This window comes from Streptomyces sp. NPDC002817, from assembly GCF_053592055.1.
On the sequence record NZ_JBSFUY010000007.1, the window covers coordinates 1 to 228,018 of the forward strand.

Sequence of the window (228,018 nt, forward strand, 5' to 3'; positions counted from 1 at the left end):
GCCGGAGAAGAGGATCACCGGCCGCTCGAACTCGCCCGCCACCTCGCGGAAGATGTGCACGGCCTCGGATTCGAGAGCGTCCAGGTGGGAGAGGGCGTATGGAGCGTCCGTACCCTCCTCCACCGCCGCAACGGTCGTCGTCATGCCAGTCCCCTCTCGGTGAGCAGCGCGTGCACAGCCGCCGCGGACTCCTGGACGGTCTGGTCCTGCGACTCGATCCGCAGGTCGGGCGAGTCGGGCTCCTCGTACGGGTCGTCGACGCCGGTCAGCCCGGACAGCTCGCCCGCGGCCTGCTTGGCGTACAGACCCTTCACATCGCGTACGGAGCACACCTCGACCGGAGTGGCCACGTGGATCTCCAGGTACGCCGCCCCGCCCTCCTGGTGGCGCTTGCGCACCGCTTCACGGCTGTCCGCGTAGGGCGCGATCACCGGGACGAGCGCCTTGACGCCGTTGCGGGCGAGCAGTTCGGCGAGGAAGCCGATGCGCTGCACGTTCGTGTGCCGGTCCTCGCGGCTGAAGCCGAGGCCCGCCGAGATGAACTCGCGGATCTCGTCGCCGTCGAGCACCTCGACGAGATGGCCCTCCTCGCGCAGCCGGCCTGCCAGCTCGTACGCGATGGTGGTCTTGCCGGCACTCGGCAGACCCGTGAGCCAGACGGTGGCTCCGGTCGTCACGTGCAACTCCTTCTCGGTGATGGTCATTCGTGCAGCCCGCACTCGGTCTTGCCGCGGCCCGCCCAGCGGCCGGCGCGCGCGTCCTCGCCCTCCAGGACCCGGCGGGTGCAGGGGGCGCAGCCGACGGAGGCGTAGCCGTCCATCAGCAGCGGGTTGGTGAGGACGCCGTGTTCGGCGACGTACGCGTCCACGTCGTCCTGGGTCCAGCGGGCGATCGGGGAGATCTTGACCTTCTGGCGCTTCTCGTCCCAGCCGACGACCGGGGTGTTCGCCCGGGTCGGGGACTCGTCGCGGCGCAGCCCGGTCGCCCAGGCCAGGTAGTTCGTGAGGCCCCGCTCCAGCGGCTCCACCTTGCGCATCTTGCAGCACAGGTCGGGGTCGCGGTCGTGCAGCTTCGGGCCGAACTCGGCGTCCTGCTCGGCGACCGTCCGCGTCGGTGACAGCGTGATGACGTTGACGTCCATCACGGCCTCGACCGCGTCACGGGTGCCGATGGTCTCCTCGAAGTGGTAGCCGGTGTCGAGGAAGACGACGTCCACGCCCTTGCGGACCCGGGACGCCAGATGGGAGACGACCGCGTCCTCCATGGAGGAGGTCACGCAGAAGCGTGCCCCGAAGGTGTCGACGGCCCACTGGAGGATCTCCAGCGCGGAGGCGTCCTCCAGGTCGCGGCCCGCCTGTTCGGCGAGCGCCTTGAGATCGTCGGTCGTGCGTTCTTCCCGAACGGCGGTCATATCTGCTCTCCCCCTGCGTCGGTCTGCTGAAGACCTCGGGCGAGAAGCCCGAGGAACTTCAACTGGAAAGCGCGGTTGCACGCCGCGCATTCCCACGCGCCGTGGCTGCCTGCCGAGGCTTCGCTCGGCCGGAGGTCCTCGTCGCCGCAGTAGGGGCAGTAGAAGGGGGCGGCCCGCTCGCTCATGAGAGGGCCTCCTCGGACGCACGCGAGGCCCAGGCGGCGAACCGCTCACCGTCCTCGCGCTCCTCCTGGAAGCGCTTCAGGACCCGCTCGACGTAGTCGGGCAGCTCGTCGGAGGTCACCTTCAGACCACGGACCTTGCGGCCGAAGCCGGCCTCCAGACCGAGGGCGCCGCCCAGGTGCACCTGGTAGCCCTCGACCTGCTCGCCCTGGTCGTTGAGCACGAGCTGGCCCTTGAGACCGATGTCCGCCACCTGGATACGTGCGCAGGCGTTCGGGCAGCCGTTGAGGTTGATGGTCAGCGGCTCGTCGAACTCCGGGATCCGGCGCTCCAGTTCGTCGATCAGCGAGGAGCCGCGCTGCTTGGTCTCGACGATGGCGAGCTTGCAGTACTCGATGCCGGTGCAGGCCATGGTGCCGCGCCGGAACGGGGACGGCTTGGCTGTGAGGTCAAGGGCCTCCAGGGCCTCGACCAGCGGCTCGACCTGCGCCTCCTCGACATCGAGGACGATCATCTTCTGCTCGACGGTGGTGCGCAGCCGGCCCGAGCCGTGCGCCTCGGCCACCTCGGCGATCTTCGTCAGCGTGGCGCCGTCGACGCGGCCGACGCGCGGGGCGAAGCCCACGTAGTAACGGCCGTCCGTCTGCCGGTGCACGCCGACGTGGTCGCGCCAGCGGCCCGTGGGCTCGGTGGGTGCGGGACCGTCGGTCAGCTTGCGCTTCAGGTAGTCGTCCTCCAGGACCTGGCGGAACTTCTCCGCGCCCCAGTCGGCGACGAGGAACTTCAGACGCGCACGCGTCCGCAGCCGCCGGTAGCCCCAGTCACGGAAGATGCCGATCACGCCGGCCCAGACGTCCGGGACCTCCTCCAGCGGCACCCAGGCGCCGAGCCGGACGCCGAGCTTCGGGTTGGTGGACAGGCCGCCGCCCACCCACACGTCGAAGCCGGGGCCGTGCTCGGGGTGCTCGACGCCGACGAACGCCACGTCGTTGATCTCGTGGACGACGTCCAGGAGCGGGGAGCCGGAGATCGCCGTCTTGAACTTGCGCGGCAGGTTGGAGAACTCCTTGCTGCCGATGTAGCGCTCGTGGATCTCGTCGATGGCCCAGGTGCCGTCGATGATCTCGTCCTCGGCGATACCGGCGACCGGCGAGCCGATGACCACGCGCGGGCAGTCGCCGCAGGCCTCGGTCGTGGACAGGCCGACGGCCTCGAGCCGGTTCCAGATCTCCGGGACGTCCTCGATGCGGATCCAGTGCAGCTGGATGTTCTGCCGGTCGGTGATGTCCGCGCTGCCGCGCGCGAACTCCTGCGAGATCTCGCCGATCACGCGCAGCTGCTGGGTGGTGAGGCGGCCGCCGTCGATCCGCACCCGCAGCATGAAGTACTTGTCGTCCAGCTCCTCCGGCTCCAGGATCGCGGTCTTGCCGCCGTCGATCCCGGGCTTGCGCTGGGTGTAGAGGCCCCACCAGCGCATGCGGCCGCGCAGGTCGTTGGGGTCGATCGAGTCGAAGCCCCGCTTGGAGTAGATCGTCTCAATGCGTGTCCGCACATTGAGACCGTCGTCGTCCTTCTTGAACTGCTCGTTGCCGTTCAGCGGGGTGTGGTGTCCCGCGGCCCACTGCCCCTCACCGCGGTGACGGCTCACCTTGCGGCGCGGAGTCGTGGCAGCAGGGTTCTGCGGGGTGGCGGCCATGGTTATTCGTCCTTCGGGACAGGCGGGAAAGCGGCTCTGACCTGCGCGTACGGGCGCATACGTGTACGTGCGCAACATTGCGCAGGAATGAGACCAATGCGGGAGATGTCGGGCGGCGCTGCGGCTCGCTAGCGCGCCGGACAGATGGCGCTGGACATGCGGCCGAGGTCGACGTGCCGCCGACTCACCAAGGCAATTCCAGTTCCAGACATGACGGAAGCGTGTCACGGCGATCTGGACACAGTCCAGCTTCGTCCATCATGCGGACACCCTTGTCCCGAAGAGTGAGACAAGGGTGGTCTCGATCACATACTGTGCGCGGAGTCTTGTCTGCGCAGGTCAGGCCGGGTAGGCGCCCGGCCAGGGCCCCGGAGCGGCCACGTCGGGCTCCTCCTCGACCTTGGTGTCGAAGAGCTTGAAGCCCCGGCGCAGATAGTTGTCCATGGCGTGCTCGCCGTCCAGGCTGCACGTATGCAGCCAGACCCGCTTCGTCGGCGCCAGCCCCGGCCAGCGGTCCGCGAGGTCCCAGGCGCGGGCGGCGCCGTACGACAGCAGGTGGCCGCCGATCCGGCGGCCCCGGAAGGCCGGGATCAGCCCGAAGTAGACGATCTCCACGACCCCGTCGTCCTGCGGCTCCAGCTCCACGTACCCCGCGGGCGTGCCCCGGTCGTACGCCACCCACGTCTCCACGCCGGGCCGGCCCAGGTGCTCCTCCCACTGCGGGTACGTCCAGCCGAGCCGGTCGATCCAGCGGATGTCGCCGCCGACGGAGGCGTACAGGAAGCGGCTGAACCCGGGGGAGGGGACCTCGGAGCGCACGATCACGACGTCGCCGTCCGGCCCGGCGGCCGGGAGGACGTCGGTCGGGTCGGTCTGTTCCAGGGACCAGGTGGTCACGGGGATGTTGGCCATGCCTGCCAGGGAACCATCCGGCCCGATCATCTGTCGAACGGTCCCGTGATCCGCCCGGCGGACCCTAGCCCAGCGCTCTGTCGACCGACGCCAGCGGCATGGCGAACAGCACCCGGCCCGACTGGGACCACACCTCGCCGGTCGCCTCCCAGTAGGAGAGGGACTCCGGCTCGGTGCTCCAGCACTGGCGGGTCTCGTCGGTGCCGCACCGGGTGGCCCGCGCGCCGGTCGCGTTCTGCCGCCACAGCGTCCCGTGACCGTCGTCCGCGTCAGCGGCGCGGCCGAGGTACCAGTTCGAGCCGTACGACAGCACGGCGCCGACGCCGGCCGCCTCGGTCTCGTACGCCTCGTCGACCCGGGTGTACCCGGCGGGATCGGTGGTGAGCAGGCCGGCGCGGTCGGAGGCGCCGCTGAAGTCGTAGCGCCACAGCCGCACGTCCCGGTCGTCGTCCTTGGAGACCCACTCGCTCGCGACCAGGCTGTCGGGGGAGGTGCTGCGGTCCAGGGAGAGATAGGCGGGCTGCGCGGCGGCCTTCCCGCCGGCCAGGCTGTAGGTGCCGACCGCGGGCAGGACCCAGCGGCTGCCGTGCCCCGCCCAGCCGCCGTCCACACGGCCGACGGCGGGGCTGTCCACCGTGGTGCGCTGGACGCGGTCCATGTCGTACACGTACAGCCCCTCGGCGGCGGTCACCAGCAGCTTGTCCTGGTACCAGACCATGCCGGAGATCCGGGAGTCGAGGGCGCGGTAGTCGCGGCCGCCGTCGACCGGGACCGTGAGCAGGACCCAGGAGTAGGTGGGGCGGTCCAGGTCGTTGGCGTCGATGAACGCCACCCGGGCCAGATCGTGGGCGCCCTGCGACCAGGCGGAGAGGATCACCCGGTTCTGCCCCCACAGACCGTCGTCGTCCGCGTCGCCCGAGGTGGTGACCGCGCCGGCCCGCCAGGACCGGGTGTCGGCGGCGTCCCAGCAGTACGCGCGGGTGGTGGCCGGTTCGACGGGCAGCGCCTCGCGCTCGGTGGCAGTGCAGTCGGCCGCGGTGCGCAGCGTGTGCTCGGCGCTGTCGAGGACGGCGCCGACGCCGACCGGTGTGCCCATCGCGGAGGCGAGCCGGTCGAGGCTGCGCTGCGGCTCCAGGTGCTCCCGCAGGCGCAGTACGTCCGTCTCGGCGGACGTGGCGAGCGGTTTCAGTGCCCCGGGATCGTCGGCGACCGTGGCCTGTGAGGCACTGATCATCGTGGCGGCGGCGGTGAGCGCGAGCGCGGTCCCGGCCAGGAAGGCGCGCGCCGCTCTGCCCCGCTTCTGCCTGCGGTGTCTGCCGCGCTGCATCATGTTGTCCTCCCGAGGCGGGCCAACTGCGCCTGGTGATCCGTACGTTGACCAAGGAGCAGGTGGGGTGGCCCGTAGAGGGATGCTACGGCAGTCGGGCCCCGCCGGGGACGAAGACCCTGCAAATATGCGAAAGATGCCGCCTGTTGGGTCACTCAGGGCAGGTGTGCGGACAACCGCTTGCCGGTCACCGCGGGTGCCGTGGAGTGCGGCAGCAGGTCGTGCGGGTCGGCGGGGCGGAGGACCTCGACCTCCGCACCTTCGCAGAAACGATACGGCCGGTGTTCCAGAAGTCCCCCGAGATACCGGCGGACCCGGGACATCTCCGCGCGCACCGTCACCCTGCGCTCCGGGTCGCCGAACATGTCCTCGGCCAGGCCCGCCGCACTGCGACCGCCCCGGTGCACGGCCAGCAGATACAGCAACTCGGCGTGCCGCGGACTCAGTTCATGGCTCCACGACCCGGCGATCCCGGACACCGTCACCGACCAGCGGCGCGGCTGCGACAGATCCAGGACGATACGGGTGGTGCCCTCCGGCACCGGCTCGGCCGCCGCCCGCACCAGCCAGCCCCCTGCGAGGGGCTCCACCGAGCACAGACCGAGCGTCGGCAGCCACCGTCGGCCCGCCGTCGGCGACTTGGGCAGCCCGATCCGGTTCTGGTACGGCATCCCGGTCACCGCGGCCGTCCAGCCGTCCCCGTCCACCACCAGGGCCCGGCCGCCGAGTCGCGCCAGCACCGGCGCCCCCACCGCGCGCAGCTGCTCGAGCGAGGCCTGGTGCAGCTCCCGCAGCCGGGCCTCGGCGAGCTTGGCCACCGAGTCGACCCAGGCCAGGGTCGCCGGATGCATCGTGTCCAGCGGCCCGCTCACGTCCACCACACCGATCAGCCGCCCGTCCCGCGGGTCCGTGATCGGTGCCCCGGTGCAGGTCCAGGAGGTCTGCGAACGCACGAAGTGCTCGGAGGCGAAGACCTGCACCGGTCGGCGGGCCACCACCGGGGTGCCGATGCCGTTGGTGCCGACGACGCTCTCCCGCCAGTCCGCGCCGAGTTCGAAGCCCGTCCCGTCGGCCTTGCGCAGCACCGGGGAACTGCCCTCCCGCCACAGCACCCGGCCGTCCTCGTCGGCGACCACCATGATGTGGTGGGCGACGTCCGCGACCGACACCAGCCCCTGCCGCAGCACCGGCAGGACGTGCCGCAGCACCGAGGTCTCGCGCCGCCGCTGCACCTCCTCCAGGGACAGCAGCCCGGTCCGGAAGTCATGGTCGGGATCGACCCCGCCGCGCAGCATCCGCCCCCACGACTGCTCGATCACCGGACGGGGTGCGACCGGGGTCCGCTGCCCGGAGAGCGTCGCCGAGCGCACGTCGCTGAGCACCCGTGCCGCACGCGCCGCGTCCACGGCGGCGAGCTGGGTGACGTCCGTCTGCGGGTGCGCCACGGGATCCTCCCGGATGAAGGGCTGCGGACAACCGGTTTCTCGGTGCCTTTCGGCCACGCGTGCGACGTCCGTCGCTGACTGTCCGTCTCATAGTGCCTTTCGGCCCTCGCGGAGGGACACAGTCCGGCCACAGTCAGCAGCAAGTTGCAACCCCTTGCAACCCTGGTGGACGGCCAGGCCTTGTTTGAAACTTGAGCGACGCCGTCCCGAGCGGCGTTCGCGGCCTCGAACGGGCCAAGGCGGGGGTGGTGCCGTGTCGGCGCAGCACCACCCCCTACCTCCGGCGGTCGGGCGGGGTTTCGCGGTAGGGGGTGCCTGGTTGATGTGCGGTGGCGTCTGCGGGCCGGTCTGTGGCGGCTCGCGCAGTTCCCCGCGCCCCTAGGCCGGTCGGGCGCGCTCCACGATGGAAGCCAACGGCAGACTGTGGGGCAGGGTGCCGAACGCTGTGCCCGCGTCTCCGCCCAAGCGGGACGCGCAGAACGCGTCGGCCACCTCCGGTGGTGCGAAACGCACCAGCAGCGAGCCCTGGAGCACGAGCGCGAGTCGCTCGGTGAGCCGCCGGGCTCGGGCCTCGATCCCCTCCAGGTCGGCCAGTTCCGTCAGCAGGTTCTTGATCGCGCCGTCCAGACGGTGGTCGGCGCCGCGGGCCTTGCCTACCTCCTGGAGGTAGGCGTTGAGGGCCAGGGGCTCTCGTTGCAGGGCCCGTAGTACGTCCAGGGCCTGGACGTTGCCCGCGCCCTCCCAGATCGAGTTGAGCGGGGATTCGCGCACCAGTCGGGGCATGCCGGAGTCCTCGACGTAGCCGTTGCCGCCCAGGCACTCGGCGGCCTCCAGCGTCACCGGGGGGCAGCGTTTGGTCACCCAGTACTTGGCGGCCGGCACCGCGATCCGCAGGAACGCCCGCTCCTGTTCGCCACCGTCGTCGTAGGCGGCCGCGAGCCGCAGCGCGAGGGTGGTCGCCGCCTCGGACTCCAGGGCGAGATCGGCCAGCACGTTGCGCATCAGGGGCTTGTCGACGAGCTTGCCGCCGAAGGCCTCGCGGTACGTGCAGTGGTGGACGGCCTGGGTGACGGCCTGCCGCATCAGACCCGCCGAACCGAGCACGCAGTCGAGCCGGGTCGCCGCGACCATCTCGATGATGGTCCGCACCCCCCGGTCCTCCTCGCCGACCCTGCGTGCCCAGGTGCCGTCGAACTCGACCTCGGCGGAGGCGTTGGAGCGGTTGCCGAGCTTGTCCTTGAGGCGCTGGATGCGGAACGGGTTGCGGGTGCCGTCGTCCAGGACACGCGGGACCAGGAAGCAGGTGAGGCCGTCGGGGGCCTGGGCGAGGACGAGGAAGCCGTCGGACATGGGGGCCGAGCAGAACCACTTGTGGCCGGTCAGCTCGTAGGTGCCGTCCTCGGCCAGCGGGGTGGCCCGGGTGGTGCCCGCCCGTACGTCACTGCCGCCCTGCTTCTCCGTCATCCCCATGCCGAACAGGGCGCCCGCCTTCCGGTGCGCGGGGCGCAGCTCACGGTCGTAGACCGTCGAGGTCAGACGGGGCTCCCACTCCTCGGCGAGGGCGGGGTCCGTGCGGAGCGCGGGGACGGCGGCGTGCGTCATCGACAGGGGGCAGAGGTTGCCGGCGTCCACCTGGGTCCAGATCAGGAACGCGGCGGCTCGGCGGACGTGGCCGGCGGGGCGGGTCCAGGCGGCGGTGAGGCCGGCGGAGACGCCCTTGCCGAGGAGGCGGTGCCAGGCGGGGTGGAAGTCGACCTCGTCGATGCGGTGGCCGTAGCGGTCGTGGGTGCGCAGTGTCGGGGGGTTCTCGTTGGCCTGTGCGCCCCACTCCTGGACCTGGACGGAGCCGGAGGTTTTGCCGAGGGCCGCGAGTTCGCTGTGGACGTCGTCCAGGCTGTCGGGTTCCATGTGGCGTTCCACGGCCGCCACCAGGGCTTTGTCGGCTGTGTAGAGGTCGTGGCCGATCAGGGGTGGGGGCTGGTTGGTCACGGTGTGCGTGGTGCCTGCCATGTTGGCGAACCTACCCGGTGGCGGGGGTGCGATGTCGTTCTCCGGGTGCGGGTCCGTCGTGGTTGCTCGCGCTCACGCGGCGGTAGCCGCATATCGATACGGCCCCGCGCCCCTAGAGGGGCGCTGCCATCAGGCCCACTAGTTCAGATTCCGCCCCTTCCGTGAGCCAATCCTCTCGGTACACCGTGTCCAGATAGCGTTCGCCCAGGTCGGGGGCGATCGCCACCGACGTGAGGCCGCGCCTGCCATGGTTCTCCAGCCACTGGCCTGCCCCGCTGACGACAGTCCCCGTCGAGCCGCCGAACAGGAACCCCCGGTGCGCCAGGCTGCGGCACATCCGTACCGTGTCCGTCTCCTGCACCCGGACCACGTCGTCGATGTACGACATGTCCAGCAGCGGTGGCGGCACGCTGGTGCCCAGGCCCGGGATCATGCGGCGGCCGGGCGGGCCCCCGAAGGTGACCGAGCCGATGCTGTCGACGGCGACGATGTGGACGGGCCGGCGCCACTGCCAGAACCAGCGGGCGCAGCCCATCAGCGTGCCGGTGGTGCCGGCGCCGACGAACAGGACGTCCAGGCGTGGGAAGCGACGGGCGATGGCCGGGGCCGTGGTGCGGTAGTGCGCCTTCCAGTTGCCCTGGTTGGTGTACTGGTTGAGCCACACGTACCGGTCGTCTGAGGCGCACAGCCCGCGCACGTACGCGATCCGCGCGCCCAGGAAACCCCCGTGGGTGTCCGGTTCCTCGATGATGTGCACCCGGCTGCCGAGCGACTCCATCAGCCGGACGCTCGCCTCGTTGCAGCGCACGTCCGTCACGCACCGGAACCGGTAGCCCCGGCTCGCCGCGATGACGCTCAGCGCCACGCCCAGGTTCCCGGACGACGACTCGACCAGGACCGAGCCGGGCCGCAGCAGTCCTTCGCGTTCGGCGGCGTCCACCATCTCGGTCGCGGCCTTCATCTTGATGGACCCGGCGAAGTTGAAGCCCTCGCACTTCAGGTACAGCGGGAGGCCGAGCGCGGATCGTAGGTCGACGTACAGCTCCTCCTCGTTGAACTGGGCCGGATCGGATATGACGGGCATGCCGTTCCCCCTGTTTTGTCTCCGTGCGCCACGTGCGCGAGTCGGTCAGCCGTACCGGCGCAGCTCGTGGAAGAACCCGTCGATGACGTGCAGTTCCCCCCGCCTGGCCACTTCGTCGTGGACGAACCTGCCGACCGCGAGGTCGAGCACGCCCAGGCCGAAGGGTGAGAACACCACGGTCCGGTCGGTGGGCACGGTGACGCGTGCGGTCAGTACGTCGTCGAGCGTGCCGTCGATGAAGTCCCGCTTGCTGGTGAGCTGTTCGGCCAGGTGCGGGGAGGTGTCCGCCTTGAGGCAGTGCTCGACGTCGTCGACGAAGTTGGCGGACGCGAGCAGGATCTCGGGGGCGAGGTCGCGCAGTGAGACGTGCAGCACCAGGGGGTGGTGGGTGAACCAGGACGGGTCGTGCACATGGGGCTTCGCCGCGATCGTCGCGAAGACCAGCAGGTCGCAGGAGCGGATGAGGGTCTCGGGGTCGTCGTGGACCTTCACGCGGCCCTTCGATCCCGACCGCTCCAGATAGCCGCAGAACCCGGCCGCGCTCTTCGCCGACAGGTCGTGCACACCCGTCTCCTCGAACTCCCAGCCGGTGCCGGCGAGATGGGAGTGGACGTAGCGGGCGATCAGGCCGGTGCCGATGAAGCCGACGCGGGTCGGGCGGGTCCTGCCGCTGCTGAGGCGGTCGGCCGCCAGGGCCGCGGAGGACGCGGTGCGGGTGGCGCTGATGACCGAGCTCTCCAGACAGGCGTACGGGTAGCCGGTGTCGGGGTCGTTGAGGATCAGGACCGCCGACGCGCGGGGGAGGCCCGAGCGGGTGTTCTCCGGGAAGCTCGATATCCACTTCAGGCCGTCCACCCGCAGCGGGCCGCCGAGCGAGGCCGGCAGCGCGATGATCCGGGACGTCGGGCGGTCCGGGAAACGCAGGAAGTACGAGGGCGGGTTCACGGAGTCGCCCGCGCCGTGCAGCCGGTACACGGCCTCGACCAGATCGGCGATCTCCGACTCCCGTCCGTCCAGGGCCTGTTGGACCTGGCTGCCGGAGATCACGGCGAACGGCGGTGCGGTCAGGGTGGTCATGGGGTCCTCACTTCGCGATCGGCACGCCGTACCGGATCGGCCAGCGCGGCCAGCACCTCGCGCGGGCCCTCGAACGGCTCCCGGCCGTGTGCCGTACGGATGTTGTCGACGAGCAGCAGATCGCCGGAGCGCCACGGCTCGCGCACGGTGTGCGTCTCGTACACCTTGTTGATCGTGCGGACGACGTCCTCGTCGAGCGGATCGCCGTTGCCGAAGCGGGTGTTGAAGGGCAGCCCGTCCGGGCCGTAGACCTCCACCAGGTACTCGCGCACCTCGGGCTCCATCGTCCACTCGCTGAGGAAGGCGACCTGGTTGAACCAGCAACGGCGGCCGTTCCCCGGGTGGTCGAGCACGGCGCCGCGGTGCTGGCGGGTGCGCAGGGAGCCGTCCGGCTGCCAGGCGAAGTCGATGGCCTGGGCACGGCAGTAGCGTTCGATCGCGGCGCGGTCGTCGGTGCCGAAGGCCTCGGCGACCGACGCCCCGATCTCGTCGTGGTACGTCCGCGTCAGCACCCAGCCCTCCTGCTCGAACCTCCCGGTCAGCTCCGGCGGCAGCGCGTCGAACACGGCCTGGGAGTCGGCGAGCGCGGTGGCGCCGCCGGACGCGGGCGCCTCCAGACAGGCGAACAGGAGCAGGGCGGGGAACTCCAGGGCGTAACTCATCTCGTGGTGCATGCACATCTGCTGGTTCGGTGGCCATTTGGTGGAGGAGTACACGCCGCCGGTGTAGCTGCGCCGGGGTGCGAAGGGCTCCCGGTCGGGCATCAGGGAGTCGGCAAGGCGGGTGAGGACGACGGCCGTGGAGCCGGGGTCGCGCAGGCCGAGGCCACGGACCAGCAGACAGCCGTGTTCGGCGACCGCGGCCCGCAGCTCGTCGCGGTGCTCGGCCGACCAGGCCTCCGGGGTACCGCCGGGCTCGGCCCGCAGCAGCGGGGGACGGCCGGTCGGAGTGGAGAGCGGCATCAGGTGCTTCCTTTCAGGCGGTTCGGTCGAGCAGACCCGCGAGGTCCGCGAGGACCGGATGGCGGGTGACGTCCTTGAGGGTGATCGCCCGGTCCAGGGCGATCGCCAGCTTCACGGCGGCCAGTGAGGTGCCGCCGCGGTCGAAGAAGTGGTCGTGGCGGCCGATCCGGTCGGCCGGGATCCCGAGCACCTCGGCCCAGGCGGCGGCCAATCGGTGCTCAACCGGCGTACTGGGTCCGTCCGTTCGCGTGTCGAGGTCCTCGGCGAGCACGGTGAGCGTGCGCCGGTCGGTCTTGCCGTTGGCGGTCAGCGGCAGCCGCCGGTGCCAGTGCACGACCGACGGGACCATGTACGCGGGCAGCGAGGCGGCCAGCCTCTCTTGTACGACACCCGCGTCGACCGGCGCCGCCCCGGCGCAGAACGCGACCAGTTGCGTCCCTCGTACGACGACCACCGCCCCGTCCCGGACGCCGGGCACCCGCAGCAGCGCGTTCTCGATCTCGCCGATCTCGATGCGGAAGCCGCGGATCTTCACCTGGGTGTCCCGGCGGCCCAGGAACTCCAGCTTCCCGTCGGGCAGCCAGCGCCCGTGGTCCCCGCTGCGGTACAGCCGCTCGCCGGGCCGGTACGGGTCCTCGGTGAACGCCGCCTCGGTGCGCTCGGGATCGTTGACGTACCCGCGGCCCACGCACACCCCGGAGAAGACGATCTCACCGGGCGCGCCCAGCGGCACGGGCACCAACCGCTCGTCGACGACGTAGATCCGCACGTTGGCGATCGGCCGCCCGAGTGGGACCCGCGCCTCGTCCGGCACCCGGTCCATGACCTCGTGGTTGGTGTCGTCCGAAGTCTCCGTCAGACCGTAGGCGTTGACGAGCGGAATCCCGGTGAGGGTCGCGAACCAGCGTTCCGCCAGTTCCTTCTTCACCGCCTCGCCGGTCACCGACACGCGGCGCAGATCGGGCAGTTCACGCGGCCGCTGCTCCAACTCGGCCAGCACCGCCTCCAGATACGACGGCACCACCTGGAGCACGTTGACCCGGCCGCGCTCGATCGTGTCCACGAACCGTGGCACGTCCAGGATCGTGTCCTGCCCGACCAGCAGCGTCCGCCCGCCCACCAGCAGCGCGGCCAGCAGCTGCCACAGGGAGATGTCGAAGCACTGCGGCGCGGTCTGCGCGACCACCTGCCCTGGGCCGATGTCCAGGTCCTCCAGCTTGGCGAGGACGTGGTTGACGAAACCGGCGTGCTCGCACATCGCGCCCTTGGGTTCGCCCGTGGAGCCCGACGTGAAGTAGATGTAGGCCAGTTGGTCCGCCGCGACGGGGACACCGAGGTCGGTCTCGGCGTGACCTTCTTCGTAGGCGGCCGCCACGGAGTCCTCGGTGAGGACGAGGTTGTAGTCGGCGCGGGCGAGGATCGCCCTGATGCGTCCGGCCGGGAAGTGCGGCTCGATCGGCAGGTACACACCGCCCGCCTTGAGGACGCCCAGCACGGCGGCCAGCCAGTCGAGGCTGCGTTCCATGATGACGGCGACGACGCCCTCGGGCCGCAGTCCGTGTTCCAGCAGGGCCCGGCCGATGCGGTTCGCCCGGGAGTTGAGTTCGCCGTACGTCCACTGCCTGCCCTCTTCCGCGGCGGCCACGGTGTCGGGGTGGGCCGCCGCCCGCTCCTCGAACAGCTCGTGCACCCGCCGGTCCGGCAGTGGGCGTCGCGGACCCGCCAACTCCTCCAGCTGGAAGTGGAGTTCGGCCTCGGACAGCAGGCTGCGCCGTACCGGTGTGGTGAGGGCGGTCAGGTGGTAGCCGGCGATCCGGGCGGCGGCCTCGCGGTCGAGGACGTCGGTGCGGTAGCGCAGGCGCAGCGTGCGGCCGGTGACGGCGACGTGGAGCACGGTGTCGTCGCGGTCCGCGGAGAAGGTGGCGAGCACCCTGTCGTGTGCGGCCCGTACGGTCGATGCGTCGACCGACAGGCCGTCCGGCAGCGGGACTTCGTACACCGCGGTGCCGGGCCTCGGGTCGAGGGTCCATTGCGGGATCGTGTTCATGGTCTTACCTCCCCACCGCGGGATTTCCGCCCCAGTGCGCCCGCGACGGCACTTCCTCGCCCTTCATCAGGAAGGAGTCGGGGGCGAGCACGGCGCCGTCGCCCATCGAGACGCCGTAGTGGACGAGTGCGCCGGTGCCGAGCGTGCAGCCGGCGCCGATCGTGATGTGGTCGGACTTGAACGTGCCGTCCTCCTGCGAATGGGACTGCACCTTGGTGTGCGCGCCGAGCGTGCAGTCGTCGCCGATCGAGGCGAGGGTGCGCTCGGTGATGGAGGCGCCGTCGTCGAAGACCCGGCGGCCGACCCGTACGCCCAGCAGCCGCCAGACGGCGTTCTTGAACGGGGTGCCGTTCAGCACGACGAGGTGGTTGTCGGGCACCTTCCACAGCCGCTCCTGCTGCCAGAAGCGCGGGTCGTAGATCGAGCACAGCAGCGGCCGCAGCGGCCGGAAGCGGCACAGGAGCCGCTCCACCAGGACGTAGTAGCCGATGCTGAAGAGCAGGGCCGCCATCAGGGACACACCGATCACGAACACCCCGGCCCGCGGGTACAGGTCGATCGCGGCGAAGCCGATGACCATCAGCGCGAACCAGTGCAGCCACCTGATGAACAGGAACAGCCCCATCGAGCGCAGGTTGAAACGGTTCTTCGCGGCGAGGCGGCGGTCCAGTTCGGCGCCCTCGCGCAGGTGGTCGAAGCGGGTGTCGCGCTCCACCGTGCGCGGGATCTCGAAGCTGGGCGAGCCGAGCAGCCCCACGCCCTCACGGACCTCGCCGTCGAGCGGGACCATCACCTTGGTCGCCAGCAGGACGTTCTCACCGGTGCGCCCGCCCACCGGGTAGGCGATGTGGTTGCCGAGGAAGTTGCGCGCCCCGATCGTGGCGCGGGCGACGCGGAAGGACGTACCCGAGTACTCGGCGTTCAGGATCGACAGCCCGTCGGCGACCATCGTGCCGCTGCCCACCGTGGCCAGGTACGGCGTCTCGTGCTGCACCTCCGTACCGAAGTTGGAGCCGGTCTGCTCCACGTGCGAGAGGTCGTATCCGATGGACCGCAGATAGTGGACGATGTACGAGCTGTCGCCGCACAGCCACTTGAAGAACTTGATGTTGGTCATGCGGGCGATCGCGCGGTGCACGGAGTAGTGGAAGCCGTACAGCGGATATGTCCGGTCCGCCCGCAGCACCGGCTTGAGCGCACGCGGCACCAGGGTCACGACGGCGAGTCCGAGGACGACGAACGTCAGGAAGGCGCCGATCGACAGGCCGAGCGCCTCGCCGTAGAACGCCGCCGACGTCAGGTCCTGGGAGTCCGGGGTCAGCAGCACGTCCAGGCCGGGCCCCACGGTGAGCAGCAGATAGGTGCCGCCGATCGCGAGCGGGACGTACAGCAGGAGCGTCTGGAGCAGCGCGGCCAGCGCGTACCCGGTGCGGCGCGCGGTGGAGCAGCGGGCCGGGGGGACGGGGAGGTGGTCGACGTCGGTGGGCTGGGCCGGGGAGCCGTGCCATCGCTGGCCGGCGGGGACCGTGGCGCAGCCGTACAGGGCGGAGGCGTGGCCGAGCTGGGCGCCGTCGCCCAGGGAGGTGCCGATGTCGAGGACGGTCTTCTCGCCGACGAACGCGTCCCGGCCGAGGGTGACCGGTCCTGTCTGGATCAGGCCCTTGTGCGCCCGGTAGCAGAGGAAGGCGGAGTCCTTGCGGATCACCGTACCGGCGCCGATCGTCAGCAGGTCGGTGCAGACCGGCACGGAGCGGGACAGGATCGTCACGCCCGGCCCGATGCGGGCGCCGAGCAGCCGTAGATAGAGCACGTGGAGCGGGTTGCCGACGAACAGTGCCATCGGGTTGGCCTGCACCAGTGCCCGCACGGTCCAGAACCGGACGTACGCCAGGCTCCAGACCGGGAACTCGGTCTCCCGCCACCGTCCGACCAGCAGCCACTTGGCCACCACCGGCAGGGCGCAGGCGCCGAGGAAGAGACCGCCGCCGAAGACCGTCGAGCGCCCATAGATCTCGACGGCTCCGTCGCCGGTGGAGACCCACTCGTAGCCGCGGGCGGTGACGACCCCGGCGAGCACGCAGTACAGGCCGAAGACCAGCAGCTGGAGGGCCCCGCACAGGACGTAGCGGGGAGTGCTGCCCGGCGGCGGTGGTGGCTCCTCGGCCCTGACCACGGTGGGTTCGGGGGCCTGATCGAGCGCGGCGGCCAGGCTGCGGATGGTCGGATGGCCGTAGACGTCCCGCATCGACACGGACGGCAGGTCCGGGCGTTTCCTGACGCGGGCACAGAAGTGGGCCATCACGAGTGAGTTGGCGCAGAGATCCTCGAAGAAGTGGCTGTCGGGCGGTACATGGTCCACTTGGACGACACCGGCCAGGACTTCTGCGAGAACACGTTCAGTGCCGTTCGGCACAAAGAGCTCCTCGGTGATTGGTGCAGTTCCCCGGGGGCAGTGAGAAATGCGGTGCGACGTGTTCTGAATGTGATGAGAGTGGCCGCGGAAAAGGGCGAGTCACAGGCAACGCGGCTGAAAAAGGTCATGGTCAGTGACCTGTGAATTCCCCCGTGTCGTGTGCGCCCGAGTGATCCTCGGCATACGCAACGAATGCAATCAGGATTGTTTCGGCAGATTCATGAACGCTTCAAGAGATTTTCGGTCGTTGTCCTGTTTCCGGACCCCGAGAATTTCCGGACCGGGGTGTTCACATAAGTGACCGAACATTTCGGCCAACGCGGACATGACAGGAAAAGGGTTCGAATCGCCTAGGTGCTCGCACGGGCCCGGCGGCCACCCGGGGGATGAGTGCAGCCTCCCGCGACGGATACCTTTAGGGCGTGCAGCCAGCAAGTGAATCCCCCCAGCGGCCTCCCTCCGGCCGCCTCCACCGGGCGCGTGCCCTCTATCGGGACGTCTCCAAGCGCAGGACCGCCTGGCTGCTGCTCAAGGACACCGTCAACTCGTGCATGGAGTACCGCATCCTGGGCCTCGCGGCCGAGGCCGCGTTCTTCACACTGCTGTCGGTGCCGCCGCTGCTGCTCAGCATGATCGGCCTGCTCGGCTACGTCGACGACTGGACCGGCACCGACAGCATCAGCAGCCTGGAGGCCAACCTCCTGGAGGCCTCGCGCACCGTCCTGTCCGACAAGGGCGTGCGCCAGATCGCGCAACCGATCCTCGACGACGTCATGAACGGCGGCCGCCCCGACGTCATCTCCATAGGCTTCCTCTTCGCCCTGTGGTCCGGCTCCCGCGCGGTCAACGTCTTCATCGACACCATCACCGTCATGTACGGCCTCGACGGCGTCCGGGGGATCGTCAAGACCCGTCTGGTGGCGTTCCTGCTCTTCCTCGCGGCCCTGCTGATCGGCTCCATCGCGCTGCCGCTGATGGTCGCCGGGCCGGACGCGGTGGTGCGGATCGTGCCGTGGTCGGAGACCCTCGTGCAGATCCTGTACTGGCCGGTGGTGATGGTCCTGTCGATCGCCTTCCTGACCACGCTCTACCACGTGTCCGTCCCCGTCCGCTCGCCCTGGATCGAGGACGTGCCCGGCGCACTGGTCGCCCTCGCCATGTGGGTGCTCGGCAGCTTCCTGCTGCGCATCTACCTCACCAACACCATCGAGGGCGCGTCGATCTACGGCTCCCTCGCCGCCGCCGTCGCCGTGATGCTGTGGATCGGCGTCTCCGCCTTCGCCGTCCTCGTGGGCGCCGCGGTCAACGCCGCGATCGACCGCGTCTGGCCGGCCGCCGCGACGGCGGCGGCCCGCGCCGCGAACGAGCGGGTCCGCGAGGCACAGGTCGCCGAGTACGTCGCACGAGCCGCGTCCCACCACAACATCGACCCGGAGGACCCCGACATGCCGTCGGAGTTCCCCGAGCGGTGGTCACGGTTCCTGCCGCCGGAGGACGTGACGTCGAGACTGCGCACCCATGTGAAGAGCACACACCCCCCGCACAAGGAGTCAGAGGGTCCCTGAGGCGCCCCTCAGGGGCGCGGGGAACTGCGTGAGCGACCACATACGACCCGCAGCCTGCGTACGTCGCGCACCCCCACTACGACTTCCAGGTCCCCGCCGCCGCAGCCTCCTGAACGAAGTCCCCGAAGTCCCGCGGCGCACGCCCGAGCACCTCCCGGACCCCGTCCGTGAGACGCGCGTTCCGCCCGTCGAGCAGCCCCTCGAACACCTCCACCAGGAACGCCGCCTCCTCGGCCGGCACCCCGAACCCCACCAGCGCGTCCCCGTAGTCCCGCGCCGGAACCGGGATGTACGCCAGTTCCCTCCCGGTGGCCTCGGCGATCTCCGCGACCGCCTCCCGGAACGACAGCAACCGAGGCCCCGTCAGCTCCAGCGTCCGCCCCACATAGGCGTCCCCGGACGTCAACGCCACCGCGACCACATCCGCGATGTCCCGCACATCGAGGAACGGCTCCGGAACCTCACCCGCCGGAAACGCCAGCTCCCCCCGCCGCAACTCCGCCGCCAGCGGTCCCTCACTGAAGTTCTGCGAGAACCACGACGCCCGTACGACCGTCCACCGCGCCCCCGACGACTTCAACGCCTCCTCTGTCGCCAGCGCCTGCGTCTCACCCCGCGCCGACAGCAGCACCAGCCGCCGTATGCCGAGCCCGACCGCCTCCCGGGCGAGCGCCCCGACACCCTCGGCCGCCGCAGGGGAGCCGATGTCGGACGGGTACATCAGATACGCCGCGTCCGCGTCCCGCAGAGCCTCCGCCCACGTCGTCGGGTTCTCCCAGTCGAAGCCCTGGGCCCGGGACGCGGCCCGCACCTCGAACCCCGCCGCCCCTACCGCCTGAGCCACCCGGCTGCCCGTACGACCCGAGGCGCCGGTCACCACCACTGTCTTCTTCGCCGTGTTGTCTGCCATGCCTCAAGTCAACGGCCGCACGCCCCAATACCCCATCGCTGAACGGCTCATTCCCATACGCGGCCGTCTACGCTGGCCGCATGGACGCTCTCGCAGGCCTCTTGGAGGGCCCCCGCGCGCGGGGCGCCTTCATGATCCGAGCGTGTTTCGAACCCCCCTGGTGCGTACGCATCGAGGACCGCGCCCCCCTCACCGTCATGCTCATGATCCGCGGCGAGGCATGGATCACGCCGGACGCGGGAGAGCGGGTACGGCTGCGGGCCGGTGACCTCGCCATCGCCCGCGGCCCCGACCCGTACACCTGCGCCGACGACCCCGGCACCGCACCACAGGCGGTGATCCTGCCGGGTGCCGAGTGCCACTACCCGGACGGGCGCTCCCTCAATGGCTCCATGGATCTGGGTGTACGGACCTGGGGCGACCGGCTCGACGGGTCGGCCGTGATGCTGATCGGCACGTATCTGTGGCAGGGCGAGGTCAGCGGGCGGCTGCTGGACGCGCTGCCGCCGCTGCTCACACTCACCTCCGACGTGTGGGACTGCCCGCTCACGCCGTTCCTCATGGAGGAGATCGTGCGCGACGAGCCCGGCCAGGAGGTCGTCCTCGACCGGCTGCTCGACCTGCTGGTCATCGCGGCACTGCGGGCGTGGTTCTCCAGGCCCGAGGCGGCGGCACCGGCGTGGTACCGGGCGATGGCGGACCCGGTCGTCGGGCGGGTGCTGCGGCTGATCCAGGACGATCCGGCCCACCCCTGGACGGTGGCGTCGCTCGCGGCGAAGGCCGGGGTTTCCAGGGCTGCTCTCGCCCGGCGGTTCACGGAGTTGGTGGGGGAGCCGCCGATGACGTATCTGACGGGGTGGCGACTGGCGTTGGCCGCGGATCGGTTGCGGGACAGTGATGCGACGCTCGACGCGATCGCCCGGCAGGTGGGGTACGGGAGTGCGTTCGCGCTGTCCAGTGCCTTCAAGCGGGTGTACGGGGTGAGTCCGCAGGAGCATCGGGGGAGGGTGCCGTAGGAGCGCTGCCGGGTGCGGGTTGTCCGTGGTTGATCGCGCCCACGCGGCGGAGCCGCAGATCGATGCAGCCCCGCGCCCCTGGGTGGGTGCCGCGTAGCCTGGTTCTTATGTACTCGGAGTGGGCCTCCCGGCTCGACGGGGCCGTCGTCTGGACCAATACCCCGTCCGGGTCCGGCCCGGGGCGCGTTCTGCCCGACGGGTGCATGGATCTGCTGTGGCACGAAGGGCGGCTGCTCGTCGCCGGGCCCGACACGCGTGCGTACGTCACCGAAGGCGCGCCGACCGCGTGGGCGGGGGTGCGGTTCCCGCCCGGTACCGCGCCCGGCCTGCTCGGCGTACCCGCCCGGGAGCTGCTCGACCGACGGGTGGAACTCGCCGACCTCTGGCCGGTCGCCGAAGTACGGCGGCTCACCGCTCGTGTGAACGCGGCCGCCGATCCGGCCCGCGGACTCGAAGAAGTGGCGTTGGGGCGGGCGGCCGACACCGAGCCGCCCGATCCGCTGCTGGGGCACGTCGTGGCGGCTCTCGACGCGGGGCGCCCGGTCGCGACGACCGCCGACGAACTCGGTCTCGGAGCCCGGCAGTTGCACCGCCGGTGTCTGGCCGCGTTCGGGTACGGGCCCAAGACGCTGGCCCGGGTGCTGCGATTGCAGCGGGCGCTCGGCCTGGCCCGCGGCGGGGTGCCGTACGCGGAGACGGCGGTTCGCGCCGGCTTCGCCGACCAGGCCCATCTGGCTCGGGACGTCAGGGAGTTGGCCGGTGTGCCGCTGACCGAGCTACTCGGCCGAGGGTAGCGGCGCGAACAGGTCGACGCCGTTGCCGTCCGGGTCGAGCAGGCTCGCGTACCGCTGGCCCCACACCGCGTCCCACGGCTTCAGCTCGCCGTGGTGACCGGCGCCCACCAGCTCCTCGTAGACCGAATCCACCTCGGCGGGACTGTCGCACCGCAGGGCCAGCCCCGTGCGACCACCGCCCGCCGGAGGCTGCCAGCTCGCGTGGAAGGACCGCACCACCTCCTCGGTGTCCAGCAACAGCCGCAGTCCGCCGGGCAGTTGTGCCTCGACATGCCCCTCCTGCTCGGCTCCCTCGGGGAACTCGAACCCCAGGCGGCGGTAGAAGGCGACGGAGGCGGCCATGTCGGAGACGATCAGGCCGATGGCATCGAATCGTGGAGTCATGCGGCCACCGTAGGCAGGGCGGGGACGGTCGGTCTTGAAGGAATCGGACGTGTCCTCGACGACGCCGCCCGCGATCAGTCGAAGCTGACCGGCCCCAGCGGAGTGTCCACCGTGAAGGAGAGCCCCACCGGCCCCTCGGTGACGGTGAGTTCGGTGTCGAGGGCCGCGAGCAGGGCGCGGATCTCGCCCGGGTCGGGAGCCGTCGCTGACAGCGCCAGCAGGGGAGTGGCGGGCAGACCGGAGGCGGACGGGTGGACCGCGGTGCCCCAGTCGATGAGGAACGGCACCAGGCCGGAGGGGTGCTGGGTCTCGCCGTCCGTCAGCCGCCACTCCAACAGGGTGCCGTCCGGTCTGCGGCGGCTCATCGGATGCACCGCGCCCGGGTCGTACCCCCGGGCCCGGGCGGCCGTGACCGCCGCGTCCAGATCCGGCGGACTGATCGCCCAGGTCACCGTGCGGGGCGCCGCCAGTGTGTCCACGTCGAAGGGGCGCGGCCCCTGCGGCTCGGGCTGCTCCGGGTCCGGGCCGATGATCTCCAGATAGCCGGTACCGCCCAGCGACACCAGGTAGTTCCGGGTGCCGAACCCGATGTGCACTCCGCCCGGAGCGGGCGCCACACCGGTACGCCGGGCGAAGTCGGCGACCGTCGCCGCCAGATCGGGGGTTGCGAGGACAAGGTGGTCAAGTCGTGCGGGAATGGTGTTCATCGTGCAGCCGAGGCTACGCAGAGCGGCCTCCGTGATGGAACACCCGAGCGGTGGCCGGTCACCTCACGCAGCGGCCAGGATGCCGTTGGGCTGCCGAAATCTTCGGACCGATCACTTCCGCGGGACCTGAACGGCCCGCGGCATAGGGTCGCCGGCATGGCACCTCGACTCCTCGTCCACACCCGCACCGCCGACTACCGGCACGACTCCATTCCGGCCGGTATCGCCGCCGTACGCACCCTCGGCGGCTTCGAGGTCGACGCGAGCGAGGACCCGACGGCACTGGAGTCACCCCTGGAGCGGTACGCCGCGATCGTCTTCCTCTCCACCAGCGGCGAGATCCTCACCCCGACCGGCCGCGAACGGCTCGCCTCCTACGTCGAGTCGGGCGGCGGCTTCGTCGGCGTACACGCGGCGGCCTGCACCGAGTACGACTGGCCGTACTACGGCGAACTGCTGGGCGCCCGCTTCGACCGGCACCCCGCGTACCAGCCCGGCAAAGCCGTCATCGAGGACCACGAGCACCCGGCCACCCGACACCTGCCCGCCGTATGGGACTTCACCGACGAGTGGTACGACTTTCGCACCAACCCCCGTGGCACGGTACGGGTGTTGGCCCGCGCCGACGAGTCGTCCTACGACGGAGGCGGCATGGGCGCCGACCACCCGCTGGTGTGGTGCCGCGAACAGGGCGCGGGGCGGGTCTTCTACACCGCGCTCGGCCACGCCGCCGAGGCGTACGAGGATCCCGACTTCCGGGCGCATCTGCTGGGCGGGATCAGGTGGGCGGCCCGGCTGGACGGTCGCGGTCCCGACCCTGGTCAGCGGTCACGGAAAACCCTTTAGGCTGCTGCTGTCGCACGGATGATCGGATCGGTGCGACAGGGGATCAGGGGAGCAGGGGGACAGGTGAACAACGCGGCTGACGTGTTCCAGCCACTTCAGGTGGACGATCCGCCTGTGGTGGCCGGTTACCGTCTCGCCGCCCGGCTCGGCGCGGGTGGCATGGGTCGGGTCTATCTGTCGCACACGGCGGGCGGCCGACCGCTCGCGATCAAGGTGGTACGTCCGGAGCTGGCCGACGACCCGGACTTCCGGCGGCGCTTCGGCCGGGAGATCAAGGCGGCCCGTCGGGTGCGGGGCGCCTACACCGCCGAGCTCATCGACGCCGACGCGGACGCCCGTCCGCCCTGGCTGGCCACGCTCTATGTCCCCGGACCCTCCCTGGCGGAAGCCGTCCACCGGCGCGGACCGCTGCCGGTGCCTGCCGTGCTGTGGCTGATGGCGGGCGTCGCCGAGGCGCTCCAGGCCATCCACGGCGAGGGCATCGTCCACCGGGATCTGAAGCCCTCCAACGTGCTCCTTGCCTCCGACGGCCCCCGGGTCATCGACTTCGGCATCTCCCTGGCCGCCGACACCACGGCGTACACGGCCACCGGCGCCGCCGTCGGCACGCCGCAGTTCATGGCCCCCGAACAGGCGGTCGCCGGGGACATCACATCGGCGACGGACGTCTTCGCGCTGGGCCAGACCGCGGCGTTCGCGGCCCTGGGTTCGCCGCTGTACGGGGACGGTCCCTCGGCGACCATCCTCTACCGGATCGTCCACTCCGAACCCGACCTGTCCCGGCTGCCCGAGTCGCTCCGGCCGCTGATCGAGCGCTGCCTCGCCAAGGCTCCTCAGGACCGGGCCACCCTCGCCGAGGTCGTCGAGTGGTGTCGGCAGCGGCTCGGCCGGGACGCGGACGCGGGCGGCGGACCGGCGGTGTGGCAGGAGATCACGGGGCCCGAAGTGACCGTCCCGGCCCCGGTCCCGGATCCGACTCCGGTGCACACGATGCCGCTGATCGCGCCGGAGCGGGCGACGGTACCGGTGGCGCCGGAGCGGCGGCGGGGCCGTCGACGTCGTACGGCGCTGATCGCGGGCGGGGTCGTGGCTGCGGGCGCGTTGTTGGTGACGGGACTGGTGTGGAAGGTCGGGGGAGGGGCGGACGGGGTTCAGGGGCGGGACACGACCGCATCTTCCTCGACGCCGGATTCGACGGCGTCCGGGCGGTCGGCGGAGGCGTCCGCGGCTGGGGCGGATGCGAAAGCCGAGGGCAACGGGACGGGGGAGGCGTCGAGTCCATCCGCGACCGTGTCTGTGGCGGGGCAGCCTCAGGGGGTGCCGGCGGGCGTTCCTTTGAACCTGAACGAGAAGAACTCCCTGTACCTCCACGACGGCAAACGCCCCGCGACCCGCGAGGACCGCAAGGGCGACGTCCGCTTCACCTGCAAAGACGTCGGTTGCACGCTGAAGAGCGACGACAGCTTGATCGTCCAGTACGTCGCCGAGGAACCGGGCGCCACCTTGGGGGACTGCCGTTGGATCCTCGGTGGCGCCGAGGACGAGGGCGGCGAGGTCTACCACGACTTCCCACTGGCCGCCGCTTCCGCCGGCAGCGAATTCTGCGTCAGGCACCCCTCCGGAGACATCGCGCTGCTCGTGGTTCAGGTGAAGAGCACCGCGCTGTGGGACACCTCGGGAGTGAGCTTCCTGATGGCGGACGTGACGGTCTGGCGGGCCACCTAGCCCCCCGTACGGAGCCCGCCGACCCGCCCCTACTCCCGCGGCCGCCCCGTACTCGCCCGCTCCACCAACCGCGTCGACAACTCCGTCCGCGTCCCCTCCGGCCGCGTCCCCTCCATCATCCGCACCAGCAGCCGCGTAGCCGTCGCCGCCATCTCCGACAGCGGCTGGCGGACGGTGGTGAGGGCGGGGCTGGCCCAGCGGGCCTCCGGGAGGTCGTCGAAGCCGACGACGCTCATGTCGTCGGGGATGCTCAACCCCCGTTCCGCCAGGGCCTCGTAGACGCCGAGCGCCATCCGGTCGGAGCAGACGAAGACGGCGGTGGGCGGCTCGGGAAGGTCGAGGAGTTCCCGCATGCGTTCGCGGGCGACGGACTCGTCGAACCCGGCGTGGCGTACGTACTCCGGGCGTTGACGCACCCCCGCCGACGCGAGCGCCGAACGGTAGCCGGCCACCCGCGCGGTGCTGCACATCTTGCGCCGGTTCCCGGCGATCACCGCGATCCGCTCATGGCCCAGCGCCAGCAGATGCTCGGTCGCGCTCAATCCGCCCTGCCAGTTCGCCGCGCCGACCGACACCACGCCCGCCGGCGGTTCCAGCACGGGGTCGATCATCACGAACGGGATGCGGTGCTGTTCCAGCCACGCGTACTGGGAGGCCGTCAGCTCGGCCAGGTTGAACAACACCCCTGACGAACCACGGGCGATGAGCTTGTCCAGCCAGCCCCGCTCGGGCCGACCGCACCGCTGGCGGGTCAGCCCGGCCGACACCACCACCTCCAGGCCCGCGTCGTGCGCGGCCTCCTCCACACCGTGCAGCACCGCCCCCGACCAGGAGCTGTTGAGCGAGTGCACGACGAGGTCGACCAGCGCCGGCGGCTTCGCCGCGTCGAAGCGGGGTCTGCGGACATAGCCGAGCCGGTCCAGGGCCTCGGTGACCCGGCGGCGCGTCTCGGGTGCGACGTCCTCCCGGCCGTTGACGACCTTGGAGGCGGTGGGCACGGACACCCCCGCCTCCCGTGCCACGACTGCCAGCGTCGGCCCGGCCGCCACACTCGCACTCCCCGTACGGACCATCGGGAACCACCTCTCCGGCCCGCCCGAGGGCCATGGAAAGTTATCGACCAAGGCGGATAGTAAGCGCTTCCTACCCTAGGTTCGCCGGGGAAAGTCGGAAAGAGGCCGAGGGCTACCGGCAGGTCAGGCGAAATCCCGTGAAATCGGCGGTGAACGCCGCGTCGACAAGATCCACGGCGTGGATGCCGGCCATCGCTCCGGTGAAACGGAGCCGGGAACCGTGGTCGTCGGAGAGCTTGCCGAAGTCGAGCGGCCCGCCGACCGGTGTGCGCACGCCGCCCCGCAGATACCAGAACAGTGCTTCCGCACCGTCGACGGTCACGCCGAGAGTGAGCGGTGCGCCCGCGTCGACATCCACGACGGCCACCTGCCGGGTCCCGGACTCCTCCCGTTCGACGAGGCTGAGCACGGTACGGCCACCGCCCCGCCACTGCTGCCCGTGCTGCCCCTCGCCCTCCGGTTCCGCCCAGGTCAGGTCCAGGCTCAGATAGGCCTCGGTGTTGTACCAGAGCGCGAGGCCGGCGGCCTGCGTGAACGTACCGGGCCGCGCCTCGACGGTGACCTCGGCCTCCGCGCGGTGCTCGGTGATGCGTTGGGCGAGCAGGCTGTGCGCCCACCAGGACTCCGGGCCGTGCCGACCGCGCAGGCGGATCCAGCCGGGGCGGGTCGTGGGGTCGGCCCAGGACGGGTCGGCGTATGCGCGCAGGGTGCTCCAGGGCCAGGCGAGGTGGGTACCGGAGTCGGGGTCAGGGTCGGTGGGGTCGGAGGCCGATGTATGCAATGGACCGTCGACCGTAGATGCCGAATCGTCGGCGGCATACGACGGCGCGGCGACTGTATGCACCGAGTCGACGGTATCCGGCGGCGCGTCGACCGTATGCACCGAGTCGACGATATCCGGCAGTTCGTCGACCGTATGCAGTCGTACGTCGACCTCCACCGCCGGATGATGCCCCCCGTCCCGCAGTCTCGGCCACCCCTCCCCGTCCCACACCACCGCCTGGATCGCGGTCTCCCGCCCGAGCGGGCACCGTCGGCCGTCGACGGTATGCAATGGCCTGGCGGCGAGATGGCTCAGCACCCAGTCCCCGCCCGGCGTCCGGACCAACTCCCCGTGTCCTGCCTTCTGCAACGGCACCGTCGGGTCGTCCCGGGTCGTCAGGAGCGGCCGCGCGTCGACCTCGTACGGGCCGGTCAGCGCACGGCTGCGCGCGACCAGCACCCCGTGCTCGAAACCGGTGCCGCCCTCCGCCAGCACCAGGTAGTACCAGCCCTCCCGCCGCAGCAGCTTCGGCCCCTCGACGAGCCGTCCGTGCTGGAGCAGCAGGTGGGTGTCGCCGACGGCGGCCAGGGTCCTCCGGTCCAGCTCGGTCGCCACGATGCCGGCGAAGCGCTGTCCGCCGGGGCGGCAGTCGTTCTGGAGGTTGAGGAGCCACAGCCGGCCGTCCTCGGCGTGGTACAGCGCCGGGTCGAAACCGTGGCTCGCGACGCGGTGCGGGGCCGTCCACTCGCCGGCCGGGTCCGTCGCCGTGCTGACGTAGGTGTCCACGTCGAAGTAGGGCGTGCCGACCGAGCGGACGATCGAGTAAACGACCCAGAACCGTTCGCCGTCCCAGCTCAGCGACGGTGCCCAGACGCCGCCCGAGTCGGGGACGCCGGCCAGTGAGTCGCCGGGGACGGCGCCGCGGACGTGGCCCGCGTACTCCCAGTGGGCGAGGTCGCGGGAGCGGTGGATCGGGATGGTGGGGAACCACTCGAAGGAACTGGTCGCCACGTAGTAACGGTCATCGACCCGGACCAGTGAGGGGTCGGGGGCGAAGCCGCGGAGGACCGGGTTGTGCAGCAACGTCACTTCAGCGCCCCCATGGTGACGCCCGACCGCCAGTAGCGGCGCATGGCGACCATCATGATCGCCATCGGGATGATGGACAGCAGGGCGCCGGTCAGCACCAGGCTGGTGAGGTCGACGCCGGACTCCGCGCGCTTGCCGGACCAGTTGTACAGGCCCAGGTTGAGGGTCCAGTTCTCCTGGCCGCGCAGCACGGTGAGCGGGAGGAAGAAGGCGTTCCAGGTGTTCACGAAGGCGAGCAGGAAGACCGTCGCGCCGCCCGTCGTCATCATCCGCAGCACGATGCTGAAGAAGATCCGCAGTTCGCCGGCGCCGTCGATACGAGCGGCCTCCAGGAGCTCGTACGGAATGGTGGCTTCTGTATACACCTTGGCGAGGTACACGCTGAACGGGTTGATCAGGCAGGGGATCAGCATCGCCCAGGGCGTGTCGACCAGGCCGATCTCCGAGAACAGCAGATACAGCGGCAGGGTCAGCAGGGCGAGCGGGATCAGGAACGAGCCGACCACGCTCGCGAACACCAGGTTGCGGCCCGGGAAGTCGAAGCGGGCCAGGCCGTAGCCCGTCGCGAGGGCGATCAGTGTGCCGCCGAGGGAGCCGACACCGGCGTAGAGGAACGAGTTGAACGTCCAGCGCAGGAAGATGCCGTCGTCGTAGGTGAACACCTGGCGCAGGTTGTCCCACAGGTGCCAGCCGGAGAACCACAGGCCGTTGGACTGGTACAGGCCCGTGCGGTCCTTGGTGGCGGCGACGATCAGCCACCACACCGGGAACAGGCTGTAGACGCTCGCCAGGGTCAGGCCGACGAGCAGGAACCGCTGGCCGCCGCGTGAACGGGCCGCCGGGTCGGGGCGGTTGAGACGGCGGACGGTGCGGGTGCCCGCGCGTTCTTCGGTGAGGGTCATCAGTCGGCCTCCCTCGAGGTGAGCCGGTAGAAGAGGAAGGAGGCGACACCGAGGATCAGCGCGAGCAGGACCGAGAGCGTCGCGGCGTAGTGGTAGTTCCCGGCGTTGAACGCCTGGTTGTAGATGATCATGATCGGGGTGAAGCTGTCGTCTACCGTCTCCGGGGTGATGTTCCGGAACAGCGCCGGCTCGTTGAAGATCTGCAGCATCTGGATGATCGAGAGCATGCCGGTCAGCACCAACGCCCCACGCACGAACGGGATCTTGATGTTGAGCGCGATCCGCCACTCGGAGGCGCCGTCGAGCCGCGCGGCCTCGAACAGCTCACGCGGCACGCCTTGCAGCGCCGCGTAGATGATCACCATGTTGTAGCCGATGCCGTGCCAGGTCAGCAGGTTGCCGATGGACGGCCACACCATCGACGGCGAGAAGAAGTTCCAGTGGAGGCCGAAGAAGTCGCCGAGCGGGGTGAGCGGGCCGACATCCGGGCTGTACACGTTGATCCACACGATCGCCGCCACCACCCCGGGGATCATGTACGGCACCAGCAGCATGATCCGGAACTTGCCGGCCACCTTGCCCGTCACCGCGTCCAGGAGCAGTGCCAGCACCAGGCTGATCAGCAGCATCACCGGGATCTGCACCAGGGCGAAGACCACCACCCGCAGCACGGATCCCATGAACTTCGAGTCCGTCAGGCCCTGTTGGTAGTTGTCGAAGCCGGAGAACTCGTCGGTGGTGCCGCCCAGGCCGAGGCCGGAGGACTGCGAGCGGTACAGCGACTGGTAGACGGCGTAGCCGATCGGCAGCAGATACAGGAACACGAAGCCGAGCTGGAAGGGCACCGTGAAGGCGGCACCCTTCCAGCGCAGTGAGCGAATCATCGGGATGTGCCTCAGCCCTTGACGTTGATGCCGCGGGACTTCAGGTCCTTGACCGTCCACTCCTGCATGTGGGCGAGGAGGTCGGTCACCGTCTGCTTCTTGCTGACGACCTTGCCCCACTGGCTCTGCAACTCGGTGAACATCGCGGTCCAGTTGGGACCGAAGGTCCAGTCGGTGGTGACGGTACCGAGGCTGTCCTTCACGATCTGCTGTGCCGGGTCGTAGTTCTTGCCGAGCAGCTTCTCGGAGATCGCCTCGGGCACGTACGAGTCACTGTCGGCCAGCGCCGGCATCACACCGCTGCCGGTCTCCGGGCTGGCCATGGTCTTGACCGCGCCGGTGTCGGTGGACATCCACAGCGCCGCCTCGGCGGCCTGCTCCTGGTGCTCGCACTGCTCGGACACCAGCGTCAGGTTGCCGCTCTGGTTGGTGCCGGCCGGTGTCCTGGCTGCCTCACCGGCGAACGTCGGCCAGGGGGACAGCGCCCAGTCGCCGAAGGACTTGGTGAAGTTCTGCACCATGCCGGACATCTGCCAGGTGGAGATCTGCCGGGTCGCGGTGTCACCGTTGTCGAAGCTGCGCTGCACGGCCGCGTAGTCGGCGAAGGACAGCTTGGCGTTGAGGTCGTTGTCGATGATCTCCTGGATCACCTTCGCGGCCTTGAGGCTGCCCTCGTCCTGGAAGTTCACCTTCCAGGCGTTGCCGTCGATGGCGTACCAGTGGGCGCCCGCCTGCATGGCGAGCACCTCCAGGGTGCTGGGGTCCTCACCGGCGTAGTTGGTGATCTTGATGTCGTGCTTCTTGAGGACCTTGCCCGCGGCGATGAAGTCGTCCCAGGTGGTCGGGGCCTTCAGGCCGTACTTCTTGAAGATGTCGGTGCGGTAGATCGTGAACGCCGGCGCCGAGGCCGTGGGCACACCGTAGGTCTTGCCCTGCACCTGACCGGTCGCCCACGAACCGGAGTTGAACTTGCCCTTGCTCGCCTCCACGTACTTCGAGATGTCGGCCAGCGCGCCCTGCGCGACCCAACTCGTCACGTACTCACCGGTGTTCTGCAGCAGACAGGGAGCGTTCTCCGCCTTGACGGCGTTGCTCAGCTGCTTCTGCATGGTCAGCTGGTCGGTGATCTTCGTGTACTTCAGCTGGACGTCCTTGTGAGAGGCGTTGAACGCCTTCACGACGGCCTCCTGGCCGTTGGCCCAGCCCCAGAAGTCGAGGGTGACCGGGCCGGAGGAGTCGGTGTCGTCTCCGGAGTCCGACCCGCCACAGGCGGCGAGCAGGCCTGTCAGCGCGATACCCGCGACAGCGGTTTGGGCGAACCTTCTCCGGCGGCTGGTGAAGTTCATCTGACCGTGTTCCTTCGGAAGTTGGGCGTCTCGGAACGAGGACGGCGGCTCGGGGGGCGCAGGCCGGGAACGGCGGCCGGAATCCGCGGCTCGCGGTTGAGGGGGGTCGGCCAAGCGGAAGCGGTAGTAAGCGGTTGCTGGGACGGTAGGACGACGGATCAGTCCATAGCAAGAGGTGCGCGGAAATTTGTTACGCCGGATTGTCCGTCGCGTGATGCCGAAGTGTCCCGCGTGCGGCGGCCGATCTTCGGCTGTATGCACTGGTCAAAGCATGTGGATCGCAGCCTGAGCAGAGGCCGGGCGGCCACTGGCCCGGCCTCGGAGGATCACGAAAAAACCTTTGGAAAACGCTTACGAAACGATCGCTTTCACAGCGCTTCCGGACCGCCCACTCGCAGGGATCACACGCGAGGGGCGGGCGGTCGGACGGAGTTGCGTACGACGACATGGGTGCCCAGCACGAGGTGGTCGCCGTCGCCCTTACGACGGCCCGGGCCCCCCTCGCGCCGGTCGGCGACCGCGCGCAGAGCGACCCGGCCCATCTCCTCGTACGGCACATGCACGGTGGTCAGTTGAGGCGTGAGCTGGGACGCGAGGGGAATGTCGTCGTACCCGACGATCGACACGTCCTCCGGCACCCGCAGCCCCGCCGCGCGCAACGCCTGCATGGCACCCGCGGCGACCACATCGGTCCCGGCCAGCACCGCGGTGAAGTCGAGCCCGTCGCGCAGGCTCTCCTGGACGGCGTCGTAGCCGTGCTCGTAGTCGTAGAAGCCGTGCCGCACCATGCTGGGTTCGAAGGGCACGCCGTACGCCTCGAAGGCCCGCCGTGCACCCCTCAACCTGCCCTGTGCGGTGGTCAGTTCGGCATGCCCCGGCAGCACCAGGACCTTGCGGTGCCCGGCGGACAACAGATGGCTGGCCATGGCGTACGCGCCGCCCTCGTTGTCGTAGTCGACGGTCGTCGCCGGTACGTCACCCTCCAGCGGCGGCCTGCCCACCAGCACGAGATGGGAGCCGGCCGCGTCCAGGGAGCGGGCGAACCGGGCCATGCGCAGCTGGTACTCGTCGTAGTCGTAGGCGCCGCCGAGCAGCACCACGGCGGCGACGCCCTGCTGGCGCATCATGTTGACCAGCGCGAGCTCGCGCTCGGGGTCGTCACCCGTCGTACCGACCAGCGAGAGCCAGCCCCGCAGGGTGGCGGCCCCCTCGACACCCCTCGCGACATGGGCGAACGCGGCGCCGGTGATGTCGTTGATGAGGATCGCCACCGTGGGTGTGCCGCCGCCGGCCAGGGAGCGGGCGTGGGCGTTGGTGACGTAGTCCAGGTCCCCGACCACCTTCATCACCCGGCGGCGCAGTTCCTCCGAGACCGGGTAGTTGCCCGACAGGACGCGGGAGACGCTGGCGACGGAGACGCCCGCCTGCTCCGCGACGTCCCGGATGGTGGCTCGTCCGGCGTCGCCCGAAGCCTTGCGCTGACTCACCCTGGGGGCTCCTTCACCGTCGCGATCGCCCCACCGGGGCCCGGGAGGACACCGGTCGGGGGCCCGGCCCGGAGCCGGTGCGGAAAACCGTATCCCATTGTTTCCGTCGGCCGAGAGGTGCCGGTTCCCTCAGGCGACACGGGTCAGATCCGCATGCCGCACCTCGTGCACCAGGGCCCCGCCGGACGCCACCCGCTCCAGCTCCTCCACCACGATCCGCCCGAGTCTCTCCAGCTCGTTCCCGAGCGACCCGGCGATATGAGGCGTGAGGAACACGTTCGGCAGCCGGTACAACGGCGACCCCGCCGGCAGCGGCTCGGGCTCGGTGACATCGAGTACGGCATACAGTCGACCGGCGACCAGTTCGTCGGCCAGTGCGTCAGGGTCGACGAGCGCGCCCCGGGACGTGTTGATGAGGACGCCGCCGTCCCGGATGAGCGCGAGCCGCCCGGCGTCGAGCATGCGGTAGGTCTCGGGGATGTCCGGGGCGTGCAGGCTGACAATGTCGCACTGGCTCAACAGGTCGTCCAGCGAGACGAGTTGGGCGCCCAGCGCGGTGGCCTCGGCGGGGCTCACATAGGGGTCGTGGAGCAGGACCGTGAAGTCGAAGGGACGGAGCAGCTCCAGCAGGCGGCGTCCCACGCGCGAGGCTCCGATGACGCCGATGCGGCGGCCGACGTTGCCGATGTGCGCGGTCTCGGCCGGGGGCGGGTAGGCGTGTGTGGTGCGGAACCGTTCGCGGTGGGTGAAGGCGTCCTTTCCGGCGAGCAGGATCATCGCGAGGGTGTACTCCGCGACCGGCAGCGCGTTTCCGGTGACCGCGCTGGACACGCTGATGCCGCGTTCCCACAGTTCCTCACCGACGAGCGAGCGGACGGAGCCCGCCGCGTGCAGCACGGTGCGCAGCCGGGGTGCGGAGGCGAGAACGTCCGCGTCGAGGCTCGGGCAGCCCCAGCCGGTGATGAGCACCTCGGTCGCCGCGAGGACCTCGGCCGCCGCGGGATCGGTGAAGTCCCGCAGCACGAGGCCGGGATCGAGGTCGGCCGCCTGCCGCAGTCGGGCCATGAGCGCCGGGGGGAACAGCAGGGGGAGGTGCACCGGGTCCATCGCGAACACGGCCCGCGGCAGCTGGGGGCTGGGCATGAGACTCCTGACACGCTGAGTAGAAACATTTTCAGAAAGCGCCTTCTACCGTAGATCTGCCGGGAACGGCGGGTCAATCGGTCTGGCGGATCGGGCAGGCGCGGATTTCTCCTGGCTCGATTCCGCCCGTATGCCCACGTCACGGCGGGGTGAAGGGTCAGGATCGGGAGCCGAGGCCGGGGAAGGCCCGGCGGCGCCGTGGTGTGGCCGAGGGCCTTGATCCCGCTCTGTCGGGAAATCGGTTACCGCGTTTTCTCGCCGAGCGGCCTCGGCGGCTCGGCAGTCGGCCGTCCCACCGCGCGGTCGTGGCGTCAGCCTGGCGGACGGGGGTGCGGCGGTGTCCGCGGCGGGTCGTACGAGGTGCAGTGCCGTGGATCCGCATCGCCGCCCCATGTCTCGCGGACGCCCGGGAGACAGGAGACGGCCTGGCAGTTCCGCTCCCTGTACGGCCTCGTTCGTGACAACCGGTTTCTGGTCAAGCCGTCAAGAACGCCTGCCGATGACTGCTCGGCAACGGTGATCGAGCCGCGTTCCTTGCCCCTGCGGGTGATCGGCGAGATCGGGTGCGAGGCTCTCCCGACCGGTGTGCACGTCCGGACGAGGGTGGCCGACACCGCCGTACAAGATGGCTTTGAGCTGCACATTCGTCAACCTGCTCGGCCCTGTGGGCCGTTCGGCGCGTGTCGCCGGGGTTACACAGTCTTTTCGAAAAGTCGTCAAGGCTCTTGACGCGGTTTCCGGACAGGAAGAAGCTCTGCCCCACTGCCCAACAACCGGTTGCCATGCAATCGAGCCAACTAGGTGAAGCGGGAGGTGGTGCGTTCATGCACCCTGATGTCGGTGCTCCGATGGGCCGCCGCCGGTTCCTCGCCCTGTCGGCGGGAGGTGCCGCGGCCGGCGCGGCGGCGCTGAGCGGCTGCGCGTTGCAGGTGTCCACCGGGGTCAGCGGCTCGGGGGAGACCGTCACCGTGATGGTCAACTCCGGAGACATCCTCCCGGAGCAGGTGCAGCAGGCGAAGAAGGCCCTCGGCATCAAGATCGTCCTGGTGAAGTACGACATCACCAAGCTGATCGCGATGCTCACCAGCGGCAACCCGCCCGACCTGGTGCGCGGCGTCGGCGCCGTGGACTCGCCGTTCTTCGCGGCACGGGACGTGGCCGAGGAACTGGACCCCTACTTCGCACGGAGCGGCGTCCTCAAGCTGGACGACCTGGACCCCGTCAACGACCTGTGGCGCTACGACGGCCGCACCCAGGGCAAGGGCCCGCGCTACGGCATGGCCAAGGACTTCTCCCAGGACTCCATGTACTGGTACAACACCGCGGCCTTCGACAAGGCCGGTGTCGACCAACCGTCGGAGACCGAACCGGTCACCTACGAGGAGTGGCAGGACACCGCCAAGCGCCTCGTCCAGCGCAAGAAGGGCCAGACCACCGTCTTCGGCGGCAGCTACGCCGGCCTCACCCGGGCCACCCTCCTGACGACCATGACCGCGTCCGCCGGAGGGAGCCTCTTCAACGACGACTTCTCCCGCGTCGACTTCACCACCCCCGAGGCCCGAAAGGCCCTGACCTGGTACATCGACTACTGCCGGACCAAGGTGGGACCGAGCCTCATCCAGCCCGACCCCAACGGCTGGGACGGCCCCACCTACCAGGCCGGGCGGCTGGCCATGTCGAACTCCGGCTACTGGATGGGCGGCATGATCTACCCGGACAAGAAGCTGGCGAAGGTGTCGAGGCTGGCGCCCGCCCCGATGTTCGCGGGCGGTCGGCGGATCAGCGCCTGCCAGGGCGGCACCGGACTGTGGATGCCGCGCGGCGCGAAGAACAAGGACGCCGCCTGGCGGGTCTTCGAGTGGTTCTTCGGCGAGGAGCCGGCCAAGGCACGCGCCGCCGGCGGCTGGGGCATCCCCACGCTGAAGTCGCTGCGATCTCTGATGCCCGGTCAGGAGGACTACGAAGAACGGGTGTTGAAGGTCCAGGACAACGAACTGAAGCATTTCTCGGTGGTCTCCTTCACCCCGTACACCAGGGCGGACGCCTTCGACGCCCTGTTCAACCAGATAGCCCCCGCCGCGATGAACGGCCAGATCTCCGTCGACACCCTCGCCGGACGTCTGAACTCGGCCATCAACGATCAGCTGAAGCGCGGTAAGGAGCAGGTGGGATGACGGTCGATCAGATCTCCCCCGTCGCGGACCGGCCCGACGCCGCCGCGGGCACCGGACGCGCGAGCGCCGCCGGGCGGCCACGGATCACCATGACCGCGCGCCGACACCGGGCGTTCTACCTGTTCACCTCGCCCTGGATCATCGGGTTCCTGCTGCTGACCATCGTGCCGATGGCGTACGCGCTGTGGCTCAGCTTCACCACCTTCGACGGCATCTCGCCCAACTGGAAGTACGTCGGACTCGGCAACTACCGCGAGCTGCTGAACGATCCGGTCACCTGGGACTCCCTCGGCCGCGCGGGCCTGTTCGCGGTGACCTCGGTACCGCTGTCGATCATCGCGGGACTCGGCCTCGCCGTACTGGTCAACCGGCCGCTCAAGGCGCGCGGACTGTTCCGCACCCTGCTCTATCTGCCCGCCGTGGTGCCGCCGGTGGGCGCGGGCCTCGCCTTCAAGTTGCTCTTCGACCAGAACTCCGGTGCCACCAACGGCGTTCTGACCTTCTTCGGTATCGACGCCGTGGCCTGGCTCGCCGACCCCTACGCCCGCTACGTCCTGCTGATGACCGTGCTCTGGGGCGCCGGCAACGTCATGATCATCTCGCTGGCCGGTCTCCAGGACGTCCCCCGTGAACTCCACGAGGCGGCCCGCATCGACGGGGCGAGCGCCTGGCGCACCTTCCGCAGCATCACCGTGCCGCTGCTGTCGCCCGTGCTGCTCTTCCAGACCGTCACCGGGATGATCGCCTCGGTTCAGACCATCATGCCGCTGCTGCTGGCACCGCTCGGTGACACGAGCGGTATCACCACGGTCCCGCAGTCCAACTACCTCTACATGATGCACGTGTTCGCGCAGTACTTCGCGCTCGGCCGCTACGGCTACGCCTCCGCACTGCTGTGGGTGCTCTTCGTCCTCATCCTCGTCGTGACCGGACTCATCTTCAAGTTCACGTCCGGCGCCGTGTTCTACAACGTCGACCCGGAGGCGAAGAAGTGACCGCGACCAGTCTGCCGCCCACGTCACCGATGGCCGGCGCGCGCGTACGCGTTCGTGCCAAACGCCTCGCCCTCTACACCGTGCTCGTCTCCGTCACCGGACTGTTCCTCGGCCCGTTCGGCTGGCTGATCCTCTCCGGACTCAAGACACAAGGGGAGTTGGCCGCCTCCCCCGTGCACTGGCTGCCCGACGCCTTCCAGTGGCACAACTTCGCCGACGCCTTCGACCAGATCGACTTCCTCGGCTACGCCCGCAACTCCCTGATCATCGCCTTGCTCTACGCCACGCTCGTCACCCTCAGCTCGGCCTGGGTCGGATTCGGCTTCGCCCGGCTCGACGCGCCCGGCAAGAAGGTGCTGTTCGGTGTGCTGCTCGGCTCGATGATGCTGCCGCAGATGGTCACCCTGCTGCCCACCTACCTGATCTTCGCCAAGCTCGGCATGGTCGACACCTACTGGCCGTGGGTGCTGTGGGGCCTGTCCGCGGCACCGTATCTGGTCTTCCTCTTCCGGCAGTTCTTCGCGGGCATGCCCCGCGAACTGGAGGAGGCCGCGATCGTCGACGGCTGCGGCTACACCTCGATCTTCTGGCGGATCTTCCTGCCGCAGTCCTGGCCCGTGCTGTCCGCGAGCTTCATCATCGCCTTCACCTGGACCTGGGGCGACTACATCGCCCCGCAGCTGCTGCTGTCCACCGACCGCACCACGCTCGCCGTCGCCGTGATGACCGCCTATGTCAACGAGGGCGGCACACCCGTCCCCGAACTGCAGGCCGCGGCCTCGGTGATGTACGTCGTCCCGATCCTGCTGATCTTCCTCGTCGCCCAGCGCGGATTCGTCGCCGGGATGTCCACGTCGGGCCTCAAGTAGCCCAACCTTCCGACCTGTTGCAAGGAGTCCTGAGATGAACACGCCCCTGTCACGCCGCACCGCCCTCCAGGCGGCAGGTGCCACCGTGCTCGCGGCCGGCCTCACCGACCTGACGGCCACGGCGGCCCGCGCGGACGGCGACACGGTGGAACCGCACCTGGTGACGTACCCCGTGCCGTCCGGCGCCCCCGTCAACACCGGCAGCTACACCGTCAAGGTCCGGGTTCCTGGCGGCAGTTGGCAGACCCTCGGGGTCTACCGGCCCACCCTCGCCGAGATCAACGCCGCCACGGGCAGCAAGAAGCAGTTCAACTCCTCCCTCGCCTACTTCGACTTCTGCGGTGAGGTCGAGGTCGAAGTGACCTTCATCAAGGGCGGGGTGCAGAAGGTGCGGGTGCGGCCCGACTCGTACGGCATCACGCCCGAAGTCCTCGCCGACACCCTCCGGTTCACCCTCGACAGACCGCGCAACATCGTCGTCCAGATCAACGACGACCTCTTCGACTCCCTGCACCTGTTCGCCCGCCCGATCGAGAAGCGCAAGCCGAAGGCGGACGACCCCGACGTCCTCTACTACGGCCCCGGCGTCCACACCACCGCCGACGGATACCTCAACGTCCCCTCGGGCAAGACCGTTCACCTCGACGGCGGCGCCCTGCTCAAGGCGACCGTCGTCTTCAGAGACGTGCGGGACGCCCGGATCACCGGCCGCGGTGTGCTCGCCGGCACCAAGGCGGGCGGCATCCTCGTCGAAGGCTCGAACGACATCCGTATCGACGCCGTCACCGTCCTCAACCCCAACGGCTACGCGGTCCAGATCGGCGAGTCCACCGACGTCTCCATCAAGGGCATGTGCGCCTTCAGCTCCAAGGGCTGGGGCGACGGCATCGACGTCTTCTCCAGCAGCGACGTCACCATCGACGGCGTCTTCATGCGCAACTCCGACGACTGCATCGCCATCTACACCCACCGCTGGGAGTACTACGGCGACACCAGGAACATCACCGTCAAGAACTCCACCCTCTGGGCCGACGTCGCCCACCCCGTCAACGTCGGCACACACGGCAACACCGAGAACCCCGAGACGATCGAGAACCTCGTCTTCGAGAACCTCGACATCTGCGACCAGCGCGAACCCCAGATGAACTACCAGGGCTGCATCGCCCTCAACGTCGGCGACTCCAACCTCCTGAAGAACGTCCGCGTCGAGGACGTCCGGATCGAGGACATCCGCTGGGGCCAGGTCATCTATCTGAAGGTCATGTACAACACGAAGTACAACACCTCGGTCGGCCGCGGCATCCAGGACGTCTATGTCAAGAACCTCACCTACACGGGCACGAAGGCCAACCCGTCGCTGCTCCTCGGCTACGACGCCGAACACGCCATCGACAACGTCACGTTCGAGAACCTCGTGATCAACGGCCAGGTCATCGCCGACTCGATGAAGAAGCCGACCTGGTACTACACCACCGACACGATCCAGTGGTACTCCAACGAGCACGTCACGAACCTGAAGTTCCTCACCACCGCCGAGGCCGAGGCGGCCGCGGCGTCGTGACCACATTCAGCACTCCCGGCACCCCCGGTACTTCCAGCACTCCAGCGACGAGCCGCCGGGGTTTCCTCGGCGGCACCGCGGCCCTGCTGCTGGCGGCGGGCACGAGCGGACTGCTCGTGCCCGGCACGGCGAGAGCGGCGGACGCCGACGCCGACACCGCTGCCGACGGCAGACAGTTCACCCACCCCGGCCTACTGCATACAGCCGACGACATCGCACGCATGAAATCCGCTGTCGCGGCACAGGAATCCCCGATCCACGACGGCTACCTCGCCTTCGCGGCCCACGCCCGCTCGAAGTCCACGTACACCGTCCAGAACACCGGCCAGATCACCAGCTGGGGCCGGGGCCCCACCAACTTCCAGAACCAGGCCGTCGCCGACTCGGCCGCCGCCTACCAGAACGCCCTGATGTGGGCCGTCACCGGCAACCGCGCCCACGCCGACAAGGCCCGGGACATCCTCAACGCCTGGTCGGCATCGCTCACCATGGTCACCGGGGCCGACGGTCCGCTCGGTGCGGGGCTGCAGGTCTTCAAGTTCGTCAACGCGGCCGAACTGCTGCGGCATTCGGACTACGACGGCTGGAGCGACGCCGACATCGTGCGCTGCGAGGAGTCCTTCCTGCGCGTCTGGTATCCGGCGATCTCCGGCTACACGCTCTACGCCAACGGCAACTGGGACCTGACGGCCCTTCAGTCCATCCTCGCCATCGGCGTGTTCTGCGAGCAACGCACCCTCTTCGAGGACGCGCTGCGGTTCGCCGCGGCCGGCGCCGGCAACGGCAGCGTCCTGGGCAGGGTGGTCACCGACGCCGGCCAGGGCCAGGAGAGCGGCCGCGACCAGGCCCACGAACAGCTCGCCGTCGGCCTCATGGGCGACGCCGCGCAGGTCGCCTGGAACCAGGGCGTCGACCTGTGGGCCTTCGACGACCACCGCATCCTCGCCAACGCCGAGTACGCCGCCCGTTACAACCTCGGCGGCGACGTCCCCTTCACTCCCGACCTCGACCGCACCGGCAAGTACATCAAGACGACCGTCTCCGACAAGGTCCGTGGCACCCTGCCGCCGATCTACGAGATGTACTACGCCCACTACGCCGGCGTCCGCGGCCTCGACACCCCGTACACCGAGGCGGCCGTCTTCCGCGGCACGGGCGGCGCCCGCGTCGTCGAGGGCAGCAACGACGACCTGCCCAGCTGGGGGACGTTCGCCTACGCCGGGACGAAGACGCCGGACCCGAGCGCGCCGACGGCACCGGCGGGGATCACGGCGGTGGGGGGTGGCGAGGGTACGTCGGTCACCGTGACCTGGCTGCCGTCCGTGTGGGCGACGAAGTACACCGTCCGCCGGGCGGACGAGCCCGAAGGGCCGTACCAGGAGATCGCGTCGGCAGTCGACGAAACATCGCATACAGACGACGGCGTACGGTCCGGGCGGACCTACCACTACACCGTCACCGCCACGAACTCCTTCGGCAGTAGCGGCGCGTCGGGCCTCGCCGCCGCCACCGCAGGCCTTCCCGAGCCCTGGTCCACCCGGGACGTCGGCGACGTGAAGATCCCCGGCTCCGCCGCCTTCGACGGCGAACGATTCGTCCTGGAGGCGAGCGGCACCGCCGACACCCATCGCCTCGTCCACCTCCCGCTGCGCGGCGACGGCACCGTCACCGCCCGCGTCGTGTGGCCGCTCAGCTCGCAGTACTCCAAGATCGGCGTCACCGTCCGGGCGGGCCTCGGCGCGGACGCCGCCCACGCCTCGATGCTGATCCAGGGGCTGCCGCTGCACACATGGAGCGGCGTGTGGACCGTACGGCCGAAGGCCGGGGCCGGCATCTCGGCCACCGGCAGCACCCCGGTGCCGCCCTCCCAGCAGGACGCGATCACCGTCAACGCGTCCTTCCCGATCTCCGGCCTCGGCACGCTGCCGGAATCGGCGACACCCCTGGAGGCCCCGTACGTCGAGGGCGCCGGCGACGGCTACCGGCTGCGGGCCCCGTACTGGGTGCGCGTGACCCGCAAGGGCCGCTGGTGTACCGGGGCGATCTCGCCGGACGGCATACGGTGGACGGAGGTCGGCCGTACCGAGGTCGACGGTCTACGGCACATCGCATACGCCGGTCTCGTCCTCACCTCCTGCCTCGGCGTCGACGAGGACTACGCGGAGACCGGCACCGGCGCCTTCGACCACGTCAGCGTGGTCTCCGCCACGGCCGGCGAGGTCTGGTCCGCACCCCGCCCCAGGCGCACCGCCGTCGACCTGCGCGCGACCTCCGCCGCCGACGCGGTCGAACTGGCCTGGACCGACCCGGATCTCTCCGCCCGGTACAAGGTTCTTCGCGCCACCACCGCCGACGGCCCCTACGAGACGATCGCGAGCCGCGTCGGCCCCGTCGGCTTCGGCACCCGCATCCGGTACACGGACGCCACCGGCACCCCCGGCACGGCGTATCACTACGTCGTGGCGAAGACGAACAGCGCGGGCCGCGGCCCCCTCTCGGAACCCGCCATCGCGCAGATGCCCCCCCCCACCGCGCCTCAACTCACCTCCTCGGCAGCCGTGTTCGCGAATCGCGGCGACACCTTCCGGCACCTGCTGCGCGGCTCCCACGAGCCCGTACGGTTCGCCGCCGACGGACTTCCCGACGGCCTGCGCCTCGACAGGCGCACCGGTCTGATCTGCGGAACCCCCACCGAAGCCGGCGAGTTCACGGTCACGACGACCGCGGGCAACGCGTCCGGTGACGCCACCGGCACCCTCGCCCTCACGGTCGGCACACCCCCGCCCGCCCCCTGGACGTACGGAGACCTCGGCGACCCGGTCCTCGACGACCGCGCCTTCGGCACCCTCGGCGTGGTGGCGGTCGCGACACCCGGCAGCACCTCGTACGCCGACGGCACCTTCACCGTCCGAGGCGCGGGCACCGACCTGACCGTCAACAACCAAGGGATGACAGGGCAGTTCGTACGCCGCCCGGTCACCGGCGACTGCCAGGTCACCGCCCGTCTGGCCTCCCGCAACGGCACCACCGCGGACCGGGTCGGCCTGCTGATGGCCAAGTCGCTGTCGCCGTTCGACCAGGCGGCCGGACTCATCGTCACCGGCGGCACCACCGCACAGCTCATGCTGCGCAAGACCGTCGCCGGAGCCTCCGCATTCTCCGGCACCGCCACCGTCCAACTTCCCCTGCTGCTACGGCTGAAGCGCACCGGGACCGCCTTCACCGCAGCAGTCTCCACCGACGACGGCACCACCTGGACCGACCTCGCCTCCGGCGAGATCCCCGGTTTCGGCGACGCCGGATATCACGTCGGCCTCGTGGTCTGCTCCCGCAGCCCGCTGGTCCGCTGCACCACCCAGTTCGAAGAGGTGAGTGTCACCTCTCTCTAGATCCCCCCACGGATTGGAGACGCACATGAGCCGCACATCCCCCCACCGGCGCGTCCAGGAAAGCGAGTTGAGCCGCCGCGGTCTGCTGAGGACCGCCGGCGGACTCGGCGCCGCCCTCGCCCTCGGGGGCGGCGCCTTCGCCGCCACCACCGCGGACGCCGCCCCGTCCACCTGGACCCACCCGGGCATGCTGCACAACGCCGGCGACATCAACCGCGCCAAGGTCAGGGTCGCCGCCGGCACCGACCCCTGGCTGTCCGGCTGGAACAAACTGGTCGCCAACTCCCACTCCCAGTCCACCTGGACCAACCGGGCCACCGCCACCGTCATCCGCGGCGGCACCGGCGAGAACTACGGCCTCCTCTACAACGACATCGCCGCCGCCTATCAGAACGCCCTGCGCTGGCGGGTCGGCGGCACCGAGGCCAACGCGGTCTGCGCCGCCGGCATCCTCAACGCGTGGTCCACCACGCTCACCTCGATCGGCGGCAACGCCGACCGGTTCCTCGCGGCCGGTCTCTACGGCTGGCAGTTCGCCAACGCCTGCGAACTCATGCGGGACTACGACGGGTTCGACCTCGCCGCCGCCCAGGAGATGATGGCGCGCGTCTTCTACCCGATGAACAACAGCTTCCTGACCAACCACAACGACGCCTGCATCACCAACTACTGGGCCAACTGGGACCTGTGCAACATGGCCTCGATCCTGGCCATCGGCATCCTCAACGAGGACGGCGCCAAGTACGACCAGGCCGTCACGTACTTCAAGTCCGGTGCCGGCAACGGCTCCCTCGCGCACGCGGTGCCGTACCTGTACACCGACTCCGACGGCTACGCGCTGGGCCAGTGGCAGGAGTCCGGCCGCGACCAGGGGCACACCGTCATGGGCATGGGCCAGATGGGCGCGATCTGCGAGATGGCCTGGAACCAGGGCGACGACCTCTACTCGTACGACAGCCGCCGCTTCATGAAGGGCGCCCAGTACGTCGCGAAGTACAACCTCGGCAACGACGTCCCCTTCACCACCTACACCTGGGGCACCGGTCAGAACTGCTCCCAGTCCTCCCAGACGGTGATCTCCTCCGCCTCCCGCGGCCAGATCCGCCCCGTCTGGGCGATGCTCCACTTCCACTACAACCGGCGTCTGGGCCTCGACGACAAGTACATCTCGGCGTTCTACTACGCCAACGCCCCCGAGGGCGGCGGCGGAGACTACGGCTCCACCAGCGGCGGCTTCGACCAGCTCGGCTTCGGCACGCTGATGTACGCGAAGTAGTACGCGGCACCGTCTGTACACACAGCACACAGCACAACGTGTACGGACGGTAGCGGACTGTATGCGATGTACCCCGAACAGCCTCCAGACCGCCTCCTGCGCCGGAATAGCGCGCCGTGATGTGGTGCTCTGTTGTTACCGGTGCACGAGCGCGGCGAGGAGGCTGGTGGTCGAATGACGGCAGCAGTCCAGAAGGATCCCGTGGTGAGCACGCCGTACGGAGCCGTACGCGGCCGCCATGAGAACGGGACCGCGGTGTTCCGGGGCATCCCCTACGCGGCACCCCCCTTCGGCCCCCGAAGGTTCCGGCCACCCCTCCCGCCCGAGCCGTGGGAGGGGGTGCGGGACGCGGGGGCCTTCGGGCCCACGGCGCCGAAACCGCCGTACTCCGAAGCCTTCGCGCAGTACCTGTCCGACCCGGTCGTGCCCGGCGACGACTGCCTCAACCTCAACGTATGGACACCGGAGCCGGGCCGCGGGGCCCGGCTCCCGGTCCTGGTCTGGCTGCACGGAGGCGCCCTGACCAGGGGATCTTCCGCCGTGCCGGTGTACGACGGGCATGGCTTCGCCCGCGACGGCGTCGTCTTCGTCTCCGTCAACTACCGGCTGGGGGTCGAGGGCTACGGCCTGTTCCCGGACGCCCCCGCCAACCCGGGCCTGCGCGACCAGCTCGCCGCACTGGAGTGGGTGCACCGGTCGATCGAGGCCTTCGGCGGCGACCCCGCCTGCATCACCCTCGCGGGCCAGTCCGCGGGCGCCATCAGTACCGGCGCCCTGCTCGCCGCACCGCAGGCCCAGGGCCTGGTGCGGCGCGCGATCCTGCAGAGCGGGCCGCCCGAGGCCGCCGACCGCGACAAGGTACGGCGGATGGTGCGCCGGATGGCCGCCCGGCTGAAGATCCCCGCCACCGCGGCCGCCTTCGCCGAGGTCGACCGCGAACTGCTGCTGCGCACCCAGGGCGAGGTCGGCCGGCTCAGCAGCCCGGTGCTCGGCGGCCCCGCCTTCGGCATCGTCGTCGACGGCGACCTGGTCCCGCGCGATCCCCTGGACGCACTGACCGAGGGCGACGCGGCCCGTGACGTCGACCTGATGGTCGGCTGGACCCGCGACGAGTACCGGCTCTGGCTGGTCCCCGGCGGCCTCCTGGAACGCGTCGACCGCCTCGGCGCCGTCGCCCTGGCCGGCGCCATGGCCCGCTGCCACGCCGGCCACGAGGTGCCGCGCGGCTACCGCGTCCTGCACCCCGACGCCGGCACCGCCGAGATCGTCGGCCAGATGGTCACCGACCACCTGCTGCGCATCCCCCTGCACCGCCTGGCCGAGGCCCGCCCCGACACCGCGTACGTCTACGAGTTCGCCTGGCCCTCCAACCTCCCCGACCTCGGCTCCTGCCACGCCCTGGAACTGGGCTTCGTCTTCGACACGGGCGACAGCCCCGAGTCGGCCAAGCTCGCCGGGCAGGGGGCACCGCACGAGCTCGCCGAGGCGATGCACGGGGCGTGGGTGCGGTTCGCGGTCGACGGGGACCCGGGGTGGGAGGCGTGGGACGAGACGCACCCGGTGCGGATCTTCGGCGACGTCGGCGACGGTCGGCCGGATTACGCGATCGACGGCCGACCGGCGCCGACAGCCGACGGTCGCCCGGATTTCGCATACAGTCCGCCGTACACAGCGCACGGCCCCCGCGATACCGGTTTCGCCCTCTGGACCGCCGACGTCACCCCTCCGGAATCCACACGCGCATCGGCCCCTCCTGACGGTTCGCCCACGCGTAGTACGGAACTGCGGTCAGTGGTACGGCGTCTCCGCCTCCCCGGCGCAGTCCGTCGGCAGTGACGACACCGACCCCGCCCAGCAGCTCGGGGTCGTGCCGGAACGTGAGAGGGGAGCCGTAGGGCAGGGTCAGGTCCTCGAAGGGGATGCCCGGCCGCTGGTCCACGCCCTCCAGGCAGTGGACCAGGGGGCCGCGTTCGATGGCCACGCAGCCGCGTACGGCGTCCACGTACGGGTCGGGGCGGGTGAGCCGGGCGTCCAGTTCGAGGTCGAGGGTGAAGGTGTCGCCCGGCGACCAGCGACGACGCACCCGCAGCCAGCCGGGGAGGATCTCGGCGGGCGGTTCGCCGTCGGGAGCCGTCGCCGTGAAGTCCGTGCACCAGGACGGGAGACGCAGCGACAGCGTCCAGTCGGCGTCCGGCGCCTCCTCGACGGTCACCGCGATCCGCCCGTCCCAGGGATAGCCGGTCGCCACCCGGATCCGGCCGCCGCCGGCCTCGTACACGCCCGTCGCGTACTGATGGAGCTGCAGCCCCTCGGCGTCGCCGCTCGCCATGTAGTGGGGGAGCGAGGCGAGCAGCCGCATCACGTTCGGCGGGCAGCAGGCGCAGCGGAACCAGGGCGTGCGGCGGGCCGCCTTGTCCGGTTCGTACGCGCCCTCGTACCCCTCGCGCACCTGGAGCGGATTGACGTACAGCCAGCTGTCGCCGTCGAGGCCGACGCCGGCCAGGAAGCCGTTGTAGAGGGTGCGTTCGACGAGGTCGGAGTACTTCGCGTCACCGGTCAGCAGCGCCATCCGCCACGACCACTGGATCGACGCGATGGCCGCGCAGGTCTCCGCGTAGGCCCGGTCCGGCGGGAGTTCGTACGGCTCCCCGAAGGACTCGCCCTCGTGACGGGCGCCGACACCGCCCGTCAGATAGCTCTTCGTCGCCACCATCACGTCCCACAGTCGCTCGGCGACCGCATACAGTTCACGGTCGCCCGTCTCCGCGGCGAGGTCCGCCACACCCGCGAGCAGATACAGCTGCCGTACGGCGTGACCGGAGACCGTCGTGGCCTCGCGCACCGGTATGTGGTCCTGCCAATAGGCGCGGCCCAGATGGGGGTTGACGTCGGCGTCGAGGAGCCCGTGCCCGCGCCGGTCCACGAAGTGGCCGGCCAGCTCCAGCCAGCGCCGCTCCCCGGTCTCCCGGTACAGCTCCACCAGCGCGGTCTCGATCTCGGGGTGGCCGCACACGTTGTCGATCCGCCGGCCCGGGCCGAGGACCGAGTCGATGTGTGCGGCGAACCGCTCGGCGACGTCGAGGAGTTCACGGCGTCCCGTCGCACGGTGGTGGGCCACCGCGGCCTGCAGCAGATGGCCCGCGCAGTACAACTCGTGGCCCCAGCCGAGTTCTTGCCAGCGCCGGTCCGGGCGGGCGACCTGGTAGTACGTCTGCAGATAGCCGTCGGTGTCCTGCGCGGCGGCCAGGAGAGCGGTCAACTCGTCCACGTGAGCGGCCAGTTCGGGATTGTCGGGACGGTCCGCGAGCTGCCAGGACGCCGCCTCCAGCCACTTGTGCACGTCCGAGTCCTGGAACGGGAAGTCGCCGGTGAAGGAGCCCTTGCCGTCGCCGGCGGCGCGGAGGTTGTCGAGGTTTCCGGCCGCCTCCAGACGGTCGGGGCCCTGCGGAATGCTGACGTCGGCGTTGGTGGTGCGGCGGGCGGCCCAGAATCCGTCGGTGATGCGGGCGGCTGTCGCGGGACGGAGGGCGGTGTGCGCGCCCGGGGTGAGACGGATGGGGCCGGTGCTCATGCGGGAGGCTCCAGGATAGAGAGCGTTTGCCAAGATCGTGAGCATAGGAAGCAACCGGTTCCGCGACAAGAGGCCCACGGTGCCCGCGGCCGCACCGCCTATTCCTTGAGCGGCGCCACCGAGTCCCGTACCACCACATGCGTGCCCAGCAGCAGATGCTCGTCCGGGGTGTTCGGTTCGCGCCCCAGCGCGGTCCTCACGGCGAGCCTGCCCAGTTCCTCGTAGGGAACATGCACGGTCGTCAGCGCCGGATGCAGATCCCGGGCGAACGGAATGTCGTCGTACCCGGCCAGCGACACATCGCGCGGCACACTGAGGCCCGCCTCGTGCAGCGCGGTGAGCGCGCCCGCCGCGACCATGTCGGTGGCGGCGACCACGGCCGTGAAGTCCAGCTTCTGCTCCAGCGCCTCGCGCATCAGCCGGTGGCCCGAGTCGCGGGTGAAGTCGCCGTGCAGCACCAGCTCCTCGGCGGGCTCGACACCGCGCGCCCGGTGGGCGGCGAGATAGCCGCGCTCGCGCCCCTGCGCCGTGGTGTGGTCGGACTTGCCGCCGAGGAACAGCACCCGCTGATGGCCCTGCGCGAGGACGTGCGCGACCAGGGCGTAGGCGCCGCCCTCGTTGTCGTACTCGATGACCGTGACCGGTGCCCCGGGCCCCAGCGGCGGGCGCCCGCACAGCACGAGTCGGGAGCCGGCCGAGGCGAGCGAGTCGGCCATGCGGCGGGTGCGTTCGCGGTACTCGGCGGTGTCGGCGCCACCGCCGACCAGGATCACGGCGGCCGCCCGCTGCGCGCGCATCATCTCCACGAACTCCAGCTCGTACCGCGCGTCGCCCTCCGTGCTGCACACCAGGCACAGATGGCCCAGCCGCATGGCCTCACGCTCCACGCCGTGCGCCATCAGCGCGAACGACGGACCCGTGATGTCCTCGAGCACGAACGCCAGCGTGGGCGTGCCGACGCCCGCGATCGCCTTGGCGCGCGCGTCGGCGACGTAGTCCATCTCGCGGACCGCCCGCATCACGCGCGTACGGGTCGCCGCGCTCACCGGATAGACCCCGCCCAGCACCCGCGACACGGTCGACGCGGACACCCCCGCGCGCGCCGCCACGTCCCTGATGGTGCTGCGGCTCGCGTCCTCGCTCTTTCTGGTCATACCTGCCTCGTCCCTCTCCCCGGGCTTGTCGGCCCACCCCTCGGGAACTGCGGCAACATGGATGGAAACCGGTTCCCGACCCGGAGGCTAGCAGCGGGGGAGGGCCGGGACGAGGGGGATGCGGCAGGAACTGCGGCGGCCGCGCGCTCAGCCGGTGGCGGCGCCGAACCACCGGGGCAGCCGATCGAGCAGCTCCTCCTGGTCCTCGCCGACCCACGCCACATGGCCGTCCGGCCGCAACAGAACGGCGGGCACGTCCAGTTCCTCGCTGCCGTCGACGACGTGGTCGACCCGGTCCGCCCAGCCCCCGACCGAGAGCCGGCCGCCGGTCCGGTCGAGCAGCAGCCCGCGGCCGCCGTGCAGCAGCTCGTAGAGGCGCCCCTGCTTCAGCTTCACGTCACGCAGCCGCCGGCCGAGCAGCTCGTGGCCCTCGCCGAAGTCGTAGCGGATGTCGAGCGCGGTGACCTTCTCGATCAGGTGCCGGGTGACGCCCTCGAAGTCCATCAGCTCCGCCATCAGCCGCCGCACCGCCTGGGCGGTCGGGTCGGTGGAGATCAGCAGGCTCTGCACGCGGGTGTTGTCCAGTACGGCGGCGGCCACCGGGCGCCGTTCGCTCTCGTAACTGTCCAGCAGTCCCTCGGGAGCCCGGCCCGAGACCTCGGCGGCCAGCTTCCAGCCGAGGTTGAACGCGTCCTGGATACCGAGGTTGAGCCCCTGTCCGCCCAACGGCGGGTGGACGTGCGCCGCGTCGCCGGCCAGCAGCACGCGGCCGACCCGGTAGCGCTCGGCCAGCCGGGTGGCGTCGCCGAACCGGGAGAGCCAACGCGGCGAGTGCACCCCGAAGTCGGTGCCCGAATAGGCCCGCAACTGCTGCTTGAACTCCTCCAGGGTCGGCACGACCGAGCGGTCCTCGGCCACCCCCTCGGCGGGCACGACGACGCGGTACCGCCCCTCCCCGACGGGCCCGAGGCCGAACCGCTTCTCGGTCTGCCGGATCTCCGTCACGACGGCGGCGATCGTCTCCTGGGTCTCCGTCACCTCCATCTCGCCCAACAGCGTCTCGGCCTGGGCGGGTTGACCGGGGAAACCGATCCCGAGCAGTTTGCGCACCGTGCTGCGCCCGCCGTCGCAGCCGACGAGATAGCGCGAGCGCAGCCGTGTGCTGTCGGCGAGTTCGACGCTCACCCCGTCCTCGTCCTGGCTCACCCCCACCACCTCGCAGCCGCGCCGGATCTCGGCGCCGAGCTCGGTGGCGTGCTCGGCCAGCAGACGATCGGTGACGGGCTGCGGGATGCCGAGGATGTAGCCGTGCGCGGTGTCCAGCTCGGGCACCGGCTTGTCGATGGCGGCGAAGTAGCCACCGCCGACGGGGAATTGCCGGCCGTGGGCGAGGAACCGCTCCAGCAGACCGCGCTGGTCCATCACCTCGATACTGCGTACGTGGAGGCCGAGCGAGCGGACGTACGCGGCGGGCTCGGCGTCCTTCTCCAGCACGAGCACCCGCACGCCGTGCAGCCGCAGCTCGCCGGCCAGCATCGAGCCGGTCGGTCCGCCACCGGCGATGATCACGTCGATCATGAGACCCCCATAAGCGCATGCATTGCGCGAATCGCTGATTTCAGCAGCTTCTGGCTTCGACCGGAGATTCTGCGGCACGAGGGGGGTCTTGCCGCAAGGCCCATGGTGCGCTATAGGTTGAGAGTGGCGGGGAGCAGCTGGCTCCTTGCCTTTCCTTTTGCCGCCCGGCGCCGCCTACGCCTCCGCCAGCGTCCCCGCGATCGACGTGATCGCCTGCGGCCCCACCCGGCAGCACCCGCCGATCAGCCGGGCCCCGGACTCCCGCCAGGCGCGCACCTGGCCGGGGGCGAAGGAGGAGCGCCCGTTCCAGGCGCGGGCCTCGGCGTCCCAGGCCTCGCCGCTGTTGGGATAGACGACGACCGGCTTGCCGGTGACACGGGCGGCGATCTCGACGGCGGCGTCCACGTCCTCGGGCGCGCAGCAGTTCACGCCGACCGCGATCACCTCGTCCGCGTCGGCGGCCAGGGCGAAGGCCTCCTCCAGCGGCTGGCCGGCGCGGGTGTGCCGACCGTCGATCGAATACGAGAGCCAGGCGGGTGTATGCAGTCCACGCACCGCCCGCACCAACGCCTCCGCCTCGTCCGTGTCCGGCACCGTCTCCAGAGCCAGTACGTCGGGTCCGGCGGCGGCGAGCACCTCCAGACGGGGCCGGTGGAAACGCTCGAGCTCGTCGACGCTCAGGCCGTACCGTCCCCGGTACTCGGAGCCGTCCGCCAGCATCGCCCCGTACGGGCCGACCGACGCCGCCACCCACAGCGGCCGCGTGACGCCCTGCGCCTTGGCCTGCGAGGCCGCCTCGCGGGCCAACTCGACGCTCGTCGTGAGCAGTTCGGCCGCCCGCTCGTGCGAGATCCCGCGCTTGGCGAAGCCCTCGAAGGTGGCCTGGTAGCTGGAGGTGATCGCCACGTCCGCGCCCGCCTCGAAGTAGGCGAGGTGTGCCTCGGTGATGGCCTCGGGCCGCTCGGCGAGCAGCCGCGCCGACCACAGCTCGTCGCTGAGGTCGTGTCCGGCGGACTCGAGCTGGTTGGACATACCGCCGTCGAGCACGACGGTCCCGGCGGCGAGGGCCTCGGCGAGGGAGGAGTTGCTGGTCATGCCGTCGACGGTACTCCGGGGACGGGTCTTCGACCGCGCTTGTCCATCCCGCGAACAGGCCCGGTACGGCGGAACGTGATCGTGTGGCCCTCTGCCCCGCCTAGCCTTGGGGGATGTCCGCTGACACGGATGTCGTGCACGCCGAGGCCGGTGACGTCCTCGGCCCCTTCTCCGGCCCGGCCCTTCTGGAACCGCTCACCCACAACCCCAGGAACGGCGTCACCGGCGGCGTCTGGGCCGTCGACGCGGGCGACCGTTCCGCCGTGCTGAAGGTGCTGACCCGTACCAAGGGGGCCACGGGCCGCTGGGCCGCCTCCGACGATCCCCGGCACTGGAACTACTGGCGGCGCGAGGCCGACGTGTACGCGTCGGGACCGGCGCAGGTCTGGGCCCCGTACGGCATCCGCGCGCCCCGGCTGCTGGCCTGCGTGGAACGGGCCGACGGGGATGTGGCGCTGTGGCTGGAGCGGGTGCGGGGCGAGCCGGGCACCCGGAGGAGCGTGTCCCGGCATGTCGAGCACGCCCGTCGACTGGGTGCGGCGCAAGGAGGCCTGTATACCGCGCCAGGAAGACTGCATACGGTCGACGAGCCATGGCTCTCGCGTCGCTTTCTGCGGCAGTACGTCGGCAGCAACACTCTCGGCCAGGAGCTCCTCGACGACGACGAGGCCTGGCGCCGGCCCCTGGTCCGGGAGCATTTCCCGGCCGGCCTGCGCCAGGACATGGTCCGCCTCCACCACGACCGCGAGTGGTTCCTCCAGATCATGGAGTCCCTCCCACGCGTCCTCAGCCACCTCGACCGGTGGCCGGCCAACGTCCGCTCCGACGGCCCGGACAGCGTCCTGTACGACTGGGCGTTCACCGGCGACGGCGCCCTCGGCGAGGACCTGGGCAACTATCTGCCCGACTCCGTCTTCGACCTGTTCGTCCCGGCCGAGCGGCTGCCGGGGTACGCGGCCCAGGCGTACGAGGCGTATCTGCACGGGCTGCGGGGAGCGGATGGCAGGGCGACGAACGGCTCGTACGGCTCGGGGTGTGTGCGTCCGCGGTGAAGTACGACTGGCTCACCGCCCTGTCGCCGGCCCGCGCGGGCGAGGTGCAGCTGGACTACGGCGGTGGGAGCCTCGTGTCCGCCGAACTCCGCTACCGGGAACGGGGGTCGGCCCTCGCCTTCCTGGCGGGCTGGGCGGCGGAGGCGCGTGCGCTGGCGCCGGAGCTGGGGTTCGGGGAGGCGCCGAGCGGGCGTTGAGGGCCGCTCCAGGGGTGCTGAGAGACCTCATCCGTTCGCCGCGTGCCGTCCGCCCCGTCGTCGGTTCCCGCGCCGGTGCCTGGTCGCCGGAACCGCCAGCCCGCCCAGCAGCCCGAGCCCCAGCGCGTACGGCCACCAGCCGAGGCGGTCGTCCTCCGCGGCACCCACGGTGCGGGTCACCACGGTGGACGGCGACGAAGTCGTGGTCGGGGAAGGTGACTTGCCCGCGGTGGCGGCGGTGAGCACGACGTCGTTGCCGTCGCCGCCCCGGTAGCTGATCCGGTAGGTGGTGTCGGCGAGCCTGACCTTCGTCCCTTCCTTCAGCCCGGTGAATGTGCCGCCGGTCTTCGAGTCGCCCGTGTGGTTCAGCACGGTGATCTCGCGCGCGGGTTCGGTCCCGGCGGCCGCGAGGTCCAGGGCCCCGGCCAGGCGCACCGCACCGGTCACCTTCAACGGCTCGCCGCGCAGGACGAGTTCGCCCTTCGCGCTCTGCGTGTAGTTCCCGGAGACCGTGAGCCCGCCGGCGACGACGCCGTCGTTGGTCACCGAGCCCTTGACCGTGCCCTTGCCGCTGAGCGTGGTCGCCACCCGCAGCCCCGTCGTGCCCACGTCCAACCGGGAGCCCGCGGAGGTCAGCCGGATCGCTCTACTGCGCCGCAGCGTCGCCCCCTGCCGCAGCGCCAGCGTGCCCTTCTTCACCGTGGTCGTCCCCGTGTACGCCACCCCGCTCCCCGTCAGGGTCGTCTTCGCGGCACCCGTCTGGGTGACCGACCCACCGCCGGTGATCCGGGACAGGGTCAGGGCCTTGCCGGCGTTGTTCAGCACGAGCGAGCCGTTGTTCACGACCTTGTACAGACTGCCCGCGGTATACAGTCCACCGTCGCCACCCGACCGGCCGCTGCCCAGCCGCAGTACCGCACCCTTCTCGACGGTCGTCGAGCCGTCGTAGTACTGCACGGCCGCGAAGGTGACGTCGTTCCCGCGCGTCCCGGCGATGACGACGTCCCCGGCGCCGGGTGCGGCCAGGGTGTCGTGGAACTTGCCGCCGCCGATGGGGGCGCCCAGGGTCACCGGCCCGTTGTAGTCGAACGTGAGCAGCGAGCGGGAGCGGGCCGCCAGCAGGTTGATGTAGACCGTCTCGGCCGTCCCCGGCATGAAGATCCTGTGCGTCGTGCCGTCGCCCCACTGGACGTTCGCGCCCTTGATGTTGGTGCCGCGCTTGTTGACGTTCTTGCGTGCGGGCGTCCAGTTCAGGGACGGGTCGCTGAGCGAGGGATCGGTGTCGCCGCCCTGGTTCGACCAGCTGTACTGGCCCGTCAGGACGACCTTGCTGCCCGGCCGGGACTGGACGTTGATGTCGCTGCCGTACTCGCGCTGGTAGAAGTCCATGCCCTCGGTGACGGTCTGACCCAGCGGGGTGTCCACGGTCCAGGTGCCCTGGTTGAGGACCTTGCGGACGTTCGGCAGAGCGGTCGCGAACTCCGGTCGACCGGCGTTGACCTGCGTGCCGTTGTCGATCACCCCGGAGAAGGGGTGCGTGCCCGACAGGTCCCACGTGCCCCAGAGGAAGCGCGGCTGGGTGATCAGCCCGGAGCCGCTGATGGTGCCCAGGTTGTAGGCGGTGTCCTTCAGGGACAGCCGCAGGGTGCCGTCGACCCGGATGTTGTCCTGGTTGAGCGCGAACTGCGGGGTGCCGTAAGGGAAGTGGCCGATCAGTCCGGTCGAGCCGCCGTTGCCGTACTGAAGCGTCGCCCCGCGTGCGACCGTGATCGCCGGCGGGTCGGGGGCGGTCGTGGTGACGTAGGGATGGTTGCCGCCCTGGACCGACACCTTCTGCCGCTGCCGGGACTTCGGCAGCGTGAAGTCGCTGTTCCTGGTCAGGACCAGCGTTCCGCTGCCGCGCACGGTGAGTGTGCCCTCGCCGCGGAGGACGCCGTCGTACGTCGTCGTGCCGGAGGGGACGGTGACGACCGTGTCGCCGGCGAGCGTCAGGTTCCGGCCCGCGAGCACGTCGGCGGTGATGTCGCGGGTGCCGGCCGCCTGCGCCGGGGGAGCGGCGATCAGGAAGGCGACCGTCGCGAGGGCGCCGGCTGCGGCTGCTGTCTTGTGGGTATGGCTGCGCACGGTTACGGAGACGGGCCCGACCGGCCGTCGATAACAGAAATGTTCCCGCGATGAGCCGCCCAGTAGAAAGCGCCTTCTTTTGTCGCGTCCGACCCGTTGACCTCCTCGTTCCCCAGCCTTACCTTTCGGCTGTTCGCAATAACAACAGATGTTCTCAATATCGAACATCACTCTCAGGACACCCCCATCCGAGAGGCAGTCCGTATGAGCCGCACTCCCGACGCCCCCGACAGGCGACTGCTGCTGAAAGGTGCCCTGGCCGCGGGCGCCCTGGCCGTGACCCCCACCGCCGCCGCAGCCGCTCCGAGCCCGAAGAAGACGCCCCCGTTCGTGAACCCGCTCGTCCGCAACCGCGCCGACCCCCACATCCACCGTCACTCCGACGGCCACTACTACTTCACCGCCACCGCCCCCGAGTACGACCGGATCATCCTGCGCCGCTCCCGCACCCTGAACGGGCTGGCGACCGCGCCCGAGTCGGTCATCTGGACCAAGCACGCGACCGGTCCCATGGGCGCCCACATCTGGGCGCCGGAGATCCATCGCATCGGCGGCAAGTGGTACATCTACTTCGCCTCCGCGCCCGCCGAGAGCGTCTGGGACATCCGTATCTGGGTCCTGGAGAACGCCAACCCCAACCCGTTCAAGGGGACGTGGGTCGAGCGCGGCCAGCTGAAGACGGCCTGGGAGACCTTCTCCCTCGACGCCACCACCTTCACCCACCGCGGCAGCCGCTACCTCGCCTGGGCCCAGCACGAGCCCGACATGGGCAACAACACCGCGCTGTGGCTGTCGAAGATGGCGAACCCCTGGACCCTGACGGGCGCTCAAGTACGGCTGTCCACCCCCGAGTACGACTGGGAGTGCATCGGCTACAAGGTCAACGAGGGCCCTTCGGTCATCGCCCGCAACGGCCGTCTGTTCATGTCGTACTCGGCCAGCGCCACCGACTTCAACTACTGCATGGGCCTGCTGACCGTCGACGCGGACGCCGACCTCATGGACCCCGCCAACTGGTCCAAGTCGCCCACCCCGGTCTTCACCAGCAACGACACCACGAAGCAGTACGGCCCCGGCCACAACAGCTTCACGGTCGCCGAGGACGGCCGCAGCGACGTCCTCGTCTACCACGCCCGCCAGTACAAGGAGATCGTCGGCGACCCGCTGAACGATCCCAACCGGCACACCCGCGTCCAGAGGCTGGGCTGGAACACGGACGGCACCCCGAACTTCGGCATACCGGTGGCGGACACCGTCATCGACTCGGTGAAGGAGAGTGCGTGAGATGAGACGTGCCTACGCGGTACTGCTCGCCCTCTGTCTGGCGCTGGCAGGCGCCCTGGTCACCGCGGGGCCTGCCCAGGCCGCCGCCCTGACGATCCCCAACGGCGTCCAGTTCACGGACAGTTCGGGAGGCGCCCTGCACGCCCACGGCGGCGGGGTCATCAAGGTCGGGTCGTACTACTACTGGTTCGGAGAGAACCGCAACTCCGACAACACCTTCCGGTACGTGTCCGCCTACCGCTCCACCGACCTGAAGAACTGGGAGTTCAGGAACAACGTCCTGACCCAGTCCAGCGCCTCGGAGCTGGGCACGGCCTACATCGAGCGGCCCAAGGTCATGTACAACGCGTCCACCGGCAAGTTCGTGATGTGGATGCACAAGGAGAACGGCACCGACTACAGCGAGGCCCGCGCCGCCGTCGCCGTCTCCGACACCGTCGACGGGAACTACACCTATCAGGGCAGCTTCCGTCCGCTGGGCACCCACATGTCCCGTGACATCACGACGTTCGTCGACACGGACGGCACGGGCTACATGGTGTCCGCCGCCAACGAGAACTACGACCTGCACATCTACAAGCTCAACTCCGCCTACACCGGCATCGACAGCCTGGTCGCCAACCCGTGGGCGGGCGGCCACCGCGAGGCCCCGGCCCTCTTCAAGCGGGGCGGCGTCTACTTCATGCTGACCTCGGGCGCGACCGGCTGGAGCGCCAACCAGCAGCAGTACGCCACCGCGACCTCGCTCACCGGACCGTGGACGTCGATGGCCAACGTCGGCGACTCCACGACCTACAACTCGCAGACCGCCTACGTCCTGCCCGTGCAGGGCACTTCGGGCACCTCGTACCTCTACATGGGCGACCGCTGGGGCAACTCCTTCGGCGGCACCGTCAACGACTCCCGTTATGTGTGGCTGCCGTTGACCTTCCCGAGCTCCACCACGATGTCGATGTCCTGGTACCCCGAGGTCACCGTCGACGCGGCCGCCGGGACGATCTCCGGGACGAGCGCGACGTACAACACCCTGATCGCCCGCAACAGTTCCAAGTGCGTCGACGTGCCGAACCAGTCCCTGTGGCAGGGCATCGCCCTCGCCCAGTACACCTGCAACGGCGGCAACAACCAGAAGTTCTGGTTCAAGGACCTCGGCACCGGCTACTACCAGCTCGTCGGCCGCGGCAGCTCCCTGTGCCTCCAGGAGAACTCCACCAACGTCACCCAGGAGAACTGCGGCAGCGCGACCACCCAGCAGTGGAGCGTCACCGCCTCCGGCAGCTACTGGCTGGTCAAGGCCCGCGCCACCGGAGAGTGTCTGGACGTGAACGGCGCGTCCACCGCCAACTCCGCCGCGATCATCACGTACACGTGCAACGGAGCGACCAACCAGCAGTGGACGCGCGGGACCTGACGTCAGGTCAGGCCAGCAGGTCGATCGCGTCGATCGACGTACCGGCGCTGAGGAAGGACGTCGCCCCCGAACCGCTCGCCACGTAGATCTTCAGCGTGTTGTAGGCGCTGGTGTCCGTCAGCCAGGCGGACGCCGGCACGCTGTAGGTGAACGTGTTGTTGTTGCCCCGGTACGAGCCCACGGTCAGCGACCGGGTGCTCGGCTGGGTGGGCGGCGAGGGGACGGCGGACGTCCAGGTGTCGTTGATGACGACCTGTGGACGGCCGTTGGCGTAGGCCGTCGTCACGCCGATGCGCAGGGTGTGCGCGGCGGCGGCCTGGGCGGCCGTCAGCTTGAAGTAGACGATGATCCCGCTGTTGACGTCCTTCCACAGATAGCAGGGGAACGCCGAGGTCTCGGTGCCGCTGCCGATGACGACGTTCCCGGTCCAGGAGGCGGCGCGGACGTCGGACGGATGGGCGTACGTCATCAGGTCGGCGTTCTTGAAACCGCCGGGCGTGCCGTTCCAGTCGTTGATGCGCCAGATCGCGCCCGCGTTGCTCGGGTCGTTCGAGGACGGGATCGCGAGGGAGTTGAGGGTGGTCGTCCCGCCCGCGCTGACGCTCACCGAGCTGGTGTGGACGGCGAGTTCGCCCTTGAAGACGGTCAGCGTGTACGTTCCCGGAAGGACGCCCCCGATGGAGAAGTAGCCGTCCGACGACCGTGCCGAACCCCAGTACTGGGCGGCGGAGTTGGCGAGCCCGACCGTGTAGGCGTACGCCGTGTTCCGTCCGGTGATGCCGACGCCCGCGACCTTGCCCCGGCCGCTCGCGGGGACGTAGCCGGAGATGCCGAGCGAGTCGGCCCACGAAGTGGTGAGGGTCCCCGGGTACAGCGCGGAGGAGGGGGCGCCGCCGTCGGTGAAGGCGATGACGTAAGGGCCCTGGAGGCCGAAGCGCTGGGCCTCCGTCTGGTTCTCGCCGTAGTACAGGATCTCGTACAGGCCGCCGCCGTCCGCGCTCTGGTGGCGCAGGAGGGAGCGGTAGAACGGGCCGCCGGAGGCCTTCTCGTGGTTGGAGCGGACGATGTACAGGCCGACGCTGCCGGTGGTCCAGCCGACGTAGTTGTAGTCGATGACCCGGGACTTCGTGTAGTGCTTCGAGCGGGTCTGGCCGTCGGACTTCGCGAAGACGTCCTGGGCCTCGATGGTGGTGGGCGCGTAGGTGTAGGAGTCGGACTCGTCGTTGAGGAACTTGCCCGCGTTCACGCGCAGGATGTAACGGGTCGCGCTGACCGAGGCGTCGGCCTTGTTGGTCCACAGGTAGACGTTGTTCTCGCCACTGCGGGCCGCGTAGTAGTGCTTCAGCGTGCCGTACGCGACCGAGATCAGGATCGTCGTACCGGACTGCTTGATGCTCACGGTGGAGGTGCCGAGACCGGACTCGATGTGCGAGTTCTTGCCGCCGTAGCCCTGGTACTGGGTGCCCTTGTAGACCAGCGAGGTCAGGTCGCCGTTGGTCTTGCTGACCTTGAAGACCAGGTTCGCGCCGGTGTCGACGACGTAGTTGGAGCCGTCGTCGCTCCAGCCGAAGGTCGCGGCGGAGGCGGACTGGGCGAGCGGACCGGCCAGGGCGGCCGTGCCTGCGGTGGCAGTGCCGAGGACGAAGGTACGGCGTCGGACCGGTCTGTTCGCAGCGGATCCGGACATGGGGGTGCCTCCTTCGAGGACATGTGGGGGTGGTGCGGGTGAGAGCGAGGGTGACAGTTGAATCGATTTCGCGAAAGGGCTTTCGCTTGCTGGAGGTTGGCAATCTTGTGAAATCGCCCCGAGGTCTAGAAAGCGCTTGCCGATAGGGGTACGGTCCAGCCGCCAGGCCTTGTCGTGTGTCGTAGGAGCCTCGAATGAGACGTTTCAACCTCGCCCTGCTGGCGACGGTCGCACTGAGCACCGCACTGACCGCCGTCCCGGCCCACGCCGCAGCCGAGCGGCACCGCCCCCTGGGCCTCGAGAACTGCACCGCCACCGCATGTCACTTCGACGTCCCCGCGGGCACGTACGACGTGAAGGTCCTCCTCGGCGGCGACGCCGGATCGAGCACGAGCGTCAGCGGTGAGACCCGGCGCTCCCTGCTCCCCGAGACCGCCGTCGCGGCCGGCGAGCGGACCGCCCGCAGCTTCACCGTGAACGTCCGCACCCCCGAGGGCGAACCCACCGGCGCGGAGGGCACCCCCGGCCTGGACCTCGTGCTCGGCGGCTCGGCCCCCGCGCTCGCCGACATCAAGGTCACCCCCGCCCGGCACGCCCGCCAGATCTTCCTCGTCGGCGACTCCACGGTCTGCGACCAGCCCGGCGACCCGTACTCGGGATGGGGCCAGCAGTTGCCCCAGTACCTCCGCAAGGGCGTCTCCGTCGCCAACTACTCCGACTCCGGCGAGAGCACGGTGACCTATCTGTCCAATCCTCAGCTGTTCGCCACCGTGCAGCCGTTGATCCGCCGCGGCGACCTCGTCCTGGTCCAGCTCGCGCACAACGACAAGACCACCGACGAGGTGACCTACCGGACGAACCTGGAGACACTGGTCGCCGGTATCCGGGAAAAGGGCGGTGAGCCTGTCCTCGTGACGCCGATCGTGCGACGCTGGTTCAACTCCGACGGCACCCTGAACAACAACACCGCACTCCTGGTCAACGGCCTCGGCGTCGACCACCCCGCAGTCATCCGCTCGGTCGCCGCCGCGCAGGACGTCCCGCTGATCGACTTGACGGCGAGGACGAAGTCGCTCGTGGAGTCCTTGGGAGTCGAGGGTTCCAAGGCGATTTACCTCTACAACGAGAAGCGGGACAACACGCACACCTCCGTGCACGGGGCCACGGTGTACGCCGGCCTCGTCCGCGACGAACTCCTCGCCCAGCACCTGGTGCCGAAAGGCCTGGTGCGGGTGGGATGAGCCCCTGGGGCGCCTCGACCGGAACCGAGGCGCCCCAGGCCTGTACGTTCCACCGGGCGCTCCGCCGGAATGGCGGTGTCTTGTCTGCGGGCCGGTGGGGGCCGGTCGCGCAGTTCCCCGCGCCCCTTGAGGGGCGCGGTGCGCACCGGACGTTTCCAGAGAACCGAAAGAGAGACCATGCACCTCCCTCCCGACGACCGCATCCGTAGCCCGTACACCGGATACACCCGCGCCCACTGGGAGGCCGCGGCCGACGGCTTGCTCGCCGCTACGGAGCCGTACGCCGCCGAGGGGGGCGCCCTCTACTACTTCCCGGGCGACCGCACGAGCTGGTCCGGTCGGCTCTCCGACGGTCTGGAGGGATACGCCCGTACGATCCTGCTGGCCGCCTTCCGGCAGGACGAGACCGCCCTCCAGCGTTATGCCGAGGGCCTCGCGGCCGGTGTGTCCGGCGTCTGGCCGCGTATCGAGGACCGCAGTCAGCCGCTGGTGGAGGCGGCGTCGATCGCCGTGGCGCTGCGGCTGACGCGCCCGCTGCTGTGGGACCGGCTGGACGAGGGGGTGCGCCAGCGGGCCGCCGCCTGGCTCGGCGACGCGCTGACCGCCGAGGCCTGGCCCTGCAACTGGGAGCTGTTCCCCGTCACCGTCGGCGGCTTCCTCCAGGAGATCGGCCACGAGCCCGAGGCCTCGCGCAAGGCGATCGACCGCGGCCTCGAGCGGATCGAGGAGTGGTACGTCGGCGGCGGTTGGTACACCGACGGCGAGGGTCGCAAATTCGACTACTACAACGGCTGGGCGATGCACCTGTATCCGGTGTTGCATGCCTGGTTCGCCGACGACAGTCGGCTGTCGACTGTATACGGTGAACGGCTGGAAGCCCACCTTGCCGACTACGCCCGCCTTTTCGGCGGCGACGGCGCCCCCATGCACCAGGGCCGCTCGCTGACTTATCGTTTCGCCACGACGGCCCCCCTGTGGCTGGGCGCCCTGACCGGCCGTACCCCGCTCACGCCGGGGCAGACGCGGCGGCTGGCGTCCGGGGCGCTGAAGTACTTCCTCGACCGGGGCGCGGTGAGCTCCGACGGTCTGCTGACCCTCGGCTGGCACGGCCCCGACTCCGCCGTCCTCCAGGGCTATTCGGGCCCCGCCTCCCCGTACTGGGCGAGCAAGGCCTTCCTCGGTCTGCTGCTCCCGCCGGACCACGAGGTGTGGACGGCCGAGGAGGAGCCGCCCCCGGTCGAGCGCGCGGACGAGATCCGACCGATCGCCGCCCCGAACTGGCTCATCCAGTCGACCAGTTCGGACGGTCTGGTCCGCCTCCACAACCACGGCAGCGAGGACGTCCGCTACGACCCGTACTACACGCGCCTCGCGTACTCCACGGTGACGGCGCCCGCACCGTCGTACGACAACAGTGTGATCGTCGGCGACGATCCGAGCCGTACCGACATCGAGCCGCTCGGGGTGGGGGACGGGTGGGTGGCCTCGCGGCATGCGGCCGGTGGGGGAGCGCGGGTGACCAGCGTGGTGCTGGCGCGTGGGGCCGTGGAGGTGCGGGCCCATCTGGTGTCCGGAGCCGAGCCCGGGACGCCGGTGCGGGTCACCGGGTGGGCGGCGCGGGACGGTGTACTGGCCGAGTTGTTGCCCGCTGTCGGTCTCGACGGGGCGCTGACCGGTGTCACCGGCGAGGGCGGGACGCTCTTCGTCGCGCTCGTCCGGCTCACCGGCGAGGCGGATCCCGTGCCGCTGGACGAGGCCGTGACCGTACGGGCCGATGGGGCGGGCGAGTTGACGGTCCGCTGGCGTGCGGGAGCCGAGGTGCGGGTCCGGCTGGACGACTCCGAGGTGTCGGTCGGGGCCGGGGACTGAGCTGCCTCGGGCAGTATGAGGATCATGGGTGGGACGGATGAACTCGTAGAACTGCTGGGGCGGGCCGGGCTGGAGGTCGTGGGGGAGCGGCGGGTCGAGGAGGTGTTGCCGCCTCCGTTCGCGTGGCGTCATGTCGCCAAGTGGGAGGCGGAGCCGACCGTGGCGGTGGCCTCCGACCGGGCCGACCTGGTCGCAGAGATCAATGCCCAGTGGTTCCGGCTGGCGTCCGAGGCGGGGATTTTCGGTGGGGACGGGGTGTTCCTCGTCGACGCCGGGTGCTCGGCCCGGGGGTGGGCACGGGTCCGGCTCGCCGCCGACTGGGATCTGGCCGGGGTGCTCGGTGAGCGGCCCGGGCAGCCGGAGTTCCTCACCCTGTCGACGGACGGGGACACCCTGCTGGGTGTCACGACCGAGGAGTACGCCGTCTGGCTCGTCGCCGTGGACCGGATCAGGGAGCGGCAGGAGGAGGCCGCGCGGCTCGCGGGCCGGGAGACGGCGGAGGACCGGGCGGCCGCCTGGGAGTCGCTGTTCCAGGGTCCGAGGCCCCCGGAGAAAGTGATCGACGCCTGGGCGAGCGGGCTCTCGCTCAACGCGGCCACCCCGCAGGAGCTGCGGGCCGAGCTGGTGGACAGGTCGTCGTATGCGATGTACAGCGCATTGTCGACAGAAGCCCTGGACGCCGCCCTGGCCCATCCGGACTGGGATCGGCGGATGCGGGCGGCTGAGCACCAGAACATCACTCCCGAGCAGTGGAACCGGGTGATTCTCGCCGAGCAGGACGAGCGCCAGCGGTGGTTGCTCACCTTGATCGCTGCCGAGCGCTGGGCCGAACTCGACGAAGGCACCTGCCGCAGACTCGCCACCGACCCGTCCCCGCGCGTGCGCTCCGAGACGGCCCGCCTCAAGACCTTGCCGCCCGATGTGTCGGTCGCGCTGGCCGCCGATCCCGACGGCGGCGTGCGGGCCGTGGCATGCCTGACGGCCTGGCCCCATCTCGACGCCGCCGCACAGGAAGCGCTCCTGGTCGATCCGCACGACGTCGTGCGCGTCCGCGTCCGGCTGCTGCACCACCGGCAACACCCCATGCCCCGTGCGGTGTTCGAGGCCCAGGAGATCCAGGAGGTCCAGGACAACCGGCGCCAGGCACTGGAGACCTGCCGCCTGGAACGGGGCCTGGCCGAACACCTGGCACGGCACGGCGAGTCGGACGAGCGCCGCTCACTGGCACTCAACCCGAGTCTGGACCCGGACCTCGTCGCCCTTCTCGCCGAGGACCCCGACGCCGACGTGCGCTACGTCGTGGCGAAGCGGGCCGACCTCACCGAGGAGCAACGCGCGCGTATCGACTTCGAGTTCGACCCGAACCTGCACTCCTGGTCCCTCGACTGGGTCGTCGCCCTGCACGAGGACGAGGACGCCATGCGTCGCCTGGCCGCCTCCTGCCACCCGCTCATCCGCAGAAGTGTCGCCCGCGCCCGCCGTCTGCCGCCGGACGTCGTCGCACGCCTGGCCCAGGACGAGGACCGCGTCGTCCAGCTCTTTCTGGCCGAGTCCTGCGACGACGCGCCCGCCGACATGCTCCTAAGGGTGTGGCAGTGGTGGACCGGCAGCCTCAGCTCCCCCGACCGGCCGCGCGGCCACCCCAACTTCCCCCGCCACGGCCTCCTGCGGTACGCCGACGATCCCAGCCCCCGCATGCGCCAACTGGCCCTGGACGACCCGCGGTCCACGCCCGAGCTGGTGGAACGGCTCAGCAGGGACCCCGACGAGGAGGTGCGCTACCGCGCCGCCACCGACCCCCGGCTCTCGGCGGCGGGCGCCGCGCGGCTGCTGGAGGATCCCCACGAGCACATCCGGCATGCCGCCGCGCTCCACCCCCGCTTGCCGGTCCGGCTCCTGGTCATGCTGCTGCGGACGGGCACCGGCAACGCGGAGACAGCGGCCCGGAATCCGGCGCTGCCCGCCGAGGTCGTACGCCGGATGGTCGGCGTACTCACCGCCGGGGCAGCCGACTGACCGCGACGAACGTCGCCATGGCCACCAGCGTCCACAGGGCGTAGATGCCGTACTCGCCCCACAGCGAGTCGGAGGCAGGTACCGAGGCGTGGGCGAGCCGGTTCACGCCCCAGCCGGACGCCAGGGCGGCCACGAAGGCGGGCCAGCGGTGGCGTACCCCCTCGGACACGTCGTCCACCAGGTTCAGCAGCACCAACATCATCATCGCGAAGAGACCCTGCTCCTCCCAGCCGACAGCCGTACCCAGTGCCCCGGCGGCCAGGCAGAGCAGCCAGATCCGCAGGTTGGCCCACACCAGGGCGGGCGGGCGCGGCGCATCCGGCGGAAGCCAGAAGAAACGCTGTACATCCCGCTTGAACTGTTTGTCGGACATCGCACCGACCTCCCCCGTCCGCGTGCATCGCACCTGGGAGACACGCCGGACGGGGAGGTGGTTGTACGCGGTCAGGGAGTCAGGCGGCTGATCTTCAGCGTCTTGGTCGTCGGGGACGCCCCGGTGAGGGCGGACGCGTACGACGGGGTGACGGGTACGGACGCCCAGGTCAGCGTGCCGTCCTTCTGGACCGCGATGTCACCGGTGATCCTGGTGTTCACGATCTTGTCGGCGCCCTGGAACTTGCCGTTCCAGTCGATGAGCCGCAGATGGGTGCCCGCGAAGGTGCCGGTGCAGGTGCCGGCCTTGCACTTGGCGTTCTTGACGGACTCCCAGGAGAGCAGGAGCCGGTCCTTGCCGTACGGGGCGAGGCGGACGTTGACGTGGTCCGTGCCCTTGGTGGTGGAGAGGTGGACCGCCTTGCCGGGACCGGAGTTGCGGTTCTTCATGAACGCGACGGCGACCTGGTGGGTGCTGGTCTTCGGCGTGACGCTCCAGCCTCGCCCGCTGGAGTCGTCGGGGTTCTTCTTGGCGGACGCGGCACCGCGGGAGGCGAACGCGGTGGCGTAGCGGCCGGTGGCGGACTTCACCAGGTCGCCCGTGCGGCCCGCGAACGTACCGCCGCAGTAACCCGCCCAGCACTGCTCGCGCTGCACGACCGGCGCGACATCGGGAGCGCCGATACCGGTGGACACGAACAGGCCCGAGCGCCAGTCGTCGAAGCAGAGGGAGGTGAAGGCGCCGGACGTCTCGGCGTGCAGGGCGATGCCCTCGTTGTGGCTGCACCCCCAACTCCAGCCGCCGCTCAGCTTCTTGCCCTTGCTGCTGAGGTACGACAGCTTGTCGCCGAAGTGCCCGTCGGCGAAGCCGCCCGCGCCGTGGACCACGAAGTAGGCGCCGTACTTGGTGCCGTTCCAGGTGAGCTGTCCGTCGAGCGTGGGGGACGTGTCGTGGGTGGCGGTGCCGGTGAGCTTGGTCTGGAAGGTCTTCTTGCCGTTCGTGTAGCGGACGACGGCGGCCGCCGTCTCCTTCCACTTGTTGGTGTCGGAGACCCGGGTGAGCAGTGCGAACCCGTTGTTGTGCGCGACCAGCCCGCCGACCTCCTTGGCGCCCTTGACGATGGTGTCCGAGCCCGAACGCTTGCCGGCCGCCGTCAGCGGTGTGACGTGGATGCCGTCGGAGGCGGGCCAGGCCACCCGCAGGGTGCCGTCGGGGGCGGCCGCCGTCGCCGTGCGCGTCCACTCGCGGCTGTTGTTGTAACCCGCCGACAGATAGGGGAACTTGGCGGACAGGGACACCGTGGTCGTGGACACGGTGAGCCCGGTGGCCGTGCTCGCCCCGGCGGTCGCGTACCAGGCGCCGACGAGCGCGGCCGTGGCGGCGAGCCCCGCGATCAGTGGCTTGCGGGCGCCCCGGATGCGGCGGTGGCGCGTGGTGCGTGGTGCAGAAGTCATGTTCTGAAGTGGCCGCGGGCGAGGGAATGGTTGCCGCGCGCGTCGATCTCTTCGAAAAGCGCATTGATCTCTGCGAAGGCGCTGCACAAGAATCCGCCGTATGACTTCCGCCATCCGTCATACGACGATCGACTGCGCCGACGCCTACGCCCTCGGCGGCTTCTGGTCCCAGGTCCTCGGCCTGCCGCTGCACGAGGACGACCACCCCGGCGACGAGGAGGCGCTGATCGAGGCCGCGGGTCTGCTCTTCGTCACCGTTCCCGAGCCCAAGACGGCCAAGAACCGGATCCACTTCGACATCCAGCCGCAGGACCGCACCCGTGACGAGGAGGTCGAGCGGCTGCTCGGCCTGGGCGCCAAGCTCTTCGACGACCGGCGCAAGCCGGACGGTACGGGATGGGCGGTGCTGGCCGATCCGGAGGGCAACGAGTTCTGTGTGGAGCGCAGCGCGGGGGAGCGCGGCGCGTAGCGGGCCCTTCGGGGGACACTTCGGCGGGCACCGAACCGACACCCTTCCAGCGTGCCGGTGTGACCGAGAACCCGCAGGAAACCCCCGCCCGGGCCGTCACCGGGACGGTCGACCACGTCCTCGCCCTGGCCGCGACCTGGACCACCTGGGACGGCGAGCCGTACGAGGTCGACGACCGTGTCTGCACGCCGCACAAGGCGATCCGCCGGGTCGCCGACCACCTCGTCGACCATCTCGCGGAACTGGAGGCCCGGCTGGCGGGCGTGGACCCCCGGCCGGACCACCGGCACGCCTCGGCGATCACCACCGAGGCGGACCCGGCCCCCTTCACCCGGGAGGACCTGGACGAGGCCCGCAGCCGCCTCGACCGACTGGCCGAGATCTGGTCCGCCCGCCTCGACGCGCTCACCGAGGGCGAACTCGACGACTTCCCCGGCGAGGGCTGGAGTTTCCGTGAACTCGCCCTCCACCTCAAGGGATCGACGTACTACGCGGACGCGGTGGGCGACCTCTCGTGACCCCGTTCGCCGAACCCCACCGCGCCGACGAGGCGTTCGGCGAAGGCGTCGGGGTGCTGGGCGGCGCCGAGGTGTCCGCCGGGGAACTCGGCGAAGGCGGCGCCGGTCCGCCGGGCGACGAACTCCGCGGTGCGGTACAGGAGATGGCCGCGCGAGTCGGTGCCGGCGGCGAGGGTGAGGGGTGCGGAGCCGAGGGAGGTGAGATCGGGGTCGTAGGAGGTGAAGGGGAGGAGGACGTGCGCGAGGGAGAGCGCCATGGGGTTGCCCAACTCCTCTTCACGGGTGAGGGGTTGACCCGTCAGGGGTGCCGCCGGGGCCGGGACCGGCTGGTCGGTGAGCCCGGCGGTCATCCGCGCGGCGGCGGGTCGCAGCCCGGCCGTGCGGTAGGTGTCGACCACCTCCCGGAACATGGCCCGCTGCCGGTGCCCGTCCGGGAGTACGCCCACGCACGGAGGCTCGTGCGCGACGACGTGCCGCAACCGCTCCGGGTGCCGGGCGAGCAGGTCGAGGGCGACGATGGCGCCGGCGCTGGTGCCGACGGCGTACGCGGTGTCGCCGTCGGCGAGGACGTCGTCGAGCACCCGCCGGGCGCTGTCGCTCCAGTCCTCGACGCGCTGGTCGTCGACGGGTGAGCCGAGCCGGCCGTGGGCCAGGCCGAGGGGGTCGAGGACGACGACGGTGAACCGGTCGGCGAGTGCCTCGGTCAGCGGACCGAGCCCCATGGGATGGCCCGCCCCGCCGGGGAGGATCAGCAGCACGGGTCCGCTGCCACGGACGTCGTAGTAGAGGTCGGTCACTCTTCTTCGCTCTCCTCGCGGGGCCAGTTCTGCAGCAGGACGTGCAGGGCGTCGACGGCGCGTTTCCAGGACTTCTGTACGTCACGGGGGGCGCCGAAGCCGCCGCTCGCCTCCAGCGCGCAGTAGCCGTGGAAGGTGCTGCGCAGCAGGCGTACGGCGTCGGTGAGGTCGGGTTCCTCGAGGCCGTAGGCGCGGAGCATGCCGTAGGTGATCTCGGTGGTGCGGCGGAGGCCGGGGGAGTCGGCGACGAGGGCCTGGTCGATACGGATCTGGGTGGCGGCGTACCGCCCGGGGCGCTCCAGCGCGTACTCCCGGTAGGCCCCGGCGAACGCGGCCAGCGCGTCCTTCCCGGCCCGCCCCGCCACGGCGACGGCGATCCGGTCGATCATCTCGCCCCCGGCGAGCAGCGCGACACGGGTCCGCAGCTCCTGAAGATTCCTGACGTGCGAGTACAGGCTCGCGTCCTTCACCCCGAAGTGCCGCGCCAGCGCGGACAGGGTGACGCTGTCGAACCCGACCTCGTCGGCGAGGTCGGCGGCGGCCGCGGTGAGGCGGTCGGGGGTGATTCCTGCGCGGGCCATGGGGCTCCGGGGTGCCGAAGGGAAACCTGGGATGTCCAGAAACCTAGGATACCTAGGTCGGATGCTAGTGCATGAAGGTCCGTCGAATATTGGGCTGCGCGTGACGTCGGCTCGCCCCTAGGCTTCCGCCCCGGGGGCCGACGAGGCGTCCTGCCGGCAGTGGTCGGGCAGTGGATCGGGGATGTGCGGGGCTATGACTTGTCAACTGTTCGCGATGTGTTTCGACGCGAGTGAGCCACAGCGTCTCGCGGGATTCTGGTCCGGGGTCCTGGGGCGGGAGTCGATCGACGATCCGCACGACGGAGTCGCGCTGCTGCCCGCCGATGAGCACGGGTTCCGGCTCCGCTTCCTTCCGGCCCAGGAGAAGAAGGTCGGCCAGAACCGGATGCACTTCGACCTGACGAGTGCCGTCCCGGAACAGCAGCAGGAGACGGTGGACCGGGCGCTGCGACTCGGCGCGCGGCACATCGATGTGGGCCAACTCCCGGAGGAGGGGCACGTGGTGCTCGCCGACCCTGACGGCAACGAGTTCTGCGTGATCCCGGCGGGCAACAACTTCCTCGCCGACACCGGGTTCATCGGAGCGCTGGCCTGCGACGGTTCGCAGGCCGTCGGGTACTTCTGGAGCGAGGCGCTGGGCTGGCCCCTGGTCTGGGACCAGGACGAGGAGACCGCGATCCAGTCCCCGCACGGCGGTACGAAGATCACCTGGGGCGGCCCGCCGGTCGAGCCGAAGACGGGCCGGAACCGCCAGCACTTCGACCTCGCACCACCTGTCGGCGGTGACCAGCGGGCGGAGGTCGAGCGTCTCCTCGCCCTCGGGGCCGAGCTCGCCGACGGCGACCCGGGCGGCACCGGCCGGGTCGCGATGATCGACCCCGACGGCAACGAGTTCTGTGTGCTGACGCCCCGGTAGTACGGCCGTCGCCGGTTCGCCCGGTCGGCGTGGATCTTCGACGACCGGGCGAACTCTGCGGAACGGCCGCGCCTAGCTGATCGGTGCGTACAGCACGCCCAGCTTGTCGATCTCGACGCCCGACCGGCCGGTGAACCCGACGATCTGCCAGCCGGAGGGTGCCGTGAAGGTCTTCGTGTCGGACGTCGCCGTACCCGAGGACAGGGTGCGGCCCTTGTCGGTCGTGAAGGCGGCCGAGAAGATCCTGGTACGGCCGTCCTTCTGACCCTGTGTCAGCTTCACGGACCTGAGGTGTTCGCCGGACGCCAGGGTCAGCGACGACGCGGTGCCGCCCGTGCCGCCGTGGCTCAGCGTCGTACCGCCGTCGTGGGTCAGGGACACCGCGTCGAGGCGGGAGCCGCCGCGGAGGGTCAGCGTGCGGGGGGACACCGTGGCGGGCAGGTTGTCGGCGTCGTTGTACGCCGTGCCGTGCGGGCCGCCGAGGAAGTCGCTCGCCCGCAGCGAGGAGTTGAGCGTGTACGAGAAGTCGACCGTGTGCGGGAAGTGGTCGGAGAGGTTGGCGCCCGCCGGGTCGAGGAACGAGGCCCACTCGTTGTTGTAGCGGGTGGCGTTGAGGGACAGCAGGTCACTGCCGCGGTAGAGGACCTTGTCCACCACCTCGCAGCCGTTCGGCGGTGCCGTCGTGGGGCAGAGCAGCGCGTCCGCGCCCTGGGTGGGGCGGATGCCGCCCTTCGCCAGCTGCACCCACGCGTCCGTGAGGCCGTTCGTGTCGGCGAGGGTGCGGATGTTGTCGCCGCTGCGGGTGTAGCGCGTGTTGGTGTCGCCCATGACGATCACCGCGTTGCCCGAGGAGTTCGCCTGGATGAAGGTCGACAGCTGCGTGATGTTGGCGCGCCGGGCGGCGAGCGCGTCGTCGGTGTCGTCCGCGTTGGTGTGGACGTTGTAGAGGTCGACGAAGACACCCTCGGCGAGCCGGACCCGGGCGAGCGAGAAGCCCTTCGGTGTCAGGCAGTTGGTGCCGGTGCAGTTGCTCCACTTCACCCGCTCGAAGTCCTCGAAGGCGTGGTCCGAGAGGGTGTTGAGACCGTCACCGAAGGGCACACCGCCGCTGGTCGCGGTGCGGTACGGGTGGTTGTCGCCCGCGTACAGGGCCGCGTGGTAGTTGAAGTCCTCCTGGACGTTGACGATGTCGTACGCCCCCAACCGCGGGGAGATCAGCGGGGTGTTGGTCTCCGGGTTGCCGGAGCTCAGGCCCTCCGGGAGACCGGCGACGTTGTACGTCAGCACGTTGAACGAGCCGCTGGTCGCGGCGGCCGCGGGCGTGGCACCGGTGCCCGCGAGGCCGGTGACGGCCAGCGCGGCGGCCGCGAGGGTGCCGAGGAGTCTTCTCATGGGGGGCTCCGGTCGGAAGGTGGGGCAGAAGGTGAACGGTGCTCAGGTTCGACGGCAACCAGTGTGGCGGGCAAGGCCAGTTGGGGAAACAGTGAGAGTCATGAGAGTTGACTCTCATACTTTGTGAGAGGACACTCTCACGTCATGGATTCCGGCAATCGCTTCGGCGACTTGGAGATCACCGACCCGAAGGCCATGCGCGCGCTGGCCCACCCCGTACGGCTCGCCGCCCTGGAGCGCTTGCAGCGGTACGGGCCCGCCACGGCCACCCAGCTGTCCCCGCACGTGGGGGCCACCCCGTCCGTGACCAGCTGGCACCTGCGCCACCTCGCGGGATTCGGACTGGTCCGGGACGCGGAGGGCGGGGCGGACCGGCGCGAGCGGCGCTGGGAGGCCGTGGCGCGCGGGTACCGGTTCGAGGTGCCGGAGGACGAGGAGGGCAGGGCGGCCGCCCAGGTGCTCGCCGGCGAGATGTTCGCGAGCCGCGCGGAGCTGCCGATGCGCTGGCTGACCGAGACCGCGCCGCACCTGGAGCCGGAGTGGATGGGCGCCGCGATGTCCAACAACACCGGGATCGTCGTCACCGCCGGGGAACTGGCCGCGCTCAAGGACGCGTTGGAGGAGCTCCTCGCCCCCTACGTCACCCGAGAGCCCGCACAGCGGCCGCCGGACGGCAGGGCCGTGCGGATGCTGCTGTACGCCCTGCCGGAGGCGGCGGACGACGAATCCGGGACACCCGAATGAGGCGCCCCCGGATACCGGTCTCCGAGACCTCCCTGTGGCGCGACCGCCCCTTCCGGCTCACCTGGACCAGCGGCGCCGTCTCCCAGTTCGGCGACCGGGTCTCCGAGGTGGCGGTCCCGCTGATCGCCGTCGGCCTCCTGGACGCCTCGGCCGCGCAGATCGCCTGGCTGACCGCACTCGCCTGGGCGCCCAACCTGCTCGGGATCGTGCTGGGCGCCTGGGTCGACGGCCGGCGGCGCAAACGGCGGCTGCTGATCGTCACCGACCTCGTGCGGGCGGGCGTGCTGCTGTCGCTGCCCGCCGCGTACCTGTGGGGCACGGTCACGCTCGGCCAGCTGTACGCGGTGGCCCTGCTGACCGGCCTCGCGGGCGTGGTGGCCGGCTGCGCGTGGCAGCCGCTGTTCGCGCGGCTGGTGCCGCCTTCCTCGTACGTCGACGCCAACAGCAAGTTCAGCGCCGCCCGTTCCGCCTCGTTCGTCGCCGGTCCCGCGGTCGGCGGCGGCCTCGTGCAGGCGATCGGCGCACCGGTCACCGTCGTCGTGGACGCCCTGTCCTTCCTCGTCTCCGCCCTGCTCCTCGGCCGGATCAGGGTCGACGAACCGGCGCCCGCGACCCGCACCGGCGCCGCCGTTCCCGCGCTGCTGCGCGACGCCCGCGACGGTCTGGCCTTCGTCGTCCGGCACCCGGTGCTGAGGGCGAGCCTGGGCTGCTGCACGACCGTCAACTTCTTCACGTTCCTGGCGGGCACCGGCCTCGTGGTGCTCTTCGCGGACCGGGTCCTCCAACTCTCCCCGGGAGTCATCGGATTGACCCTGGGCGTCGGGGCGACCGGCTCTCTCGTCGGCGCCCTCACCGCGCCCTGGCTGTCCCGCCGTATCGGAGTCGGGCGCGCGATCGCCGTGGGTGCCGTGCTGTTCCCGGCGCCCTACGCCCTCGCCGCGGTCGCCGACGGGCCGGCGTGGGCCGCCGCGGGTTGCCTGGGCGGCGCCTACTTCCTCGTGGGCCTCGGGGTGATGTGGTTCGACGTCAACCTCAACTCCCTGCAGACCGCGGTGACTCCGGACGCCCTGCGCAGCCGCGTGACCGGCGCCTTCGGCACCGTCAACTACGGCGTACGCCCCCTCGGCGCGCTCGCCGGAGGGGTGCTCGCCACGACCTTCGGGCTGCGCGCGACCCTCGTCTCCGTCGCCGTCGGCGGAGTGCTGTCGGTGTTGTGGCTGCTGCCGTCACCGATACCCGGCATCCGCTCACTGGCGGACCTCCCGGCCGAACAGCCCGTTCAGAGCGCCGGGTTGAGCCCGTTGGACAACCCCGTACAGGCCGGCTTCGCCGCGTAGCTCTCGTTGTACGGCAGCGCCGCCCCGTATCCGCTGAACGTCCCCGGCACCCACGAGTACTTGTCGGTCACGCCCCACACCGTCACGCCGGCGCAGCGCGCCACGCCCAGGCAGTTCTCGCTCGCCAGCTTGTAGTCGGCGGACTGCCGGGCGAGTTCGGCGGCGGAGGCGGGCAGCGGGATGCGGATGTCGAGTTCGGTGACGGAGACCTCCAGACCGAGGTCGGAGAAGCGCTTGAGGTTCGCCTTCATCGTCGACGGCACCCCGCCGACCACGAAGTGGGACTGGAAGCCGATGCCGTGCAACGGCACCCCCTGGGCGAGGAGTTGCTTGGCGAGGGCGTACAGGGCGTCGCTCTTCGCGTTGTCCGCCTCGATGTTGTAGTCGTTGATGTACAGCTTGGCGGCGGGGTCGGCGGCGTGCGCCCGCTTCAGCGCGTTCGCGATGTGGCCGGTGCCGAGTTTGTCCTGCCACAGCGAACCGCGCATCGAACCGTCCTCGTTGAACGCCTCGTTCACGACGTCCCACGCGTAGATCTTGCCCTTGTAGCGGCCGACGGTCGTGTCGATGTGCTTGTTCAGGAGCGTGTTCAGCTCGGACGCGGAGAAGTTGCCGTTCTTCAGCCAGGACGGCAACTGCGCGTACCAGGCAAGGGTGTGACCCCGTACACCCTGCTTCTTCGCGACGGCGTGGTCGACCAGCCGGTCGGCCGCCGCCCAGTTGTAGCTGTTCCGGCTCGGCTCCAGCGCGTCCCACTTCATCGCGTTCTCCGCCGTCACCGAGTTGAACTCCCGGTCCAGGGCGGTGGTGTACGACGGGTCCGAGGTGAGCGGGGTGTCACCGACGGCCGCGCCGATCTTCACGCCGCGCCCGTCGGCGTATCCGCGCAGGGTGCTCGCGGCGGAGGCGCCGGGCGTCAGCTGGGGAACGGCCACGGCCGCGACGGCGATCAGCGCGGCCGCGGCCGCGAGCGGGAGGGGGCGGAAGAGGCGTCGGCGGCGATGGGACACGGCTGCTCCTGGGGGGTGCGGGTCTGTCCCCCTTCAGTCGCCGCCGCCTCCCGGCAGGTTGCCGTCAACGCCGCCAGTGCGCGCCACACCGCGTCCGGTCCCTCGGCGTCGAACACGAGCGGGGTGCCCACGTCGTCGGGGACGGACACGACGTACGACACCGGCATGAACGACAGGCCGCCCCACGCCTCGTGCCGGTGCTCCAGGGCGAGGATGCGGCCGCACCGCTCGCACCTCATCCACGGCACCAGAGCCATGCCGTCCCTGTCGACCGGCTCCAGGCCCTCGACCACCCGCACCTTCCCCTGGGCGCCGGGCAGGTCGACGATGTCCGTGGCGAGCTGGTCCCACACCCCCCACTGCGAGGCCATCGCCGCGAGTTCGGCCCGCGTCACGTCGTCCACGGACAGCCCCAGCGCGAACAACCGGTCCACCAGGTAGGAGAGGCCGCCCTCCTGCTCGCCGATGTCCCAGCACCCCTGGACCTGGTTCACGTCCTCGGCGCCCGGCAGCAGCCCGGCGAGCCGGGACCAGACGACGCCCTCGGTGGCGTGGGCCCGCACCCGTTCCTGTCGATCATCCACCGGGCCGAGCCCAGCTCTCGCGCACGACGACCCCTCGCGCCAGTACCACCGCGCCCAGTCCCGCGAAGGCCAGCACCCCCACTGCCACCCGCAGGCTCGTCGCCCCCGCCAGGACCCCCACGGCCGGGCCCGCCATCAGGAACCCCGGCCACTGTCCGATGGTGACGACCGACACCCCCTCACCGGCCGGCACCCCCGGCTGCCGGCCGGCCAGAGCGATCAGCGTTGGGAGCACACACGCGATCCCCAGGCCGAGAATCGTGAACCCGGTCACGGCGTACGGCAGTTCAGGGCGTACGACGATCACGGCCACACCCGCCACCACGGTCACCAGCGACACCCGCAGGAAACGACGACGGCCCAGCCGGGCGATGAACCGGTCGCCCAGCAGCCGCGTCACGAGGATCGCGACGGAGAAGCACGTGTACGTCGCCGCACCCGCCGCCGCCCCCTCGCCGAGATAGTCGGCGGTGTAGACCGAACTCCACTGGGAGGCCGCCCCCTCGGCGAAGGCCGCCAGGAACGCGACCGAGGCGAGCAGCATCAGCTGCGGAGTGAACCGGTGCCGCACGGAACGGCGTTGCTCCTTGCCGACCGCCACCTCCTCCGGCAGCCACCTCCCCGTCACCAGCAGCAGTACCCCGAGAACCCCGCTGCTGAGCGCCATCTGGACACCGGGGGAGACGCCGGTCGCCGCCGCCAGCGTGCCGAGGGCGCCGCCCGCCAGCATCCCGCAGCTGTACGTGGCGTGGAACCCCGACATCAGCGGCCGGCCCTGGCGCCGCTCCACCGACACGGCGAGCGCGTTGACCGGCGTCGCCAGGAAGGTCGCCCCCACGCCCCACACCGACAGCCCCACCACCACCGCGGGCACGCCCGAAGCCCCCGCCAGCACGGGCGCGTTGAGCAGGACCACGATCGCGCCCACGAGACAGAGCAGCCGGGTGCTCACCCGCCCGATCAGCACAGTCATCAGCACGATCGCCACGAGGTCCCCGGCCGCCGCCGAGCTGGTCAGCAGACCCCACTCGGCGGTGGACACCCCGACCTGGTCGCGGATCGCGGGGATACGGGCCATCCACCCGCCGTGTGTGCCGCCCAGGACGACGAAGACCAGCCCGACGGCGAGCCGGGGACGTAAGTCGGAGGCGCCTTTCATCCGTTGACCCCGGTGTAGTGCTTGAGGCTGAACCGCCACAGCCGGCGCGACCCGAGGTACGCCAGCGCCCCCAGCAGCGGCGAGGCCGCGGCCAGCCAGTACGGGACGCCGGTGTCGTGGCCGGTGAGCACGGCGGTCGGGAAGTAGGCGACGAACGCGAGCGGGAGGCCGTACGTCAGGAGGCCGCCCACCGCCCTGGGCAGCACGTTGAGCGGGTAGCTGCCGAAGGTGCCGAGGAGCTCCTCCAGCCAGCGCCCCCAGTAGTCGGCGGCCGGGAAGCGCAGCGACGCGCAGGCCACCACCGTGAACAGGGCCGCCTCCAGGAGGAGACCGCCGAGCACGGCCACGACCAGGTACGAGATCCGGCCCGCCGTCCAGTCCAGGTCGCTGCGGCTGAGCGCGCCCGCCATCAGGCCCGCGGCGACCGTCAGGTCGCCGATCGCGTTGGTCGGGAAGTAGGAGAGCTGGAGCTGGCGGTGGACCGGCATCGGGCGGACCAGATAGGTGTCGATGACCCCTTCCTGGATGTGCCGGCCCAGTCCGTGCACCCGGCCGAGGAACAGCACGAACAGGCCGTGCGCCAGCATCCGTGTCGCCGGGATCAGCAGCACGTCCGAGCTGTCCCAGCCGCCCATCCCGGTGAACCGGGTGAGCAGCACCGTCGCGAACACGATCACCGACACCTGCCAGACCGCGCCGATCGCGATCATCATCAGGAACTCGGAGCGGTACTCCAGCTGGGCACGGAAGTTGAGACGCGTGATGCGCCACGCGATCCGGACGGCATTCATAGGCATCAGCCTCCTTGGGAGATGACACGGCGGGCGGCCCGCCGCCACAGCAGACGGGTGAACAGGGCCAGTGCGAGGATCCAGGCGGCCTGGATCGCCAACTGGAGTGCGGCGTCGGACAGTTCGATCCGGCCGATGTAGATCGACAGGGGCACGCTCAGCGTCGCCTGGAACGGCAGGAACGTGCTCAGCGTGATGAACCAGTCGGGGAAGAACCACAGCGGCGCGTACACACCCGCCAGGAGGTTCTGCGCGAAGATCAGGATGAGCATCGCGGCGCCGTTGCGCAGGGTCCAGAAGCACAGCTGGTCGATGACGAGCATGACGTAGTACAGGACCCACTGGCCGAGCAGCAGACTGAGCGCGAACACCCCCGCCACGGCGGCGGACCGGGGCGGCTCGACGACCCCGAGGGCCAGACAGACCGCGTAACCGCCCAGCGCCCAGGCCAGGCCGTACAGCTGCTCGCCGAACGCGCGCAGGGCGTAGTACCGCTGGGGTTTCAGCGGCCGCAGGTACCAGTAGATGATCGTGCCGAAGTGCATGTGCTGCAGGACGGTGTCGCGGCCCGCGTACTGGTCCAACTCCCGCAGCCGGGAGGCCAGTACGGCCAGGACCGCGTAGGTCACCGCCTGGTCGCGGTCGAGTCCGGCCGTGGTGCCGGTGTTCTGGTACAGGCCGTGCCACAGGGACGCCACCAGCACGATCTGCACGGTCAGGCGGAGCAGGGCGGCCGTCATGCGGGGCGGGGTGTGCAGTTCACCGAGAGGCGTGACGCGGGCGGCGCGCCATGCGTGGATCGCCGCCACGTCAGCCCCCTTCCGCATGGACGTAGGCGGCCCGCATCACGTCCTCGAGGTCCGCCTCGTCGAGCGCGATGTCCGCCACCTCGTACCGCTCGATGACGGCCTTCAGTGCCTGGTGCACGGTCGGTGCGTCGACGCCGTCCGGGCCGAACACGAGGCGTGGGCCCGTCTGTTGGAGCAGCGTGATGCCCGGCAGCGGGACGATCTCGGCGTGCGGGTCGGCAAGGGTGGCCCGCACCTGCCAGGTCGAGCCGAACTTGCGGCGGATCTCGTCGAGTGAGCCGTCGAGGACCAGCCGGCCGTGGTTGACGAGGACGACCCGCTCGGCGAGCCGCTCGACCTCCGTCATGTCGTGGGTGGTGAGCAGGACCGTGCGGCCGCGCTCCTCGACCTGGTGCCTGAGGAACTCCCGGACCTGCTCCTTGACGACCACGTCCATGCCGATGGTGGGCTCGTCGAGGAAGACGACCGGCGGATCGTGGAGCAGGGCGGCGGCGAGGTCGCTGCGGACGCGCTGGCCGAGCGAGAGGTGGCGCACCCGGGTGTCCCAGAAGGACGACAGGTCCAGGAGGTCGTCGAACTCCTTGAGGCGGGCGGCGTGTTCGGCCTTCGGCACCTCGTAGATGTCCCGCAGGATCGCGAACGACTCGCGCACGGGAAGGTCCCACCACAGCTGGGTGCGCTGCCCGAACACCGCGCCGATGTTGCGGGCGTTGCGCTCGCGTTCCTCGTAGGGGACCACGCCCGCGACCCGGGCATGACCGGCGGTGGGGGTGAGGATGCCGGTGAGCATCTTGATGGTGGTGGACTTGCCGGCACCGTTCGGGCCCAGCAGGGCGAGGAGTTCGCCCGGGGACACGTCGAAGGTGATGTCGGTGACGGCGTGCTTGGCGACCCGCTCCGGGTTGACCAGGGAACGGACCGCGCCGGTGAAGCCCGGTCGGCGGACGGTGGTGTGGAAGGTGCGGGACAGTCCGCGGACCTCGATGCTGCCAACCAAGTGGCATCAACTCCTTTGTGCGCAAACAGAACTGCGGCCGGTCGGCAAGGATGCCGACCGGCCGCTGGCGACGCTCCGACAGTGTCGGAATGTCGATCAATCAGTCAATCGATTAACGGATCTCTTACTTGGCGGTCGAGAACACGAACGAGAACTGCGCCGGCTCCGCCTTCAGGTGGTACTGCGGCAGCGGGCCCGGTCCGCAGGACTGCGAGCCGACGCCGTGCTGGCCGTGGTCGAGGTTGACCCAGACCGTCTCACCGGGGGTGAGGTCGGTGAGGTGGGTGGCCGCGTCCAGCTGCTCGGTCGTCCAGCGCCGGGCGGTGAACCAGAACTCCGGGTCGCCCTCGATCCTGAGGCCGCCGATCTCCGCCCAGCGGACGTCGGCACGGGCACCGTTCTCCTGCGGGCGCACGTACGGCGTCTGAAGCGCGTCCACCGTCGACTGCCAACGGCCGACGGTCGAGGCCAGACGGCTGTCCGGATACGCCTCACCGGGACCGCCGCCGAACCAGCGCACCGCGTCCGCCTCGGCGAGCCCGAGCCGGATGCCCAGGCGGGGCAGCGGCACCGTCCAGTCGCCCTCGGGCGCCACGGACACCGTCAGCTTCAGCTTGTCGCCGTCGGAGGTCCAGCGGTACACCGTGGCCAGACCCACCTCGCGGGCGGCCGGGGAGACCCGGGTCCGCACGGTCAGCGCGTCGTCGGACAGCTCCACCGCATCCAGCCGGTGCTGCATCCGGTGCAGGCCGAGCGCCCGCCACAGCACCCCGTAACGGGTGTCCGTCTGCCACTCGGCGCCCTCGTCGTTGTCCGTCGTCGCCCGCCACACGTCCAGGCGCAGGCCCTCGACGGGCACCCCGCCGACCGACCGCAGCGCACCGGTGCGGGCGTCGAAGGAGGCCGGGCCGAGCGTGATCTGCCGCTCGCCCGGCACGGGTGCGTCGGTGGGCGCGACGGACGGCGACGGGCGGGCGGCGACCGGGAACTGGCCCCACGCCACCACATGGCCCGTCGGCCCCCACGACGAGTCCGCCGCAAGGAGCGCCCGGACGGTCCACTGCGTCTCCGCGCCCCGGTGGTCCGAGGGCGGCTCCGGCAGCTTCACCTCCGCCGTCTCACCGGGCTTCAGCGCGGGCACCGACAGCGAGCCGGACTCCACCGTCTCGCCCTCGACCTGGTACGACCACTCGAAGGCCAGCGCCGACAGGTCGGCGAAGTCGTACTTGTTGGTCACCCGCACGGTGCCGTCGGCGCCGTCGCTCTCGATACGGACCGGCTCGATGACCTTCTTGTACTCGACCAGGCCGGGGGAGGGCGTGCGGTCGGGGAAGATCAGGCCGTCGCAGACGAAGTTGCCGTCGTGCAGCTCCTCGCCGAAGTCGCCGCCGTAGGCGTAGCCCAGCTCGGGATGCTTGATGCCGTGGTCGATCCACTCCCAGATGAAGCCGCCCTGGAGCCGGTCGTGCTTCTCGAACAGCTCCTGGTAGTCGGCGAGTCCGCCGGGGCCGTTGCCCATCGCGTGTGCGTACTCGCACTGGATGAAGGGGAGTTCACGACGCTTGTGGGTGCCGCCGTCGAGCTCCTTGCCGATCTGTTCGACCTCGGCGTGGTTGGCGTACATCCGCGAATAGACGTCCGTGTCGCGGCAGTTCCAGTCACCCTCGTAGTGCACGAGGCGCGAGGAGTCGCGGCCGTGGATCCACTCGGCCATCGCGGTGAGGCCGCGGCCGGTTCCGGCCTCGTTGCCCAGCGACCAGAAGACGATCGAGGGGTGGTTCTTGTCGCGCTCGACCATGCGGGCCGCGCGGTCCAGGAGGGCCGGGGTCCAGCGGTCGTCGTCGACCGGGTTGTCCCGCCAGTCCTGCTCGGTGAAGCCGTGGGTCTCCAGGTCGCACTCGTCGATGACCCACAGGCCGTACTCGTCGCACAGGTCCAGGAAGGCCGGGTGCGGCGGGTAGTGCGAGGTGCGCACCGCGTTGAGGTTGTGCCGCTTCATCAGCAGCACGTCCTCGCGCATGGTCTCCAGGTCGAGCGCGCGCCCCTTCTCGGGGTGCCACTCGTGCCGGTTGACGCCCTTGAAGAGGATCGCCCTGCCGTTGACCTTGAGCAGACCGTCCTCCAGCACGATGGTGCGGAAGCCGATGCGCAGCGGGACCCGCTCGCCCTCGGTGACCAGCTCGCCGTCGTACAGCCGGGGTGTCTCGGCGTTCCACGGCTCCACGGCGACCGTCACCGGCTCGCCGGTCGCGACATCGATGTCCAGGGCGGGCACGGTCACCCGCCCGTCGACGTCGGAGTCGACGCGCAGGGTGCCCTCGCCCGTGGCGTGGTCGTAGCCGGCGTGCACGAAGAAGTCCACGACGCTGCCCGCCGGGCGGTGCAGCAGCGTGACGTCACGGAAGATGCCGGGCAGCCACCACTGGTCCTGGTCCTCCAGGTAGGAGCCGGCCGACCACTGGTGGACGCGGACCGCGAGGACGTTGCCCTTCGGCTTCAGCAGATGCCCCACCGCGAACTCATGGGGAATCCGCGAGCCCTTGAACTCGCCGATGTCCGTGCCGTTCAGCCAGACCCGGGCGCAGGACTCGACGCCGTCGAAGCGGACCACCGCGCCGCCGTCCGCGGGCCAGCCCTCGGGCAGGTCGAAGACGCGCAGGTGGTCGCCGGTCGGGTTCTCGGTCGGGACGTGCGGCGGGTCCACCGGGAAGGGGTACAGGTGGTTCGTGTAGATGGGCGAGCCGTGCCCCTGGAGGACCCAGTGCCCGGGGACCTGGACCTCGGCCCAGTCCCCGGCGTCGTAGCCCTCCTCGGCGAACGAGTCGTCCTCGGCGTCGATGGTCGGTGACACGCGCAGCCGCCAGCTGCCGTTCAGCGACAGGGACTTGGCGTCCGAGGACGCGTACCAGGCGCGGGGCGGCAGGGCCCCGCTACCGGGCGATACGTCCTCCACGTAGTCGACGTCCGTGGTGGTGCGGAAAGACATCGGTCTCCAGGTCTTGAGAAGAAAGCTGTCAGCCCTTGATGCCGGTCTGCGCGATCCCCTGCACCAGCCAGCGCTGGAGGAAGAGGAACACGAACACCAGGGGCAGGATGGAAATGGCCGTGGCCATGAAGATCAGGTGGTAGTTGACGGTCTGGTTGGTCGCGTACGAGGAGAGCGCGACCTGGACGGTCCACGCACTGGGGTCCTGGCCGATGACCAGAGGCCACAGGAAGGCGTTCCAACCCGCGATGAAGGTGATCGTCGCGATCGCCGCGAAGAAGTTCAGCGAGTTGGGCACGACGACACGCCAGTACGCGCCCCAGTAGCTGAGCCCGTCCACCCGCGCCGCCTCCTCCAGCTCCTTGGGGAACCCCAGGAAGTACTGCCGGAACAGGAAGCAGGTGAAACCACTGAAGAGGCCCGGAATGATGAGACCACGGTAGGTGTCCACCCAGCCGAACGACGAGACGAGCACGAAGCTCGGCACGAAGGTCACGGCCGTGGGGACCATCAGGGTGGCCAGGACGGCGTAGAAGACCTTGTTGGCGTGCCTGTACGGGATGCGGGCGAGGCCGTACCCGGCCAGCGAGCAGATCAGCAGGATGCCCGTGGTGTGCAGGACGGCGACGACGAGGGAGTTCCACATCGAACGGGCGAAGTCGACGGTGACGTCGTCGAACGGCTCGCTCATGTTGCCCCACTGGATGTCGGTGGGGAACCACTTCCATTCCTCGCCCGTGATCTCCGGGTCTGTCATGAAGGCGTTGCGGACGATCAGGTAGAACGGGACCAGGAAGAGGAGGGCGGCCACGCCGGTCGCGATGTACAGACCGGTGTTGCCCATGACACCGCCGAGGCGCTTGGCCTTCACCGGCTTCTTGATGTCGGGTGCTGTGGTGGTCACTGGGAGTCCTCCCCCCTTCCGAAGCCCATGATCTTGCCCTGCAACAGGGTCACGAGGCAGATGAGCACGGTCAGGATCAGCGCACCCGCGCTGCCCGCACCGTAGTTCTGGTTCTCGCCCAGCGCCATCTTGTACAGCTCGACCAGGGGCGGCTGGCCCCAGGTGGCCTTGCTGAGCAGGATGAAGAACTCGTCGAAGGCCTGGTAGGCGGCGACGAGCAGCAGCAGGATCACCGCGGTCGACGTCGCGCGCAGCTGCGGCAGCGTGATGTACCAGAAGGTCTGCCAGCCCGGCTTGGCGCCGTCGATCGAGGCCGCCTCGTACAGCTCCCGCGGGATGTTCTGCAGCGCGGCCAGGAACAGGATCATGTAGAAGCCCGCCTGGAGCCACAGCCGGACGGTCACGATGACCAGCCAGTACCAGGGCGGGTCGGGATTGCCCAGCCAGGCGATGTTCTCGACGCCGAACCAGCCGACGACGGTGTTGGCCAGGCCGAAGCGGACGCCGTTGAAGATGGACATCTTCCAGATCAGCGCGGCGGCCGCGTAGCTGACCGCGGTCGGCAGGAAGAACACCGACCGGAAGAACGCCTGCATGAACCGCAGCCGGTTCACCAGCATGGCAAGGCCCAGGGAGAGGGCCCAGGTGGTCGGCACGATGAACAGGGCGAACACGGTGAACGTGACCAGGGAGTTCCTGAAGTCCGTGTCCGACAGGATCATCTTGTAGTTCTCGAGCCCGACGAACTCGCTCGGTGTGACCGTGAACCGGGCCTCGAAGAAGCTCAGATAGAGGCTCCAGCCGATCGGCACGAAGACGAAGACGATCAGGCCGATGAGGAACGGCCCCGTGAAGAGCCAGAAGTTGAACGTGCTGCTCGCCCTGAGGCCCCGCCGCGGCCGGCCCTGGGAGGGCTTGGCCGGGGCGGGGGAGGCGACCCCGCGTGTGGTGGTGGTCGACATGTCGCTATCCGTCCGGTGACCTATCCGAAGAGCTTGGTGAGTTCGGCGTCGACCTTCTTCTCGGCGGCGGCGAGCTGGGCCTTGGGGTCACCGCCCTTGCGGACGGAGTTCGCCATCACGTCGTTGACCGCGGCGATCATGGCCTGGGTCCAGCCGATGTTGTCGAAGTGGCCGAACTGGTTGAAGAGCTTCACGCCCTCCGCCGGCAGACCCGTCTTGAGCTTGGTGGCGGACTCGGCGATCGAGGTGCGCGGCGGGATGTGGAAGCCGTAGGAGGTGGCCCAGTCCTCCTGGTACTTCTTCTGGTCGATCCACAGCCACTTGACGTATTCCTTGGCCGCGTCGACGTTCTTGCCCTTGGCGTTGACGAACATCGACCAGCCGCCGTTGTAGACGGACTCCTTGCCCGCGGAGCCGACCTTCGGGAAGGGGAAGACGCCGATGTCGTCGCCGAGCGCCTCGATCATCGCGGGCATGGCCCACATTCCGCACCACTGGATCGCGGTGAGGCCCTGGGTGAAGGCCGACGGGTCCCACCAGTCGGCGGGGGCGTCGAGCAGCAGGTCACCGCTGGTGAACAGGGAACGCAGCTGCGTGAGGCCCTCGGCCACGGCGTCGGTGTTGAAGGCGGGCTTGTTGTCCGCGGTGAGGGTGTCGGCGCCGGCCGACCAGATCAGGTTGTGCTGGACCGGGGTGAGGTTGTTGCCGAGGTAGGCGCCCTTGACCTTGCTGGTCTTGAGCTTGGCGGCCGCCTCGACCAGCTCCTCCAGCGTGGTCGGCACCTCGACCTTCGCCTTCTCGAACAGCGAGGGCCGGTAGAAGAAGAACTGCGGGTCGTCGATCATCCGGACGCCGTATATCTTCCCGTCGACAGTGTGCGACGTGATGTCGGCCTGGTTGAAGTCGCTCTTGACCGGCTCGATGATGTCCGTCAGATCGGCCACCTGACCGCTCTTGATGAGCTGGATCTGCGGGTGGAACTCGAAGAGGTCGGGCGCGTTCTTGGTGAGCAGCGCGGCGAACAGCTTCTGCTCGAAGTTGTCGCCGGTGATCCACTGGGTGGTCACGTTGGCGTCCTTGTACGCCTTCGCGTACCGCTTGATGGCCTGCTCGGTGCCCGCCTCGCCGTACGCGTGGAAGTACTGGACGAGCGCGTCCCCCGAACCGCTGCCGCGACCGGTGTTGCCACCGCACGCGGCCAGGGTGCCGGCGGCGGCCATGCCCGCGGCGGCCCGGAAGAGCGATCGGCGGGACCAGTTGTTGTTGCTCGATGCCGACATGCTGACGTCCTTGTCTCGAGTACGGCTGCGGCTCTGCGCCCAATGCCTGAAGCGGCTCAGCGCCAGGTGGCTCAAATGGTGTCGCGGTGCGGGACGTTAACCTTCGGCTAAGGCTTCGGCAAGGGGTTGGACGAAGCCTGTTCGAAGCGTTGCGGGGCGTTCGGGATACCGGACGTCGCGGGTCGTGGGACGCCGCACCGGCGGCCCGCAACCCCCCTTCGGGTACTGCGAGTTACTGCCTTCCAGGCCTTGCGGCCCACTGCCGGAACCAGGCTCGGGCTAACGCGGGTTGTGCGTCTTGGCCCTCGCGGGCGTGGTGGTGCGTTTCGGCGACTTCTGGCCGACCGACTGGAGGGCGCCCTCGAGCGCGAACGTCGCCGCGCCCAGGCACACCGGATCCGTGGGGATCGGGGAGAGGACGATCTCGGTGGCGGCCATCGGCCGGGGCAGCGCGTGCCGGGCGACGGCCTCGCGCACCTCCTCGACCAGGGACTCGCCGAGGGCGGCCGCGACCCAGCTGCTGAGCACGATCACCTCGGGATTGAACAGGTTCACCAGGTTGGCGATCCCGGCGCCGAGGTAACGGACGGTGTCGCGGAGCGTGTCGACCGCCACCGGATCGTTCTGCCGCAGCCCTTCGGCCAGGGCGGCGATGGTGGCCGTCTGGTCGTCCTGATGCAGCAGCGGGCTGTCGGGACTCAACTCCCGCAGATTCAGCATGATCCCGGACGCGCCGACGTACGCCTCCACGCAGCCGTGCTTGCCGCAGCGGCACACCCGGCCGTCCAGGACGATCGTGGTGTGGCCCCACTCGCCCGCGCTGTTGCTGACCCCGCGGTGCAGCCCGCCGCCGAGCACGAGCCCGGCGCCCACGCCGGTGCCCAGGTTCACCACCACGGCGTTCCCGCGTCCGCGCGCGGCCCCGAACCACAGCTCGGCCACCGCGGAGGCGCGCAGCGGATTGTCCAGGTACAGCGGGTAGGCGATGTGCTCGGTGAGCAGATCGAGCAGCGGCACGTCGTGCCAGTCCCAGTTGGGCGCGTACTCGGAGAACCCGGTGTCCCGGTCCACCTGGCCCGGCACGCTCACCCCGACACCGAGGACACGGGCGCCCTCGATGCCGGCCTGCGCGACCACCTGGCCCACGACCGCGGCGACATGTCCGACGACCTGCTCGGGGAGGCTCTCGCCCGGGCGGACGTCCTCCTCCGCGCGGGCCAGCACGTTCAGCCCGAGGTCGAACAGCTCGACATGGACGTAGGTCTCCGCGATGTCGACGCCGATCAACGCGCCCCCCGACGCGTTGACCGCGACGAGTCCCCGGGGACGGCCCCCCGCCGAGTCCTCGAACCCGACCTCCGTGATCATCGAGAGGTCGAGCAGCTCGCCGACGAGCGTGGCGACCGTGGCCAGGCTCAGCCCGGTGGCGGCCGCCAGCTCCTGCCGGGAGGTGGGCGACGCGGCGATGATCTGGCGCAGCACCTCGTAGCGGTTCGCGGTGCGGATGTCACGTGAGGTGCGCTTCACCGGGTTGCCCCCGTCCCTTCGGCTCCCGCCGGGACGGCATCGGCACCGGCGCGGCGCAAGGCTATGGGCTGCCGAGGACTTTCGACAAGGGGTTAGGAAAGGGGTTTTATAAAGTCAGTCGGCGAGTACGTCCCGGACGAAGGTGTTGGCGAATTTTGCCTCAGGGTCCAGACCGTTCGCCAGTGTCCGGAAGTCGTCCAGTCTGGGGTAGCGGCCGCGCAGGACCTCGCCCGGCGCGGTGAAGACCTTCCCCCAGTGCGGCCGCGGCTCGAAGCCGTCCAGCACCTCCTCCAGCCGCCGTACCACCGGCAGCACGGCCGCGGTGTCCTCGATCCAGGTGAAGTGCAGCGCCACCGTGTCGCGTCCGTACGACGGGCTCAGCCACTGATCGTCGGCGGCGACCGTACGCACCTCGCAGGTCTGCAGTACGCCGGCGACCGTCTCCCGAATACCGTCGATCGCATACAGTGCGTCGACGGCGTACCGCCGCGGCAACAGATACTCCGACTGAAGCTCCGCCCCGCTGCTCGGCGTGAACTCCGCCCGGAAGTGCGGAAGCCGCTCATGCCACGGTCCGGGCACCCCGAACTGCTCGGTGCAGTTGACCGCAGGCATCCCCGGCACCGGGTGCAGTTTCTCGGTGGCGGGCGCGGCCCAGGTGAACTGGTCGAGTGGCTGATCCACTCGCCGCTTCAGCCACACCTGCCGGAAGCCCGGCTCCCGCCAGTCCGTGAAGAGGCTGACGCTGTACGCGGCCGACATGATCGCCGAGAACGTCTCGAAGTCCAGCCCCTCCAGCGGCAGTTCGGTGAACACATGCTGCTCGACGTCGAAGGCCGGCTCCAGGTCCAGGGTGAGCGCGGTGACGACACCCAGGGCGCCGAGCGAGGTCACGGCACCGCCGAAGCGCTCGTCGTCCCGTCCGATCGTCAGCCTCGACCCGTCGGCGACGACCAGCTCCACCTCCCGCACCGCCGAGCCCAGCGGACCGTTGCCCACACCCGAGCCGTGCGTCCCCGTCGCGACCGACCCCGCCACCGAGATGTGCGGCAGCGAAGCCATGTTGGGCAGCGCGAGCCCCTGGGCGTGGACCGCGCGGGCGAGCTCCGCGTACCGGACGCCGCCCCCGACCCGCACCGTACGGGCCGCGAAGTCCACGTCGATCACCGCGGGGAGCCCGGCGATCGACAACAGGACGCCGTCGGGGCCCGGTTCGGCGATCTCGTTGAAGGAGTGCCCGCTGCCCAGCACCCGCACCTTCGCGCTCCCGGCCACGAGGGCACTCAGCGTGTCGAGCGAGTACGGGCGGTGCAGCTCCTTCGCGCCGTACGTGATGTTGCCCGCCCAGTTGGTGACCGTCTCCGTCATCCCTGCCGTCCCTTCCCTGGAACGCCGGCCCTCGCCGGCATGCCTCCGCGTTGACCCTCTCATCCGCCGCCACCTAACTTAGAGAGCGGTTTCTATCCGTTTTCCTCGACCGGGGGTCGCCACCTTGCCCGAGCGTCCGCAGGCGCTGTTCGCCATGACCGCCGCCAACCTGCCGCACGTCTTCCCGTCGGAGGTGCTGGAGCGGCTGCGGGAGGCGGTGGACATCGACCCGGATCTCGTGGCCGAGGACTTCACCGACCCGCGCGTCAAGGAGGCGCTGGCCCGCACCGAGATCCTCGTGACCGGCTGGGGCTGCCCCCTGATCGACGCGACGGTCCTCGACGCCGCACCCGGACTGCGGGCGATCCTGCACTCCGCCGGCTCGGTCAAGGGCTTCGCCACGCCGGAGATCTGGCGGCGTGGCATCGAGGTCTCCTCGGCCGCCGACGCCAACGCGCTCCCTGTCGCCGAGTACACCCTCGCCATGATCCTCCTCGCCGGGAAGGACCTCTTCGTCGCCCGTGAGCGTCTGCGCACCTCGCGGGCCCACCCCGGCTGGGGGATCGTCCCCGGCATCGGCAACCACGGCCGCCGGGTCGGCGTCATCGGCGCCTCCCGCATCGGCCGCCGCGTCCTGGAACTCCTGCGCCCCTTCGACCTGCGGCCCGCCCTCACCGACCCGTACGTCTCCGAGGCGCAGGCGGCCCGACTCGGTGTGCCCCTCATGGAGTTGGACGAGCTGCTGCGGAGTTCGGAGATCGTCACGGTCCACGCCCCGGAGACCCCCGAGACGCATCACCTCATCGGCCGCCGTGAGCTGTCCCTGATGCCCGACGGGGCGGTCCTCGTCAACACCGCGCGCGGCGGCCTCGTCGACCACGACGCCCTGGTCGCCGAACTCCGCACCGGGCGCCTCAGTGCGGTCCTCGACGTGACCGACCCCGAACCGCTCCCCGCCGACTCGCCCCTCTACGACCTCCCGAACGCATTCGTCACCCCGCACCTCGCGGGCTCCCAGGGCAACGAGCTGGGCCGGCTCGGCACGGCGGTGGCCGAGGAGGCGGAGCGGCTCGCGGCCGGTGGCGGACCGGCGTATCCGGTGGAGCTGGCGGCGCTGGAGCACGGCGCCTGAGGGGGTTGCGGATTTCGTAGCCGGAGAAGCCTTTCGGTATTGGTATCGATAAATGTCTGGCGACAAAGCAGCGATATCAGTAGCTTCGACCGTCATGACGCTCGACCCGCTCCCCGAGACCGACCGCACCCGCCACCGCCGCCTGCGCGACCAGGGCAGCCTCGACCGCGCCGACCTGAACGCCATCCTCGACGCGGGTTTCGTCTGTCACCTGGGCGTGGTGATCGAGGGCCGGCCGCTGGTCGTTCCGACCGTCTACGGGCGTGACGACCGGCAGCTCTATCTCCATGGCTCGGTGGCGAGCCGCAGTCTTTCCGGCGGCGCCGCCGTCTGCGTCACGGTCACGCACGTCGACGGGCTGGTCCTCGCCCGGTCCGTCTTCGAGCACGGCGTGAACTACCGCAGCGCGATGATCCACGGCGAGGCCCGCAAGGTCACCGACCCCGAGGAGAAGCTGGCGGGCCTGCGCCGGCTCACCGAACACGCGACCCCGGGGCAGTGGTCGTACGCCCGAAGTCCGAGCCGCAGGGAACTCGCCGCGACCACTCTCCTCGCCCTCTCCCTCGAAGAGGCCTCGGTCAAGATCCGCACCGGCCCGCCGGACGACGGCGACGGAGTCGACGCGGAACTCGGTCTCTGGGCCGGCACCCTGCCGCTGACCTCGGCGTGGGGCGCGCCCGTCGGTGATCCCGTACTGCCGGACGAAACACCCGTACCGGAACACATCGCCCGGCGCGAGGGGACCCGGTACGCGTGACGGGCGGGCGGGGGCATAACGTGAGGAGTCGAACGCCTGAGCCGGGAGGAGATTACGGATGGGCAGCCGCACCGCACTGGTCGAAGATCTGATGGAGCGATTCCCGCACGTACCGCGGGAAGCCGTCTTCAAGGAGGATCTGCTGCGCGGCGGGATGGCCTTCGATCCGTCCGCGCTCAGCGACAACGAGGGTGGTGAGGTCAAGCCGAAGTCGTACTTCATCTTCTCCTTCGACCACGGCACCCTGCCCGAGCTCGGCGAGGCCGCGCTGCGGCGGCCGCCGGAGGAGATCATCCTCACGGGCGGTCCGTACGACCTGCGCCGCACCGTCGTCTCCGTGCGCGTCAACCCGTCGTCGCCGTACCGCGTCGCCGCCGACGAGGAGGGTGTGCTCGGCCTCTACCTCGACGGCAAGCGCATCGCCGACGTCGGTGTGCCGCCGATGCCGGAGTACTACAAGCACAAGCTCTCCAACGGGAAGTCCGTCATGGAGGTCGCCCCCACCATCCAGTGGGGCTATCTCATCTACCTGACCGTCTTCCGGGTCTGCCAGTACTTCGGCGCCAAGGAGGAGTGCCAGTACTGCGACATCAACCACAACTGGCGCCAGCACAAGGCCGCCGGTCGCCCGTACACGGGCGTCAAGGACGTCGAGGAGGTCCTCGAAGCCCTGGAGATCATCGACCGGTACGACACCGCGAAGACCTCCACCGCCTACACCCTCACCGGCGGCGCGATCACCAAGACGGTGGCCGGACGTGACGAGGCCGACTTCTACGGCCACTACGCCAAGGCCATCGAGGAGCGCTTCCCGGGCCGCTGGATCGGCAAGGTCGTCGCCCAGGCGCTGCCGCGCGACGACGTGCAGCGCTTCAAGGACTACGGCGTGCAGATCTACCACCCCAACTACGAGGTGTGGGACGAGTACCTCTTCAAGCTCCACTGCCCCGGCAAGGAGCGTTACGTCGGCCGCGACGAGTGGCACAAGCGGATCCTCGACTCGGCGGAGATCTTCGGCGCGCGCAATGTGATCCCCAACTTCGTGGCGGGCGTGGAGATGGCCGAGCCCTTCGGCTTCAAGACGGTCGACGAGGCCATCGCGTCCACCACCGAGGGTCTGCGTTTCTTCATGTCGCAGGGCATCACGCCCCGCTTCACCACCTGGTGCCCCGAGCCGACCACCCCGCTCGGCAAGGCCAACCCGCAGGGCGCGCCGCTGGAGTACCACATCCGGCTGCTGCAGGCCTATCGCCAGACGATGGAGGACTTCGGTCTCTCCTCGCCCCCCGGATACGGCGAGCCCGGGCCCGGTCGCGCCGTCTTCTCGGTGAGCTCCTTCATGGACAGCCTCCCGGCACAGGAGCCCGCCGAGGTGTAGTCGCGGCGAGAGCCGATCGAGCAGACAGGGTCCGGATGAGACGTCCGGGCCTTTTCTGCGTATGTCTTCAGGAGTAACACGCGCAACAGCGGCAACGAGGTGCGGGCGGGCTCGAACTCCCGGTAACCGGATTTGAATGGTGAGCTTGTCAGTTGTGTGGAAGCCGTGAAAAGCTCGTGCACTGCCGCGAGGTTCCCCACAACTCCGTTGCCAATAAGGTGAGTTGACCTCGCTTTCGATGCAGGAGTCCGATGCCCGACCTGCCGACCCCCCAGGACGCCGCCGAGGCCGCGCTGTTCACCGAGTGCTGGGACGCCGTGCTCTCCTACGCCGACCTCTGCACGGCCGGCTCCACCGCGGCCACCCAACTGGCCACGGAGGCGTTCGCCCTCGGCATGCGCGAGGCCCGCACCGACGGCGGCGGGACCGCCAGAGGCGTGGGCCGCCGTGCGCCCCGGCTGCCCGTGATCCCCTTGCTGCTGACCGCCGTACGCACCACCGCCACCGCCTGGGAGACCGCCGGCCAGGGGCACCGGCTCGATCCCGACCTGCGCCTGTGGCTCAACTCGGACAAGGCCGCACGCTACACCGGCCCGCCGTTGCAGCGCCCGCTCGCCCTGCGCGGTCTGCGCGACATGCAGGAACACGACGCGGATCTGCTGTGGCTGGTCGAGGTGGAGGCGCTGCCGCTGTCCGTGGTGGCCCGCAGGCTCGGTCTGGACCCGGCCCAGCTGCCGGAGGAACTCGCGCAGGTGCGCGGCCTGTTCCGGGACCGCAGTCACCGCAACCACCTCGACACCCCGATGGCCCCGCAGTGCCGCAGCTACGCCCGCCTCCTCGACGCGGTCACCCGCTCGACCGACGCCGACACCCCGGCGGACCTCTCCCGGCACCTCGCCACCTGTGTGCAGTGCGCCGAGGCCGCCGCCTGTCTGCGGCTGCACGGCGGAGGACTGCCCGGGGCGCTCGCGGGCGGAGTGATCGGCTGGGGCGGTCTCGCGTACCTGGAGCGCAGACGCCGGGCCGCGGAGGTGCGGCTGGGTGCCGGACGCCCGGAACCGGCCGACGCCGGCCCGCCGAACCCCGGCGCGCACAAGGCGCGTGTCGTGCGCAGCGGACTGCTCGTCACCGCCGTCCTGGTCTCACTGCTGGCCCTCGCCGTCTCGATGATGCCGGCGGGCGGCTCCATGGACGACGGTGCCTCGATACCCACCGACCGTCAGCCGGTTGCCGATCCCGGCGTCACCGTGCCGTCTCCGTCCGCGACCTCCGGGCCGGCGGCCTCGCCCACGCCGTCCGCGGCCGGCAGCACCTCCGCGAGGAAGAACCCCGACCCCGAACCCCAGGGCACCACCTCCTCCGCCGCCCACGACGACGAGAAGCCGAACCCCGCCACGAGCGCCTCGGCCACCTGCGAGGTCCGGTACGACCTGGTGAACCAGTGGCCCGACGGCTTCCAGGCCACCGTCACCGTCACCACCGACGAGGCCCTCGAGGACTGGCGCGTCGCCTGGTCCTTCAAGGACGGCCAGAAGGTCGGCCAGATGTGGGACGCGAGCTTCGCCCAGAACGGCTCCCGGGTCACCGCGACCGCCGCGGACTACAACAGGTCCGTGCGCGCGGGCGCCGACCTCGCCTTCGGCTTCCTCGCCTCCTGGCAGGGCACGAACTCCCCGGCGTACGACTTCACGTTGAACGGGCACAGCTGCACGAAGGCCTGACGGTCTCCGTCAGACGCAGCACCATCGGCACCGTGGCCCGGCCGGGCAGGCACCACCTCGGCTCGGCCGCCGGTGCCGGACCCGTACCGCCGGCCGGGGCGTCCGGGCCGGCGGCGTCCAGCTCGAACCACACCTCCTTGCCGACGCCGTCCTCGACGCACCCGCTGCCCCACCGGTCGGCGAGCGCGTCGACCAGCAGCAGGCCGCGCCCGTTCTCGCTGTCGTCGTCGGAGCTCTCGACGTGTGTCCGGGGCAGGTCGGGCCCCTCGTCCGCGACCGTGCAGCGCAGCCGGCCGGCGGCGAGGGAGAGGGTGAGCCGATAGCGGCCCCGGGCGTGCACGACCGCGTTGGTGGCGAGCTCGCTGACCAACAGTTCGGCGATCTCCGCCTGCTCCTGGAGCCCGTACTCGGCCAGCCAGGTCCGCACGGCGACCCTGGCGAGGCGGACCGAGGACCGCCCGGGCCCCAGGATCGTCGTACAGCCACCACCCAGGGACAGACCGGGCGGACGGACGTCGGGCATGGTCGTTTCCCTTCACCCCTGCGGCTCGACCTCCACCATGCCGTCGGCGAGCCCCGTGGGTCGCGGGGGAAACTACGCGCTTCCGCGCACCGGGTCCGTCACCCCCGGTCCGTCACCCCGAGGGCGCCAGCGCCGTCTCCATCCGGATCGTCCACCCGTCCTCGGCCGCGCCCCCGGACCTCAGGTCCACGAACTCGCAGAACTGACGGGTCTGCCACAGCCCGTCCTCCGGGCCCGTCTCGGGGCCGGGTGGCCGGAAGCCGAGGAACGGGTCGGTGATACGGCCGTGCGGGGTGCGCAGTTCGCAGACGATCCGTTCCCCGGTCGACCACAGCAGCAGATGCGCGCTGTCCAGGTCCTGGGCGGCGGCATAGCCGGTGGCCCCGGACACGGCGACCCCGAAGCGGTCGGCCCGCTCGCCCGTCATGCCGCGGGCCCTCGCCTGCTCCGCCGCGAACCGGCGGGCGCCGGCCATGTCCCCGGCGAGAGGGACCCCGACGGCTTCCGGCGGCGGTTCGGGCAGCGGGGCGAGGTCCCGGGTCGCGTACTCGGCGGGTGGTGTGAACAGGGGGCTGGGCCGGATGCCGAGCCGGTCCAGCACGGTCGGATGGGTGTGCCGGGCGGCCTCGACGACGTCGGGCGGGGCGATGCGGGTGTCGTACAGACACATCAGGTCCGGCGGGGCCCCGGTGAAGAGCTCGGTGGCCAGGGCCTCGTACCGCTTCCACTCGGTGATCTGACGCGGTGAGCGGCCGTTCCAGAGCGGTTCGCCCGCCATGTGCAGCCGGCCCGTCGGGCCCGCGTGCGTGACGTAGTAGTCGAGGGCGGTGGCCATGCTGTTCGCGGGTGTCCCGCAGTACCAGTGCGCGGAGTTCTGGAGGTCCACGTGCCGGGCGTCGCGGCCCAGCGCCTCGCGCAGCAGGTCCAGCTTGCGCGGGGTGGTGATGGCCACCGGGTCGGGTTCGTCCTCGGCGGCGATGCCGTCCCTGAGGAACGGCACCATCACCGTCAGGAACTCCTCGTCGCAGGAGTGGATGCCGGCGTGATGCTTGATGGGAGCGGTGGTCCGCTGCTGGTGATCCGTCATGTCCGGTTCCCTTTCGTGCAGTGCGTGTCGGATGCGGTCCGGGGACGTCGTCAGGGGTGCGTGGGGCCGCGCGACGCGGTCCACACGGCGACCTGGCTGCGGGAGGTGAAGCCCAACTTGCTGAGGATCCGCTCCACATGGCCCTCCGCCGTCCGTACCGCGACGACCAGCCGGTCGGCGATCTGCTGGTTGGTCAGGCCCTGGCCGAGGAGTTCGGCGACCTCCGCCTCGCGGCGGGTGAGCGGACTGTCGGGCACCGGGCGGGCGGGTGACCTCCGCTCACCGAGCGCATAGCCCACCGCGTCGTCCAGGGCGAGCTCCAGGCCCTCGCGGTGGGCGTGCCCGAACGCCTCGCCCAGCAGCGCACGGGCACCTTCCTCGGCCTCGTCGCGGACGGGGCCGTGGGACGGGGTGCGGTCCAGGGCGACATGGGCGTCCCGCCAGATCCGCCGGGCCGCGCCCAGCAGGACCGCGGCGGGCCTGCCCTCGCCGGCGCGGGCGTGGACCGCGGCGAGCAGTTCCAGCGTGATCCCGATCCCGAACACGTCACCGACCGCCCGCTTGAGCCGCAGACACTCCCGGGCGTGCGTCCTGGCCGACACCAGGTCCCCCTGGGACCACTCGGCGAAGGCGAGGATGCGCAGAAGGTACGAGTGGATCCACTGCTCGCCGTGGACCAGGCAGATCCTGCGGAACTCCGCGCACAGGGCCATGGCGCGCCCGTGCTCGCCCTGGAGGCTGAGGACATGGGCCAGTTCGACGTACTTGAAGCCGACCAGGCTCATCGACTCGCCCTCGCGCGGCGGCCCGGACAGCGCCTCCTCGTACACCTCGCGGGCCCGCTCGTAGGCGCCACTGATCAGGAGGGCGCCGCCGCGGCCGAAGAAGGTGTGGGCGGCCTCGGTCTCGTCGCCGAGCCGCAGGGCCAGCTCGTGCGACTCCTCGGCGAGCGGCCCGCCCCGCACCGCGTCGCCCTGGCTGAGCAGCATCAGCGCCAGGCTCCACAGCGCCCGGGCCCGTGCGCGGGTCGGCTCCGGGTCGGCGGCCAGCAGCCGCTCCAGCCAGAACCTGCCCTCCGTCAGGGCGCCGGTCGCGAACCAGAAGAACCACAGATGCCCGGCCAGCTTCAGCCCGGCGCGCACCTCGCCCGGTGTGCTCAGACAGAACTCCAGCGCCGAACGGACGGTGTCCGACTCGGCGTACAGCCGCCGGACCAGCTCCGGCTGGTCGGGGCCGAACCACCGCCGCTCGCACTCCTCGACGAAGTCCAGGCACCAGTCCCGCACCCGGCGCCGGGCCGCCTCCTGCGCGCCCGCGCCGCTCTCGCGCAGCCGGTCGAGGCCGTAGTGCCGGATCGACTCCAGCATCCGGTACCGGGCGTGCACGGTGTCGCCGTCGCGGACCAGGAGCGACTTGTCGACCAGCCCGGCGACGGCGTCCACCGTCGTGTCCCGGTCGAGGCCCGCGCCGGCGCAGACCTCCTCCACCGCGTCCAGGTCGAAGCTCCCGGCGAACACCGAGGCGTGCGCCCACACCGCCTGCTCCTGAGCGGTGCACAGGTCGTGGCTCCAGTCGACGGTCGCCCGCAGGGTCCGGTGCCGGGCCGGGGCGTCCTCGGCGTCGGCCAGCAGCCGGTACCGCCGGTCCAGCCGGTCGAGCACCTGCCGGACGCCCAGCGCGCGCATCCGGACCGCGGCCAGCTCGATCGCGAGCGGCAGCCCGTCCAGACGGTGGCACAGGGCGGCCACCGCCTCCTGGTTGTCCGCCGTGAGCGCGAACCCGGGCAGCACGTCCGCGGCCCGGTCGGCGAACAGGGCCAGCGCCGGATACTCCAGGGCGGGCTTCGGAGGCAACGGTTCGCCCGGCGCGGGCGTGGGCAACGGCTGCACCTCCAGCACGTGCTGTCCGGCCACCCCCAGCGGATGTCTGCTGGTGGCCAGCACCCGCACCCGCGCGGTCCGCGTCAGCAACGTCCCGACGAGCTCCGCGCAGGCGTCGGCCAGATGCTCGCAGTTGTCGAGTACGAGGAGCAGATCGCGTTCCCCGAGATGTTCGACGAGCACCTCGACCGGTGAACGTCCCGACACATCACGGATGTTCAGCGCCTCGACCAGGGCGAGCGGCACCAGCGAGGCGTCCCGCACACCGGCCAGCTGGACCGTGTGCATCCCGTCGGCGAACCGCTTCGCCAGCGCGGGCAGGACGTGCAGGGCCAGCCTGGTCTTGCCGACGCCGCCCGGCCCGGTCAGGCTCACCAGCCGGTGGGCGGCCAGCAGCCGCTTGACCTCCGCGACCTCCTGCCGCCGGCCGACGAAGCTCGACGCCCTCAGGCTCCGACCGGCCGTTCCTCGCGTCGCGGATGCTTGCAGAGCGGATGCTTGCAGAATCGGAACCCGCCTCCGAACGTCGTACGCCCCGTGCGCGCCGGAGATCCGCGGTGGGCGGACGTACGGCGGCCCTACCAAGAACATTAGGAGCAAGGCGCAGGTCAGGCGCCTGTAGTGCGACATTGCCAACTGAAGGCGCTTTCTTGACAGAACGTGCCCATGTCCTGTCGCGCGGCGAAAAAACCCGTGGCGTCCGCGAGCGCACCTCTCTAAGGTGGGGGGCGTTCCGGCGTCGACCGAGTACGCATGAGGAGGTGTTGACCGATGGCTGTCTCTGCGATGAGCGCTGCCCGCATTCAGTTCATCAAGTCCACCTCCGTGGCCGCCGGCTGACCACCTCACTCCTCGCCGGGGCCACCCTGTGAAGGGTCACCCTTGACTTCCACCTCTGTTTTCACCGCGCTCGCTCCCTACGGCTGGGACGACGCATGGGCGGACGAGTTCGCCCCCTACGACGCCGAAGGACTGCTGGCCGGGCGGGTCGTCCGTGTCGACCGCGGGCAGTGCGACGTCGTCACCGCGGACGGCCTCCTGCGGGCGGACACCGCGTTCGTCACCCCCCACGACCCGCTGCGGGTCGTGTGCACCGGGGACTGGGTCGCCGTCGAGCCCGGCGGCAACCCGCGCTACGTCCGCACGTATCTGCCGCGCCGGACCGCCTTCGTGCGCTCCACCTCCTCCAAGCGGTCCGAGGGGCAGATCCTCGCCGCCAACGTCGACCACGCGATCGTCGCCGTGTCCCTCGCCGTCGAGCTCGACCTCGGCCGCATCGAGCGCTTCCTCGCGCTCGCCTGGGAGAGCGGGGCGCAGCCCGTGGTCGTGCTCACCAAGGCCGATCTCGTGCCGGACGCGGTGACGCTCGCGCATCTCGTCCAGGACGTGGAGACCACGGCGCCGGGTGTACCGGTGCTGACGGTCAGCGCCCACGACGGCGACGGGCTCGACGTCCTCGCCGCGGTCGTCTCCGGCGGTACGAGCGTGCTGCTCGGGCAGTCCGGAGCGGGCAAGTCGACCCTCGCGAACGCCCTGGTCGGCGCGGACGTCATGGACGTCCGCGCGGCCCGGGACGTCGACGGCAAGGGGCGTCACACGACCACCACCCGCAACCTCCTCGCCCTCCCGGGCGGGGGTGTGCTGATCGACACCCCGGGGCTGCGCGGTGTCGGCCTCTTCGACGCCGAGAGCGGTGTCGGGCAGGTGTTCTCCGAGATCGCGGAACTTGCCGAGCGGTGCCGCTTCCACGACTGCGCCCATGAGGCGGAGCCGGGGTGCGCGGTGCTCGCCGCGGTCGCCTCCGGCGAGCTGGGTGAGCGACGCCTGGAGAGTTACCGGAAGCTGATCCGGGAGAACCAGCGGATTGTCGCCAAGACCGATGCGAGGGTCCGCGCGGAGCTTCGGCGGGACTGGAAGCGTCGGGGCGCTGAAGGGAAGGCCGCGATGGAGGCCAAGCGGGGGCGGGTGCGGTAGGGCGCCTAGGGGGGTGCCTCGCTGTGTCGTCCGGCGGGTGCGGGTGGGCTGTGGCTGGTCGCGCAGTTCCCCGCACCCCTTCGGGGGCGCCTCAGTGCCGTGTCTGAAATCCGCCAGCCGTCTTCTTGTCCAGGCCGCACACTGGACCGTGTGATGGACGAGGACAGCAGGTACGAGGCGGTGCGGAGTCGGGACGGGCGGTTCGACGGGGAGTTCTTCTTCGCCGTCGAGACGACCGGGATCTACTGCCGGCCCAGTTGCCCCGCCGTCACGCCCAAGCGGCGCAACGTGCGGTTCTTCGCGACGGCCGCCGCCGCGCAGGGTTCCGGGTTCCGGGCCTGCCGGCGGTGCCGTCCGGACGCCGTGCCGGGGTCGGCGGAGTGGAACGTACGGGCCGATGTCGTGGGGCGTGCGATGCGGCTGATCGGCGACGGTGTCGTCGACCGGGAGGGCGTCGCCGGTCTCGCGGACCGGCTGGGCTACAGCGCCCGGCAGGTCCAGCGGCAGCTCACCGCGGAACTCGGCGCCGGGCCCGTCGCCCTCGCCCGCGCCCAGCGCTCGCACACGGCACGGGTCCTGCTGCAGACCACGGAGCTGCCGGTCACCCAGATCGCGTTCGCCTCCGGGTTCGCCAGCGTGCGCCAGTTCAACGACACGATCCGCACCGTGTACGCGCAGACCCCGAGCCGGCTGCGCGACGCCGCGCCCGCGTCCCGTCGTACGGCCACCCCGGCGGCCGGGGTGCCGCTGCGGCTCGCCTACCGGGGCCCGTACCGATCGGGCGCCGTCTTCGACCTCCTGGCCGACGAGGCCGTGCCCGGCGTCGAGGAGGTGAGCGGACCGGAGGGGAAGCGCACCTACCGGCGCACGCTGCGGCTGCCGTACGGCACCGGGATCGTCGCCGTCGAGGAGCGGCCGCGCGGCTGGCTCGACGCCCGGCTCCACCTCACCGACCTGCGGGACCTGACGACCGCCGTGCAGCGGCTGCGGCGCCTGTTCGACCTCGACGCCGATCCGTACGCCGTCGACGAACGGCTCGGCGCCGACCCGCGGCTCGCCCCGCTGGTCGCGGCCCGGCCGGGGCTGCGGTCGCCGGGTGCGGCCGACCCGGCGGAGCTGGCGGTACGGGCGCTGGCCGGCCCGGCACAGGCCGCGCGGCTCGTGCAGCGGTACGGCAAGGTGCTCGACGCGCCCTGCGGCAGCCTCACCCACCTCTTCCCCGAACCGGCGGTCCTCGCCGAGGCCGAGCCCGAGGGCCCCCTCGGCGCGCTCACCGCCGCCCTCGCCGACGGCGCCGTCCACCTGGACCCCGGCGCCGACCGCGACGACGCGCAGACCGCGCTGCTCGCCCTGCCCGGCATGGACGCCCGTACCGTCGCCGTCGTCCGAACCCGCGCCCTCGGCGACCCCGACGTGGCCCCGCCCGACCTGAACGCCCCCGACACCTGGCGCCCCTGGCGCTCCTACGCCGTACGACACCTGCGCACCGCAGGGGAGCTGGAGACCCGATGACCACGCACTGGACGACGGCGGACAGCCCCGTCGGCCCGCTCCTCCTCACCGCCGATCCGACCGGCGTGCTGACCTCCCTGTCCGTACCGGACCAGAAGGGCGGCCGCACGGTCCAGGACGGCTGGCTGCACGACCCCGCCCTCTTCCGCGAGGCCGAGGAGCAGCTCACGGCGTACTTCGCCGGTGAGCTGAAGGAGTTCCGGCTGGCGCTGCGGGCCGAGGGCACGCAGTTCCGCGAGCGGGTCTGGGCCGCCCTGGACGACGTCCCCTACGGCGCCACGACGACCTACGGCGAGATCGCCACACGCATCGGGGCGCCCCGGGCCGCGGTACGAGCGGTGGGCGGCGCGATCGGCGCCAACCCCCTGCTGATCGTCAGGCCGTGCCACCGGGTGATCGGTGCGAACGGTTCGCTGACGGGGTACGCGGGCGGCCTGGAACGCAAGACGACCCTGCTGAGCCTGGAGGGTGTCCTCTAAAACCCGGGCGGGCAGTCGCGCCCCAAAGGGGCGCGGGGCTGTATCGATATGCGGCTCCGCCGCGCGGGCGCGACCAGCCCTCACCGGCCCGCAGCGTGACGACGGCTACGACCCCTCCACCGCGTCAAGCCCCCAACTGTGAATCCGCCGAGGACGGATCCGAATGACCTCCTCACTGAAATGCGCCCCCAGCTCGTGCGGCCCCACCAACAGCTCCGCCTCGCCGCGGATGTCGATGCCACGGACGGTCCAGGGCCGAAGACTGACGATGTCGTCGACCACGAGCGCGACCTTCGGGTTCTTCTGCAGGTTGCGCCACTTCTTGCTGCGCCCCATCTCGTAGCCGCCGACCAGGATCGTCCCGTCGTCCTGGGGGAAGAACCCGACCGGGTTGGCCTGCGGCTGCCCCTGGGGAGACACCGTGGCGAGCCGCCCCAGCCGCTGCGACTTCAGATACGCGCGTTCGGCCTCGCTGAATTCGGTCATGCCGCCATCCGAACACGTCCGTCCCGGCGGGCACATCGGCTCCTCGGCCTAGGGCCGCGGCCCTACGTCACCCCCACAGCACCGCTCCCAGCCACGCCCCCATGATCAGCAGGCAGGTGAACAGCTCCGCCAGGACGCTGGAGCCGCCCGAGCGCATGACCGTCCGCAGGGCCGCCCTCGCCTCGCCGTGGCGGCCGAGGCGAAGGCGTTCGTGCAGGTAGATGCCGGCCATGAAGCCCGGGATCGCGCCCACCACGGGGACCAGGAAGAAGCCGAGGAACGCGCCGATCCCGGCGTACACACCCATCCGGGGGGTGGCACCGCTCGTGCGCAGACGGCGGGGCGGCAGCGCCCAGCGCACCACCTGGGACAGGAACAGCACGACGGTGGCCCCCACCAGCACCCACCACGCGACCGGCCGCGGATCCTTCAGCGCCCACCACGAGACCGCGGCCCACACGAGCCACGACCCCGGCAGCCCGGGCACCAGCACTCCGCACAGGCCGAGCAAGAGGACCAGGCCGACCAGCAGGAGGTCCCACACTCCCATGCGTCCAGGGTGCCGGACGGTTGGAGAACCCGCAGGTCAGCCAGGTTCACCCGCGGCTCCCGCCGGGCACCGCCACCGACCACGTCGACCTCCGGTCGATGACCCGTCCAAGCGGACCGACCGGCTGGTTCGGCGAGATCGAGACCGTTACCGCGCCCTTCGAGCGCACCGAGTTCCACACGCCGGGCACCACCGGCTGGGAGCAGGAGGTGTCCAGCAGCTTCCCCTGGGGCGAGTTCATGATCGACCCCGTGCGGACGTACGGGAAGGGGGAGGAGCGGACCGAGGAGTGGTACGGCGGCGTCCTCGCACCGAGCACCCCGCTCCACGCCGACGGCGACCAGGCCCTCGCCGCCGAACGCCAGGGCAACCTGATCGGTGTCGCGCCCGCCTTCTGGGGCGACGGTCAGCACCAGGGCGTGCAGGGCGCCTTCGGCGACATCGGCGGCATGGTGCTGAAGCGGGACGGTGCGACCGTCGGCGACAGTCCCTACCCGTTCGGGGTGTTCGAGGTCCCGGCCGCGGAGTCGGCGTACGAACTCACCCTCACCACCACGAAGTTCGGTTCCCCGGCCCGGGTGTGGCAGCGCTCGACGGCCACCTCGACGACCTGGTCCTTCCGCTCGGCGCTGGACGAGAACGCCTACTCCCAGGGCGTCCCGGTCCTCTTCCCGCGCTACGACCTCCCGGAGGACGGCCTCAAGACGCTCCCGGCGCGCGACGGTCAGCGGATCACGCTCACGGCCAGGGGCCACGCGGGCTATGAGCCCGGGGCGTTGACCTCGGTGAAGCTCGCGTACTCCTTCGACGACGGGGAGACCTGGACCCAGGCGCGGACGTCGAGGAAGGGCACCGTGTGGGAGGCATACGTCGACCACAGCACAGCGACAGGAAAGCAGGTCACACTCAGGGCCGACATGACCGACGCGAACGGCAACTCGGTCAGCCAGACCGTGTCCCGGGCCTACGACGTGCGCTAGCGCGTCAGGGGATCGAAGGCCCGGGTCACCCCGGCGTCGCCGGGCGGTTCTCCCGTGGGGGGTGGAACTGCCCGGCGGCTCTTTTCGTACGGCCGTTCTGTGGATCACCCGCCGTGCACGGCGCGTCGCCGATTTTTCCGGATGCCCCGTTTTCATCCGGCCCGCACGGTGGACAATTAGGGGCATGAGCCAGCAGGGGGGAAGGCCCACCGGTCACGAGGACGACTGGTGGGGTCAGCTGTACGACGACACCGAGGACGCGGGCCCGGCCGCCGCGCCCGACTCGCTGGACGACAGGTTCGCCTCGGCGGCGGGGACGGTGAACACGGGCACGGGGGTTCCGGCGCCGAGGGCGGGCGAGGAGGACACCCCACCGACGAGTTCCCGAGCCCCATGGGAACCGACGCGGGCGGCAACAGGCCCGACGGGCTTCGCGGCGGGCGGCGCGCCGCCGAGGCCCGAGAGCGCCCCGCCCGCACCGCCCGCCGACACCCCGCAAGCGCCGGCGAGCGAGACCCACCCGCCCGCGGAAACACCGGTCGACGCGGCACCCCCGCCCACGGAGACGCCCCCGCAACCACCACCCACCCGCACTCCCACCCGAGTCGACCTCCCCACGCTCCCTCCCGGCCCCCTGGACTTCGTGGGCTCCGGCCCTCCGACCTACGACGCCGAACCCACCGCCCTCCCGCCCGCGGACCCCGACGACCTGGACGACCTGGTCGCCGACACCGTCCTCGACGGCGCCCACTACGGCTCCTGCGTCCTGCGTGCCGCCTCCGTGCGGGGCGACTCCGCCCGCTTCCGGGGCGAACCCCGCCGGGACTCCCTCCTCACCGCCCGCTTCGGCACCGGCGACCACGCCCTGGTCCTCGTCGCGATGGCCACCGGCGCCCGTGCGACCCCCGGCGCCCACCGGGCCGCCGCCGAGGCCTGCCACTGGATCGGCAGGGCCGTCGGCCGCAGCCACGCACGCCTCGCCGAGGACCTCCGCGCCGCCCGCCGCGGCGACCTGAAGTCGGGGCTGCACCGGCTCACCGACCGCAGCCTCGGCAAGCTCCGCGCCAGCGCCACCGAGCAGGGCATCGACCCGGAGGAGTACTCCGCCACCCTGCGCTGCCTGCTCCTGCCGGCCGACACGGACTGCCGTACCCGCGTCTTCTTCGGCGTCGGCGAGGGCGGGCTGTTCCGCCTCAGGGACGGCGAGTGGCAGGACATCGAGCCGCGCGTCCTGGACGTCACCGGCGAACCGGTGGTCGGCTTCGGCTCGCTGCCCGCCGAGACCCCCGAGGGCGACCGCCTCACCATGGACCTCGGCATCCCCACCCCGCCGAGCCCGTACGAGGCCGCCCCCGAGCCGCCCCGCGAACCCTTCCGCTTCCGCGCCTCGGTAGCCCGCCCGGGTGACACGCTCCTGATGTGCAGCGGCGGCCTCGCGGAGCCCCTGCGCGGCGAACCGGAGCTGTGCGAGTACCTCACGGGCCGCTGGTCCGACCCCACCCCACCGGGCCTCGCCGCCTTCCTCGCGGACACCCAGGTGCGGGTCAAGGGCTACGCGGACGACCGTACGGCCGCCGCCGTGTGGGAGGCGTGACGGCGGGGGTTGTGGATTGATGGATCCATGGCCAAGCAGAACGTCGCCGAACAGTTCGTCGACATCCTCGTCCGCGCCGGTGTGGAGCGCCTCTACGGCGTCGTCGGCGACAGCCTCAACCCGGTGGTCGACGCGGTACGCCGTAACGCCGGCATCGACTGGGTGCACGTCCGGCACGAGGAGACCGCCGCGTTCGCCGCCGGCGCCGAGGCGCAGATCACCGGGAAGCTGACCGCCTGCGCGGGCTCCTGCGGTCCCGGCAACCTGCACCTCATCAACGGCCTGTACGACGCCCACCGCTCCATGGCCCCGGTCCTCGCCCTCGCCTCGCACATCCCCTCCGGCGAGATCGGGCTCGGCTACTTCCAGGAGACCCACCCCGACCAGCTGTTCCGCGAGTGCAGCCACTACAGCGAACTCATCTCCAACCCCAAGCAGATGCCGAGGCTGCTCCAGACCGCGATCCAGCACGCGGTCGGCCGCTCCGGCGTCAGTGTCGTCTCGCTCCCCGGTGACATCGCCGACGACCCCGCCCCGGACAAGCCGCTCGAGACCGCCCTCGTCACCTCCCGGCCCACCGTCCGCCCCGGTGACACCGAGATCGACCGGCTCGTCGAGATGATCGACGCGGCCGACAAGGTCACCCTGTTCTGCGGCAGCGGCACCGCCGGCGCGCACACCGAGGTCATGGAGTTCGCGGAGAAGATCAAGTCACCGGTGGGGCACGCGCTGCGGGGCAAGGAGCACATCCAGTACGACAACCCGTACGACGTCGGCATGAGCGGACTGCTCGGCTACGGCGCCGCCTACGAGGCCACCCACGAGTGCGATCTGCTGATCCTCCTCGGCACCGACTTCCCGTACAGCGCGTTCCTCCCCGACGATGTCAAGATCGCCCAGGTCGACGTCCGGCCCGAGCACCTGGGCCGCCGCTCCAAGCTCGACCTCGCCGTGTGGGGCGATGTGAAGGAGACCCTGCGCTGTCTCACCCCACGGGTGCGGGCCAAGCAGAACCGCAAGTTCCTCGACAAGATGCTCAAGAAGCACGCCGACGCGCTGGAAGGCGTCGTCAAGGCGTACACCCGCAAGGTCGACAAGCACGTCCCGATCCACCCCGAGTACGTGGCCTCCGTGCTCGACGAACTCGCCGACGACGACGCCGTGTTCACCGTCGACACCGGCATGTGCAACGTCTGGGCCGCCCGTTACATCTCACCCAACGGCCGCCGCCGGATCATCGGCTCCTTCTCCCACGGCTCGATGGCCAACGCGCTGCCGATGGCGATCGGCGCCCAGTTCGCCGACCGCGGCCGGCAGGTCGTCTCGATGTCCGGCGACGGCGGATTCACCATGCTGATGGGCGACTTCCTGACCCTGGTGCAGTACGACCTGCCCGTGAAGGTCGTCCTCTTCAACAACTCCTCGCTGAGCATGGTCGAGTTGGAGATGCTGGTCGCGGGCCTGCCCTCCTACGGCACCACCAACAAGAACCCCGACTTCGCCGCCGTGGCCCGCGCCTGCGGTGCCCACGGTGTCCGGGTGGAGAAGCCCAAGCAGCTGGCCGGCGCCCTCAAGGACGCCTTCGGACACAAGGGACCCGCCCTCGTCGACGTCGTCACCGACCCCAACGCCCTGTCCGTCCCGCCGAGGATCAGCACCGAGATGGTGACCGGGTTCGCCCTGTCCGCCTCGAAGATCGTGCTCGACGGCGGCGTGGGGCGGATGCTGCAGATGGCGCGGTCCAACCTCCGTAACGTGCCACGGCCCTAGGGAACGTACGGCACCCACTGGCGGCGGGAGGTGTCGTACGAGTAGCGCGGCAGCCCCTTGATGGCACTCGTGCGGAACGGGCTGCCGTGGTCGTCGATACGGACGGTGCCGGTGCGGCCCTGCGAGGACCAGTCCAGTTCGAGGTACCAACTGCAGTCGCAGGCCGCGGTCTTCGCGGTGACCAGCAGCACCTCCGGATCCTCCGCGGAGACGCGGTAGGGCAGCTGGATCGCGGGGATGGGGCCCTCGGGGTCACCACCGGGTTCCGCGTGGGCGACGGGGCGGTCGGCGTCCAGGTCGACGGAGAAGAACCGAGGAGTGAGGGCTCCGCCGCAGCCGTTGTCCATGGCATAGGAATTGCCCTCCAACGGCGCCGCACGTCCGACGACGCGCACACGGAGGGCTTCGAGCACCACCGCCGTGGAGTTCCGGCCCTGCACCGAGATCTGCACGTTGGTGTCACGGCCGTGCCGGGCGTCCTGCGCCGCCGCCCAGACCGCGGCGTCCTGGGCGGTCGGGGGCGGCGGCACCTGCGCGGGCGGCGCGGCGACCACGTAGTCGTGGCCGCAGCCCTGGTTCCAGGCATGGGAGTTGACGGTCCAGGTCAGGGGCACGGCGGCGCCCGGACCCGCCCCTCCCGTGGGACTGTCGCCGGTGACCGAGCCGGACGGGGCGGGGGTACGGCCGCCGGGGGAGGCGGGCGGCGAGGTCCGGTCCGGCGAGGGCGAGGCACTGTCCTTCGGCTTCTTCGACGTGCCGGGGCCCGGGGATTCGGGAGCGGCCGAACTCGTACGGCCGGGATCGGTGGGGCGTACGGCGTCGGCGGACGAGGAGCGGTCGTTCGACAGGGCGGACAGGCCGGCGAGGGTGGCGGCGGACGCGACGGCGACGGCCGTCGTCACCAGGATCCGCCGACGGCGGTACCAGGGGAGCGGGGCGGGAGGGGCGCCCAGGTTCGTGACCGTCTCGGCCTCCGGCACCGGCTCCGGCTCGGCCTCCGGCTGGGCTTCCGGCACCGGCACCGGCACCGGCACCGGCACCGGCTCGGGATCAGGAGCGGGCGCGGAAGCGGGCGCGGGATCAGGAGCGGGCTCGGCCCCCGCCACCGGTGTGCGCGGCCGCTGCCGTGCCGCCACCGCCGGCAGCCACAGCCGGTGCAGCTCCAGCCGTTCCTCCGCCGTCGCCCCGCACAATGCGGCGAAGCGCTCCACGGGGGCGAAGTCGAGAGGGACCGCGTCCCCCGCGCAGTAGCGGTGCAGCGTCGAGGTGTTCATGTGCAGACGCCGGGCCAGCTGGCCGTAGCTGCGGTCCGTGCGTTCCTTCAGCCGCGTGAGCAGAGCCGCGAATTCCGCGACCTCGTTCACGCCGTCCCGTTCCGACAACGTTCCCCCTGTGTCTCCCGGACCGGTGCCCCCATCCCAGGCACCCCATATACCTGCACGTCAGACGGGCTGGGATGGTTCCACCATGGCGGATCGGGCGCCGGCTGTTGCGCAGGCCGCCTGTGACGGCTGATGCTTTTGGTGTCGCACCGACCGGGCCGGACCGACCATCCGCCGTCGGCGGCATTCCACATCCAAGCACTCACTCGTACACGGGGGACACCCATGCCCAAGCGCACCCGAGCCGGCGCACTCTTCGCCGTCGCCGTCACGGGCCTCGCCCTCGGCGCGACGCTCGCCGCACCGGCGGACGCCGCACCGCAGACCGCGCCGAAATTCCTGTCGGCGGCCGAACTGCCGCCGCACCCCTCATCCGCCTGGAAGGCGGGCAAGGTCACCGACGGCGTCCCGGACGAACTTCTGAGCTGTCTGCGGGAGACGATGCCGGGCTACGACTCCCGGTACCGCTCGTTCACCACCGAGCTGGAGACCAACGCCCAGCAGCTCACGATCGTCGTCGGCAGCACCGCCAAGGCCAAGGCCCTCGCCGACCGCCTGAACAAGGACATGCGCAACTGCGCCACGCGCATCGAGCAGGCCGACCCGGAGATCGACGCCACGTACAAGAACTACGGCACGCTGCCGGTGGAGGAGGGCGCCCGCGTCCACGGTCTGCACACCTCCGCCTCCTGGGGCGCCTCCGACATCCATCTGCTGTCGGTCGGCCGGGACGGGCGGACCGTCACCGTCGTGCAGTGGGGGCAGATGGGCGACTTCGACGACGCACCGGTGAAGGCGTTCAAGAAGACGACCACCACCGCGGTCAACAAGCTCCACTGAGACCAACCGAAGAAGCGGAGCCGCCCTCCTGCGACGGGGGTACGGGAGGGCGGCTCCCGCTGTGTGACATCAGGTGCGCAGGCGGCGAGTTCAGGCCAGTTTCCACGGCGGGCAGAGTACCGCTCCGCCCAGGGCGTCCAGGAACAGCCGCCCCATGGCTTCGCCGGCTACGACCGGATCGGCAGCCCGCACTGGACGATGGGTGCGAGGCCCTGCGGTCACCCTGTCGCCGCAGTGCGCAGACCCGGAGCCGGATCGGACCACCGGGTCGGCCGCGGCCCGAGAGGGCGGATGCACCGCCTCGCCTCCGCCAACCGGCACACCACGGTCCGCGGGCGTACGCCTCCCCGGGGACGCCTGTGAGTGCGCGGACCGCTGTGCGCAGGAGAGGGCCGGGGCGGCGCGGATCGTGAGCCCCTTCGTGGCCATCAACCGGAACCTCCGCGTCGACCAGCGGTTTCCCCGCGCTTCGCGGTGGGCGCGGCCGTCGGGCGCCGAGCAGCACATGCCACCCGCCGGAACCACCGGCACGCCCGCCCCCCACCGGTCGCTCCGTACGAGCGCCCCCACCGCGCACTCGCGTCCCACCATCCTCGGCGCCCGCCGTCCCGCGCGCCCCCGCCCGGGGCACGGCCACCCCTGCTCCGGCGCGGCCCAACAGTGGCCGAACACCTGGTCGTTGACGATTCGACATGACTGCCGCGTGCCCGACGGGGCATGGATCCCGTGAACGTGTTCGAGCAGGAGGGGAACCGACATCGGCACGCGGGCGGGGGTCATGAAGAGGCAGGCGCGAGGAGGCGGTCCCATGGCGATCGGGGCCTTCTCGGCACAGACGGTGGAGGACGTGGCCGCGGGCGCCGGGGATCAGGCGCAGGCGTCTCAGCTCAGGCGCAGACTCGGGAAGGCGGACCTGCGGGCGGTGCCCGAAGTCCGCAGAGCGCTGCGGGAGTTGTTACGACAATGGGGGAGGCCGGGGCGATCGGACATAGCGGAGCTGCTCACCAGTGAGCTCGTGACCAACGCGCTCATCCACACCGACCACGACGCGGTTCTGACGGCCACCGTCGGACCCGGTGGACTCAGGGTCGAGGTACGGGACTTCGTGGCCCGCCGGCCCAGACTGCGCGTACCGAACGCCGACGACGGTACGCACGGCCGGGGCCTGGTCCTCGTCCAGTCCCTCGCGGACGCGTGGGGCGTGCGGGCGCACGGGGTGGGCAAGGCGGTGTGGTTCGAACTCGACGCCGGGACCGCATGACATCGCAGCCGGACGACACCGGTGTCCCATGACGAACGGGAGGGGGGTACGGCCGTGAAGCCGTACCCCCCTCCCGTGATGCCCGAAGGCCTAGCCGAACTGCTGCTCGAGGTCCTTGAGCTTGCGCTCCAGGGAGTCGAGTCGCGGCAGGGCCATGGTGTCGTCCTCGGCGGTGAGGTCGACGGTGATGGGGTCAGTACCCTTGCGGACGGGCTGCAGGGACGGCCGTGAGCGTACGGGCAGTTGCTCCGGCGTCGATATGGCAGGCTCCGCGGAGACCACGTCGGAGCCCCGCTCCAGGGCCTGGGCCTCGCCCGGCCGGCCGCCACCGCGGCCGATGAATCCGCGGTGACCGCGGCTGATGGCCTTGAGCTGGGCGCGCTCCATGCGCTCCTTGTCGCGGCGGCGCAGTCGGGCGGTCTCCTTCTGGCGCTTGTCCTCGCGGACCTCGTCGACCGCCTCGTCCAGGCTGCGCACGTTCTCCAGCAGCATCAGCGACCAGGCCCTGTAGGTCTCGCGAGGGGCCCGCAGCCAGCGGACGATGCGGATCTGCGGCAGCGGACGCGGCACCAGACCCTGCTCGCGCAGGGCGGCCCGGCGGGTCTGCTTCAGTGCGCGGTCGAAGAGGACGGCCGCGGAAAGGGACATGCCGGCGAAGAAGTGCGGGGCGCCCGCGTGGCTGAGGCCCCGGGGCGCGTGCACCCAGTTGAACCAGGCAGCGGCGCCCGCGAACGTCCACACGAGTATCCGGGAGCCGAGGGCCGCGTCACCGTGGCTGGCCTCGCGCACCGCGAGGACGGAGCAGAACATCGCCGCGCCGTCCAGGCCGAACGGCACCAGGTACTGCCAGCCGTTGTCCAGGCCCAGGTTCTGCTCACCGAAGCCGACCAGGCCCTTGAAGGAGAGTGCGGCCGCGACGGCGGCGCAGCAGAACAGGAGTACATAGGAGGCCGTTCCGTATATGGCTTCCTTGCGCCTGCGGCGCTCCTCGCTGCGCTCCCAGGAGTCCTCGGTCTTGGCGTGCTCCCCGGCGGACCGCTTGCCGCGCGCCAGCACCGCTACCGCCGCCAGCATGCCCAGGAGCAGTACGGCGCCCGGAAGCAACCAGTTCAGCGATATGTCGGTCAGTCTCATCTGGGGTCCCTTGCATTGGGATAGGGCGTGTAACGCCCGCCATAGTGGCCCAATCCCACTGGCCCTCAGGGGGTTTCGGGGCAAGAGGCCGCCAAGGAGGTGCAAGGGAATGCCCAGGGCGGCGTTCTGCTCGAACTGCCGCGTGAGGGGCGGGAGTTGAGTTCGAATAAGACTACCCGTACGGGTGGTTCCACGGAAAGTTCCTGCGCCAGGTGAGGAAATTGTGAATCGCCTGTAACCGAGTGGCAGCCCTGTTCGCGGATGATCTTACGGGACGTCCGCTCGCACCCGCGCCTGAGGGGTCCTCAACTGGCGGCTTCGGCCAGGAGCTTGACGACACGGTCGGCGTCGCAGGTGCGCGGGCAGGTGGCGCAGGTGTCCTCGGGCTCCAGTGTGTAGTACATGCAGCAGCTGGCCCGGTCCCGGGTGGGCAGCGCCTCGCCGCGCGGTCCCGTCAGCTGCCGAAAGGCCGCCGCGCCGACGTACGGCTTCGTCGAGCCCGGCAGCAGCAGCTCCAGCTCCCGCTGGGCCCGCGCCTGCTCGCTCTCGCCGAGCAACTGGGCGACGTACCAGAGCCCCTCGACGATCTCGTCGGTCACCATGCCCCACAGCGCGCGCCCGCGCCGCCGCATCCGCGGCCCGAACCCGCCGAGCACGGGCTCCAGGTGCTCGGCGATCGCTTCCCGCACCTCGGCCCGCAGCGCCTCCTCGTCGGGGACGACGCGGGCGCCGGGCAGCGCGGCGGCGGGATCGCCGGGCAGACAGGTGAAGGCGCCGGTCCGCACGGCGAACGCCATCGGTCCCTCGCTCCGGTCGTACGAGACATGCGTCACGGGGAAGCGCGGCACCCGGCGCTGCAGGAACCACGGCGCGGTGATCAGCAGACAGGCGGGCCAGGCGTACCGGTGCAGCCCGAAGCTCGCTATGACATCCGGGCGTCCGCTGCGCCCGTGGTCCCGCAGCACCTGTGCGTCGTCCCACGCGAGAAAGGCGTCGAGGCCGGCTCCGCCCTCCGCGAGCGAGGTGGCGGTGACCCAGCCGCCGCCCCGGGGGGCCGGGTCCGCACTGTCCAGCTCCGCGACGGTGAGTCCCGGGAAAGCCTCGGTCAGACGGTTGTAGGCGTCAGTGAGGGCCGAGGTGCGCACGGTCATGCGGGGACCACCGATCCAAGACAGTTGTACGACTGTTTTGAAGGTAAGCCTAACCTTACCCAAGATCGCCGGGATTTGAACCCGGGGCTTCTGCGCCTAAGGTGCTTGACGGACGAGTAACAACCCGCCGTAATGACCCCAAGTACCGACACGTCCGGAGGAGGACCCGTGAAGCCGAGCGCGCAGGGCTCCACCGGGACGGGGGTTCCACCGGCGGTACGTGTACCGCCGCAGCTCACGGCGGCGAGGGGCGAGCACACGCACGGCGAGCGGCCCCGTCCCGAGCCGGCCGTACCTCCGGCCGGTGCGGCGCGGCCGCGCCCCGAGGGCTGTGTGCCGGAGCCCCGTACCGAGCGCACGCGCACCGACGACGCCGTCGCCCCGCAGGTCCGTGCCGACCGGCCCCCCGCCGAGCCGCCCGTCCGGCCCGTCGTGCAGCGGGCCTCCGTGCGCGGGCAGATCCTCGACGCGCTGCGGACCGCGCTGGTCTCCGGTGAGCTGATGCCCGGTGAGGTCTACTCGGCGCCCGTTCTCGGTGACCGCTTCGGGGTGTCCGCGACGCCGGTCCGTGAGGCCATGCAGCAGCTCGCGCTCGAGGGCGCCGTCGAGGTCGTGCCCAACCGCGGGTTCCGGGTCGTGGAGCGGGGGGCGCGGGAGCTGGGTGAGCTGGCCGAGGTGCGTGCGCTGATCGAGGTGCCGGTGATGCTGCGGCTGGCGCGAACCGTGACGGTCGAGCGGTGGGCCGAGTTGCGGCCGCTCGCCGAGGCTTCGGTGCGGGCCGCGTCCACCGGGAGCCGGGCGGCGTACGCCGAGTCCGACCGCGCCTTCCACCGCGCGGTCCTCGCCCTCGCCGGCAACGACCAGCTCGTCCAGATCGCCGACGACCTCCACCGCCGCGCCCAGTGGCCCCTCGTCGGCGCCCCCACCTCCCGCGGCCGCGCGGAACTCGTGGCGGACGCGGCGGAACACACCGCGCTGCTGGACGCGTTGATCGCCGGGGACGTGGATGTGGTGCGGGTGCTGGTGGGCGAACACTTCACGGGCGCGAGCTGAGGCTTTTCCTCGCCCGCGCTCCTCAAACGCCTTGAGGGCCGAAGCGGGGGTCTGGGGGCGCAGCCCCCAGGGACGGGACGGGTAGGGGCGGCGGGGGCGAGGAAAACCCCGCGGTCACCGCCGCCCGTACGTCTCAGGCCGTGGCCGCCGGTGGTGGTGCCAACTGCTCGGACAGCCACGTCGGTACCCCGCCCAGCAGACGGAACAACCGCCGAGCCTCCTCCCGCAACCGCGAGGCCTCCGGCTCGACTTCCGCGTCCGCCAGGGAGGCCAGCGCCGGGGCCGTGCCGACCAGATACCCCAACTCCTCACGGATCCGCAGGGATTCGGCGAAGCCGTGCCGGGCCTCGGCCAACTCGCCGTCCCGCAGCGCGAGTCCGGCGAGGTGGCGCCAGGTGAAGGACAGCAGCAGGGGATCGGCGTGAGCCACCGCACCCGCGTGCGCCCTCCGGTACGCCGCCCGCGCCGACTGCGGCGAACGCGCCAGGTTCTCCGCCAGCAACCCCCGCCGGAAGTCCAGCAGGGCCCGCCCCGCCGCCCCCGGAGGGATCAACGCGGCCGCCCGCCCCAGCGCCGCCCGCGCCTCGTCGGCCCGGTCCCGCACCCCGTGCAGCGTGGCGGCATACGCAAGGTGCCCGCGTTCACAAGCGGCCGCGCCCCGCTCCTCGTCGGTGTGCGCCAGCGCCTCCGCGATCCGCAGCGCGTCCTCGGCGTCCTGCCACCCCTGTTCGGTGTAGAGACATCGCTCGACCAGCAAGGACGCCCGTTGCAGCGCGAATCCCGCCTCCACCGGCTGGAGCAGCGCCGCTGCGTCGACCCAGCACGCGCGTGAGCGCAGCCGCCATACCGCGGTCTGGAGTGGATCGTCAGGGGTCGTTCCGTTACCAGACATGGCGGTATACGCCACCTCGCCCTCCCCGGCACACCATTGAGCTGTTGAGTGGTGGCCGCATCTCAGCACGAATTCCGTGGCCCGGCCAAGGGGGTGGGTGAAGGATTTCACAAAGTCGTGGGTTACCTGGCCCCGCCAGGTTTCAGCTCATCCGCAGTGCCAGGAAGAAATCCAGCTTGTCCTCCAGCCTCGACAGGTCACGACTCGTCAACTGCTCGATTCGCCCCACCCGGTAGCGCAGCGTGTTGACGTGCAGGTGGAGACGGGTCGCGCACCGCGTCCACGAACCGTCGCAGTCGAGGAAGGCCTCGAGGGTCGGGATCAGTTCCGCGCGGTGGCGGCGGTCGTAGTCGCGCAGCGGGTCCAGCAGCCGCGCGGTGAAGGCTCTGCGGACGTCGTCCGGCACGAAGGGCAGCAGGAGGACGTGCGAGGCCAGTTCCTGGTGGCCCGCCGCACACACCCGGCCCGGCCGCGCCGCCGCCACCCGTCGGGCGTGCCGCGCCTCCTCCAGCGCGCCCCGCAACCCCTCCGCCGAGTGCACTGCCGCGCTGACGCCCAGTGTGACCCGGCCGTCGTCGTCCAGACCGGCGCCGAGGGGGTCCCGTACGGACTCCAGGAGCACATCGGCGAGGATCCCCGCCTCCGAGCCGTCGTGCTCGGTCGACACCGCCGGCAGCGGGACGAGCGCGATGGCCTCGTCACCCGTGTGGGCCACGGCGATGCGGTCGGAGTGCTCGGGCCCGGCGGACAGCGGGTCGACCAGGATCTCCTCGAGCAGCGACTGGGCGACCGCGCCGCTCTCGATCTCCCCGGCGGTCCCGCCGTCCCACTCGACGCGGGCCACGACGACCTGCCAGTGCGGGGCCGCCCCGAGCCCGGGCAGCAGCACCGGCGCGGCGACCCGGAGGCGCGCGGCGATCTCGGCGGGCGCGGCACCCGTCTGGACCAGCTCCAGGACCTCCTGGGCCAGACGGCGGCGGACCGTGCGCGCCGCGTCCCTGCGGTCCCGTTCGACCGAGATCAGCTGGGTGACGCCCTGGAGCAGGTCCAGGCGCTCCTCGGGCCAGTCCCCGGCGTCCGCCTCGACGGCCAGCAGCCAGTCCGACAGGACCGTCTCGCGCACGTCCCGCGAGGCCTGCGGGGAGCGGCCGCTGCTGCGGACCGGGAAGAGCGAGTACGTCGTCGAGCCGAGCGGCAGCCGGTGCGGTCCGCGGCGGCCCGTGCGGGCGGCCGCCAGGTGCTCCGCGGCGAGCTTGGCGCAGATGTCGGCGGGCAGCGCCGGGCCCGTGGTCTTCGAGCCCGCGATCAGCCGCCCGGTCGGCGACAGCACCCACGCCCGCAGGTCCAGGTCCGAGCCCAGCAGGTCCAGGACGACGTCCGGGCCGCCGCCCGCCGGGCCCGAGGTCATCATCCGGCGGTGCCGGTCCACGACCGCCGCGAGATCCCCGGCGCGCTCGCCGGACACCTGCCGTACGACATGCTCGGTGATCGTCGCGAACGCCACCGACTCGTGCACCGCGAACAGCGGGAGCCGGTTGCGGGCACAGGCCAGCACGAGGTCGTCCGGCACATCGCCCAGCTCGGCCTCACCAGCGGCCAGCGCGGCCACCCCGGCCTGCACCAGGATCCGTACGAACGCCTCGGAGTCCTCGGCGTCCCGGCGCCAGGCCAGGCCCGTCAGGACCAGCTCCCCGCCCGAGAGATAGCGGCTCGGGTCACGGAGGTCGGTGGTCATCACACCCCGCACGGTGCGATCCAGCTCGTCCTCGCCGCCGAGCAGCCGCAGGCCCAGCGCGTCGGTGTCCAGCAGTGCGCGCAGCCGCATTCTCGTCGCCGCCGATCTTTGTCTCGAAATCTACGATGAACTTTGAGGGTCTTGTGGTGACAGAGGCCCGCCAGGCGGGCTGAGGGCACGTCTCCCGGCCTTCCGGGCTGTGTCCCAGGTCACGCGCACTGTGTCGCGCGTTTCCACAGGAAAACATGGAGGTTACTGAGGACCCCCGTTCATACGAATCTACAAGATGCCTGCCCCGACCAGCCAACTCCTTCAGAGTTTCCGTGACTGACCCCGTCGGAGCACGCCGCTGTGTACTGAGCCCACTCCGCGTAAACAGCACATGAACGAGCCCGTCCCGCCGCACACGGTTTGGCTCGATCCGTACGACCCACGAGACGCAGAAGAGAGCCGGTCATGGACTTCCTTCGCCCCGCCAGCTGGGAGGAGGCGCTCGCCGCCAAGGCTGAGCACCCCACCGCTGTGCCCATTGCGGGCGGCACCGATGTGATGGTCGAGATCAACTTCGACCACCGGCGGCCCGAGTACCTGCTCGACCTGAACCGGATCACCGACCTCACCGAGTGGGAGGTCGGCGAGGAGAGTGTCCGGCTGGGTGCCTCCGTCCCGTACACCGCGATCATGGAGAACCTGCGCGGCGAGCTCCCGGGCCTGGCACTCGCCTCGCACACGGTCGCCTCCCCGCAGATCCGCAACCGCGGCGGCGTCGGCGGCAACCTCGGTACCGCCTCCCCGGCCGGCGACGCCCACCCCGCCCTGCTGGCGGCCGGCGCCGAGGTCGAGGTCGAGTCGGTGCGCGGCTCGCGCCTGATCCCGATCGACGCGTTCTACACCGGCGTGAAGCGCAACGCGCTCGCCGCCGACGAGCTGATCCGCGCGGTCCACATCAAGAAGGCCGACGGCCCGCAGCAGTACTCGAAGGTCGGTACGCGCAACGCCATGGTCATCGCGGTGTGCGCCTTCGGCCTCGCGCTGCACCCCGAGACCCGCACCGTCCGCACCGGCATCGGTTCGGCGGCGCCCACCCCCGTCCGGGCCAAGGCCGCGGAGGAGTTCCTGAACGCGGCGCTCGCGGAGGGCGGCTTCTGGGACAACGGAAAGATCATCACCCCGTCGGTCGCCAAGCAGTTCGCGGACCTGTGCTCCGGCGCCTGCAACCCGATCGACGACGTCCGGGGCACGGCGAGCTACCGCCGCCACGCGGTCGGCATCATGGCCCGCCGCACGCTGACCTGGGCCTGGGAGTCGTACCGCGGCACCGCCGCCGGCACGGAGGGAGTCGCGTAATGCGCGTCAATTTCACGGTCAACGGCCGTCCGCAGGAAGCCGACGACGTCTGGGAGGGCGAGAGCCTGCTCTACGTCCTGCGTGAGCGCCTGGGCCTGCCCGGCTCCAAGAACGCCTGCGAGCAGGGCGAGTGCGGCTCCTGCACGGTCCGTCTGGACGGCGTGCCGGTGTGTTCGTGTCTGGTCGCCGCCGGTCAGGTCGAGGGCCGCGAGGTCGTCACCGTCGAGGGACTGGCGGACTTCGCCAAGCAGCGCGCCGAGCACGGCGGTTGCGCGAGTGGTGCCTGCGGTACGTCGGGTACGTCCGTCCAGGACGCCCGGCAGTGGGCGGCGAAGGGCCAGGACTCGCAGACCGGCGAGGGCACCGAACTCTCCCCGATCCAGCAGGCGTTCATCGACGCCGGAGCCGTCCAGTGCGGCTTCTGCACCCCGGGTCTGCTGGTCGCCGCCGACGAGATGCTGGAGCGCATCCCCAACCCCGGCGACGCGGACATCCGCGAGGCCCTGTCGGGCAACCTGTGCCGCTGCACCGGCTACGAGAAGATCATGGACGCGGTCCGCCTCGCGGCCGCCCGGCAGGGAGAGGCGGTCTGACCATGCCTACGAAACCCACCAGCGGCGCGCCCACCAAGATCACCCAGGGTTCGCAGACCAAGGGCGGCATCGGTGAGTCCACGCTCCGCCCGGACGGCACCCTCAAGGTCACCGGCGAGTTCGCGTACTCGTCCGACATGTGGCACGAGGACATGCTCTGGGGCCAGATCCTGCGCTCCACCGTCGCGCACGCCGAGATCGTGTCCATCGACACGAGCGAGGCCCTCGCGATGGCGGGCGTCTACGCCGTCATGACGTACGACGACCTGCCGACGGACGTGCGCAACTACGGCCTGGAGATCCAGGACACCCCGGTCCTCGCGCACGGCAAGGTCCGCCACCACGGCGAGCCGGTCGCCATCGTCGCCGCCGACCACCCGGAGACCGCGCGCCGCGCGGCCGCCAAGATCAAGGTCGACTACCGCGAGCTGCCCGTCATCACCGACGAGGCCTCCGCGACCGCCCCGGACGCGATCCTCGTCCACGAGGGCCGCGACGACCACCACATCGGCCATGTCCCGCACCCGAACATCGTGCACCGCCAGCCGATCCTCCGCGGCGACGCCGCCGCGGCCGCCGAGCGGGCCGACTTCGTCGTCAAGGGCGAGTACACGTTCGGCATGCAGGACCAGGCCTTCCTCGGCCCCGAGTCGGGTCTCGCGGTGCCGGACGAGGACGGCGGCGTCCACCTCTACATCGCCACCCAGTGGCTGCACAGCGACCTCAAGCAGATCGCCCCGGTCCTCGGCCTGCCCGAGAGCAAGGTCCGGATGACGCTCTCCGGCGTCGGCGGCGCCTTCGGCGGCCGCGAGGACCTCTCGATGCAGATCCACGCCTGTCTGCTGGCGATGCGCACCGGCAAGCCGGTCAAGATCGTCTACAACCGCTTCGAGTCCTTCTTCGGACACGTCCACCGCCACCCGGCGAAGCTCTACTACGAGCACGGCGCCACCAAGGACGGCAAGCTCACCCACGTGAAGTGCCGCATCGTCCTGGACGGCGGCGCCTACGCCTCCGCCTCCCCGGCGGTCGTCGGCAACGCCTCCTCGCTGTCGATCGGCCCGTACGTGGTCGACGACGTCGACATCGAGGCCATCGCCCTCTACTCCAACAACCCGCCCTGCGGCGCCATGCGCGGCTTCGGCGCGGTCCAGGCGTGCTTCGCCTACGAGGCGCAGATGGACAAGCTGGCCGACGCGGTCGGCATGGACCGGGTGGAGTTCCGTCAGCTCAACGCCATGGAGCAGGGCACGATCATGCCGACCGGGCAGCCGGTCGACTCACCCGCCCCGGTCGCCGAACTCCTGCGCCGCGTCAAGGCGATGCCGATGCCGCCGGAGCAGCAGTGGCTCGCGGCCGGCGAGGCCGCCGACGTACGCCAGCTGCCGGGCGGCCTGTCCAACACCACGCACGGCGAAGGTGTCGTCCGCGGTGTCGGCTACGCGGTCGGCATCAAGAACGTCGGCTTCTCCGAGGGCTTCGACGACTACTCCACCGCCAAGGTGCGCATGGAGGTCATCGCCGGCGAGCCGGTCGCGACCGTGCACACCGCGATGGCGGAGGTCGGCCAGGGCGGTGTCACCGTCCACGCGCAGATCGCCCGCACCGAGCTGGGCGTCACGCAGGTGACCATCCACCCGGCCGACACACAGGTGGGCAGCGCCGGTTCGACGTCCGCGTCGCGTCAGACGTACGTCACCGGTGGCGCCGTGAAGAACTCCTGCGAGCTGGTCCGGGAGAAGGTCCTGGAGATCGGCCGCCGCAAGTTCGGCTCGTACCACCCCGCCTGGGCCACCGCCGAGCTGCTCCTGGAGGGCGGCAAGGTCGTCACCGACGGCGGCGAGGTCCTCGCGGACCTGGTCGACGTGCTGGAAGGCGAGAGCGTCGAGGTCGAGGCGGAGTGGCGGCACCGTCCGACCGAGGCCTTCGACCTGCGCACCGGACAGGGCTTCGGCCACGTCCAGTACTCCTTCGCCGCGCACCGCGCGGTCGTCGAGGTCGACACCGAACTCGGCCTGGTCAAGGTCATCGAGCTGGCCTGCGCCCAGGACGTCGGCAAGGCCCTCAACCCGCTGTCGGTCGTCGGCCAGATCCAGGGCGGCACGCTCCAGGGCATGGGTATCGCCGTCATGGAGGAGATCGTCGTCGACCCCAAGACCGCGAAGGTCAGGAACCCCTCCTTCACGGACTACCTCCTCCCCACCATCCTCGACACGCCGACCATCCCCGTCGACGTGCTCGAACTCGCCGACGACCACGCCCCCTACGGGCTCCGTGGTGTCGGCGAGGCCCCCACCCTGTCGTCCACCCCGGCCGTCCTCGCGGCGATCCGGAACGCGACCGGGCTGGAGCTCGACCGCACGCCGGTACGTCCCGAACACCTCACGGGAACGGCGTAGCAAAGCTCTCCGGGCGGCGCGCGGGAACGTCACACTTCACCGCGCCGCCCGGAGCACCAGGTCCCGCACCGCTCGCGGCGCCTGAAGCATGTCCCAGTACCAGATCTGATCGTTCGTCTCGGGCCGTCCCCCGGGTCGTGCGGCCGAAGCACCTTCCCAAATCCCGTAGCCGCAGCAGCGGTTGGTACGGGTGCCCCTGTGAACCTTGGGAGTAGGCCCACATGACCCAGCAGTCACTGGAGCCGAAGACCGTTGCCGACGACGCGGGAGAAGGCACCCGCGTCCCGGCCGGACGGTCCTGGCTCGACCGGTACTTTCACATATCCAAGCGGGGATCCACGGTCGCGCGCGAGGTGCGCGGCGGTACGACCACCTTCATGGCGATGGCGTACATCCTGCTGCTCAACCCCCTGATCCTGTCCGGAAAGGACGCGGCGGGGGACACGCTCGCCCAGAAGGCCCTCATCACCGCGACCGCGTTCGCGGCGGCCTTCTCCACGCTGCTGATGGGCTTCTTCGGCAAGGTGCCGCTCGCCCTCGCCGCCGGCCTCTCCGTCTCCGGCGTCCTGGCCTCCCAGGTCGCCCCCGCGATGACCTGGCCGCAGGCCATGGGCATGTGCGTGATGTACGGCGTGGTCATCATGCTGCTGGTCGTCACCGGCCTCCGCGAGATGATCATGAACGCGATCCCGCTGGCCCTCAAGCACGCGATCACCATGGGCATCGGCCTCTTCGTCGCCCTGATCGGCTTCTACAAGGCCGGCTTCGTGCACCAGGGCGAGGCGACCCCGGTGACGCTCGGCCCGGCGGGTGAACTCGCGGGCTGGCCGGTGCTGTTGTTCGCGGTGACCCTGCTCGCGATCTTCATGCTCCAGGCGCGCGGTGTCCCCGGCGCGATCCTGCTCGGCATCGTCGGCGGCACGGTCCTGGCCGTGGTGCTCAACGCCCTCGACGTCATCGACCCCAAGCAGTGGGCGAGCGGTGCTCCCGAACTCCACGGCAGTGCGGTCTCGATGCCGGACTTCTCGATCTTCGGCAACGTCGAGTTCGGCGGCTGGGGCGAGGTCGGCGCGATGACGGTCGGCATGATCGTCTTCACGCTCGTCCTGGCCGGCTTCTTCGACGCGATGGCCACCATCATCGGTGTCGGCACGGAGGCCGAGCTGGCCGACGAGCAGGGCCGGATGCCGGGTCTGTCGAAGGCCCTCTTCATCGACGGCGCCGGCGGCGCGATCGGCGGCGTCGCGGGCGCCTCGGGCCAGACGGTGTTCGTGGAGTCGGCGACGGGCGTGGGCGAGGGAGCCCGCACGGGCCTGTCCTCGGTCGTCACCGGCCTGTTCTTCGCGGCCTGTCTGTTCTTCACCCCGCTGACGGCGATCGTGCCGGGCGAGGTCGCGGCGGCGGCCCTGGTGGTCATCGGCGCGATGATGATGATGAACGCGCGGCACGTCGACTGGGCGGACCGCGCGACGGCGATCCCGGTCTTCCTGACCGTCGTCATCATGCCGTTCACGTACTCGATCACGGCGGGCGTCGCCGCGGGCGTCATCTCGTACGTCGCGATCAAGGTCGCCCAGGGCAAGGCGCGGGAGATCGGGGCCTTCATGTGGGCCCTGACAGTGATCTTCTTCGTCTATTTCGCCCTCAGTCCCATTGAGAGCTGGATGGGCGTGCACTAGCCGCCCTGTTCCATACGACCGCTGTTGTGAAGGAGACCGAGAGATGCTGGACATCGCCGAAGAGCTGCACCGGTGGGTCGAGCAGGGACGCGACTTCGCCGTGGCCACCGTGGTGGCCGTCGGCGGCAGCGCCCCTCGCCGGCCCGGCGCCGCCCTCGCGGTCGACACCGACGGCACGGCGATCGGCTCGGTCTCCGGCGGTTGTGTGGAGGGCGCGGTGTACGAGCTGTGCCAACAGGCGCTTCAGGACGGCGAGACGGTCCTGGAGCGCTTCGGCTACAGCGACGACGACGCCTTCGCGGTCGGTCTGACCTGCGGCGGCGTCATCGACATCCTGGTCACGCCGGTACGGGCGGGGGACCCTGTCCGTCCGGTGGTCACGGCGGCTCTGGCCGCGGCCTCGTCGGGCGAGGCGGCGGCGACGGCCCGGATCGTGTCGGGCCCGCAGGACCTGATGGGCCGCGTGCTGCTGGTCCGCCCGGACGGTTCGTACGACGGTGGCTACGGCGGCCACCCGGAGCTGGACCGCACGGTGGCGGCCGAGGCCGGCGCCTTCCTGGACGCCGGCCGCACGGGCACCCTGGAGATCGGCGAACAGGGCTCCCGCTGCGGGGCCCCGCTGACGGTCCTGGTCGAGTCCTCGGTCCCGGCGCCCCGGATGATCGTCTTCGGCGCGATCGACTTCGCGTCGGCGCTGGTGCGGGTGGGCAAGTTCCTGGGGTACCACGTCACGGTGTGCGACGCGCGCCCCGTGTTCGCGACGGCGGCCCGCTTCCCGGACGCGGACGAGATCGTCGTCGAGTGGCCCCACAAGTACCTGAAGCGCACGGAGGTCGACGCCCGCACGGTCCTGTGCGTCCTCACCCACGACGCGAAGTTCGACATACCGCTGCTGCAACTGGCCCTCCGTCTGCCGGTCGCGTACGTCGGCGCGATGGGCTCCCGCCGCACTCACCTGGACCGCAACGAACGCCTCCGCGAAGTCGGCGTGACCGAACTGGAGTTGGCCCGGCTGCGGTCCCCCATCGGACTGGACCTGGGCGCCCGCACACCGGAGGAGACGGCCCTGTCGATCGGGGCGGAGATCGTCGCCAACCGGCGTGGGGGGAGCGGGGTTTCGCTGACGGGGGCGCATACGCCCATCCACCATGACGCGACTTCGGTGGGGGTGGGGCGGATCGGGTCGGTGGCCTGAGCGCCGGTGGCGGGAGCCGAGGCCTTCTTCGCCCCCGCTCCTCAAACGCCGGAGGGGCTGAATTCGCTGACGCCGGTCCGTACAACTCAGCCGGTCCGGCGTTTGAGGACGAGGCCCGTTCAGAGCCTGAGCGGGGGTCTGGAGGCGCAGCCCCCAAAGAGGGGACGGGTAGGGGCGGCGGGGGCGAAAACCGCCTGGGGAGCTCCCGTCAGCCCCGCCGCAACAGCCGGTTCACCGCCCGACCGAACACATACCCGGCCACCCGCCGCACCACCGGATCCACCACCCCGGGCAGAAACCGGAACCCCAGCTCCTCCCGCCACACCACCCGACTGCGCCCGCCCGGCCCGGGGCCGACCTCGATCTCGGCCCAGCCGGTCACCACACGACCCCGTTTCTCCAGTCGGCACAGTCCGGCCGCGCCGGATACCGGCGGCCGCCACTCCGTGACCTCCATGCGGTCGTCGAAGGTGAGCGGACCGACCCCCGTGCGGGCCACGAAGACCGTGCCCGCACCCGTCGGTCCCGCGGTCTCCACCGTGACGCGGGTCAGCGGGACCACTTCGCCATGGCGGGGCCACTGCGTGAGGCGGCGCCAGGCCTCGTCGGGGGGAAGCGGTGCCGTGCGTTCGAGGAGGAAGGTGACCACGCGACGATCTTAGGGAATCCGGCCAGCTCAGCGCCGTATTCATATCCGGCTCACATACTTGGCCCCCTCGGCGGTCGTCGGACGGGCGTACACCGGGTGAACCCGCTCCGCGCCATGGCCCGCAACCCCTACGATTCCGACCATGGGTGGGCATTCCGCCCGCCTCCAGGGGGAGTTGGTCACCATGCCACTGAAGGCCTACGGCGTACTGATCACACGGGCGGTCGACACCCGGCGCGAAGGCGCCGACGACACCCCGCACTACCAGATCCATCTGACCGACGATCAGGACGTCCACTACCGCGCCGCCGTCAACGTGCTGTCCCAGGAGCGGCCCTCGGAGCTGCTCTACCTCGTCGACGAGGACTTCCGGCACCCGGTCACGGGCCGGCTCGCGGGACTCGGCAGTGGGTGGAACGCCCTGCCGCCCGGCCCCGGCGGCCCCAACCTCGACTTCGTGCGCGGCAACCTCTTCGACCCGGCGAAGATGCGCACCCTGCCCCCGGACGCCCCCGGCACCGACGACGACCTGGCCGACATCCTCGATCACTACGTACGGCGTGCCGTCGCCGATCCGGACGCCCGGCTCTACGTCTTCGGCGAGCGCTTCGGGCCCGAACCCCGCGTCAAGGACAAGGTGTTCGGCTTCCTGCCCGGCAACGGCATACACGACATCCACATGAACCAGGGCAACAGCCGGAAGTTCCGTGGCGACGACGGTGTCTGGCAGGACGGCGGGATCCTCATCCACTTCCCCGGCCAGGACCGCTGGGTGGGGATCTTCCTCGCCTTCCAGAGCCAGTCCTGGCACACGGACGACGTCACCGGCCACGCCCTGGAGGACGTCGAGGGCAACCGGCCCGAGCCGGACAGCCTGCCCGTCCGGATCGTCGCGGCGCTCGTCAACCCGCGCGGCCCCGCGCCCGAGGCGGAGACGGTCACCCTGCTCAACGCCTCGCCCGACCCCGTCGACCTCACCGGCTGGCGCATCGGGGACCGGCTGGGCCAGAAGTCCCCGGTGTCGGGCGGTCCGCTCGCCCCCGGCAGCTGTCTCGTCGTCCCGCTCGGCGTGAACGGCGCCCGACTCGGCAACCACGGCGGCGAGATCACCCTCCTCGACGCCAAGGGGCTCAAGGCGCACGGCGTTTCGTACACCGAGGAGCAGGCGGCACGGGAGGGTTGGTCCGTCGTCTTCTGACCGGGTGAACGGGGCGACAGGCATGGCCCGATGGCGTCATGACGTCTATCGCATCCGTACACCTGTACGGCAACATGAGCGCGACCCCGCACCACCAGTGGCCGGAGGGCGTCCCGTGGACCGTGAACTGCCGGGCAGACGCGACGAGTTGCAGCGCGACCCCTATCCGCACTACGCGCGGGCGCGGCACGCCGACGGACTGGCGTACCTCGACGAGCTGGACGCCTGGCTGGTCGCCCGGGACGCCGATGTGCGAGAAGTCCTCCGCCGGCCCGAGGACTTCTCGTCGGCCAACGCGCTCGTCCCGGACGTGCTGCCCTCACCCGCCGCGCTCGCCGTCCTCGGCGGCGGCTTCGGCGGGCGGCCCGTCGTCGTCACCTCCGACGGCGCCCGGCATCAGGAGCTGCGCGCGCCGATCGTCCGCGGGCTCTCGCCGGCGCGGGTCGCCGCCGTCCTGCCGTACGCCGCCGGGCGCGCCGCCGACCTGGTCGAGGGGTTCGCCAAGGACGGCGAGGTCGAGCTGATGTCGGCGTACGCCGGAAAGCTTCCCGGCGACGTCATCGGCCGCGTCGTCGGCCTCGATCCCGAGGACGTGCCCGGCGTCGTGCACGGCGGCCATCGCGCCGAAGAGCTGCTGTTCCGTCCGCTGGAGGAGGCCGAGCAGGTCGCGGCCGCCGAGGACGTCGTCGCGATGCAGCACACGCTGGACCGGTATGTGCGGGAACGGCACGCCGAGCCCCGCGAGGACCTGTGCACGGAGCTCGTCGGCTCCGTCGCCGAACCCGGTGACCTCACCCTGGAGCACCGGCACGAACTCGTCGCCCACCTTCAGAACCTGCTGATCGCCGGGCATCTCACCACCACCGCGCTCATCGGGACGACGGTCCTGCACCTGCTGCGGCACCGGGCGCAGTGGGAGCTGCTGTGCGCCGAGCCCGAGCGGATTCCGGCGGCCGTCGAGGAGGCCGCCCGCTACGACAGCGCCCTGCAGGGGTTCCGCCGGGTCACCACCGGCCCCGTCACGGTCGCCGGTACCGAACTGCCGCCCGGGGCGACGGTGTTCGTGGCCTTCGGCGGCGCCAACCGGGACGCCGCCCGCCATCCGCGCGCCGACGAGTTCGACATCACCCGTGCTCCGGGCCGCCATGTCGCCTTCGGGTTCGGTGTGCACGGCTGCCCCGGCTCCCAGCTCGCCCGCGAGCAACTCCGGCTCACTCTGGAGGAGCTGACGAGGCGCCTGCCCGGGCTGCGGCTGGCGGACGACCAGCCGGTCGAGATGCGGCCCACGATGATCCACCGCTCCCCGTACCGTCTGCGGCTCGCCTGGTGAAAGCCCCGAAGGGCCTCAGCGGTACACCTTCCCGGGCTCGGCCTTCCCGGGGGCCAGCAACTGCGGCACGGTCACGAACACATAGCCCCGCGCCTTCAGCGCGTCGATGATCCCGGGCACCGCCGGCACGGTGCCGTCGTACAGGTCGTGGAGCAGGACGATCCCGTCGCGGGACACCTGGTCGAGCACGCGCTTCTGGATCAGCGCGGAGTCGTTCGTCGTGTAGTCCTTGGCGGTCACGCTCCACAGCACCTCCGCCATGCCCAGCTCACGGCAGATGCCGTGGACGGTGTCGTTCGTCCGGCCCTGCGGCGGGCGCATCAGTGTCGGTCTCCGCCCGGTGAGCCGCTCTATCTCCTTGTTGGGGCGCTCCAGCTCCTCGCGTATCTCCTCGGGCTTCAACTTCGTCAGGATCTTGTGGTCCCAGGTGTGGCTGGCGATCTCGTGGCCCTCGTCGGCCATGCGTCTGACGAGGTCCGGGTACTTCTCGATGTGCCGTTTGCCGAGCAGGAAGAAGGTCGCCGGGACCTGTTTCTCCTCGAGGATGTCGAGCAGCCGGGCGGAGTGCTCGCTGGGCCCGGCGTCGAAGGTGAGCGCCACGCACTTGGCCTCGCGGCAGTCGACGGTCCCGAACCGGGCCACCTGTGTGGTGGTCGCGGCCTGGTTCCGGGCCGCGCTGGGCGCGGTCGTGTCGAGCGATCCGCAGCCGGTCAGCGACAGCGCCAAGGACGCTGCCGCCGCCGACATCAGCGCAGCTCGGAACCTGTTCCCCGTTTTGTTCATCTTGTTGGTCGCAGAAGGCATGCCGGGACTATACACAGCGATTATACATGCAGTGCATAGTCTATTCGATCATGCCTTCAGGACCGTCTACTGGGCGTAGAACGTGGCGTCCGCCCGGTCCGTGGAGGTGCTCAGTGCCTGCACGTTCAGCAGGTAGTTGTAGTGCCGCACGTACCGCCCGGCGTAGTTGTACGACTCGTAGGAGATCCCCGCCGAGTCGGCCAGCCCGGCCCGCTGGTAGAAGCTGGCGTCCGAGGCGAAGGCCGACGTGCCGTCGTTCTTCTCCAGCCACATCTCGAAGTTCTTGTGCCGCAGGAAGTACCCGGGGAAGTTGGCCGACTCCAGGGAGACCGTGCCGGTGCCGGCGAGGCCGGTGACGCTCCGGAACTGCGAGTCGGCGAGCGGCGAGACGTTCGCCTCGATACGGGCCCGGTACTCCCAGTGCCGGACGAAGCGGTCCGCGAAGTTGTACGACGACAAGCGCTGCGGGGTGACCCCGTCGGCGACCGGGATGCCGAAGTCGGGGGTGCCGTCGGCCTTCCAGTACACCTTCTGTACCCGGGTGCGGCGGTTCGGGTCGTTCAGCGGGTCACCGCTGATGTCCTTGTAGCTGCGGTCGTGGTAGACCAGGATGTCCGACTTGCCGTCCTCGGAGACGGTGAAGGAGTTGTGGCCCGGACCGTACTGCGAGGTCGCCGCGCTCGATTGGAAGACCGGCGACGAACTCTTCGTCCAGGAGGCCGGGTTGGTGAGATCGGCCGTCGCCGACGCCGTCAGCATCCCCAGGCAGTAGTTGGCGTCGGTGGCGCTCGCCGAGTACGTCATGAAGACCTTGGAGCCGTGCTGGATCAGCGCCGGCCCCTCGTTGACCTTGTACCCCACCGTCTCCCACGACAGCGTCGGCTGCGAGAGCTCCGCCGGAGTCCCGCTGATCGTCCAGGGGTTGGACAGCTTCGCCATGAACAGGCTGGTGTTGTTGTCCTCCGACGGGTTGCGCTGCGCCCACGCCAGATAGCGCACACCGTTCACGACGAAGGTCGTCGCGTCCAGCGAGAAGCTCTCCCAGGTGGTCTTGATCTGGCCCTTCTCGGCCCAGGTCGCGGTGAGCGGATTGGCGCCGGTGCCCTCCAGGACGTACATCCGGATCGCCCACACATCACTGGTGGACCCGGCGGCGAAGTACACGTACCACTTGCCGTCGATGAAGTGGATCTCCGGCGCCCAGATGTGCGCGCCCATCACCCCGCTGCTGTGCTTGGTCCAGATGGTGACCTCGGAGGCCGTCGACAGCCCCTGGATGGTGGTCGCCCGGCGCAGCACGATGCGGTCGTACTCGGGGACCGTCGCGGTGAAGTAGTAGTAGCCGTCGGTGTGTTTGAAGATGTGCGGGTCGGCCCGCTTCTCCGCGATCGGGTTGGTGTAGGTCACGGCGGGGGAGTCGGGCACGGCGGCCTGGGCGGGGGAGGAGCCCGGGCCGACGAGGCAGGCGGCGAGTGCCACCAGCATCGCCAGAAGCAGACGAACGGCGTTGTTTCTCAAGGGAGTTCTCCAGAACCGCGGGATCAGGTGGTGGGGACGAGGCGCCACTGCTGGCAGGTGTTGTTCAGCCAGGTCCACTGGCGTACGTCGGCGCCGTTCGCGGCGGAGCAGTCGGCCACGTCGGCGACCTTGCCGGTGGACTCGTTGACGATCCGGACGTGGTCGCCGGTGGCGGTGAACACGAGCCGGAAGCGCTGGCACTTGTTGTTCAGCCACGACCACTGCCGGATGTCCGCGCCGTCCGCACCCGAGCAGTCGGCGACATCGGCGATCTTGCCGGTGGCCACGTTGACCAGCCGGTTGGTGTCGTCGCCCAGGTCCTCGAGCTTCCACTTCTGGTTGGTCCCGCCGTTGCAGGTCCACTGGAAGATGTTGGTCCCGTCGGCGGTGGCGCCGCCGTTCACGTCCAGACACTTGCCGCTGTTGCGGTTCACGAGGGTGTACGACGTCGGGGTCGCCGCGGTCTCCCCGGAAGGGCCGGGCAGGGTGGTGCCGAGGGCGACCGGGGTGCCGAAGTTCGGGGTGCCGTCGGCGTTCCAGGTGAACTTCTGGGCGCGGGTGGTCCGTCCGTTGCCGCAGCCGCCGTTCGAGGACGAGTTGGCGTGGTAGACGATCCAGTTCTCGGTGCCGTCGGGCGAGGTGAAGAAGCCGTTGTGGCCGGGCCCGTACACGCCGCCTGTGTCACTGCGCTGGAAGACCGGCGTCTGCTTCTTGGTCCAGGAGGCGGGGCTGAGCGGGTCGGAGCCCGTCAGCTCCAGCTGGCCGAGCTTGTAGTCGGCGGTCTGGCAGGAACTCGCGGAGTACGTCAGGAAGGTGCGGCCGTTGCGGTACAGCGGCTCCGGCCCCTCGTTGACGGGGCTGCCGGACCGCTCCCAGTCCAGGGTCGGGCTGGAGATGACGGTGAAGGTGTTGCTGGCGAGGGTGTACGGGTTGCTCATCGGCGCGATGACGAGGCTCTGTGTACTGCCGTTGATGAACCCGCTGCCGACCAGATACAGCTTGTCGTCGGCCTTGAGCACGCTCGCGTCGATCAGCCAGCCGCCCGGCGTGAGATTGGAGCCGGTCAGCGACCCCTTGTAGGTGTACGTCCCCATCGGGTCGGTGCCGGAACTCTCCAGCACATGCGTGCGCTGCGAGTCGCAGCAGGCGACACCGCTCTGGCCGGCCGAGTAGTACAGGTACCAGTGGCCGTCGAGGAAATGCAGCTCCGGCGCCCAGATGTTGGTGTTGCGCGTCGACGTGGTGTCCGACCACACCTGCACATTGGGCGCGGTGGCCAGGCCCGCCAGCGTCGGCGACTTCCGGATGCCGAGGATGCCGGTGAACGTCGTGGTGACCAGGTAGTAGTTGCCGTCGTAGTACTCCAGCCAGGGATCGGCGCCCTTGGACGACTTCAGCGGATTGGTGTACGGGCGACCGTCCGCCGCCGACGCCGGCTGGGTCGCCGACACCAGTGCGAGCAGGAGGGTCAGCACGCAGAGCAGCAGAGGTCTGCGGCGTTTCCCGAGGCGAGTCCGAACCATACGAGACCGTCCCTGTCCGTAATTTCGAACGTAGTTCGTTATGTCGGTCAGAAGATAGGAGTGGGGCATTCCCCCGTCAACGCTTTCGTCACAGGAGCCTTCTGCGGTCCCCGAGATCGCCCGGGCGGAGTTGCGGGGCGGGCGGCGGTGTGTGCATCTTGATCGCCGACGGTGTCGCGTGGGCGCCGGCGGGGGAGGGACAGAGTTGAGTCCGGTCGTGTTCGGGGCCGCGGCCTCACGGCCCTGCACGCTCGTCGTGTGCCGGGGCTGCTGCTGCGGCAGCGCGAGCAAGTATCCCGACGTCGACCATGAGTGGCAGCTCGACCGGTTGAAGGCCGCCGCCGCGGAGTCCGGCGGCCGTCTCGCCGTCCGTACGACCGACTGCCTCGGCCCGTGCGACCAGGCGAACGTCCTCGTGGTCCAGCCCTCGGGAGAGGGGCGCCGCCGCGGTGGCCGCGCCACCTGGGTCGGCTGGTCCGGCGACGACGACTGCACGGACGACGTCCTGACCTGGGCCGCGGCAGGCGGGCCGGGCCTGGCGGAGCCCCCGGCCACGCTCACGCTCCAGTTCATACGGCCACCCCGCCCCGAAGTCCGACGAGCCCGCCGCTGACCTCGCCCCGGCAGAGCGGTTCGCGGGCCCGCGGGTGCTTCCGAACTCCGCGCTCAGGGCGCCGGGTTCACCTCGTCCGGCGGCTCCAGGACCGGGTTGGCCGAGCGTCGTCGACGGGCGCCGGACGTACCACGAGATCCCCTTCCGCCACGTCTGGCCCGCCGAACTCGACCTCATGGCACAGCTCGCCGGACTGCGGCTGCGCGAACGCTGGGAGGGGTGGACGAGGGACCCGTTCAGCAGTGACAGCGCCGGCCATGTTTCCGTATGGGAGAAACCCGCGGACTGACCGCGGCGAACCCACCGGAACGAAAGGCCCGACGTGCGACTCCACACCCGTGAATGGGGCACCGGCGACAGAACCGCCCTGCTCGTGCACGGCATCATGTCCGACTCCCGCACCTGGCGGCGCGTCGGCCCGGCGCTCGCCGGACACGGCTACCGGGTCATCGCGGTCGACCTGCGCGGCCACGGCCTCTCGCCGCGCGGCGAGTACAGCCCGCGGCACTTCGCCGACGACCTCGTCGACACGCTGCCGACGGGCGCCGACCTGGCCGTCGGGCACTCCCTCGGCGGGCTGAGCCTCTCCCTGGCCGTGGAGCGGCTACGCCCTCTGCGGGCGGTCTACTCGGATCCGGCCTGGTCGACCCGGAACCCCGAACAGCCCCTGGATCCCGAGGCGTTCGCATCCGCCAAGAACCTCACCCGCGAGCACATAGCGCGGTTCAACCCGCACTGGGCGGCCGAGGACGTCGAGGTGGAGGCGGCCACGCTGGCGGACTGGGACGCGGACACCTCGTACTTCCTCGACGGCCGCCCGCTCACCGGCTTCGTCCCCGACCTCCCGGCCGTGCCCTCCCTGGTCCAGCTCGCCGACCCCAGCCACCTGGTTGCCGACGACGACGTGGTGCGGCTGCGGGCGAGCGGTTTCGAGGTCCGTACGGTGCCCGGCGCGGGGCACACCATCCACCGCGACGACTTCGACGGGTTCATGAAGTCCCTCGACGGCTGGATCTGACGGTCACACGGACACCGCGGTGTCCCAGTCGAGGAGCCGGGGGAGGTCCTCCTCCCGGGGCCGGGGGACGGTACTGCCCCGGCCCCCGCGGGACAGGCTCCCGCTGACGACCGTGTTGTGCTCCACGCGCGGGCGGCGCAGCGCCTCGTACAGGGCGAGCCCGCTGCCGGTGTCCGGGGTGTCGCGCAGGGACTTGGCGAGCACGACGGCGTCCTCCAGCGCCATCGAGGCGCCCTGTCCGGTCGCGGGGGAGGCCGCGTGGGCCGCGTCGCCGACGAGGAGGGTGCGCGCGGAGCGCCAGGGGGTGCCCGGGGGTATCTCGGTGGCATTGGTGACGAGCACATCGCCCGTGCCGGTGGTGGCCGCCACGATGTCCGCGGCGGGGCCGGTGTCCTGGCGCAGCAGCGACACCAGCGGGTCACGCCATCCGCCGCGTGTCAGCTCCTCTGCGGTCAGCGGGTCGTCGGTCACGCGGGCGAACCAGTACGTCTCCCCCTCGGGCGACACCGTGTACCCGAAGGCGGCTTCGCTGCACCGCACCATGGTGAACTGCTCGCTCTCGCCCGGCGGTCGGGCGTCGCGCGTGTAGCCGTAGAAGACGCGCTGGGCCGCGTAGACGGGGCGCGCGTCGGGCGCTACGGCCTTCCGGACGGTGGAGTTGAGGCCGTCGGCGCCGATGAGGAGGTCGCCCGTCGCGCTGCTGCCGTCGGTGAAGCGGGCGGTGACACGGTCGGGACCCTCTTCGACGGAGGCGAGCCGTGCGCCGTGCCGGACGGGGACGCCCCGGCGGGAAGCCTCCTTCTGCAGCGCCGAGTTGAGGTCGCCGCGACGCAGGCAGCGGAACCGCAGGAGCGGGTCGTCCGCCTCGCCGAGCGGGCCCTGGGCCACCTCGGCGCCCGTCGCGTCGAGCAGCCGCATCGAGCGCAACGGGAAGCCGATCGCGGTGACCGCGTCGGTGGCGTCGATCTGCGCGAGCGCCCGCATGCCGTTGCCTGCCAGGGTGAGGAACGCGCCCAGATCCTCCGCCGAGTCGGGATGCGCCTCGTGCACTTCGACGTCGAAGCCCGCCTTGTGCAGGGCGAGCGCCGTCGCCGTACCGCCTGTTCCACCGCCGATGACCAGGATGCGCGCCATGCCACGACCGTACACGCCGAGGTCAACTGAGCTTCTGAGGAGGGGTGTTGAGCGCGCGCGTGCTCGGTCCGCGGGTGCCGGGACCTGCTGAACGGTCCGGTGGAGGGCGCGCTGGAGGGCGTGCCGATGTCCGGCGGGAGCTCGCCGGTCAGCACGGCAGGGGGACCGGCCGGGCCGGCCGAGGGGGTGCGGTGCGTCGGCCCGGAGGTCTCAGGTCTGCGCGTCGCGGAATGTGCCCGGTGTCTGCCCGCTCGCGCGCGTGAAGAACTTGCTGAAGTTGGTCGGCTCGGTGAAGCCCAGGCGGTTGCTGATCGCGGCGACGGGCAGGTCGGTGTGGGCCAGCAGCCGCTTGGCCTCCAGGGCGACCCGGGCCTCGATCAGCTGCTTGGCCGTGTGCCCCGTGGCCCGCTGACAGGCCCGGTTGAGGGTCTTGAGGGAGTAGCCGAGCCGGGCCGCGTAGTCCTGGGCCCGGCGCACGACGGCGAAGGAGCGCTCCAGCTCGTGCTGGAAGAGGCGGTACGGCTCCGCCGCGGCCGGGATCGGCGGGCTGCCGTCGGGAGCGGGGAGGCGGGCGATACGCAGCAGGACCCCGGCCAGCAGCTGACGCAGGAGCTCCTTGGTGAGCTCCGGATCCTGGTCCGGCAGGGCGGCGTACTCGTCCGCGAGGTCGGTCAGCGCGCGACGGAAGCGGTCGAGGTCGTCCGGGCCGAGCTGCCAGCAGGGCGGGCCGAAGGGGTCGTCGGTCACCCGGACGGTCGCGGGGAGCCGGGGCGGGAAGTCCGGGGTGAACAGGACGATCGTGGCCGCCAGGTCCGCGGGGCCGCCATCGGGCCCCGTGGGCAGGCGCTGCACCTGCCCGGGACGGACGTGCAGCAGCGTGCCCGGCCGGCAGGGGCGGTCCACGAAGTCGACCATGTGGGTGCCGGTGCCGCGGTGGACCAGGGCGAGATGGTGGAAGTCCAGACGGTGCACCCGCCGGTACTCCTCGCCGGGCAGGCGCTCTCCGAGCTCCGCGAAAGTGAGGACCTCCAGGCGCAGACCTGGACGAGTGGGGTTGCGATATCCCCGCTCGATCACCGGAGGCTGTCCGATTTCGACCATAGTCATGCCTGACTCTACCGTGCGCCGAGGCCGGTCCGCGGAGAGAGTTGATGGCAGACCGGTGGACACGGTGCCACCGGAAAGCACTGATCGGAGACCTGTGATGGGCAGCAAGGACATCGTCGTCAAGGCAGCCGGAGAGCTGTTCGGGGACAAGGACCCGGGCGCCGTGAACCGCTGGGTGGCCGCTGACTACCGTCAGCACAGCAGCCTCGCCGCGGACGGCCCGGAGGCGCTGCGCGAGCTGGTGGCCGCTCTGCCCGACGGCTTCCGCTACGAGGGCGCCCGGGTCATCGCCGACGGCGACCTGGTCGCGTTGCACGGCACGTACCACGGCTTCGGCCCCGATCCGCTGGTCGCCTTCGACCTGTTCCGCGTGGACGCGGACGGCAAGCTGGCCGAGCACTGGGACGCCCTGACGCCGGTCGTCACGGACACCGCGTCGGGCCGCACCCAGACCGACGGCGCCGCCGGACCGGCCGACCTGGACCGGACCGAGGCCAACCGCGCGCTGGTGACGGAGTTCGCCGAGAAGGTCCTCGTGGGCGCGGACTACTCCGTCCTGACCGACTACATCTCCACCGAGACCTACCTCCAGCACAACCCCGAGGCCGCCGACGGGCTGGACGGCTTCGGCGCCGCCGCCGCGCAGTGGGCCGAGCAGGGCAAGAACCTCCTCTACAAGAACGTCCACAAGGTCGTCGCCGAGGGCGACCTCGTCCTGCTCCAGTCCGAAGGCGAGTTCGGGGTGCCGGTCGCCTACTGGGACCTGTTCCGCGTGGCCGACGGGAAGATCGTCGAGCACTGGGACGTCATCGCCCCGGTCCCGGCCGAACTCCCGCACTCCAACGGCCTGTTCTGAGGAGCGCAGGGATGAGCGACCTCACCTACGCCGGCCGGACCTTCCGCTTCGGCGTCGACAACGGTGTCGTCTTCCACAACACCTACGCCCCCGACGGCACCAGGCTCCACTACGAGACCGTCGCAGGGCCGGACAAGGGCGTGGCCGAGGACGTGGAGCTGCACGCCGCCGAGGTCGGTCCGGGGATCTTCATCCTCGGGTGGCTGGAGGCGTCGGGCATGACGATCACCCACGCGATGAACCTCAACACCGGTACGGTCCACGCCTTTTGGACCTACGAGACTCCGGACGGCCGGGTGGGGGAACTCCACACCGGAACCCTGGAGGAGATCCAGGAACGTGAGCGGGTCACCCGCTGAGGACCACCTCCGCGGTGGCGTGCCGCTCCTCCCGGTGGGTGGCGATCCGCAGCTCGGCACGGTCGTCGCCGGGGGTGCCGCAGGCCGCCAGGTGCTCGCCCGCGAACACCGGCCGGTGGAGCCGGTACGACAGGGAGCGCACCCGGCGGGCCGGGGCGTTGCGGCGGGGCAGCTCGAGCATGAGGAGGGCCAGCAGCGGGCCGTGGACGACGAGACCCGGGTAGCCCTCCTCGTCGCGGCAGTACGGGGCGTCGTAGTGGATGCGGTGGGCGTTCGCGGTCAGGGCGCTGAAGCGGAAGAGCACCGCCGGGTCGGGGCGCAGCGCGAGCTGCCACGGTCCGTCCGGGCGCGGCGAGGCGAACTCGTCCACGACTGAGGGGTGTTGGCTCGCACTGCGTCCGCAGCGGTAGACGATGTCCTGTTCCTCGACCAGACGGAGCCGGCCGCGTTGGCGGAACTCCCGGCGTTCGGTGACGAACACCATCTCGCCGGTGCGCCCCTGCTTCACCGCGACCGAGGCGAGACTGCTGACGCGTTCGGCCGGCTCGCCGAGGCGGAGGGGCTCGGTGATCTCGCAGCGGCCCCCGGCCCACATGCGCTGCCGGTCGGGGAGCGGGGGCAGGAAGTGCCCCCGCGACGGGTGGCCGTCGGCGCCCAGTTCGCGCTGGGCGGGCCGGCTCAGGAAGTACAGCCAGTGCCAGAGCGGGGGAAGCGGGTCACCGTCCTCGGCGACCGTCCGGGGCAGGTCCAGGACCGCCGACAGGGCCGCCACCGGGCCGGCGGGCAGTGGGTCCCCGTCGGTGACCGGACCCGGGGTCCACGACTCCACGTAAGTGCTGAGCTGCATGTTTCATCATGGGCGGTGCGGGCCGGGGTTGCCCAATAGAGAGGCGTGATGCCCGTATACGTCGTACGCATGAGTCACGCCCGCCGGACCTCGGCGGACGGCCATCTCCCCTCCTCCACCGCGGAGTCGATCTGCCGCACCAGTTCACGCCCCACGACCTCCACGGCGGGCGGGGTGCGCCCTGCCCGCTGGGTGCCGAGGACGATCCGCCGCCACACCTCGGGCTCGGCGAGCGGTGCCGCGCTCAGTACACCCCGCGCCACGTCCTCGGCGATGCCGACCCCGGGCAGGACCGTCCAGCCGTGGCCGGCCCGGACGAGCTGCTTCTGCACCCGCAGCGAGTTGGTCTGCACGGCGATCTCCATCGTGGCCCCCGACCGTGCCGCCGCCGCGTCGATCAGCCGGCGCAGGGCGTGCCCGGCGGCCGGCATGACGAGGGGATGCCCGGCCGCCTCCGCGAACGCGACCGGGCGGTCGGCACGCAGTCCCGCCGAGGCCGGGGCGACGGCCCACAGCCGCTCCCGTACCAGTGGGCGGGCGTTGAGCGAGGGGGTGCTGTCGAGGTTGTAGAGCAGGGTCAGATCCAGGTCGCCGTCGTCCAGCCACTGCTGGAGATGCCCGGAGTAGGCGGTCATCAGACGGAGTTCGACCCCGGGGTGGTCGCGGGCGAGGGCGGCCACGAGCGGCTCGGCCAGCAGGTCGGCCGTGCTCTCCAGCAGACCGAGGGTGACGATGCCCCTCACCTCGCCGGGGGCCGGCTGCACCTCGGCGCGGGCCCGCTCCAGCTCGTTCAGCGCGCGCCGGGCACGGTCCACCATGACCGCGCCCGCCTCCGTGGGCCGCATGCCCTGACCTGTCCGCTCGAAGAGGTCGACACCGAGTTCCTGCTCCAGGGCGCGGATCTGCCGGGTGACCGCGGGCTGCACCAGATGCAGCAGCTCCGCGGCGCGTGTCACGCTGCCCACCTCGGCGACCGTCACGATCGCCCTGAGCTGCTTGAGATCCAACGGGGCCCGCCCTTCGCCCCCTGCCCTCCGCCCGGTCGCGTGGCCGTCCGCGGCGCGCATGGGGGTATCACGATCCGGTATTTCACCTATGGCGTCATGAGCGTCCATGATGCTACTCGGCCACCGCACACGAGGAGCGTCGCCGTATGGGCACTCTCGACACCCTGTCCGAGGACGAGCGGTTCGTCGTCCGCACGGTGCGCGACTTCGTGGACAAGGAGGTCAGGCCCGTCGTACGGGAACTGGAGCACACCGACACCTACCCCGAGGCACTCGTCGAGCGGATGAAACAGCTCGGCGTCTACGGGCTCGCCGTCCCCGAGGAGTACGGCGGCACCCCGGTCTCCACCCCCTGCTACGTCCTGGTCACCGAGGAACTGGCCCGCGGCTGGATGAGCCTGGCCGGGGCGATGGGCGGTCACACCGTCGTCGCCAAGCTGCTGCTGCACTTCGGTACCGAGGAGCAGAAACGCCGGTATCTGCCGAGGATGGCCACCGGCGGGATCCGGGCGACCATGGCCCTGACCGAACCGGGCGGCGGCTCGGACCTCCAGGCCATGCGCACGGTCGCCCGCAGGGAGGGCGACGGCTATGTGATCGACGGGGCGAAGACCTGGATCACCAACTCCCGGCGCTCGCGGCTGATCGCGCTGCTGTGCAAGACCGACCCGGAGGCGAGCCCGGCGCACCGGGGCATCTCCGTCCTGCTGGTCGAGCACGGACCGGGTCTGACCGTCTCCCGCGATCTGCCCAAGCTCGGCTACAAGGGCGTGGAGAGCTGCGAACTGTCCTTCCAGGACTACCGGGCCCCGGCGGACGCCGTGCTCGGCGGCGTCGAGGGCAGGGGGTTCGCGCAGATGATGAAGGGACTGGAGACCGGGCGGCTCCAGGTCGCCGCCCGTGCTCTGGGCGTGGGCCGCGCCGCCCTGGAGGACGCGCTCGCCTACGCCCAGGAACGCGAGTCGTTCGGCAAGCCGATCTGGCAGCACCAGTCGATCGGCAACTACCTCGCCGACATGGCGACTTCACTGACCGCCGCCCGCCAGCTCACCCTGTACGCGGCCCGCGAGGCGGACGCGGGCCGCCGGGTCGACATGGAGGCCGGGATGGCGAAACTGTTCGCCTCCGAGACGGCGATGCAGATCGCCCTCAACGCCGTCCGCATCCACGGCGGTTACGGCTACTCCACCGAGTTCGACGTCGAACGCTACTTCCGCGACGCCCCGTTGATGATCGTCGGCGAGGGCACCAACGAGATCCAGCGCAACGTGATCGCGAGCCGGCTGATCAAACGCGGTGGCCTCGACGTCTGAAGAGCGAACGGGCACTGCGGCGGCGAGGCCCCGTGCCGCTCGATCGCTCTGGCGCTCAAGCGCTCAGGCGCTCCGGATGGAAGGTGACGGACCTGCCGGAGAACCGGGCGGTCAGCCCGTCCGCCGAGGTGGTGACCGAGCGCAGGGTCAGACCGTCGGGGATGCTCTCCAGCTGGATCGGACGGTCGAAGACCGTGTCGAGCAGCTTCCGCCCCGCGTCGGGCAGCAGCCCGCCCGTGACCTGGAAGTCCTCGAAGGCGACACGGTTGCCGGAGACCGCCGAGACACGCGCCGTGACGGTGACCTCGTCGCCGAACGGTATCCGGATCCTCGCGGCGACCTGGCCGGCGCCGCTGCCCCGGGAGAGCTCCAGGCCCAGGGCGTCCGAGACATCGGCGTACGTCAGATACGCGGTCGCCTGCGCGCTGCGGGCCCGTGCCGCGGTGTCGTCGGCGGACCTCGTGAGCCCGTTCAGCCGGAGGTCCAGCTCGGACACCGGCAGCGGACGGGTGGAACCGTCGGCGGGTATGTCGTGCGCGGTGATGTCCACGTGCCGCAGGGATCCGGAGGCCATCTGGGTCAGGACGGGGAAGCCGCGGACGTGGACCTCGGGCCGCCGGGGCGTGTCCATGCCTTCCTGGAACGCCTGCGCGGTGTTCGCCTCGACGCGCGTCGCAGCGAGACGGTCGGCCACCACGGGGACCAGGACCAGCGTGAGCGCGGCGGCGCCCGCGACGACTGCGGGGCGGCGGAAGCGGCTGGGCGGACGGGACGCGTACGACGTGGCGTCGCCGTACTCGTGTTCCTGCATGAGCTCTCCTTCAGGCAGCCCGACGCCGGTCCCGGGCGAGGGCGGCACCGATCAATTGCACATCGATGAGCAGGAAGCTACGTTATTGCTCATCGATGTGCAATTAATCGCCCGGAGCTGTGAGGCCTCGGTCGAGGTCGGGCAGTGACCGCCGGGCCACCTCGCGGGCGTCCTGCGGGGTGAGGCCCAGCATGCGCAGCACCATCTCGGCGAGATGGGAGGCGGCCTCGTCCCCGTCCAGCTCGGGGCGGGTGAACCGCAGCTCCAGCAGGGACAGCAGCGTGCCGCCCAGCGCGGAGAGGGCCACGACCGGCTCCACGGTGGTGAAGCGGCCGGAGGCCATGCCGACCTGGAGATCGCGTAGGGCCCTGGAGGTCAGGCCGTTCTCCGAGTGGAGATGGCCGAGTCCGCGCCGGCGCAGCACCTGCATCAGTTCCGGATGCGAGTCGGCCATCCGGGCGCTGAGCCGGAAGCCCGCCGCGACCAGTTCCGCCGGGTCGTCGATCCCGGTCAGCCGCTCGTCGAAGGTCCGGCCGAACTCCTCCAGTGCGTCCACCACGGCCGCGTCGAACAGCTCCGTCTTCGACTCGAAGTGGTTGTAGAACGATCCGAAGCCGACGTCCGCGCGCTCGGCGATCGCCTGGATGCTGGCGCCGGTGTCCCCGGTCTCGGCGAGGAGCTGCCGGGCCGCGCGGACCAGGGCCTGACGGGTCTCGGCGCGACGACGCTCGAAGCGGTTGCGGGGCGGGGCTGGCGAAGACATGCGCCGAGTCTAGCCGCGGTCGCGCAGGTGTCAGCAATTCTGATGGATCCATCAATTCCTCCTCCGAACCCCTTGACGGAGGGTTACGTCAAACTTGATGATTTCCTCATTATGGCAATGTTGCTTGGAGGACGTCATGTCCAAGACGGCTCATCAGGACCTCCACAGTGAGCAGGGCGCCCTGCGGGGCGAACACCCCGGTCGCTCCCGGAACCCGGTGATCAAAGTGGCCGACCTGGCCTGGCTGGAGTTCCAGAAGCCCGACCTGGACCGTGCGGAGGTCTTCGCCCGGGACTTCGGCTTCCGGACCGCCGCCCGCACCGACACCGGACTGTGGCTGCGCGGCACCTTCGCGGGCTCGCCCTGCATGGTGATCCGCAAGGGGCGCACGTCCCGCTTCATCGGTCCGGCCTTCCGAGCCGCCGAGCGGGCCGACGTCGACCGGCTGGCCCGGGTCATGGGGACGTCCGTGCGGGAGGCGGACGTCCCCGGCGGCGGTCGCTCGGTCGACCTGCTCGACCCCTCGGGCTTCCCGGTCCGCGTGGTGCACTGCGCCGAGCGGCTGCCGGAACTGCCGGGCCGGCGGCCGCTGGTGCTGAACTTCGGCACGGACCACCGTCGTACGAACGCCACCCAGCGTCCGCCGCGCGAGCCGTCCCGGATCCAGCGCCTCGGCCATGTGGTGCTGGAGACCCGGGTGTTCGCCCGGGCCCTGGACTGGTACCTGGACACCCTCGGGATGATCGTGTCCGACTTCCTGTTCCTGGACGGGCAGCGCGGCCGCGGTCCGACGATGGCGTTCATCCGCTGCGACCAGGGCGGCCTGGCCGTCGACCACCACACCCTGGCCATGCACCTCGGGCCCGGCACCGGCTACGTCCACTCCGCCTACCAGGTCACCGACCTGGACTCCCTCGCCGCCGGCGGCGAATACCTGGGCGAGCGCGGATACGAACGGAGTTGGGGGATCGGGCGCCACGTCCAGGGCAGCCAGCTCTTCGACTACTGGCGCGATCCCGACCGCTTCATGCTGGAGCACTTCGCCGACGGCGACCTGTTCTCCTGCGACCTCGAACCCGGCTGGGCCCCGATGTCGACCAGCGGCCTGGCCCAGTGGGGCCCGCCCGCCACCCGTGACTTCCTCGGCGCGAGCCCCTCTGCTCACCGAGCCGGACATCCTGTGGCGGCTGGCCGCCCGGCACCGCGTCACCCTCTTCGGCACCAGCCCCCAGTACCTGCTTGGTCCTGCTCGCCTCCACCAGCGGCGGCACGGACGTCGTGTCGGGCTTCGCGGGCAGTTCCCCCAACACCCCGGTCTGGGCGGGGGAGTTGTCCGCCCCCTCCCTGGGCGTGGCGCTGGCCGCGTACGACACCGAGGGACGCCCGGCCGTCGACGAGGTCGGCGAGCTGGTCGTCACCCGCCCGATGCCGTCCATGCCGCTGTACTTCTGGAACGATCCCGACGGCAGCCGCTACCACGACGCCTACTTCTCGGCGTACCCCGGAGTGTGGCGGCACGGCGACCGGATCACCCTCACCTCGCACGGCTCGGTCGTCGTGCACGGCCGCTCCGACTCCACCCTCAACCGCAACGGTACGCCTCGGCAGCGCCGACATCCACGACATCGTCGAACGCCTCCCGGAGATCACCGAGGCCCTGGTCATCGGCGCGGAGGAACCCGACGGCGGCTACTGGATGCCGCTGTTCGTGGTCCCGGCGGCCGGCGTCGAACTCGACGACGCCCTGCGCGACCGGATCCGCGACGCCATCCGCACCGGCGCCTCACCCCGCCACGTCCCCGACGAGATCCTCCGGGTCCCGGCCGTCCCGCACACCCGCACCGGCAAGAAGCTGGAGGTCCCCGTGAAACGGCTGCTCCAGGGCGCCCCGGCGGAACAGGTCGTCAACCCCGCCACGGTGGACGCCCCCGAACTCATCGAGTACTACGCCCGCCTGGGCGAGGAGCGACGGAACGGCAGGCCAGGCGCATGAGAACGGTGCCCGCCGTCGCCCTGCGCCGAAGCGAGTCGACCCCGCCCCGCCCAGGGCGGGATCAGCTCTCGCCGAACGCCCCGAGAATCCGCTCCGCGGCCAGTGTGGCCGTCAACTCGCCCTTCCTGACCTGCTGTTCGAGCCCGGGTGCCAGCGCGCGTACCGCGGGATCGGCGTGGAGCCGGCCGAGGAGTTCGTCGCGGACCATGCTCCACGTCCAGTCGACCTGCTGGTCACGGCGCTTGGCGGCGAGCCGCCCGGTGGAGTCCAGCAGCGTGCGGTGCTGCTCGAGCCGCTCCCACACGGTGTCCAGGCCCGTCGCCTCCCGCGCGCTGCAACTCAGCACCGGCGGCGTCCAGAACGCGTCCTTGCCGTGCATCAGCCGCAGCGCACCCGCCAACTCCCGTGCCGCGGCCTGCGCGTCCCGCTGGTGCGGCCCGTCCGCCTTGTTGACGGCGATCACGTCGGCCAGCTCCAGGACGCCCTTCTTGATGCCCTGGAGCTGGTCGCCGGTACGGGCGAGGGAGAGCAGCAGGAAGGAGTCGACCATGTTCGCCACGGCGGTCTCGGACTGGCCGACACCGACCGTCTCGACCAGGACCACGTCGTAGCCGGCCGCCTCCATCACGACCATCGACTCGCGGGTCGCCTTGGCGACGCCGCCGAGCGTGCCCGCGCTGGGGGAGGGGCGCACGAACGCCGCCGGGTCCACGGCGAGGCGTTCCATCCGGGTCTTGTCGCCCAGGATGGAGCCGCCCGTACGACTCGACGACGGGTCGACGGCGAGGACCGCGACCCGATGTCCCAGACCGGTGAGCAGGGTGCCGAACGCGTCGATGAACGTCGACTTGCCCACCCCGGGCACCCCGCTGATCCCGATCCGCCGGGCCCGGCCGCTGTGCGGGAGCAGTTCGGTCAGCAACTCCTGTGCCAGCGCCCGGTGTCGGGGCCGGGTCGACTCGACGAGCGTGATGGCGCGAGCGACGAGCGCACGCTTGCCGTCGAGCACACCCTTCACATACGCGTCGACATCGATCACAGGTCGTGCCCGAGGTCGTCCGACAGTCGCTTGACCAGGTCGTACGCCGCGTCCGGGATCACCGTCCCCGGCGGGAAGACGGCGGCCGCGCCCATCTCCAGGAGCGTCGGAACGTCCTGCGGCGGGATCACTCCGCCGACCACGATCATGATGTCCTCGCGCCCCTCCTCGGCCAGCTGCTCCCTGAGCGCCGGTACGAGGGTGAGATGGCCCGCCGCCAGCGAGGAGACGCCGACGATGTGCACGTCCGCCTCGACGGCCTGCCGGGCCACCTCGGCCGGCGTCTGGAACAGGGGGCCGACGTCGACGTCGAAGCCGAGGTCGGCGAAGGCGGTGGCGATGACCTTCTGGCCGCGGTCGTGGCCGTCCTGGCCCATCTTGGCGACCAGGATGCGCGGCCTGCGGCCCTCCTCCTCGGCGAAGTCGGACACGAGGGTACGGGTGCGGTCCACGGACGGGGACTCGCCGGCTTCGTTGCGGTACACGCCGGAGATCGTACGGATCTGGCTCGCGTGCCGCCCGTACACCTTCTCCAGGGCGTCCGAGATCTCCCCGACGGTGGCCTTGGCGCGGGCCGCGTTCACCGCCAGCTCCAGCAGGTTGCCCTCGCCGCCGGCGGCCCGGGTGAGCGCCTCCAGCGAGTCCTGGCACGCCTGCTCGTCGCGCTCCGCGCGCAGCCGCCGCAGCTTCTCGATCTGCTGGGTGCGCACCGAGGAGTTGTCGACCTTGAGGACGTCGATCTGCTCGTCGGTCTCGACACGGTACTTGTTGACCCCGATCACCGGCTGGCGCCCGGAGTCGATACGGGCCTGGGTACGGGCCGCCGCCTCCTCGATGCGCAGCTTGGGGATGCCCGCGTCGATGGCCTTGGCCATGCCGCCGGCCGCCTCGACCTCCTGGATGTGCTGCCAGGCCCGGCGCGCCAGGTCGTACGTCAGCTTCTCCACGTACGCGCTGCCGCCCCACGGGTCGATGACCCGGGTCGTACCGGACTCCTGCTGGATGAGGAGCTGGGTGTTGCGGGCGATGCGCGCCGAGAAGTCGGTGGGCAGCGCGAGCGCCTCGTCGAGGGCGTTGGTGTGCAGCGACTGGGTGTGGCCCTGGGTGGCCGCCATCGCCTCGACGCAGGTGCGGGTGACGTTGTTGAACACGTCCTGCGCGGTCAGCGACCAGCCCGAGGTCTGCGAATGGGTCCGCAGGGACAGCGACTTGGCGTTCTGCGGGTCGAACTGCTTCACCAGCTTCGCCCACAGCAGGCGGGCCGCCCGCAGCTTGGCGATCTCCATGAAGAAGTTCATGCCGATCGCCCAGAAGAAGGAGAGCCGGGGCGCGAACGCGTCCACGTCCAGGCCGGCTTCACGGCCCGCCCGGATGTACTCCACACCGTCGGCGAGGGTGTACGCCAGCTCCAGGTCGGCCGTCGCGCCCGCCTCCTGGATGTGGTAGCCGGAGATGGAGATGGAGTTGTAGCGCGGCATCCGCTGCGAGGTGTACGCGAAGATGTCGGAGATGATCCGCATCGACGGCGACGGCGGATAGATGTAGGTGTTGCGGACCATGAACTCCTTGAGGATGTCGTTCTGGATGGTCCCGGCCAGCTTCTCCGGCGGTACGCCCTGTTCCTCCGCCGCCACGATGTACAGCGCGAGCACCGGCAGCACGGCGCCGTTCATCGTCATCGACACGGTCATCCTGTCCAGCGGGATCCCGTCGAACAGCTGCCGCATGTCGTAGATGGAGTCGATGGCCACGCCCGCCATGCCGACGTCACCGGTCACCCGCGGATGGTCGCTGTCGTAACCGCGGTGCGTGGGCAGGTCGAAGGCGATCGACAGGCCCTTCTGGCCGGCCGCGAGGTTGCGCCGGTAGAAGGCGTTGGACTCCTCGGCGGTGGAGAAGCCCGCGTACTGGCGGATCGTCCAGGGCTGGTTGACGTACATCGTCGGGTAGGGGCCGCGCAGATACGGGGCCGCGCCCGGGTAGGTCGCCAGGAAGTCCAGGCCCTCCAGGTCCTGCCCGGTGTAGAGGGGCTTGACCGGGATGCCCTCCGGGGTCTCCCACAGCAGGTCGTCGCCGCCGGCCGCCTTCTTGAGCGCCGTCTGCCACTCGTCGGTGCCGCCGGCGACCGCCGGGGCTCCCAGTTCGATCCCGGAGAAGTCGGGGACGGAGGGGGTGGTCATCAGGACACTCCCATGCGGTCGAGGGTGGCGGACAGGACGGCGACCGCGTCACAGCCCGCGAAGACGTACGAGTCGACACCGGCGTACTGCCCGGGCCGTCCCGCGAGGGACACATGCGAGGCACCGGCGGCGGTCAGCTCGGCCGCCACGCTCTCGGCCCGCTCCTCGTACAGGGCGTCGCTGGAGCACAGACAGACCTCGCCGGCCCCGCTGTCCTCGAACGTGCCCTCGGTGACGGGCTCGATACCGCCCGCCTGGAAGAGGTTGGCCGCGAAGGTGAGCCGGGCCGTGTGGGCGGCGGCCGGACCCAGGGCCGCCAGGAAGATCCTGGGCCGGGCGCCGGTCACCGCCAGATGGGTGTCGGAGCGGGCGCGCAGTGCCTCGAACGCCTCGTCGCGCCGGACCCGGGGCAGGCCGCCGGACGGCTGCTCGGGCGCGGGCTCGCGCACGACGGGCTTCTCGCCCAGGTGCGGGAACTCGCTGACGCCGGTGATGGGTTCACGCCGCTTGGCGAGCTTGGCGCTGCGCGCGGCCCAGGTGTCGGCGAGGAGGTGGGCGAGGCGTCCCGAACTCAGCGCGGCCGACAGGCCTCCCCGCCGCTCGATCTCCTGGAAGAACTCCCAGCCGGCGTGGGCGAGTTCGTCGGTGAGCCGCTCCACGTACCAGGAGCCGCCCGCCGGGTCGATGACCCGGGCCAGGTGCGACTCCTCGATGAGGATCGTCGAGGTGTTGCGGGCGATGCGCCGCGCGAACGCGTCCGGCAGCCCGAGCGCGTCGTCGAAGGGCAGCACGGTGACGGCCTCGGCGCCGCCCGCACCGGCGGCCAGCGTGGCGATGGTGGCGCGCAGCATGTTCACCCACGGGTCGCGGCGCGTCATCATCACCGGCGAGGTCACCGCGTGCTGGAGCTGCGCCCCCGCGCCCGGCGCCCCGCAGGCCTCGGCGACCCGGGCCCACAGCCGGCGCGCCGCCCGCAGCTTGGCGATCGTCAGGAACTGGTCGGCGGTCGCCGCGTACCGGAACTCCAGCTGCCCACAGGCCTGTTCGACACTCAGCCCGGCCTCGGTGAGGAGGCGCAGATACGCGACACCGGTCGCCAGCGAGGAGCCCAGCTCCTGCGCGGCCGAGCCGCCGGCCTCGTGGTACGGCAGCGCGTCCACGGTCAGCGCCCGCAGCCCCGGGTACTCCCCGGCGCACCGCCGGGCGAGAGCGGCCACCGGCGCGAAGTCCTGACGCTGCCCGGTACGGGCCTCGTGGCCGAGCGGGTCGGCGCCCAGGTTGCCGCGCGCCGCGTCCTCGGCGACGCCCCGCTCCTCGTACAGTCGCAGCAACTCCCGTGCGGCGGGCTCGACTTCGGTGCCGGCGTCGAGGACGACCGGCGCCAGGTCGAGGTAGACGCCGTCGAGGACGCGGCCCAGCGACGCCACCGGGATGCCGCCCTCACCGACGCCCAGCCACAGCGAGCCGACGCCGTTCTCCAGGTCGGCCAGGACCGCGGGGCCGTCGGCCGTCGTGTGCCGCTGCCGTACGTCCCAGCCGCCGACCGTGTTCCCTTCGGCGCGTCCCGCGCGTACGAAGGGGGCGAAACCGGGAAGGCCCGGCTCGGGCGCGGCATCGAGCGCGGAGTACAGAGGCCGGGTGCGCAACCCGTCCTCCAGCGCGGTGGACAGGGCTTCCTCGGCCGCGGTGTCCTCGACGTCCTTGCCCGACTTGCGCAGGACACCCGCCACGAGGCGCTGCCACTGCTCGTGGGGAACGTCAGGGAACTCACCGGCCAGCTCAAGCCCGTCGTCAGGCAGGACCGTCATGCGTCGGATGCTAGGCCAGCGGGCTCCAGCCGGAGCAGAGGAACGCCTGTGACCTTTCCCTCGCGGTGACTGTGACGCCGCCCACCCGCCCGCTAGAGCCAGTCCCGGCGCTTGAAAATGACGTACAAACTGACGCAGACCACCCCCATCAAGCCGACCGCGAAGGGATAACCCCAGCCCCAGCTCAGCTCCGGCATGTGGTCGAAGTTCATCCCGTAGATCGTCCCGACGAGGGTCGGGGCGAACAGGATCGCCGCCCAGCTCGAGATCTTCTTGATCTCCTCGTTCTGCTCGAACCCCGCCTCCGCCAGCGCCCGCATCTCCGCGTTCTGCTGCTGGGTGACCAGCGTCGCGTTCACCGTGAGGATCTCGGTGAGGGCCAGGCGGAAGCCGTCGACGCGTTCGCTGGTGTGGGTGACGTGGTCGGCGACGTCGCGGAGGTAGCGCTGGAGCTCCTCGTCGGTGCCGTACTTGGAGAAGCCGGCCATCAGACCGTGCAGCATGCCGACGAGGGGGCGGGTGGCGCGCTGGAACTCGACCATTTCGCGGGAGAGTTCGTAGATACGGCGGGAGACTTCCGGGTCGCCGCGGAAGACCTCCGTCTCGATCTCGTCGACGTCGTTCTGGACCCCCGACACGACCGGCAGATAGCCGTCCACCACCGCGTCGAGGATGGCGTACAGGATCGCCTCCGGGCCCAGCTTCAGCAGTTCCGGCGTCTCCTCCATACGGCGGCGCACCGCCGACAGATCGGGTGCCGCGCCGTGCCGGACCGTGATGACGAAGTCGGGGCCGAGGAAGACATGCAGCTCGCCGAAGTCGACCTCCTCCGAGGCGTCCAGATAGCGGGCCGCGCGCAGGACGACGAAGAGCGTGTCGCCGTAGCGCTCCAGCTTGGGCCGCTGATGGGCCTCCATCGCGTCCTCGACCGACAGCGGATGGAGGTCGAACTCGGCGGCCAGGGAGAGGAGTTCAGTCTCGGTGGGGCGGGCCAGACCGATCCACGCCATGCCCGAGGGCTGTTCGCGCAGCTCACGGAAGGTGTCGGCGAGGGTCGCGGGGGAGGAGACCCGGACACCGTCCCGGTACAGGGCCGCCTGGACGATGCTCGCCTGCTCGGGTTCCGCCTCCGTCGGCTCGGCCCGCCGTGCCGGCGGCTGCTCCGGCGGGGGCGGTGAGGTCAGGGCGCGGCGCCAGGCGGACCTCCCCCGGCTCTTCGAGGTCGGGCGGGTGCGTCGCTCGGGCATCGCGGCTGCCTCCCGGATCGGGCCGACGGCTGGGTGATCACGGGCAGGATATACGGGGCATACGGTATCGGCGTGTCCGTGCGGGGCGGGAAACGGTGAGAGTTGCGGACAGAAGGTGTCCGCAAGCCTCAGTAGCGTGTTCCCCATGACGAAGACGACGGCCCCCGTGCTCGACACCCGCGCCCTCAACCGCGCGACCCTCGACCGGCAGCTGCTGCTGCGCCGCGCGGACCTGCCCGCCAAGGCGGCCGTCGAGCATCTGCTCGGCCTCCAGGCCCAGAACGTCAAACCCCCGTACTACGCGCTCGCGGCCCGCCTCGACGGCTTCGCCCCCGAGGAACTGTCCGCCCTGATGGCCGACCGCGAGGTCGTCCGCATCGTCACCATGCGCTCCACCATCCACACCCACACCGCCGAGGACACCCTCACCCTGCGCCCGCTGGTGCAGGCCGCCCGGGACCGCGAACTCACGCAGTTCCGCAAGGGGCTCCAGGGCGTCGACCTCGACCGCCTCGCCGGCCTCGCCCGCGACCTCGTCGAGGCCGAGCCCCGCACCATGAAGCAGCTGCGCGAGGAGCTGCTCACCGAGTGGCCGGACGCCGACCCGCAGGCCCTCGGGATCGCCGCCCGCTGCCGCCTCCCGCTCGTCCAGGTCACCCCGCGCGGACTGTGGGGCAAGAGCGGACAGGTCGCCCTCACCACCGCCGAGCACTGGCTGGGCCGCCCCGCCGAACCGGCTCCGGCGCCGGACGCGACCGTGCTGCGCTACCTCGCGGCCTTCGGTCCCGCCTCCGTCAAGGACATGCAGACCTGGGCCGGACTGACGCGTCTGCGCGACGCCTTCGAGCGTCTGCGCCCGCAGCTGGTCACCTTCCGCGACGAGAACGGCGTCGAGCTCTTCGACCTCCCCGACGCGCCCCGGCCCGCCGCCGACACCCCGGCCCCGCCCCGCTTCCTTCCCGAGTTCGACAACCTCCTGCTCTCCCACGCCGACCGCACCCGCGTGATCCCGCCCGCGTACTGGGGGCGCAGCTGGGTCGGGAACATGGCCTACAGCACCCTCCTCGTGGACGGCTTCCTCGCGGGGGTCTGGAAGCTGGCGGAGGACGCGCTGGTCGTCGAGCCCTTCGGCACACTCACGAAGGCGCAGCGGGACGAGGTCACCGAAGAAGGGGTGCGGATGCTGGCCGTCATGCACCCGGGGTCCTCGTACGACATCCGCTTCGGGACCGTCGTACGGGAGTCCTGAGGGACACCGGGCACATGGATAGAGGGCGTTGCGGGCCGCTCGTGGAGGCCCGCAACGCCCCCTGGTTTTTCACCTGAGGGGTGCTCAGGAGAACTTCTGGGTTATGAGTTGACCTGCGTGGTCACCAGGCTCGAGAAGGTGGTCAGCCGGGTGTAGACACCCGGGTAACCGGCCTCCGCGCAGCCCTCTCCCCATGAAGTGATACCTGCCAGGACGCCCCCGATGAGCAGGGGACCGCCGCTGTCGCCCTGGCAGGTGTCTGTGCCGCCGGAGGTGTATCCGGCGCAAACCATGTCGGACGAGATGAAGTCCGAGCCGTAGCTGCTCGCGCAGCTGGAGTTGGAGACGATCGGCACCGTCGCGGTGCGCAGCTGGTTGGACGAGCTGCCGCCCGAGGACGTGGTGCCCCAGCCGAGGATGCGGGCCGTGGTGCCGGCCGCGTACACGCTGGTCTGGGACGAGGAGACGTACGACGCCGGGGTGTACGACATCGCCGTCGAGAGGGTGAGGACGGCCACGTCGTCACCGTTGGTGGCGTCCGTGTAGGACGGGTGGATCCAGATCTTGCTGACCCGGCTGACCGTGCCGTTGGTGCCGTTGAGGTAGGTGCGGCCGCCGACGACTCTCACGCTGCTGGTGGTCTCGCCGACCATACAGTGGGCCGCGGTCACGACCTTGGTGGAGGAGACCAGGGTGCCGCCGCAGAACTGGTTCTGCGAGGCGTCCGTGATCTGCATCATGAAGGGGTACGAGGTCGTCGTGGTGGTCGTACCGCCGACGATGGGCTGGGGAGCGGCGACGGCGTTGGGGGCGCCGATCAGTGCTGTCGCGGCGGCGGCAGCGGTCGCCGCGATGAGCGCGGCGGTCTTCTTTGCGCGGTTGAGCCCGAACATGAGTCTCCTCAGTGGGGGGTTGCCGGTGGGGGTCGCGCGGGTGTGGGGGGTGGTGCACGGGGGTCGCGGGACCGACCCCCGTATGCCCGGGCGAGCGGCACGTTCATAACCTAGAACTCGGAAGTTCCCCTTCCCAATGAGGGAACCCCCTAAGGGAGTTGGACAGGGAAAACCCTCGATGGGAGCACGGCAAACCCGCCGCGGGTCAGGAGAGCCCGCGGTCCCTCACTTGGTGCGGCGCCCCGCCGCCAGTCGGACGATGTCCACCCGTGACCGGATCCCCAGCTTGCGGTAGACCCGGGTCAGGGTCGCCTCGACCGTCTTGACGCTGATGAACAGCCGGGCGGCTATCTCCCGGTTGGTCGCGCCCTCCATGACGAGCGCGGCGACCTGACGCTCCATCGAGGCGAGGCCGTCCAGCGCGTCCGCCGCCGGTACGGGGGCGGGCTGCTCCGGCGCGACGACCGGCTGGGCGGTCGCCGCGTCCACCTGACGCAGCCAGGGCAGCGCCCGGCAGCGGCGGAACAGCCTTGCCGCCTCGTCGTACGACGTCGGTCTCGGCAGCCTGGTGCGCAGCTGGACCACCGCGAAGGCGGTACGGGCCTCCTCCAGGCCGTAGCCCAGCTTGGCCAGCCGGTCCTGCACCGACGTCAACCGGGCCAGCGCGGCCTCGTGTTCGCCGCGTGCCGCGCGCACCAGGGCCTCCGCGCGGTCCACCACCGCGAGCACGCTCTCCCGGCCGAGCCGCAGCGCCTGCTCGCGGGTCACGTCGACGACGTCCTGTGCCTCGCGCAGCTCGCCGATCCGGACGAGGGCCTCGGCGAGGTCGCCCTGCCAGCGGCCGCGCGCCGGGTCGGTGATGCCGAGCCCGTGCTCGAGCTCCCGCACCCGGCGCAGCGAGCGAACCGTTCCTTCCGCGTCCCCGGCCACCAGCTGGGCGTATCCGAGGGCGGCCAGGCCGCGGGAGACGTACATCTGGTCGCCGTCCCGTTCGGCGTGCTCGACCGCCTCCCGGGCCAGCTCCAGCGCCCGCTCGACATCGCCGCCGGAGGCCTCGCAGAGCGAGGTGAGCACGGCGGAGGCCACCTCGCCGATGCCGGTGTCCCGGGCCAGCATGAGGCTCTCCCGGGCGAGGTCGAGGGCGCGTCCGCAGTGCCCGGAGCGCAGCTCGGTCTCGGCGACCCCGCGCAGGAAGTGCACCTCGCTCTCGACGGACCCGCGGCGCTGCACCTCGCGCAGCAGCGCGGTGACCGTCGCGCGCGCCTCGGACAGCTGGTCGCTCATGATCAGCCAGCGGAACCGCGAGTAGCCGGCCCCGTTGTGATGGCACGCCACCCTCGGGTCCTGGGGTTCCTCCAGCGCGCGTTTGATGGTCGCGGGGGCGTCCGGGTGGCCCATCAGGGTCTCGATCTGGGCCTGGAAGGCGAGCGCCATCAGCTCGTTGTAGCGGTCGGCGGCCTGCGCGGCCAGCGCCGCCGAGTGCGCGGCCTCCTCGCGGGCCTGGTCGAAGTCGCCGTCCACGAGCAGGGCCCGCCAGGTCAGCTGGTAGTGGATCAGGGCGAGCAGCTGGGGGTCCTCGCCGGCGTCGGCGAGGGCCTGTGGGAAGACCGAGTCGACCTCCGTCATGGCGTGGCCCGCCGTGTCGATCACGATGATCCAGGCCCGCACGCGGTCCGCGGGCACCGTCGCCCGGGTGAGCACGTCGCGGGCGATGTCCCGGGCGAGGTCCAGCTCGCCCGCGGTGATCGCGTCCTCGGCGGCCTGGAGCCGGCGCACGTCGGGGGTGCCGTCGGCCGGGGTGTGCCGGGCGGCGAGCAGTCCGAGGGAGGCGGCGACCGAAGGGGCCCCGCGGTCCCGGGCGAGGGTGGCGGCCTCGGCGAGGCTGTTGGCGGTCCTGGGGTCGGTGCCGGTGGTGGCCAGGGCGAGGTGCCGGGCCCGTTCGATCGGGTCGGAGGCCGCCTCGGACAGCGCGGCGTGCGCGGCCCGCCGTTCGTGCGCGGGCGCCTCCGCGTACAGCGCGGCCGAGATCAGCGGATGCGCGAACCGTACGGCGGGCCCCTCGGGTTCGGTGGCCAGCAGCCCGAGCGCCGCCGCCTGGGCGGTCTCGGCCTCCGCGTTCTCGCGGCCGGCCGCGCGCAGCAGGGCGGGGGTGGGGCGGGCGCCGGCGCTGGCGACGAGGAGGGTGCGGCGGGCTTCGTCGGAGAGCATCTCCAGACGGTTCAGGACGAGGGCGCGCAGCGAGGTGGGCACCGGCAGCGGTTCGCCCGGGCGGGGCGGGGTGGGGTTCTCGCTGAGGGCGCGGCCGAGTTCCAGGGCGAAGAGCGGGTTGCCGCCGCTGGTGCGGTGGATGTCCCGGACCGTGGAGCGGGGCAGACCGGTGTAGCCGCGGTGGCCGAGCAGCTCGGAGACCTGGGTGCGGGTGAGCGGGTTGACGCGCAGGGCGAGGGTGTCCGGCGGGGACGCGCGTAGATGACGGTCGTACTCCTGGCCCTCGGTGCGTACCGCGCACAGCATGCGCACAGGTGTCTCACCGAGCCGGCGGGCGGCGAAGCCGAGGAGCTCGGCGCTGGCCGAGTCCAGCCACTGCACGTCGTCGGCGACGATCAGCACGGGACCCTCGGCGGCGAGCGCCCGCAGCGCGGAGAGCACCGCGAGGCGCAGGGCGAGGCCGTCGCGCTGCAGGGTGGACTCGCCGCGGCCGGTGAGCGCCGACTCCAGCGCGGTGAGCTGGGCCGCGGGCAGTTTGCCGGACACCTCGTCGAGGACCAGACCGAGCAGATCGGCGAGGGCGAGGAAGGGGAGGTGGGATTCGGACTCGGTGGCCGAGCAGCGCAGCACGGTGCGGGCCGCGCCGCCGTTTTCCGCTGCCAATGCCCGCAGGACGGTCGACTTTCCTATTCCGGCCGGGCCGTGCAGGAGCACGCTGCCGCCCCTGGCGAGCTGCTCACGGGCCTGGCCGAACACCTCGTCCCGGCCGATGACCAGGTCAGGGCGGCATCTGGCAGGCTCCTTGAAGTCCCGTCGCACGGTCACCGCTCCCCTCGTGTGTCGTGTCCGGGCCAAATTCTAGGCAAGGTCTCTTTGAAATTCGGACCGACGACGCGGTGAGGGAAATAACAACCTTGCAGCATGGAGAAATTCAAAGTGCCGCTCCATGAATGAATTGTCAACGGTGTGTTACGGCAGCACTCCCGCCCGGCGCGCCGCCACCACCGCCTCCCCACGGGTGTGCGCACCCAGCCTCCGCATCGCCGAACGCAGATAGCCCTTGACCGTCTCGGGCCGCAGCCCCAGTCGCTCGGCGGCCACCGCGTTCGTCGCCCCCGCGGCCACACAGGCCAGGACGTCCAGCTCACGGGGGGCGAGACCGATGTCCTCGGCCGGTGCGCCAGGGGCCAGGAGCCCGCAGGCGTCCAGCAGTTCGGCCCGCAGCGCCGGGTCGGTGATCCGCGGCGCCAGGGCCCGCAGGGCCGCATGCGCTTCCCGCACCTGTTCCCGGCCCACGGGGTCGACCGTACGGGCCGTCTGCGAAGCCTCCACCAGCCCCCGCGCCTCGTCCCGCACCACCAGCGCCTGTTCCACGTCCCGCGCCGCGTCCACCGCCGCGCTCAGCGTGCGGTCACCCAGCGGCTGCGCGGTGCGCAGCGCACCGTAGAGCACGCCTCGCACCCGGCGCCGTACGACCACGGGCACCGCCACGATCGCCCGCAGTCCCTCGGCGGCGACCGGCAGGTCGTACTCGTGGCTGATCTGCTGGGAGGAGGAGTAGTCCGTCACCGCGCAGGGGCGGGCCAGAGCGACCGCCTTGCCGCCCAGGCCGCTGCCGGAGATCACCGCGAGCGAGCGGAGCGCGGCGGTGGCCGTGCCGCTCAGTTCACTGATGCGCATCTGCGGTCGCCCCGGCTCCACCAGCCCGCCGAAGGCGACGGGCAGCCCCGTCGTCCGCCGCAGCCGCGCCAGCGCACCGCGAATCTCCACCGTCCCGGCCGTGTCCACCGCCACGCGTTCGTCCCTTCGCTGCAGCGCACACCCCCGTTCGGGGGTAGTGAGACCTGCATCACGGATTACACGATGGCAGAGAGCCGCCCGGCAATGGTCCGGCACAGAGGAGAAGACATGACGACGGCCGCCTTCCGCAGCGCGCGGGACTTCCTGCTGCAGCATCGCGAGGACTACGCGACGGCCTACGACGGCTTCGGCTGGCCCCGACCCGACCGCTTCAACTGGGCGCTCGACTGGTTCGACGTCATTGCCGAGGGGAACGACCGGACGGCCCTGCACATCGTCGAGGAGGACGGCGGCGAGGTCCGGCTCTCCTTCGCGGAGATGTCCGAGCGCTCGGACCGCGCCGCCAACTGGCTGCGCGCGCAGGGCGTGGGCGCCGAGGACCGCATCCTCGTCATGCTCGGCAACCAGGCCGAGCTGTGGGAGACGGCCCTCGCGGCGATGAAGCTCCGCGCCGTCGTCATCCCGGCCACCCCGCTGCTGGGCCCCGCCGATCTGCGCGACCGGGTCGAGCGCGGCCGGGTCCGCCATGTGCTCGTACGCGCCGAGGACACCGACAAGTTCGACGACGTGCCCGGCGGCTACACCCGGATCGCGGTCGGCGGGGCTCCCCAGGGCTGGCGGCGGTACGAGGACGCCTACGAAGCCTCCCCGCGGTTCACGTCCGACGGCGAGACCCGGGCGGACGACCCGCTGATGCTCTACTTCACCTCGGGCACCACCGCCCGCCCCAAGCTGGTCGAGCACACCCACACCTCGTACCCGATCGGGCACCTGGCCACCATGTACTGGATCGGTCTCCAGCCCGGTGACGTGCATCTGAACATCTCCTCGCCCGGCTGGGCCAAGCACGCCTGGTCGAACCTCTTCGCGCCGTGGAACGCGGAGGCGACCGTCTTCATCCACAACTACACACGCTTCGACGCGGCCCGTCTGATGGCGGAGATGGACCGCGCGGGCGTCACGACCTTCTGTGCCCCGCCGACCGTCTGGCGCATGCTCATCCAGGCCGATCTGACCCAGCTGCGGACACCGCCGCGCGAGGTGGTGGCCGCGGGGGAGCCGCTCAACCCCGAGGTCATCGAGCAGGTGCGCCGGGGGTGGGGTGTCACCATCCGGGACGGCTTCGGACAGACCGAGACGGCCGTCCAGGTCTCCAACAGCCCCGGCCAGCCGCTGAAGACGGGCTCCATGGGGCGGCCGAGCCCCGGCTACCGGGTGGAACTGCTGGACCCGGTGAGCGGTGCGCCCGGGGCCACCGAGGGCGAGATCGCGCTGGACCTCTCGGGGCGGCCGGTCGGTCTGATGACCGGCTACCACGGCGACGCCGACCGTACGGCGGAGGCGATGGCCGGCGGCTACTACCGCACCGGGGACGTCGCCGCGCGGGACGAGGACGGCTATCTCACCTACATCGGCCGCAGCGACGACGTCTTCAAGGCCTCCGACTACAAGATCAGCCCCTTCGAGCTGGAGAGCGCCCTGCTGGAGCACGAGGCGGTGGCCGAGGCGGCCGTCGTGCCCGCGCCGGACGAGCTGCGCCTCGCCGTACCCAAGGCCTATGTCGTCCTCGCCGAGGGCTGGGAGCCCGGCCCCGACACCGCGAAGGTGCTCTTCGAGCACTCCCGTGACGTCCTCGCCCCCTACAAGCGCATCCGCCGCCTGGAGTTCGCGCCGCTGCCCAAGACCGTCTCCGGCAAGATCCGCCGGATCGAGCTGCGCGAGGCCACGGCCGCCGGCTCGGACGCCGAGTACCGCGAGGAGGACTTCCGGTGACATCCCTGTCGTACAGCCATGGAACGAGCGGCACTTCGCTGCTCGGCGACACGATCGGCGCCAACCTGGACCGGGCGGTCGCGAGTTGGCCGGACCGCGAGGCGCTCGTCGACGTGCCGTCCGGGCGGCGCTGGACGTACGCCCGATTCGCGGCAGACGTCGACGAGTTGGCGTACGCGCTGCTCGCGAGCGGTGTCGCCAAGGGTGACCGGGTGGGCATCTGGGCGATCAACTGTCCCGAGTGGGTGCTGGTCCAGTACGCCACCGCCCGCATCGGCGCGATCATGGTGAACATCAACCCGGCGTACCGCACCCATGAGGTCGAGTACGTCCTCAACCAGGCCGGGGTCTGTCTGCTGTTCGCCTCCCTCGGTCACAAGAGCAGCGACTACCGCGCGATGGTGGAGGAAGTGCGGGGCAGGTGCCCGTGGTTGAGGGAGACCGTGTTCATCGGTGACCCGGGCTGGGACGCGCTGATCGCGCGGGGGACGCCGGTGCCGTACGAGGAACTGTCCTGCGACGACCCGATCAACATCCAGTACACCTCGGGCACGACGGGCTTCCCCAAGGGGGCGACCCTCTCCCACCACAACATCCTCAACAACGGTTACTTCGTGGGCGAGATGATCGCCTACACCGAGCAGGACCGGGTCTGCGTCCCCGTGCCCTTCTACCACTGCTTCGGCATGGTCATGGGCAACCTGGCGGCCACGTCCCACGGTGCCTGCGTGGTGATCCCGGCCCCGTCCTTCGACCCGAAGGCCACCCTGGAGGCCGTCCAGCAGGAGCGCTGCACCTCGCTGTACGGCGTCCCGACCATGTTCATCGCGGAGTTGAACCTCCCCGACTTCGCCTCCTACGACCTGTCCTCGCTCCGCACCGGGATCATGGCGGGCTCGCCCTGCCCGGTGGAGGTGATGAAGAGGGTCGTCGGCGAGATGAACATGGCCGAGGTGTCGATCTGCTACGGCATGACGGAGACCTCGCCGGTCTCCACACAGACCCGGCGCGACGACGACCTGGAACACCGCACGGGTACGGTCGGCCGCGTCCTGCCGCACGTCGAGGTGAAGGTCGTCGACCCGGCCGGCGTGACCCAACCTCGCGGCACGGCCGGTGAGTTGTACACCCGCGGCTACAGCGTGATGCTCGGCTACTGGAACGAGCCCGAGAAGACCGCCGAGGCCGTCGACGCCGGGCGCTGGATGCACACGGGGGACCTCGCGGTGATGCGGGAGGACGGGTACGTCGAGATCGTCGGCCGGATCAAGGACATGATCATCCGGGGTGGCGAGAACGTCTACCCGCGCGAGATCGAGGAGTTCCTCTACGCCCATCCGAAGATCGCCGACGTCCAGGTGGTCGGCGTACCGCACGAGCGCTACGGCGAGGAGGTGCTGGCCTGTGTCATCGCGCGCGACCCGGCGGATCCGCCGACGCTGGAGGATCTGCGGGCCTTCTGCGACGGGCGGCTGGCCCACTACAAGGTGCCGAGCCGGTTGCAGGTGCTGGAGTCCTTCCCGATGACGGTGTCCGGGAAGGTCCGCAAGATCGAGCTGCGGGAGACATACGCGGTGGACTAGTCCCGGCGCATGCAGACCCTGGGCCACCGGTCGAGGCCGAGCCCGGCCTCATGGGCTCGGATCTTCCGCAGCCCCGGGGTGAGCTCGGCCTCCTCCAGCACGCGGAAGCCGAGGCGCTCGTAGTACGGGGCGTTCCACGGGACCTCGGCGAAGGTGGTCAGGGTGAGACCGGCCAGGCCCTGCGCACGGGCGCGCTCACCGGCGTACGAGAGGAGGGTCCGGCCGATGCGGCGGTGCGCGAAGTCGGGGTGGACCGAGATCTGCTCGATGTGCAGGGCACCGTCGACGGGCTCGGCGACGAGGTAGGCGGCGGGCCGTTCCTCGGCGTCGACGGCGACCCAGGCACGGCCGGCCCGGCGGTACTGCTCCAGGACGTCCAGGGAAGGCGGCTCGTCGTCGGCGACCGCCGCCATGCCGAGGCCGCGGAAGGGGGCGCCGGCGGCGCGCTCGATGCCCTGGAGAACGGGGAGTTCGGCGGACGTGACGGGGCGGATACGCATCCGGCGAGTATGGCGGAGCGGGTGGCTGCGGCGCCCTGGGATTCCGCGGCCGCCCCCGCCCGCCCACGGGCTACGCGCCGGTCGAGTCCAGTTCGTCCGCCAGGCTGTTCACCGGCTGGGGTGTGCCTGTCAGGTCGAGGACGAAGAGGGGGACGCCGAGGGTGTCGGCGACGGCGCGTGCCTCGGTGGCGTAGCCGGACAGGGAGAAGTAGACGCAGGCCGCGGACTCCGTCATGGCCGTGAGCCACAGGCACTCCACGTCGCGCAGGGAGGCCGGGCGGACGGTCGGGTCGACCTGGGCGAGGAGGCCGCGGGCGGCGATGCCGATGCCGTTCGGTGGGCGTTGGTCGGCGCGGCGGATGTCGCGGTAGCCGAGCCAGCGGAGATACAGGGCCGCGGCCGTCACCGCGTCGCGTGCCGTGCGGATCGTCACCGGCTGGAAGGCCCGCCGCGGGGTCGGCTCGGCCCGCTCGACGGCGGCGCCCGCCGTGACCGGGATCCGCAGCACCGTCCCGCACGGGCAGCCCAGCTCCGGATGCGGCCACTCGCCCCGGCGGCCGCAGGAGGCGCACAGCACGGTGACCCAGTCGTCCTCCCAGGAGCGGTGCGAGATCGCCGTCGCCCGGGCACGCGGATCCAGCGGCGGCACCACGGGTGCGCCACACGCACACGGATACTCCGGCGCCGTGAAGAGATGCTCGCGCCGGCAGACCGGGCAGCGCACCGCCACGCTCTCGGACATGGAGCCCATCGTCCTCCAGGAAGCCCCCGCTTGTCCGTCTCTTGGCGACTCTTGACGGCCTCCGCCTCCCCACTTACATTGTTTCCAGATAGTAGAAAACACTTTCCGCATTACGGAAGTACTCGCGGCGGGGCGCGACGGGAGTACACGTCCGACAGCCGAAGCAGGAGTACTCAATGGCTCGTATGACCGCTGCCCGCGCGGCAGTCGAGATCCTCAAGCGCGAAGGCGTCAGCAACGCGTTCGGTGTGCCGGGCGCGGCGATCAACCCCTTCTACGCGGCGCTCAAGGCCTCCGGCGGGATCAACCACACCCTCGCCCGCCATGTCGAGGGCGCCTCGCACATGGCCGAGGGGTACACGCGCACGCACCCGGGGAACATCGGTGTCTGCATCGGTACCTCCGGCCCGGCCGGCACCGACATGATCACCGGTCTGTACTCCGCGATCGGGGACTCGATCCCGATCCTGTGCATCACCGGCCAGGCCCCGACCGCCCTGCTCCACAAAGAGGACTTCCAGGCCGTCGACATCGCCTCCATCGCCAAGCCGGTCACCAAGATGGCCGTCACCGTCCTGGAGGCCGCGCAGGTTCCCGGCGTCTTCCAGCAGGCCTTCCACCTCATGCGCTCCGGGCGTCCCGGGCCGGTCCTCGTCGACCTGCCGATCGACGTCCAGCTGACCGAGATCGAGTTCGACCCGGAGACGTACGAGCCGCTCCCGGTCTACAAGCCGGCCGCGAGCCGTGCCCAGATCGAGAAGGCCCTGACCTTCCTCCTGGAGTCCGAGCGTCCGCTGATCGTCGCCGGCGGCGGCATCATCAACGCCGACGCCTGCGACCTGCTGGTCGAGTTCGCGGAGCTCACCGACACCCCGGTCGTCCCCACCCTGATGGGCTGGGGCACCATCCCGGACGACCACGAGCTGAACGCCGGCATGGTCGGCCAGCAGACCGGTCACCGCTACGGCAACGCCACGTTCCTGGAGTCGGACTTCGTCCTCGGCATCGGCAACCGCTGGGCCAACCGGCACACCGGCTACAAGCTGGACGTGTACCGCGAGGGCCGCAGGTTCGTCCACGTCGACATCGAGCCGACCCAGATCGGCAAGATCTTCGCCCCGGACTACGGCATCGCCTCCGACGCCAAGGCCGCCCTCGAACTCTTCGTCGAGGTCGCGCGCGAGCTCAAGGCCGCCGGCAGGCTCCCGGACCGCTCCGCGTGGCTCGCCTCGCACCTGGAGCGCAAGGGCTCGCTGCACCGCCGTACGCACTTCGACAACGTGCCGATGAAACCGCAGCGCGTGTACGAGGAGATGAACAAGGCGTTCGGGCCCGACACCCGCTACGTCACCACCATCGGCCTCTCCCAGATCGCCGGCGCGCAGATGCTGCACGTCTACAAGCCGCGCCACTGGATCAACTGCGGCCAGGCGGGACCGCTCGGCTGGACCATCCCCGCGGCCCTCGGTGTCGCCACCGCGGACCCGGAGGCCCAGGTCGTCGCGCTCTCCGGCGACTACGACTTCCAGTTCATGATCGAGGAGCTGGCGGTCGGCGCGCAGCACCGCATCCCCTACGTCCACGTCCTCGTGAACAACGCCTACCTGGGGCTGATCCGGCAGGCGCAGATCGGTCTGGACATCAACTTCCAGGTCAACCTGGAGTTCGAGAACCAGAACTCGCCCGAACTGGGCGTGTACGGCGTCGACCACGTCAAGGTCGCCGAGGGGCTGGGCTGCAAGGCCATCCGCGTCACCGAACCCGACCAGCTCCTGCCGGCCTTCGAGGAGGCCAAGAAGCTGGCCGCGCGGTACCGGGTGCCGGTCGTCGTCGAGGCGATCCTGGAGCGCGTGACCAATATCGCGATGAGCCCGACCGCCGACATCAGCGCGGTGAAGGAGTTCGAGGAGATCGCGACCGAACCGGGCCACGCGCCCACCGCGATCATCCCGATCAAGGCCTGACCGGCCGCACGGCTCCACCGCTCTCCCGAGGGGGCGGCCCAACCGGGGGGTTGGGCCGCCCCCTCGGCACGTCCCCCCGGTGTGGATCCCCCGCCGGGGCCCGCCGCCCCCGTGCCGGCGGGCCCCGTGTAGAGGAGAATGTGCCCGCACCCGGGGGCTGTTGAAGCCCCCGGAGGCGGGTTCAGAGGTTGATTTGAGGGTTCCGTAGCCCGCCTACGCCCCGTGGCGTAGGCGGGCTCACTGCGTACGGTGCTCAGCGCTCGTGGTGCTCGGACAGGCCCGGCCAGTCGTCCGGGCCACCGCCCTGCCACTCGACGATGTCGCTCACCTCGACCTCGACCACGTCGAGATCGGCGAGGCGCAGCAGCTCCACGACGTCGTCCAGATGGGAGGCGACGCCGAGGTTGTGGTCGTCCGCGGTGACCCGCCGGGAGCCGTCCAGGGCCGGCGAGTGCACCACGACGTGCGGATGGTGCGCTGGATGTGCCATGCCTCCAGCGTCCTGCGCGGACGCCGGGCGCGCACCCCGGAGACGGCAAAGAGCGCCCGCACGGGACCGTCCGTGCAGGCGCTCTTCGTCTCTACTGGGACCGCGGCGGCAGCGACGGAGCCGGGGCGCCCTTCCCTCAGGTCGAGAAGGGGGTCCGGTCCTTCACCACCGCACTGGCTCGCACGCCGCCGCGGTCCGCACCCTGCCCGTGCCCCGTACCGAGGACCACCCCTCATCCGGGTCTCCCGGCGTTCGGGCGCGAGCAGGGAGCTCTTCTCCCGGGGAGGCTCAGTCCTCGCGCAGGGCGCGGACCGCCTCCTCCACACGCTTGCCGTACTCCGGGTCGGCGGCGTGGAAGTGGGCCAGGTTCTTCTCGATCACGTCGTCGCGGGAGACCTGGGACAGGCCACCGGCGATGTTCGCGACCAGGCGGGACTTCTCGTCCTCGGACATCAGGCGGTACAGCTCACCGGCCTGGAAGAAGTCGTCGTCCTTGGTGTGCTGCGGGGCCTCGTGCGTGCCCGTCCAGCCGTGGAGGGCCAGCGGCGCCGACAGCGGGCGGCCGGTCTCGACCGGGCCGTGGTACGAGTTCGGCTCGTAGTTCTTCGCCGCGCGGCCCTGGGAGTTGGACGCCATGAGGCCGTCACGGCCGTAGTTCTGCGCCGTCGTCGCCTTCGGGGCGTTCACCGCGAGCAGGGTGTGGTTGACGCCCAGACGGTAGCGGTGCGCGTCCGCGTAGGCGAACAGCCGGCCCTGGAGCATCTTGTCCGGCGAAGGACCGATGCCGGGCACGAAGTTGTTCGGGGAGAACGCGGCCTGCTCTACCTCGGCGAAGACGTTGTCCGGGTTGCGGTCCAGGACCAGCCGGCCCACGCGCTGCAACGGGTGGTCCTTGTGCGGCCACACCTTGGTGAGGTCGAAGGGGTTGAAGCGGTAGTCCGCCGCCTCGGCCGCCGGCATGATCTGCACGTACAGCGTCCAGGACGGGTTCACGCCCCGCTCGATGGCCTGGAGCAGGTCCGTCTGGTGCGAGTTGGGGTCTTTGCCCGCGATCTCGGCACCCTGCTCGGCCGACAGCGACCGGACGCCCTGGTTCGTCTTGAAGTGGTACTTGACGAAGAATGCCTCGCCCTCGGCGTTCGTCCACTGGTAGGTGTGCGAGCCGTAACCGTTCATGTGGCGGTACGACGCCGGGATGCCGCGGTCGCCCATCAGCCAGGTGATCTGGTGCGTGGCCTCGGGGGCGTGCGCCCAGAAGTCCCAGACGTTGTCCGGCTCCTGCTTGCCGGTGAACGGGTCGCGCTTCTGCGAGTGGATGAAGTCCGGGAACTTGATGGGGTCCTTGATGAAGAACACCGGGGTGTTGTTGCCGACGAGGTCGTAATTGCCCTCCTCGGTATAGAACTTGAGCGCGAAGCCGCGCGGGTCGCGCACCGCGTCCGCACCGCCGAGTGAGTCGGCCACGGTCGAGAAGCGCAGGAAGACCTCGGTGCGCCTGCCGACGGAGCTCAGGAAGTCGGCGTGTGTGAAGCCGGTGACGTCGTCCGTCACCTCGAAGTAGCCGTACGCGCCGGAGCCGCGGGCGTGCACCACGCGCTCCGGGATGCGCTCACGGTTGAAGCGGGCGAGCTTCTCCAGCAGGTGCTGGTCCTGGAGGAGGAGCGGACCGCCGGCGCCGGCGGAGGCGGAGTTCTGGTTGTCGGCGACCGGGGCGCCGGACTCTGTCGTGAGCACGCGCTGCGACATCAAGGACCTTCCGTACGAGAGTCAGCGGAGGCTTCGGAAAGGAACTTCCGCTTTGTGGAGCCTAGGTTTGGGGCGATCTGGACGTCAACACTTTGTTGAAGTTGATTCCGGGCGGCGCCGCCGCTTGGGCGCGACAGGACAGGTGTCAGCAGCGGCACCGCCCGGGGTCTTCGGTCAGACCTGGGCGCCGGAGAGGCGCTCCACGGCCCGAAGCAGTGCGGAGTGGTCCAGTCCGCCGTCGCCCTGCGCACGCAGCGAGGCGACCAGCTGGGCGACGACCGCGCCGACGGGCAGGGCCGCGCCGACGTTGCGGGCGGCGTCGGTGACGATGCCCATGTCCTTGTGGTGCAGGTCGATGCGGAAGCCCGGCCTGAAGTCCCGGTTGAGGAAGTTGTCCTTCTTGCGGGTCAGCACGGTCGAGCCCGCGAGGCCGCCGTTGAGGACGTCCAGCGCGGCCTTCAGGTCCACGCCGGACTTCTCCAGGAAGACCACGGCCTCGGCGCACGCCTGGATGTTCACGGCGACGATCAGCTGGTTGGCGGCCTTCACGGTCTGGCCCGAGCCGTGCGGACCGCACAGCACGATGGTCTTGCCGAGGGCTTCGAGGATCGGCTTCGCGAGGTCGAAGTCGGCCTGCTCGCCGCCGACCATGATGGACAGCACGGCCTCGACGGCGCCGGCCTCGCCGCCGGACACCGGGGCGTCCAGGACGCGGATGCCCTTGTCCTTCGCCGCCTTCGCCAGGTCGACCGAGGTCTGCGGGGTGATCGAGGACATGTCGATCACGAGGGCGCCCGGCCTGGCGTTCCCGAGGATGCCGTCGGGGCCGTAGGCGATGGCCTCGACCTGCGGGGAGGCCGGCACCATCGTGATGACCACGTCGGCGTCCCTGACGGCCGCGGCGATCGAACCGGCGGCCTTGCCGCCGGCGGCGGCCAGGCGGTCCAGCTTGTCCTGCTCCAGCGTGAAGCCGGTGACGTCGTAACCCGCCTTGATCAGGTTCTCGGACATGGGGGAGCCCATGATGCCGAGGCCGATCCAGGCGATCTTGGGGAGTGTGCTCATGGTGAGGGTGCCTCTCTCGGTACTTCTCTACGTCTGTGGGTTGGCGCTCAGCGGGCCGCGCGGGCCTCGGCCGGCAGCCACTCGAAGGCCCCGGCGCTCGGACGGTCGCCCGGCTTGTACTCCAGGCCGACCCAGCCCTCGTAACCGGCCTTCCTCAGCCGGCCGAGCAGCTCCTCCAGCGGGAGCGTCCCCGTCCCCGGCGCACCACGGCCCGGGTTGTCGGCGATCTGCACATGGCCGGTCCTCGAGGCGAACTCCTCGATCACCGACGGCAGGTCCTCGCCGTTCATGGACAGGTGGTAGAGGTCCATGAGGAAGCGCGCGTTGTCCAGTCCCGTCGCCTCGTTGACCTTGTCGACGATCCCGACCGCGGCCGGCGCCGACACCAGCGGGTACAGCGGCGACTCGGGCTTGTTCAGCGCCTCGATCAGCAGGATCGCGCCGATCCGGTCGGCCGCCCGCGCCGCGAGGACCAGGTTCTCCAGGGCGAGCGCGTCCTGCTCGGCCGGGTCCACGCCCTCGACGCGGTTGCCGTACAGGGCGTTGAGCGCCTTGCAGCCCAGGGACCGGGCGAAGTCCGCGGCCACGTCGATGTTGGCGCGGAACCTCTCCGACTCCTCGCCGGGGAGCGACAGGGCGCCGCGGTCCGGGCCCGGCAGCCGGCCGGCGTAGAAGTTGAGGCCCGTGAGCTGGACGCCCGCGTCCTCGATCGCCTTCCTCAGGGCGTCGAGCTCGGGCTGCTCGGGGGTGGGGGAGTCGATCCAGGGCCACCACAGCTCGACCGCGGTGAAGCCCGCCGCGGCGGCGGCCGCGGGGCGCTCCAGGAGCGGGAGTTCCGTGAAGAGGATCGACAGGTTGACGTTGAAGCGCTGCTCTGCGAATCCCATGTGGGCCTGCGCTCCCTTCCGTGTCGAGTAATTCCGTATTGCGGAAGTTTGTTTCTGCTTAATGGAAGATTGCCGGTGGATGTCGTCGCTTGTCAAGAGGCGAGGAACGCCGAAGCCCGACGGCACGCGCAGGGACGCGTGGGCCGCCGGGCTTCCGAAGGGTTTGTGAAGTGCCTGGTGGGGGCGGATTCAGACGGACGGGCGGAGGGCTGCGGACGTGCGTTGCAGCCACTCGTTCCGGGCTTTGAGGGCGTACAGGCCGGTGCGGTCGATCTCCCGCTCCGCCCAGCTCTGGACCAGGCCGCCGAACGGCGCGTCCCGGTCGACGAGCAGATCGGGCGTGTTGATCCAGAGGGTGTGCCGGGGACGGGAGTCCGGTGCCGGCACCCGGAAGCGTTCCAGTTCCGGCCAGGGGAAGGCACCGGCGATCGCCGCCATCCGGCCGGCGAGGCCCTCCGCCTGCCCGATGTCCATGCCCCGGCCCGTCACCGCGCAGCAGATCAGCCGGTCGCCGTCCACGGACCACAGCCAGTCCCGGTCCTGTGCCGCCGCGCGCACCGCCGGCCGGGACAGCAGCAGCTCCGCGAACCCGGGATCCGCGGTGCGATCGGTGTCGTCCGCCTCCGTCCGGTGCAGGTACGCCGAAGCGACATACGGCAGTCGCACGGGCAGCGTCACGACACAGACGGTCAGGTAGTACATGGACACCTCCGCCGCCCGGCTGTACCGGCAGCGCCGCTTCAACTCCCACACGTCGGACTCGTTGATCACCTCCAGGTCGAACACGGCGACGGGCCGACCGTCGACCCGCATCCGCAGAACGCCCTCCGCCACGAGGTCGGCCGCGTGTCGGGCACGGACACGCTGCTCCTCCGTGAGGCGCTCCGGCACCTCCTGCGGAACACGGCCGAAGCCCTCGGCCCACTCGGCCGAGGAGGCCTCGAACTCGTGCCCGTGGCGTTGTGCGTAGAGCATCCGGTCCGCCATCGAGGCGGCGTGCGCCTTGCGGGCCAGGGCGCGGTCCGCCTCCGCCGCGCGCAGCTGCTTCTGCCCGTACCGGAACCCCCAGACGAGGAGTCCGAGACACCACAGGAGGAACGTGATGCCCAGGGCGGTGCCGCCGAACGCGCCGAAAACGGCGATGAATCCGGCCAGGGAGAGTGCCGCGGCGACGCTGTTGAGCGGTTTGCGGGTCATCGGGTGGGTGGGGAGCGGGGTCCGGTTCAGGCTCATGCTCTTCTTCTCGTGAGGGGACTTCTCGTGAGGGGGCGTGGTCAGGCGCCGGTGTGGATGTGCGACGCCCACAGGGACGGGCTGCCCGGGAGGGCGGCGCGCAGGGCGCGGACCGCGGTGTGCAGGGCTTGTGGGGAGCGGTCGGGGTCCGGGGCCCGGCCGGGGGCGGGCCGCAGGGCCCGGTAGAACGCCTCCGCGAAATCGACGGCGGTGTCGTCGACCACCGGCCAGAGGGTGCCGATCACATGCCGGAACCCGCACAGCTGGAAGGCCGACGTCAGATGCATGGCCTCGTCGGCCAGGACACCGTCGTAGGAGACGGCCGTGGCACAGGCCGACAGATAGGCCAGCCGGGCGTGTTCGAGCCGTACGGAGGCGAGCGCCTCGACCGTGAACGGGGCGGCGGCATGGTCGTGCAGGAGCAGGCGGTGGTGTGACGGGTCCTCGGCGAAGCTGTCGCCGTGGCAGGCGAAATGGGCGACCGGGCAGCCGGGCAGCAGGCCGAGGACGTCGTCGCGGGTCGGCGGCCGCTCCGGGGCGAGCAGCACCGTCGCCGGGTCCATGTGCTCCCGGAACACGTCCACCTCGTCCGCCGCGAAGTCGAGCGGCGCATGGTCCGGGGTGTCGGGCATCGCCACGATCAGCGGCCGGCCCGGGGCCGTCCCGGGCGGCAGTGGGCGTCGGGCGTGATGCAGTGCCCGGACGGTGGGCGAGTAGGACGACACCACGCGGTCCAGGACCGCACGGCCGGACCCGTCATGGTGGCCCGCGGCGTGGAACGGCAGCCAGCTCAGCGGTCCGCAGGGCACCCACCACACACGCGGCCAGATGTCGCCCACCGGTGTCCGGTCGTGCCCCAGCGCGGTGAGGACGGGCCGGGCGACGGCCTCCCACAACCAGGCCTGGATACCGGAGAGTTCCTTCTGCGCTCTCGTCCGCACGGAGCCGTCCGGGTCCGTGGCGTCGTGCGCGAAGCTCTGGAGCGCCACGGCCGCGTCCGTCCCGTTCCGGAGGGTGAGCCCCGGGAGCGGGACGGCGGTGACGCGGGTGGGCGTGACGAGCAGGGCGTCGCTGCGCGCGAAGGTGACGTTGAGGACCACGACCGCGCCGTCCCGGGCCGCCGCGCGGAGTTCGGCGGCCGACGGCGGCAGCCCGAAGGAACCGAAACCGTCCTGCTGCCGGATACGCGTCAGCACGGCCGTGAGCTCGTCGGCGAGCCGGTGGCGGTCCACCGTGCCGGCGAGACCGCCCGCATCGGCCCACTTGCCCAGCAGGGCCTCGGAACCGTCGTCGGGACGGTCCAGCAGCTCCCGCAACTCCTCGAAACGGGCGGCGAGTCCGGGGTGCCGCGCACGGAGCGGCGCGAGGTCGCTCCAGACGTCCAGCGCCTGCCCGATCAGGACACCCCGCCCGGTCTCGAGCAGCTCCAGCGCCCGCTCGGCGGACGGCTCGGGCCCGTTCAGCACCGCGGCGGCGGCATTGCTCGCCAGCCCGGCGAACGCGCCCAGCATCCGCTGCTGGTCGCGTCTGCGTAGTCGGCGCGGGGCGATCTGCGGGAGCAGGGCCACGGCCGTCTCGAAGTGGGCGACCGCCGCCGACGGGTCGGTGCGTCCCACGAGCCGCCCGGTCGTCAGCGCCGCGTCGAGGCGCATGGCGGGCGGGGCCCCGGGCGTGGCCGCGAGCTGTGCGGACAGGCGTACGGCCGCGTCGAGTGAGGTGGGGTCGCCGTCGCGTTCGTGACGGGCGAGCAGCGCCTCGCTCAGCTGCAGGAGCACGGTCAGCCGGCCCAACTCGCCCAGGTCGTCGGCACCTTCGGCCTGCCGCAGGGTGGTGATCGCCGCGTCCAGGTCGTCGGGCGCGGCGCGGTGCCGGTACCGGAACAGCAGGGCCCGGCCGAGCTGGCCGAGCGCCCACTGATGGCGTGGACTGTGGCGGAGGGTCGCGTCCACGGCCTCCCGGGCCAGGGCGACGGCCGTGTCGAGGTCGGCCGTGGCCTCGGGGGAGTCCGCCCGGGCCTCGGCTCGCGTGAGCAGCGCCCCGCACCAGTTCAGGAGGGCCCCTGGCCGCGCCGGGTGTCCCGGCTGAGCCGCCTCGGAGGCCGCGGTGAGGACGTCGATCGCCTCGTCGAGATCCGCCGGCGTCCCGAGCAGCGCGCACCGCGTCAGCAGACATGCGCCGAGCAGGATCAGCAGCATGGCCCGGTCGCTGTGCCCGGGGCCGGCCTGCGCGACGGCCTCGCGCTGGGCGTCGACCGCCGCGCTCACATCCGATTCGGCGAACCCGTGGGTGCTGCGTGTCATGAGGGCCAGCGCCAGGTTGTGGAGGGCCATCGGCCGGGCGGAACTGCCCGCCGGCATCGCGCGCAGCACGGTGCGCTGGGCCTCGATCGCCTCGTCGAGACCGGACGGCGCCGCGTCGTACACATGGTGCGTCAGCAGCGCCGTGGCGCCGGCGGTCAGCCCGTCCGCCAGGTCCACCCGGGTACCGTCGAACCCGCCGCTCACCAGCTCCCTGCCGTGCTCCACGGCCTCCGCCAGCGCGTCACGGTCCCCGAGCCGGTCGAACCGCAGATACAGAAGGTTGACCAGGAGAGAGCGGCACAGGTGTGCCACCGAGCTGCCGGCGGGTGCGCTGTCGACGGCGTGCCTGGCCAGTGACACCGCCTCCGTCAGGTCCGACGGCTGCGGATCCGGGCTGTGCAGCCGCAGGCGGAGGCCGGAAGCCAGCGTGAACAGGCTTCTGGCCCGCTCCCTCGACCCCGCGGGGGCGTCGTCCAGGGCGGCCCGCAGCAGACGGATCCCTTCGTCGAGCGCCTGCCGGTCCCCTCGTTGCCGGAACCGTGACAGCAGGGCGTCGCCCAGGGAGTTGAGGCACAGGACGTGGTTGGAGTGTTCCTTCGGTGTCGCGGCGCCCGCCGCGCGCAGGGTGACGATCGCCTCGTCCAGATCGTCCGGGGCGCCGGTGAACTCGTGCCGCAGGAGCAGCGACTGACCCAGGTTGTTCAGGGCCGGGCCACGGCCCATGGGGTCGGCCGGCACGGCCCGGCCGGATGCCCGCAGCGCCGTGACGGCCTCGTCGAGGAGCGGCAGGTCCTCGTGGAGCCGGAACAGCTCGCCCAGCAGTGCGCCCAGGTCGCTCAGGATCCGGGCCCGGTCGTTGTGGCCGTCGGGCAGCCCCTCCGCGGCCGTCCGCAGCACGTCGACGGCCAGCTCCAGGTCCTCGGCCGCGCTCTCGCGCTGGTACCGCGCGCCGAGTGAGGCCGCGAGGTTGGCGAGCGCCAGATGCCGGAACGGGGTGCCCTCGGGGGCGGCCCGGGTCGCCCGGCGCGCGGCGTCAAGGGCAGCCGCCAGGTCCGCCGGGGCTCCGGTGCGGCTGTGGCGCAGGAGCAGTGTGCTGCTCAGGTCGGCGAGGTAGATGTGGCGCTGTGTGTCGTCGGGGGGCGTGATGCGCAGGATGCGTCGCCACAGGGTGAGGACGGCCTCGTGCTCGTCCGGGTCGTACGCGGTCAGCACGCGCGTCGCCCGGCCGATGGCCAGGTTCGCGGCGAGCCGGGCGACATCGGGCGCCACCGCGGGCGGGATGTCGTCCGAGCCCGCCAGGAAGGCGACCACGGCGACGTCGGCGGGAGCCTCGGCGGTCAGGCGGGACACCACCTCGTCCAGCGAGCCCATGCCCTCGACGTGCCGGTACCGGATCACCAGGGTGCCCGCGAGGTTGTGCAGCCGCACCGAGCGGTTGGGCTCGTCCCGCGGGGTCAGCTCCCACGCCCGCCGTCCGGCGGCGACGGCGTCGTCGAGATCCGCCGGGTTCCCGGTCCGTGCGAACCGGTCCCGCAGGGCCAGCCCGAGGTTGGACAGACACAGCGCCTGATGCGGTGAACCGGCGGGCGCGGCGTCCACGGCCGCCCGGATGGTGTCGATGGCGGCGTCCAGGTCGGCGGTCTCGCCCTTGAGCCGATGACGGGACCACAGCGCCCCCGCCAGCCCGCTCAGCCGTGCCGGGAGGTCGGGGTCGCCGGGCGCGGTGGTGTCCACCGACTCGCGGCACAGGGCGAGCGCGGCGGCCAGGTCCTCGGGCGAGGGCTGCCGCTCGAACCGTGCGTGGAGGGCGGAGCCGAGGTTGTGCAACCGCTGCGGACGGGCCTCGTGCCCGACAGGTGTGGCGTTCAGGACCCGGCGCTGCTGCTCCACGGCCAGGTCCAGCAGCGCCGGGTCGGGGGAGCCCAGCGCCTGGTTCAGCACGGTGCGGGCGAGCGGCTCGGCGACCGAGGCGATGCCCGGCAGCAGGTCGGCCGGCAGATCCCCGACGCCCGCCAGCAGACAGAGCGCGAATCCGTCCGCCGCGGTCTCCAGCAACGCGTCGTCCCGGTCGTCCGTGCTCAGGATCAGGATCAGCCAGCCCAGCCGGTAGCCGACCTCGACGTCCCCGCTCGCGTGGGTGAACAGCGTGAGCAGCGCCCGCAGATCGGCCCGGGCCTCGGGGGTCCGTAGCACCGTGATGTCCCCGGTGGCCCTGACCTGCCGTAATCGCTTCCGTGCGGCCGCCAGCAGCGTGTCCCGCCGCTCGGCCCCGTCCATGGTCATGCCAGCGGAGAGTAGAGCAAGTGACCATCCCCGGGGCCGAGTTGGCCTACCGTACGCAACATCGTCACACCGCGACACCCACGGTCCGACCGGAGAACGCATGACCGACCGCCCCGAGGGCAGGGCCAGGCGCACCGCAGAGGCGCTGGCCTACTTCTTCACCCACGTCGAGGACATCCGCCGTGGGCTCCGTGCGGCGGAGTCACATGCCGCCGTCGACGGACTGCTGGCCGCCGTACGCGACGACGGCGACGTCGACACGGCCGTGCGGCGGCTGAACGACCGGATCCGCGCCGAGGGCGACGCGCTGGGCCTTTACGGCCGCACCCGCACGACCGGCGCCCTGCTCGCCGGCCTCGGTGGCGGGGGCCGGGAGCGGCGGATCTACCTCTGCCCGCACCGCCGCTGCCTGCGGCATCAGTGGGCCGACGAGACCGACGGAGCGCCGCCCGTCTGCGACGACGGCACACCCCTGCGACTGAAGAGCCTGTGAGCCGTGATGTGCCCGAGGAGCCGCTGAGCCGTGAACGGATTTCTCGTCGAACTCGGCAAGCGGCTCGCCGACCGCTGGCTGTCGCTGCTCGTACTGCCCGGTGCCCTGTTCCTCGGGGTGCTCGCGGCCGGACGGGCGCTGGGGCACGGGCGCTGGTACGCCGTCGGTGACCTCCCCGCTCGGCTCGACCGCCACACCCGTACGCTCGCCGGCTCCACCGCGGACACGGTGTCCCTCCTCGTCGCCTTCCTGCTCGCGGCAGCCGCCTGCGGGCTCGCCGCACAGGCCCTGGGCTCCCTCGCCGAGCGGCTGTGGCTGGCCGGCGACTGGCACGGCTGGCCGCGGGGCCTGCACCGGCCGGTCCGCCGGCTGATCGCGCGCCGTGCGCGGATCTACGCCGAGCGCAGCGCCGAGGCGGCCTCGGCCGCGGCGAACGCCGGCCTGGAGCCGCCTCCGCGGGACGCCGCCCACCGGGCCGCGGTGGCGGCGACCAGGATGGCCCGCGTCGCCGACGGCCCGCCGGTGCGGCCGACCTGGCCGGGGGACCGGCTCCAGGCGGTGGCCGAGCGGTTGCGCGACGGCCTCGGCCTGCGGGTGGCCGTGGTCTGGCCGCACCTGTGGCTGCATGCCCCGGACGCCACGCGGGCCGAGGTCACCGAGGCGCGGGAGGCCATGCGCCGGGCCGCCACGCTCGCGGGCTGGGGTGTGCTGTATCTGGTCGTCGCCGCCTTCTGGTGGCCGGGCGCGGTGATCGCCTGCGGCGTCGTGCTCACGGCGTGGTACCGGTTCCGCGCGGCCACCGACGCCTACGCCACCCTGGTCGAGTCCGCCGTACGCCTGCACGTCCAGGAACTCGCACGCTCCCTGGGCATCGGTCGCCGGGGGCCGCTCACCCCGGCGCACGGTGCCGCGCTCGACGCCTATCTCGCGACGGGCGACGAACCGCCGGCCGAGCTGCTGCTGCCGCCCGAGTGAGCCCGGCAGGACATACCGCGGCCGTCCTTCCCGCCCCTGCGAAGCCGTGCTGGTGGCGCGCGTGGTCCGTTAAGGTCGGTCGGGGCGCCGATGACCGTGTCCCGCAGGCACCGACGTGCCCCGGATGCGCCCTCTCCTGCCGGAGGGCCGCGATAGACGCGCAGTTCAGAAAGATGTGGGGGCGCGATGCGATTGAGAGTGGAGTTCACGACCGAGCCGTTCGACCTGGACGAGGCACCCGCGCACGCGCTGGTGGCCCGCGAGGTGGTCGAGGCGGCCGAGCTGGATGCGGTGGATGTCGGCCCGTTCGGCAACACGGCGGAAGGCGGTGCCGACGCCGTGCTCACCGCTGTCGACGCGCTGCTGCGCAAGTCCCTGGCGGCCGGTGCCACCCGGGTCTCGCTCCAGGTCAATGTGATCGGGGAGGGCGAGAAGTGAGCGGCACGGGGGACGAGCCCTTCATCACGGCCGTGAAGCCGCTGGTCGACGCCATGGGCGGGGAGATGGTCCCGCCCGACGAGGCCGGCCCCGACGACGTCGTGCTCAGCTGGGGCGGCTCCGACGTGGTCGCCGTACGCCTGCCGCAGCTCGCGGATTCGCTCGATCACATCCTCGCCGCCATGGAGCGCAAGCAGGGCAAGCCGTTGGCCGATCTGGACCGCAAGGCGAAGCAGGAGGTCGTACGGATACTGGAGGCGCGTGGCGCCTTCTCCGTACGGCATGGCGTGGAGACCGTGGCGAGCGCGCTCGGGGTGAGCCGCTTCACGGTCTACAACTACCTCAATCGTGACAAAGGTGTCTGACCTGCATCTCCACGGGCTTCGTAACCCGGAATTTTCAACAAAGTGTTGACGTCGTGTTTCGAAGGGCGTTAGCTAACGGAAGCCCGTTCAGTACGAAGGCCGTTCGCGGCCACGGAGGCTCCCGTGACTTCGACTTCCACGCCGCCGGGCCTTGCCCGGTTCAACGCCCTCGAGGAGCATGCGGCCTTCGCCGCCCTCCACGAGGCGTGTGCCTCCACGGCATGGGCGCAGCGGCTGCTCGTCGCCCGCCCGTATCCCACCGTCGGCACCCTCTACGCCACCAGTGACGCCGCCATGGCCGAGCTGACCACGGCGGACCTGGAGGAGGCGATGGCCGGACACCCGCCCATCGGCCGCCCCAAGGAGGGCGACCCGACCTCGGCGCGGGAGCAGCGCGGCATGGCCGGCGCCTCCGAGGACCTCAAGACGGAGATGCTGGAGCTGAACCTGGCCTACCAGCACAGGTTCGGCCATGTCTTCCTCATCTGCGCCACCGGCAGGACCGGCGAGCAGATGCGCGACGCGGCCGAGGAACGGATCGGGAACTCGCCGGAGCAGGAGCGGGAGATCGTCCGCACCGAGCTGGGCAAGATCAACCGTATCCGGCTCGCCCGACTCGTCGAAGAGGACTGACGCACCATGAGCACCAGCACCACCGCCTCGGTGTCCACGCACATCCTGGACACCAGCATCGGCCGCCCCGCGCAGGACGTCGCCATCCGGCTCACGGCCCGCTCGGGCCGGGACGCCCGGTGGCAGACGCTCGGCGGTTCGGCGACCGACGCCGACGGGCGGTGCAAGGACCTCCCGGCCCTGCCGGAGGGGACCACCCACGTTCGGCTCGACTTCGCGGTCGAGGCGTACTTCGAAAAGAAGCAAGCCGATGCGCAGCAGGACGCCCCCGCGAGTCGGGACAGCGGTGCCGTGTTCTTCCCCGAGGTGGCGATCACCTTCGCCGTGCAGCCCGGGGAGCACTACCACGTACCGCTGCTGCTCAACCCGTTCGGCTACTCCGTTTACCGAGGGAGCTAGCTAAATGACTGCCAATTCCCGCCCTGCCCACCCTGTGATCCTGGGACAGAACCAGTACGGCAAGGCCGAGAACCGAGTCGTAAAGATCACGCGGGACGGCGCCACCCATCACATCAAGGACCTCAACGTCTCGGTCGCGCTCTCCGGCGACATGGACGAGGTCCACTACTCCGGCTCCAACGCCCACGTCCTGCCGACCGACACCACCAAGAACACGGTGTACGCGTTCGCCAAGGAGCACGGCATCGAGTCGGCCGAGCAGTTCGGCATCCACCTCGCGCGCCACTTCGTGACGTCGCAGGAGCCGATCAAGGTCGCGCGGATCCGTATCGAGGAGTACGCCTGGGAGCGCATCGCCGCCTCCGACGCCAACTCGCAGTTCATCGGCGCGGACGAGGTCAAGCACTCCTTCGTCCGCAAGGGCCAGGAGACCCGGGTCACGCAGATCACCTACGACGGTGAGAAGTGGGAGGTCGTCTCCGGCCTCAAGGACCTCGTCGTGATGAACTCGACCAACTCCGAGTTCTGGGGCTACGTCAAGGACAAGTACACGACGCTCCAGGAGGCGTACGACCGCATCCTGGCCACCCAGGTCTCCGGCCGCTGGCGGTTCAACTGGACCGACGACGAGCAGCGGATGCCCAACTGGGAGAAGTCCTACGAGCAGACCAGGAAGCACATGCTCCAGGCCTTCGCCGAGACCTACTCGCTCTCGCTCCAGCAGACCCTCTACCAGATGGGTTCGCGGATCATCAACAACCGCAGCGAGATCGACGAGGTGCGCTTCTCGCTCCCGAACAAGCACCACTTCCTGGTGGACCTGGAGCCGTTCGGGCTCAAGAACGACAACGAGGTGTACTTCGCCGCCGACCGGCCCTACGGCCTGATCGAGGCGACGATCCTGCGGGACGGCTGCGAGCCGAGGATCCCGGTGGACCTCACCAACCTGTAGCAACCCGACATCGGCACCCGCGGCCGGCGGGGCGGGCTCTTCCGGGCCCCCCGGCCGCGGCACTCAAACTCCCGGGGTCCTGCCGTGCCCACTCCACATCAGCACACCCTCAGGACAAAGGGGCGAACCATGGCAGCAGCCCAGCGCATCGTCATCGAGAACTGTTCGATCGCGACCGTCGACGCCGACGACACCGAGTACGCGAGCGGATACGTCGTCATCGCCGGCAACCGCATCGAGGCGCTCGGCGCGGGCAGGGCCCCCGAGGGCCTGGAGAACGTCGTACGCCGTATCGACGCCTCCGGTCATCTCGTGACCCCGGGTCTGGTCAACACGCACCACCACTTCTACCAGTGGATCACCCGGGGCCTGGCCACCGACCACAACCTCTTCGACTGGCTCGTCGCGCTGTACCCGACGTGGGCGCGCATCGACGAGCGGATGTGCTACTCGGCGGCCCAGGGTTCGCTCGGCATGATGGCCCGCGGCGGTGTCACCACCGCCATGGACCACCACTACGTCTTCCCCGAGGGCTCCGGCGACCTGTCCGGCGCGATCATCCGCGCCGCCCGTGAGATGGGCGTCCGCTTCACCCTCGCCCGCGGCTCCATGGACCGCAGCGAGAAGGACGGCGGCCTGCCCCCGGACTTCGCCGTCGAGACCCTCGAAGGCGCCCTCGCCGCGACCGAGGCGACCGTGAAGGAGCACCACGACTCCTCCTTCGACGCCATGACCCAGGTGGCCGTGGCCCCCTGCTCGCCGTTCTCCGTCTCCACCGAACTCCTGCGCGAGGGCGCCCGGTTGGCCCGCCGCCTCGGCGTGCGCCTGCACACCCACGGTTCGGAGACCGTCGAGGAGGAGCAGTTCTGCAAGGAACTGTTCGGCATGGGGCCGACCGACTACTTCGAGTCCACCGGCTGGCTCGGCGAGGACGTGTGGATGGCGCACTGCGTCCACATGAACGACTCCGACATCGCCGCGTTCGCCCGGACCAAGACGGGTGTGGCCCACTGCCCTTCGTCGAACGCCCGGCTGGCCGCCGGTATCGCACGGGTCCCGGACATGCTGAAGGCCGGCGTCCCGGTCGGCCTCGGTGTCGACGGCACCGCCTCCAACGAGTCGGGCGAACTGCACACCGAGCTGCGCAACGCGCTGCTCATCAACCGCCTCGGTGCCCACCGCGAGGCCGCCCTGAACGCCCGCCAGGCCCTGCGCCTGGGCACGTTCGGCGGCGCCCAGGTGCTGGGCCGCGCAAGCCAGATCGGCTCCCTGGAGCCGGGCAAGCTCGCCGACCTGGTGCTGTGGAAGCTGGACACCCTCGCCCACGCCTCCATCGCCGACCCGGTCACCGCACTGGTCTTCGGTGCGGCCGCCCCGGTCACGGCCTCCTTCGTCAACGGCCGCCAGATCGTCGAGAACAACCGTCTGCTGCACGTCGACGAGGACGCGATCGCGCGCTCCACGCGGGAGCAGGCGCAGCGCCTGGCGAAGATCGCCGGTCACTGAACACCGTACTGAAGTACGGCACTTGACTCCGGCCGGGAGGGACGGCTCCTGGCCGGTAGCCGTGAACCCGAGCGGGGTTCATGGCGGCCGTCTCCGGGGTGCGCGCCACACGCGCGCGCCCCGGAACGGTCTCCGTGCATCCCCGTGCACCCGTCCTCCGGTCCCTCCCCCACTCTCGGCTTCGCTCGAGCGGGAGGTGCCCCCATGCCCGCGCACCACCTCCAAGAAACCCACGTCAGAGCCGACGTGTTAGCTGACCCGGAGGAACCGCCGTGACCGCCCACCCCGTGGACGAAAAGCTCCCCGCGCTCAAAATGGCCACCACAGGCCTCCAGCACGTGGCCGCCATGTACGCCGGAGTCGTCGCCCCGCCCCTGATCGTCGGCGCGGCCATCGGCCTGTCCGGCACCGAACTCACCTTCCTGACCGGCGCCTGTCTCTTCACCGCCGGCCTCGCCACCTTCCTGCAGACCCTGGGCATCTGGAAGATCGGTGCCAGGCTGCCCTTCGTCAACGGTGTCACCTTCGCCGGCGTGGCCCCGATGACCGCGATCGTGGCGTCCACCGACGACAAGTCCGACGCGCTGCCGGTCATCTTCGGCGCGGTGATCGTCGCCGGTCTCCTCGGCTTCCTGGCCGCCCCCTTCTTCAGCAAGGCGGTCCGCTTCTTCCCGCCCGTCGTCACGGGGACGGTCATCACGCTCATAGGCGTGTCCCTGCTGCCGGTCGCCTTCGGCTGGGCGCAGGGGCCCGATCCCGCGGCGGACGACTACGGTTCGACCACCTATCTGGGTCTCGCGGGTGCGACGCTGGTGATCGTCCTGCTCCTGCGCCGCTTCACCCGGGGCTTCGTCAAGCAGATCGCCGTCCTGCTCGGCCTGGTGATCGGCACCCTGGTCGCGATCCCCTTCGGAGTCACCGACTTCGGCCCGGTCGCGGACGCGGACGTGGTCGGCTTCCCCACGCCGTTCCACTTCGGCGCCCCGCAGTTCCAGGTCGCCGCGATCGTGTCGATGATCGTGGTGATGGTGGTCTCGATGACCGAATCGACCGCGGACATGCTGGCGTTGGGCGAGATCGTCGACCGCCCGGCCGACGAGAGGACCATCGCGGCGGGCCTGCGCGCCGACACCCTCGGCTCGGCCGTCAGCCCGCTCTTCAACGGCTTCATGTGCAGCGCCTTCGCCCAGAACATCGGCCTGGTCGCGATGACGAAGATCCGCAGCCGGTACGTCGTCGCCACCGGCGGCGCCTTCCTGGTGCTGATGGGCCTGTGCCCGATGGCCGCCTCGCTCATCGCCGTCGTACCGCGTCCGGTGCTCGGCGGCGCGGGCGTGGTCCTGTTCGGATCGGTCGCGGCGAGCGGCATCCAGACCCTGGTCCGGGCCGGTCTGGACCAGGACAACAATGTCCTGATCGTGGCCGTCTCACTGGCCGTCGGGATCATCCCGATCACGGCGCCGGAGTTCTACCACGCGTTCCCCGAGACGGCGAAGATCGTGCTCGACTCGGGGATCTCGACGGGCTGCGTGGCCGCGGTGGTGCTCAACCTGCTCTTCAACCACCTCGGCAGGCAGCGCGACGCGCAGGACGTCACGCACCCGATGGAAGCCGGCGAGGAGATCGCGGCGGCGCACTAGCCGATCGTGTAACTGTCCCCGTACACCTTCCACTTGAGCGGTGTGTCCAGGTCGAGATTGCCCTTCGTGAGGAAGACCCGTTGGGCGGTCTCGACCCGGCTCACGTCGTTGTGGGCGGCCTCCTGGCGCATGGCCCGCACCCGGGCGTCCAGGAAGGCGTGCAGATACGCCTTCTCGCCGCCGCCGTCCGCGGGGGTGTCGGCGCCGCTCCTGGCCCGCTTGCGGATGCCGCCGAAGCTGAGGCTGTCGGTGCCGGGACCGTGCATGACCATCGCGTCGTAGTAGACGAACTGGCCGAGCGTGCCGAGACCGTCCTTCTTGGCACGCGCGACCGCCGGATCGAAGTAGACGCGGTCCCGCTCGTCGCGCTGGGCCTTGCGGAAGGCGGCCGTCCTCGCCGCCTTGCGCCAGGCGGTGGGGAAGCCCGGATCCAGCCCCTCGTGCGAGTCGCTGCCGTCCACCGCCCGCAGCGCCGGCAGATAGTCGGCCAGCGGGTTGTCCGCGTCCCTCTCGGTGTACAGCTCGACCAGCGCGAGCATGTCGCTCGTACCGGAGCAGAAGCCGATGACACCGCCCGTGTAGCCGCGGCCGTCCCCGATGTCCTCGATGTACCGGTACTGCGCCTTCCAGTCCAGGGAGGAGTTCTCCGCACTGGACACCAGCCGCATCGCGAACTCCTTCTTCCCCGGGTCGTCGAGCCCGGGCGAGTCCGCGGCCTGCGCGGAGGGCCACTGGGTGCTCAACACCGCCGTCCCGAGGGCGGCGAGCACGGTACGACGGGCGGCTTTTCCGGACAGGAAGGGCACGTGTTCTCCAAGGCAGGCGCTGTGAGCGGCAGTCGAGAGTCGCGCGCCAACTTGGGAAAGCCGTGGGGTGCCCGTAGCAAGTCACTGTGAGTTGCTGTCCGGCCCATGCCGTGAGGTTCGCATCCGGATTCAGGGACGTGGGTTCGCCTGGCAGGGGGTGGCCGCGGGGAGCCGGCCGGTGAAGTACGAGCGGGGCGGGACGCCCATCAGGGCGCGGAAGTCGGATGTCATGTGCGACTGGTCGTAGTAGCCCGTGGCGGTGGCGAGTTCGGCCCATGGAGCTGTCGTGGCGTGGGTGAGGACCGCGTGCACGCGATTGATGCGGGCGTAGTGCTTGGGGGACAGGCCCACGCCTTCCGCGAAGAGGTTGCGCAACTGGCGCTCGCTGACGGCCAGTTCGCGGGCGACCTGGCTGACCTGCCCGGGGGTGCGGCCGATCCGCACGGACATCGCGTCGACCCCGGCCCGCACCAGCTCGGCGCGGTCGGACATCCTGGTGAGCCTCTCCGGCAGCACGTCCGCCAGATGGGCCGCCGTCTGCTCGGGCGCCAACCAGCGCAGGTCACGGCCGAGTTCGCGTGCGGTGCTGCTCGGCAGTGCGTCCAGCGCAACGACCTTCCCCACCAGCGCGACCGCCGGGACTCCCAGCAGAGGACGGGCCGTTCCGGGTGCGAGGCGCATCTCCACGCAGGAGGCCAAAGCCTTGCCGTCGTGGTACGAGGCCCGGACCCGAGGACCGACGGCGATGACGTCACGATGCCCGCTCACTCCCACGCGTACGACGATCTTCGTGCCGACGTCCGGGAGATGGACGAACGACTCCTCGGGCGGGCCGACGGCGGCCACGGCGCTGATCCCGGTGATCCAGGGACGCAGTGCCTCGGGCAGCGAAAGGGCCTGTTCGGCGCGGGAGTTCGTCACCCCTTCACCGTAGACGAGCCGCACGGCCCGGAGCGCGGGCGAACCGTGCCGGAATTTCCAAGAGCCAGGGCCACTGTCCGGCGCACGGTGGGGACATGATCCTCGTCACCGGTGCCACGGGCACCATCGGCAGTGAACTCGTACGACAGCTCGCGGCGCGCGGCGAGAAGGTCCGCGCCCTGACCCGCGACCCGGCGAAGGCCCAGGTGCAGCCGGGGGTGGAGGTGGTACGCGGGGACTATCTCGACCCCGGCTCCCTGGCGGGCGCGACGGCGGGCGCGACGGCCGCGTTCCTGCTGGGCGCACCCGGTCCGGGCACACGGCACGACCAGGCGCTGGTGGAGGCCGCGGCTGCGGCGGGCGTCCACCGGCTGGTGAAGCTCTCCGCGATCGGGACGGGCGATCCCGAGGTCGGTCCGTCCGGTGACTGGCATGTGCCCGGTGAGCAGGCGGTGCGGGACAGCGGCACCGAGTGGACGATCCTGCGCCCCTCGTCCTTCGCCTCGAACACGCTGAGCTGGGCGCAGGCCGTCGGGCAGGGCGAGCCGGTGCCGAACATGACCGGTGACGGACTCTCCGGGGTGATCGATCCGCGAGACGTGTCCGAGGTCGCGGCGCGGATCCTCGTCGACGGCGGGCACGCGGGGCGGACGTACACCCTGACCGGCCCCGAGGCGATCAGCGTCCCCGACCAGGCCGCCGTACTGGCCTCGGTCCTCGGCCGGCCGGTCGCGACCCGGGATCTCTCACCGGACGAGACCCGCGACCACCTGCTCACCGCGTGGGGCTTCGACGAGGCGCAGGCGGCGGGGATCCTCGCGGGTACGGCCTTCGTGCGTGGGGGAGGCAACGCGGTCGTCACTCAGGATGTGCCGGAGGTGCTGGGGCGGTCGGCCCGGACGTACGGGGAGTGGGCGGAGGACCACCGGGAGGCGTTCGCCGCGGGGTGACGGGGTGACGGGGTGACGGGGTGACGGGGTGACGGGGTGACGGGGTGACGGGGTGACGGGGTGACGGGGTGGCGGGGTGGCGGGGTGGCGGGGTGGCGGGGTGGCGGGGGCCCGTCACCGATCCCGGCCGCGGTACCGCGCCCCTGAGGGGCACGGGGAACTGCGCGACCAGCCCCCACCGGCCCGCGGGTTCATCACCGGGCTTCCCATGGTCCTATTTCCGGCCAGGCCGAAGGATCCCCGCCGCCAGGCCCAGCGCCACCACCGCGATCCCCGTCCCCACCCCGAACGCCAGCTGATACCCCTCGGCCGTCGCCGCCAGGCGCCCCGTACCGCCGTCGACCAGCCCCTCCGTCCGGCTCGCCGCCAGTACCGACAGCACCGCAAGACCCAGCGAACCACCCACCACCTGCGTGGTGTTGAACAGTCCGGACGCCAGCCCCGCGTCCTCCTCCCGTGCCCCCGACATGGCCAGCCCGGTCAGCGCGGGCATCGCCGCGGCGAACCCGGCGCCGAGCAGGAGCAGCGACGGGAGTACGTCGGTGACGTAACCGCCGTCGACGGGTGCCCGGCTCAGCAGGGCCATGCCGGCGACGATGAGGACGAGCCCGGCGAGCAGTACCCGGTACGCGCCGAACCGCCCGATGGTCCGCGCCGACAGGCCGAGCATCAGCGCCCCGATCACGATCGGCGCCGGCAGGAACGCGGTGCCGGTGGCCAACTCGCCGTAGCCCAGGACGCGTTGGAGATAGAGCGCGGCGATGAACTGGAAGCCGTACATGGTGGCGATCATCAGGATCTGCACGGCGTTCGCGCCGCTCAGCACCCGGGAGCGGAACAGCCGCAGCCGCAGCAGCGGGCGGGCGGTCCGCGCCTGGCGGACGGTGAACGCCACGAAGAGCGTGACGGCGAGGGCGGTCAGCAGGAGCGTGGCGGTCAGATCCCGGTCACCGGCGCCGACGATGACGTAGACCGTGAGCATCAGCGCGCCCGTCACCAGCGCCGCGCCGGGATAGTCGGCCCCCTTGCCCAGTCCCTCCCCGCTGTCCGGGGTCAGGACACGGGACGCCGCCAGCAGGGCGACGATGCCGATGGGGAGGTTGATCAGGAAGATCCAGTGCCAGTTCAGGACCTCGGTCAGCGCCCCGCCCAGGAACGTGCCGAGGGAGGCGCCCCCGGCGCCGACCGCGCTGAACACCGCGATGGCACGGGCCTGTTCGCGCGGCTCGGGGAACAGGGCGACCAGCATGCCGAGGACCACGGCCGAGGTCATCGCCCCGCCCACGCCCTGCAGGGCACGGGCCGCGATCAGCACACCCTGCCCGGTCGCCACGCCGCACAGCACGGACGCCGCCGTGAACACGGCGAGCCCCGCGATGAACATCCGCTTGCGGCCGACGAGGTCACCGAGCCGGCCGACGAGCAGCAGCAGCCCGCCGAAGGCGATGAGATAGGCGTTGACGACCCACGCCAGGCCCGCGGCCGAGAAGCCGAGGTCGCTCTGGATGGCCGGCATGGCGACCGTGACGATGTTGCCGTCCAGGACCGTCATCAACGTCCCCGCGCACAGGACGACGAGGGAGGCCCAGCGGGAGTACGTTCGCTGTGTTCGGTGCGGTGTCCGGCTACGGGACTCGATGATGGCCGTCATGGCGGCGGTGCCTCCGGTCTTCCCTTGGTGCACGACTTGTAACGGGGTTCATCGTGGGTGACCATGGAGGCCGGCCGTAAGGAGGCAGTCCGATGTCCCAGAGGAACACCGGTGTTACCGTCCAGGCAGTGAACGCGCACGCCTGCCCCGTCCGTGAAGTTCTTGACAGGGTCTCCGGCAAATGGAGCGTCCAGATCCTGGTGGCCGCCGCCCACGGACCCATCCGCTTCACCGAGTTGGAGCGCAGCATCGAGGGCATCAGCCGCCGCATGCTGACTCTGACGCTGCGCAACCTGGAGCGCGACGGACTCGTGACCCGTACCGTGCACCCGACGGTCCCGCCCAAGGTCGAGTACGAACTCACCACGGCGGCCCGGGAGTTGCACGAGACCCTGCAGCGCCTGACCGACTGGGCCGAGCGCAACAGGGTCTACATCGCCGAGTCGAGGGCCGCCTACGACACCGAGCACCAGCCGGAGCTGGTCGACGCGTAGGCGTTCCTACGGTGTCGCCAGTACCTCCGTCGGTGACAGCCGTGCCGCCCGGATCGCCGGGTACAGGCCCGCCAGGCCGCCGATCAGGAGGGTGGCCGCGACCCCGGCCGCCAGGGCCCATGGCGGTACGGCCGTGGGCCACCCCTGGTAGAGGGCGTATCCGGCGGTCACGGCCAGGCCCAGCAGGGCCCCGCCCGCGCCGCCGAGCGCGGACAGCAGCAGGGATTCCGCGAGGAACTGGGTGCGGATCTGACCGCGCGTCGCCCCGAGAGAGCGGCGCAGCCCGATCTCACCCCGGCGCTCCAGCACCGAGATCACCATCGTGTTGGCCACGCCCACCCCGCCGACGAGCAGTGCCACCGCGCCGAGACCCAGCAGCAGCCCGGTGAATGCCTCCCCGGCCGCCCGCTGTGCCGCCAGGGCGTCCGAGGGCCGCGACACCTGCACCTCGCTCGGCGCCTCCGGGTCGGCGGTGGCGCCCAGGAGATCCCGGACCGCCTCCACCCTCGCCTCCGCCGAGCGGGTGTAGACGGTGGTGGGATACCCGTCGAAGCCCGGCGCCGAGCGCGCCGCCGTCCAGCCGATCAGCGCCGCCGAGTCCAACTCGGGTGCCAGCGGCGCCGGTTCGAGAACGCCCACGACGGTGAACCAGACGCCGCCCACCAGGACCTGGGTGTCCTGACCCGCGCGTCCGACGCCGAGCCGCTCGGCCGCCGTCGCGCCGAGCACGACGGCCGGGTGGCGGGCGGTGGCCGCGTTCAGCCAGGTACCGCTCGCCAGGTCGGCGCCGATGGCGCCGCGCAGCGAGGTGCGGGCCGCGTAGGCCGCGATGCCGTTCGTCTGCACCTCGGGGATCCGGTCCGTGCGGTACACCTTCGCGTCGGTCACCTTGGCGACCGCGGACACGGACTCCACGCCTTCGATCCGGCCCACACTCTCCTCCGCGGTGAGCGGGAGTCGGGCCGGGTCGCCGGTGAGTGTGCTGCCGGGCGAGACGGTCAGCAGATTGGTGCCGAGGGCCGCCAGCGCCCGGTCGAGGCCGGCGCGGGAGGACGACGAGATGCCGACCACCGCCACCATCGCCGCGATCCCGATCGCGATCCCGAGCGCCGACAGGAACGCCCGCAACGGCCGGGTACGCAGCCCCACCGCACCGACACGGACGACGTCGGCGGGCAGCAGCCTGGCCGGACGCGGTGGGCCGGTGAGATACGACCGGGCGGAGGGCCGTACTTCCGTGGCCGGAGCGGTCATGACGCGGCTCCACTCATGGCTGGACCGACCTGCGGGGCGCTCTCGACAGCCACACGGACGGCCTCGCCGACGGCACGTACAGCCGGTCTGCCCCTGGTGGTGACCTCCTTCTCGCCCCGTCCCCTCATCGCCCCGCTCCCGTCCTCGCCCGAGCCGAGTCCTCGACCACCCGGCCGTCCCGCGTCCGCACCTGTCGGGGCAGGGACTCGGCGATCTCCTGGTCGTGGGTGATGATCACGACCGTGGTGCCGGCGGCGTTGAGCTCGCGCAGCAGGTCCATCACATCCGCCCCGGACGCCGAGTCGAGCGCGCCGGTCGGTTCGTCGGCGAGCAGCAGGGCCGGATCCCCTGCCACCGCCCGGGCCACCGCGACCCGTTGCCGGGTCGTCACCGGCAAGGGCGCCGGGCTCGGCCTCTCCATCGTGCGGGCCATCGCCCGCGCCCACGACGGGGAGGCGACCGCGGTGCCGCGGGAGGGCGGGGGGCTGACGGTCACGGTGACACTGCCGCGGGAGCCGGACCCGGCGCGGGAGCCGGAGAGCGCGGCGCCCGCGCTGCTCGGAGCCCGAACGGACCCGGAGCGGACGTTAGTTCCCTGAAGCATCCCTGCGCGTCCGGGGGACGGCCGCAGCTCCTTGTGGTGCCCTACACCCGTCGCGGGGAGGCCAGCAGGTACCGGGCTCCGGTCCGTGGCTCGGTGTACTCGCCGACCTGCCAGCCCGCCCCCTCCAGGGTGACCGCGCAGGCTTTGAGCGCGGCCGCGTCCGGTTCGCGCACGGCGACCGCCTCGGGTTGCGGGGTCACGCGCACCCGGTATCCCTCGGTGCCCTCTCCGGTCGCCGGACGGTGCCCGGCCGCCTCCAGGGCGAGCGCGGCGGCCTGCACGAGATGCGTGCGCTCCCAGCCGCAGGGCCGGTCCGTGGCCCCGTCCGGATTCGTCATCCGGCGCAGCTCCACCAACCCCTGCCAGGCGCTGTGCACCTCCCGCACCCGTGCCGCACCGGCGGCCGGCGGATCCTCCTCGCCGCCGATGCGCGCGGCGAACACCCCGGCGGCCGAGGGCGGCTGGGGCTCCGGTGGGGGCGCCGCCGGTTCCGCTTCCCGTATCCGGTGTCCGGCCGGTGTCAGGAAGTGGTCGTGCGGCGGCCGGGGGTGCCGGAACGCGAGCCCGTGCTTCACCAGGGCCGCGAGCTGGGCCTCCGTACCCCGGAGCCGTCCGGTGACGGGATCGGCGCCGTCGATGACACGCCGCTGTGCGGCGGTCGGCGGTCGTGTCACGGCGTGCTCCTCCCCGTCGGCAGGTCGGTGGAACAGGCGATCACCGTGCGGCGATCAACCCACTCGAAGACTACGACGGGGGTCTGACATTCCACCCCGCCACCACCGGCCGCCCATGCTCCGTGCCCAGCCGGCACACCGTCCCCGTCGCCAGCTGGAACAGCGCGCCCTGCGACGCCGGCAACCCGAGCCGCCGCGCCGTGAGCACCCGCAGGAAGTGCCCGTGGGCGACCAGCAGCACCACGCCCTCCGTGTTGGCGAGGGCCGCGTCCACCTTGGCCAGGACCCGGTCGGCCCGGGCGCCGACCTGTTCCGGTGTCTCCCCGGGACGGTCCGGCGGCCCCGGTGCGACCCCGTCCGTGAACAGGAACCAGTCCGGCCGGGTGCGCTGGATCTCGACGGTGGTGATCCCCTCGTAGCCGCCGTAGTCCCACTCCCGCAAATCGACGTCGACGCGGGCGTCGGGCACCCCGATGAGCTGTGCCGTCTCGCGGGCCCGCTGGAGGGGGCTGACGAAGGCCGCGCCGATCCGGTGCGAGCGGATCAGCGGCACCAGGCCACGTGCTTCCGCCCGCCCGTGCTCGGTCAGCGGTACATCCGTCCATCCGGTGTGCCGTCCGGACCGCGACCACTCGGTCTCACCGTGCCGGACGAGAAACAGGTCACCCACGCCGTCCTCCTGCCATGCCTGTCAGCACGGTGTCATGCGGCGCGGGCGGCCCGCACGACGGACTCGGCCAGACGGCCGTTCTCGGGGGAGGCGCCCTCTCCGGACGGGAACGCGAAACGGCGCCGCGTGTAGGCGTACGCCACCCCGCTTCCCGGGTCGGCGAAGCCGAGTGAGCCCGTCGCGCCGCTGTGCCCGATCGTGTCCTCCCCGAGGAACGGGTACAGCCTGGTCAGATACTCGAACCCGAGCCCGAAGTGGCCCGACTGTCCGGTGACCAGATCCGTCCCCGGCGTCCGCCGGCCCCCGAACGCGGCGACCGTCTCCCGGGTGAGCAGCGGCGCCCGCCCGTCCACCGTGCCGATCGCGGCGGCGTACATCCGGGCCACCCCGCGCGCGTTGCCCACGCCGCCGGAGGAGGCGGGCCCGAGGGCGCGCACGGTACGGCTGTTGCCGAAGGCCACCAGATCGGTCGGCTCGGGCGCGTTCATGTTGAAGGAGACGCCCCGGATGCTGTCGGGCTCCGCAGCCCGCTCCAGCAGTGCCTCCAGCTGCTCCTCCGTGGGCTCCAGCGGCAGCACCTCCCGCCACCGGGCCTCCAGCTCCTCGGGCAGCCCGAGGTGGAAGTCGATCCCGTACGGCGCTCGGATCCGCTCCTCGTACAGTTCCTGGACCGACCGCCCGGTGACCCGTCGCACGACCTCTCCGGTGAGCGCGCCGATCACGAAGCCGTGGTAGCCGTAGGCCGCCCCCGGCTCCCACAGCGGCTTCTGCCCGGCCAGCCGCGCGGCGCTCAGCCGGTCGTCGGCCAACTCCTCGGTGGTGAACCCGCCGTCCGCACCGACGACACCCGAACGGTGCTGCAACAGCTCCCGCAGCGTGAGCCGTTCCTTGCCCTCGGCCGCGAACTCGGGCCAGTAGGCGGCCACTTCACGGTCCAGTTCGAGCACGCCCTCCTGCACCAGCAGGGCGACCACGAGGTGTGCGGCACCCTTGGTGATGGAGTACAGGCTGGTCAGCGAGGAGCCGCTGATGTCCTCCCCGGCCCACAGGTCGACCACCCGACGGCCGCCCACATACGCCGCCAGCTGTGCGCCCGGGTCGTGCGCCTCCTCGGCGACGAAGGCGGCGAACTCCTCGCGCACGCCCTCGAAGCCGTCCGCCACGGTGCCCTGCACGTCGTACGACATCCCGTTTCCCCCAGTCGTCGATCCCGTATGGAGTCGATCAACAGGAAGCGGATGTCCGGCATTCCCTACTGCCGGTACCCGCTCAGGAACCGCCCGATCCGCCCGATCGCCGCCTCCAGGTCATCGGCATGAGGGAGCGTCAGGATGCGGAAGTGGTCGGGGGTCGGCCAGTTGAAGCCGGTGCCCTGGACGACCTGGATCTTCTCCCGCAGCAGCAGGTCCAGGACGAACTTCTCGTCGTCGTGGATCCTGTACACCTTGGGGTCGAGCCGCGGGAACGCGTACAGCGAGCCCTTGGGCTTCACGCACGACACCCCGGGGATCTCGTTGAGCTTCTCCCAGGCCACGTTGCGCTGTTCGTACAGCCGCCCGCCCGGCACGGTCAGCTCGCGGATGGACTGGCGGCCGCCGAGGGCGGCCTGGATGGCGTACTGGGCGGGGGCGTTGGCGCACAGCCGCATGGAGGCCAGCATGGTCAGGCCCTCCAGGTAGTCCTTGGCGTGCTGCTTGGGGCCCGTGATCACCAGCCAGCCCGAGCGGAAGCCGGCCACGCGGTACGTCTTCGACAGACCGCAGAAGGTCAGGACGACCAGGTCGGGGGCGAGGGCCGCGGCCGAGTGGTGCACGGCGTCGTCGTAGAGGATCTGGTCGTAGATCTCGTCGGCGAAGACCATCAGGCCGTGCCGGCGGGCGAGGTCGAGGATGCCCTCGACGATCTCCTTCGGATAGACCGAGCCCGTGGGGTTGTTGGGGTTGATGATCACGACGGCGCGGGTGCGGTCCGTGATCTTCGACTCCATGTCGGCCAGGTCCGGGTACCAGTCGGCCTGTTCGTCGCACAGATAGTGGACCGCCTTGCCGCCGGCGAGGGTCGTGACCGCCGTCCAGAGCGGGAAGTCCGGGGCGGGGATGAGGACTTGGTCGCCGTCCTCGATCAGCGCCTGCACGGCCATCGAGATCAGCTCGGAGACGCCGTTGCCGAGGAAGACGTCGTCGACGTCGATCTCCAGCCCCAGGGTCTGGTAGCGCTGCGCGACCGCCCGGCGGGCGGAGAGGACGCCCTTGGAGTCCGTGTAGCCGTGCGCCTGCGGGAGCATCCGGATCATGTCCTGGACGATCTCCTCCGGCGCCTCGAAACCGAAGAGCGCCGGGTTGCCGGTGTTGAGGCGCAGCACGCTGTGCCCTGCCTCCTCCAGCGCGTTGGCGTGCTCGATCACCGGGCCGCGGATCTCGTAACAGACCTCGCTGAGCTTGCTGGACTGCCGGAACTCCATGCGCTGCTGCCTCTCCGGTTTCTGGTGTTGCTTGGTTTTACCAAGTAGCTGCTTGGAAAGTCCAACGACTTGTCTAGACTGCGTCGCATGTCACCTCGCCGAAGCTACGACCAGTACTGTTCCGCCGCGCGTGCGCTCGACGCCGTCGGCGACCGCTGGACCCTGCTGATCGTCCGCGAGCTGCTCGCCGGGCCGCGCCGCTACTCGGACCTGCACGCGGATCTGCCGGGCGTCAGCACGGACGTACTCGCCTCGCGGCTGAAGGACATGGAGCGCGACGGACTGGCCACCCGGCGCCGGCTGCCGCCGCCCGGTGCGGCGAACGTCTACGAACTCACGACCCGGGGACGGGAGTTGCTGCCCGTGCTGCAGGCGCTGGGCGCGTGGGGCGAGGCGGATCTCGGAGAGCTGCGGCCGACGGACGCGGTGCGGGCGCACTGGTTCGCGTTGCCGATGCTGCGAGCCCTGCGGGACAGGGGGGAAGGCGAAGGGCTCGTCGAAGTCCGGCTGGAGGAAGGGCACTTCCATCTGAACGTCGGCGCCGAGGACGGGCCGGTCTACGGCGACGGGCCCGCGCCCGTGGAGCCCGACGCGCGGCTCGTCCTGGACACGGCGACCTGTACGGCGATCAGTCGCGGAGAGGTGAGCGTGACCGACGCGGTCCGGGACGGACGGATCGAAGTGACCGGCGACGGAGCGCTCGCGAAGGCCCTGCGGGAGGCATGAGACAGACATGCGAGAAGGCCCGCTGCACTGAGCAGCGGGCCTTCTCCCAGGGCTTCTTGATGTCCCGTCAGGCGCCCGGCGGCACCTGCCGCGGCCGTCCCGCCCCGCGCGTCAGGGCGTAGCCGCCGACCCCCGCGAGCGCGGCCAGCACACCGCCCAGCACGGTCCACACCCAGCGGTCGGACCACCAGCCCGAGGACCAGCCGTCCTCGGGCTCGATGGCGGACAGCACGGCCGACGACTCCGACGTCTCCTCGTCGGACGCGGACGTGACCGCGATGCCCGGCACCAGCGGCTCGGCCAGCGAGCCGTCCACCGCCGCGGCACCGCCGCTGTCCTTGGAGTCGACCTGGACCGAGGAGTCGACCGGCTGGCCGAGGTCGGCCGTGCTGAGGTCGACGGCCGTCAGCCGGATGTAGTACGTCCCCGGCAGCGGGTCGTTCGCCCACGGCTCCGACCAGGCGCGGACCGTGCGCAGCACACAGGCCAGCTCCACGGAGGCCGCGTCCGCCGCGGCGGTGCGGGTCTGCGCGCCGTACTGGCAGGCCTGGCGGCGGCGCAGTCCGTCGTACACGTCGACCTGCCAGGTCTGCGCGGCATGCGTCTTCGGCAGCTTCACCGTCGCCTTCACGGTGGGGCGCTGTCCGGCGTCCGCGGGGAACGACCAGTACTGGTAGTCGCCGGTGGAGCCGCTCGCCGTGGCCTGCTGCCCCTGCTCGATCTCGGTCGCCGTACGGAACGACGTACCGGCCGAGGTGGGGGCGTCGCTGTCGGCGGAGGCCGACGGGGAGGGCGACGAGTCTGCCGCCGCGGGGGACACGGCCAGCCCGAGCATGAGCGCCGCGGCGCCCAACACACGTGTGATCCTCATCAGTTGGTCCTCCAGACCGCGACCCGCCAGCGCGACAGCCAGCCCCAGAGCACACCGGCGAGGAAGCCGGTGAGGACCAGTACGCCGAGCAGCCACCAGCCACGTCCGAGACCGAACGAGGCCACGTCGCCGGCGGCCGAGGGCGCGTCCACGACGTCCACGGTCAGTTCGAGCGGCAGACCGGGCGTGGTCTTCACGCCGGAGGCGGCCGAGAACGAGTTGGTGACCTGGAGGCAGACGACCTCGGCGGCCGGCTTGTCGCTGTCGTCGTCGTCCCGCTCGGGCTTCGGATAGCGCAGCCCGGTGGAGACGACATCCGTGCGCCCGTTGCCGGCGGCCTCGCCGCGCACGATCTCACGGCCGTGCACGGTGACGGCCCGCAGCAGTGTCCCGTGGGCGGGGTTCACGGCCCGGTCGGCCGCCACACTCACCGAGGCGCGCAGCTCCTGTCCGTTGAAGACCTCCACCCGGTACCAGCGCTCCTGCCCGAACTCCTCGCGGTCGGTGTAGAGCCCGGACTTCAGCGTCGGTGCCTTCGCGCACTCGGCGGCACCCTCGGTGGCCACCGGCGTCACCACCGGGTCGGCCGCCCGGTCCACCAACTGGTTGACCTTGTCGGTGAGTTCCTCGGTGTGCTCCACCGAGGTGTATGTACCGCCCGTCGCCTCCGCGATGCAGCTCAGCTGCTGCCGCATCTTGGTGTTCGGGACCAGGCCGAGCGTGTCGATGGTCAGACCGATGCCCTTGGCGGCGATCTCGCGGGCCACCTCGCACGGGTCGAGCGGGGCGCAGGTGTCCTCGCCGTCGCTGATCAGGACGATCCGCTTGGAACCGGCGCCCTCGGTGAAGTCGTCGGCCGCCTTCAGCAGCGCGGGACCGATCGGCGTCCAGCCGGTGGGGGAGAGGGTCGCCACCGCCGTCTTGGCCTCGGTACGGTCCAGCGTGCTGACCGGATAGAGCTGCGCGGTGTCCTTGCAGCCCGTCTTCTGGTTGTCGCCGGGGTAGTTGGCACCGAGAGTCCGGATGCCGAGCTGGACCTCCTCGGGCGTGGCGTCCAGCACCTCGTTGAAGGCCTGCTTCGCCGCGGCCATCCGGGTGCCGCCGTCGATGTCCGCCGTCCGCATGGAGCCGCTCACGTCGAGGACGAGGTCGACCTGGGGCGCGGTCCCGCCCGTGGGTTCGCCGGCGGCCGCCCCGGTCGGGAGGGCGATCCCGGCCGTGAGGGCGGCGAGCAGGGCGCACACTCCTGCCGCCAGCCGTTTACGTGTGATCATCGGCGGATCCTATTGATCAGGAGTGCCGCACTCCAAAACGGGCCGGGTTCGGCAGCTGTGCCCACTGGTCCCCGGGCGTCCCCGGTGACAGCCTCATCAGCGTCAACGCCTTCGCGGGCAGCGGGTTCTCGAGGAGCGCCGGCAGATCCGGCGTGCGCGGAAGATCTCCTACGACGGTCTCCAGCGCCGCGCCCAACGCCGTACCCGAACCCGCCGTTCCCGCCAGGGCCCCGCCGACCAGCGCCCCGAACAGCTTGCGCCGCAGGGCCGTTTCGTCGTCCGTGACGATCCGGCCCGTCAACTCCGGTACCGGAAGCCCGTGCCGCGCCAGCCGCGCCGGGCTGACCCGGATGTCCGCCAGGTCGCGATAGACCAGCCGCAGCGGGGCGCCCGTCGAGGACAGCACCACCAGGAGGTTCTGGCCGTGTGCCTCCAGAGCCACACCCAGCTCCAGCAGCCGCAGCCCCACGGTGAGCGCGAGCCGCGCGAACTCCGCCAGCCAGGCCGGGGATTCGGTCAACTCGGTGGTGGCGAGCGCGGCCACCGGGACGACGCGCTCGCCGCTCCCGGCGTACACCTGCGGCGATTCGCGCAGGACGGCGGCCAGGTCGGGGGAGCCGGCCGTCGCGGCGCCCAGGGTGCGGGTGAAGTGCAGCAGACCGTCCGTGTGCGCGGTGAGCGTCTCCGCGAACGCCGACAGGGTCGCCGACAGGCCGATCGAGTAGCCGGAGATGTCCCGCACCGAGGACGTCAAACGGGCGCTCAGGGCCGTCTTCACATGCGGACCGCCGTCGGCCAGGGCCAGTGTGCGCAGGGACATCAGCGGATGCGCGGCCGGCCCCTCGTCGCCCGCCCGCTTCAGTACATGGGCCGCCTGCCAGGGATGCACCGGGATCAACAGCCGCTCCCCGTCCCGCATCCCGTCCGGCCACCCGCCGGTCACCAGGCACTCCTCCGCCCTGACCGGCATCAGGCGCAACGCGACCGGCGGCCGGTGCTCGGGCCCGTACGCCAGCTGCTCGGCCACCGAGAAACCGGGCCGGGAACGGCAGTTGGGATGGTACGGATGCCCGTCGACTACCCGCTGCTCCCACTCCCAGTCGGTCCCGGGCCACTCGTGCGACGCGTTCTCCTGCCCGGCCCGTGACAGCGCCGTCGAGGCGACGCTGTGGCCGAGCTCGGCGGCCAGATCCGGGCCGTGCGCTACGCCGAGGTCGGTCGTCAGCCGGGCCGGATCGTCGTACGCCAGGTCGTCGAGGTGGACGACGGTGACATACGCGGCCGTGGCGTACGGGTCGGCGGGCGGCCCCTGGAGCCGGCGTCCGTCACGAAGGCACAGGACGAGAGTGTCCCGGCCGCGTTCGCGACGGGTGACCCAGGGCAGCGGCTCATGGGCCAATGCCCGCCACAGCCGGGTCAGTACGGCCGCGCGGGCGCCGGGGAGGTGGGCCGTGTACCGCGACACGAGGTCGGGGCGCACTTCGGCCAGCTCCTCGGCGACCTCGGCCTCGGCGGTGGGGGAACGGTGCACGGGCTGGCTCCTCGGGTACGAGTAGGGCGTCACGGCGGGGGTGACGACATAGATACTGATCGTCTCCGCCCGCCCGTAGAGAACGAGTGAACCGCGTGGACCTCATTCCCCCGGCCGCCGCCGACGCCCATGCTGCGGCGCCGTTGCTCAACTGTCTGCTGCGCGAGGTCGCCGAGCCGCTCCCGGGCCCCGGCGAGCTGCGCACGCACCGGTTGCCGAGCGGCAGACTGCTGCGGGTGCGCGGCGAACGGCGGCCAGCGGACCCCGAGGTGGACACCGGCGGTCACTGGCGGCGCATCGGTCACACCGAACTCGTGAAGCTCGTCGTCGAGGAACTGACCCGCCACACCGGCCTGTCCAACCCCGAACTGCCCGCCGAGATGATCGACAGCCGGGACGCGGTGGCCGCGATCCTCGCCGCACGCGCGCGTGCCACGCCGCCCACGGACCCGTACCTGCTCTCCGAGCAGTCCCTCCTCACCGGCCACCCGTACCACCCCGCCCCCAAGGCGCGCGGCGGCGGCCCGGCCGCCGGCTGGCTGCCGTACGCACCCGAGGCGCACGCCCGCTTCCCGCTGACGCTGCTCGGCGTACGCGAGGACACGGTCGTGGACGAGGGCGACACCGCGGCCCTGGACGCCTTCGGCGCGGCCCCGCCCGGCTACCGGCTGCTGCCCGCCCACCCCTGGCAGCTCGACCTGGTCGACCTCTCGGACGCCTTCGCCGACGGCCGTCTGATCCGCCTCGGCACCACCGGCTTCGACGCCTGGCCCACGGCCGCGATCCGCACCCTGTACGCCCCCGGGCACGACCTGTTCCTGAAGTTCAGCCTGGACGTGCGCATCACGAACGACATCCGCCGCCTGTGGCGCCACGACCTGCTGAGACTCCGCACGACCGACACCGCGGCGGCCCGCGCGTTCGCCGGGGGTCCGGCGGCCTGGCTGTCGGACCGCGGTTACCGCACCGCCGACTTCGCCTTCGAGGAACTGGCGGTCCTGGTCCGCGACGGCTTCCACGGCCACCTCAGGACCGGCGCCACCCCGCTGCTCGCCGCGGGCCTCGTGGAGGGCTTCGAGGGCAGCCCGTCCACAGGTGCGGCCTGGTGGGAGGCGTATCTGCGCGCCGTCGTACCGCCCGCCCTCGCCGCCTTCGCCGACCACGGCGTCGTACTCGAGGCACATCTGCAGAACACGCTGGTCGCCGTCGACGCCGACGGAACACCCGTGCAGGCACTGTTCCGGGACGCGGAGGGCGTGAAGCTGCTGTCGGACGTGGACCGGGCGGCCGGGTGGGAGCGGCTGGTCTACACGCTGGTCGTGAACCATCTGTGCGAGGTCGCGGCCGTCCTCGCCGAGCGGCACCCCGGTCTCGACCCGTGGCCCGCCGCCCGCCGCGAACTGGCCCGCCACGACCTCCCGGAGACCAGGGCCCTCCTCGCCTCGCCCACCCTCCCCGGCAAGACCAACCTGCTGCTGCGCTGGACCGGAGCCGACGGCGCGGACGCGCGCTACCTCCCCCTGCCGAACCCGCTGGCCGTCACCTGATCTGAATTACCCTGGCCGGTGTGCTGCGCGATGTGACTGCTGTTCGATACGTGACCCCGCTGCGGTCCGGCGGCTCCGTGCCCGGAGTCGTCGAGGCCGACGACCTGGGGACGTACGTCGTGAAGTTCACCGGCTCCGCACAGGGCCGCAAGGCCCTGGTCGCCGAGGTGATCGTCGGCGAGCTGGCCCGCGCGCTCGGTCTGCGCTTCCCCGAACTGGTCCTCGTGCACTTCGACCCGGCGATCGCCGACAGCGAGCCCCACCAGGAGGTGCGCGAACTCCACGGCGCCAGTGCGGGCATCAACCTCGGCATGGACTACCTGTCGGGCGCCGCGGACCTCACCCCGGAGGTCGCCAGGACCTTCCGGGTCGATCCCCTGGAGGCGGGCAGGATCGTCTGGCTCGACGCCCTGACCGTGAACGTGGACCGTACGGTCCACAGCTCCAACCTCATGGTCTGGCCCACGCTCGGCATCGCGCCCCCGCGCCTGTGGCTGATCGACCACGGCGCGGCCCTCGTCTTCCACCACCGCTGGGACGGCTCGGACCCCGCCAGGCGCTACGACTTCCGCCACCACGCCCTCGGCCACTACGCCCCCGACGTACGCGCCGCCGACGCGGAGCTGGCGCCGAAGGTCACCGAGGAACTGCTGCGCGCCGTCGTCGCCGAGGTCCCCGAGGCCTGGCTCACGGACTTCGACACGCCGTCCCTGGCACGTGAGGCGTACGTGGAGTACCTCCACGCGCGCGTGCAGGCCTCCCAGGCCTGGCTGCCCACCGACTTCCCCACCCGGGAGGAACTCGCCGCGGAGGAAGCCCGCCGCGCGGCGAAGACACAGCAGGGCCGTCCGGACTGGCTGAAGCGGGTCCCCGACCTGCACGGCAAACCGGCGGCGGAACAGGATTGGTCGGTACACCTCGGATGAGTCCCGTCGTACAGATCGAGTACTGCACCCAGTGCCGCTGGCTGCCCCGCGCGGCCTGGCTGGCGCAGGAGCTGCTCACGACCTTCGAGACGGAGCTGGGCGAGCTGTCGCTCAAGCCCGGCACCGGTGGCGTCTTCGTGGTCCGGGTCGACGACGAGGTCGTCTGGGACCGCAGGGAGCAGGGCTTCCCGGAGCCCACCGCCGTGAAGCAGGCCGTACGCGACCGAGTGGCCCCGGGAAGGTCCCTGGGCCACTCGGACAAGGCCGCGCAGGAGGACGTCAGCCCTTGAGCTGCTCGTACGCGGGCAGTGTCAGGAAGTCCGCGTAGTCGGCGTCCAGGGAGACCTCCAGGAGCAGGTCGTGGGCCTGCTGCCAGTGGCCGGCGGCGAACGCCTCCTCGCCGAGCTCCGCGCGGATGCCGGCGAGTTCCTCCGCGGCGATCTTGCGGGCCAGTTCGGGGGTGGCCCTCTCGCCGTTCTCGAACTCGACGCCCGCGTTGATCCACTGCCAGATCTGCGAGCGGGAGATCTCGGCGGTGGCCGCGTCCTCCATCAGGTTGAAGATGGCGACCGCGCCGAGACCACGCAGCCAGGCCTCGATGTAACGGATGCCGACCTGCACGGCGTTGACGAGACCGTTGTACGTCGGCCTGGCGTCCAGCGAGTCGATCGCGATCAGGTCGGCGGCCTCGACGTGGACGTCCTCGCGCAGCCGGTCCTTCTGGTTCGGCCGGTCGCCGAGGACCTTGTCGAAGGACTCCAGGGCGATCGGGACCAGGTCGGGGTGGGCGACCCAGGAGCCGTCGAAGCCGTCGCCGGCCTCGCGGTCCTTGTCGGCGCGGACCTTCTCGAAGGCGACCTTGTTGACCTCGGCGTCCCGGCGGGACGGGATGAACGCCGCCATGCCGCCGATCGCGTGCGCGCCGCGCTTGTGGCAGGTGCGGACGAGGAGTTCGGTGTACGCCCGCATGAACGGGGCGGTCATCGTCACCAGGTTGCGGTCCGGCAGGACGAACTTGGCGCCGCCGTCACGGAAGTTCTTGACGATGGAGAACAGGTAGTCCCAGCGGCCGGCGTTCAACCCGGAGGCGTGGTCGCGGAGTTCGTAGAGGATCTCCTCCATCTCGTACGCCGCCGTGATCGTCTCGATCAGGACGGTGGCGCGGACGGTGCCCTGCGGGATGCCGACGTAGTCCTGCGCGAAGACGAACACGTCGTTCCACAGGCGGGCTTCGAGGTGCGACTCGGTCTTGGGGAGATAGAAGTACGGGCCCTTGCCGAGGTCGAGCAGCCGCTGGGCGTTGTGGAAGAAGTACAGGCCGAAGTCGACGAAGGCGCCGGGGACCTGGGAGCCGTCGGCGGCGACGAGGTGGCGCTCATCGAGGTGCCAGCCGCGCGGTCGCATGACGACGGTGGCGAGCTCCTCGTTCGGGCGCAGGGCGTACGACTTGCCGGACCTCTCGTCGGTGAAGTCGATGTTCCGGGTGTACGCGTCGGCCAGATTGACCTGACCGAGGACCACGTTCTCCCAGGTCGGCGCCGAGGCGTCCTCGAAGTCCGCGAGCCAGATCCTCGCACCCGAGTTGAGGGCGTTGATGGTCATCTTGCGGTCGGTGGGACCGGTGATCTCGACGCGGCGGTCGTTCAGGGCCGCGGGGGAGGGGGCCACCTTCCAGGAGTCGTCCGCGCGGATCGCGGCGGTCTCCGGGAGGAAGTCGAGCGTGGAGGTGCGGGCGATCTCGGCGCGGCGCTCCGCACGGCGGGCGAGGAGCTCTTCACGGCGGGGCGTGAACCGGCGGTGCAGCTCGGCCACGAAGGCGAGGGCCGCGTCGGTGAGCACCTCCTCCTGCCGGGGCAGGGGCTCGGCGTCGACGATGGCCAGCGGGGACGGCGCTGGTGCGGACATGAGCTGTCACTTCCTTCAGCGTTGGCACCGGGTGCCACTCGAACCGGGTACGGCGAGGAACGCCCTGGGAGCGGTAGGGCGCTTCTGATCAGTGGATACTAGTTTCCTCATCGTGGAAGTTCAATGGTTTGTTGATGTCGAGATTCTCCGAGTCGAGGGAACGTGGCGCTGAGTGCCACCTCGCTCACTCAAGGTGCAGCAGATCTTCGACGGTGTCGATGTCGTAGGGCCGGGCGACGTCCCCGCACTCCACGAGGGCGATCTCCCCGGCGTGTTCCTTCAGATAGGCACGTGCCCCCCGGTCCCCGGTGGCAGTCGCGGCGATCCCCGCCCAGTGGGCGGACCCGAAGAGCACGGGATGTCCGCGTACGCCGTCGTAGGCGGCCGAGACCAGGGAGCCGGGGGACCTGTACGCGCCGAGCACGCGCGCGTACGCCTCGGGTCCGATACCGGGCTGGTCGACCAGCGACACGAGCGCGGCCCGCACGTCCGTGCCGGAGAACGAGTCGAGACCGGCTCGAAGCGAGGAGCCCATTCCCCGCTCCCACTCGGGGTTGTCCACGAGCATGCAGCCGTCGAGCCGCGCGGTCTCGCGTACGGCGTCGGCGGCGGCGCCCAGCACCACGTGCACGCGCGCGCAGCCCGCCGCGCGCAGGGCGCCCACCGCGTGTTCGATCAATGGCCTGCCGCGATGTCCGAGCAGCGCCTTGGGGCGTCCGCCCAGCCGCCGGCCGCCTCCCGCGGCGAGGAGCAGCCCGGCGACCTGGTGCGCGTTGTCCGTCATGGGTCCTGCATACCTGACGCCCCGGGCACCGGCCGGTTTCCGAGGGCTGAATTTCGGTCCGCGGAGTGGCGCGGCCCCTGTCGGCTGGCGTTTACTGACCCCCGTCCCCGGCGCCCGACCAACGCCATGGGGCGGTTCGGGCGGGATCACGACGTAGGCGCACAACGGCGTGCGAGGGGGGAGAGCTGTGTTGCGGAGCTTGGGACAGAGGGCGCCAGTGACCGGCAGCGACGAGGACCCCAGGGTGGCGGGCCTGCGGACCGCGGTGTCCCGGCTGCGCCGCGAACTCGCCGCGCATCCGGCCGAGTTCCCCGACCGCGGCATCGCCGAGGACGAACTCGCCGCGCTGGCCGCGATGACGGTCGACGGGACACCGGAGGTGCCCCGGCTGCGGAGGTCGCTGCTGCTGATCGCGGGGGCGATCGGGTCGATGAGCGCGCTGTCGCGGGGGCTGACGGACGTACGGAACGCGGTGGATCTGTTCGGGGAGCCGCGGCGCTAGGTTCAGAGCGGCCTGCGGTACGGGAACCCCCCTCGGTAGCCGTGGTCCGAGGTGCGGTGCTCGAACTCCTCGCACAGCCAGGTCTCCTGGACGAGCTCGGTCTGTTCGTGCCACACCGCGAAGATGCCGTGCGGCCCGTGTTTGCCGTCCACCCGGCGGTAGAGGTCCTTGGCGTCACGGAAGCAGGCCAGTCCCGCCATCATCGGGCTGCCGGCCGGGTGGTAGTCGGACCAGGCGCACGCGACGCAGGCCCGGAGCCGGGCCACTCTCGGCAACTCGCGCTGGAGGGCGTGCAGGGCGTGCTCGAGGTCGCCCGGGCCGTCGACGACGTGGTACTCGTGTCCGTCCAGCCGCAGGGTGACGGTCAGGGTCTCCGAGTCCAGGCCGCGCCCCGGACCCGCCGGGTCCCCTATCCGCAGCGCGCAGTGCAGCACACCCGGCCGTACGCCGTCCCCCGCCACGTCGACGGGCAGCGGAACCTCCCACTCCAGGAGGCAGGAGCACAGACCTCCGCCGAAGAAGGAGAACGCGAGCTCGGGCGGTGCACCGCCCAGGGCGCCGAGATCGTCCATCGAGTCGCCCTCGAAGCGGACGCCCCTGATGGTCGTACGGATCAGCTCCCGGCCGTCCGACTCGATGACGATCTCCTCGGTGCCGTGCCGGTCGGTGTACCGGCCCGGCCGGCGCATTAAGCCGGTCACGCGGGGCTCTGGGTGGCCAGCGCCTCGGACAGTTCCCCGGCCACCTGCTGGAGCACCGGCACGATCTTGTCCGTGGCCGCCTCGGTGACCCGGCCCGCCGGGCCGGAGATCGAGATGGCGGCGGCGGTGGGGGAGTCGGGGACCGACACCGCGAGGCAGCGGACGCCGATCTCCTGCTCGTTGTCGTCGACCGCGTAACCGAGCTGGCGTACATCCGCCAGGGCCGCGAGGAAGCCCTCCGGGGTGGTGATCGTCTTCTCCGTGGCGGCCGGCATGCCGGTACGGGAGAGCAGGGCGCGCACCTCGGCGTCGGGGACGTTCGCCAGGAGGGCTTTGCCCACACCCGTGGAGTGCGGCAGGACGCGTCGGCCGACCTCGGTGAACATACGCATCGAGTGCTTCGACGGCACCTGGGCGACGTACACGATCTCGTCGCCGTCGAGCAGCGCCATGTTCGCCGTCTCGCCGGTCTCCTGGACCAGCCGGGCCAGGTAGGGGCGGGCCCAGGTGCCGAGCAGCCGGGACGCGGACTCGCCGAGGCGGATCAGACGCGGGCCCAGCGCATAGCGGCGGTTGGCCTGCTGACGGACGTATCCGCAGGCCACGAGTGTGCGCATGAGGCGGTGGATGGTGGGCAGCGGCAGTCCGCTGCTCGCGGAGAGCTCGCTGAGGCCGACCTCGCCGCCCGCGTCCGCCATCCGCTCCAGCAGGTCGAAGGCGCGCTCGAGGGACTGGACCCCGCCAGTGGTGGACTTGGCGGAGTCGGTGGTGCTGGCGCTGGACGTCGGCACGGCGCGTTCCTTTCGGGGCGGGCGGGCGGGCGGAAAGGGCAGAAGCCTACCCGCCAGTCGGTTGACTCCCCGCTGGTGCGTAGCTACGTTCTGCCTGTCGGAATTCTAATTCCGCTTTGTGGAAACGTCCAGAGTGTGGCGTATCGAGGCCCTGTGGAGAAGTGTGCCCTTGACGGCGCGGAAGCGGGAGTGAAGACTCCTTCAACAGAACGTTGAATTCCGTTACGTGGGAGTAAATCCCGTTTCCCGGAAGTAACAACGGCGACAGAGAGGGGTCCGGGTGTCCGACGTAGAACTGGTGCTGCGCTCGACGCGCGTCATCACTCCGGAAGGGACGCGCGCCGCTTCGGTCGCCGTCTCCGCCGGGAAGATCACGGCCGTCCTGCCGTACGACGCCGCTGTCCCGGAGGGCGCCCGCCTGGAGGACGTCGGCGACCACGTCGTCCTGCCCGGCCTGGTCGACACCCATGTGCACGTCAACGACCCGGGCCGCACCGAGTGGGAGGGCTTCTGGACCGCCACGCGCGCGGCGGCGGCCGGCGGCATCACCACCCTCGTCGACATGCCCCTCAACTCCCTGCCGCCGACGACGACGGTCGACAACCTCCGGACGAAGAAGGACGTCGCCGTCGACAAGGCCCACATCGACGTCGGCTTCTGGGGCGGTGCCCTGCCCGACAACGTCAAGGACCTGCGCCCGCTGCACGAGGCCGGTGTCTTCGGCTTCAAGGCGTTCCTGTCCCCGTCCGGCGTGGACGAGTTCCCGCACCTGGAACAGGACCGGCTCGCCCGGTCGCTGGCCGAGATCACCTCCTTCGGCGGCCTGCTGATCGTGCACGCCGAGGACCCGCACCACCTGGAGGCCGCCCCGCAGCACGGCGGCCCCAGGTACGCCGACTTCCTGGCCTCCCGTCCGCGCGACGCCGAGGACACCGCGATCGCCCAACTCATCGCCCAGGCGAAGCGGTTGGACGCGCGCGTGCACGTCCTGCACCTCTCGTCGAGTGACGCGCTCCCGCTCATCGCCGCCGCCAGGGCCGAGGGCGTCCGCGTCACGGTCGAGACCTGCCCGCACTACCTCACCCTCACCGCCGAGGAAGTCCCCGACGGCGCCAGCGAGTTCAAGTGCTGCCCGCCGATCCGCGAGTCCGCCAACCAGGACCTGCTCTGGCAGGCGCTGGCCGACGGCACGATCGACTGCGTGGTCACCGACCACTCGCCGTCGACGGCCGACCTGAAGACGGACGACTTCGCCACGGCGTGGGGCGGTATCTCGGGTCTGCAACTGAGCCTGGCCGCGGTGTGGACGGAAGCGCGGAAGCGGGGGCATTCGCTGGAGGACGTCGTCCAATGGATGTCCGCGCGTACGGCCGCTCTCGTCGGCCTCGGCCAGAAGGGCGCCATCGAGGCCGGCCGCGACGCCGACTTCGCGATCCTCGCGCCCGACGAGACCTTCACCGTCGACCCGGCCGAACTCCAGCACCGCAACCGCGTGACGGCGTACGCGGGCAAGACCCTGTACGGCGTCGTGAAGTCGACCTGGCTGCGCGGCGAACGCATCGTCCAGGGCGGCGAGTTCACGGAGCCGAAGGGCCGACTTCTCACCCGGGACCACTGATTCAGACTTCCGCACCCGCAGCGGCCGACTCTCGAAAGGCAGACCTTTGACGGCGATTCCGAGCTTCACCGGCGACGCGAACCCGTACGGCGGCGGTGACCCGTACGCCGACTACCGCACCGCCGACTTCCCCTTCACCCGGTACGCCGACCTCGCCGCCCGGCAGCTCGGTGCCGGAGTCATCGCCGCCAACGACGAGTTCTTCGCCCAGCGCGAGAACCTGCTGATCCCCGAGCGCGCCGAGTTCGACCCCGAGCACTTCGGGCACAAGGGCAAGATCATGGACGGCTGGGAGACGCGCCGCCGCCGCGGTGCCTCCGCCGGGCACCCGTGGCCGACGGCCGAGGACCACGACTGGGCGCTGGTCCGCCTCGGCGCGCCCGGCGTGATCCGCGGCATCGTCGTCGACACGGCCCACTTCCGCGGCAACTACCCGCAGGCGGTGTCGGTCGAGGCCACGTCGGTGGCGGGCTCGCCGTCGCCGGAGGAACTGCTGGGCGACGACGTGAAGTGGACGACGCTGGTTCCGCGCACGGCGGTCGGCGGCCACGCGGCGAACGGCTTCGAGGTGGCGGTCGAGCAGCGCTTCACACACCTGCGCGTCAACCAGCACCCCGACGGCGGCATCGCCCGCCTGCGCGTCCACGGCGAGGTCGTCCCGGACCCGCGGTGGCTGTCGGTCCTCGGCACCTTCGACGTGGTCGCCCTGGAGAACGGCGGCCAGGCTGAGGACGCCTCCAACCTCTTCTACTCCCCGGCCTCCAACACCATCCAGCCGGGCCGCTCCCGCAAGATGGACGACGGCTGGGAGACCCGCCGCCGCCGCGACCAGGGCAACGACTGGATCAGCTACCGCCTGGCGGCCCGGTCCCGGATCCGCGCGATCGAGATCGACACCGCGTACCTGAAGGGCAACAGCGCCGGCTGGGCCTCGGTGTCAGTCAAGGAGGGCGAGAGCGGCGAGTGGACGGAGATCCTCCCGCGCACCCGACTCCAGCCCGACACCAACCACCGCTTCGTCCTCCCGGCCCCGGCGGTCGGCACCCACGCGCGCGTGGACATCTTCCCGGACGGCGGCATCTCCCGACTGCGGCTGTACGGCTCCCTGACGGAGTCCGGCGCGGCGGCCCTGGCGGCCCGTCACCAGGAGCTGGGCGGCTGACACCCGCACGCGCGCGTGGGGCGCACCGGGCCCGAGAGCTCCGGTGCGCCCCACGCGTGTGTCAGGCCGCGTGGCCTCCGTCCACCGCGAACTCGGCGCCCGTGACGTAGGCCGCCCCCGCCAGGTAGGCGATCATCGACGCCACCTCGTCGGCCGTCCCGAACCGCCCGAGCGCCGTCATCGCCGACTGGCCGGAGGCGTACGGACCGTCCGCCGGGTTCATGTCGGTGTCGGTCGGGCCCGGGTGGACGATGTTCGCGGTGATGCCGCGGGGGCCCAGTTCCCGGGCGAGCGCCTTCGTGAGGCCGATCAGGGCCGACTTGCTGGTCGCGTAGAGGGTTCCGCCGGGGCCCGGCACCCGCTGGGTCATACAGGTGCCGACGGTGATGATCCGGCCGCCGGACGACATCCGCGCGGCCGCCGCCTGCGAGGCCAGGAACACCCCGCGCACATTGACCGCCAGCACCCGGTCCACCTCCGTGAGCGGCAGGTCCTCCAGCGGGCCCAGGACCCCCACGCCCACGTTGTTCACCAGGACGTCCAGGCCGCCCAGCGCCTCCGCCGCGCGGTCCACCGCCCCCGCCGCCTCCGCCGCGTCCGCGGAGTCCGCCCGCAGGGCCACCGCACGGCGTCCCAGTGCCTCGACGGCCCGTACGACGTCCTCGGCGGCCTCCTTGCCGTTCACGTACGTGAGGGCCACGTCCGCGCCCTCCCGGGCCAGCCGCAGCGCCGTCGCCGCGCCGATACCGCGGCTGCCACCCGTGACGAGAGCCGCCTTGCCGTTCAGAGAAGTAGTCATGGCTCCATCCCAGCGGTCCGGGGGCGCTCCTGCTGGCGGCGAACGGACACCGAGGTCGGGCTCCCGTCAGATAGCCGGAACTCTTTCCTCCGCTTCTCGCGTTCTCCTGACGTGACCCTTCAACAAGACATCGTCGGCAACGCCATGCAGATGGCGGTCGTCACCCTCCAGCCCGGTCAGACCGTGTACTGCGAGGCCGGAAAGTTCCTGTTCAAGACCACGAACGTGACCATGGAGACCCGCCTCGGCGGCCCGTCGAACCCCGGCGGCCAGCAGCCCCAGGGCGGCGCCGGCGGCATGGGCGGCATGCTCCGCCAGGCCATGGGCACCGCCATGCAGGTCGGTCAGCGCGCGCTCGCGGGCGAGTCGCTGGCGTTCCAGTACTTCACGTCGACCGGCGGCGAGGGCACCGTCGGCTTCGCGGGCGTCCTGCCCGGTGAGATGCGGGCCCTGGAACTCGACGGCACGCGCGCGTGGTTCGCGGAGAAGGACGCCTTCGTCGCCGCCGAGTCCACCGTCGACTTCGGCATCGCCTTCCAGGGCGGCAGGACCGGCATGAAGGGCGGCGAGGGCTTCGTCCTGGAGAAGTTCACCGGCCGCGGCACCGTGATCATCGCCGGCGCCGGCAACTTCATCGACCTCGATCCCGCCGACTTCGGCGGCCGCATCGAGGTCGACACGGGCTGCGTCGTCGCCTTCGAGGAGGGCATCCGGTACGGCGTCCAGCGCGTCGGCGGCCTCAACCGGCAGGGGATCATGAACGCCGTCCTCGGCGGCGAGGGCCTCTCCCTGGCCACCCTGGAGGGCAACGGCCGCGTCATCCTCCAGTCCCTCACCATCGAGAGTCTCGCCAACGCCCTGAAGAAGGCCCAGGGCGGCGACAAGCAGGGCCCGACGGGTGGTCTGTTCTCGACGAACGCCGGGTGACGCGCCACCGATGAGTTGCGGGCGCCGGTGGGGTCTGAGCTGATGGCAACAGACCCCACCCGAGAGAGAAGGCACCCGTCATGGGCAAGCTCGTCTCCCAGATCTTCGTCAGCCTCGACGGCGTCTACCAGGGCCCCGGCGGCCCCCAGGAGGACACCAGGGGCGGCTTCGAACAGGGCGGCTGGACCGTCCCGTACGCCGACGAGGACTTCGGCCGGTTCGTCGGCCAGGTCTTCGCCGACGTCGGCGCGTTCCTTCTCGGCCGTCGTACGTACGACATCTTCGCCGGGTACTGGCCGAAGGTGACCGACCCCGCCGACCCGGTCGCCTCGAAGCTCAACGCCCTGCCGAAGTACGTCGCCTCGTCCACCCTCACCGACCCGGAATGGGCCGGCACCACCGTGATCGGCGGCGACCTCGCCAAGGAGGTCACCTCCCTCAAGGAGCGCACCGACGGCGAGATCCAGCTCCACGGCAGCGGAGCGCTCCTGCGGTCCCTGCTGAATCTCGACCTGATCGACACCGTCCACCTGATCACCTTCCCGGTCGTGCTCGGCGCCGGCCGCCGCCTCTTCACCGAGGGCAGCCTGCCGACGGCCTTCACGCACCGGAGCGGGCTCATCACCTCCACGGGCGCCTCCATCCAGACGTACGACCTGGCGGGACGGCCGGAATACGGGTCGTACGAGCTCCCCGCAAACCCCTAGGCGAAATCAGGCCGCGCGGGTACGGTGATCGCTCCGCGTGCGAGCCACCGACGTCTCCACATCACCGATGGAGACCGGGAGAGCCGCCCAGATGTCCTCGATCGCCGTACCGGGCGTCCTCGCGCCCCGCCGCACCTGGCTGACCGACCTGCCCGTCCTGCTCGTGGCGGTCGTGTGGGGCGCGAGCTATCTCGCCGCCAAGGACATCACCACCGCCCGCACGGTGATCGCGGTCCTGGTGCTGCGCTTCGCGATCGTCCTGCCCGCCCTCGTGGCCGTCGGGTGGCGCTCGCTGCGCGCCCTCAGCGTCGCCCAGTGGCGCGGGGCCGGACTCCTCGGGCTGATCCTCAGCGTGATCTTCCTGCTGGAGACGTACGGCGTCGTCCACACCTCGGCCACCAACGCGGGCCTCATCATCAGCCTCACCATGATCTTCACGCCGCTCGCCGAGGCCGCCGTCACCCGCATCCGTCCCTCACGGGCCTTCCTCGGCGCCGCCGCCCTCTCCGTGCTCGGCGTCGTCCTGCTCACCCAGGGCGGCGGCTTCACCTCGCCCTCCCTTGGCGATCTGCTCATGCTGCTCGCGGCCCTGGCCCGCACGGTCCACGTCCTCGCGATGTCCCGCGTCAAGTCCGTCCAGGGCGCCGACGCGCTCTCCCTGACCACCGTCCAACTCGGCGCCGCCGTGGCGGTGTTCGTGCTCCTGGCGACGGGCGCCGAGGCCACGCCCTGGCAGACGGCCGTGGACTTCGGGCCGCGCGAGTGGGCCGGGCTGCTGTTCCTGTCCGTGTTCTGCACGCTGTTCGCGTTCTTCGTGCAGATGTGGGCGGTCCGCCGCACCTCCCCGTCCCGGGTCAGCCTGCTCCTCGGCACCGAGCCGTTGTGGGCCGCCCTGGCCGGTATCGCGCTCGGCGGGGAACGGCTCGGCGCGCTGGGCCTGGCGGGTGGCGCGCTGGTACTTGTGGGGACCGCGTGGGGACGCCGGGCGGCAGGTTAACTCCGCGAAAACTCATCGGACTTGACGGGAAAATCTCCGGAGTTGTCATTGACATGCCACTGTCTACGCGCGTCATCATGAGGGCATGAGATTCCCCCCACGAATCACTCGCATCGGCGCCGCGGCCGCCGTACTGTCCGCCCTCCTCGTCGGAGGCACCGTCGCCACGGCTTCCCCCGCAGCCGCCGCGGTCGGCAGTATCTGCTACAGCGCCCTGCCCTCCCAGGCGCACGACACGCTCGACCTGATCGAGCAGGGTGGTCCCTACCCGTACTCCCAGGACGGCACCGTCTTCCAGAACCGGGAAGGCGTCCTGCCCAGCCAGTCGAGCAGCTACTACCACGAGTACACGGTCATCACGCCCGGATCGTCCACGCGCGGAGCCCGTCGTATCGTCACCGGCCAGAAGACCCAGGAGGACTACTACACGGCCGACCACTACGTCACGTTCAAGCTGGTCAACTACAGCTGCTGAGCCGAGTCGAACCTCGTCGAGGAAGGGTGGGACCAGCCGGAGGCCCGGCCCGCGTTCAGCCTGACTTCCGGCTCTCCGCGGCGGCGAACAGCGCGATCGCCAGCACGAGCAGGGCGACGCTCGCGTAGAGCCCGTAGCCGTCGAGGAAGCCGAGCCGCTGTACGAGTCCCCAGTGCCAGTCGGTGAACTCGTGCACCAGACCGGCGACGCCCTGCACCAGGGCGAAGAATCCGAGCAGTTCCAGCAGTTGCTTCATGTGCATACGCTCGCCCCGCGGACCCCCCACGGACATCGGCCGCGGGGCGAGGCGCATGCGACGGAAGTCTGCGGTCCGCGCGGTCCGGCCGCGCCGAAAGTAGGCGGCCCGCCGACTTTGGTCGGAGATCCCGTCCGCGCGGAGGTGGCACGGGCCTTCCGTGCGTAGATTTGTCGACCGTGAGTGGAGACGAGCCCGCAGTGGTGCCCCCGGCGTTCGCGGGGCATCGCTGGCTGATGCCCTCGGCCGTCCTGAAGGAGCTGGACCCGGACGGCGAGCGCCCCGGGCGCCGGCCCCGGCGCACCGCGCGCGACTGGCTCGTCGACTTCAGCTGCTTCGCGGTGGCCGTGATCGTCGGCCTGGTCGGCGCGGAGGCGGTGACCTCCAACCCCCATGTCCCGGACGGCCTCGCCCGCCTCGACCAGGTGATCGGCGCGGTCGCCTGCGCCGCGGTGTGGCTGCGTCGCCGCTGGCCCGTCGGGCTGGCCGTCGCCTCGCTCCCCGTGGGGTTCGTTTCGGACACCGCGGGCGGCGCCTGCCTCATCGCCGTGTTCACCCTCGCCGTGCACCGGCCGTTCCGGTACGTCGCGTGGGTGGGCGGGGCCACCATCGCGGGGATCCCGCTCTACTTCTGGATCCGCCCGGACCCCGACCTGCCGTATCTCGTCACCGTCGTCATCTTCGTGCTGATGACCGCGGTGGTGGTCGCCTCGGGCATGGTCGTACGGTCCAAGCGGCAGCTCGTGCTGAGCTTCCAGGACCGCGCCCGGCGCGCCGCGACCGAGGCCCGGCTGCGGGCCGAGCAGGCGCAGCGGCTGGCCCGCGAGGCCATCGCCCGCGAGATGCACGACGTCCTCGCCCACCGGCTGACCCTGCTCAGCGTGCACGCGGGCGCGCTGGAGTTCCGGCCCGACGCACCCCGGGAGGAGGTCGCCCGCGCGGCCGGCGTCATCCGGGAGAGCGCGCACGAGGCGCTCCAGGACCTGCGCGAGATCATCGGCGTCCTGCGGACCGGGGACCAGGACGACACGGGCCGCCCCCAGCCGACCCTCGCCGCGCTGGACGCGCTGGTCGCCGAGTCCCGTGAGGCCGGCATGAAGGTCAGCCTCGACACCCGCGTCACCGACCCCGCCGCCGTCCCCGCCTCCGTCGGCCGCACCGCCTACCGCATCGCCCAGGAGGGCCTGACCAACGCCCGCAAACACGCTCCAGGCACCGAGGTCACCGTCTCGGTCGAGGGCGCGCCCGGCGAGGGACTCGCCGTGACCGTCCGCAACCCCGCACCCGAGGGCGAGGTGGCCCCCGTACCGGGTTCCGGGCAGGGGCTCATCGGGCTGACCGAGCGGGCGTCGCTGGCCGGCGGGCGGCTCGAGCACGGGCCGGAGGCGGGCGGGGGGTTCGGGGTGCGGGCGTGGCTGCCATGGGCGTGAACTGGGCGCCGCGCAAGGGGTGTTCACCCCGCCCCGCGAACCGGCCGGTGAACAACGGGTGTTCGGCCGCTCTCCTGTCCTGAAACCACCCCGTTCCCACCCACCGGGACGCGCTCGAGATCGACAACCTGGGTACGACATGGGGCTTTTGGGGCCGTTGGGCCACGGAGACTGCGAGGTGGAAGCGCGGAGACGTGGAGGCGACACCGTACGACCTGGGCACGCTGCCGTGGGAGATCCGGCAGACCATGAACACGGGCGGGCGGGCTCGACGGACAGGACCCTCGGCCGGCTGAGCACGCTGGTCCTCGACCGGCCGGACTGCCCGACGGCGGCCCAGGCGTACGACCGGCTCTACGACTGGACGGCCCTGCCCTCCGGCACCCTGCTGTCCGGCATGCGGGCCGGGCAGGTGCTGAGCGTCTCGCGCGTCGCGGCCGTACGCCACCACGGCTGTCGGTCCACACCGCGCCGCGGCTCCCGGGTCGCGCCGCCCGAGTGGCAGGAGTCGAGGACCGCGACGACATGGGCGCCTCGGGCCGCGATCTCGTCGAGCGGTGCGCCGAGTTCGGCGTCCTCCAGCAGGGGCTGTCCGCCCGCGTACCGGCTGTCGTGACAGACCAGCGCCTCCGACCAGCCGCTCGCCACGCACGGATCGTCGGTGGGGCGCCGGCTGCCGTGCCCGCAGAACCACAGCAGCGCCGTGTCGCCCGGGCCGCAGCGCCCGAGGTGGTTCCGGATGCCGACCGGCACGGCCGCCCAGGTGGCCTGCGCGCCGTTCAGCGTCCGCGTGTCGGTCTTCGCGCTCTGGGATCCGAGCGGACTCTCCGCCGCCCGCGCGTCGTTGACGCAGCCTCGCAGTGGTCTGACGGGTAGTCGTCGATGTCCGCGAACAGGGCGTACACGGTGCGCATGGAGCGATCCCGCCCATGACTCCTCGTGGTGACGCCCGATGGTGCATCGGTGTGGCGACGGCGGTCCCGGCACGGAGTGCGGCTGTGTGGCCGACGACAGCCGGTAGGACCCCGAAACCGTGATTACGTAAGCCCCATGACCGCGATCAGACTGCTCCTCGTCGACGACGATCCGCTGGTACGGGCCGGCCTGTCCCTGATGATCGGCGGTGCCGACGGCATCGAGATCGTCGGGGAGGCCGCCGACGGCAAGGACGTCGACGCGCTCGTCGACCGCACCCGCCCGGACGTCGTCCTCATGGACATCCGGATGCCGTCCATGGACGGCATCACCGCCACCGAGCGGCTGCGCATCCGGCCCGACGCGCCCCAGGTCGTGGTCCTCACCACCTTCCACGCCGACGAACAGGTCCTGCGCGCCCTGCGCGCGGGCGCCGCCGGGTTCGTCCTCAAGGACACCCCGCCCGCGGAGATCGTCGACGCGGTGCGCAGGGTCGCGGCCGGCGATCCCGTCCTGTCGCCCACCGTCACCCGGCAGTTGATGCACCACGCGGCCGGCACCGCCGCCGACACCCGCCGGGCACGCGCGCGTGAGCGGATCGCCGCCGTCAACGACCGCGAACGCGAGGTGGCCGTCGCGGTCGGCCGGGGTCTGTCCAACGCCGAGATCGCCGCGGAGCTCTTCATGAGCGTGGCCACCGTCAAGACCCATGTCTCACGCGTCCTGGCCAAGCTCGACCTCAACAACCGGGTGCAGATCGCGCTGCTCGCGTACGACGCGGGCCTGTTGGAGGAAGGGGCCGAAGCCCCGGAGTCCGGGGAATCCGGGCACTAGCGGGGCGTGCTGTCCGTTCTCGGAGGGAGGGGAAGGGAACTTCATGGCAGAAGTGGTCGACCTGGGCGAGTTCGGCGAGGCGTTCCGCACGGACCCGCATCCCGTGTACGCGCGACTGCGTGAGCGCGGCCCGGTGCACCGGGTCCGGCCGCCGGGCTCCGATCCCGGCTACCGGGCCTGGCTCGTCGTCGGGCACGAGGAGGCACGGGCCGCGCTCGCCGACCCCCGCCTGTCCAAGGACGGCCGCCGGATCGGTGTGACGTTCCACGAGGAGGAGCTGATCGGCCGCCATCTGCTGGGCGCCGACCAGCCCGAGCACACCCAGCTGCGCGGCCTCGTCTCCCGCGCCTTCACGATGCGCCGCGTGGAGGAACTGCGGCCCAGGGTCCAGGAGATCACCGACGACCTCCTCGACGCGATGCTGCCGTACGGCCGCGGCGACCTGGTGCAGTCCCTCGCCTACCCCCTGCCGATCACCGTGATCTGCGAGCTCCTCGGCGTGCCCGAGATGGACCGCACGGAGTTCCGGAAGGTGTCGACGGAGGTGGTCGCGCCCACCAGCCCCGAGAACTCCTACGACGCCGTCGTCCGGCTCGACGCGTACCTGCGCGAGCTGATCGAGGACAAGCGGTGCGCCGGACCGGGCGACGACCTGCTCAGCGACCTCATCCGCACCACCGCCGAGGACGGCGACCGGCTCTCCCCGCAGGAACTGCTGGGCATGGCCTTCCTCCTGCTGATCGCCGGCCATGAGACCACGGTCAACCTCATCACCAACGGCGTCCACGCCCTGCTCACCCACCCCGCCCAACTCGCCGCCCTGCGCGCCGACATGAGCCTGATCGACGGCGCGGTCGAGGAGACACTGCGCTACGAGGGACCGGTGGAGAACGCGACGTTCCGCTACGCCGCCGAGCCCTTGGAGATCGCGGGCACCACCATCGCCGAGGGCGACCACGTCATGGTCGGCCTCACCGCGGCCGACCGCGACGGCACCCGCTACCCGGCCCCGGACACCTTCGACATCCGCCGCGACCCCCGGGGCCACCTCGCCTTCGGCCACGGCATCCACTACTGCCTGGGCGCTCCCCTGGCCCGCCTCGAGGCGCGTACGGCGATCCGGAGCCTGCTGGACCGCGCGCCGGACCTGGCCCTGGACGGACCGCCGGGGGAGTGGCTGCCGGGGATGCTGATACGGGGGCTGCGCAGCCTTCCGGTGCGCTGGTAGCGCCGTACGGGGCCCCCATGCGGGGGGATCGGGCCGTACGGGTTCGGAGGACCGCTCAGCCCGGCAGCTCCGCCATCCGTACCGGCCGCCGCTCCCGCCGCGACACCTCGCACGCCTCCGCGATCCGCAGCGCCTGCAACGCCTCACGCCCGTCGCAGGGATTGGGCCGCTCGCCCCGGACCACCTCGACGAACGTGTTCAGCTCGGCCTCGTAGGCCGGCCCGAACCGTTCCAGGAACCCCGTCCACGGCTTGGTCGCGGCCGGTGGGCCCGTCGGTTCGGTGGAGGCGATCGGCGTGCGGTCGTCCAGGCCGACGACGATCTGGTCCAGCTCCCCGGCCAGCTCCATCCGGACGTCGTAGCCGGCGCCGTTCAGCCGGGTCGCCGTCGCCGTGGCGAGGGTGCCGTCGTCGAGGGTGAGGACCGCCGCGGCCGTGTCGACGTCGCCCGCGTCACGGAACATCGCGGGTCCGGCGTCGGAGCCGGCCGCGTACACGTCCACGACCTCCCGCCCGGTCACCCAGCGCAGGACGTCGAAGTCGTGGATCAGCGTGTCCCGGTACAGCCCGCCGGACAGCGGCAGCCACGCGGCCGGCGGCGGCGCCTGGTCCGAGGTCAGCGCCCGCACCGTGTGCAGCCGCCCGAGGCGTCCCGACCGCACCGCCTCCCGGGCGCCCGTGTACCCGGCGTCGAAGCGGCGCTGGAACCCCATCTGGAGAACGGTCCCGGCCGACTCCACCTCGCCGATCGCCTGGAGCGTGCCCGGCAGGTCGAGGGCGATCGGTTTCTCGCAGAACACCGGCAGCGCCGAGCGTGCCGCGCGGCCGATCAGTTCGGCGTGCGCCGAGGTGGCGGTGGTGATCACCACCGCGTCCACGCCCCATCTGAAGATCTCGTCCACCCCCGGCGCGGCCGTCTCCCCCAGCCGGTTCGCGAGCTCCTGGGCCCGCGCGCCGTCCGCGTCCGTGAGGATCAGAGAGCCGACATCGCGATGACGACTGAGCGTGTTCGCGTGAATGGTGCCGATCCGGCCCGTACCGATGACGCCGATGCGCATGTGAACAAAATGTGGCCCGAGACCCCACCCTGTCAATGCATATGTCCGGACAATCGAACTACACAACTTCCCGTCAACAGCGCGCGGAGCTACGCTCGGGCCCGTGCCGAAACCAGATGTGGACCCGACCGTGTCGCTCGAACTCAGTGTGGACCGGAGCAGCCCGGTGCCGTTGTACTTCCAGCTGTCCCAGCAGCTGGAGGCCGCGATCGAGCACGGAGCTCTCACCCCCGGCAGCCTGCTGGGCAACGAGATCGAGCTCGCCGCGCGCCTCGGCCTGTCCCGGCCCACCGTCCGCCAGGCCATCCAGTCGCTCGTCGACAAGGGCCTGCTGGTACGCCGCCGTGGCGTCGGCACGCAGGTCGTGCACAGCCAGGTCAAGCGCCCACTCGAGCTCAGCAGCCTCTACGACGACCTGGAATCGGCAGGTCAGCGCCCCGCCACCAAGGTCATGGTCAACACCCTCGTCCCGGCCTCCGCCGAGGTCGCGGCCGCGCTCGGGGTGGCCGAGGACAGCGACGTGCACCGCATCGAGCGGCTGCGCCTCGCGCACGGCGAGCCGATGGCGTACCTCTGCAACTACCTGCCGCCCGACCTGCTCGACCTGGACACCGCCCAGCTGGAGGCCACCGGCCTGTACCGGATGATGCGCTCCGCCGGAATCACCCTGCACAGCGCCCGCCAGTCCATCGGCGCGCGCGGCGCCACCGCCGTCGAGGCCGAGCGGCTCGCCGAGGAGGAGGGGGCCCCGCTGCTCACCATGCAGCGCGTCACCTTCGACGACACCGGGCGCGCGGTCGAGTTCGGCACCCACACCTACCGGCCCACCCGCTACTCCTTCGAGTTCCAACTGCTCGTGAGGCCCTGAAGGCGGCCCTGGGATCCGCTCGAGTGTCGCCGCATTGGTTCCAATGTCCGGACAATGCGACCGATGCGCGGTCAGCCTCCATGCGCCCGTAACCGGCACAGCACAGGAACCGCCCCTTTGCTCCCCCGCACAGCACCCTTACTCACGGTGAGGCACAATCGGGCCTGATGAGCACCTACGGCAATTTCACGGCCCCGATCGGCTCCCGGCGTGCCCCCGTCCTCCGCACGGTCGGTACCAGGGAACGCCGCTCACACCTGACCGCGCCCCGCGTGCCGACGGTCGGTATCGACATCGGCGGCACCAAGGTGATGGCGGGTGTCGTCGACGCCGACGGCAACATCCTGGAGAAGCTCCGCGCGGAGACCCCGGACAAGTCCAAGAGCCCCAAGGTCGTCGAGGACACCATCTGCGAACTGGTCCTGGACCTGTCCGACCGCCACGACGTGCACGCCGTCGGCATCGGTGCGGCCGGCTGGGTCGACGCCGACCGCAACCGCATCCTGTTCGCCCCGCACCTGTCCTGGCGCAACGAGCCGCTGCGCGACCGCCTCGCGGGCAGGCTCGCCGTACCGGTGCTGGTCGACAACGACGCCAACGCCGCCGCCTGGGCCGAGTGGCGCTTCGGTGCGGGCCGCGACGAGGACCACCTGGTCATGATCACGCTCGGCACCGGCATCGGCGGCTCGATCCTCGAGGACGGCCAGGTCAAGCGCGGAAAGTTCGGTGTAGCGGGCGAGTTCGGCCATATGCAGGTCGTGCCCGGCGGCCACCGCTGCCCGTGCGGCAACCGCGGCTGCTGGGAGCAGTACAGCTCCGGCAACGCGCTGGTCAGGGAGGCCAAGGAGCTGGCCGCGGCCGACTCCCCGGTGGCCTACGGGATCATCGAGCACGTCAAGGGGCAGATCGGCGACATCACCGGCCCGATGATCACCGAGCTGGCCCGTGACGGCGACGCCATGTGCATCGAGCTGCTCCAGGACATCGGCCAGTGGCTCGGCGTCGGCATCGCCAACCTCGCGGCCGCCCTCGACCCGTCCTGCTTCGTGATCGGCGGCGGTGTCTCGGCCGCCGACGAGCTGCTCATCGGCCCCGCGCGGGACGCCTTCAAGCGCCAGCTCACCGGCCGCGGCTACCGCCCCGAGGCGCGCATCGTCCGCGCCCAGCTCGGCCCCGAGGCCGGCATGGTCGGCGCCGCCGACCTCGCCCGCCTGGTCGCCCGCCGCTTCCGGCGCGCCAACCGGCGCCGGGTCGAGCGCTACGAGCGCTACGCCAAGTACACCGAGTCCCGCCGTACGACCCAGGGGCAGGCGTGAACCCGTCCGTGACCCCTTCGGTGCCCCGCCAGGGCGACTCCCCGGAGGAACCGCGGCGACCGACCGAGGACCGCCGCCACCGCAACCGCCGCCGGGCGCTCACCCTGCTCATCATCGTGCTGCTCATCGGCGTCCCGGCCGGCTATCTGGTGATCTCCGCGAACCAGAGCCGCAACAGCGGCAAGGACAAGGAGGCGAAGTACTCGGCGACCGGCCTCACCGCCGGCTGGCCGTCCAAGGTCCAGCGCCGCCTCTACCAGGTGCCGATCCCGCATCCCGCGGACCGGATCGCGTACTACGAGACCAACAACTGGAAGACCAGCCGCCTCTACGTCCAGTTCCGCACCAGCAACGCGGGCCTCGACACCTTCCTGGCCGGCGTCGGCGTCAACCGCGACGACCTGAAGGAGGGCGAGATCACCATCGGCGCCCGCGACCAGAAGATCACCGGCTGGAGGTTCACCGGCCCCGGCCCCTGGTCGGGCCTCGTCCACAAGCAGAAGAACCCGGCGCCCACCCAGGACATCGTGGTGAACACCGCGGACCCGGCCAACCCGATGGTGTACGTCGTCTCCCGCACCGTTCCGTAGGCCACAGGGCGACGCCCTCGTCCCGTCCGGTCGCTCGGCACGGCGGCCCGGCCCGTCGCCGGAGCCGATTGTCAGACCCCGCCCGTAGAGTCGAAGACGTCTGATCCGACACGCGGGACGGGAGGTGGCAGGACGTATGAGTGACACGGTCGCGACGGCCGGGCGAGCGATGGACCCGGTCTCCGTGAGACTCGCCGCCGTCTTCCTGCCCGCACCCCTCCCGCGCGAGGGCCGGATGGCCTTCTGGGACCCCGAGGACGGGCCGCTGCCCGACGGACACACGGATCTCACCGTCGTACGACGACACGGCGCCGGAGTGCGCCGCAGGACCGCCCCCGCGCTCGAACTGCCCCTGGCCGAGGCCCTGCCCCTCCTCGTGCGCGCCCGGCGCGACCCCGCCGCCCACCCCGCCACCGCCTGCTGGGGCGCGGCCGCCCTGCACGCGCTGCGGCTCACCGCCCGCGGCCGGCTGCTCCCCGGCCTCACCGCCACCGGCCACGACGCCTGGCGGGCCGGCCCCCTGGACCCGGACGACATCGCTCACCTGCGCGCGATCGCCGCCGCCCTGCCCCACGAGGGTCACGCGGTCCCGCTGCCCGGCCCCGGCCCGATCCGGCTGCCCGAGCCGGAAGCGCTGATGCGCTCCTTCCTGGACGCCGTCGCCGACACCCTCCCGCGCACCCCGGCCGCCCCCCTCGCCTCCGGCAGGCCCTTCGCGGACCGCCGCCCGCAGCGTCTGCCCGGCGCGCAGGACTGGGCCGCCGAGGTCGCCGCCGGCATGGACGCGGGCGTGCGGATCTCGCTCCGCCTCGACCTGTCGGCGTACGACCTCTTCGACGAGGGCGGCCGGGCCCGCAGCGCCGGTGCCGCGATCGTCCAGGTGCACAGCCTCGCCGACCCCACCCTCGTGGCCGACGCGGCGGCCCTGTGGTCGGGCGAGGCGGACGCGGTGTTCGGACCCCGCGCGCGTGTGGACGCCGCCCTCGCGGTGCGGCGTGCCGCCAGGGTCTGGGCGCCTCTGGACCGGCTCGGCGAGCAGGACGTGCCCGACGTACTGGCCCTGTCGGAGGAGGAGTTGGGCGATCTGCTCGGCGTCGCCGCGACCCGGCTCGCGGCGGCCGGGGTCGCCGTGCACTGGCCCCGTGACCTGGCCCAGGACCTGAGCGCGGCCGCGGTGGTGCGGTCCGCGCCGGGCTCGGCCACCGACGGCACCGGCTTCTTCGAGAGCGAGGAACTCCTTCAGTTCCGCTGGCAGTTGGCGCTCGGCGGCGACCCGCTCAGCGAGGCCGAGATGGACGCGCTCGCCGAGGCCCACCGGCCCGTGGTCCGGCTGCGCGACCAGTGGGTGCTGGTCGACCCGGCGCTCGTCCGCAAGGCCCGCAAGCGCGAACTGGGCCTGCTCGACCCGGTCGACGCGCTGTCCGTCGCCCTCACCGGCAGCGCCGAGGTCGACGGCGAGACGGTGGAAGCCGTACCGGTCGGCGCGCTGGCCGCGCTGCGCGACCGGCTGACGGTCGGGGTGCGGCCCGCCGAGCCGCCGCCGGGTCTGCACGCGACCCTGCGCGACTACCAACTGCGGGGTCTGGCCTGGCTGGACCTCATGACCTCCCTCGGCCTCGGCGGCTGCCTCGCCGACGACATGGGCCTCGGCAAGACGATCACGGTGATCGCCCTGCACCTGAAGCGCGCCCGCCGCGAGCCGACCCTGGTGATCTGTCCGGCCTCGCTGCTCGGCAACTGGCAGCGGGAGATCACCCGGTTCGCGCCCGGCGTCCCCGTCCGCCGCTTCCACGGCCCCGACCGCACCCTGGAGGACCTGGACGGCGGCTTCGTGCTCACGACGTACGGCACCATGCGGTCGATGGCACCGCGGCTGGCCGAGCAGCGCTGGGGCATGGTCGTCGCGGACGAGGCGCAGCATGTGAAGAACCCGTACTCGGCGACGGCGAAGGCGTTGCGCACCATCCCGACACCCGCGCGCGTGGCGCTGACCGGCACCCCGGTGGAGAACAACCTCTCCGAACTGTGGGCCCTGCTCGACTGGACGACCCCCGGACTGCTCGGCCCCCTGAAGTCCTTCCGCGCCCGCCACGCACGCGCCGTCGAGAACGGCGAGGACGAGGAGGCGGTGCGGCGGCTGGCCCGGCTGGTCCGCCCCTTCCTGCTGCGCCGCAAGAAGTCCGACCCCGGCATCGTCCCCGAACTGCCGCCCAAGACGGAGACGGACCACCCGGTCCCGCTCACCCGCGAACAGGCCTCCCTCTACGAGGCGGTGGTCCGCGAGTCGCTGCTCGCCATCGAGACGGCGGAGGGCATCGCACGCCGGGGCCTGGTGCTGAAGCTCCTGGGAGCGCTGAAGCAGATCTGCGACCACCCCGCGCTGTATCTGAAGGAGGAGGCCGGAGCCGCCGACCGGCTCGCCGTCCGCTCCGGCAAACTGGCCCTGCTGGACGAGCTGTTGGACACCCTGCTGGCCGAGGACGGCTCGGCTATCGTCTTCACGCAGTACGTCGGCATGGCCCGCCTCATCGCCGCCCACCTGACCGACCGCGCGGTCCCGGTGGACCTGCTGCACGGCGGCACACCGGTGCCGGAGCGCGAGCGCATGGTGGACCGCTTCCAGAGCGGTGCGACGCCGGTCCTGGTCCTGTCGCTGAAGGCGGCGGGCACGGGCCTCAACCTCACCCGCGCGGGCCACGTCGTCCACTTCGACCGCTGGTGGAACCCGGCCGTCGAGGAGCAGGCCACCGACCGCGCCTACCGCATCGGCCAGACCCAGCCGGTCCAGGTCCACCGCCTCATCACCGAGGGCACCGTCGAGGACCGCATCGCCGAGATGCTGGAGGCGAAGCGGGCACTGGCCGACGCGATCCTCGGCTCCGGCGAGGCCGCCCTGACCGAACTGACCGACCGTGAACTGTCCGACCTCGTCTCCCTGCGGAGGACGTCATGACGGGCCGGCCGGCGGACGAGGTACGCCGCGCACTGCGGGAGGCGCGGGAACGCCGGGAGGCGGAGGGGACCGCGGAGGGCACGGCGGAGCCGAGGGAGCCCGCGGGGGACGGCTCGGTGTCGGGGACATCCGGCGGATCCACCGTTTCCGCCGTTTCCGTCGGCGAAGGGCCCGCAGTGCGGCAGCCGGAGCCCGGTGAGGTCCGGCCGGGGGACGCCGCCCGCGCGGCGCTGCGGCGCGCGGCCGCTGATCGACGGGGTGCCGGAGCCGAGGGACCGGCGCAGGAGGCCAGGACGGCTGAGGACAAGGCGGATACGTCTGCCGGGTCGGACGCGTCGGCGAGCGGGTCCGGTGAGGAGACCGACCGGCTCGGTGACACGGCGGATCCCGCCCCGGGAGGGGGGAACGGGGGAGGAGCCCCGCAAGGATCGCGCCCCGCGGACCGGGCGCGTGAGGCCCTGCGGGCGGCCCGTGCGGAAGAGCGCCGGCTGCGCACGGAGGTCACGGGCGGGGGCACCGGGGCCGGGGCCCGGCCACGCCGTACGACACCGCCCGCTCCCGTCGCCCGAGGCGGTCCGGCCGGCGGTACCGCCGCCGAACGGGCTCGGGCCGTGCGGGAGTCGCTCGCCGACGCCTTCCGTATGCCCGACGACGAGGCGGACCAGGGGAGTGCGGCCGAGTGGGACCGCGACCCCGTTCCCGCCGACGCCGCGCAGGACACGGTCCCCGACCCGTACGGCTCCGGCACCGGCCCCGCCCCCCTCCATGCCCACGCCGCGTTCGGCACCGCCCTCTCGGACTCACCCCCGCCCGCCGCACCCCGCCGGCCCCGCTCCATGGGCGCCCCCGGCCGCGACGGTGAACTGCGCCGTACCTTCCCGGCGTTCACGGCCCGTGCCTCCGGCGAGGACGGTGGATTCGCCGAGACCTGGTGGGGCAACGCGTGGGTGGACGCCCTAGAGAGGGGTGCGCTGGACGCCAAGCGGCTGGCGCGGGGGCGTGGTTACGCGGAGCAGGGGAATGTGGACGCCATCACCGTGACGCCGGGGCTCGTCCTCGCGTACGTGCAGGGCAGCCGGCCCCGGCCGTACCGGGTGCAGGTGCGGCTGCGGACGCTCGACGACGCCGACTGGGACCGGTTCCTGGACGCCGCCGCGGAGCGGACCGGGCACATCGCCGCCCTGCTCGACAAGGAGATGCCCCACGCCCTCGCCGAGGGCGGTGTCCGGCTGCTCCCCGGGCCCGGCGACCTCGAACCGCAGTGCAGTTGCCCCGACCGCGGCCACCCCTGCAAGCATGCCGCCGCCCTCTGCTACCAGACCGCCCGTCTGCTCGACGCCGACCCCTTCGTCCTGCTCCTGCTGCGCGGCCGCGGCGAGCGCGAACTGCTCGACGCGCTGTCCCGGCTGAGCGCCGCCCGCGCGGCCCGCGCCGCCCAGGACAGGGGCCCGGCACCGCTGCCCGGCGTACGCGCCACCGAGGCCCTCGCACCTCGCCGGCTGCCGCCCCTGCCGGCCCCGCTGCCGATGCCCCCGCACCCCGAGCAGCCCCCGGTCTACCCGGCGGCCCCGGGCGGCCCGGACCCCTTCGCCCTGGACCAGTTGGCGACCGACGCCGCCGGACGTGCCCACGCGCTGCTCGGCACCGGCCGTGACCCGGTCGCCGAACTGACGCTGTGGCAGGACGCGGTCCGGCTCGCCGCGGCCCGCCCCGGTTCCGGCCTCACCGCCGCCACCCGCTCGCTCTACGCCTCGCTCGCCGCCGCGGCCGACCGCACCCCGGCCGACCTGGCGCGCGCGGTCGCCGCCTGGCGGCAGGGCGGGTTCGAGGGCCTCGCCGTCCTGGAGGAACCCTGGGACCCGCCGGCCGGCCGCTTCGACCGTGCCCGCCCGCTCCTCCTCGCCGCCGACCTCCCGGCCTTCCGCCCCTGGCGCAACCACCTCACCCACCCCCGCGGCCATGTCCAACTCCGTCTGGGCCGCGACGGCTTGTGGTACGCCTACGAATCCGACCCGGGTGCCGACGACTGGTGGCCCCGCGGCACCCCCGACCTCGACCCGGTGGGCGCCCTGACCGGCCTGGGGGCATCGCCCGAGGGCTGACACGCTTCACACAACCACCACACACAGTTCGCACAGTGGCTGCGCGGGGTGGCGACTCAGGTGCCACTAAAATGCCGCGATGTCGCTCTGCGACACAGCAACTGACCGAAAGCGAACGGGGGAGCGGCATGGCTACGGGGGGATGGGGTCCCGGCACGGGACAGCCCGGCGGCAACGGAACAGGCGGACAGGGCTGGGGCCCTCCGCCCGGAGCGCCGGCCAACAACCCCTACGTACCGCCACAGGCGCCGTACCCGCCGCAGAACCCGTACCCGCCGCAGAACCCGTACCCCTATGTGCCCCCGGCCCCCGTGCCCGGGCGCGCGCCGCGCCGCCGCAGCCGCCTGTGGTTCCTCTCCGCGCCCTACCTGGTCACCGCCATCCTCCGCTCCGCGCACCGCGTCGCGGTCCGCCTCTTCGTGCAGGAGGGCGACGGCCGGATCGAGGACCGCACCGTGGACCGCGTCCAGGTGACCCGCACAGTGCTCGGCGCTGTCGCCACGGTCGCCCTGTTCATGGCCTACGGCGTGGAGAAGGGCGGCTGGGAGGACGCCGCGACCGGTGGCGTCGCCAACATGATCATCGCCCCGGTCCTGCTGATCGTCGGCGGCCCGCTGGTCATCCTCGCCTTCGTCTTCTACGCGCCCCAGCACCTGAGGCCCCATCTGCGCTCCAGGCTCCACGCCCCGTTGAAGGCGGTCGGCTGGTATCTGCTGACCGTGGGCGTCCTCGCCGGGACCCTCCTGGGAATCGGGCAGGCGTCCAAGAACGACCTGAGCGGGTGGCAGGGCTTCGTGGTGGGGCTCACGGGGCTGGCCGTGCTGGCCTGGGGCATTCCCTTCTTCCTCCTGGCGTCGCTGTACTCCGCTCGCAGCGCGTTCAACACCGCCCACGTCCATCCCATGCTGCCGCCCGTGGTGACCGTGGCGCTGGTGTGGGTGCTCGCGATCTTCAACGTGATCGACAGCGGCATGCCCCAGGGGCCGCCGGCCGTGCAGTACTGCTCGCTGCTGGGCGGCCCGCTGACGGTGACGGCCGTCTCGCTGTGGGAGATGCGAAGGATGCGGACCCGGTTCGGGGTGACCGTCCGTGGCGCGGCCCCCGTCCCCGTGCTTCGGTGAAGGCCGTGTGAGCATTCTCCGGTGATGTCCGGGAGCCGGGTGCGAGGAGTGGGGTCCCAGGGGCCGCGGCCAAAGGAATGGCGGTTAGCGTGGAGCGGTGAGTGAGACGCAGACCCCCGCCCTCCAGTACCGCCTCGACGGCCCGGACGACGCCCCGGTCCTCATCCTGGGCCCCTCGCTCGGCACCACGTGGCACATGTGGGACCGGCAGGTTCCCGAGCTGGCCAAGCAGTGGCGGATTTTCCGGTTCGATCTGCCGGGGCACGGCGGCGCACCCGCCCACCCGGCGGGCTCGGTCGGCGACCTCACCGCCCGGCTGCTCGCCACCCTCGACCGGCTCAGCATCCAGCGCTTCGGCTACGCGGGCTGTGCGCTCGGCGGCGCGGTCGGCCTGGAGCTGGCCCTGCGCCACCCGGAGCGGGTCGCCTCGCTCGCGCTGATCGCCGCCTCGCCGAGATTCGGCACGCCGGACGAGTTCCGGCAGCGAGGCGTGATCGTGCGGACGAACGGGCTCGACCCCATCGCCCGTACCTCCCCGGACCGCTGGTTCACCGGCGGGTTCGCCGCCGCGCAGCCCGCGATCACCGACTGGGCCGTGCAGATGGTCCGCACCACCGACCCGGGCTGCTACATCGCCGCCTGCGAGGCTCTCGCGGCCTTCGACATACGGGCCGACCTCGCTCACGTCGGCGTGCCCACCCTCGTCCTCGTCGGCTCCGACGACCAGGTCACCGGCCCCGCGGAGGCCCGTACGCTCGTCGCCGGCATCCCCGACGCACGGCTCGCCGTGGTGCCGGGCGCCTCCCACCTCGTACCGGTGGAGCAGCCCGCTGCCGTCACCGACCTCCTGGTCCGGCACTTCTCCACGGCCTGGCAGCCCGGCTTCGACTCCACCGGGCAGACCGCCATCCCGGCCGCCCCGCTCAAGCCGGTCCTGGCCGCCCCGCCGCAGGTCTCGCCGATCGCCGAGATCGCCCCCGCCGTACCGGCGCCCTTCGTGGGCGGGGGACGGCCCGACCCGTACGACGCCGGGATCAAGGTGCGCCGCGAGGTGCTCGGCGACGCGCACGTGGACCGGGCGCTGGCGCAGGCCGACGAGTTCTCCGGCGACTTCCAGGAGTTCGTCACCCGCTACGCCTGGGGCGAGATCTGGGACCGCCCCGGCCTCGACCGCCGCTCCCGCAGCTGTGTCACGCTCACCGCCCTCGTCGCGGGCGGCCACCTGGAGGAGCTCGGCTTCCACGTCCGGGCCGCCCTGCGCAACGGGCTCACCCCGGTCGAGATCAAGGAGGTGCTGCTGCAGGTGGCGGTCTACTGCGGGGTGCCGGCGGCCAACAGCGCGTTCAAGGTGGCCCAGCAGGTCATCCGGGAGGAGACGACTCCCGAGGAGTGAGCGCCTCAGCCGGGCAGCGGAACCACCAGGCTGAGCCGCCCCGGCGCGCCTTCCAGGAGGCAGGATGGAAGTCATGAAGCTCACGAAGATGTCGCACGCCTGTGTCCGCCTCGAGAAGGACGGACGCACGCTGGTCCTCGACCCCGGCGGGTTCGGCGAGGCGGACGCCGCGGTCGGCGCGGACGCGATCCTGATCACGCACGAGCACCCCGACCACTTCGACGAGGAGCGGCTGCGCGCGGCCCTGGAGGCGAACCCGGCCGCCGAGATCTGGACCCTGAAGTCCGTCGCGGAGAAGATCTCCGCCGCCTTCCCGGGCCGGGTGCACACCGTCGGCCACGGTGACACCTTCACGGCGGCCGGCTTCGACGTCCAGGTCCACGGCGAACTCCACGCCGTCATCCACCCGGACATCCCGCGCATCACCAACGTCGGCTACCTCGTCGACGGCGGCCGCGTCTTCCACCCCGGTGACGCCCTGACCGTCCCCGACCACACCGTCGAGACGCTGATGCTCCCGGTCATGGCCCCCTGGAGCAAGATCTCCGAGGTGATCGACTACGTCCGGGAGGTCAAGCCGCAGCGGGCGTACGACATCCACGACGCCCTTCTCACCGACCTCGCCCGCCCCATCTACGACAACCAGATCGGTGCGCTCGGCGGCTCGGAGCATATGCGGCTGGCGCCCGGGGAGAGCACGTCGCTGTGAGTGTCAGTGGCGCCCGGTAGGTTGTCAGGCATGCGCATCGCGACCTGGAACGTCAACTCGATCACCGCCCGCCTGCCGAGGCTCCTGGCCTGGCTGGAGAGCAGCGGCACCGATGTGCTCTGCCTCCAGGAGGCCAAGCTGGCCGAGGAGCAGTTCCCGTTCGACCAGCTGCGCGAGGCGGGCTACGAGGCGGCGGTCAACGCGACCGGGCGGTGGAACGGCGTGGCGGTGATCTCCCGCGTCGGCCTGGAGGACGTCGTCAAGGGCCTGCCCGGCGACCCCGGCTACGACGGCGCCCCCGAGCCCCGCGCCGTCTCCGCGACCTGCGGCCCGGTCCGCGTCTGGTCGGTGTACGTGCCGAACGGCCGCGAGGTGGACCACCCGCACTACGCCTACAAGCTCCAGTGGTTCGAGGCCCTCAAGGCGGCCGTCGCGGGCGACGCGGCGGGCAGCCGCCCCTTCGCGGTCCTGGGCGACTACAACGTGGCGCCGACCGACGACGACGTCTACGACGTGGCCGCCTTCGAGGGCCTCACCCACGTCACCCCGGCCGAGCGCGCCGCCCTCACCTCGCTGCGCGAGGCGGGCCTGTCCGACGTGGTCCCGCGCCCCCTCAAGTACGACCACCCCTTCACGTACTGGGACTACCGCCAGCTCGGCTTCCCCAAGAACCGTGGCATGCGCATCGACCTCGTCTACGGCAACGAGCCGTTCGCGAAGGCCGTCAGCGACGCCTACGTGGACCGCGAGGAGCGCAAGGGCAAGGGCGCGTCGGACCATGCGCCGGTGGTCGTGGATCTCGACGTCTAGGGCCTGTCCGGCGGATCAGGCCGGCTGCAAGAGGCGGTGCATACCGGACCGAGTCGAGCGGGGCCTGGTGCGTGCAGCTGCAAGGCGGAGGAGGGAGTCGACGCGGAGCGTCGGCGAGTGACGACAACGCGGCAGATGTGCGTGCCAGACCCCGCGACGCCGGCATGATCCGTCGGACAGGCCCTGGTCACCGCAGCAGACCGAGGTCCACGGACCCGGCGAGTGCCGCGAGCCCCGTGTCTCCCGGGTGTAGATGGTCGCCGCTGTCGTACGCGGGCAGCAGCCGTGCCGGGCGGTCCGGGTCGCGCACCACGCCGTCGAAGTCGAGGAAGCCGTCGAACACACCGGCGTCCCGGATCCAGGCGTTCACCGCGACCCGTTCGCCGTCCACGGCGGCCGTGCAGCGTGCCTCGCCCTCGCAGGGCAGGATCGTCGCGGCCAGCATCCGCAGCCCGCGCGCACGGCCCCGGTCGGCGACCTCCCGCAGGCCCGCGATCACCTCGTCCGCCGTGGCGCCCCACCGCACGTCGTTGACGCCCTGGAAGACGACCGCCGTACGTGCCGACGTCTGCGCGAGGACATCCCGGTCGAACCGGTGCAGGGCGCTCACCCCGCCGGTGTCCGTGGAGACTCCGTCACCCGGATAGCGATCGGAGACCACACGGTTCGCGGAGATCCCCTGGTTCAGCACGCCGTAGTGCGGGACCACATCCTGCGCCAGCAGCCGTGTGGCCAGCACATTGGGCCACCGCCGGTTGGCGTCCGACGTCGACTTGTCCCCGTCCGTGATCGAGTCCCCGAGCAGCACCACGGACCCCGGCCCGCCGCCCACGTCCACCCCGGTCAGCAGCGGCCAGCTCGTCAGGGCGGTGGTGTACGCCGTCGCCGAGCCGTCGGCCGTGTGGTCGCCCGCCTCGCTGACGTACGAGCGCTGCTGCGCCAGCCGGTGCACGGGAGCCGCCGTCACCGTCCCCGGCAGATGGAAGCTCACCAGCAGGTTCGCGTCCGCGGGCACCTCGAAGTCGAGCGGATCGCTGAACACCTGCGCCCCCGCGGGCACCTCGGCGCCCGCCGCACCCCGGAAGGCGACCGGCACCGGCACGTCCCGCGCCGCCGCCCCGGCCTCCTGGACCGCCACCGTCGCGCTCCCGATCCGCACGGGAGCCGCCGCGAAGGTGTTGTCGAACCGCAGCCGCACCCGCGGCCCGCCCACCGAGGAGTGCACCACGAGCCGCAGCGTCCGCCCGCTCCACGGCCCCACGGCCGGGTACCCGGCGGTCGCGGCCGCCCAACTCCCGCTCCAGCCCGCGGTGGTGGCCCGCACCGACACCGCGAACACATGCAGGGCAGGCGAGTCGGGCAGCCGCACCGAGGCGATCTGGCGGCCGCGCGCGAGCGGGACTGTCACGACGTACAGCCGTGCCTTCTCGGCGAGTTGACCGCCGGGCGTGTTCACGTGCGGCAGCGCCACCGCCTTCGTGGCGAGCGGGCCGGTGCGCCAGTCGGGGGCGGTGAGCCGGTAGGAGGAGCTGCTGCCGTTCGCGTACGACACCCTGCCCGCACCCGTCACGTCGGCGCCGCCCGTGCCCGCCACCAGGAAGGCGAGTGCGTCGCCCCGGCCGCCGACGCGCACCGACTGCCCGGCGGCCCGTACGTTGTCCGGCTCGCCCGCCTCCCGGCGCGGCCAGGACAGCCGTGCCCCCTGCACCGTCGGCGTCCGGCCGGGTGTCCAGCCCGCCGCCGTGAGGTCCTGGGCCGACAGGGAGGCGCCCGACCCGTCGAAGTCCGCCGCGCCGGGCCGGGCGTCGTCGCTGACCGCCGTGTTGTCGAAGAGCTGCTCCAGCGGAAGCGGTTGTGCTCTCTCCGCTCGCCGCGGGGCGCTCGCCTGCACCGGGCCGGCCGGTACCAGGACCGCGCACAGGGCGAGGGCGAGCGCGGACATCCGTACACCTCGGCGCACCTGGTTCCCCCGTTCAGCACCGGTCAGGACGATACGAAAGACGCTCCGTGAAGTTAAGGAGGCACCGGTGGCGCGTCAACGAGCCATGCGCGAACTCGGCGTGAAGTCGCCCCGAATCGACTGCAGGCGCGCGCCTGTGGTGCTGGGGCGTGTGCCAATGACACGCTGGGCGTATGAAGATCCCTTTTCTGGGCAACCGGCGCAAGGAACCCGAGGTGCACGACGCCGAGGGCATCGCCGAGCTCCTCTCCGAGTGTGAGCTGCTGCGCCACCAGGCGTACCGCAGCGGTGTGCAACTCGACGACACCGTTGCCTCGTTGGAGGCGCTCGACCAGCTGGTGCCGCGGTGGCGGGACGACGCGGAGGTCCTGGAGTGGCTCGGCAACGACGCCGGGCTGTATCTCGGGACGGTGATCGTACGGACCGTGGAGGGGGCGCACTGGGGGATCCGCTCCGACGGGCAGCCGGTGATCCGGCTCGGCTCCGGCCGGGAGTTCGATGTCGTCGCCGACGGCCATGAGTGGGCGGCGAGCGGGGTGCCCGAACTCTCCCAGCTGTATGCCGAGGTGGCGGAGGCCTAGGGCAGGCGTATAAGCAAGGAGTAAATACGGCTAATGCCCGAAAAGTGCGTGTCGTGTATTAACTCCACTCTTGTCTGGATAGTTTGCGGCAATCGCGACACAGCTGAGAGTGGGTAGGGCTGGGCATGGCCGTCGATCCGTTGATCGAGCTGCGTGACGTCAACAAGTACTACGGGGCACTGCATGTCCTCCAGGACATCAACCTCACTGTCGGCAAGGGGGAGGTGGTCGTGGTCATCGGCCCGTCAGGGTCGGGAAAGTCGACCCTGTGCAGGGCGATCAACCGGTTGGAGTCCATTCAGTCCGGTGAGATCCAGCTGGACGGACAGCCGCTGCCGGAGGAGGGCAAGGCCCTCGCGAAGCTCCGCGCCGAGGTCGGCATGGTCTTCCAGTCCTTCAACCTCTTCGCCCACAAGACCGTCCTCCAGAACATCTCGCTGGCTCAGACCAAGGTCCGTAGGCGCAGGAAGGACGAGGCCGACAAGCGGTCCCGTCAGCTCCTCGACCGGGTCGGTCTCGCCGACCAGGCGGACAAGTACCCGGCACAGCTCTCCGGCGGCCAGCAGCAGCGCGTGGCCATCGCCCGCGCCCTCGCCATGGATCCCAAGGCCCTGCTGTTCGACGAGCCGACCTCGGCCCTCGACCCGGAGATGATCAACGAGGTCCTGGAGGTCATGCGGCAACTCGCGCACGACGGCATGACCATGGTCGTCGTCACCCACGAGATGGGCTTCGCCCGTTCGGCCGCCAACCGCGTCGTGTTCATGGCCGACGGCCGTATCGTCGAGGACCGCGCCCCCGAGGAGTTCTTCACCAACCCGAACAGCGAGCGAGCGAAGGACTTCCTCTCCAAGATCCTCACGCATTGACCCGGGGGGAGTGCGACCCATGTTCCGCACCGCACGTGTGTGCAAGGACCCGATGGTCGGCCCCCATGCCGGCGACTTCCTCGCGTCGAACCTCTATTACGCTATGCCGTTCATCCCCGTGGTGACGGTGATCCCGCCGGGGACGCCGCTGCCGGGTGGGGATCCCCCCACGGCCCCGAGACCGTAGGGGGTGGCAGCTCACAGAGCCATACCCGCCCGGCGCCGGCCGGAGATCACTGCTCGCGCAGCGGAATCGACACGTACGACGGGTCGTTCGACGGCGAGGAGAAGGTCAGCCGCGCGCCGGACGGGTTGTGCTCGATGTAGAGCGGGTCGACCGTGTCGACGACCAGGGCGAGACGGTGCCCTGCCGGGACGTCGTAGGCCGTGGAGTACAGCTCCAGGTCGACGCCGAACGGCTTGCCGGGCGTCTGCCCGTGGAAGGTGTACGGCGCGTTGCTGACCAGCTTGCCGAGGCCGAGCGGCCCCACGTCGTACAGGTAGGCGACGAGGGTGCCGCTCTCCTTGGTGGGGGTGACCGTGGTGTGCAACTCGGCGGTGCCGCGCACCTGTTGGGCCGTCGCGTACTTCTCCGACTGCCATACGGCCGCCCAGGTGCGGGGGAGCAGGGGGATCGAGGCGACCGGGGGCAGCTTGGCGACCTGGTCGAGGATGCTGGACAGGAAGACGACCCCGCCATTGGCGCCCGAGTCGACGTTGGTGCGGATCGTGGTGGTGCCGGACAGGGCGAGCTTCTTGCGGGTCGCGCCCACCGACTTCCAGTCCGGGTAGCCCTCGTAGCCGCCCGTGGAACGGGACTTGAGCCGGACGGGCCGCTCCTTGTCGATGCCGTTGGCCTCGCCCTTGAGGTAGTGGTCGAACCAGCGCTCGGTGTCGGTCCACACGTCGTTGGGCAGCCCCAGCAGACCGGTGAGCTCGGCGGTCGCGTGGTCGCCGGGGCGGAACTCCAGTCGCTTCGGACCGGTCAGCTTCTCGTAGAAGTCGGCGTACTGGTTGGGCGGGAAGATCGTGTCGCCCCAGGCGTTGGCCATCATGACCGCCGCGCCGTTCTTGTTCAGCTGATCCACATATGTGGCGACCGAACGTTTCTTCCCCCAATTGACCATGTCCTGTTCCCTGGACAGGTCGGAGGCGTAGAAGTTGTCGAAGATCTCCCGGAGTTCGGCGCTCTGGCGCCCGGTGACCAGGCTCGCGCCGTCGAGGAGGGCCGAGGCCTGGACGTGCTGGGTGCGCCCCGAGTAGATCGAGTCGATCAGGTCGGCCCAGCCGCTGAGGGCGGCGACCGCCTTGACGCGCTTGTCCTGTGCGGCGGTGAGCAGGCTGATGCCGGCGCCGTACGAGACGCCCGCCATGCCGACGTTCCGGGCGTCGGCCGGGGTGTGCGTGAGCGCCCAGTCGATGACCTTGCGGGCGTCGGCTATGTCGGGCGGGCCCGCCACTTCTATCTCCCCGCCGGACTGCCAGAAGCCGCGCACGTTGTAACTGAGCACCACATAGCCGGAGTTCGCGAGCTTCTGGGCCTGCGCGAAGTACTCGACCTGGGGCAGGCCCCAGCTCGTGGGCAGCACGAGCAGCGGGTAGCTGCGGCTGCCGTCGGCGCCGGCCGGGGTGATGACGTTCGCCTTGAGGACGGTGCCGCCCTCGCCGGTGATGTCGACGAACCGGACGTCGTTCGTCGCGGCCTGTGCGGCGGGGGTCGTGCCGAGGACCCCACCGGCGATCAGGGTCGCGGAGACGGCGCCCACGGCGGTGGTGCGCAGGGCCTTGCGATGGTGTCCCACGGGTCACTCCTCACTCGTGTCAATGCAAAGTGACCCGACGGTAACCGCGGGTTCTTACCGTAGGTAACCCGTCGGT

General features: G+C 71.2%; 192 protein-coding genes and 6 pseudogenes. 93 read left to right on the top strand and 105 right to left on the bottom strand.

Annotated elements, in window-relative coordinates:
• From ACWD3I_RS15425 to ACWD3I_RS15495, 15 genes and pseudogenes are all read right to left on the bottom strand, one after another.
• A pseudogene (locus tag ACWD3I_RS15425) lies at positions 1-144 on the bottom strand (sulfate adenylyltransferase subunit CysD); the annotation flags it as partial.
• Positions 141-704 carry an adenylyl-sulfate kinase gene (gene cysC, locus ACWD3I_RS15430; protein ID WP_266886622.1) on the bottom strand — a complete coding sequence of 188 codons (564 nt, stop codon included), beginning with the start codon at positions 702-704 and terminating at the stop codon, positions 141-143. The pseudogene ACWD3I_RS15425 and the gene cysC, both read right to left, overlap by 4 nt.
• A complete protein-coding gene (locus tag ACWD3I_RS15435; RefSeq protein WP_365394403.1) occupies positions 701-1,411 on the bottom strand; it encodes a phosphoadenylyl-sulfate reductase in 711 nt (236 codons plus the stop codon). The genes cysC and ACWD3I_RS15435 overlap by 4 nt, the downstream gene beginning before the upstream one ends.
• A complete protein-coding gene (locus ACWD3I_RS15440; protein WP_365394404.1) occupies positions 1,408-1,596 on the bottom strand; it encodes a hypothetical protein in 189 nt (62 codons plus the stop codon). The genes ACWD3I_RS15435 and ACWD3I_RS15440 overlap by 4 nt, the downstream gene beginning before the upstream one ends.
• The gene (locus ACWD3I_RS15445; RefSeq protein ID WP_365394405.1) at positions 1,593-3,290 is read right to left on the bottom strand and encodes a nitrite/sulfite reductase; all 1,698 of its coding nucleotides are present in this window, start codon (positions 3,288-3,290) and stop codon (positions 1,593-1,595) included. Before ACWD3I_RS15445 ends, ACWD3I_RS15440 begins: the two co-directional genes overlap by 4 nt.
• A gap of 128 nt (positions 3,291-3,418) precedes the next feature.
• Positions 3,419-3,502 carry a putative leader peptide gene (locus ACWD3I_RS15450; RefSeq protein WP_310591794.1) on the bottom strand — a complete coding sequence of 28 codons (84 nt, stop codon included), beginning with the start codon at positions 3,500-3,502 and terminating at the stop codon, positions 3,419-3,421.
• 127 nt (positions 3,503-3,629) lie between these two features.
• Positions 3,630-4,202, bottom strand: coding sequence for a GNAT family N-acetyltransferase (locus ACWD3I_RS15455; RefSeq protein ID WP_365394406.1), 573 nt, complete (start codon positions 4,200-4,202; stop codon positions 3,630-3,632).
• A 64-nt stretch (positions 4,203-4,266) separates the two neighbouring features.
• The gene (locus ACWD3I_RS15460; RefSeq protein ID WP_365394407.1) at positions 4,267-5,532 is read right to left on the bottom strand and encodes a hypothetical protein; all 1,266 of its coding nucleotides are present in this window, start codon (positions 5,530-5,532) and stop codon (positions 4,267-4,269) included.
• A gap of 152 nt (positions 5,533-5,684) precedes the next feature.
• A complete protein-coding gene (locus tag ACWD3I_RS15465; protein WP_365394408.1) occupies positions 5,685-6,974 on the bottom strand; it encodes a GAF domain-containing protein in 1,290 nt (429 codons plus the stop codon).
• A gap of 378 nt (positions 6,975-7,352) precedes the next feature.
• Positions 7,353-8,984 carry an acyl-CoA dehydrogenase family protein gene (locus ACWD3I_RS15470; protein WP_365394409.1) on the bottom strand — a complete coding sequence of 544 codons (1,632 nt, stop codon included), beginning with the start codon at positions 8,982-8,984 and terminating at the stop codon, positions 7,353-7,355.
• Positions 8,985-9,096: 112 nt separating this feature from the next.
• Positions 9,097-10,068, bottom strand: coding sequence for a 2,3-diaminopropionate biosynthesis protein SbnA (gene sbnA, locus ACWD3I_RS15475; RefSeq protein WP_365394410.1), 972 nt, complete (start codon positions 10,066-10,068; stop codon positions 9,097-9,099).
• Positions 10,069-10,113: 45 nt separating this feature from the next.
• Positions 10,114-11,145: a 2,3-diaminopropionate biosynthesis protein SbnB gene (gene sbnB, locus ACWD3I_RS15480; protein WP_365394411.1), complete on the bottom strand. Its 1,032-nt coding sequence runs from the start codon at positions 11,143-11,145 to the stop codon at positions 10,114-10,116.
• Positions 11,142-12,107 (bottom strand): TauD/TfdA family dioxygenase, encoded by a 966-nt coding sequence (locus tag ACWD3I_RS15485; RefSeq protein WP_365394412.1) that lies wholly within the window; start codon positions 12,105-12,107, stop codon positions 11,142-11,144. The genes sbnB and ACWD3I_RS15485 overlap by 4 nt, the downstream gene beginning before the upstream one ends.
• 13 nt (positions 12,108-12,120) lie before the next feature.
• A complete protein-coding gene (locus ACWD3I_RS15490; protein WP_365394413.1) occupies positions 12,121-14,154 on the bottom strand; it encodes a non-ribosomal peptide synthetase in 2,034 nt (677 codons plus the stop codon).
• Positions 14,155-14,158: 4 nt separating this feature from the next.
• The gene (locus ACWD3I_RS15495; protein WP_365394414.1) at positions 14,159-16,567 is read right to left on the bottom strand and encodes a Pls/PosA family non-ribosomal peptide synthetase; all 2,409 of its coding nucleotides are present in this window, start codon (positions 16,565-16,567) and stop codon (positions 14,159-14,161) included.
• Positions 16,568-16,989: 422 nt separating this feature from the next.
• Here ACWD3I_RS15495 and ACWD3I_RS15500 point away from each other — a divergent pair, with 422 nt between their 5' ends.
• Positions 16,990-18,132, top strand: coding sequence for a YihY/virulence factor BrkB family protein (locus tag ACWD3I_RS15500; RefSeq protein ID WP_365394415.1), 1,143 nt, complete (start codon positions 16,990-16,992; stop codon positions 18,130-18,132).
• Between the two features lie 76 nt (positions 18,133-18,208).
• On the opposite strand, the gene ACWD3I_RS15505 is transcribed toward ACWD3I_RS15500, so the two are convergent.
• The gene (locus tag ACWD3I_RS15505) at positions 18,209-19,042 is read right to left on the bottom strand and encodes an NmrA family NAD(P)-binding protein (protein WP_365394416.1); all 834 of its coding nucleotides are present in this window, start codon (positions 19,040-19,042) and stop codon (positions 18,209-18,211) included.
• A gap of 80 nt (positions 19,043-19,122) precedes the next feature.
• Between ACWD3I_RS15505 and ACWD3I_RS15510 the strand changes: the two genes are divergently transcribed.
• Both ACWD3I_RS15510 and ACWD3I_RS15515 read left to right on the top strand, forming a co-directional pair.
• The gene (locus ACWD3I_RS15510) at positions 19,123-20,058 is read left to right on the top strand and encodes an AraC family transcriptional regulator (protein ID WP_365394417.1); all 936 of its coding nucleotides are present in this window, start codon (positions 19,123-19,125) and stop codon (positions 20,056-20,058) included.
• 107 nt (positions 20,059-20,165) lie between these two features.
• A complete protein-coding gene (locus ACWD3I_RS15515) occupies positions 20,166-20,852 on the top strand; it encodes a helix-turn-helix domain-containing protein (RefSeq protein WP_365394418.1) in 687 nt (228 codons plus the stop codon).
• Here the strand turns inward: ACWD3I_RS15515 and ACWD3I_RS15520 are convergent.
• Complete coding sequence (locus tag ACWD3I_RS15520) at positions 20,835-21,236, bottom strand: VOC family protein (protein WP_365394419.1); 402 nt, start codon at positions 21,234-21,236, stop codon at positions 20,835-20,837. The two genes, ACWD3I_RS15515 and ACWD3I_RS15520, sit on opposite strands and share 18 nt — an antisense overlap.
• A 74-nt stretch (positions 21,237-21,310) precedes the next feature.
• Complete coding sequence (locus tag ACWD3I_RS15525; protein WP_365394420.1) at positions 21,311-21,943, bottom strand: VOC family protein; 633 nt, start codon at positions 21,941-21,943, stop codon at positions 21,311-21,313.
• 156 nt (positions 21,944-22,099) lie between these two features.
• On the opposite strand from ACWD3I_RS15525, the gene ACWD3I_RS15530 reads away from it, so the two are divergent.
• Positions 22,100-22,789, top strand: a complete 690-nt coding sequence (locus ACWD3I_RS15530) for a ThuA domain-containing protein (RefSeq protein ID WP_365394421.1) — start codon at positions 22,100-22,102, stop codon at positions 22,787-22,789.
• 63 nt (positions 22,790-22,852) lie between these two features.
• Entirely contained in the window at positions 22,853-24,514 is a 1,662-nt protein-coding gene (locus tag ACWD3I_RS15535; protein ID WP_365394422.1) for a serine/threonine-protein kinase, read from the top strand.
• Between the two features lie 29 nt (positions 24,515-24,543).
• Here the strand turns inward: ACWD3I_RS15535 and ACWD3I_RS15540 are convergent, their stop codons facing one another.
• From ACWD3I_RS15540 to ACWD3I_RS15570, 7 genes are all read right to left on the bottom strand, one after another.
• The gene (locus tag ACWD3I_RS15540; RefSeq protein WP_365394423.1) at positions 24,544-25,587 is read right to left on the bottom strand and encodes a LacI family DNA-binding transcriptional regulator; all 1,044 of its coding nucleotides are present in this window, start codon (positions 25,585-25,587) and stop codon (positions 24,544-24,546) included.
• A 112-nt stretch (positions 25,588-25,699) separates the two neighbouring features.
• Positions 25,700-27,439, bottom strand: a complete 1,740-nt coding sequence (locus tag ACWD3I_RS15545; protein WP_365394424.1) for a family 43 glycosylhydrolase — start codon at positions 27,437-27,439, stop codon at positions 25,700-25,702.
• The gene (locus tag ACWD3I_RS15550; RefSeq protein ID WP_365394425.1) at positions 27,436-28,341 is read right to left on the bottom strand and encodes a carbohydrate ABC transporter permease; all 906 of its coding nucleotides are present in this window, start codon (positions 28,339-28,341) and stop codon (positions 27,436-27,438) included. The genes ACWD3I_RS15545 and ACWD3I_RS15550 overlap by 4 nt, the downstream gene beginning before the upstream one ends.
• Complete coding sequence (locus ACWD3I_RS15555) at positions 28,341-29,225, bottom strand: carbohydrate ABC transporter permease (protein ID WP_365394426.1); 885 nt, start codon at positions 29,223-29,225, stop codon at positions 28,341-28,343. The genes ACWD3I_RS15550 and ACWD3I_RS15555 overlap by 1 nt, the downstream gene beginning before the upstream one ends.
• Positions 29,226-29,236: 11 nt before the next feature.
• Positions 29,237-30,571 (bottom strand): ABC transporter substrate-binding protein, encoded by a 1,335-nt coding sequence (locus ACWD3I_RS15560; protein WP_365394427.1) that lies wholly within the window; start codon positions 30,569-30,571, stop codon positions 29,237-29,239.
• Positions 30,572-30,972: 401 nt separating this feature from the next.
• Complete coding sequence (locus ACWD3I_RS15565) at positions 30,973-32,058, bottom strand: LacI family DNA-binding transcriptional regulator (protein WP_365394428.1); 1,086 nt, start codon at positions 32,056-32,058, stop codon at positions 30,973-30,975.
• Between the two features lie 129 nt (positions 32,059-32,187).
• On the bottom strand, positions 32,188-33,201 hold the full coding sequence (locus ACWD3I_RS15570) for a hydroxyacid dehydrogenase (protein ID WP_365394429.1): 1,014 nt from the start codon (positions 33,199-33,201) through the stop codon (positions 32,188-32,190).
• Between the two features lie 824 nt (positions 33,202-34,025).
• On the opposite strand from ACWD3I_RS15570, the gene ACWD3I_RS15575 reads away from it, so the two are divergent.
• From ACWD3I_RS15575 to ACWD3I_RS15605, 7 genes are all read left to right on the top strand, one after another.
• Complete coding sequence (locus tag ACWD3I_RS15575) at positions 34,026-35,375, top strand: extracellular solute-binding protein (RefSeq protein ID WP_365394430.1); 1,350 nt, start codon at positions 34,026-34,028, stop codon at positions 35,373-35,375.
• A complete protein-coding gene (locus ACWD3I_RS15580; protein WP_365394431.1) occupies positions 35,372-36,370 on the top strand; it encodes a carbohydrate ABC transporter permease in 999 nt (332 codons plus the stop codon). The genes ACWD3I_RS15575 and ACWD3I_RS15580 overlap by 4 nt, the downstream gene beginning before the upstream one ends.
• On the top strand, positions 36,367-37,239 hold the full coding sequence (locus ACWD3I_RS15585; protein WP_365394432.1) for a carbohydrate ABC transporter permease: 873 nt from the start codon (positions 36,367-36,369) through the stop codon (positions 37,237-37,239). The genes ACWD3I_RS15580 and ACWD3I_RS15585 overlap by 4 nt, the downstream gene beginning before the upstream one ends.
• A gap of 34 nt (positions 37,240-37,273) precedes the next feature.
• Entirely contained in the window at positions 37,274-38,800 is a 1,527-nt protein-coding gene (locus tag ACWD3I_RS15590; RefSeq protein WP_365394433.1) for a glycosyl hydrolase family 28 protein, read from the top strand.
• A complete protein-coding gene (locus ACWD3I_RS15595; RefSeq protein ID WP_365394434.1) occupies positions 38,797-42,189 on the top strand; it encodes an alginate lyase family protein in 3,393 nt (1,130 codons plus the stop codon). The genes ACWD3I_RS15590 and ACWD3I_RS15595 overlap by 4 nt, the downstream gene beginning before the upstream one ends.
• A 25-nt stretch (positions 42,190-42,214) precedes the next feature.
• Complete coding sequence (locus tag ACWD3I_RS15600; RefSeq protein ID WP_365394435.1) at positions 42,215-43,465, top strand: alginate lyase family protein; 1,251 nt, start codon at positions 42,215-42,217, stop codon at positions 43,463-43,465.
• A 174-nt stretch (positions 43,466-43,639) separates the two neighbouring features.
• Positions 43,640-45,301: a carboxylesterase/lipase family protein gene (locus ACWD3I_RS15605; protein ID WP_365394436.1), complete on the top strand. Its 1,662-nt coding sequence runs from the start codon at positions 43,640-43,642 to the stop codon at positions 45,299-45,301.
• Here the strand turns inward: ACWD3I_RS15605 and ACWD3I_RS15610 are convergent.
• The 4 genes from ACWD3I_RS15610 to mmuM form a co-directional block, all read right to left on the bottom strand.
• Entirely contained in the window at positions 45,183-47,036 is a 1,854-nt protein-coding gene (locus tag ACWD3I_RS15610) for a glycoside hydrolase family 127 protein (RefSeq protein ID WP_365394437.1), read from the bottom strand. The two genes, ACWD3I_RS15605 and ACWD3I_RS15610, sit on opposite strands and share 119 nt — an antisense overlap.
• A gap of 98 nt (positions 47,037-47,134) precedes the next feature.
• Entirely contained in the window at positions 47,135-48,190 is a 1,056-nt protein-coding gene (locus ACWD3I_RS15615; protein WP_365394438.1) for a LacI family DNA-binding transcriptional regulator, read from the bottom strand.
• A 147-nt stretch (positions 48,191-48,337) separates the two neighbouring features.
• Positions 48,338-49,768: a rifampin monooxygenase gene (rox, locus tag ACWD3I_RS15620; RefSeq protein ID WP_365394439.1), complete on the bottom strand. Its 1,431-nt coding sequence runs from the start codon at positions 49,766-49,768 to the stop codon at positions 48,338-48,340.
• Between the two features lie 174 nt (positions 49,769-49,942).
• Complete coding sequence (mmuM, locus tag ACWD3I_RS15625; protein WP_365394440.1) at positions 49,943-50,863, bottom strand: homocysteine S-methyltransferase; 921 nt, start codon at positions 50,861-50,863, stop codon at positions 49,943-49,945.
• Between the two features lie 113 nt (positions 50,864-50,976).
• Here mmuM and ACWD3I_RS15630 point away from each other — a divergent pair, with 113 nt between their 5' ends.
• Positions 50,977-51,915: an aminoglycoside phosphotransferase family protein gene (locus ACWD3I_RS15630; RefSeq protein ID WP_365394441.1), complete on the top strand. Its 939-nt coding sequence runs from the start codon at positions 50,977-50,979 to the stop codon at positions 51,913-51,915.
• On the top strand, positions 51,912-52,112 hold the full coding sequence (locus ACWD3I_RS15635) for a hypothetical protein (RefSeq protein ID WP_365394442.1): 201 nt from the start codon (positions 51,912-51,914) through the stop codon (positions 52,110-52,112). The genes ACWD3I_RS15630 and ACWD3I_RS15635 overlap by 4 nt, the downstream gene beginning before the upstream one ends.
• A 27-nt stretch (positions 52,113-52,139) precedes the next feature.
• Here the strand turns inward: ACWD3I_RS15635 and ACWD3I_RS15640 are convergent, their stop codons facing one another.
• Entirely contained in the window at positions 52,140-54,236 is a 2,097-nt protein-coding gene (locus ACWD3I_RS15640) for an autotransporter (protein WP_365394443.1), read from the bottom strand.
• A gap of 204 nt (positions 54,237-54,440) precedes the next feature.
• On the opposite strand from ACWD3I_RS15640, the gene ACWD3I_RS15645 reads away from it, so the two are divergent.
• Together ACWD3I_RS15645 and ACWD3I_RS15650 are read left to right on the top strand one after the other, a co-directional pair.
• The gene (locus ACWD3I_RS15645) at positions 54,441-55,520 is read left to right on the top strand and encodes a glycoside hydrolase family 43 protein (protein WP_365394444.1); all 1,080 of its coding nucleotides are present in this window, start codon (positions 54,441-54,443) and stop codon (positions 55,518-55,520) included.
• 1 nt (position 55,521) lies between these two features.
• Positions 55,522-56,931 carry an RICIN domain-containing protein gene (locus tag ACWD3I_RS15650; protein ID WP_365394445.1) on the top strand — a complete coding sequence of 470 codons (1,410 nt, stop codon included), beginning with the start codon at positions 55,522-55,524 and terminating at the stop codon, positions 56,929-56,931.
• 7 nt (positions 56,932-56,938) lie between these two features.
• Here the strand turns inward: ACWD3I_RS15650 and ACWD3I_RS15655 are convergent, their stop codons facing one another.
• On the bottom strand, positions 56,939-58,618 hold the full coding sequence (locus ACWD3I_RS15655; protein WP_365394446.1) for a rhamnogalacturonan lyase B N-terminal domain-containing protein: 1,680 nt from the start codon (positions 58,616-58,618) through the stop codon (positions 56,939-56,941).
• A gap of 194 nt (positions 58,619-58,812) precedes the next feature.
• Here ACWD3I_RS15655 and ACWD3I_RS15660 point away from each other — a divergent pair, with 194 nt between their 5' ends.
• The 3 genes from ACWD3I_RS15660 (at position 58,813) to ACWD3I_RS15670 (ending at position 63,744) form a co-directional block, all read left to right on the top strand.
• The gene (locus ACWD3I_RS15660; RefSeq protein ID WP_365394447.1) at positions 58,813-59,859 is read left to right on the top strand and encodes a rhamnogalacturonan acetylesterase; all 1,047 of its coding nucleotides are present in this window, start codon (positions 58,813-58,815) and stop codon (positions 59,857-59,859) included.
• A 177-nt stretch (positions 59,860-60,036) separates the two neighbouring features.
• Positions 60,037-61,728, top strand: coding sequence for a DUF2264 domain-containing protein (locus ACWD3I_RS15665; protein WP_365394448.1), 1,692 nt, complete (start codon positions 60,037-60,039; stop codon positions 61,726-61,728).
• A gap of 24 nt (positions 61,729-61,752) precedes the next feature.
• A complete protein-coding gene (locus ACWD3I_RS15670) occupies positions 61,753-63,744 on the top strand; it encodes a PE-PGRS family protein (protein WP_365394449.1) in 1,992 nt (663 codons plus the stop codon).
• On the opposite strand, the gene ACWD3I_RS15675 is transcribed toward ACWD3I_RS15670, so the two are convergent.
• A complete protein-coding gene (locus ACWD3I_RS15675) occupies positions 63,722-64,117 on the bottom strand; it encodes a hypothetical protein (protein ID WP_365394450.1) in 396 nt (131 codons plus the stop codon). The genes ACWD3I_RS15670 and ACWD3I_RS15675 overlap by 23 nt on opposite strands.
• Before the next feature lie 71 nt (positions 64,118-64,188).
• The gene (locus ACWD3I_RS15680) at positions 64,189-65,571 is read right to left on the bottom strand and encodes a hypothetical protein (protein ID WP_365394451.1); all 1,383 of its coding nucleotides are present in this window, start codon (positions 65,569-65,571) and stop codon (positions 64,189-64,191) included.
• A 100-nt stretch (positions 65,572-65,671) separates the two neighbouring features.
• Between ACWD3I_RS15680 and ACWD3I_RS15685 the strand changes: the two genes are divergently transcribed.
• Positions 65,672-66,040, top strand: a complete 369-nt coding sequence (locus tag ACWD3I_RS15685; protein WP_365394452.1) for a VOC family protein — start codon at positions 65,672-65,674, stop codon at positions 66,038-66,040.
• A gap of 59 nt (positions 66,041-66,099) precedes the next feature.
• Positions 66,100-66,558, top strand: coding sequence for a hypothetical protein (locus tag ACWD3I_RS15690; RefSeq protein WP_365394453.1), 459 nt, complete (start codon positions 66,100-66,102; stop codon positions 66,556-66,558).
• On the opposite strand, the gene ACWD3I_RS15695 is transcribed toward ACWD3I_RS15690, so the two are convergent.
• The gene (locus tag ACWD3I_RS15695) at positions 66,528-67,355 is read right to left on the bottom strand and encodes an alpha/beta fold hydrolase (RefSeq protein WP_365394454.1); all 828 of its coding nucleotides are present in this window, start codon (positions 67,353-67,355) and stop codon (positions 66,528-66,530) included. The genes ACWD3I_RS15690 and ACWD3I_RS15695 overlap by 31 nt on opposite strands.
• Positions 67,352-67,936 (bottom strand): TetR-like C-terminal domain-containing protein, encoded by a 585-nt coding sequence (locus tag ACWD3I_RS15700; protein WP_365394455.1) that lies wholly within the window; start codon positions 67,934-67,936, stop codon positions 67,352-67,354. Before ACWD3I_RS15700 ends, ACWD3I_RS15695 begins: the two co-directional genes overlap by 4 nt.
• Before the next feature lie 193 nt (positions 67,937-68,129).
• Between ACWD3I_RS15700 and ACWD3I_RS15705 the strand changes: the two genes are divergently transcribed.
• Entirely contained in the window at positions 68,130-68,852 is a 723-nt protein-coding gene (locus ACWD3I_RS15705; protein ID WP_365394456.1) for a VOC family protein, read from the top strand.
• Positions 68,853-68,924: 72 nt separating this feature from the next.
• Here ACWD3I_RS15705 and ACWD3I_RS15710 read toward each other — a convergent pair whose 3' ends face one another.
• Entirely contained in the window at positions 68,925-70,244 is a 1,320-nt protein-coding gene (locus ACWD3I_RS15710) for a jacalin-like lectin (RefSeq protein ID WP_365394457.1), read from the bottom strand.
• 144 nt (positions 70,245-70,388) lie between these two features.
• Here ACWD3I_RS15710 and ACWD3I_RS15715 point away from each other — a divergent pair, with 144 nt between their 5' ends.
• Together ACWD3I_RS15715 and ACWD3I_RS15720 are read left to right on the top strand one after the other, a co-directional pair.
• Positions 70,389-70,988 carry an ArsR/SmtB family transcription factor gene (locus ACWD3I_RS15715; protein ID WP_365394458.1) on the top strand — a complete coding sequence of 200 codons (600 nt, stop codon included), beginning with the start codon at positions 70,389-70,391 and terminating at the stop codon, positions 70,986-70,988.
• Complete coding sequence (locus tag ACWD3I_RS15720; protein WP_365394459.1) at positions 70,985-72,325, top strand: MFS transporter; 1,341 nt, start codon at positions 70,985-70,987, stop codon at positions 72,323-72,325. Before ACWD3I_RS15715 ends, ACWD3I_RS15720 begins: the two co-directional genes overlap by 4 nt.
• On the opposite strand, the gene ACWD3I_RS15725 is transcribed toward ACWD3I_RS15720, so the two are convergent.
• The 12 genes from ACWD3I_RS15725 to ACWD3I_RS15780 form a co-directional block, all read right to left on the bottom strand.
• On the bottom strand, positions 72,268-73,335 hold the full coding sequence (locus tag ACWD3I_RS15725) for an endo-1,4-beta-xylanase (RefSeq protein WP_365394460.1): 1,068 nt from the start codon (positions 73,333-73,335) through the stop codon (positions 72,268-72,270). The two genes, ACWD3I_RS15720 and ACWD3I_RS15725, sit on opposite strands and share 58 nt — an antisense overlap.
• Entirely contained in the window at positions 73,275-73,919 is a 645-nt protein-coding gene (locus tag ACWD3I_RS15730) for a hypothetical protein (protein ID WP_365394461.1), read from the bottom strand. The genes ACWD3I_RS15725 and ACWD3I_RS15730 overlap by 61 nt, the downstream gene beginning before the upstream one ends.
• Positions 73,912-75,078, bottom strand: a complete 1,167-nt coding sequence (locus ACWD3I_RS15735; RefSeq protein ID WP_365394462.1) for an MFS transporter — start codon at positions 75,076-75,078, stop codon at positions 73,912-73,914. The genes ACWD3I_RS15730 and ACWD3I_RS15735 overlap by 8 nt, the downstream gene beginning before the upstream one ends.
• A complete protein-coding gene (locus ACWD3I_RS15740) occupies positions 75,075-75,869 on the bottom strand; it encodes an ABC transporter permease (RefSeq protein WP_365394517.1) in 795 nt (264 codons plus the stop codon). Before ACWD3I_RS15740 ends, ACWD3I_RS15735 begins: the two co-directional genes overlap by 4 nt.
• A gap of 5 nt (positions 75,870-75,874) precedes the next feature.
• Entirely contained in the window at positions 75,875-76,678 is an 804-nt protein-coding gene (locus ACWD3I_RS15745) for an ABC-2 family transporter protein (protein ID WP_365394463.1), read from the bottom strand.
• Position 76,679: 1 nt separating this feature from the next.
• Complete coding sequence (locus ACWD3I_RS15750; RefSeq protein ID WP_365394464.1) at positions 76,680-77,675, bottom strand: ABC transporter ATP-binding protein; 996 nt, start codon at positions 77,673-77,675, stop codon at positions 76,680-76,682.
• Positions 77,676-77,799: 124 nt separating this feature from the next.
• A complete protein-coding gene (locus tag ACWD3I_RS15755) occupies positions 77,800-80,661 on the bottom strand; it encodes a glycoside hydrolase family 2 TIM barrel-domain containing protein (RefSeq protein ID WP_365394465.1) in 2,862 nt (953 codons plus the stop codon).
• A 28-nt stretch (positions 80,662-80,689) separates the two neighbouring features.
• Positions 80,690-81,565: a carbohydrate ABC transporter permease gene (locus ACWD3I_RS15760; RefSeq protein WP_365394466.1), complete on the bottom strand. Its 876-nt coding sequence runs from the start codon at positions 81,563-81,565 to the stop codon at positions 80,690-80,692.
• Positions 81,562-82,527: a carbohydrate ABC transporter permease gene (locus ACWD3I_RS15765; RefSeq protein WP_365394467.1), complete on the bottom strand. Its 966-nt coding sequence runs from the start codon at positions 82,525-82,527 to the stop codon at positions 81,562-81,564. Before ACWD3I_RS15765 ends, ACWD3I_RS15760 begins: the two co-directional genes overlap by 4 nt.
• 20 nt (positions 82,528-82,547) lie before the next feature.
• The gene (locus ACWD3I_RS15770) at positions 82,548-83,807 is read right to left on the bottom strand and encodes an ABC transporter substrate-binding protein (protein WP_365394468.1); all 1,260 of its coding nucleotides are present in this window, start codon (positions 83,805-83,807) and stop codon (positions 82,548-82,550) included.
• A gap of 279 nt (positions 83,808-84,086) precedes the next feature.
• Positions 84,087-85,334, bottom strand: coding sequence for an ROK family protein (locus ACWD3I_RS15775; RefSeq protein WP_365394469.1), 1,248 nt, complete (start codon positions 85,332-85,334; stop codon positions 84,087-84,089).
• A 114-nt stretch (positions 85,335-85,448) separates the two neighbouring features.
• Positions 85,449-86,702 (bottom strand): FAD-binding protein, encoded by a 1,254-nt coding sequence (locus ACWD3I_RS15780; RefSeq protein ID WP_365394470.1) that lies wholly within the window; start codon positions 86,700-86,702, stop codon positions 85,449-85,451.
• 124 nt (positions 86,703-86,826) lie between these two features.
• Between ACWD3I_RS15780 and ACWD3I_RS15785 the strand changes: the two genes are divergently transcribed.
• The 4 genes from ACWD3I_RS15785 to ACWD3I_RS15800 all read left to right on the top strand — a co-directional run bounded on the left by ACWD3I_RS15785 (position 86,827) and on the right by ACWD3I_RS15800 (position 91,690).
• The gene (locus ACWD3I_RS15785) at positions 86,827-87,834 is read left to right on the top strand and encodes a hydroxyacid dehydrogenase (protein WP_365394471.1); all 1,008 of its coding nucleotides are present in this window, start codon (positions 86,827-86,829) and stop codon (positions 87,832-87,834) included.
• A 94-nt stretch (positions 87,835-87,928) separates the two neighbouring features.
• Positions 87,929-88,591 carry a pyridoxamine 5'-phosphate oxidase family protein gene (locus ACWD3I_RS15790; protein WP_365394472.1) on the top strand — a complete coding sequence of 221 codons (663 nt, stop codon included), beginning with the start codon at positions 87,929-87,931 and terminating at the stop codon, positions 88,589-88,591.
• Positions 88,592-88,649: 58 nt separating this feature from the next.
• A complete protein-coding gene (locus tag ACWD3I_RS15795; protein WP_365394473.1) occupies positions 88,650-89,969 on the top strand; it encodes a radical SAM protein in 1,320 nt (439 codons plus the stop codon).
• A gap of 251 nt (positions 89,970-90,220) precedes the next feature.
• Complete coding sequence (locus ACWD3I_RS15800) at positions 90,221-91,690, top strand: cellulose binding domain-containing protein (RefSeq protein ID WP_365394474.1); 1,470 nt, start codon at positions 90,221-90,223, stop codon at positions 91,688-91,690.
• On the opposite strand, the gene ACWD3I_RS15805 is transcribed toward ACWD3I_RS15800, so the two are convergent.
• The 3 genes from ACWD3I_RS15805 to ACWD3I_RS15815 form a co-directional block, all read right to left on the bottom strand.
• The gene (locus ACWD3I_RS15805; RefSeq protein WP_365394475.1) at positions 91,656-92,213 is read right to left on the bottom strand and encodes an ATP-binding protein; all 558 of its coding nucleotides are present in this window, start codon (positions 92,211-92,213) and stop codon (positions 91,656-91,658) included. The genes ACWD3I_RS15800 and ACWD3I_RS15805 overlap by 35 nt on opposite strands.
• Positions 92,214-92,325: 112 nt before the next feature.
• Positions 92,326-93,300: an MEDS domain-containing protein gene (locus ACWD3I_RS15810; RefSeq protein ID WP_365394476.1), complete on the bottom strand. Its 975-nt coding sequence runs from the start codon at positions 93,298-93,300 to the stop codon at positions 92,326-92,328.
• Positions 93,301-93,350: 50 nt separating this feature from the next.
• Positions 93,351-95,555 (bottom strand): ATP-binding protein, encoded by a 2,205-nt coding sequence (locus tag ACWD3I_RS15815; protein WP_365394477.1) that lies wholly within the window; start codon positions 95,553-95,555, stop codon positions 93,351-93,353.
• Between the two features lie 507 nt (positions 95,556-96,062).
• On the opposite strand from ACWD3I_RS15815, the gene rsgA reads away from it, so the two are divergent.
• The 3 genes from rsgA (at position 96,063) to ACWD3I_RS15830 (ending at position 99,145) form a co-directional block, all read left to right on the top strand.
• Positions 96,063-97,154, top strand: coding sequence for a ribosome small subunit-dependent GTPase A (gene rsgA, locus ACWD3I_RS15820; RefSeq protein WP_365394478.1), 1,092 nt, complete (start codon positions 96,063-96,065; stop codon positions 97,152-97,154).
• Positions 97,155-97,307: 153 nt separating this feature from the next.
• Complete coding sequence (locus tag ACWD3I_RS15825; protein ID WP_365394479.1) at positions 97,308-98,666, top strand: DNA-3-methyladenine glycosylase 2 family protein; 1,359 nt, start codon at positions 97,308-97,310, stop codon at positions 98,664-98,666.
• Positions 98,663-99,145: a methylated-DNA--[protein]-cysteine S-methyltransferase gene (locus tag ACWD3I_RS15830; RefSeq protein WP_365394480.1), complete on the top strand. Its 483-nt coding sequence runs from the start codon at positions 98,663-98,665 to the stop codon at positions 99,143-99,145. Before ACWD3I_RS15825 ends, ACWD3I_RS15830 begins: the two co-directional genes overlap by 4 nt.
• A 105-nt stretch (positions 99,146-99,250) precedes the next feature.
• Here the strand turns inward: ACWD3I_RS15830 and ACWD3I_RS15835 are convergent, their stop codons facing one another.
• Positions 99,251-99,631: a PPOX class F420-dependent oxidoreductase gene (locus ACWD3I_RS15835; RefSeq protein WP_365394481.1), complete on the bottom strand. Its 381-nt coding sequence runs from the start codon at positions 99,629-99,631 to the stop codon at positions 99,251-99,253.
• A 67-nt stretch (positions 99,632-99,698) separates the two neighbouring features.
• Positions 99,699-100,181, bottom strand: coding sequence for a DUF456 domain-containing protein (locus tag ACWD3I_RS15840; RefSeq protein WP_365394482.1), 483 nt, complete (start codon positions 100,179-100,181; stop codon positions 99,699-99,701).
• Positions 100,182-100,279: 98 nt separating this feature from the next.
• Here ACWD3I_RS15840 and ACWD3I_RS15845 point away from each other — a divergent pair, with 98 nt between their 5' ends.
• The 3 genes from ACWD3I_RS15845 to ACWD3I_RS15855 all read left to right on the top strand — a co-directional run bounded on the left by ACWD3I_RS15845 (position 100,280) and on the right by ACWD3I_RS15855 (position 104,525).
• Entirely contained in the window at positions 100,280-101,161 is an 882-nt protein-coding gene (locus ACWD3I_RS15845; protein WP_365394483.1) for a hypothetical protein, read from the top strand.
• Positions 101,162-101,345: 184 nt separating this feature from the next.
• Complete coding sequence (locus ACWD3I_RS15850; protein WP_365394484.1) at positions 101,346-102,755, top strand: protein phosphatase 2C domain-containing protein; 1,410 nt, start codon at positions 101,346-101,348, stop codon at positions 102,753-102,755.
• A 27-nt stretch (positions 102,756-102,782) separates the two neighbouring features.
• Complete coding sequence (locus ACWD3I_RS15855; RefSeq protein ID WP_365394485.1) at positions 102,783-104,525, top strand: pyruvate dehydrogenase; 1,743 nt, start codon at positions 102,783-102,785, stop codon at positions 104,523-104,525.
• On the opposite strand, the gene ACWD3I_RS15860 is transcribed toward ACWD3I_RS15855, so the two are convergent.
• A complete protein-coding gene (locus tag ACWD3I_RS15860) occupies positions 104,522-105,907 on the bottom strand; it encodes a helix-turn-helix domain-containing protein (protein WP_365394486.1) in 1,386 nt (461 codons plus the stop codon). The genes ACWD3I_RS15855 and ACWD3I_RS15860 overlap by 4 nt on opposite strands.
• A gap of 225 nt (positions 105,908-106,132) precedes the next feature.
• Here ACWD3I_RS15860 and ACWD3I_RS15865 point away from each other — a divergent pair, with 225 nt between their 5' ends.
• Together ACWD3I_RS15865 and ACWD3I_RS15870 are read left to right on the top strand one after the other, a co-directional pair.
• Complete coding sequence (locus tag ACWD3I_RS15865) at positions 106,133-106,747, top strand: hypothetical protein (RefSeq protein WP_365394487.1); 615 nt, start codon at positions 106,133-106,135, stop codon at positions 106,745-106,747.
• 808 nt (positions 106,748-107,555) lie between these two features.
• Complete coding sequence (locus tag ACWD3I_RS15870; protein WP_266886467.1) at positions 107,556-108,008, top strand: ATP-binding protein; 453 nt, start codon at positions 107,556-107,558, stop codon at positions 108,006-108,008.
• A 90-nt stretch (positions 108,009-108,098) separates the two neighbouring features.
• On the opposite strand, the gene ACWD3I_RS15875 is transcribed toward ACWD3I_RS15870, so the two are convergent.
• Positions 108,099-109,142, bottom strand: a complete 1,044-nt coding sequence (locus ACWD3I_RS15875; protein ID WP_365394488.1) for a DUF2637 domain-containing protein — start codon at positions 109,140-109,142, stop codon at positions 108,099-108,101.
• Positions 109,143-109,447: 305 nt separating this feature from the next.
• The gene (locus ACWD3I_RS15880) at positions 109,448-110,293 is read right to left on the bottom strand and encodes a (2Fe-2S)-binding protein (RefSeq protein WP_365394489.1); all 846 of its coding nucleotides are present in this window, start codon (positions 110,291-110,293) and stop codon (positions 109,448-109,450) included.
• A gap of 168 nt (positions 110,294-110,461) precedes the next feature.
• Here ACWD3I_RS15880 and ACWD3I_RS15885 point away from each other — a divergent pair, with 168 nt between their 5' ends.
• On the top strand, positions 110,462-111,346 hold the full coding sequence (locus ACWD3I_RS15885) for a GntR family transcriptional regulator (protein WP_365394490.1): 885 nt from the start codon (positions 110,462-110,464) through the stop codon (positions 111,344-111,346).
• Positions 111,347-111,479: 133 nt separating this feature from the next.
• Here ACWD3I_RS15885 and ACWD3I_RS15890 read toward each other — a convergent pair whose 3' ends face one another.
• Positions 111,480-112,253 (bottom strand): hypothetical protein, encoded by a 774-nt coding sequence (locus ACWD3I_RS15890; RefSeq protein ID WP_365394491.1) that lies wholly within the window; start codon positions 112,251-112,253, stop codon positions 111,480-111,482.
• 127 nt (positions 112,254-112,380) lie between these two features.
• Positions 112,381-114,063, bottom strand: a complete 1,683-nt coding sequence (locus ACWD3I_RS15895) for a PucR family transcriptional regulator (protein WP_365394492.1) — start codon at positions 114,061-114,063, stop codon at positions 112,381-112,383.
• A 366-nt stretch (positions 114,064-114,429) separates the two neighbouring features.
• On the opposite strand from ACWD3I_RS15895, the gene ACWD3I_RS15900 reads away from it, so the two are divergent.
• The 5 genes from ACWD3I_RS15900 (at position 114,430) to ACWD3I_RS15920 (ending at position 121,186) form a co-directional block, all read left to right on the top strand.
• Positions 114,430-115,320, top strand: coding sequence for an FAD binding domain-containing protein (locus ACWD3I_RS15900; protein ID WP_361482056.1), 891 nt, complete (start codon positions 114,430-114,432; stop codon positions 115,318-115,320).
• The gene (locus ACWD3I_RS15905) at positions 115,320-115,913 is read left to right on the top strand and encodes a (2Fe-2S)-binding protein (protein WP_365394493.1); all 594 of its coding nucleotides are present in this window, start codon (positions 115,320-115,322) and stop codon (positions 115,911-115,913) included. Before ACWD3I_RS15900 ends, ACWD3I_RS15905 begins: the two co-directional genes overlap by 1 nt.
• Before the next feature lie 2 nt (positions 115,914-115,915).
• On the top strand, positions 115,916-118,312 hold the full coding sequence (locus ACWD3I_RS15910; RefSeq protein ID WP_365394494.1) for a xanthine dehydrogenase family protein molybdopterin-binding subunit: 2,397 nt from the start codon (positions 115,916-115,918) through the stop codon (positions 118,310-118,312).
• A gap of 221 nt (positions 118,313-118,533) precedes the next feature.
• Positions 118,534-119,991, top strand: a complete 1,458-nt coding sequence (locus tag ACWD3I_RS15915) for an NCS2 family permease (RefSeq protein ID WP_365394495.1) — start codon at positions 118,534-118,536, stop codon at positions 119,989-119,991.
• Between the two features lie 43 nt (positions 119,992-120,034).
• On the top strand, positions 120,035-121,186 hold the full coding sequence (locus ACWD3I_RS15920; RefSeq protein ID WP_365394496.1) for an XdhC family protein: 1,152 nt from the start codon (positions 120,035-120,037) through the stop codon (positions 121,184-121,186).
• A 208-nt stretch (positions 121,187-121,394) separates the two neighbouring features.
• Here ACWD3I_RS15920 and ACWD3I_RS15925 read toward each other — a convergent pair whose 3' ends face one another.
• Entirely contained in the window at positions 121,395-121,835 is a 441-nt protein-coding gene (locus ACWD3I_RS15925; RefSeq protein WP_365394497.1) for an SRPBCC family protein, read from the bottom strand.
• A 184-nt stretch (positions 121,836-122,019) separates the two neighbouring features.
• On the opposite strand from ACWD3I_RS15925, the gene ACWD3I_RS15930 reads away from it, so the two are divergent.
• Positions 122,020-123,033 (top strand): DUF2278 family protein, encoded by a 1,014-nt coding sequence (locus ACWD3I_RS15930; protein ID WP_365394518.1) that lies wholly within the window; start codon positions 122,020-122,022, stop codon positions 123,031-123,033.
• 115 nt (positions 123,034-123,148) lie between these two features.
• A complete protein-coding gene (locus ACWD3I_RS15935) occupies positions 123,149-124,363 on the top strand; it encodes a cytochrome P450 (protein WP_365394498.1) in 1,215 nt (404 codons plus the stop codon).
• 15 nt (positions 124,364-124,378) lie between these two features.
• On the opposite strand, the gene ACWD3I_RS15940 is transcribed toward ACWD3I_RS15935, so the two are convergent.
• The 3 genes from ACWD3I_RS15940 to ACWD3I_RS15950 form a co-directional block, all read right to left on the bottom strand.
• The gene (locus ACWD3I_RS15940) at positions 124,379-125,167 is read right to left on the bottom strand and encodes a polysaccharide deacetylase family protein (protein WP_365394499.1); all 789 of its coding nucleotides are present in this window, start codon (positions 125,165-125,167) and stop codon (positions 124,379-124,381) included.
• Positions 125,168-125,233: 66 nt separating this feature from the next.
• Complete coding sequence (locus tag ACWD3I_RS15945; RefSeq protein WP_365394519.1) at positions 125,234-126,652, bottom strand: family 43 glycosylhydrolase; 1,419 nt, start codon at positions 126,650-126,652, stop codon at positions 125,234-125,236.
• Positions 126,653-126,708: 56 nt separating this feature from the next.
• Entirely contained in the window at positions 126,709-128,208 is a 1,500-nt protein-coding gene (locus ACWD3I_RS15950) for a family 43 glycosylhydrolase (protein WP_365394500.1), read from the bottom strand.
• Between the two features lie 205 nt (positions 128,209-128,413).
• On the opposite strand from ACWD3I_RS15950, the gene ACWD3I_RS15955 reads away from it, so the two are divergent.
• From ACWD3I_RS15955 to ACWD3I_RS15965, 3 genes and pseudogenes are all read left to right on the top strand, one after another.
• Positions 128,414-128,821, top strand: a complete 408-nt coding sequence (locus ACWD3I_RS15955) for a (2Fe-2S) ferredoxin domain-containing protein (protein ID WP_365394501.1) — start codon at positions 128,414-128,416, stop codon at positions 128,819-128,821.
• 103 nt (positions 128,822-128,924) lie between these two features.
• Positions 128,925-129,110 (top strand): annotated as a pseudogene (locus tag ACWD3I_RS15960) (SAM-dependent methyltransferase); the annotation flags it as partial.
• A gap of 33 nt (positions 129,111-129,143) precedes the next feature.
• On the top strand, positions 129,144-129,839 hold the full coding sequence (locus tag ACWD3I_RS15965; protein ID WP_365394502.1) for an alpha/beta fold hydrolase: 696 nt from the start codon (positions 129,144-129,146) through the stop codon (positions 129,837-129,839).
• 3 nt (positions 129,840-129,842) lie between these two features.
• Here the strand turns inward: ACWD3I_RS15965 and ACWD3I_RS15970 are convergent, their stop codons facing one another.
• Both ACWD3I_RS15970 and ACWD3I_RS15975 read right to left on the bottom strand, forming a co-directional pair.
• Complete coding sequence (locus ACWD3I_RS15970; protein ID WP_365394503.1) at positions 129,843-130,973, bottom strand: FAD-dependent monooxygenase; 1,131 nt, start codon at positions 130,971-130,973, stop codon at positions 129,843-129,845.
• A 210-nt stretch (positions 130,974-131,183) separates the two neighbouring features.
• The gene (locus ACWD3I_RS15975) at positions 131,184-132,080 is read right to left on the bottom strand and encodes an AraC family transcriptional regulator (RefSeq protein WP_365394504.1); all 897 of its coding nucleotides are present in this window, start codon (positions 132,078-132,080) and stop codon (positions 131,184-131,186) included.
• A gap of 97 nt (positions 132,081-132,177) precedes the next feature.
• Between ACWD3I_RS15975 and ACWD3I_RS15980 the strand changes: the two genes are divergently transcribed.
• Together ACWD3I_RS15980 and ACWD3I_RS15985 are read left to right on the top strand one after the other, a co-directional pair.
• Complete coding sequence (locus ACWD3I_RS15980) at positions 132,178-132,936, top strand: nuclear transport factor 2 family protein (RefSeq protein WP_451084106.1); 759 nt, start codon at positions 132,178-132,180, stop codon at positions 132,934-132,936.
• Positions 132,937-132,947: 11 nt separating this feature from the next.
• The gene (locus ACWD3I_RS15985; RefSeq protein ID WP_365394506.1) at positions 132,948-133,295 is read left to right on the top strand and encodes a MoaF-related domain-containing protein; all 348 of its coding nucleotides are present in this window, start codon (positions 132,948-132,950) and stop codon (positions 133,293-133,295) included.
• Here ACWD3I_RS15985 and ACWD3I_RS15990 read toward each other — a convergent pair.
• Positions 133,285-134,142: a hypothetical protein gene (locus ACWD3I_RS15990; RefSeq protein WP_365394507.1), complete on the bottom strand. Its 858-nt coding sequence runs from the start codon at positions 134,140-134,142 to the stop codon at positions 133,285-133,287. The genes ACWD3I_RS15985 and ACWD3I_RS15990 overlap by 11 nt on opposite strands.
• 74 nt (positions 134,143-134,216) lie before the next feature.
• Positions 134,217-135,149, bottom strand: a complete 933-nt coding sequence (locus ACWD3I_RS15995; protein WP_365394508.1) for a LysR family transcriptional regulator — start codon at positions 135,147-135,149, stop codon at positions 134,217-134,219.
• 146 nt (positions 135,150-135,295) lie between these two features.
• Between ACWD3I_RS15995 and ACWD3I_RS16000 the strand changes: the two genes are divergently transcribed.
• Positions 135,296-136,462, top strand: coding sequence for an acyl-CoA dehydrogenase family protein (locus tag ACWD3I_RS16000; protein WP_365394509.1), 1,167 nt, complete (start codon positions 135,296-135,298; stop codon positions 136,460-136,462).
• A 55-nt stretch (positions 136,463-136,517) separates the two neighbouring features.
• Here ACWD3I_RS16000 and ACWD3I_RS16005 read toward each other — a convergent pair whose 3' ends face one another.
• Positions 136,518-137,273: an LmeA family phospholipid-binding protein gene (locus tag ACWD3I_RS16005; RefSeq protein WP_365394510.1), complete on the bottom strand. Its 756-nt coding sequence runs from the start codon at positions 137,271-137,273 to the stop codon at positions 136,518-136,520.
• 103 nt (positions 137,274-137,376) lie between these two features.
• On the bottom strand, positions 137,377-138,036 hold the full coding sequence (locus tag ACWD3I_RS16010) for a TetR/AcrR family transcriptional regulator (RefSeq protein ID WP_365394511.1): 660 nt from the start codon (positions 138,034-138,036) through the stop codon (positions 137,377-137,379).
• A 136-nt stretch (positions 138,037-138,172) separates the two neighbouring features.
• Here ACWD3I_RS16010 and ACWD3I_RS16015 point away from each other — a divergent pair.
• A pseudogene (locus ACWD3I_RS16015) lies at positions 138,173-139,231 on the top strand (VOC family protein); the annotation flags it as partial.
• Positions 139,200-140,029: pseudogene (locus ACWD3I_RS16020) on the top strand (AMP-binding enzyme); the annotation flags it as partial. The pseudogenes ACWD3I_RS16015 and ACWD3I_RS16020, both read left to right, overlap by 32 nt.
• A gap of 61 nt (positions 140,030-140,090) precedes the next feature.
• Here the strand turns inward: ACWD3I_RS16020 and meaB are convergent.
• The 4 genes from meaB to ACWD3I_RS16040 form a co-directional block, all read right to left on the bottom strand.
• Complete coding sequence (meaB, locus tag ACWD3I_RS16025) at positions 140,091-141,068, bottom strand: methylmalonyl Co-A mutase-associated GTPase MeaB (RefSeq protein WP_365394512.1); 978 nt, start codon at positions 141,066-141,068, stop codon at positions 140,091-140,093.
• Positions 141,065-143,248 (bottom strand): methylmalonyl-CoA mutase, encoded by a 2,184-nt coding sequence (gene scpA / locus ACWD3I_RS16030; protein WP_365394513.1) that lies wholly within the window; start codon positions 143,246-143,248, stop codon positions 141,065-141,067. Before scpA ends, meaB begins: the two co-directional genes overlap by 4 nt.
• A complete protein-coding gene (locus tag ACWD3I_RS16035; RefSeq protein WP_365394514.1) occupies positions 143,248-145,056 on the bottom strand; it encodes a methylmalonyl-CoA mutase family protein in 1,809 nt (602 codons plus the stop codon). Before ACWD3I_RS16035 ends, scpA begins: the two co-directional genes overlap by 1 nt.
• A gap of 92 nt (positions 145,057-145,148) precedes the next feature.
• On the bottom strand, positions 145,149-146,303 hold the full coding sequence (locus tag ACWD3I_RS16040; RefSeq protein WP_365394515.1) for a magnesium and cobalt transport protein CorA: 1,155 nt from the start codon (positions 146,301-146,303) through the stop codon (positions 145,149-145,151).
• 145 nt (positions 146,304-146,448) lie between these two features.
• Between ACWD3I_RS16040 and ACWD3I_RS16045 the strand changes: the two genes are divergently transcribed.
• Positions 146,449-147,552 (top strand): winged helix DNA-binding domain-containing protein, encoded by a 1,104-nt coding sequence (locus ACWD3I_RS16045; protein WP_365394516.1) that lies wholly within the window; start codon positions 146,449-146,451, stop codon positions 147,550-147,552.
• Positions 147,553-147,653: 101 nt separating this feature from the next.
• On the opposite strand, the gene ACWD3I_RS16050 is transcribed toward ACWD3I_RS16045, so the two are convergent.
• From ACWD3I_RS16050 to ACWD3I_RS16060, 3 genes are all read right to left on the bottom strand, one after another.
• Complete coding sequence (locus tag ACWD3I_RS16050) at positions 147,654-148,445, bottom strand: S1 family peptidase (protein ID WP_365413143.1); 792 nt, start codon at positions 148,443-148,445, stop codon at positions 147,654-147,656.
• A 225-nt stretch (positions 148,446-148,670) separates the two neighbouring features.
• Positions 148,671-151,478, bottom strand: a complete 2,808-nt coding sequence (locus ACWD3I_RS16055; RefSeq protein WP_365413141.1) for a helix-turn-helix transcriptional regulator — start codon at positions 151,476-151,478, stop codon at positions 148,671-148,673.
• Between the two features lie 144 nt (positions 151,479-151,622).
• Entirely contained in the window at positions 151,623-152,447 is an 825-nt protein-coding gene (locus tag ACWD3I_RS16060) for a helix-turn-helix transcriptional regulator (RefSeq protein WP_365413139.1), read from the bottom strand.
• A gap of 114 nt (positions 152,448-152,561) precedes the next feature.
• Between ACWD3I_RS16060 and ACWD3I_RS16065 the strand changes: the two genes are divergently transcribed.
• Positions 152,562-154,226, top strand: coding sequence for an AMP-binding protein (locus tag ACWD3I_RS16065; RefSeq protein ID WP_365413137.1), 1,665 nt, complete (start codon positions 152,562-152,564; stop codon positions 154,224-154,226).
• Complete coding sequence (locus ACWD3I_RS16070; protein ID WP_365413135.1) at positions 154,223-155,809, top strand: AMP-binding protein; 1,587 nt, start codon at positions 154,223-154,225, stop codon at positions 155,807-155,809. The genes ACWD3I_RS16065 and ACWD3I_RS16070 overlap by 4 nt, the downstream gene beginning before the upstream one ends.
• Here the strand turns inward: ACWD3I_RS16070 and ACWD3I_RS16075 are convergent.
• Positions 155,806-156,309 carry a GNAT family N-acetyltransferase gene (locus tag ACWD3I_RS16075; RefSeq protein WP_365413133.1) on the bottom strand — a complete coding sequence of 168 codons (504 nt, stop codon included), beginning with the start codon at positions 156,307-156,309 and terminating at the stop codon, positions 155,806-155,808. The genes ACWD3I_RS16070 and ACWD3I_RS16075 overlap by 4 nt on opposite strands.
• A 70-nt stretch (positions 156,310-156,379) precedes the next feature.
• Positions 156,380-157,060 carry a hypothetical protein gene (locus ACWD3I_RS16080; protein WP_365413131.1) on the bottom strand — a complete coding sequence of 227 codons (681 nt, stop codon included), beginning with the start codon at positions 157,058-157,060 and terminating at the stop codon, positions 156,380-156,382.
• 167 nt (positions 157,061-157,227) lie between these two features.
• Between ACWD3I_RS16080 and gcl the strand changes: the two genes are divergently transcribed.
• On the top strand, positions 157,228-159,015 hold the full coding sequence (gene gcl / locus ACWD3I_RS16085) for a glyoxylate carboligase (protein WP_365413129.1): 1,788 nt from the start codon (positions 157,228-157,230) through the stop codon (positions 159,013-159,015).
• Positions 159,016-159,268: 253 nt separating this feature from the next.
• Here the strand turns inward: gcl and ACWD3I_RS16090 are convergent, their stop codons facing one another.
• From ACWD3I_RS16090 to ACWD3I_RS16115, 6 genes are all read right to left on the bottom strand, one after another.
• Complete coding sequence (locus ACWD3I_RS16090; RefSeq protein WP_266820930.1) at positions 159,269-159,505, bottom strand: hypothetical protein; 237 nt, start codon at positions 159,503-159,505, stop codon at positions 159,269-159,271.
• Positions 159,506-159,793: 288 nt separating this feature from the next.
• On the bottom strand, positions 159,794-161,251 hold the full coding sequence (locus ACWD3I_RS16095) for a catalase (RefSeq protein WP_365402066.1): 1,458 nt from the start codon (positions 161,249-161,251) through the stop codon (positions 159,794-159,796).
• Between the two features lie 174 nt (positions 161,252-161,425).
• A complete protein-coding gene (locus ACWD3I_RS16100) occupies positions 161,426-162,316 on the bottom strand; it encodes a 2-hydroxy-3-oxopropionate reductase (protein WP_365402069.1) in 891 nt (296 codons plus the stop codon).
• Positions 162,317-162,363: 47 nt separating this feature from the next.
• Entirely contained in the window at positions 162,364-163,203 is an 840-nt protein-coding gene (locus ACWD3I_RS16105) for a TIM barrel protein (protein ID WP_365402072.1), read from the bottom strand.
• 189 nt (positions 163,204-163,392) lie between these two features.
• Entirely contained in the window at positions 163,393-164,436 is a 1,044-nt protein-coding gene (locus ACWD3I_RS16110) for a hypothetical protein (RefSeq protein ID WP_365402074.1), read from the bottom strand.
• Between the two features lie 41 nt (positions 164,437-164,477).
• Complete coding sequence (locus tag ACWD3I_RS16115; protein ID WP_365402077.1) at positions 164,478-169,019, bottom strand: CHAT domain-containing protein; 4,542 nt, start codon at positions 169,017-169,019, stop codon at positions 164,478-164,480.
• A gap of 100 nt (positions 169,020-169,119) precedes the next feature.
• Between ACWD3I_RS16115 and ACWD3I_RS16120 the strand changes: the two genes are divergently transcribed.
• From ACWD3I_RS16120 to ACWD3I_RS16160, 9 genes are all read left to right on the top strand, one after another.
• Complete coding sequence (locus tag ACWD3I_RS16120) at positions 169,120-169,512, top strand: hypothetical protein (protein ID WP_365402080.1); 393 nt, start codon at positions 169,120-169,122, stop codon at positions 169,510-169,512.
• Between the two features lie 30 nt (positions 169,513-169,542).
• The gene (locus ACWD3I_RS16125) at positions 169,543-170,487 is read left to right on the top strand and encodes a hypothetical protein (protein ID WP_365402083.1); all 945 of its coding nucleotides are present in this window, start codon (positions 169,543-169,545) and stop codon (positions 170,485-170,487) included.
• A 186-nt stretch (positions 170,488-170,673) separates the two neighbouring features.
• Positions 170,674-170,925, top strand: coding sequence for a hypothetical protein (locus ACWD3I_RS16130; protein WP_266886363.1), 252 nt, complete (start codon positions 170,674-170,676; stop codon positions 170,923-170,925).
• On the top strand, positions 170,922-171,290 hold the full coding sequence (locus ACWD3I_RS16135; protein WP_365402086.1) for a helix-turn-helix domain-containing protein: 369 nt from the start codon (positions 170,922-170,924) through the stop codon (positions 171,288-171,290). The genes ACWD3I_RS16130 and ACWD3I_RS16135 overlap by 4 nt, the downstream gene beginning before the upstream one ends.
• 123 nt (positions 171,291-171,413) lie before the next feature.
• On the top strand, positions 171,414-171,923 hold the full coding sequence (gene uraD, locus ACWD3I_RS16140) for a 2-oxo-4-hydroxy-4-carboxy-5-ureidoimidazoline decarboxylase (RefSeq protein ID WP_365402089.1): 510 nt from the start codon (positions 171,414-171,416) through the stop codon (positions 171,921-171,923).
• Positions 171,924-171,929: 6 nt separating this feature from the next.
• Entirely contained in the window at positions 171,930-172,322 is a 393-nt protein-coding gene (gene uraH, locus ACWD3I_RS16145; protein WP_365402092.1) for a hydroxyisourate hydrolase, read from the top strand.
• A gap of 4 nt (positions 172,323-172,326) precedes the next feature.
• Positions 172,327-173,274, top strand: coding sequence for a factor-independent urate hydroxylase (gene pucL, locus ACWD3I_RS16150; protein WP_365402094.1), 948 nt, complete (start codon positions 172,327-172,329; stop codon positions 173,272-173,274).
• A gap of 129 nt (positions 173,275-173,403) precedes the next feature.
• The gene (locus tag ACWD3I_RS16155) at positions 173,404-174,780 is read left to right on the top strand and encodes an 8-oxoguanine deaminase (RefSeq protein ID WP_365402097.1); all 1,377 of its coding nucleotides are present in this window, start codon (positions 173,404-173,406) and stop codon (positions 174,778-174,780) included.
• 272 nt (positions 174,781-175,052) lie between these two features.
• The gene (locus tag ACWD3I_RS16160) at positions 175,053-176,420 is read left to right on the top strand and encodes a nucleobase:cation symporter-2 family protein (protein ID WP_365402100.1); all 1,368 of its coding nucleotides are present in this window, start codon (positions 175,053-175,055) and stop codon (positions 176,418-176,420) included.
• Here ACWD3I_RS16160 and ACWD3I_RS16165 read toward each other — a convergent pair.
• Both ACWD3I_RS16165 and ACWD3I_RS16170 read right to left on the bottom strand, forming a co-directional pair.
• Complete coding sequence (locus tag ACWD3I_RS16165; RefSeq protein ID WP_365402103.1) at positions 176,417-177,226, bottom strand: chitosanase; 810 nt, start codon at positions 177,224-177,226, stop codon at positions 176,417-176,419. The two genes, ACWD3I_RS16160 and ACWD3I_RS16165, sit on opposite strands and share 4 nt — an antisense overlap.
• Positions 177,227-177,355: 129 nt before the next feature.
• Entirely contained in the window at positions 177,356-178,147 is a 792-nt protein-coding gene (locus ACWD3I_RS16170) for an AraC family transcriptional regulator (RefSeq protein ID WP_365402106.1), read from the bottom strand.
• A gap of 95 nt (positions 178,148-178,242) precedes the next feature.
• Between ACWD3I_RS16170 and ACWD3I_RS16175 the strand changes: the two genes are divergently transcribed.
• Complete coding sequence (locus tag ACWD3I_RS16175) at positions 178,243-179,097, top strand: NAD(P)H-binding protein (protein WP_365402108.1); 855 nt, start codon at positions 178,243-178,245, stop codon at positions 179,095-179,097.
• Between the two features lie 214 nt (positions 179,098-179,311).
• Here ACWD3I_RS16175 and ACWD3I_RS16180 read toward each other — a convergent pair whose 3' ends face one another.
• A complete protein-coding gene (locus ACWD3I_RS16180) occupies positions 179,312-180,748 on the bottom strand; it encodes an MFS transporter (RefSeq protein WP_365402111.1) in 1,437 nt (478 codons plus the stop codon).
• A 92-nt stretch (positions 180,749-180,840) separates the two neighbouring features.
• Here ACWD3I_RS16180 and ACWD3I_RS16185 point away from each other — a divergent pair, with 92 nt between their 5' ends.
• Positions 180,841-181,242, top strand: a complete 402-nt coding sequence (locus tag ACWD3I_RS16185) for a winged helix-turn-helix transcriptional regulator (RefSeq protein WP_361541453.1) — start codon at positions 180,841-180,843, stop codon at positions 181,240-181,242.
• 6 nt (positions 181,243-181,248) lie between these two features.
• Here ACWD3I_RS16185 and ACWD3I_RS16190 read toward each other — a convergent pair whose 3' ends face one another.
• Positions 181,249-182,496 (bottom strand): ABC transporter permease, encoded by a 1,248-nt coding sequence (locus tag ACWD3I_RS16190; protein WP_365402115.1) that lies wholly within the window; start codon positions 182,494-182,496, stop codon positions 181,249-181,251.
• Positions 182,497-182,620: 124 nt separating this feature from the next.
• A pseudogene (locus ACWD3I_RS16195) lies at positions 182,621-182,884 on the bottom strand (ABC transporter ATP-binding protein); the annotation flags it as partial.
• On the opposite strand from ACWD3I_RS16195, the pseudogene ACWD3I_RS16200 reads away from it, so the two are divergent.
• Positions 182,877-183,095, top strand: a pseudogene (locus ACWD3I_RS16200) (ATP-binding protein); the annotation flags it as partial. The pseudogenes ACWD3I_RS16195 and ACWD3I_RS16200 sit on opposite strands and share 8 nt — an antisense overlap.
• Before the next feature lie 46 nt (positions 183,096-183,141).
• Here the strand turns inward: ACWD3I_RS16200 and ACWD3I_RS16205 are convergent.
• The 4 genes from ACWD3I_RS16205 to ACWD3I_RS16220 all read right to left on the bottom strand — a co-directional run bounded on the left by ACWD3I_RS16205 (position 183,142) and on the right by ACWD3I_RS16220 (position 186,905).
• On the bottom strand, positions 183,142-183,774 hold the full coding sequence (locus ACWD3I_RS16205) for a hypothetical protein (protein WP_365402118.1): 633 nt from the start codon (positions 183,772-183,774) through the stop codon (positions 183,142-183,144).
• A gap of 70 nt (positions 183,775-183,844) precedes the next feature.
• Positions 183,845-184,444 (bottom strand): histidine phosphatase family protein, encoded by a 600-nt coding sequence (locus ACWD3I_RS16210; RefSeq protein WP_266886322.1) that lies wholly within the window; start codon positions 184,442-184,444, stop codon positions 183,845-183,847.
• Between the two features lie 32 nt (positions 184,445-184,476).
• Positions 184,477-185,631 carry a serine hydrolase domain-containing protein gene (locus ACWD3I_RS16215; protein ID WP_365402122.1) on the bottom strand — a complete coding sequence of 385 codons (1,155 nt, stop codon included), beginning with the start codon at positions 185,629-185,631 and terminating at the stop codon, positions 184,477-184,479.
• 65 nt (positions 185,632-185,696) lie between these two features.
• Positions 185,697-186,905 carry a pyridoxal phosphate-dependent aminotransferase gene (locus tag ACWD3I_RS16220; protein ID WP_365402125.1) on the bottom strand — a complete coding sequence of 403 codons (1,209 nt, stop codon included), beginning with the start codon at positions 186,903-186,905 and terminating at the stop codon, positions 185,697-185,699.
• Between the two features lie 87 nt (positions 186,906-186,992).
• On the opposite strand from ACWD3I_RS16220, the gene ACWD3I_RS16225 reads away from it, so the two are divergent.
• Positions 186,993-187,631, top strand: coding sequence for a helix-turn-helix domain-containing protein (locus ACWD3I_RS16225; protein ID WP_365402128.1), 639 nt, complete (start codon positions 186,993-186,995; stop codon positions 187,629-187,631).
• 67 nt (positions 187,632-187,698) lie between these two features.
• Here ACWD3I_RS16225 and ACWD3I_RS16230 read toward each other — a convergent pair whose 3' ends face one another.
• The 3 genes from ACWD3I_RS16230 to ACWD3I_RS16240 are packed head-to-tail and all read right to left on the bottom strand — an operon-like array spanning position 187,699 to position 191,307.
• Positions 187,699-188,502 (bottom strand): hypothetical protein, encoded by an 804-nt coding sequence (locus tag ACWD3I_RS16230; protein WP_365402131.1) that lies wholly within the window; start codon positions 188,500-188,502, stop codon positions 187,699-187,701.
• Positions 188,502-189,776 (bottom strand): VWA domain-containing protein, encoded by a 1,275-nt coding sequence (locus ACWD3I_RS16235; RefSeq protein ID WP_365402134.1) that lies wholly within the window; start codon positions 189,774-189,776, stop codon positions 188,502-188,504. Before ACWD3I_RS16235 ends, ACWD3I_RS16230 begins: the two co-directional genes overlap by 1 nt.
• 16 nt (positions 189,777-189,792) lie before the next feature.
• Positions 189,793-191,307: an IucA/IucC family protein gene (locus ACWD3I_RS16240; protein WP_365402137.1), complete on the bottom strand. Its 1,515-nt coding sequence runs from the start codon at positions 191,305-191,307 to the stop codon at positions 189,793-189,795.
• A gap of 86 nt (positions 191,308-191,393) precedes the next feature.
• Here ACWD3I_RS16240 and ACWD3I_RS16245 point away from each other — a divergent pair, with 86 nt between their 5' ends.
• The 3 genes from ACWD3I_RS16245 to ACWD3I_RS16255 are packed head-to-tail and all read left to right on the top strand — an operon-like array spanning position 191,394 to position 194,070.
• The gene (locus ACWD3I_RS16245) at positions 191,394-192,854 is read left to right on the top strand and encodes an IucA/IucC family protein (protein WP_365402140.1); all 1,461 of its coding nucleotides are present in this window, start codon (positions 191,394-191,396) and stop codon (positions 192,852-192,854) included.
• A 20-nt stretch (positions 192,855-192,874) separates the two neighbouring features.
• A complete protein-coding gene (locus ACWD3I_RS16250) occupies positions 192,875-193,780 on the top strand; it encodes a HipA family kinase (protein WP_365402143.1) in 906 nt (301 codons plus the stop codon).
• On the top strand, positions 193,777-194,070 hold the full coding sequence (locus ACWD3I_RS16255) for a SelT/SelW/SelH family protein (RefSeq protein ID WP_365402146.1): 294 nt from the start codon (positions 193,777-193,779) through the stop codon (positions 194,068-194,070). Before ACWD3I_RS16250 ends, ACWD3I_RS16255 begins: the two co-directional genes overlap by 4 nt.
• Here the strand turns inward: ACWD3I_RS16255 and aceB are convergent.
• Complete coding sequence (aceB, locus tag ACWD3I_RS16260; protein ID WP_365402149.1) at positions 194,060-195,685, bottom strand: malate synthase A; 1,626 nt, start codon at positions 195,683-195,685, stop codon at positions 194,060-194,062. The two genes, ACWD3I_RS16255 and aceB, sit on opposite strands and share 11 nt — an antisense overlap.
• Positions 195,686-195,869: 184 nt before the next feature.
• Complete coding sequence (locus tag ACWD3I_RS16265; protein ID WP_365402152.1) at positions 195,870-196,469, bottom strand: nucleotidyltransferase family protein; 600 nt, start codon at positions 196,467-196,469, stop codon at positions 195,870-195,872.
• A 217-nt stretch (positions 196,470-196,686) separates the two neighbouring features.
• Here ACWD3I_RS16265 and ACWD3I_RS16270 point away from each other — a divergent pair, with 217 nt between their 5' ends.
• Positions 196,687-196,971 (top strand): DUF5955 family protein, encoded by a 285-nt coding sequence (locus tag ACWD3I_RS16270; protein WP_365402155.1) that lies wholly within the window; start codon positions 196,687-196,689, stop codon positions 196,969-196,971.
• Between the two features lie 2 nt (positions 196,972-196,973).
• Here ACWD3I_RS16270 and ACWD3I_RS16275 read toward each other — a convergent pair whose 3' ends face one another.
• Positions 196,974-197,672: a DUF6304 family protein gene (locus ACWD3I_RS16275; protein ID WP_365402158.1), complete on the bottom strand. Its 699-nt coding sequence runs from the start codon at positions 197,670-197,672 to the stop codon at positions 196,974-196,976.
• Positions 197,669-198,463, bottom strand: a complete 795-nt coding sequence (locus tag ACWD3I_RS16280; protein WP_365402161.1) for an IclR family transcriptional regulator — start codon at positions 198,461-198,463, stop codon at positions 197,669-197,671. The genes ACWD3I_RS16275 and ACWD3I_RS16280 overlap by 4 nt, the downstream gene beginning before the upstream one ends.
• Before the next feature lie 280 nt (positions 198,464-198,743).
• Here ACWD3I_RS16280 and allB point away from each other — a divergent pair, with 280 nt between their 5' ends.
• Together allB and alc are read left to right on the top strand one after the other, a co-directional pair.
• Positions 198,744-200,081, top strand: coding sequence for an allantoinase AllB (allB, locus tag ACWD3I_RS16285; RefSeq protein ID WP_365402164.1), 1,338 nt, complete (start codon positions 198,744-198,746; stop codon positions 200,079-200,081).
• 46 nt (positions 200,082-200,127) lie between these two features.
• Positions 200,128-201,243 carry an allantoicase gene (gene alc, locus ACWD3I_RS16290; RefSeq protein ID WP_365402167.1) on the top strand — a complete coding sequence of 372 codons (1,116 nt, stop codon included), beginning with the start codon at positions 200,128-200,130 and terminating at the stop codon, positions 201,241-201,243.
• A 61-nt stretch (positions 201,244-201,304) separates the two neighbouring features.
• Here the strand turns inward: alc and ACWD3I_RS16295 are convergent, their stop codons facing one another.
• Positions 201,305-202,042, bottom strand: coding sequence for an SDR family oxidoreductase (locus ACWD3I_RS16295; protein ID WP_365402170.1), 738 nt, complete (start codon positions 202,040-202,042; stop codon positions 201,305-201,307).
• A gap of 111 nt (positions 202,043-202,153) precedes the next feature.
• On the opposite strand from ACWD3I_RS16295, the gene ACWD3I_RS16300 reads away from it, so the two are divergent.
• The 4 genes from ACWD3I_RS16300 (at position 202,154) to ACWD3I_RS16315 (ending at position 205,148) form a co-directional block, all read left to right on the top strand.
• Positions 202,154-202,969 carry an AIM24 family protein gene (locus ACWD3I_RS16300; protein WP_365402173.1) on the top strand — a complete coding sequence of 272 codons (816 nt, stop codon included), beginning with the start codon at positions 202,154-202,156 and terminating at the stop codon, positions 202,967-202,969.
• Between the two features lie 80 nt (positions 202,970-203,049).
• Positions 203,050-203,676 (top strand): dihydrofolate reductase family protein, encoded by a 627-nt coding sequence (locus ACWD3I_RS16305; RefSeq protein WP_365402176.1) that lies wholly within the window; start codon positions 203,050-203,052, stop codon positions 203,674-203,676.
• 91 nt (positions 203,677-203,767) lie between these two features.
• Positions 203,768-204,673: a DMT family transporter gene (locus ACWD3I_RS16310; RefSeq protein WP_365402231.1), complete on the top strand. Its 906-nt coding sequence runs from the start codon at positions 203,768-203,770 to the stop codon at positions 204,671-204,673.
• Positions 204,674-204,758: 85 nt separating this feature from the next.
• Positions 204,759-205,148 (top strand): ribonuclease domain-containing protein, encoded by a 390-nt coding sequence (locus ACWD3I_RS16315; protein WP_365402178.1) that lies wholly within the window; start codon positions 204,759-204,761, stop codon positions 205,146-205,148.
• Between the two features lie 55 nt (positions 205,149-205,203).
• Here ACWD3I_RS16315 and ACWD3I_RS16320 read toward each other — a convergent pair whose 3' ends face one another.
• Positions 205,204-205,404, bottom strand: coding sequence for a hypothetical protein (locus ACWD3I_RS16320; RefSeq protein WP_365402181.1), 201 nt, complete (start codon positions 205,402-205,404; stop codon positions 205,204-205,206).
• A gap of 170 nt (positions 205,405-205,574) precedes the next feature.
• Here ACWD3I_RS16320 and ACWD3I_RS16325 point away from each other — a divergent pair, with 170 nt between their 5' ends.
• Entirely contained in the window at positions 205,575-206,834 is a 1,260-nt protein-coding gene (locus ACWD3I_RS16325) for a sensor histidine kinase (RefSeq protein ID WP_365402184.1), read from the top strand.
• 354 nt (positions 206,835-207,188) lie between these two features.
• On the opposite strand, the gene ACWD3I_RS16330 is transcribed toward ACWD3I_RS16325, so the two are convergent.
• On the bottom strand, positions 207,189-207,587 hold the full coding sequence (locus tag ACWD3I_RS16330; RefSeq protein WP_365402187.1) for a hypothetical protein: 399 nt from the start codon (positions 207,585-207,587) through the stop codon (positions 207,189-207,191).
• A 297-nt stretch (positions 207,588-207,884) separates the two neighbouring features.
• Between ACWD3I_RS16330 and ACWD3I_RS16335 the strand changes: the two genes are divergently transcribed.
• Together ACWD3I_RS16335 and ACWD3I_RS16340 are read left to right on the top strand one after the other, a co-directional pair.
• Positions 207,885-208,583: a response regulator transcription factor gene (locus ACWD3I_RS16335; RefSeq protein WP_365402190.1), complete on the top strand. Its 699-nt coding sequence runs from the start codon at positions 207,885-207,887 to the stop codon at positions 208,581-208,583.
• A 43-nt stretch (positions 208,584-208,626) separates the two neighbouring features.
• A complete protein-coding gene (locus ACWD3I_RS16340) occupies positions 208,627-209,811 on the top strand; it encodes a cytochrome P450 family protein (protein WP_365402193.1) in 1,185 nt (394 codons plus the stop codon).
• 55 nt (positions 209,812-209,866) lie between these two features.
• On the opposite strand, the gene ACWD3I_RS16345 is transcribed toward ACWD3I_RS16340, so the two are convergent.
• Positions 209,867-210,868, bottom strand: a complete 1,002-nt coding sequence (locus ACWD3I_RS16345) for a Gfo/Idh/MocA family protein (protein WP_365402196.1) — start codon at positions 210,866-210,868, stop codon at positions 209,867-209,869.
• A 130-nt stretch (positions 210,869-210,998) separates the two neighbouring features.
• Here ACWD3I_RS16345 and ACWD3I_RS16350 point away from each other — a divergent pair, with 130 nt between their 5' ends.
• The 9 genes from ACWD3I_RS16350 (at position 210,999) to ACWD3I_RS16390 (ending at position 222,730) form a co-directional block, all read left to right on the top strand.
• The gene (locus ACWD3I_RS16350) at positions 210,999-211,736 is read left to right on the top strand and encodes a GntR family transcriptional regulator (RefSeq protein ID WP_365402234.1); all 738 of its coding nucleotides are present in this window, start codon (positions 210,999-211,001) and stop codon (positions 211,734-211,736) included.
• Positions 211,737-211,903: 167 nt separating this feature from the next.
• Positions 211,904-213,052 carry an ROK family glucokinase gene (locus ACWD3I_RS16355; protein WP_365402199.1) on the top strand — a complete coding sequence of 383 codons (1,149 nt, stop codon included), beginning with the start codon at positions 211,904-211,906 and terminating at the stop codon, positions 213,050-213,052.
• An 8-nt stretch (positions 213,053-213,060) separates the two neighbouring features.
• Positions 213,061-213,642, top strand: coding sequence for a sugar kinase (locus tag ACWD3I_RS16360; RefSeq protein WP_365402237.1), 582 nt, complete (start codon positions 213,061-213,063; stop codon positions 213,640-213,642).
• A gap of 136 nt (positions 213,643-213,778) precedes the next feature.
• Positions 213,779-216,595, top strand: coding sequence for a DEAD/DEAH box helicase (locus ACWD3I_RS16365; protein WP_365402202.1), 2,817 nt, complete (start codon positions 213,779-213,781; stop codon positions 216,593-216,595).
• A complete protein-coding gene (locus tag ACWD3I_RS16370; protein ID WP_365402205.1) occupies positions 216,592-218,697 on the top strand; it encodes an SWIM zinc finger family protein in 2,106 nt (701 codons plus the stop codon). The genes ACWD3I_RS16365 and ACWD3I_RS16370 overlap by 4 nt, the downstream gene beginning before the upstream one ends.
• A 128-nt stretch (positions 218,698-218,825) precedes the next feature.
• Positions 218,826-219,818, top strand: a complete 993-nt coding sequence (locus ACWD3I_RS16375) for a hypothetical protein (RefSeq protein WP_365402208.1) — start codon at positions 218,826-218,828, stop codon at positions 219,816-219,818.
• 97 nt (positions 219,819-219,915) lie between these two features.
• Positions 219,916-221,211: a bifunctional 3-oxoadipate enol-lactonase/4-carboxymuconolactone decarboxylase PcaDC gene (gene pcaDC / locus ACWD3I_RS16380; protein WP_365402211.1), complete on the top strand. Its 1,296-nt coding sequence runs from the start codon at positions 219,916-219,918 to the stop codon at positions 221,209-221,211.
• Positions 221,212-221,284: 73 nt separating this feature from the next.
• Positions 221,285-221,920 carry an MBL fold metallo-hydrolase gene (locus tag ACWD3I_RS16385; RefSeq protein WP_365402214.1) on the top strand — a complete coding sequence of 212 codons (636 nt, stop codon included), beginning with the start codon at positions 221,285-221,287 and terminating at the stop codon, positions 221,918-221,920.
• Positions 221,921-221,950: 30 nt separating this feature from the next.
• On the top strand, positions 221,951-222,730 hold the full coding sequence (locus tag ACWD3I_RS16390) for an exodeoxyribonuclease III (RefSeq protein WP_365402217.1): 780 nt from the start codon (positions 221,951-221,953) through the stop codon (positions 222,728-222,730).
• A gap of 187 nt (positions 222,731-222,917) precedes the next feature.
• Here the strand turns inward: ACWD3I_RS16390 and ACWD3I_RS16395 are convergent, their stop codons facing one another.
• Entirely contained in the window at positions 222,918-224,672 is a 1,755-nt protein-coding gene (locus tag ACWD3I_RS16395; RefSeq protein ID WP_365402220.1) for an SGNH/GDSL hydrolase family protein, read from the bottom strand.
• Positions 224,673-224,863: 191 nt separating this feature from the next.
• Between ACWD3I_RS16395 and ACWD3I_RS16400 the strand changes: the two genes are divergently transcribed.
• Together ACWD3I_RS16400 and ACWD3I_RS16405 are read left to right on the top strand one after the other, a co-directional pair.
• Complete coding sequence (locus tag ACWD3I_RS16400) at positions 224,864-225,271, top strand: DUF6278 family protein (protein ID WP_365402222.1); 408 nt, start codon at positions 224,864-224,866, stop codon at positions 225,269-225,271.
• 125 nt (positions 225,272-225,396) lie between these two features.
• Positions 225,397-226,140, top strand: a complete 744-nt coding sequence (locus tag ACWD3I_RS16405) for an amino acid ABC transporter ATP-binding protein (RefSeq protein WP_365402225.1) — start codon at positions 225,397-225,399, stop codon at positions 226,138-226,140.
• Positions 226,141-226,373: 233 nt separating this feature from the next.
• Here ACWD3I_RS16405 and ACWD3I_RS16410 read toward each other — a convergent pair whose 3' ends face one another.
• A complete protein-coding gene (locus ACWD3I_RS16410; RefSeq protein WP_365402228.1) occupies positions 226,374-227,942 on the bottom strand; it encodes an alpha/beta fold hydrolase in 1,569 nt (522 codons plus the stop codon).
• Positions 227,943-228,018 lie beyond the last annotated feature (76 nt).

What these genes read in the sequence shown, in the direction of transcription:
- cysC (WP_266886622.1), bottom strand. Translation starts at nt 704, where the DNA reads ATGACCATCACCGAGAAGGAGTTGCACGTGACGACCGGAGCCACCGTC.
- ACWD3I_RS15435 (WP_365394403.1), bottom strand. Translation starts at nt 1,411, where the DNA reads ATGACCGCCGTTCGGGAAGAACGCACGACCGACGATCTCAAGGCGCTC.
- ACWD3I_RS15440 (WP_365394404.1), bottom strand. Translation starts at nt 1,596, where the DNA reads ATGAGCGAGCGGGCCGCCCCCTTCTACTGCCCCTACTGCGGCGACGAG.
- ACWD3I_RS15445 (WP_365394405.1), bottom strand. Translation starts at nt 3,290, where the DNA reads ATGGCCGCCACCCCGCAGAACCCTGCTGCCACGACTCCGCGCCGCAAG.
- ACWD3I_RS15450 (WP_310591794.1), bottom strand. Translation starts at nt 3,502, where the DNA reads ATGTCTGGAACTGGAATTGCCTTGGTGAGTCGGCGGCACGTCGACCTC.
- ACWD3I_RS15455 (WP_365394406.1), bottom strand. Translation starts at nt 4,202, where the DNA reads ATGGCCAACATCCCCGTGACCACCTGGTCCCTGGAACAGACCGACCCG.
- ACWD3I_RS15460 (WP_365394407.1), bottom strand. Translation starts at nt 5,532, where the DNA reads ATGATGCAGCGCGGCAGACACCGCAGGCAGAAGCGGGGCAGAGCGGCG.
- ACWD3I_RS15470 (WP_365394409.1), bottom strand. Translation starts at nt 8,984, where the DNA reads ATGGCAGGCACCACGCACACCGTGACCAACCAGCCCCCACCCCTGATC.
- sbnA (WP_365394410.1), bottom strand. Translation starts at nt 10,068, where the DNA reads ATGCCCGTCATATCCGATCCGGCCCAGTTCAACGAGGAGGAGCTGTAC.
- sbnB (WP_365394411.1), bottom strand. Translation starts at nt 11,145, where the DNA reads ATGACCACCCTGACCGCACCGCCGTTCGCCGTGATCTCCGGCAGCCAG.
- ACWD3I_RS15485 (WP_365394412.1), bottom strand. Translation starts at nt 12,107, where the DNA reads ATGCCGCTCTCCACTCCGACCGGCCGTCCCCCGCTGCTGCGGGCCGAG.
- ACWD3I_RS15490 (WP_365394413.1), bottom strand. Translation starts at nt 14,154, where the DNA reads ATGAACACGATCCCGCAATGGACCCTCGACCCGAGGCCCGGCACCGCG.
- ACWD3I_RS15505 (WP_365394416.1), bottom strand. Translation starts at nt 19,042, where the DNA reads ATGGCAGACAACACGGCGAAGAAGACAGTGGTGGTGACCGGCGCCTCG.
- ACWD3I_RS15510 (WP_365394417.1), top strand. Translation starts at nt 19,123, where the DNA reads ATGGACGCTCTCGCAGGCCTCTTGGAGGGCCCCCGCGCGCGGGGCGCC.
- ACWD3I_RS15515 (WP_365394418.1), top strand. Translation starts at nt 20,166, where the DNA reads ATGTACTCGGAGTGGGCCTCCCGGCTCGACGGGGCCGTCGTCTGGACC.
- ACWD3I_RS15520 (WP_365394419.1), bottom strand. Translation starts at nt 21,236, where the DNA reads ATGACTCCACGATTCGATGCCATCGGCCTGATCGTCTCCGACATGGCC.
- ACWD3I_RS15525 (WP_365394420.1), bottom strand. Translation starts at nt 21,943, where the DNA reads ATGAACACCATTCCCGCACGACTTGACCACCTTGTCCTCGCAACCCCC.
- ACWD3I_RS15530 (WP_365394421.1), top strand. Translation starts at nt 22,100, where the DNA reads ATGGCACCTCGACTCCTCGTCCACACCCGCACCGCCGACTACCGGCAC.
- ACWD3I_RS15540 (WP_365394423.1), bottom strand. Translation starts at nt 25,587, where the DNA reads ATGGTCCGTACGGGGAGTGCGAGTGTGGCGGCCGGGCCGACGCTGGCA.
- ACWD3I_RS15550 (WP_365394425.1), bottom strand. Translation starts at nt 28,341, where the DNA reads ATGACCCTCACCGAAGAACGCGCGGGCACCCGCACCGTCCGCCGTCTC.
- ACWD3I_RS15555 (WP_365394426.1), bottom strand. Translation starts at nt 29,225, where the DNA reads ATGATTCGCTCACTGCGCTGGAAGGGTGCCGCCTTCACGGTGCCCTTC.
- ACWD3I_RS15560 (WP_365394427.1), bottom strand. Translation starts at nt 30,571, where the DNA reads ATGAACTTCACCAGCCGCCGGAGAAGGTTCGCCCAAACCGCTGTCGCG.
- ACWD3I_RS15570 (WP_365394429.1), bottom strand. Translation starts at nt 33,201, where the DNA reads ATGCCCAGCCCCCAGCTGCCGCGGGCCGTGTTCGCGATGGACCCGGTG.
- ACWD3I_RS15575 (WP_365394430.1), top strand. Translation starts at nt 34,026, where the DNA reads ATGCACCCTGATGTCGGTGCTCCGATGGGCCGCCGCCGGTTCCTCGCC.
- ACWD3I_RS15580 (WP_365394431.1), top strand. Translation starts at nt 35,372, where the DNA reads ATGACGGTCGATCAGATCTCCCCCGTCGCGGACCGGCCCGACGCCGCC.
- ACWD3I_RS15590 (WP_365394433.1), top strand. Translation starts at nt 37,274, where the DNA reads ATGAACACGCCCCTGTCACGCCGCACCGCCCTCCAGGCGGCAGGTGCC.
- ACWD3I_RS15600 (WP_365394435.1), top strand. Translation starts at nt 42,215, where the DNA reads ATGAGCCGCACATCCCCCCACCGGCGCGTCCAGGAAAGCGAGTTGAGC.
- ACWD3I_RS15605 (WP_365394436.1), top strand. Translation starts at nt 43,640, where the DNA reads ATGACGGCAGCAGTCCAGAAGGATCCCGTGGTGAGCACGCCGTACGGA.
- ACWD3I_RS15610 (WP_365394437.1), bottom strand. Translation starts at nt 47,036, where the DNA reads ATGAGCACCGGCCCCATCCGTCTCACCCCGGGCGCGCACACCGCCCTC.
- ACWD3I_RS15615 (WP_365394438.1), bottom strand. Translation starts at nt 48,190, where the DNA reads ATGACCAGAAAGAGCGAGGACGCGAGCCGCAGCACCATCAGGGACGTG.
- rox (WP_365394439.1), bottom strand. Translation starts at nt 49,768, where the DNA reads ATGATCGACGTGATCATCGCCGGTGGCGGACCGACCGGCTCGATGCTG.
- mmuM (WP_365394440.1), bottom strand. Translation starts at nt 50,863, where the DNA reads ATGACCAGCAACTCCTCCCTCGCCGAGGCCCTCGCCGCCGGGACCGTC.
- ACWD3I_RS15630 (WP_365394441.1), top strand. Translation starts at nt 50,977, where the DNA reads ATGTCCGCTGACACGGATGTCGTGCACGCCGAGGCCGGTGACGTCCTC.
- ACWD3I_RS15645 (WP_365394444.1), top strand. Translation starts at nt 54,441, where the DNA reads ATGAGCCGCACTCCCGACGCCCCCGACAGGCGACTGCTGCTGAAAGGT.
- ACWD3I_RS15650 (WP_365394445.1), top strand. Translation starts at nt 55,522, where the DNA reads ATGAGACGTGCCTACGCGGTACTGCTCGCCCTCTGTCTGGCGCTGGCA.
- ACWD3I_RS15655 (WP_365394446.1), bottom strand. Translation starts at nt 58,618, where the DNA reads ATGTCCGGATCCGCTGCGAACAGACCGGTCCGACGCCGTACCTTCGTC.
- ACWD3I_RS15660 (WP_365394447.1), top strand. Translation starts at nt 58,813, where the DNA reads ATGAGACGTTTCAACCTCGCCCTGCTGGCGACGGTCGCACTGAGCACC.
- ACWD3I_RS15665 (WP_365394448.1), top strand. Translation starts at nt 60,037, where the DNA reads ATGCACCTCCCTCCCGACGACCGCATCCGTAGCCCGTACACCGGATAC.
- ACWD3I_RS15670 (WP_365394449.1), top strand. Translation starts at nt 61,753, where the DNA reads ATGGGTGGGACGGATGAACTCGTAGAACTGCTGGGGCGGGCCGGGCTG.
- ACWD3I_RS15675 (WP_365394450.1), bottom strand. Translation starts at nt 64,117, where the DNA reads ATGTCCGACAAACAGTTCAAGCGGGATGTACAGCGTTTCTTCTGGCTT.
- ACWD3I_RS15680 (WP_365394451.1), bottom strand. Translation starts at nt 65,571, where the DNA reads ATGACTTCTGCACCACGCACCACGCGCCACCGCCGCATCCGGGGCGCC.
- ACWD3I_RS15685 (WP_365394452.1), top strand. Translation starts at nt 65,672, where the DNA reads ATGACTTCCGCCATCCGTCATACGACGATCGACTGCGCCGACGCCTAC.
- ACWD3I_RS15700 (WP_365394455.1), bottom strand. Translation starts at nt 67,936, where the DNA reads ATGGCCCGCGCAGGAATCACCCCCGACCGCCTCACCGCGGCCGCCGCC.
- ACWD3I_RS15705 (WP_365394456.1), top strand. Translation starts at nt 68,130, where the DNA reads ATGACTTGTCAACTGTTCGCGATGTGTTTCGACGCGAGTGAGCCACAG.
- ACWD3I_RS15710 (WP_365394457.1), bottom strand. Translation starts at nt 70,244, where the DNA reads ATGAGAAGACTCCTCGGCACCCTCGCGGCCGCCGCGCTGGCCGTCACC.
- ACWD3I_RS15715 (WP_365394458.1), top strand. Translation starts at nt 70,389, where the DNA reads ATGGATTCCGGCAATCGCTTCGGCGACTTGGAGATCACCGACCCGAAG.
- ACWD3I_RS15720 (WP_365394459.1), top strand. Translation starts at nt 70,985, where the DNA reads ATGAGGCGCCCCCGGATACCGGTCTCCGAGACCTCCCTGTGGCGCGAC.
- ACWD3I_RS15735 (WP_365394462.1), bottom strand. Translation starts at nt 75,078, where the DNA reads ATGAAAGGCGCCTCCGACTTACGTCCCCGGCTCGCCGTCGGGCTGGTC.
- ACWD3I_RS15740 (WP_365394517.1), bottom strand. Translation starts at nt 75,869, where the DNA reads ATGAATGCCGTCCGGATCGCGTGGCGCATCACGCGTCTCAACTTCCGT.
- ACWD3I_RS15755 (WP_365394465.1), bottom strand. Translation starts at nt 80,661, where the DNA reads ATGTCTTTCCGCACCACCACGGACGTCGACTACGTGGAGGACGTATCG.
- ACWD3I_RS15765 (WP_365394467.1), bottom strand. Translation starts at nt 82,527, where the DNA reads ATGTCGACCACCACCACACGCGGGGTCGCCTCCCCCGCCCCGGCCAAG.
- ACWD3I_RS15770 (WP_365394468.1), bottom strand. Translation starts at nt 83,807, where the DNA reads ATGTCGGCATCGAGCAACAACAACTGGTCCCGCCGATCGCTCTTCCGG.
- ACWD3I_RS15780 (WP_365394470.1), bottom strand. Translation starts at nt 86,702, where the DNA reads ATGACGGAGACGGTCACCAACTGGGCGGGCAACATCACGTACGGCGCG.
- ACWD3I_RS15790 (WP_365394472.1), top strand. Translation starts at nt 87,929, where the DNA reads ATGACGCTCGACCCGCTCCCCGAGACCGACCGCACCCGCCACCGCCGC.
- ACWD3I_RS15795 (WP_365394473.1), top strand. Translation starts at nt 88,650, where the DNA reads ATGGGCAGCCGCACCGCACTGGTCGAAGATCTGATGGAGCGATTCCCG.
- ACWD3I_RS15800 (WP_365394474.1), top strand. Translation starts at nt 90,221, where the DNA reads ATGCCCGACCTGCCGACCCCCCAGGACGCCGCCGAGGCCGCGCTGTTC.
- ACWD3I_RS15805 (WP_365394475.1), bottom strand. Translation starts at nt 92,213, where the DNA reads ATGCCCGACGTCCGTCCGCCCGGTCTGTCCCTGGGTGGTGGCTGTACG.
- ACWD3I_RS15810 (WP_365394476.1), bottom strand. Translation starts at nt 93,300, where the DNA reads ATGACGGATCACCAGCAGCGGACCACCGCTCCCATCAAGCATCACGCC.
- ACWD3I_RS15825 (WP_365394479.1), top strand. Translation starts at nt 97,308, where the DNA reads ATGGACGAGGACAGCAGGTACGAGGCGGTGCGGAGTCGGGACGGGCGG.
- ACWD3I_RS15830 (WP_365394480.1), top strand. Translation starts at nt 98,663, where the DNA reads ATGACCACGCACTGGACGACGGCGGACAGCCCCGTCGGCCCGCTCCTC.
- ACWD3I_RS15835 (WP_365394481.1), bottom strand. Translation starts at nt 99,631, where the DNA reads ATGACCGAATTCAGCGAGGCCGAACGCGCGTATCTGAAGTCGCAGCGG.
- ACWD3I_RS15840 (WP_365394482.1), bottom strand. Translation starts at nt 100,181, where the DNA reads ATGGGAGTGTGGGACCTCCTGCTGGTCGGCCTGGTCCTCTTGCTCGGC.
- ACWD3I_RS15845 (WP_365394483.1), top strand. Translation starts at nt 100,280, where the DNA reads ATGACCCGTCCAAGCGGACCGACCGGCTGGTTCGGCGAGATCGAGACC.
- ACWD3I_RS15850 (WP_365394484.1), top strand. Translation starts at nt 101,346, where the DNA reads ATGAGCCAGCAGGGGGGAAGGCCCACCGGTCACGAGGACGACTGGTGG.
- ACWD3I_RS15855 (WP_365394485.1), top strand. Translation starts at nt 102,783, where the DNA reads ATGGCCAAGCAGAACGTCGCCGAACAGTTCGTCGACATCCTCGTCCGC.
- ACWD3I_RS15865 (WP_365394487.1), top strand. Translation starts at nt 106,133, where the DNA reads ATGCCCAAGCGCACCCGAGCCGGCGCACTCTTCGCCGTCGCCGTCACG.
- ACWD3I_RS15870 (WP_266886467.1), top strand. Translation starts at nt 107,556, where the DNA reads ATGGCGATCGGGGCCTTCTCGGCACAGACGGTGGAGGACGTGGCCGCG.
- ACWD3I_RS15875 (WP_365394488.1), bottom strand. Translation starts at nt 109,142, where the DNA reads ATGAGACTGACCGACATATCGCTGAACTGGTTGCTTCCGGGCGCCGTA.
- ACWD3I_RS15880 (WP_365394489.1), bottom strand. Translation starts at nt 110,293, where the DNA reads ATGACCGTGCGCACCTCGGCCCTCACTGACGCCTACAACCGTCTGACC.
- ACWD3I_RS15895 (WP_365394492.1), bottom strand. Translation starts at nt 114,063, where the DNA reads ATGCGGCTGCGCGCACTGCTGGACACCGACGCGCTGGGCCTGCGGCTG.
- ACWD3I_RS15900 (WP_361482056.1), top strand. Translation starts at nt 114,430, where the DNA reads ATGGACTTCCTTCGCCCCGCCAGCTGGGAGGAGGCGCTCGCCGCCAAG.
- ACWD3I_RS15905 (WP_365394493.1), top strand. Translation starts at nt 115,320, where the DNA reads ATGCGCGTCAATTTCACGGTCAACGGCCGTCCGCAGGAAGCCGACGAC.
- ACWD3I_RS15910 (WP_365394494.1), top strand. Translation starts at nt 115,916, where the DNA reads ATGCCTACGAAACCCACCAGCGGCGCGCCCACCAAGATCACCCAGGGT.
- ACWD3I_RS15915 (WP_365394495.1), top strand. Translation starts at nt 118,534, where the DNA reads ATGACCCAGCAGTCACTGGAGCCGAAGACCGTTGCCGACGACGCGGGA.
- ACWD3I_RS15920 (WP_365394496.1), top strand. Translation starts at nt 120,035, where the DNA reads ATGCTGGACATCGCCGAAGAGCTGCACCGGTGGGTCGAGCAGGGACGC.
- ACWD3I_RS15930 (WP_365394518.1), top strand. Translation starts at nt 122,020, where the DNA reads ATGCCACTGAAGGCCTACGGCGTACTGATCACACGGGCGGTCGACACC.
- ACWD3I_RS15940 (WP_365394499.1), bottom strand. Translation starts at nt 125,167, where the DNA reads ATGCCTTCTGCGACCAACAAGATGAACAAAACGGGGAACAGGTTCCGA.
- ACWD3I_RS15945 (WP_365394519.1), bottom strand. Translation starts at nt 126,652, where the DNA reads ATGCTGGTGGCACTCGCCGCCTGCCTCGTCGGCCCGGGCTCCTCCCCC.
- ACWD3I_RS15950 (WP_365394500.1), bottom strand. Translation starts at nt 128,208, where the DNA reads ATGGTTCGGACTCGCCTCGGGAAACGCCGCAGACCTCTGCTGCTCTGC.
- ACWD3I_RS15970 (WP_365394503.1), bottom strand. Translation starts at nt 130,973, where the DNA reads ATGGCGCGCATCCTGGTCATCGGCGGTGGAACAGGCGGTACGGCGACG.
- ACWD3I_RS15975 (WP_365394504.1), bottom strand. Translation starts at nt 132,080, where the DNA reads ATGACTATGGTCGAAATCGGACAGCCTCCGGTGATCGAGCGGGGATAT.
- ACWD3I_RS15980 (WP_451084106.1), top strand. Translation starts at nt 132,178, where the DNA reads ATGGGCAGCAAGGACATCGTCGTCAAGGCAGCCGGAGAGCTGTTCGGG.
- ACWD3I_RS15985 (WP_365394506.1), top strand. Translation starts at nt 132,948, where the DNA reads ATGAGCGACCTCACCTACGCCGGCCGGACCTTCCGCTTCGGCGTCGAC.
- ACWD3I_RS15990 (WP_365394507.1), bottom strand. Translation starts at nt 134,142, where the DNA reads ATGCAGCTCAGCACTTACGTGGAGTCGTGGACCCCGGGTCCGGTCACC.
- ACWD3I_RS16000 (WP_365394509.1), top strand. Translation starts at nt 135,296, where the DNA reads ATGGGCACTCTCGACACCCTGTCCGAGGACGAGCGGTTCGTCGTCCGC.
- ACWD3I_RS16005 (WP_365394510.1), bottom strand. Translation starts at nt 137,273, where the DNA reads ATGCAGGAACACGAGTACGGCGACGCCACGTCGTACGCGTCCCGTCCG.
- ACWD3I_RS16010 (WP_365394511.1), bottom strand. Translation starts at nt 138,036, where the DNA reads ATGTCTTCGCCAGCCCCGCCCCGCAACCGCTTCGAGCGTCGTCGCGCC.
- scpA (WP_365394513.1), bottom strand. Translation starts at nt 143,248, where the DNA reads ATGACCACCCCCTCCGTCCCCGACTTCTCCGGGATCGAACTGGGAGCC.
- ACWD3I_RS16035 (WP_365394514.1), bottom strand. Translation starts at nt 145,056, where the DNA reads ATGACGGTCCTGCCTGACGACGGGCTTGAGCTGGCCGGTGAGTTCCCT.
- ACWD3I_RS16040 (WP_365394515.1), bottom strand. Translation starts at nt 146,303, where the DNA reads ATGCCCGAGCGACGCACCCGCCCGACCTCGAAGAGCCGGGGGAGGTCC.
- ACWD3I_RS16045 (WP_365394516.1), top strand. Translation starts at nt 146,449, where the DNA reads ATGACGAAGACGACGGCCCCCGTGCTCGACACCCGCGCCCTCAACCGC.
- ACWD3I_RS16050 (WP_365413143.1), bottom strand. Translation starts at nt 148,445, where the DNA reads ATGTTCGGGCTCAACCGCGCAAAGAAGACCGCCGCGCTCATCGCGGCG.
- ACWD3I_RS16065 (WP_365413137.1), top strand. Translation starts at nt 152,562, where the DNA reads ATGACGACGGCCGCCTTCCGCAGCGCGCGGGACTTCCTGCTGCAGCAT.
- ACWD3I_RS16075 (WP_365413133.1), bottom strand. Translation starts at nt 156,309, where the DNA reads ATGCGTATCCGCCCCGTCACGTCCGCCGAACTCCCCGTTCTCCAGGGC.
- ACWD3I_RS16080 (WP_365413131.1), bottom strand. Translation starts at nt 157,060, where the DNA reads ATGGGCTCCATGTCCGAGAGCGTGGCGGTGCGCTGCCCGGTCTGCCGG.
- gcl (WP_365413129.1), top strand. Translation starts at nt 157,228, where the DNA reads ATGGCTCGTATGACCGCTGCCCGCGCGGCAGTCGAGATCCTCAAGCGC.
- ACWD3I_RS16090 (WP_266820930.1), bottom strand. Translation starts at nt 159,505, where the DNA reads ATGGCACATCCAGCGCACCATCCGCACGTCGTGGTGCACTCGCCGGCC.
- ACWD3I_RS16095 (WP_365402066.1), bottom strand. Translation starts at nt 161,251, where the DNA reads ATGTCGCAGCGCGTGCTCACGACAGAGTCCGGCGCCCCGGTCGCCGAC.
- ACWD3I_RS16100 (WP_365402069.1), bottom strand. Translation starts at nt 162,316, where the DNA reads ATGAGCACACTCCCCAAGATCGCCTGGATCGGCCTCGGCATCATGGGC.
- ACWD3I_RS16105 (WP_365402072.1), bottom strand. Translation starts at nt 163,203, where the DNA reads ATGGGATTCGCAGAGCAGCGCTTCAACGTCAACCTGTCGATCCTCTTC.
- ACWD3I_RS16110 (WP_365402074.1), bottom strand. Translation starts at nt 164,436, where the DNA reads ATGAGCCTGAACCGGACCCCGCTCCCCACCCACCCGATGACCCGCAAA.
- ACWD3I_RS16115 (WP_365402077.1), bottom strand. Translation starts at nt 169,019, where the DNA reads ATGACCATGGACGGGGCCGAGCGGCGGGACACGCTGCTGGCGGCCGCA.
- ACWD3I_RS16120 (WP_365402080.1), top strand. Translation starts at nt 169,120, where the DNA reads ATGACCGACCGCCCCGAGGGCAGGGCCAGGCGCACCGCAGAGGCGCTG.
- ACWD3I_RS16130 (WP_266886363.1), top strand. Translation starts at nt 170,674, where the DNA reads ATGCGATTGAGAGTGGAGTTCACGACCGAGCCGTTCGACCTGGACGAG.
- uraH (WP_365402092.1), top strand. Translation starts at nt 171,930, where the DNA reads ATGAGCACCAGCACCACCGCCTCGGTGTCCACGCACATCCTGGACACC.
- pucL (WP_365402094.1), top strand. Translation starts at nt 172,327, where the DNA reads ATGACTGCCAATTCCCGCCCTGCCCACCCTGTGATCCTGGGACAGAAC.
- ACWD3I_RS16155 (WP_365402097.1), top strand. Translation starts at nt 173,404, where the DNA reads ATGGCAGCAGCCCAGCGCATCGTCATCGAGAACTGTTCGATCGCGACC.
- ACWD3I_RS16175 (WP_365402108.1), top strand. Translation starts at nt 178,243, where the DNA reads ATGATCCTCGTCACCGGTGCCACGGGCACCATCGGCAGTGAACTCGTA.
- ACWD3I_RS16180 (WP_365402111.1), bottom strand. Translation starts at nt 180,748, where the DNA reads ATGACGGCCATCATCGAGTCCCGTAGCCGGACACCGCACCGAACACAG.
- ACWD3I_RS16185 (WP_361541453.1), top strand. Translation starts at nt 180,841, where the DNA reads ATGTCCCAGAGGAACACCGGTGTTACCGTCCAGGCAGTGAACGCGCAC.
- ACWD3I_RS16190 (WP_365402115.1), bottom strand. Translation starts at nt 182,496, where the DNA reads ATGACCGCTCCGGCCACGGAAGTACGGCCCTCCGCCCGGTCGTATCTC.
- ACWD3I_RS16215 (WP_365402122.1), bottom strand. Translation starts at nt 185,631, where the DNA reads ATGTCGTACGACGTGCAGGGCACCGTGGCGGACGGCTTCGAGGGCGTG.
- ACWD3I_RS16220 (WP_365402125.1), bottom strand. Translation starts at nt 186,905, where the DNA reads ATGGAGTTCCGGCAGTCCAGCAAGCTCAGCGAGGTCTGTTACGAGATC.
- ACWD3I_RS16225 (WP_365402128.1), top strand. Translation starts at nt 186,993, where the DNA reads ATGTCACCTCGCCGAAGCTACGACCAGTACTGTTCCGCCGCGCGTGCG.
- ACWD3I_RS16230 (WP_365402131.1), bottom strand. Translation starts at nt 188,502, where the DNA reads ATGAGGATCACACGTGTGTTGGGCGCCGCGGCGCTCATGCTCGGGCTG.
- ACWD3I_RS16235 (WP_365402134.1), bottom strand. Translation starts at nt 189,776, where the DNA reads ATGATCACACGTAAACGGCTGGCGGCAGGAGTGTGCGCCCTGCTCGCC.
- ACWD3I_RS16255 (WP_365402146.1), top strand. Translation starts at nt 193,777, where the DNA reads ATGAGTCCCGTCGTACAGATCGAGTACTGCACCCAGTGCCGCTGGCTG.
- aceB (WP_365402149.1), bottom strand. Translation starts at nt 195,685, where the DNA reads ATGTCCGCACCAGCGCCGTCCCCGCTGGCCATCGTCGACGCCGAGCCC.
- ACWD3I_RS16265 (WP_365402152.1), bottom strand. Translation starts at nt 196,469, where the DNA reads ATGACGGACAACGCGCACCAGGTCGCCGGGCTGCTCCTCGCCGCGGGA.
- ACWD3I_RS16295 (WP_365402170.1), bottom strand. Translation starts at nt 202,042, where the DNA reads ATGACTACTTCTCTGAACGGCAAGGCGGCTCTCGTCACGGGTGGCAGC.
- ACWD3I_RS16305 (WP_365402176.1), top strand. Translation starts at nt 203,050, where the DNA reads ATGGGCAAGCTCGTCTCCCAGATCTTCGTCAGCCTCGACGGCGTCTAC.
- ACWD3I_RS16310 (WP_365402231.1), top strand. Translation starts at nt 203,768, where the DNA reads ATGTCCTCGATCGCCGTACCGGGCGTCCTCGCGCCCCGCCGCACCTGG.
- ACWD3I_RS16315 (WP_365402178.1), top strand. Translation starts at nt 204,759, where the DNA reads ATGAGATTCCCCCCACGAATCACTCGCATCGGCGCCGCGGCCGCCGTA.
- ACWD3I_RS16320 (WP_365402181.1), bottom strand. Translation starts at nt 205,404, where the DNA reads ATGAAGCAACTGCTGGAACTGCTCGGATTCTTCGCCCTGGTGCAGGGC.
- ACWD3I_RS16335 (WP_365402190.1), top strand. Translation starts at nt 207,885, where the DNA reads ATGACCGCGATCAGACTGCTCCTCGTCGACGACGATCCGCTGGTACGG.
- ACWD3I_RS16340 (WP_365402193.1), top strand. Translation starts at nt 208,627, where the DNA reads ATGGCAGAAGTGGTCGACCTGGGCGAGTTCGGCGAGGCGTTCCGCACG.
- ACWD3I_RS16345 (WP_365402196.1), bottom strand. Translation starts at nt 210,868, where the DNA reads ATGCGCATCGGCGTCATCGGTACGGGCCGGATCGGCACCATTCACGCG.
- ACWD3I_RS16355 (WP_365402199.1), top strand. Translation starts at nt 211,904, where the DNA reads ATGAGCACCTACGGCAATTTCACGGCCCCGATCGGCTCCCGGCGTGCC.
- ACWD3I_RS16365 (WP_365402202.1), top strand. Translation starts at nt 213,779, where the DNA reads ATGAGTGACACGGTCGCGACGGCCGGGCGAGCGATGGACCCGGTCTCC.
- ACWD3I_RS16370 (WP_365402205.1), top strand. Translation starts at nt 216,592, where the DNA reads ATGACGGGCCGGCCGGCGGACGAGGTACGCCGCGCACTGCGGGAGGCG.
- ACWD3I_RS16375 (WP_365402208.1), top strand. Translation starts at nt 218,826, where the DNA reads ATGGCTACGGGGGGATGGGGTCCCGGCACGGGACAGCCCGGCGGCAAC.
- ACWD3I_RS16385 (WP_365402214.1), top strand. Translation starts at nt 221,285, where the DNA reads ATGAAGCTCACGAAGATGTCGCACGCCTGTGTCCGCCTCGAGAAGGAC.
- ACWD3I_RS16390 (WP_365402217.1), top strand. Translation starts at nt 221,951, where the DNA reads ATGCGCATCGCGACCTGGAACGTCAACTCGATCACCGCCCGCCTGCCG.
- ACWD3I_RS16395 (WP_365402220.1), bottom strand. Translation starts at nt 224,672, where the DNA reads ATGTCCGCGCTCGCCCTCGCCCTGTGCGCGGTCCTGGTACCGGCCGGC.
- ACWD3I_RS16400 (WP_365402222.1), top strand. Translation starts at nt 224,864, where the DNA reads ATGAAGATCCCTTTTCTGGGCAACCGGCGCAAGGAACCCGAGGTGCAC.
- ACWD3I_RS16405 (WP_365402225.1), top strand. Translation starts at nt 225,397, where the DNA reads ATGGCCGTCGATCCGTTGATCGAGCTGCGTGACGTCAACAAGTACTAC.